The organism is Variovorax beijingensis (genome assembly GCF_007828835.1).
Lineage (GTDB): Bacteria > Pseudomonadota > Gammaproteobacteria > Burkholderiales > Burkholderiaceae_C > Variovorax > Variovorax beijingensis_A.
Genome location: NZ_VIVL01000002.1, coordinates 727,569 through 903,825, shown reverse-complemented (window position 1 = coordinate 903,825; position 176,257 = coordinate 727,569). Strand labels below are relative to the sequence as shown.

Below are 176,257 nucleotides of genomic sequence, written 5' to 3'. Positions count from 1 at the left end.
TTGCGCGTGAAGAACGGGCCGTGCGCGCCGCTCAGGTTCATGAGCATGCTGTCGTGGCCTGCGACGGGCACCACGCGCATGGCGGTGACGACGGGCGCGCCGGAGATGGGAGAAGCGGAGTCTGGAAGTGTCATTTTTTGCGCGGACCCTGGAAGAAAAGTGCGGCTAGATCCGCACGGCCTGGCGGGCCAGCATCTTCCACTCGCCGCCCTGCTTTTGCCAGATGCCGAGGATCTTGAGCGCCACCTTGCCGGGCTTGCCCGAATCGTTGGTGTCGGCCGCGAGCGTGTGGCGCACGATCGCAACGTCGCCCGCCACCTTGATGGTCTGGTCGGTGATCGCGATGCTCACGAAGTCCGACTTGCCGGCCACCAGGTCGCCGATGAAGCTGGCCTTGGTGTCGACCTTGCCGCTCGAATGGCCGTAGCTCAGGTCGTCGGCCACCAGCACGCCAAGGGCGGCGGGCGTGGGGTCGATCATCGCAAGGCGCAGCCGCTCGGCGGCCGCGGCCACGGCCGGCTCGGCCGAAGCGCCGCCGCCCGCGGGCGCCATCGCACAGCCCGAGAACAGAAGGGCCGATGCGGCCATGAGGAAGAACTTCTTGATGGACATGCGTTGTCTCCGTTGTTGTTTGTTGTCGTCGTTCCCGGCTCGGCCGCTTACTGCGGGCCGAGCGCGTCGATCAGCACCTTGAGCTGTTCCATCTCGGCGGGCTTGAGGTCGGTGAGCGGTGCGCGCACCGGGCCGGCGTCGTGGCCGACGATCTTCGCGCCGGCCTTGACGATGCTCACCGCATAGCCCGGCACGCGGTTGCGCAGTTCCAGGTAGGGCATGAAGAAGTTCTTCAGCAGGCGGTGCTGCGTGGGCAGGTCGTCGGCGGCAACGGCCTGGTAGAAATCCATCGCGGTCTTCGGGATGAAGTTGAAGACAGCCGACGAATACACCGGCGTGCCCAGCGCCTTGTAGGCCGCGGCATAGACCTCGGCCGTGGGCAGCCCGCCCAGGTAGGCGAAGCGGTCGCCCATCTTCTGGTAGATGGCCACCATGGCCTCGATGTCGCCCACGCCGTCCTTGAAGCCCACGAGGTTCGGGTTGCGCTCGGCCAGCGCGGCCAGCGTCTCGGGCTTGAGGCGGCTGGTGGCGCGGTTGTAGACGATCACGCCGAACTTCACGCTCTTGCACACGGCTTCGACGTGCGCGGCCAGGCCTTCCTGGCCAGCTTCGGTCAGGTAGTGCGGCAGCAGCAGGATGCCGTGCGCGCCGGCCTTCTCGGCCGCCTGCGCGCACTGGATCGCAAAGCGCGTGGGGCCGCCGGCGCCCGCAATGATGGGCACCACGCCGCGGCAGGTGTCGACCGCGGTCTGGATGATGCCGGGGTACTCGTCGCCGGTCAGCGAGAAGAACTCGCCGGTGCCGCCGGCCGCGAACAGCGCGCTCGCGCCGTAGGGAGCGAGCCATTCGAGACGCTGCTCGTAGCCCTTCTTGTTGAAGTCCCCGTTCGCGTCGAAGTCGGTCAACGGGAACGAGAGCAGGCCGGAGCCCATGATGGATTTGAGTTCTTGAGGGTTCATCGAGACACCAATGAGAGTGAGTTGAAAATGGATCCTGGGGCGCTTAGTCGAGTTTGATGCCCGCGTCGGCCACCACCTTGGCCCAGCGCGCGCGTTCCTTGCCGAAGAACTGCTCTTCCTCGGCCGGCGCCATGGTCACGACCTCGGCGCCCTGGCCTGCGAGGCGCGAGCGGATGTCGGCTGAGCGGATGACGGTGATCAGTTCCTTGTTGAGGCGCTGCACGATGGCGTCGGGCGTGCCCTTGGCCACCCGCACGCCTTGCCAGGTGCCCGACTCGAAGCCGGCCACGCCCTGCTCCGCGATGGTGGGCACTTCGCCGATCAGCGGCATGCGCGTCGCTTTCGAGACGCCGAGCACCTTGAGCTTGCCGCTCTGCACATGAGGCAGGGTGGCGAGCATGCCGTTCATCAGGATCTGCGTCTGGCCCGCCACCGTGTCCTGCACCGCCTGCACGCCGCCCTTGTAGGGCACGTACTGCCAGCGCGCCCCGCTCGCGCGCTCGAGCGCCACGCCGGCCAGGTGCGGCGCGCTGCCGGTGGCGGTCACGGCAAAATTGATTTCCGACTTCTTCGACAGCGCGACCAGTTCCTTCAGGTTGTTGGCCTGGACCGACGGGTGCACCACCAGCAGATGCGGCGAATAGGCCAGCATGGTCACGCCGCGCAAGTCCTTGGAAGGATCGAAAGGCAGCCGCGTGTAGACCGAGGGGCTGATGGCGAGCGCGCCGACGTCGCACAGCAGCAGCGTGTAGCCGTCGGGCTTGGACTTGGCGACGAAATCGGCGCCGAGGTTGCCGTTGGCGCCCGGCTTGTTCTCGACGATGACCGGCTGGCCGAGCGCCTCCGACAACTGCTGGCTGATGGAGCGGGCAATGATGTCGGACGAACCGCCCGGCGGGTACGGTACCACGATGCGCACGGGCTTGGACGGCCAGTTGTCGGCAGCATGCACGCCACCGGCCGCAAGCACGCCGCCGCCGAGGGCGCCAAGCATCAGATCACGTCGTTTCAAGCTCATTCCAAGTCTCCTGCTGAGTTGTGTTGTCAGTCATCGTACAACTAGGAATGACACTTGTCCAGCATCTGCCCGAAATTTCTTCTCAGGAAGCCGCTGGCGGCGTCTTGGCCGCGGCCTGCTGGGCCGCTTCCTGCGCCACGCGCAGCCGTTCGCGGCTGTTGGTCAGGTGGATGCGCATGGCCGCCCGGGCCGACTCGGGATCGCGGCGGGCGATGGCCGCGTAGATTTCTTCGTGCTCGCGGTTCACGCGGCTCAGGTACTCGCCGCGCCGGTCGTAGTTGCGGATGGCGGTGATGCGCGTGCGCGGAATGATCGTGGTGCCCAGATGGCTCATGATGTCCGCGAAGTACGGGTTGCCGGTGGCCTGGGCGATCTGCAGGTGGAAGCGGAAATCCGGCGCCACGGTGTCCCCCGCCACCGCCACGTTGCGCTCGAAATCGTCGAGCGCCTGGCGCATCGCGAGCAGCTGCTCCTCGGTGCGGCGCGTGGCGGCCAGCCCGGCGGATTCGGTTTCGAGGCTGATGCGCAGCTCGAGCACCGCCAGCACGTCCACCGAGGTGGCGATGTCGGCGGAATCGAGCCGGAACATGCCGGCCGCGCGCGGCTGCAGCACGAAGGTGCCGACGCCATGGTGCGTTTCCACCAGCCCGGCGGCCTGCAGCTTGGACAGCGCCTCGCGCACCACGGTGCGGCTGACGCCGAAGGATTGCATGATGGCCGACTCGGTCGGCAGCTTGTCGCCCGGGCGCAGCTGCTGGCTGCGGATCTTCTCGCCCAGGTCCTCCACCAGCCCGTGGGCGAGCCCCCGCGCCCGCGGCCGCGGGCGCCCCACGAAGGGCGTGCCGGCGGCAACTTCTGTCGCCGCGTCGGAAATTGAGGGATTACCCGCAGTCGTCTGGACCATGGTCACGATAATAATCCCGCATTAGTTGTACGACAACAGATAACTTATCAGGCCAGCAAAAATGTCGACGTCCCATCAAGCCCCCCACCCCCCGCTCCACCGGATTCTGCTGACCGGCGCCGCCGGCGGACTGGGCAAGGTCCTGCGCGAACGCCTGCACCCCTATGCCCGGATCCTGCGCCTGTCCGACATTGCCGCCCTCTCCCCTTCCGAGGGTGCGCACGAAGAAGTCGTCCCCTGCGATCTTTCGGACAAGGCCGCGGTCCACGCGCTGGTCGAGGGCTGCAGCGCCATCGTGCACCTGGGCGGCGTTTCGGTCGAGCGCCCGTTCGAGGAAATTCTCGAGGCCAACATCAAGGGCGTCTTCAACGTCTACGAAGCCGCGCGCCGCCACGGCGTGAAGCGCGTGGTGTTCGCCAGCTCCAACCATGTGATCGGCTTCTACAAGCAGACCGAGCACATCGACGCCCATGCCCCGCGCCGGCCCGACGGCTACTACGGCCTGTCGAAGTCCTTCGGCGAGGACATGGCGCAGTTCTATTTCGACCGCTGGGGCATCGAGACGGTGAGCATCCGCATCGGCTCGTCCTTCCCCGAGCCGCTCAACCGCCGCATGATGAGCACCTGGCTCAGCTACCGCGACCTGACCACGCTGATCGAGAAATCGCTCTTCACGCCCGACGTGAAGCACACGGTGGTCTACGGCATGTCCAACAACCGCGACGTCTGGTGGGACAACAGCGCGGCCGCCCACCTGGGCTTCGTGCCGCAGGACAGCTCCGAGGTGTTCCGCGACAAGGTCGAGGCGCAGCCACCCGTGGCGCCGACCGATCCCAACGCCATCTATCAGGGCGGCGCGTTCACGGCGCAGGGACCCTTCGGCGATGCAGGCTGAGCTCGTCCTCGATGCGCGCAACGGCACCGGCGAAAGCCCGGTGTGGCATGCCGCGGAACAGGCGCTCTACTGGGTCGACATTCCGGCGCGCGCGCTGAACCGCTGGCATGCGAGCGAAGGCCATGCCCGTTGGCATGCGGATGAAATGATTGCCTGCATCGCGCCACGCGCCGATGCGCCCGGCGCCTGGATCGCCGGCATGGAAAGCGGCCTCTTCTCGCTCGCGCCGCAGGCCGGCGGCACGCTGGCCGCCACCGCGCTCGCCCCCGTGGCGCACGCCATGCCCGCGATGCGCTTCAACGATGGCCGCTGCGACCGCCAAGGCCGCTTCTGGGCCGGCACGATGCTGCAGGACATGGCCGCCGGCGCACGCGTCGGCCGGCTCTACAGCTACGCCAGGGGCAGCGCCGCAGCCGCCATGCGCCTGGACGATTTCATCGTGCCCAACGGGCTTGCCTTCAGCCCCGACGGCCGCACGATGTACCTCTCGGATTCGCATCCCGCGGTGCAGGCCATCTGGGCCTTCGACTACGACACCGACGCCGGCACGCCGCACAACCGCCGCCTGTTCGCCGACATGACGCCGCTGCCCGGCCGCCCCGACGGCGCGGCAATCGACGCCGACGGCTGCTACTGGATCTGCGGCAACGACGCCGGCCTGGTGCACCGCTTCACGCCCGATGGCAGGCTCGACCGCTCGCTCGAGGTGCCGGTGAAGAAGCCCGCGATGTGCGCCTTCGGAGGCCCGGCGCTCGACACGCTTTTCGTCACCTCGATCCGGCCCGGCGGCATCGACCTGTCGGACCAGCCCCTGGCCGGCGGCGTGTTCGCGCTGCGCCCCGGCGTGGCGGGCGTTCCCGAGCCGGCGTTCGGCGGCTGACTTTTTTCTTCTTTCCTTTTTACGACAACCACCAAGCAGAGGACGAGACAATGAAACTCCACAAGACCCTGATCGCACTTGCCGTGGGCGCCGCAGCCGCGCTCACCACACTGGCTGCCAGCGCCACCGAGTTCCGCTCGGCCGACATTCATCCCGACGACTACCCGACCGTGACCGCGGTCAAGTTCATGAGCGAGCGGCTCAAGGCGCTCTCGGGCGGCAAGCACAGCATCAAGGTGTTCAACAACAGCTCGCTCGGTAGCGAAAAGGACACCATCGAGCAGACCAAGATCGGCGCGCTGCAGATGGTGCGCGTGAACATCGCCCCGATGAACAACATCTGCGCCGAGACGCAGGTGCCCACCATGCCCTTCCTGTTCCGCTCGGTCGACCACCTGCACAAGGTGCTCGACGGCCCGATCGGCGAGGAGATCCTGAAGTCGTGCGAGAAGCAGGGCTTCGTCGGCCTCGCCTACTACGACAGCGGCGCGCGCTCGATGTTCACGGCCAAGAAGCCGGTGCGCAGCTTTGCCGACATGAAGGGCCTGAAGGTGCGCGTGCAGCAGTCCGACCTGTGGGTGTCGATGCTCGAAGCCATGGGTGCCAACGCCACGCCGATGCCCATGGGCGAGGTCTACACGGGCCTGAAGACCGGCCTGATCGACGCCGCCGAAAACAACTACCCGACCTATGAAAGCGCCCGCGCCTTCGAAGTGGCCAAGTACTACAGCAAGACCGAGCACTCGATGGCGCCCGAGATGCTGCTGTTCTCCAAGCGCGTGTGGGACAAGCTCTCGGCCGAGGAGCAGGGCTGGATCCGCCAGGCCGCGAAGGAGTCGGTGCCCTACATGCGCAAGCAGTGGGAAGAGCGCGAGATCAAGTCGCTCGCCACGGTGAAGGCCGGTGGCGCCGAGATCATCGAGGTCGACAAGGCGCCGTTCCAGGCCGCGATGAAGCCGGTGTACGACAAGTTCATCACGGACGCGAAGCTCAAGGACCTCGTCAAGCGCGTGCAGGACACGAAGTAAGCAAATCCATCTGCTGATTGGCTCCTTCCCCTTCCGGGGAAGGTTGGGATGGGGGCACGACGGCACTGACATAGAGATGCTGCTTGCCCCCACCCCTGCCCTCCCCCGGAAGGGGAGGGAGAAAGACAAAGAAGAACTTTCATGTACACCAAACTTTGCCGCACCCTCGCCCGTGCCTGCATGTGGTTAGGCATCCTCGGGCTCGTCGCGGTGATCTGCGCCGTGAGCTGGCAGGTGTTCGGCCGCTATGTGCTCAACAACACCCCCACCTGGGCTGAAAGCCTGGCGCTGCTGCTGGTGCTCTACGTCACGATGTTCGGCGTCGCCGTCGGCGTGCGCGACGCGGGCCACATCGGCCTCGAATCCTTTCTCGTGCTCGCGCCCGACTGGCTGCGGCTGAAGATGGAATACCTGATCCACGCGCTGATCCTGCTGTTCGGCCTGGCCATGGCCTGGAATTGCGCCTCCCTTGCCGAATCGGTGTGGGACTACCGGCTGCCCACGCTCTGGATCTCCGAGGGCTGGAAATACGTGCCCGCCTCGGCGGCCGGCGTCCTCATCGTGATGTTCTCCATCGAACACATCATCGCGCTCGCCCAAGGCCGCGAAGTCGAACCCGCCTGGGGATAACCAATGCACACCCCCAGGCTTCGCGCACTTCGTGTCGCTTCTCCACCCCCCTTGCAGGGGGCAATGCCTGCGGCCCGGCAAAGCCGGTTCCGCGGCATTCCCCGAACAGTCCATTGCGCCCCCACCACCGGCGAGGCGGCCAGATCATGACCATTCCTCTGTTGATTCTTTGCCTCTCGTTCACGCTCTTCCTGCTGCTGGGCGTGCCGGTCGCCTTCTCGATCGGCCTCTCGGCCCTGTCCACGCTGCTGTATGAAGGCCTGCCGCTGGAGGTCGGCTTCCAGCAGATGACCTCGGGCATGGGCATCTTCTCGTTCCTTGCGATTCCGTTCTTCATCTTTGCCGGCGAGCTGATGCTCTACGGCGGCATCGCGGACCGCATCGTCAACTTCGCGCGCAACCTCGTGGGCCACGTGCGCGGCGGGCTCGGCATGTCGAACGTGGTGGCCTGCACGCTGTTCGGCGGCGTCTCGGGCTCGCCCGTGGCGGACGTCTCGGCCATGGGCGCCGTGATGATCCCGATGATGAAGAAGGAGGGCTACCACGCCGACTACGCCGTCAACGTGACGACCCATGCGGCCCTCGTCGGCGCGCTGATGCCGACCAGCCACAACCTGATCATCTATTCGCTCGCGGCGGGCGGCAAGGTGTCGATCGCGGCACTGATCCTGGCGGCGCTGCTGCCGGCGGCGGTGCTCACCCTCAGCAACCTCGCGGCCGCCTACCTGGTGGCGGTGAAGCGCGGCTATCCGGCCGGCAGCTTCCCGGGCTGGGCCATCGTGGCGCGCTCGTTCGCGGCGGCGCTGCCGGGCCTGTTCATCGTGGTGCTGATCCTCGGCGGTATCCTGTCGGGCATCTTCACGGCAACGGAGTCGGCGGCCGTGGCGGTGCTCTATGCGCTGGCGCTCACCATCTTCGTCTACCGCACGCTGAAGTGGGAGCACTTCGTGAAGGCGGCCTCGAAAGCAGTGCGCACCACCGGCGTGATCCTGCTGCTGATCGGCATCTCGAGCACCTTCGGCTACCTGATCAGCCTGTATGGCGTGGCCGAGCTCACGGGCCAGATGCTGTCGCAGATCACGAGCACGCCGTGGGTGATCTTCCTGCTCATCAACATCATCCTGTTCGTGCTGGGCACCTTCCTCGACATGGCGGCAACGATCCTGCTGTGCACGCCGATCTTCCTGCCGATCGCACAGCACTACGGCATGAGCTCGGTGCAGTTCGGCATCGTGATGCTGATCAACTGTGCGCTCGGCCTGAACACGCCGCCGGTGGGCACCACGCAGTTCGTGGGCTGTGCGATCGGCGGCGTGTCGGTGGGCACGGTGATGAAGACCATCTGGCCGTTCTACGGCGCGCTGATCTTCGCGCTGGCGGTGGTCACCTTCGTGCCGGCGTTCTCGACCTGGCTGCCGAGCATGTTCATGGTGGTGAAGTAACAGCAGCCAAGACAGAGGTTCCGCGATGACCGATCCGAACACCCGAGCACCGCTCTTCATCCGCATGCACGCGGCGGACAACGTCGCCATCGTGGCCAACGACGGCGGCCTGCCCGCCGGCACCGTGCTCGCGTCCGGCCTCGTGCTGGTCGACAAGGTGCCGCAGGCACACAAGGTGGCGCTGGAAGACATTCCCGAAGGCGGCGTGGTGCGGCGCTACAACGTGCCGATCGGCTATGCCCTGAAGCCGATCCCGGCCGGCAGCTGGGTGCACGAGCGCCTGCTGCAGATGCCCGCCGCGCGCGAGCTCGAAGGCCTGCCGATCGCCACCGTGCGGCCGCCCGCGCAGCCGCCGCTGGAGGGCTATACCTTCGAGGGCTACCGCAACCTCGACGGGTCGGTGGGCACGCGCAACATCCTCGCCATCACGCAGACCGTGCAGTGCGTGGCGGGCGTGGTCGATTTCGCGGTGCAGCGCATCAAGGCCGAGCTGCTGCCCAAGTACCCCCACGTCGACGACGTGGTGGGCCTGTCGCACAGCTACGGCTGCGGCGTGGCCATCGATGCGCCCGATGCCGTCATTCCGATCCGCACGCTGCGCAACATCAGCCTCAACCCGAACTTCGGCGGCGAAGTGATGGTCATCAGCCTGGGCTGCGAGAAGCTGCAGCCCGAGCGCCTGCTGCCGCCGGGCAGCATCGCGCTGGTGGACGAGCGCAATGTGGCCGACGTGGGCGAGACGGCCAATGCCAAGCTCGACGTGGTGTGCCTGCAGGACGACGCGCACGTCGGCTTCATGTCGATGATCGACTCGATCATGCGGCAGGCCGAGGAGCATCTGGAGCGGCTCAACGCCCGCCGGCGCGAAACCGTGCCGGCCAGCGAGCTGGTGGTGGGCGTGCAGTGCGGCGGCAGCGACGCGTTTTCGGGCGTCACGGCCAATCCGGCCGTGGGCTTCTGCACCGACCTGCTGGTGCGCGCCGGCGCCACCGTGATGTTCTCGGAAGTGACCGAGGTGCGCGACGGCATCGACCAGCTCACCTCGCGCGCCACCACCCCCGAGGTGGCCGAGGCCATGATCCGCGAGATGGCCTGGTACGACGCCTACCTGGACCGCGGCCGCGTCGACCGCAGCGCCAACACCACGCCCGGCAACAAGAAGGGCGGGCTCTCGAACATCGTGGAGAAGGCCATGGGCTCGATCGTCAAGAGCGGCAGCGCGCCGATCTCCGGCGTGGTCTCGCCGGGCGAGAAGGCCAGGCAGAAGGGCCTGCTCTATGCCGCCACGCCTGCCAGCGACTTCATCTGCGGCACGCTGCAGCTGGCCGCCGGCATGAACCTGCACGTGTTCACCACCGGCCGCGGCACGCCCTACGGCCTGGCCGAAGTGCCGGTGATCAAGGTGGCCACGCGCAGCGACCTGGCGCGGCGCTGGCACGACCTGATGGACGTGAACGCGGGCCGCATCGCCGACGGCGACGCCACCATCGAGGACATCGGCTGGGAGCTGTTCCGCCTGATGCTCGACGTGGCCAGCGGCCGCAGGAAGACCTGGGCCGAACAGTGGAAGCTGCACAACGCGCTGGTGCTGTTCAACCCGGCACCCGTGACCTGAACCCACCGACCTCGAAAGGAACATCCATGGAAGACCTCAAGGGCAAGACAGCGCTGGTTACCGGCGCCAGCACCGGCATCGGCGCCGCCGTGGCCATTGCGTTCGCGGCGCGCGGCATGCGCGTGGCGGTGCACTACAACAGCTCGGCCGACGCCGCCAACCAGGTCGTCGAGACCATCCGCAAGGCCGGCGGCGACGCCTTTGCACTGCAGGCCGACGTGCGCGACACCGCCGCGATCCGCGAATGCGTCAAGCAGGCGGCGGCGCGCTTCGGCCGCATCGACGTGCTGGTGAACAACGCCGGCAGCCTGGTCAAGCGCGTGCCCATCGCCGAGTTCGACGATGCGCTGTTCGACGAGGTGATGCACATCAACGCACGCTCGGTGCTCGCGTTTGCGCGCGAGGTGGTGCCGCTGATGCGCACCCAGGGCGGCGGCAACATCATCAACGTGACCTCGGTCGCGGCGCGCACCGGCGGCGGGCCGGGCGCCTACCTGTACGCGGGCTCCAAGGGCTTCGTGAGCACGGCCACGCACGGACTCGCGAGGGAGCTCGTCGGCGACAGCATCCGCGTCAACGCGGTGGCGCCCGGCGTGATCCAGACGCCGTTCCAGGACCGCTTCTCGACGCCCGCAATGCTCGAATCGTTCCGCACTGCCATTCCCATGGGCCGCATCGGCACACCCGACGAATGCGTGGGCGCCTTCCTCTACCTGGCTTCGGAACAGCTTTCGGGCTACGTGACGGGCCAGGTGATCGAAGTGAATGGCGGGCAGTACATGCCCTGACGCGGCAGAGCGCGCTTTTTCGAGACACGGGAATCAGATCAATAACGGAGACAACAACTGATGAAGAGAAGCAGATTCCTTGGCGGCCTCGCCACCCTTTCGGCCGCGTGCGCCCTTTCGCTCGGGTTCGCCGCGCCTGCCGCGGCGCAGGCGGGCGACTTTCCGAACCGCACGATCGAGCTGCTGGTGCCCTACCAGCCGGGCGGCGGCACCGACGGCCTGGCGCGCGCCTTCTCCGAGGCCAGCCGCAAGCACATCTCGCAGAGCATCGTGATCGTCAACCGCCCGGGCGCGGGCGGCGCCATCGGCTGGACCGAGGTGATCAACGCCAAGCCCGACGGCTACAAGCTCGCGGTGCTCACGGTGGAACTGCTGACGCTGCCGCACCTGGGCCTGGCCAAGTTCAACTACGACGACTTCCAGCCCATCGCGCAGCTCAACGCCGACCCGGCCGCCATCACCGTCAAGGCCGATGCGCCGTGGAACACGATCGAGGAATTCCTGGCGGCGGCAAGGAAGTCGCCCGAGGGCGTGCGCGTCGGCAACTCGGGCAACGGCTCGATCTGGCACCTGGCGGCCGCAGCGCTCGAAGACAAGACCGGCACCAGGTTCGGCCATATCCCGTTCCAGGGTGCGGCGCCCGCGGTGCTGGCGCTGCTGGGCGGACACATCGAGGCCGTGGCGGTAAGCCCGGCCGAAGTCACGACGCATGTGCAGTCCGGCAAGCTCAAGGTGCTGATGGTCATGGCCGACAAGCGCGTGAAGGGCTTCGACAAGGTGCCTACCGCCAAGGAGCGCGGCATCGACCTGTCGATCGGCACCTGGCGCGGCCTCGGCGCCCCCAAGAACACGCCGCCCGAAGTGATGGCCAAGCTGCGCGAGATCACGGCCAAGACGGCCGCCGAGCCGCTCATGCATGAAGTGATGGACCGGCAGAACCTCGGCTACGTCTACACGGACGGCGCAGTGTTCAAGGAAACCCTGGCCAAGGACAACGCCTACTTCAAGGCGCTGATCGCCAAACTCAACATCAAGCCATGAACCGCCGCACTCCCATCCTTCGCGCGCTTCAGGGCGCGGCTGCGCTGCTGTCCGTTGCCGCCATGGGCCACGCCTGGGCCGCCACCTGGGTCTACGTGTCCAACGCCGACAGCCAGGAGATCTCGGTGCTCGAGCTGGATCGCGCGGAAGGCGTGCTCAAGCCGGTGCAGACGCTCAACGTCGGCGGCACGGTGATGCCGATGGCCGTGAGCCACGACAAGCGCGTGCTCTACGCCGCACTGCGCTCGCAGCCGTTCCGCGTGGTCAGCATGTCGATCGACGCGGCCACCGGCAAGCTGCAGAAGCTCGGCGAGGCGCCGCTGGCCGACAGCATGGCCAACATCGACCTCGACGCGAGCGGCAAGTGGCTCTTCGCGGCTTCCTACCAGGGCGGCAAGATTTCGGTCAACGCCATCGGCAAGGACGGCGCGGTGGGCCCGATCCAGCAGCTGGTCCAGACCGGGCCGAACGCGCATGCGGTGCACGCCGATGCGGGCAACCGCTTCGTGCTTGCCACCAGCCTGGGCGGCGACCACGTGTCGAGCTGGCGCTTCGATGCGGACAAAGGGCTGCTGTCGGCCAACGATCCGCCGCTGACCATGGGCACCGCCAAGTCGGGGCCGCGCCACTTCGTCTGGGACAAGGCGCAGCGGCACGTCTACCTGCTGAACGAGCTCGACGCGTCCCTGCAGGTGTACGCATGGGACGCGGCGCGCGGCACGCTCAAGCTGGAGCAGAGCACCACCACGCTGCCGCCGGGCTTCACGGGCAAGCCCTGGGCGGCCGACCTGCACCTGTCGCCCGACGGGCGCTTCCTGTACGCCTCGGAGCGCACCTCGAGCACGCTCTCGGCGTTCAGGGTGGACGCGGCGAGCGGCCAGCTGCAGCCGCTGGGCCAGACGCCGACCGAGAAAGGGCCGCGCGGCTTCGCGATCGATTCCAGCGGCCGCTACCTGATTGCCGCCGGGCAGGAGTCGCACGGCGTTTCGCTGTACCCCATCGATTCCGCGACCGGTGCGCTGGGCAAGCCTTCGCGCATCGCCGCGGGCAAGAACCCGAACTGGATCGAAATCGTCGACGCACCGTGACGCGACGACGGCCATCAACATCATCAAAGGAGATATCGCCATGCAACGCCGCACATTGATCCGCACCGCCCTCGCCTCTTCGCTCGCCGCGGGCCTGCCCGCGTTCGCGCAGGGCCCCGGCAACTGGCCCACGGGCAAGGCCATCACCTACCTCGTGCCCTTTCCCGCGGGCGGCACGACCGACGTGCTGGCCCGCCTGATCGGCCAGAAGCTCGGTCCGGTGCTGGGCACGAGCGTGATCATCGACAACAAGGGCGGCGCCGGCGGCAGCGTGGGCTCGGAAATCGGCTCGCGCGCAGCACCCGACGGCTTCACGATGGTGGGCGGCACGATCAGTTCGCACGCCATCAACGTGAGCCTGTATCCGAAGCTCGGCTACGACCCGCAGAAGTCGTTTGCCCCGGTGACGCTGATCGGCACCAACCCGCTGGTGCTGGTGGTCAACCAGGCCAGCCCCTACAAGACGCTGAAGGACGTGCTGGAAGCCAGCAAGACCAAGTCGGGCGGGCTCTCGTCAGCCTCGGCCGGCACCGGGACCTCGCAGCACCTGTCGCTCGAACTGCTGGCGTTCAAGTCGGGCGTGAAGTTCACGCACATTCCGTACAAGGGCAGCGGCCCGGCGATCCAGGACGTAATCGGCGGCCAGGTCGACATGATGTTCGACACCACGGTGGTGGCGGGTCCGCACATCCAGAGCGGCAAGCTGCGCGCCATTGCCGTGACCTCGGCCAAGCGCCTGGCCTCGATGCCCGACGTGCCGACGGTTGCGGAGTCCGGCATCGCGGGCCTGCAGGACTTCGAGGTGCTGTCGTGGCAGGCGATCTTCGTGCCCGCGGGCACGCCGGCGCCCATCGTCGAGCGGCTGCACACCGAGATCCGCAAGATCCTCGCCACGCCCGAGATGCAGGAAAAGCTCAAGGGCTTCGGCATGGAGCCCGCCGACCTCGGCACGGCAAAGATCGCGGCCTTCCAGAAGGCCGAGGTCGAGAAGTGGGCGCAGGTGATCAAGGCCGCGGGCATCAAGGCCGACTGACGCCGGCCGGGGCGCCCGCAAGGCGCGTCCCGGACACGGGAAACGGCGCGCCGGATACAAGGGAAGCCTCCTACTTCCGGGCCGCCGGGCGCTTTATAGAATGCCCCTCCGATTCGCACTCCAGGCATTCCACGCCTCCCACACGTGTCCGACCGCTCTGCCGTACTGCCCCAATACCTGTTCCCCAAGCAGGCCCTGACGAACTTCGCCGGCTGGGTCGCGGGCAAGGAACGCGGCGCCGTCACCACCTGGATCATCCGGCGCTTCGTTGCCAAGTACGGCGTCGACATGGACGAGGCGCTCGAATCCGACATCAACCACTACAAGAGCTTCAACCAGTTCTTCACGCGCGCGCTCAAGCCCGGCGTGCGGCCGCTCGCGCAGGCCGACCTCGTGTGCCCGGTGGACGGCGCGATCAGCCAGTTCGGCGCCATCGAGGGCGACCAGATCTTCCAGGCCAAGGGCCACAACTACAGCACCACCGCGCTGGTCGGCGGCGACGCGGTGCTCGCGGCGCGCTTCGCGCACGGCAGCTTCGCCACGCTGTACCTGAGCCCGAAGGACTACCACCGCATCCACATGCCGTGCGACGGGCGCCTGGTGCGCATGATCCACGTGCCCGGCGACCTGTTCTCGGTCAACCCGGTCACCGCGCGCGGCGTGCCCGGGCTGTTCGCGCGCAACGAGCGCGTGGTGTGCGTCTTCGAATCTGCGCATGGCCCCTTCGTGCTGGTGCTGGTGGGCGCCACCATCGTCGGCAGCATGGCCACCGTGTGGCACGGCGTGGTCAATCCGCCGCGCGGCGGCGAGCTGCGCGAATGGCACTACGCCGACCAGCAGATCGTGCTCGGGCAGGGCGAGGAGATGGGCCGCTTCCTGCTCGGCTCCACTGTCGTCATGCTGTTCCCGCCCCCCCCGCTGGCCTTCAACCCCGACTGGGCGCCCACCCGGCCGGTCCGGCTGGGCGAAGCCATGGCCAATTTCGCGAATTTGTGAAGCTTTGTCTCAGGGCCCGCATGCAGCATGCACCCGTAGCTATAAAACTAGTAGCATCGTGATCCTTGCGCTATAGTCGCCCGCCAACGCGCGGTCCTGTAGCGAGCCAACAAGAACGCGAGGCACCGGCCCTGCCCAGGACCGATGGCCCGCCCAGCCCCGAGGAGATGATGTCGATGAGTACCAAGGAAAACGCAGCCGTCAGCCAGCTGCTTGCGCTTCTCGAGGCCCGCTACGCACTTCGCGTGCTCTGGGCGCTGCGCGACGGCCATGCCCAGACCTTCCGGCTGCTGCAGGACAGCGTCGGCAGCATCACCCCCAACACGCTCAACACCCGCATCAAGGAACTGCGCGAGGCCGGCCTCGTGAGCCACGGCGGCGACGGCTACAGCCTCACGGTGAGCGGACAGGACCTCCTGAAGCGGCTCTCGGACCTTCAGGCCTTCGCGGGCAAGTGGCAGCTGGGCCAGGTCAAGAAGGCCGCGGCACCGGCGGCGCCCACGCCCGCGGCACCTTCGTCGTCTTCGCCTTCGGCGCCTTCTTCTTCCTCCTCCCCGGGCGCACCGCCCTCTGCCCCGCCTGCGGCGCCGTCCCCGCCTTCCTCCGTCCCGCCTCTTGACACCGGCAATTGAGCAGGCCGGCGGGGCCGCTGCCGGGCGTCGGTAAACTCCGCGCCTTCGGTCCGTTTATCCATCCACCTTCCATCCTCCCATTGACGCAAGGAGCGTTCAACATGCCTACCACTCCCTCCGGCCTGCAATACGAAGACACCACCGTGGGCGACGGCGCAGAAGCCAAGGCCGGCCAGCACGTGCACGTGCACTACACCGGCTGGCTCTACAACGACGGCGTGCAAGGCGCCAAGTTCGACTCGAGCCGCGACCGCAACGACCCGTTCGCGTTCTCGCTGGGCGCCGGCCAGGTCATCAAGGGCTGGGACGAAGGCGTTGCCGGCATGAAGATCGGCGGCAAGCGCACGCTGATCATTCCGGCTTCGCTGGGCTACGGCGCGCGCGGCGCGGGCGGCGTGATCCCGCCGAACGCCACGCTGAAGTTCGACGTCGAACTGCTCGACGCGCACTGAGATCGCCCCCCCGGGGGCCGCGCGCACGGCGTGCCGCGGCACCCTTGCGTCGGCGCCTTTGTTCCCGTTGCGGCCTCCCGGCCGCATTTTTTCGCTTGAAAAGCCCCTGACCAGCCCCAAGTGGCTGGCTATCGTTTGTTTCCCGGCCCCCGCCGGTTCTTTGAAAAATGTCTGACCCGCAACAATCCGCACAGAATTCGCAAATGCTGCAAGGCGAGCCAAGCCCCGAAGAACTGGAAGCCGCACAGGCTGCCAACGAAGCGGAGGCGCAGGACGCGCTGGCCGCGGCCCAGGGCGAACTCGCTGCCCTGCAGGCCAGGAACGCCGAACTGTCCGACCAGTACCTGCGCGCCCAGGCCGACGTCCAGAACGCCCGCCGCCGCGCCGACGACGAAATCACCAAGGCGCGCAAGTTCGCGGTCGAAGCCTTTGCCGAGAGCCTGCTGCCGGTGACCGACAGCCTCGAAGCCGGCCTGGCCATCAAGGACGCCACGCCCGAACAGATCCGCGAAGGCGCCGAAGCCACGCTGCGCCAGCTCAAGAGCGCGCTCGAACGCAACAAGGTGATCGAGGTGGCCCCCGCTCCCGGCGCCAGGTTCGACCCGCACCAGCACCAGGCCATCTCGGTGGTGCCCGCTCCCGAGCAGGAGCCCAACACCGTGGTGACCGTGCTCCAGAAGGGCTACACCATCAACGACCGCGTGCTGCGCCCGGCGCTGGTCACGGTCAGCGCCCCCAAGTAAGCGGCGCGGCACACACGATTCCCACAGGAAATCCCCGCTTCATACCTTGAATCGCGCCGGGTTATCCACAAGTTCATAACAACATATTTTTCAGGCTTTCAGGAGTAAGAACATGGCAAAGATCATCGGCATCGACCTCGGCACCACCAACTCGTGCGTGTCGATCATGGAAGGCAACACCACGCGTGTGATCGAGAACTCGGAAGGTGCGCGCACCACGCCGTCGATCGTGGCCTACCAGGAAGACGGCGAAGTGCTGGTCGGTGCCTCGGCCAAGCGCCAGGCCGTGACCAATCCCAAGAACACGCTGTACGCGATCAAGCGCCTGATCGGCCGCAAGTTCGAGGAGAAGGAAGTCCAGAAGGACATCGACCTGATGCCCTATACCATCGCGAAGGCCGACAACGGCGACGCGTGGGTGGAAGTGCGCGGCAAGAAGATCGCGCCCCAGCAAGTCAGCGCCGACATCCTGCGCAAGATGAAGAAGACCGCCGAAGACTATCTCGGCGAGCCCGTGACCGAAGCCGTGATCACGGTGCCGGCCTACTTCAACGACGCGCAGCGCCAGGCCACCAAGGACGCCGGCCGCATCGCGGGCCTGGACGTCAAGCGCATCATCAACGAGCCTACCGCTGCTGCCCTGGCCTTCGGCCTCGACAAGCAGGACAAGGCCGACCGCAAGATCGCCGTGTATGACCTCGGCGGCGGCACCTTCGACATCTCGATCATCGAGATCGCGGACGTCGACGGCGAGAAGCAGTTCGAAGTGCTGTCGACCAACGGCGACACCTTCCTGGGCGGCGAAGACTTCGACCAGCGCATCATCGACTACATCATTGCCGAGTTCAAGAAAGAGCAAGGCGTGGACCTGGGCAAGGACGTGCTCGCGCTGCAACGCCTGAAGGAAGCGGCCGAAAAGGCCAAGATCGAGCTGTCGAACAGCGCGCAGACCGACATCAACCTGCCCTACATCACGGCCGATGCCTCGGGTCCGAAGCACCTGAACATCAAGCTCACGCGCGCCAAGCTCGAAAGCCTGGTCGACGAGCTGGTCGAGCGCACCATCGCGCCCTGCCGCCTGGCCATCAAGGACGCCGGCATCAGCGTGTCGGACATCAACGACGTGATCCTGGTCGGCGGCATGACCCGCATGCCCAAGGTGCAGGAAAAGGTGAAGGCCTTCTTCGGCAAGGAGCCGCGCAAGGACGTGAACCCCGATGAAGCCGTGGCCGTCGGCGCCGCCATCCAGGGCCAGGTGCTCTCGGGCGACCGCAAGGACGTGCTGCTGCTGGACGTGACCCCGCTGTCGCTGGGCATCGAGACCATGGGCGGCGTGATGACCAAGATGATCACGAAGAACACCACGATCCCGACGAAGTTCGCGCAGACCTTCTCCACCGCCGAGGACAACCAGCCGGCCGTGACCATCAAGGTGTTCCAGGGCGAGCGCGAGATCGCCTCGGGCAACAAGCTGCTGGGCGAATTCAACCTCGAAGGCATTCCGCCGGCAGCGCGCGGCACGCCGCAGATCGAGGTGAGCTTCGACATCGACGCCAACGGCATCCTGCACGTGGGCGCCAAGGACAAGGGCACCGGCAAGGAAAACAAGATCACCATCAAGGCGAACTCGGGCCTGTCGGAAGACGAGATCCAGAAGATGGTGAAGGACGCCGAGCTCAACGCGGCCGAGGACAAGAAGAAGGTCGAGCTGGCGCAGGCCCGCAACCAGGGTGAAGCCATGGTGCACAGCGTGAAGAAGTCGCTCGGCGAGCACGGCGCGAGCCTGGACGCCGGCGAGAAGGAAAAGATCGAAGCCGCGATCAAGGACCTGGAAGAAGTCCTCAAGGGCGAGGACAAGGCCTCGATCGAGGAAAAGACCAACACGCTGATGACCGCGAGCCAGAAGCTCGGCGAGAAGATGTACGCCGATGCGCAGGCCGCGGCCGGCGCCGCCGGCGGCCCGGGTGCCGCTGCTGCTGGCCCGGAAGCTGCAAGCGCACCGGCCGACGACAACGTGGTCGACGCCGAGGTCAAGGAAGTCAAGAAGGGCTGATCCTCAGTCCTTCGAACGAGGCTGGACCACCTGACCGGGTGTTCCAGCCTTTCTCGCTTCAAGTTACGGCTTCCCGCCAGCCCCGACCGAACCAGCCATGGCCACAAAACGCGACTACTACGAGACCCTCGGCGTTCCCAAGAACGCGAGCGAGGAGGAAATCAAGAAGGCTTATCGCAAGCTTGCGATGAAGCACCACCCGGACCGCAACCACGGCGACACCACCAAGGACGCCGAGTCCAAGTTCAAGGAGGTCAAGGAAGCCTACGAAATGCTGTCGGACGCGCAGAAACGCGCGGCCTACGACCAGTACGGCCACGCCGGCGTCGACCCCAACATGCGCGGCGGCCCGGGTGCCGAAGGCTTCGGCGGCTTTGCGGAGGCCTTTGGCGACATCTTCGGCGACGTGTTCGGCGGCGCGCGCGGGCGCACCAGCGGCGGGCGCCAGGTGTTCCGCGGCAGCGACCTGAGCTATGCGATGGAAGTCACGCTGGAAGAAGCGGCCGAGGGCAAGGAAGCGCAGATCCGCATCCCCAGTTGGGACGACTGCGGCACCTGCAAGGGCACCGGCGCCAAGCCCGGCACCAAGCCCATCACCTGCACCACCTGCCACGGCGCCGGCGCCGTGCAGATGCGCCAGGGCTTCTTCAGCGTGCAGCAGACCTGCCCCACCTGCCACGGCAGCGGCAAGATCATTCCCGAGCCCTGCACCGTGTGCCATGGCCAGGGCAAGATCAAGAACAACAAGACGCTCGAGGTCAAGATCCCGGCCGGCATCGACGACGGCATGCGCATCCGCAGCACCGGCAACGGCGAACCGGGCACCAACGGCGGGCCGCCCGGCGATCTCTACATCGAGATCCGCCTCAAGAAGCACGAACTGTTCGAGCGCGACGGTGACGACCTGCACTGCGTGGTGCCCGTGAGCATGACCACCGCGGCACTCGGCGGAGAGATCAGCGTGCCCACGCTCAAGGGCGCCGCCGCCATCGACATTCCCGACGGCACCCAGAGCGGCAAGCAGTTCCGCCTGCGCGGCAAGGGCATCAAGGGCGTGCGCTCCAGCTATCCGGGTGACCTGTACTGCCACGTGCGCGTCGAAACCCCGGTCAAGCTCACCGAGCACCAGCGCAAGCTGCTCAAGGAGCTCGACGAATCGCTCAAGAAGGGCGGCGACAAGCACAGCCCGACCGACAAGGGCTGGTTCGACAAGGCCAAGGAATTCTTCAGCTGAAGAAGAGGCGCCGGCATGCAGCAAGGCGCACTTCGCTGCGCCCTGCCTCGACCTCCGGCCGGCGCCATCCTGAGGCCCGGCGCTGCCGATTCCCCTGTCTTTTCAAGTAGTTGGAAAGCGCGGCACGGACTCGCGCCGATGCCGCGCCGCTTCGCGCACGCGAACGGTGCCTGCCGACCTCGTTCGGTGCCGCGCACCATGACGACGCCGCCCCGGAACCTCGCCGACCACGCCTTGGCGCGCTTTCCCACGCCCACATGCGCGACATGCCCATCAAAAGATGGCGCGGGGATTGCTTTTATATATTTTTCGATTGAGCAATAAACCTAAACGCGACCCGGCGCGTTATTGGTCTGTAACCGCTTTGAGCAACCGGGAGCTCATTAGGAGGTGCTTTCGCCGGAAAAGATGCAATGACTGCATATGCCGATCGCCATAGGTATTTTCACTGGGCGGCAGGGTGGCGCTGAGTTCGATAGCCCGAACCCTGAAATTTAGCTGGAATTGCCAAATGCTGCGGGTTTTTCTCAGGAACTTTACTCGGCACTGTGGTTCTGATTTAACAAAGAATTTTCCGGGTGCACTCTTTGCTTTATGCTGTTTGTGCAGATGGAGATTAAGGGAGTTTCGATGGCTTGCAGCCATGGGCGGTACACCTTTAAAAAGTTGCTACGCGTTGCGGCTGCCGGCTTCGGGCCAATAAACCCGCAGACCTGATGGAGGCGTGACCATGGATGTGATCAGCAACTTTGCCGCCCGTTACGAGCGCACCCGCGAGGAAGTCCTCTCGCTGCAGGACTTCCTGGATATCTGCAAACGCGATCCCACCGCGTATGCCACCGCGTCCGAGCGGATGCTCAAGGCCATCGGCGAACCCGAGCTGGTCGACACGCGCAACGATTCCCGGCTTTCGCGAATCTTCGCGAACAAGGTCATCAAGATCTACCCGGCGTTCAAGGAGTTCTACGGCATGGAGGACGCCATCGAGCAGGTGGTGTCGTACTTCAGGCATGCCGCCCAGGGCCTGGAGGAAAAGAAGCAGATCCTCTATCTGCTCGGCCCCGTCGGCGGCGGCAAGAGCTCGATCGCCGAGCGTCTGAAGCAGCTCATGGAGCATGTACCCTTCTATGCCATCCAGGGTTCGCCGGTCAACGAAACGCCGCTGGGCCTCTTCGACGCCGCCGAAGACGGCGAGATCCTCGAGAAGGAATACGGCATCCCGCGGCGCTACCTGAACCGCATCCTCTCGCCCTGGGCCGTGAAGCGGCTCGAGGAGTACGGCGGCGACATCCGCCAGTTCAAGGTGGTCAAGCGCTACCCGTCGGTGCTGCGCCAGATCGCCGTGGCCAAGACCGAGCCCGGCGACGAGAACAACCAGGACATCTCCTCGCTGGTCGGCAAGATCGACATCCGCAAGCTCGAGACCTACGCCCAGGACGACCCCGATGCCTACGCCTATTCGGGGGGCCTGTGCCTGGCCAACCAGGGCCTGCTGGAGTTCGTGGAAATGTTCAAGGCGCCCATCAAGGTGCTGCATCCGCTGCTCACGGCCACCCAGGAAAGCAACTTCAAGGGCACCGAGGGCTTCGGCGCCATTCCATTCGACGGCATCGTGCTGGCGCACAGCAACGAGAGCGAATGGAAGGCCTTCCGCAACAACAAGAACAACGAGGCTTTCCTCGACCGCATCTACATCGTCAAGGTGCCCTACTGCCTGCGCGCCTCCGAGGAGATCAAGATCTACGAGAAGCTGGTGCGCAACTCGTCGCTCGCCAAGGCGCCGTGCGCCCCCGGAACGCTTCGCATGATGGCCCAGTTCTCGGTGCTCACCCGGCTGAAGGAGCCCGAGAACTCCAGCATCTACAGCAAGATGCAGGTCTACGACGGCGAGAACCTCAAGGACACCGACCCCAAGGCCAAGTCGATCCAGGAATACCGCGACTATGCCGGCGTCGACGAAGGCATGAGCGGCGTCTCGACCCGCTTCGCGTTCAAGATCATCTCGAAGGTGTTCAACTTCGACAGCTCCGAGGTGGCGGCCAACCCGGTGCACCTGATGTACGTGCTCGAGCAGCAGATCGAGCGCGAGCAGTTTCCGCCGGAAACCGAGCAGAAGTACATCAGCTACATCAAGGAGCTGCTGGCGCCGCGCTATGCCGAGTTCATCGGCAAGGAAATCCAGACCGCCTACCTGGAGAGCTACAGCGAGTACGGCCAGAACATCTTCGACCGCTACGTCACCTATGCCGACTACTGGATCCAGGACCAGGAGTTCCGCGACGTAGACACCGGCGAAGTGTTCGACCGCGCCTCGCTCAACGCCGAACTCGAGAAGATCGAGCGGCCCGCGGGCATCGGCAACCCGAAGGACTTCCGCAATGAGATCGTCAACTTCGTGCTGCGCGCGCGTGCCGGCAACGCCGGCCGCAACCCGGCGTGGACCAGCTACGAGAAGCTGCGCGCGGTGATCGAGAAGAAGATGTTCTCCAACACCGAGGAACTCCTGCCGGTGATCAGCTTCAACACCAAGAGCAGCGCCGACGAACAGAAGAAGCACGAGGACTTCGTGACCCGCATGGTCGAGAAAGGCTATACGGCCAAGCAGGTCCGCCTGCTCTGCGAGTGGTACCTGCGCGTGCGCAAGAGTTCATAGCGGGCAGTTCACAGCGGCGGGGCCCCAAAGGCTTCGCCCCCTTTTTGCAAGGAGCTTTGACAACATCGTGGCCATCCTGCAGCAGATCATCGACCGCCGGCTTTCGGGCAAGAACAAGTCCATTGGCAACCGCGAGCGCTTCCTCAGGCGCTACCGAGGGCAGATCCAGGAGGCCGTGCGGCGCGCGGTCAGCGGGCGCAACATCCGCGAACTGGAGCAAGGCGAAGATGTCACCCTGCCGCGCCACGATGTGTCCGAACCCGTCTTCGGCCATGCGCGCGGCGGCGACCGCGAATACGTGCACCCGGGCAACCAGGAATACCTGAAGGGCGACCGCATTGCGCGTCCCGAGGGACAGGCCGGCGGCGGCTCGGGAAGCGGCGAAGCCGGAGATGGCGGTGAGGGCGAGGACGACTTCGTCTTCCGCCTCACGCGCGAAGAGTTCATGCGCGTGTTCTTCGACGACCTGGCGCTGCCGCACCTCGTTCGCACCCAGATCGCCGAAGTCCCCGAATGGAAGAGCCACCGCGCCGGCTTCACGAGCGACGGCTCGCCCAACAACCTGCACGTGGTGCGCTCGATGCGCGGCGCCCTGGCGCGGCGCATCGCGCTGGGCGGCGAGCCGCGCAAGGAGCTGCGCCGCCTGGAGGCGCACCTGCTGCACCTGCGCGGGCACCCGCAGGCCGAGCAGCCTTTCATCCAGAAGGAAATCCTGGAGACCGAGGAGCGGATCGCCGAGTTGCGCCGCACGTCGCGCCACGTGCCCTACATCGATCCGATCGACCTGCGCTACCGCAACCGCGTGAAGACGCCCGTTCCCAGCGCCAAGGCCGTGATGTTCTGCCTGATGGACGTGTCGGGCTCGATGGACGAGGCGCGCAAGGACATGGCCAAGCGCTTCTTCATGCTGCTGTACATGTTCCTCACGCGCCATTACGAAACCATCGACCTCGTGTTCCTGCGCCACCACACGCAGGCGCAGGAAGTCACCGAGGAAGAGTTCTTCCATGCCACCGAAACCGGCGGCACCGTGGTGTCGAGCGCGCTGGTGCTGATGGACGAGATCATCAAGGCGCGCTACCCGAGCGGCGAATGGAACGTCTACGGCGCGCAGGCGAGCGACGGCGACAACTGGCACCAGGACAGCGGGCGCTGCCGCGAGCTGCTGGTCGACCACATCCTGCCGGTGGTGCGCTACTACGCCTATGTGCAGGTGGCCGAGACCGAGCAGAACCTGTGGCAGGAATACGCGCAGCTCGAAGGCATCGAGCCCAATTTTGCGATGCGCAAGGTATCGGACGCACGGGACATCTATCCCGTCTTCCGCGACCTCTTCAAGAAGGAGGGAGTGCCCGCATGACCTCCGACCACCCTCCCCTCGAGCGCGGCACCGAGCGCCTGGAGCGCCTGCCCAGTCCGTCGGACTGGACCTTCGATCTCATCGAGACCTACCACGCCGAGATCGCGAAGACGGCCAGGAGCTTCGGCCTGGACGTGTACCCGAACCAGCTCGAGGTGATCACCGCCGAGCAGATGATGGATGCCTATGCCAGCGTCGGCATGCCCATGATCTACCGCCACTGGTCCTACGGCAAGCAGTTCATCGCCACCGAGAAGAACTACCGCCGCGGCCACATGGGGCTGGCCTACGAGATCGTCATCAACTCGGACCCCTGCATTGCCTACCTGATGGAAGAGAACACCATGGCCATGCAGGCCCTGGTGATCGCGCATGCGGCCTATGGCCACAACAGCTTCTTCAAGGGCAACTACCTGTTCCGGATGTGGACCGATGCGTCCTCGATCATCGACTACCTCGTCTATGCGCGGCACTACATCGCCGAATGCGAGGAACGCCACGGACTCGACGCAGTGGAGCAGTTGCTCGACTCCTGCCACGCGCTGATGAACTACGGCGTCGACCGCTATCGCCGTCCGCAGAAGCGTTCGCTGGCGCAGGAGAGTACGCAGCGCGCCGAACGCGAGCGCCACATGCAGCAGCAGGTCAACGACCTCTGGCGCACCCTGCCGCGCAAGAGCGAACACACGGCCGAATCCGACTCGTCGCGCCGCTTCCCCTCGGAACCGCAGGAAAACCTGCTCTACTTCATCGAGAAGAATGCCGCGCTGCTCGAGCCCTGGCAGCGCGAGGTGGTGCGCATCGTGCGCAAGATCGCGCAGTATTTCTATCCGCAGCGCCAGACCCAGGTCATGAACGAGGGCTGGGCCACGTTCTGGCACTACACCCTGCTGAACACCATGTACGACCGCGGCCAGCTCGCCGACGGCTTCATGATGGAATGGCTCAGCTCGCACACCGGCGTGATCTTCCAGCCGCCCGTCGGGCATCGCGCCTACAGCGGCATCAATCCCTATGCGCTGGGCTTCTCGATGTTCACCGAGCTGCGGCGCATCTGCGAGAAGCCTACCGAGGAAGACCGCCGCTGGTTCCCTGACTTTGCGGGCACCGACTGGGTCAAGACGCTCGACTACGCGATGCGCAACTTCAAGGACGAGAGCTTTGTCGGCCAGTTCCTGAGCCCCAAGACCATGCGCGATTTCAGGCTGTTCGCGATCCGCGACCACCAGAGCGAACCCGAACTGGAGGTGTCCGCCATCCACGACGACAGCGGCTACCACGCGCTGCGCGAATCGCTGTCACGCCAGTACGACATCGGCAGCAGGGAGCCCGACATCCAGGTGTGGAACGTCAACATGCGCGGCGACCGCGCCCTGACGCTGCGCCACACGCAGCGCAACAACCTGCCGCTGCACGATGATGCCGAAGAGGTGCTCAAGCACGTCGCACGGCTGTGGGGCTTCGATGTGCACCTGGAAAGCGTCGACGCCCAAGGCCACATCAGCCGCAGCTGGAAGGCCGCCGCGCCGCGGCAAACCGACTGACCGGCAGCGCCGCCAGGCTCGTCAGGGCACCAGGGCCGCAATGGCCAGCGCGTAGCCCTTCACGCCAAGTCCCACGATGATGCCGCGCGCCGCGGGCGAAATGTACGAGCGGTGGCGAAACTCCTCGCGCGCATGCACGTTCGAGATGTGCAGTTCGATCAGCGGCACGCTCGCGCCCTTGATGGCATCGTGCAGCGCGATCGAGGTGTGGGTGTAGGCGCCCGGGTTCATCACCACGCCGAGCATGTGGCCGGCGGCCACCTCGCGGCCGGCCTCGTGGATCCAGTCGATCAGTACGCCCTCGTGGTTCGACTGGCGGCATTCGATCTCCACGCCGTGCTTCGCGCCGGCGTCCTGGCACAGGCGTTCCACGTCGGCCAGCGTGTCGCGTCCGTATTGCTCGGGTTCGCGGGTGCCGAGAAGGTTGAGATTGGGGCCGTTGAGGACGAGTATTTTCTTCATGATGAATGCCAAGGTGCGATGCCGCCATTATGGTTGCGCTAAGGTGGCGCGCATCATGAGCACAGACAGCATTCCAACCTGGCACCCCGTGGCCCGCTCGGCCGATCTGCGCCCCGGCGCCAACATCGTCGCGGGCCTTGCCGAAGGCCAGGAACTGGCCCTCTGGCGTTCGGCCAGCGGCGCTGCGCAGGCCTGGGAAAACCGCTGCCCGCACCGCAGCGTGCGCTTCACGCTGGGGCAGGTGGTGCAGGACCGCCTCGCCTGCGCGTACCACGGCTGGCAGTACGACGCCGATAGCGGCCAGTGCGCGAGCATTCCCGCCCATCCGGGCATGCCGGCGCCGCGCAACGTGTGCGCGAAGGTGTTCCACGCAACCGAAGCGGCCGGCATGCTGTGGGTGAGCCTCGCGGCCGAGGCGCCGCCTTCTCCGCCGCCGGGCGACGCCGTGCCGCCCGGCTGGTCGTTCTGCCGCACGCTCTGCGTGCGCGATGGCGCGACCCGCGTGCGCGATGCGCTCGCGGCGCGCGGATTCGCGGAAGAAGCGCCGGCGCTCGCCATGCGCGGCGCGCTCGACCACGTCGACGCCACCGCGCTGGTGCTCGACGCCCAGCCGAGCCTGACCTTCATTCACCTCTGGACGCCTGCCGCACCCGGCAGCGACGCGATGAAGAACCTGCACATCGCCGCGCGCGCACTGCGCGGCGAAATCGAAGCGCGGCAGCAGGCGGCCTGACCGGAAGAACACCATGCCCTTCGCCACCGATGACCCCAACATGCTCGACGACTGGCTCGTCGCCGGCCCCGCGGCCGCGCTCGCCGGCACCTCCGAAACACAGCCCCGCGCAGTTCGCCTGCTCGGGGAAACGCTGCAGTTGTGGGCCGATGCCGCCGGCACCCCGCAATGCCGGCTCGGCGCGCAGGCGCTCTCGGTCCAGGCGCGCCACGGCTATCTCTGGGTCTGCCCGAGCGGCCGGCCGGCACGGCCGCTGTTCGACTTTCCCGAATACGACGAGCCCGGGCGCCGCATCGTCGATTGCGGAGGCATCGGCGTGGCGGTGTCGGGCTTGCGCGTGATCGAGAACTTTCTCGACATGGCGCACTTCCCCTTCGTGCACGCCGGCTCCCTGGGTCAGGTGCCGCACACCGAGGTGGCCAAGTACCAGGTGCAGGTCGATCCCGCCACGGACGAGATCTGGGCCACAGACTGCCGCTTCTGGCAGCCCCGCGCCTCGGCCGCCCACGGCAGCGGCAGCGAAGTGCTCTACAAGTACCGGGTGATGCAGCCACTTTCCGCCATGCTCTACAAGTCGAGCTCGCGCGCCGGCGAGCTCGACGCCATCGGCCTGTTCCTCCAGCCGCTGGACGACGAGCACGTGATCGCCCATACGCTGCTGGCCTGCTACGACGACACCTCCACCGATGCCGAGCTCATCGCGTTCCAGCAGACGATCTTCGGGCAGGACAAGCCGATCCTGGAGAACCACGCCTTCAAGCGCATGCCGCTCGAAGGCCGCGCCGAAACGCCAACGCGGGGCGACACCTCTTCGGTGACCTACCGGCGCTGGCTGCGCGAGCGCGGCATGCGCTTCGGCGTGAGGCAAGCCGCATGATCCGGCTCTACGACTACGCCCTGTCGGGCAACTGCTTCAAGGTGCGGCAGATGCTCGCCTGGCTCGGCCTTGACTACCAGCGCGTGCCGGTCGACTTCCATCCGGGCCGCGAGCACAAGTCGGCCGCGTTCCTGGCGCACGTCAACCCGCTGGGCCAGCTCCCGGTGATCGACGACGGCGGCTTCCTGCTGCGCGACGCGCAGGCCATCCTCGTCTATCTCGCAAGCAGGCACGACGCGCAGAGCCGCTGGTATCCGGATGATCCGCAGCTGCGCGGCCAGATCGCGATGTGGTTCGCCACCGCCGACGAGCTCACCCGCACCGCCTCGGCCGCGCGGCTGCACGACGCCTTCGGCTACGAGAACATCGACTTCGAAGCCTGCCGGCGCGGTGCACACGCAGCCTTCCGCCTGCTGGACGACCACCTGGCCGAGCGCGCCAGCGAGGGCCAGCAGTGGCTGGCCGGCCCGCATCCAACGGTGGCCGACCTGGCCTGCTTTCCCTATGCGGCGCTGGCCGGCGAAGGCGGCATTTTGCTGGACGAGTATCCCGCCCTGCGGCACTGGATCTGGAGCTTCCGCCACCTGCCCGGCTTCATCGGAATGTCGGGTATCTTTGCCGCCGGGGCCGCCTGAACGCCGGCCTCGCTATCCTTGTCCCTTTGCCCTGAAACGCCATGAAAACCAAAGCTGCCGTCGCCTGGAAATCCGGAGCTCCGCTCACCATCGAAACCGTGGACCTCGAAGGGCCGAAATTCGGCGAGGTGCTGGTGGAGATCAAGGCCACCGGCATCTGCCACACCGACTACTACACCCTCTCGGGCGCCGACCCCGAAGGCATCTTCCCGGCCATCCTCGGCCATGAGGGCGCGGGCATCGTGGTCGACGTGGGCCCCGGCGTCACCACGTTGAAAAAGGGCGACCACGTCATTCCGCTCTACACGCCCGAATGCCGCCAGTGCAAGTTCTGCCTGTCGCGCAAGACCAACCTCTGCCAGCTGATCCGCGGCACGCAGGGCAAGGGCCTGATGCCCGATGCCACCTCGCGCTTCAGCCTGGACGGCAAGCCCATCTTCCACTACATGGGCACGTCAACCTTCAGCAACTACACGGTCGCTCCTGAAATTTCGCTGGCCAAGATCCGCGAGGACGCGCCCTTCGACAAGGTCTGCTACATCGGCTGCGGCGTGACCACAGGCATCGGCGCGGTGATCTTCACGGCCAAGGTGGAAGCCGGCGCCAACGTGGTGGTGTTCGGCCTCGGAGGCATTGGCCTGAACGTGATCCAGGGCGCGAAGATGGTGGGTGCCGACAAGATCATCGGCGTCGACCTGAACCCCGAGCGCGAAGCGATGGCGCGCAAGTTCGGCATGACGCACTTCCTCAACCCGAAGGAGCACGAGAACATCGTCGATGCGATCGTGCAGCTGACCGACGGTGGCGCCGACTACAGCTTCGAGTGCATCGGCAACACAAAGGTGATGCGCCAGGCGCTCGAATGCACGCACAAGGGCTGGGGCCGCAGCATCATCATCGGCGTGGCCGAGGCGGGTGCGGAGATCAGCACGCGGCCGTTCCAGCTCGTCACGGGCCGCAAGTGGGAAGGCTCGGCCTTCGGCGGCGCGCGCGGGCGCACCGACGTTCCGAAGATCGTCGACTGGTACATGGAAGGCAAGATCAACATCGACGACCTGATCACGCACACCATGCCGCTCGAAGACATCAACAAGGGCTTCGACCTCATGAAGCGCGGCGAATCCATTCGCGGCGTGGTGCTTTACTAGCCTTCGAGGAGAACGCCCGCCATGAGCCGCATAGAACCCCTGCGCAAGATCGAAGCGGGCGTCCTCGAAGTCGCCTACTACGAGACAGGCCCGTCCAGCGGCCCGCCCGTGCTGCTGATGCACGGCTTTCCGTACGACATCCACACCTACGCGGAAGTCGCGCCGATGCTCGCCGAGCAGGGCTGCCGCGTGATCGTTCCGTACATGCGCGGCTACGGCGCCACGCGCTTCCTGCACGACGCCACGCCGCGCTCGGGCGAACAGGCGGCGTTCGGCGCCGACCTGCTCGCGCTGCTCGACGCGCTGAAGATCGAACGCGCGGTGCTCGCCGGCTACGACTGGGGCGGCCGCGCCGCCTGCGTGGTGGCGGCGCTGTGGCCCGAGCGCTGCGCGGGCCTGGTTTCGCTCAACAGCTACAACATCCAGAACATTGCCAAGGCGATGGAGCCGGATACGCCAGAAAGCGAGCACAGCCTCTGGTACCAGTACTACTTCCACAGCGAGCGCGGCCGCGCCGGCCTCGCGAAGGACCGCAGGGCGCTCACGCGGCTGCTGTGGCGGCTCTGGTCGCCGACCTGGACGTTCGACGAGGCCACCTTCGAACGCAGCGCCGCGGCCTTCGACCATCCTGATTTCGTCGAGGTGGTGATCCACTCGTACCGGCATCGCTTCGGCCTGGTTGCGGGCGACCCGGCCTACGCGGACATCGAGCGCCGGCTGGCCGCGCAGCCCGCGATCAGCGTGCCCGCCATCACCTTCGACGGCATCGACGACGGCGTGCGCCCGCCTGCCGATGCCTCGGCCCATGCGCACCGCTTCAGCGGCCCGCGCTCGCACCGCCTGGTGCCCGGCGCGGGCCACAACCTGCCGCAGGAGGCGCCGCGCATCTTTGCCGACGCCGTGCTCGAACTCGTGCCCGCATTGCTGCACAACAACACTCCCCGATGACCGACACCCTCAAGACCCTTTCCGAGCACCATGCCTTCGGCGGCGTGCAGAGCTTCCACGAGCATGCCTCGCACGAGATCGGCCTGCCGATGCGCTTTTCGGTCTACCTGCCGCCGCAGGCCGCGCACGAGCGCGTGCCGGCCCTGCTCTATCTTGCGGGGCTGACCTGCAACGAGGAAACCTTTGCAGTGAAGGCCGGCGCGCAGCGCATGGCCGCCAGCCTGGGCCTGGCGCTGATCGCGCCCGACACCAGCCCGCGCGGCAGCATCGCCGAAAACCTGCCCGGCGCCACCGCCCACTGGGACTTCGGCATTGGCGCGGGCTTCTACCTCGACGCCACCGAATCGCCCTGGTCCACCCACTGGCGCATGGAAAGCTGGATCGTGCATGAGCTGCTGCCCCTGGTGGGACGGCACTTCGCCATCGACGACCAGCACCTGGGTATCTTCGGCCATTCGATGGGCGGCCACGGCGCGCTCACGCTGGCGCTGCGGCATCCGGGGCGCTTCAAGTCCTTGTCGGCCTTCGCGCCCATCTGCGCGCCCACGCAATGCCCATGGGGCCAGAAGGCGTTCGGCGGCTACCTGGGTGAACCCGGCGGCGACCGGGCGCAGTGGCTCGCGCACGACGCCAGTGCGCTCATGACGTCGCAGACCGCCGCACCCTATCGGCAAGGCCTGTTGATCGACCAGGGGCTGGCCGACAAATTCCTGGCCGAGCAGCTGCATCCGGAAGCCTTCGAGGCTGCCTGCTTTGCCGCCGGCCAGCCGCTCACGCTGCGCCGCCATGCGGGCTACGACCACGGCTACTACTTCATCCAGACCTTCATGGCAGACCACATCGCGCACCACGCGCAAACACTGCGCGGCTGATCGACCGCGGCCCACGGGCGGCTTATCATGGGACGCATGTCCGCAGCACAGATTCCCGCCTTCCAGTTGCGGTCCCGCGACGGCGCCGCCGAAGAGAGCCTGGCGCTGGCCGGCATCTGGCGCCGCGCCTGGATTGCGGCCAACCGGAATGCCGCCGTCATCGAGCCGATCACGCATTGGCTGCGGCGCGTGCAAACCGAATTCGTGCCACCCGCCGACGTGGTGCTGGCCGAACGCGAAGGCCAGGTGCTCGCCTTCATGGTGCTGCTGGTGCGGCGCGAATACGTGGCGCAGCTGTTCGTCGAACCTCATCTTCGCAACCAGGGCCTGGGGCAGGCGCTGCTCGACGAAGCCAGCGTGCGCATGCCGCTCGGCTGGAAACTTCACGTAGCCACCAGCAACACCGCGGCGCAGCGCTTCTACGAACGCTACGGCCTGGTGCGCGGCGCGGTCGACCGGCACCCGGCCAGCGGACGCGAACGGGTCGCCTACCATTGGTATCCGGCAAGCCCGCCGCGGCAGCCGCGGCGCACCGGCTGAGCGCCTTCCTTCCCTGTCCTTTCTCCATGCGCATCGATCACATCGCCCTCTGGACCACCGATCTCGAACGCTGCAAGCGCTTCTACGTCGACTACTTCGGCGCCACGGCCGGTGCGGGCTATGTCAATCCGGCCAAGGGCTTCGCGTCCTGCTTCCTGAGCCTGGGCGATGGCGCGCGCATCGAGGCCATGAGCACCCGCACGCTCTCGCCGGTGCCCGCCGAACCCGGTGCCCAACGCATGGGCTGGACGCACCTGGCCATCAGCGTGGGTTCGGAGGCTGCCGTCGACGAACTGACGCAGCGGCTCAAGTCGGACGGCTACCCGCTGCTCGACGGTCCGCGCCGCACCGGCGACGGCTACTACGAGAGCGTGGTGCTCGACCCCGACGGCAACCGCATCGAGATCACTGCATGAGCCGCACGAAGCCTGACCGATGAGCGCATTCGTCCAAAGCCTGCACGAAGTTTTCGAGCGCCTCGGCCGCATCGAAACGCGCCGCATGTTCGGCGGCCACGGCGTGTGGCACGAGGGCCGCATGATTGCGCTCGTTGCCAAGGACACGCTCTACCTCAAGTCCGATGCCGGCAGCGCCGAGCATTTCGACAGGCTGAACCTGCCGCCCTTCACCTATGTCCGCGAAGGCAAGGCCATGCCGATGTCGTACCGGCTGGCGCCGGCCGATCTTTTCGAAGACCGCGAGGAAGCCGCGCTCTGGGGGCGCCGCGCCTATGAGGCGGCTCTGCGTTCAGGCCAGCCGCCGAAGAAGAAAACCGCCAGGAAAGCCCCAGTGAAGAAAAAAAAGAAAGCAGCCTCGTCGTGAGCGACAACCCTCCCGCGCTGCCGCCCCTTCCCGAACGCGAGCAGATCGCGCTGCTCGAACCCTTCGAAGGCCTGGGCCTCAAAGACATCGTGGTCGTTTCCACGCTGCAGGACGCCGAGCATGCCGCCGCCGAATTGCTGGCCGCCGGCGTTGCGGGCTTCGACACCGAATCCAAGCCCACCTTCGCGAAGAACGAGGTCTCGGGCGGCCCGCACGTGGTGCAGTTCGCAACGCGCGAAACCGCCTGGCTGTTCCAGTTGCACCGCACCGAATGCAACCCGGTGGTCGCAACGCTGATTGCTTCCACCGAACTCCGGAAGGTCGGCTTCGGCCTTTCGACCGATCTCACGCTGATCCGCAACCGCCTCAACATCGAGCCGAAGGCGGTGTTCGACATCGACAGCGAGTTCCGCCACCGCGGTTACCGCAAGTCGGTGGGCGTGAAGGCGGCCGTGGCGCTGGTGTTCAACCGGCGCTTCGTGAAATCGCGCAAGGCGACCACCTCGAACTGGGCCAACAGGCAGCTGACCGAAGCGCAGATGCGCTACGCGGCCAACGATGCCTATGCGTCGATCCGCGTGTTCGACGCGCTGTTCGGCGGCTGAACCGCCGGCGCCCCTGCGTCCCACCCGGCCTTAGGCGCCTGTGGCTTCGGCTCCGCGGCGCGCCCGGCACAATGTCAGCCACATCGACCGCACACGAAAGAAGGGCCATGAGCAACAACAAAAGCGATTTCGGATTGATCGGCTTGGCCGTGATGGGCCAGAACCTGGTGCTGAACGTGGAAAGCCGCGGCTTCCAGGTCAGCGTGTACAACCGCACCGAAGCCACCACCGAAGCCTTCGTGGCCGCCAACCCCGGCAAGAAGCTGGTCGGCGCGAAGACGCTCGAGGAGTTCGTGCAGAGCCTGGCCCGGCCGCGCAAGATCCAGATCATGGTGAAGGCCGGCGCACCGGTCGACCAGGTCATCGAGCAGCTGATCCCGCTGCTCGACAAGGACGACATCGTGATCGACGGCGGCAACAGCCTCTACACCGACACCGAACGCCGCGACGCGTATCTCCAGACCAAGGGCCTGCGCTTCATCGGCGCGGGCGTGTCGGGCGGCGAGGAAGGCGCGCGCAAGGGCCCGTCGATCATGCCGGGCGGGCCGCTCTCCACCTGGGAAGTGATGAAGCCGATCTTCGAGAGCATCGCAGCCAAGGTGGACGGCGAGCCCTGCGTGATCCACATCGGCCCCGGCGGCGCGGGCCACTACGTGAAGATGGTGCACAACGGCATCGAGTACGGCGACATGCAGCTGATCTGCGAGGCCTACAGCCTGTTCAAGGCGGCCGGCTTCAGCACCGACGAGATGGCGGCGGTCTTCAGCGAATGGAACGAGGGCGAGCTGCAGAGCTACCTGATCCAGATCACCGCCAAGGCCCTCGAACAGAAGGACCCGGAGACCGGCCAGCCGATCGTCGAGCTCATTCTCGACAAGGCCGGCCAGAAGGGTACGGGCCAGTGGACGCTGGTCAACGCGGCCGAGAACGCGGTGGTCATCAGCACCATCAATGCCGCGGTCGAGGCGCGCGTGCTGTCGTCGCAAAAGAAGGCGCGCGTGGTGGCCAGCAAGCTGCTGCAGGGGCCGAAGATCGCACTGTCGCTCGACAAGAAGGCGCTGGTGGCCAAGGTGCACGACGCGCTTTATGCCTCGAAGGTGGTCAGCTACACGCAGGGCTTCGACCTGATCCAGACCATGGGCGAGAAGAAGGCGTGGAAGCTCGACCTGGGCCGCATCGCAGCGATCTGGCGCGGCGGCTGCATCATCCGCGCGCGCTTTCTGAACCGCATCACCGACGCCTACCGCAGCGATCCGTCACTGGGCAACCTGATGCTCGACCCCTTCTTCAAGGACCTGCTCAACCGCACGCAACAGAACTGGCGGGAGGTGGTGGCGCTGGCGGTGGGCAACGGCATTCCGGTGCCGGCGTTCAGCGCCTCGCTCGCCTACTACGACAGCTACCGCACCGAGCGGCTGCCCGCGAACCTGCTGCAGGCGCAGCGCGACTTCTTCGGGGCCCACACCTACGAGCGCGTGGACAAGCCGGCCGGCGAGTTCTTCCATACCAACTGGCCGGAAGTCATCGGCTGATCCCTGCAAATCAGCCCGCGGGCAACCAGGCCTTCACCTGCCCGACCAGCCCCCCCAGCGGCTCGGTTGCGTCCACCGCGAGCACGCCCGGCTCGCCGACCGGCGACTCCAGCGTCGCGAACTGGTTGGCCACCAGGCTTGCGGGAAACGTGTGCTCGCCTGCACCCGCCCGTGCGGCCACGCGGCGCTCGGCTTCGGCGCGCTCGATCTCCATGAACACGAAGCGCAGGCCCGGCACGGCCGCGCGCAACTGCTCCCGGTAGCTGCGTTTGAGCGCGGAGCAGGTCAGCACCGCCCCCTGCGGCGCAGCCGCCAGCTTCTGCCCCAGCGTCGCGAGCCAGCCGGCGCGGTCCGCGTCGGTCAGTGCGATGCCGCGGCTCATCTTCTCGACATTGGCCGGCGGGTGGTAGTCGTCGCCCTCGATCAGCGGCAGCCCGAACCCCACCGCCAGCGCGGCCCCGAGGCTCGACTTGCCGCAGCCCGAAACACCCATCACGACCAGCCATGGCCCGTTCATACATACCCTTCCTGGTGAGACCGCGGAGATATTCTCCGCGCTTCAGTGGAACTTGAATCCACTTCCTCATGATGCAGCGCTTTTTCGCCGGAACAGGACCACCGCCGCGGCCGCCCTTAGAACAGGCTGCCCTGCCCCGCTGCGCCAGGTGGCCGGAACGCGCCGAGATCGAGCGCAATGCGCTCGCGGTTGAAGCCGATGCGGTTCGCCGCCTTTTCGAAGCGCTGGCGGATCAGGTCGGCCCAGAGGCCGGAGCCCTTCATGCGGGTGGCAAAGTCGGCGTCGTAGTCCTTGCCGCCGCGCATCTCGTGGATGCGCGCCATGATGCGGTCCGCGCGCTGCGGGTAGTGCAGTTCGAGCCATTGCTTGAAGAGCGGTGCCACTTCCCAGGGCAGCCGGATCACCGTGTAGAAGGCGTTGCGCGCACCGGCGTCCCAGGCGGCTTCGAGCACCTGTTCCATGTCTTCGTTGACGAAGGGAATCTGCGGCGCCACGCTCACGCCCACCGGCACGCCCGCCTCGGCCAGCGTGCGGATGGTGCGCAGCCGCCGGTGCGGCGCGGCAGCGCGCGGCTCCAGCTTGCGGGCCAGCTCGCCGTCGAGCGTGGTCACGGTGATGTACACCGCGGCCAGGTGCTCGGCGGCCATGGGCGCGATGAGGTCGAGGTCGCGCTCCACCGCGCTCGATTTCGTGACCAGCGCGAACGGATGGTGCGTTTCCTTCAGCAGCTCGATCACCGAGCGGGTGAGCCGCAGTTCGCGTTCGATGGGCTGGTAGCAGTCGGTGGCGGTGCCGATCGCGATGTGGCTGGGCCGGTAGCTCCTGCGGCCGAGTTCAGCACGCAGCACCTCGACGATGTTGCGCTTGGCGATGAGTTTGGTTTCGAAGTCGAGCCCCGGCGAGAGATTGAGGTAGCTGTGCGTGGGCCGCGCAAAACAGTAGATGCAGCCGTGCTCGCAGCCGCGGTACGGGTTGAGCGAGCGGTCGAAGGAAATATCGGGCGAGTCGTTTTGATTGAGCACCGATTTCACGTCCTCGAAGCGCACTTCGGTGGCGAGCGGCAGCAGTTCCTCGGCTTCGGCCGCACCTTCTTCGAGCGTGCCCCAGCCGTCGTCGAAGGCATTGCGCTCGTCGCGCGAAAAGCGGTGCGCCAGGCGCGTGGCCGCGCCGCGGCCCTTGATGGCGTGGATGGGGATCCGGGCGGCGGGCATGGCAGGTCCTTCTCTCGAATACTGTATGTTTACACAGTATTCCAAAGCTTTTCCGGGATCAAGCTGATTTTGAATTTCTCTCTTGACAGAAATTTATAAAATCCTAGACTCCAACGCATGGAACTCACCGACATCCAACGCAAGTTCGTTCTCCACTGGGGAGAAATGGGCTCCATGTGGGGCGTCAACCGCACGGTCTCGCAGATCCATGCGCTGCTGTTCGCGCGCGGCAGGCCCATGCATGCGGAAGAGCTCGCCGACACGCTGGGCGTGGCCCGCTCCAACGTGAGCAACAGCCTGAAGGAACTGCAGGCGTGGAACCTGGTGCGCGTGACGCACATCCTGGGCGACCGGCGCGACTATTTCGAAACCAGCGTCGACGTCTGGGAGCTGTTCCGCACCGTGGTACGCGAGCGCAAGGAGCGCGAGTTCGACCCGACCATCCGCGTGCTGCGCGAGATTGTCTCGAGCCCTGACTTCCAGAAGGAGCCCGCCGATGCGCAGGACCGCATCCGCTCCACCATGGACCTCATGAGCAAGCTCGCCACCTGGGCCGACGAAATGCTGCGGCTCTCGCCCGGCACGCTCGACAAGGTGCTGACGCTCGGCGCCAGCGTGCAGAAGTTCGTTCGCGGCGATGCGGTGCAGGTGGCAGCTCCTGCAGCGCCAAAGAAGGACAACGACGACCCCGATGCCCACCATGCCAGCCTGCCGATGATTTGAGCCGCTCTTTTTTTGCCTCATTATTTCTGTTTTGACAGAAACAACGAAAACAAACCTCATGCGCGCCATCGCCACCTACCCGCTGACCGTCTACTTCGATGCCACCTGCGCCTTGTGCATGGCAGAAATGAACGCAATGAAGGCCCGCGATGCCGCAGCCCGCCTGACCCTCGTCGACTGCTCGCCCGCCGGCTTCGACGCGGGCCCGGCCCCGCGCGAGGCGCTGATGACCGCCATCCACGCGGTCGACGCAGCGGGGCAGCTGTTCGTGGGCGTTCCCGCCATCTGCGCCTGCCGCGACGCCGTCGGGCTGCCGAGCGGCAGCTTCCTGCTCGACCTCCCGCTGCTCGCGCCGCTGGCCGACCGCGCCTATGCGGTGCTTGCGCGCAACCGCTACCGGCTGCCGCGCTGGCTGGTGGCCCTGCTCGCGGGCAAGGCCGCGCGCTCATCCCGCACCTGCGCCGGCGGCAATTGCCGGATCTGAAAAAAAGAAAAGGAGCTCTCGTGACCAACGTCTTCCAGCCCGATTTCCCTCCCTCCGGCGCCCGCACCGCGCCTCGAACCTCCGCGGCGCCCGAAGCCTCCATCACCAAGGCCGACACGCAGGACTATTTCACCGAGGTGGCCGACGACTACCGCGCATGGAGCCCCAGCTACAACATGCACTTCGGCTTCTGGCGGCCCGGCCTGAACCCGCTGCGGCGCGAAGGCATGCTGGTGGAAATGAACCGCGCCGTCGGCCGCGCGCTGAAGCTCGACGAGCCCCGGCCAGCGCAGGAAAGCACGCAGCGCCGCTGCGTGGTCGACCTTGGCTGCGGCGCCGGCGCCACCGCGCGCACGCTGGTGGGCGACGATCCGTCGCTGTTTGCCGTCACGGTCACCAACGTGGCCGTGCAGAACAGCATCGCCGTGCGGCTCGATGCCGGCGCGGGCGTGGCCGACCGCGTGGCGCACATCGAAGCCGACTACACCCGCACCGGCCTGCCCGCCGCGCAGGCCGATGGTGCCTGGGCCGTGGAAAGCGCCTGCTACGCGAGCGGCACGGCCAAGGCCGATTTCGTGCGCGAGGCGGCCCGCCTGCTGAAGCCCGGCGCGCGGCTCGCCGTGATCGACGGCTTCCTGCTGCGCGAGAAGCCCGGCCGCAGCGCCGGCTGGCTGCACCGCCTGTGGGCCGACAGCTGGGCCGTGCCCACGCTGGCCGTGCGGGACGATTTCGTTGCCGCGCTGCGCGACCACGGCTTCGAAGACATCGAGGTGCAGTCGCTGCGCTGGCGCGTGGCGCCCAGCGCGCTGCACATCCCGGTGCTTGCCACGCGCTTCGCGCTGGCCGAACTCTGGAAGGCGCGCGGGCGGCTCAGCCCCTGGCGCCGCAAGCACATCGTGGCCAGCTACTGCGCGCTGGTGCTGGGCCTTTTCTGGCGCGATTTCGACTACTGCATGGTGACGGCCAGGCGCAGCGAGGAGAAGCAATTTTCATGAGCACCGAACCCGGCCAAACCACGCCCCCCGAGCCCCCGCCCACCGACGCGCAGGTGCGCGACATGCCCAGGCACCCTATTCCCTTCGCGTGGTTCTGGCCACTGCTGGTCGGCGCGGCCGCCGCGCTGGTGCTGCGCATTGCCTTCAGCGGCCTGCCGGGCCAGCGCTTCTCGGCCATGCTGGGTTCGTTCATCTACCTTGCCCCCGCCGTGTGCGGCGCGGTCACGGTCTACATGGCGGAGCGCATCGAGCGGCGCAGCTGGGGCTACTACATCTGGGCACCGTGGGTCTCGACCGCGCTGTTCGTCGTGGGCACGCTGCTGGTCTTCATCGAAGGGATAGTCTGCGCGGTGGTGATCGTTCCCCTCTTCGGCGTCATGGGCAGCCTCGGCGGGCTTGCGATGGGCATTGTCTGCCGCATCACGAACTGGCCCAGGCCGGCGCTCTACAGCTTCGCCTTGCTGCCGCTGGTGTTCGGCGCCATCGAGCCACAATGGCCCAACCCCGAACAGATCTCGAGCACTTCGCGCACCCTCTTCATCGCCGCACCCGCCGAGCGCGTGTGGCATGAGCTCAACGATGCGCAGGACATCCGCCCGAACGAAGTCGGCGATGCCTGGGCCTACCGCATCGGCGTGCCGATGCCGGTGGCGGGCGTGACCCAGAACACCCCCGAAGGCCGCGTGCGCAAGGTGCAATGGCAAAAGGACGTGCACTTCGACGAAATCATCACCGAGTGGCAGCCGCTGCAGCGCGTGAAGTGGCGCTACCGCTTCTCGCCCGACTCCTTTCCCGCCGGCGCGCTGGACGACCACGTGGTGATCGGCGGCCACTATTTCGACCTGCGCGATTCGGCCTACACGCTCACGCCGCGCGAAGGCGGCACGGAGCTTCGCATCGATGTTTCCTGGCGCGTGAGCACGCGCTTCAACTGGTATGCCGACCGCGTGGCGCAGTTCCTGCTGGGCGACTTCTCCGAGCACATCCTGCGCTTCTACAAGGCGCGCAGCGAAACCGCTGCGGCGGCCGCGGCCTGAACAGTCCACAATGAGCGGACCATGCCGCGCCGCCCCGAAAACCTCTATCCGCAATACCACGCCCACGTCTACTTCGGCCCCGCCACGGTGGCGCAGGCCAGGCAGCTGTGCGAAGAGGCGGGCCGCGAACTGATGGTGGTGGTCGGCCGGGTGCACGAGCGGCTGGTGGGCCCCCACACGCACTGGAGCTGCCAGCTGGCCTTCGACGCGGCCGAGTTCGACCAGGTGATCGAATGGCTCGAGACGCACCGCAACGGCCTCGACATCTTCGTGCACGGCGTCACGGGCGACGACTTCGCCGACCACACGGCGCATGCCATGTGGCTCGGCGAGGAAAGCCCGCTCGACCTGCGGATGTTCCGGCGCTAACTCGACTGCTCCGCGGCGCTGCCGTGCACCTTGAAGAATTTCGCGCCTTCCACCTTCTGGCCGATCGCGCTTTCGTAGGCCGCGCGCACATGCTCGGGCTGTCCGGCCTGGCCGAAGAAATCCTTCAGGTAGGGACCGAGCAGCGGATGGGCGGCAAGCTGCGCGCGCGGCAGGCCGTGGAGCATCTCGTCGCGGCAGGCCGAAGGCAGCCGCAGGTCGCGGTTCATCGCGGCATCGCGGATCAGGCCCTTGGGCTCGTGCGCCGGATCGGCCTGCATCGCCTCGATCTCCTCGAAGAAGCGGCGGCGCATCATCACGATGCCCTTGTCGCTCTGGCCGAGCTTTTCGCGGGTGCGGTCGGTGACCGTGCCCTGCCCCACCCAGACGACGAAGTCCTGGTTGGCCACGTGGCTCGTGATCCAGCGGCCGGTGGCCGGGTCCTTGATCGGGCCGTACCAGGACGGGATGCGCTCCTGCACGTAGGGCTCCTGCTCGGTCGGCACGCGGCTCAGGACCCACAGCACGCTCAGGGTGTTGTGGTCGTCGATGGGCACGCGCCATTCGAAGTGATGGCCGAGAAAAAATCCGTTGGGCCACAGCGTGACGCGGCCCGCTGTCCACATGACGTTGTCCTCGCTCTCGCCGCCGCGCAACCGCCTGTAGACGAAGCCGTGCTCGAACTCCTCGAACGCGAGCTTCAGATGGGTGGGCACATAGGGGCCCTCGTCGCCCTGCAGGCGGGTGGTCCAGTTGTTGTGCGTCCACTCGAAATGCACGGGGTCGATGGAGTTTTCCTGGCACTGGAACCAGTTGCACGGTATCTCGGCGAACACGGCCTGCGCGAAACCGTTCCTGAAATTGAACAGCTCCCAGTCGGGCAGCAGCGGTGCGGGCTGCGGCCCCATGTAGGCCCAGAGCAGCCCGGCCTTCTCCTGCACGGGGTAGGCCTTGATCTTCGTGTTCCTGCGCATGCGCGCGCCCGGGTCCATCGTTTCCTCGAAGGGCTGGTGCACGCACTGGCCGCTCTGGTCGTATTGCCAGCCGTGATAGCTGCAACGCAGGCCGCACTGCTCGACGAAGCCGTAGGACATGTCGGCATTGCGGTGCGGGCAGCGGCGGTCCACCAAGCCGTAGTTGCCGCCCAGGTCCTTGTAGAGCACCAGGTCCTCGCCCAGGATGCGCAGCGGCTTGACGGCCTGGTCGTCGAACTCGCTCGCTCCGGCAATCGGATGCCAGTAGCGGCGCAGGTAGTCGCCCATCGGCTTGCCGGGACCGACCTCGGTCAGCAGGCGGTTCTTCTCTTCGCTCAGCATGTGCTTGTCTCCTTGTTCCGGTTCATTCGGCGCGAATGCCGAATTCCTTCACCAGCCTGCCGAAGCGCTGGTCGTCGTCCGCGATCTGCTGCGCCAGCACCGACGGCGCGCCGCCGACGGGTTCGATGCCGAGCGCGGCCATGCGGGCCTGCACGTCGGGCATCCTCAGCACTTCGTTGAATTGGCGGTTCAGCGCCTGCACCAGCTCCGCCGGCATGCCCCTGGGGCCGAGCAGGCCCATCCAGGCGCTGACGTCCACGTCCTTGTAGCCAAGCTCGACCAGGGTGGGCACGCCGGGCATCAGCTTCGTGCGCTGGCGTTCGGCCACGGCCAGCGGGACCAGCTTGCCGCTGGCGATGTGGCCCGCCACCGCGCCTGGCGTGATCCAGCCCACGCCCACGTGGCCGCCGAGCGCGTCGTTCACCACCGGCGCCACGCCGCGATACGGCGCATGGGCAATCTGCGTTCCGGCGTCCTTGTTGAAGAGTTCGCCCGCGATGTGCATCGGCGAGCCCGCGCCCGGCGTGCCGTAGCTCAGCGCCTTGCCGGCCCTGGCGTCGGCCACCAGCTGCGCCACGGTCTTGATGCCGGTCGATGGGGCGGTCACCAGCAGCAGCGGTATGTTCCCGGTCTTCACGATGGGCGTGAAATCCTTGACCACGTCGTGCGCCACGCCGGGGCCGGCCTTCAGCACGTGCTGCGCGATCGCAAAGGTGCTGGGAGTGAACAGCAGCGTGTAGCCATCCGGCGCGGCCCTGGCAACCCAGGCGTTGCCGATCATGCCGCTGGCGCCGGGCCGGTTGTCGACGAGCACAGGCTGCCCGAGGCGCAGCGAGAGCTTCTCGGCATAGATGCGCGCGACCGCATCGGTGTCGCCGCCCGCGGGATAGGAAACGACGACGGTGATCGGCCTGGCCGGCCAGGCCTGCGCCATGGCGCTGCCGGCGGCCAGCAGCGCAAGGCTCGATGCGGCAATGGCGGCAGCGGTACGGACCGCTTTGCGACGGGTGAACTTCATGCTCGGTTTCCTTTTCAGTGGGACGACGGGTGGGGTCGATGCACTGTAGGAACGCGCTGCCGAAGCCAGAAGATATAGTTTCACCAGGTGAACTTTTTTCTGGAGCCCTGCATGGCAGACACCGCCGGAGTCCGAGGCGTGAAATCGATCGATGCGCTGCGCCGCGGGCTCGACGTGATGCTGGCCATCCAGCGCTCGTCGGCCGCCACGCTGTCGGAGCTGCATCGCCAGACCGGCCTCTCGAAGGCCACGCTGCTGCGCATCCTGAAGACACTGCAACAGGCCGGATGGGCCGAGCGCAGCGAGCTCGACAAGCGCTACGTGCCGGCCCCGGCCAGCGGCGAATCAGGGCCCGCGGTGCAATGGCGCGCTCGCCTGTCAGCGCTCGCAGCGCAGCCCCGCGCCACGCTGCAGCGCCTGGTGCCGTGGCCCACCGACCTGGGCGTGCGCGACGGCGCGGCCATGCTCATCCTGGACACCGACCGGCCGCGCAACGGCCTGGCTGTGAACTACCGCGTACTGGGCTTCAGGCCGCCCATGCTGCTGTCGTCGCTCGGCCGCTGCTATCTGTCGTTCTGTCCCGAGGACGAGCGGCGCGAGATTCTCGCGGCGCTGGCCCGTTCGCCGAACGACACCGACCGCGCCGCGCGCCGCCCCGAGAACATCCGGCGCATGGTGGCCCATGCCAGAGACCAGGGCTACGTGGTGCGCGACCCGACGTCGACCAGCATGGATTCGCCCGACCGCTTCGGCGCGCTCTCGGTGCCGGTGCGCCTGGACGAACGCGTGGTGGGCTGCCTGAGCTGCGCGTGGCTGCCGGCCGTGAAGACCGAGCGCGAGATCGTCTCGGCGCACCTGGCCGACCTGCAACAGGCGGCGCAGGGCATCGAGCGCAAGCTGCGGCAGGTGGGCTTCGGGCCACCCCCGGCCTGAAGAACCGGCGCAGAAAATCGGCCTAGAACTCGGCGTCGAGCTCGTCGATTTCCTCGGGCTCCTCCTTCGCGGCGGCCACCCACTCCTGCATGGCGGGCAGGTCCATCACGCGCTTGCAGTAGGCGGCGCAGACGCTGTCGAGCGGCACGTCGTAGCTCAGGAAGCGCGTGACCACCGGCGCATACATCGCATCGGCCATGCCCGGCTGCTTGCCGAACAGGAAAGGACCGCCGTAGGTCTTCAGGCACTCGCGCCAGATGGCGACGATGCGGTCGATGTCGGCCTGCGCCCGCGACCAGATCTTGAAGCCGCGGAACCGGGCCTTGATGTTCATCGGCAGTGCGCCGCGCATCGAAGCGAAGCCCGAGTGCATCTCGCCGCAGATGGCGCGGCAATGCGCGCGGGCCTGGATGTCGGCCGGCAGCAGCCCGCTCTTGGGCTTGATCTCGTTCAGGTATTCGCCGATGGCCAGCGTGTCCCACACCTTGACGCTGCCGTGCTGCAGCGAGGGCACCAGCATCGACGAAGAGAGCAGCAGCATCTCGGCCTTCATGGCCGGGTCGTCGGGCGGAATGATCTTCTCGCTGAAGTCGAGCCCTGCCAGCCTGCACATCAGCCAGCCCCGCAGCGCCCAGGCGCCGTAGTTCTTGCTGCTGATCGTGAGAACGGGTTTGGCCATCGTGGATCTCCTTGACGGGCTGCCTGCTGCCGGTTGGCTCCATGGGGCGTGCAAGGCCTGTGCCACCGCTTGGCCCGCAACTTGCCTGTACTACTTTCATGTTGTACCGGGCCTACCAGAACCAAGCCGATCTGCTTTCGCCCTCCCGGCTCGCAGCCCAGTACCTCGCCCGGGCCCTCTGGAAGGACGGCACCGAACGCACCATGTTGCGGCGCATGGCCGCGCAGTTCGAAGTGTTTTCGCGCATGCGGCTGACCCATTCGCGCCCCGACTACGGCATTGCCAGCGTGCCGGTCGATGGCGCGGAAACCGCGGTGCACGAAGAGAAAACGCTGGTCTCGCCCTTCGGCACGCTGCTGCATTTCCGCAAGGACACGCAGGCCGTGCACCCGCCCGTGCTGCTGGTCGCACCACTGTCGGGCCATTTCGCGACGCTGCTGCGCGAAACCGTGCGCACCCTGCTGCGCGACCACGACGTGTACCTGACCGACTGGCACAACGCGCGCGACGTGCCGCTCTGGCATGGCGGCTTCGGCCTGGACGACTACACGCTGCAACTCATGCGCTTCCTGGAAGCCGTGGGCCCGGGCGTGCACATGGTCGCGGTCTGCCAGCCCTGCGTGTCCGCACTGGCCGCCACCGCGCTGATGGCCGAGGACGACAACCCCGCCACGCCACGCAGCCTCACGCTGATGGCCGGCCCGGTCGATTGCCGGGTCAACCCGACGGGCGTGAATGCGCTTGCCACCAGCAAGCCGATCGAGTGGTTCCGCCGCAACCTCATCAGCCACGTGCCCTGGCCGCATGCCGGCATGATGCGGCGCGTGTACCCGGGATTCCTGCAGCTCTCGGCCTTCATGAGCATGAACCCCGAGCGCCACAGGAAGCAGTTCCAGGACATGCTCCGCCACCTGGTCGAGGGCGAGGTCGAGAAGGCGCGCACCATCGGCAGCTTCTACGACGAGTACCTGGCGGTGAACGACCTGCCGGCCGAGTTCTACCTGGAGACCGTGGAACGCGTGTTCCAGACCTACGACCTGCCGCGCGGCGTACTCACCGTGGGCGAGCGCACGGTGAACCCGGCGGCCATCCGCCGCACCGCGCTGCTCACGGTGGAAGGCGAGCGCGACGACATCTGCTCGGTCGGCCAGACGGTGGCGGCGCAAGACCTCTGCACCGGCATCCGACCGTACCTCAAGGTGCATCACCTGCAGGCCGGTGTGGGCCACTATGGCGTTTTCAGTGGCAGCAAGTGGAACGCGCAGATCTATCCGCGCGTGCGCGAGACCATCCACGCCGCGGCCGAGCTGCACTGAGCCTTCGGGGCGAATGCCCGCCTTCAGCGCCGGCTGCGCTTCCCTTTCGTCGCCACGCGCCGCACTGTCGCTTCGCCTGCCTGCGGCAGCCGCTCGCGCAGGAACGCGATCAGTTCCTGCGCCGCCACGTTGCGGATCGGCCCCGGCAGGTAGGCCAGCACCACGCGGCGCTCGACGCGCGGCTTCGAGAGCGGCAGCACCACCAGTTCAGGGTCGCGCAGCGACGAGGTGTAGAGCCGCGGCATCAAGCCCAGCGCCTGGCCGCTGCGCACAAGCGCATAGAGCGTTTCGGAATAGCTCACGCGGTAGGGCTCGGGGCCTTGCTCGAACTGCGCGCGCGCCGGGTTGCCGAGCGCCGGCATGCTGCCGCTCTCGAACAGCACCAGCCGCTCGCGGCCGATGGCCTCCCAGCTCGCGTCCGCGGCCGTGGCCAGCGCATGGTCGCGGCGCACCACCAGCACCAGCGGGTCGCGGAACAGGTCGACGCAGGCCAGCCCGCCCGGCGGCTCGGTGATGGCGGCCACCGCCATGTCGAGCTGCCCGCTGCGCAGTTCGGCCAGCAAGGTGGTCGAAGGCGCATCGCGCCAGGCGATCTCGACCTCGCGCTGCCCGGCTTGCAGAAACTCGCTGGCCGCGGCCGTCACGCGCGCGCTGGCCGAGGGGATCACGCCCACGCGCACGAAGGCCCGCCCGCGCTGCACCGTGCTTTCGATGTCTCGCAGCGCTACCTCGAAGGTGTTGACCAGGAAATCGGTGCGCGCCAGCACCTCGGCGCCCACCGGGGTGAGTTCGAGGCGGTGGGTGGAACGGGTCAGCAGTTCGGCGCCGAGCAGTTTCTCCATCTGCTTGATCGCGTTGCTCAGCGCCGGCTGGGTGATGGCCAGCCGGCGCGCCGCGCGGCCGAAATGCCCTTCTTCCACCAGCACCGAGAAGAACTGGAGCTGGCGCAGGGTGAGCGCCCGGAGCGGCAAGGAGGCCATGGCGTTCCTGTTATCGATTCAATGAATCAAATTATAGAAATTCAAAATTTTGTTTATGAGCTGACCTTCCCTAGACTGGCCGACATGACCAGCCCCGCCTCGCCGCCGCTCACGCTGGAATCCATGCTGCATGCGATTCCCAAGGTGGAGCTGCACTGCCACCTGTTCGGCACGGTGCGCCATGAGACTTTCAAGCAGCTCAACCACCGCGCCGGCTCGCCGCTCGCGGCCGAGGAGATCGAAGGCTTCTACACGCGCGGAGAAAAGCCGGTCGGCGTGCTGCGCGTGCTGCGCGCGCTCGACGCGCAGCTGGTGCGCAGCCCCGGCGACCTCTACCAGCTGACGCGCGAATACCTCGAGGACGCGGCGGCCCACAACGTGCGCTACGCCGAATTCTTCTGGAACCCGACCGGCACGGTGCACGGCTCCGGCATTGCCTACCCGATGGCGCAGGGCGCGATCGTGCGCGCGATCCATGACGCGCAGCAGGAGTTCGGCATCACCGGCCGGCTCATCGCCGCCATCGACCGCGAGGCCAGCCCCGAGGCCGCCGTGGAAATGGTGGCGTGGGTCAAGGTGCACCGCTGCGACGAGGTGATCGGCATCGGCATCGACTACCGCGAAGTCGACCGGCCGCCCGAACTCTTCGCCCAGGCCTACGCCGAGGCGCGGCGCGCCGGACTCAAGGCCACCGCGCATGCGGGCGAGTTCGGCATGCCGTGGACCAACGTGCGCACCGCGCTCGAGGTGCTGCAGGTGGACCGCATCGACCACGGCTACACGGTGGTCGACCAGCCCGACTTCGCGCGCCAGTGCGCCGAGCGCGGCGTCATCTTCACCGTGGTGCCCACCAACTCCTACTACCTGCGCACGCTGCCGCCGGAACGCTGGGCGCTCGACCATCCCATCCGCCGCATGCCCGGCCTGGGCCTGCGCATCCATCCCAATACCGACGACCCGACGCTGCACAAGGTCACGCCCACCGAGGCCTGGCTGATGATGGCGCGCGACTTCGGCTTCGGGCTGGACGAGCTGCGCGGCTTCATGCACAACGGGCTCGACGGCGCATGGATCGACGACACCCAGCGCCGCGCCTGGCGCACGCAATGGAGCCGCGAGTTCGACACGCTGCGCGCCGGCCTTGCGCAAGCGCCGCAGCATCCCGCCCACCCGCAATGAACCACGCCATGAACAACCCTCGCCGCCTTCTTCTTGCCGCCACCCTCTGCTCGGTGCTGCCCGCCGCGGCGCTCGCACAGGGCGCATGGCCCGCCGCCAGGCCCGTCACGCTGATCGTTCCCTACACCGCGGGCGGCAGCGTGGACGTCAACGCGCGCCTCGTCGCCACGCGGCTGGGCGAGCGGCTGAAGCAGTCGGTCGTCATCGAGAACGTGAGCGGCGCAGGCGGCGCCATCGGCGTGGCCAAGGCCGTCAACGCAGCACCCGACGGCTACACGCTGGTGGTCGGGCCCGACAGCGCGATCGCCATCGGGCGGCTGGTCAACCCCTCGGCGTTCAAGTTCGATCCGCTCAAGGACCTGGCGCCGGTCGGCATGCTCAACACCGCGCCGATGGTGCTGGTGGCGCGGCCCGGCCTCGAGGCCCGGACCTATGCCGACTTCGTGAAGCTCGCCAAGGCCAAGCCCGGCGCCTACAACTACGCCACCTCGGGCGTGGGCACGGTGCTGCAGCTGGCGATGGAGCTGCTCAAGCAGAAGAGCGGCATCTTCGTGACCCATGTGCCCTACCGCGGCGGCGCCCAGATTGCCACGGACGTGATCGGCAACCAGGTCGACCTGGCGATGCTGGTCAGCACCAGCGCCATTCCGCACGTGAACGGCGGCCGCCTGAAGGCGCTCGGCATCACCGGCAGCCAGCGCCTCGCCGCGCTGCCCGAGGTGCCCACCTTCAACGAGATGCCCGGGCTCAAGGGCTACGACATGGTGAGCTGGACCGGCATCTTCGCCCCCGCCCGGACTCCGCCCGCCATCGTGGCGCGCCTCAACCAGGAATTGAACGCCGTGCTGGCCGAGGAGCAGGTGCGTGCCAAGCTCAATGAGCAGGGCGCCCTGCCCGGCAGCGGCACGCCGGAGCAGTTCGGCCAGTTCGTCCAGGCCGAATACGCCCGCAATCAGAAGATCGTGCAGTCGGCCAACATCAAGGAATAAGCCAGCCGGCCAGAGCCGGCGCGTGGCTGGTTACTGCTCTTCGGGCCAGTCGCGGATATAAGCCTTGAGCATCTTGTTCTCGAAGTTCTGGCTGTCCACCACCGCCTTGGCCACGTCGTAGAAGCTGATCACGCCCATCAGCATGCGCTTGTCCATCACGGGCATGTAGCGCGCATGGCGCTCCAGCATGATGCGGCGGATTTCGTCGAGATCGGTTTCGAGCGTGCAGGTCACGGGCGCGTCGTCCATGGCCTTGCGCACCAGCGTGCCGCCCACCTGGCCGCCGTTGTCGACGATGGCCAGGATCACTTCCCTGAAGGTGAGCATGCCGACCAGGTCGCCGTGTTCCATGACCACCAGGGAGCCGATGTCCTTTTCCGCCATGGTGTTGACGGCTTCGGCCAGCAGGTCGTCGGGCGTGATGGTGAAGAGCGTGTTGCCCTTGACGCGAAGGATGTCGCTGACTTTCATCGTGTGCTCCTCTCGGAAATCGTTCTCGGCGGCGGTGCCGATTTGAATATAGCCCACAATCGGCGCCGACTCCCACGCCCATGTTGCGCTCGCATGATTAGCAGACGTAACGGGGCATTGCGAACGAACCCAGAAAGGCTCCCATGCCCGGCTATTCCGACCCCGGCTTCGACACCCTGGCGCTGCATGCCGGCGCCGCGCCCGACCCCGCCACCGGCGCGCGGGCGGTGCCGATCCACCTCACCACCTCCTTCGTCTTCGAGTCGAGCGACCATGCGGCGGCGCTCTTCAACCTGGAGCGCGCGGGCCATGTCTACTCGCGCATCAGCAACCCGACCAACGCGGTGCTCGAACAGCGCGTCTCGGCGCTCGAAGGCGGCATCGGCGCTATTGCCACCGCCAGCGGCCAGGCGGCGCTGCACCTGTCGGTGGCCACGCTCATGGGCGCGGGCTCCCACATCGTGGCGAGCACCGCGCTCTACGGCGGCTCGCAGAACCTGCTGCACTACACGATGCGGCGCTTCGGCATCGAGACCACCTTCGTGAAGCCCGGCGACCTGGACGGCTGGCGCGCCGCGATCCGGCCCGAAACCAAGCTCCTGTTCGGCGAAACCGTGGGCAACCCGGGCCTGGACGTGCTCGACATCCCGGCCGTGAGCGACATTGCCCATGCAGCCGGCGTGCCGCTGCTGGTCGACTCCACGCTCACCTCGCCCTACCTGATCAAGCCCTTCGACTGGGGAGCCGACCTGGTCTACCACTCGGCCACCAAGTTCCTTTCGGGCCATGGCACGGTGATTGGCGGCGTGGTGGTCGACGGCGGCAGCTTCGACTGGGAGAAATCGGGCAAGTTCGCCGAACTCACGCAGGCCTATGACGGCTTTCACAACATGGTCTTCAGCGAGGAAAGCACGGTCGGCGCGTTCCTGCTGCGCGCCCGGCGCGAGGGCCTGCGCGACTTCGGCGCCTCGATGAGCCCGCACACGGCGTGGCTGATCCTCCAAGGGATCGAGACGCTGCCGCTGCGCATGGAGCGGCACATCGACAACACGCAGAAGGTGGTCGAGTTCCTGTCCACGCACCCGTTCGTGTCGCGCGTGGGACATCCGCTGATCGAATCGCACCCGAGCCACGTGCTCGCGCAGAAGCTGCTGCGCCATGGCGCGCGCGGCGCAGGCGCGGTGTTCAGCTTCGACATCAAGGGCAGCCGCGCGCAGGGCAAGGCCTTCATCGAGGCGCTCAAGCTCTTCAGCCACCTGGCCAATGTGGGCGACTGCCGCAGCCTGGTGATCCATCCCGCGAGCACCACGCACTTCCGCATGACCGACGAGGCGCTGGCGGGCGCGGGCATCTCGCAGGGCACGATCCGCCTGTCCATCGGCCTGGAAGACCCCGCCGACCTGATCGACGACCTGAAGCGCGCCCTGAAGGCCGCGGAAAAGGCGGGTGCCTGACATGAACTACACCGTCAACGGCCACACCACATATTGCTACACCGGCGGCAAGCCCTTCGATGCGGTAAAGCCCACGGTCGTCTTCATCCATGGCGTGCTCAACGACCATAGCGTGTGGATCCTGCAGAGCCGCTGGTTCGCCAACCACGGCTGGAACGTGCTCGCGGTCGACCTGCCCGGCCACTGCAGGAGCGAAGGCCCGCCGCCGGCCAGCGTGGAAGAGGCGGCGCAGTTCGTGATCGCGCTGCTCGATGCGGCCGGCGTGCAGAAGGCCGCGCTCGTGGGCCACAGCTTCGGCTCGCTGATCGCGCTCGAGACCGCTTCGCGTGCACCCGAACGGGTGACCCATCTGGCGCTGGTGGGCACTGCCTACCCGATGGCCGTGTCGCCCGCGCTGCTCGACGGCGCGCTCAACGACCCGCAGCGCGCCATCGCGATGGTCAACACCTTCTCGCACTCGCTGCTCGCGCCCCCGCCCTCCTCGCTCGGCCCCGGCACCTGGCTCTACGGCAGCTCGCGTGCGCTGATGCGGCGCGTGTTCGCGAGCAACCGCTACGCCAACGTGTTCCACATCGGCTTCAAGGCCTGCAACGACTACGCGAACGGCGAGAAAGCGATCGAAGCCGTGCAATGCCCCGTGCTGTTCCTGCTCGGCGATGCCGACCAGATGACGCCGCCGCGCGCGACCAGGGCGTTGGTGGGCAAGGCCCGCAACGCCAAGGTGGTGACGGTGCACGCCGGCCACGCACTGATGAGCGAGGCGCCCGACGAAGTGCTGTTCGCGCTGCGCGACTTCCTCGGCGCGCCCGCCTGAAGAGCCGCTTTTATTCCGCCGCGATGCCTGCGCGGTGCGCCAGCGCGCGGTAGCGGGAAATCTCGCCTTCCATCTGGGTTCGAAACGGCGCTGCGCCGATGGCGACGGGCTCCATGCCCTGCGCGCGCAGCTGCGCCTGCAGGGCCGCGCTGCCCATCGTGGCCGCGACCACGCGCGCCAGCTTGTCGAGCACCGGGGCCGGCGTGCGCGCCGGCGCGGCAAAGCCATACCAGGCGTCGAACGTGGCGTCAGGCAGCCCCTGCTCGGCCAGCGTGCGCACCTCGGGCAGCATGCTCGAGCGCGCCGCGCCCACGATGCCTAAGGCGCGCAGCTTGCCCGAGCGCACATGGGGCGCGACGGCCGCCACGGTGTCGATGCCGACCTCGATCTCGCCGCCGATCACCGCCATCGAACCCTGGCTGCTGCCCTTGTACGGAATGTCCTGCAGCTGGATGCCCGCGGCCAGCGCGAGCAGCTCGCCCGCGAGGTACGGGCCCGAGCCAGAACCGAAGGTGGCGTAGCGGATGCTCTTCGGCTTGGCCTTGGCGGCGGCGATGAGCTCGGGCAGCGAGCGCCATGGCGTGCCGGCACCCACCACCAGCACCAGCGGCGTGCGCGCAACGATGGCAATGGGCGCCAGGTCGCGCACCGGGTCGTAGGGCAGTCTGGCGCGCAGCGCGGGGTTCACGCTGTAGCTGGTGGAACCCGAGAGCAGCAGCGTGTAGCCGTCGGGCGCAGCCTTGGCGACCGCGTCGGTACCGATGATGGTGGCGGCGCCTGGCTTGTTGTCGATGACCACGGGCTGGCCGAGCCGCTCCGACAGGCCCTGCCCCATCGCACGCGCGACGATGTCGGTGCCGCCGCCCGGCGGAAAGGGCACGACCAGCTTCACGGGCCTGTCGGGCCATTTTTCTTGCGCGAGCGCGGGGGCATGGAAGGCGACGAGCGCCGAAGTGCAGACCAGCAGGCCACGAAGCCGACGGAAGAGAGCAGTTTTCATGGGTTCGTCCAGGAAGAGAAATCAGGCGGCAGCGGCGTGCAGCGTCTTACCGGCGGCCCAAGGCGCAAGCCCCGGCTCGCCCAGGTCCCAGTAGAGGCCAGCCATGATCTGCAGGCCTTCGCGCGCCAGCGGCGCGAGCAGGTGCTCGTTGGGCGCGTGCTGCGCGCAGGCCGGGTAGGAATGCGGCACCCACAGCGTGGGCAGGCCCAGCAGGTCGGCGAACACGTCGTTGGGCAGCGAGCCCGCGAGGTTGGGCAGCAGGTCGACGCGCTGGCCGCTGCTCTCTTCGATGGAGTGCCGGGCCCAGTCGACCCAGGGGTTCTCCACGTCGAGCCGCGTTGCCGCGCCTTCCAGCGTGACCTGCACTTCCACCTGGCCGAAGCCATGCGCATCGAGGTGGGCGCGCACGATGCTCGCCAGTTCGCGCCACGGCGTTCCGACCACGAAGCGCAGCTGGCAATGCGCCACCGCCTCGGACGGAATCGCATTGACGGGCCGCTGCGGCGAACCGGCGCCGAGCGCGAGTACCTCGATGGTGTTCCACGCCACCAGCCGCTCGGCCGGGCTCAGGCCGGGCTCGCCCCAGCCTTCGTCGAGCGCGGGGTCGTCGGCGCCGCCGCCGATGGCGATGTCGGCCAGCGCCTTGCGCACGCCCTGCGGAATTCCAGGCGGCCGCAAGGCCTCGACCAGGATGCGCCCTCGCGCATCCACCAGCGAGGCCACCGCGTGGCTGATCACCGCGCCCGGATTGACGAGCACGCCGCCCCAGTTGCCCGAGTGGTAGCCCCGCGCCCGGGCGCGCAGCCGCAGGCTGAAGTTGACGGCGCCGCGCGAGCCCAGGAACAGCGTGGGCCGCTCGGCACTCACGCGCGGCCCATCGCTGGCGATGAACAGGTCGGCGCGCAGACGGTCGCGCTGCTGCTCGCACACTGCGTGCAGGCCCGGCGACGCGGCCTCTTCGCCGGTCTCGATGAGCCAGGTGATGTTGTAGCCCAGGCACCCGCCCCGCGCGCGCAGCGCGGCGGCCAGCCCGCCGAGCGCGATGCTGTGCTGGCCCTTGTTGTCGGCCGTGCCGCGCCCGTACCAGCGGTCGCCGCGCACGGTGAGCACCCAGGGGCCGAGGCCTTCGTCCCACTGTGCGTCCTGCCCGCTCACCACATCGCCGTGGCCGTAGCTCAGCACGGTGGGCAGGGCAGGGTCTTCGATGCGGCGCGCGATCAGGAAGGGCCCGCCGCCGGCCACGGGGTTCTCGACGATTTCGCACGCGAAGCCCAGCGCGGCCAGCGGCGGCACCAGCTCGTCGCGCAGGTAGGCACCGAGCGCGGGCGTGGCGGCGCCGGTGTCGCTCTCGGTGCGAAAGGCGATGCGCCGCTGCAGGTCGGCAAAGAAGCCGCCATCGTCGAAATAGGCGGCGGCAGCGGCAAGGCTGTCGGTACGTTGCATGGAGGGATTTCCTGTTGGCGTGGGATGCAGCAAGTACAAGGCCTGAAGGGCGATGCTTCCAGCACCGATTTCGCAAGCTACCATTGCCTTCAAGGCAACGCTTCAATCGCCATGACACCACCGCTCCTCAGCATTCCGATGCGCCATTTCCTGGAGGTGGCGCGCAGCGGCTCGGTCAGCCAGGCCGCGGCGCGGCTGTTCGTGGCCTCGTCGGCGGTCAGCCGGCAGATCGCCAAGCTCGAGGACAGCCTGGGCACGCCCTTGTTCGAGCGCCACGCCAGGGGCATGGCGCTCACCGCGGCCGGCGAGCGGCTCGCGGCGCACCTGCGCAATGCGCAGCTCGACATCGAGCAGGTCATCGAGCAGGTGCGCGACCTCGGCGGCCGCAGCGCGCACTGCATCCGCATGGCTTGCACCGAAGGCTTTGCCGCGCACTTCATGCCGCAGCTCATGCGCAGCTTCGAGTCGGCGCATCCGGGCACGCAGCTCGAACTCCATGTGGGCTCGCCCGATGGCGTGAGCGCGCTGCTCGCGCGCGGCGAGGCGGACATCGCACTCAAGTACGTGGTGGCGCCGGAGCCCGGCCTGAAGATCGAGCACTCGGCCAATGCGCCGGTGTTCGCGGTGCTGCGCCCCGACCATCCGCTGGCGCGGCAGCGCGTGGTGTCGGTGGCGGACGCGGTGCGCTACCCGCTGGCCGTGGGCGACAAGGGCGTGACCGCGCGGCAGCTGTTCGACCAGGCGTGCAGCCTGCAGGGCCTGCAGTACCGCGCGATCTTCGTCAGCAATTTCTCGTCGGTGCTGCTGCCGCTGCTGCGCACACCGGACGTGATGCTGTCGGGGCACCTCACGGTCACGCACCTGATCGATGCGGGCACGGTGGTGGCGCGCCCTTTCGCCGAGGCACCGCTGCAGCAGCGGCAGCTTCAGGTGCTGGCGCTCGAAGGCCGCACGCTCACGCCATTGGCGCAGGAGTTCGTGCAACACCTGGTGCATGCCATTGCCAGCGCAGGCCGGCGCAAGCTGGGGCGTGCGCGTTCGAGCGTCTGAGCCTCAGCGGCCCAGCGCGTTGATGTCGGCCGGATCGAGCAGCACCTTCGGCGCGCCGTGCCGCGCCACGGCCAGCATGGCGCGGCCCACCTTCTCGGTGGTCGTCACCTTGTCGGGCCAGAGCCGGTAGGCCAGCCCGAGCACAGGCTTGAGCACCATGATCGCGGCCTGGTAGAGCGGCGTCTTCGAACGCACGCCATGTAGCGGCTGGATCATGCCGGGGCGGAACATGTAGGCGGCCTTGAACGGCAGCTTGAGCAAGGCGTTTTCGGTCGCGCCCTTCACGCGCGCCCACATGCTGCTGCCGCGCTCGCTGCTGTCGGTGCCCGCACCCGTCACGTAGGTGAAGGTCATGCCCGGGTTGAGCCGCGCGAGCACGGTGGCGGCAGCCATCGTGAGGTCGTAGGTAATGCGCTTGTAGTCGGCCTCCTTCATGCCGACCGACGACACGCCGAGGCAGAAGAAGCAGGCGTCGAAGCCCTGCAGCTGCGGCTCGAAGCCGCTGTAGTCGAACATGTCCGGAATGACCAGGTCCTGCAGCTTCGGGTGCTGCTGCGCCGTGGCCCTGCGGCCGACCGCGAGCACGCGGGCCACGTCGGGCGCGAGCAGGCATTCGCGCAGCACGCCCTGCCCCACCATGCCGGTGGCGCCAAAGATCAGGATGTTCATGGGATGCGGCGCGGTCAGACCGCGAAGTCGGCGGGACGCTTCTCGAGCACCGCCAGCAGCAGGTCGACGTTGAGGCTGGAAGGCTGCGGCGCCTGCAGCGCGCCGAGCATGCGCGAGAGCGTCTCCGCATGCGGCAGCAGCGGGCCCAGGAAGCGGGTGCCGTCGGCACCGGCGATCAGCAGCGTCGGAAAGGTCTCGACGTCGAAGGCATCGGCAATCTCGGCGTGGTCCTCGATGTCGACCCAGGCGAAGCGGAACTGCGGATGCGCCCGCGCCACCTGCTCGAGCAGCGGCCGGTAGTCGCGGCAGGTGCCGCACCATTCGGCGCACAGGCACACGACCCACGGCGCATCGCTGGCGGGCTCGGCGGAAACGGGGGCGGCAGGAAGAGCGCTCAAGGCTGATGCGGCGAAGGTGTGAATACGAAGCCGCAGTGGTGCGGCCGGGAGGTCGTGGCTATTATGGACAAAGCGCCTCCGGCGTTCAGGAGACCCGCACGATGAACACCACGACTGCCCCGGAATCTGCTGTCGATCCGCGACGTTTCAAGAGTTTCGCGGAGTTCTACCCCTTCTACCTGAGCGAGCATGCCAACCGCACCTGCCGGCGCCTGCACTTCGCGGGCTCGACGATCTCGCTGCTGTGCCTGGTGGCGCTGGTCGTCACGCTCAACCCGCTCTGGCTGCTGGCCGGGCTGGTTGCGGGCTACGGCTTTGCCTGGGTCGGGCATTTCGGCTTCGAGAAGAACAAGCCGGCCTCATTCAAGCGCCCGCTCTACAGCTTCATGGGCGACTGGGCGATGTACCGCGACATCTGGCTGGGCAAGGTCAAGATCTGAGGGGCCACTATCAAATCAGGAGCACGTCGCCCAGGCGCAGCGAGTGCAGCGGGCCTTTGCGCCAGAGGTCTTCGAGCGGTTCGGCGCGCGGCATCAGCAACTCCCTGAGCAGCGGCTCGATCGGCGTGGACGGATCGGCCAGCAGCACGTAGCGCGGGTCTTCATGGGCGGTTTCCTCGGCGAGCGGCGCGATCCAGTCCAGCGCCACCAGCGTTTCGAGCACCGGCACCACCTGCAGCGCATCGACCCGCATGCGCGTGACGAGTTCGGTGGCACCCATGCCCTTGGCCGGCGTGGCGCGCGCCCGCGCCAGGTGCTGCAGCACCTCCATGGCCAGCTGCAGCGGCCATCCGGCCCGCCCGCCCCGGCGCGCAACGCCGGTCAACAGGCTCGGCAGGTAGGCCGCGATGACCGCGCCCAGCAGCACGATGACCCAGGCCACGTAGATCCACACCAGCAGGATCGGCACGGTGGCAAAGGCGCCGTAGAGCACCGAATAGGTCGGCACCAGGCTCAGGTAGTAGCCCAGCACGCGCTTGGCAATCTCGATGGCGGCCGCCACGAAGATGCCGCCGGCCCAGGCATGCGACCAGCGCACGTTGGTGTTCGGCACGTAGTGGTAGAGCGAGGCCATGCCGGCCGCGAGCAGCACGAATTCGAAGGTATCGAAGAACAGCTTGAGGATGCTTCCGCCCACCACGTCGCGCGATGCCGCGAACACGTACGAGGTGGTCGAGAGGCTCACCGCCAGGATCAGCGGCCCGAGCGTGATGGCGGCCCAGTAGATCAGCACGCGCTGCGCAAAGGGCCGGGGCGAGCGCACGCGCCAGATGTTGTTGAGCGTCTTGTCGATGGTGAGGATCAGCGCAATGGCGGTGATCAGCAGCACCACCAGGCCCGCGATGCCGAGCCCGCCGGCCTTGCTCGAGAACTGGTTCAGGTAGCCCAGCACCTGGCGCGCGATGTTGTCGGGAATCAGGCTCTCGATAAGCCAGCGCTGCAGCCGCCCCTGCAGCTTGGCGAACATCGGGAACACGGTGAAAAGCGCGAGCGCCACCGTGAAGAACGGCACCATCGCAATGGTGGTGGTGAAGGTGAGGCTGCTGGCCGTGAGGCCCAGCCGGTCTTCGCGGAAACGCTCGCCCAGCACCGCCGCGGTGTTGCCCCACGGAAAGCGCGAAAGATCCCTCCAGAGCTGACGACGATTCATGGCCGGTATCATAAGAACCCGATCCCTTCCCCCGTCTTTGCGCACTTCGTGCCTCAGGTTCCGCGGTGTTCCGCCCATGACAACCATCACGCCGCAAACCTCTTCTTCCGTCAGCGCCACCCGCTGGCTCGCCGTGGGCAGCCTCGCCGGTCTGATCGTGCTGGGCCTGGCCTGGGAGCTGTGGCTCGCGCCGCTGCGGCCCGGCGGCTCGCTGCTGGCGCTCAAGGTGCTGCCGCTGGTCATTCCGCTCGCGGGGCTCTACAAGAACCGCATGTACACCTACCGCTGGGTCAGCCTGATGATCTGGCTCTATTTCACCGAGGGCGTGGTGCGCGCCTGGAGCGACACCAACGGCGTGGGCCAGGTGCTCGCGCTCATCGAGGTGCTGCTGTGCCTCGCGCTCTTCACCGCCTGCGCATTGCACGTCAGGCTGCGCCTGCGCAACGCCAAGGCGGCCCGCCAACTGGAGACTTCCACCCCATGACGACTTCTTCTTCCGCTTCCCTCGTCGATCAGCTGCGTGCCATCGTCGGTGCGCAGCACGTGCTGAACGAGGGCGACCTTAGCGCCTACGAACAGGACTGGCGCAAGCGCGCGCGCGGCAAGTCGCTGGCCGTGGTGCGGCCGGCCAATGCGCAGCAGGTGGCCGAGGTGGTCAAGGCCTGCGCCGCGGCCGGCACGGCCATCGTGCCGCAGGGCGGCAACACCGGCCTCGCCGTGGGCTCCATTCCCGACGACAGCGGCACGCAGGTGGTGCTGAGCCTGCAGCGGCTGAACGCCATCCGCACCATCGACGCCGCCAACCTCACGATGACGGTGGAGGCCGGCTGCATCCTGCAGACGCTGCAGGAGGCGGCCGAGAAGCAGGGCTTCCTGTTCCCGCTGAGCCTGGCGGCCGAGGGCAGCTGCACCATCGGCGGCAACCTGGCGACCAATGCCGGCGGCACGCAGGTGGTGCGCTATGGCAACACGCGCGAGCTGTGCCTGGGCCTCGAGGTGGTCACGCCGCAGGGCGAGATCTGGGAAGGCACCAGCGGGCTGCGCAAGGACAACACCGGCTACGACCTGCGCGACCTGATGATCGGCAGCGAAGGCACCCTGGGCATCATCACCGCGGCGACGATGAAGCTCTACCCGCTGCCCGCCGCGCAGCTCACGGCCTGGGCCGCGGTGCCCTCGCTCGACCACGCGGTCACGCTGCTGGGCCTGGCGCACAGGCAGCTGGGCTCGGGCCTCACGGGCTTCGAGGTGATGGGCCGGTTTGCATTGAGCCTGGTCGACAAGCACATGCCGCAGTTGCGCGTGCCGTTCATCGGCGATGAGGCCGTGCCGTACTGCGTGCTGCTCGAGAACTCCGACAGCGAATCCGAAGACCACGCGCGTTCGCGCTTCGAGGCACTGCTCGAAACGGCTTTCGAAGACGGCTGCGTGACCGATGCGGTGGTGGCCGAGAACCTCGCGCAGGCGCACCAGCTCTGGCACATCCGCGAGAGCATTCCGCTCGCGCAGGCCGAGGAAGGCCTGAACATCAAGCACGACATCTCGATTCCGGTGTCGCGCATTCCGGCCTTCGTGGAAGAAACCGACGCCCTGCTGGCGCGCGAGATCGCCGGCGTGCGGCTGGTGAACTTCGGCCACCTGGGCGACGGCAACCTGCACTACAACGTGCAGGCGCCCGAGAACATCGACACCAAGGCTTTCCTGAAGAACGAGGAAGAGCGCATCAACACGCTGGTGTACGACGCGGTCGAGAAGTTCGGCGGCTCGTTCTCGGCCGAGCATGGCGTGGGCTCGCTCAAGGTCGACAAGCTCGAGAAGCACAAGTCGCCCGTGGCGCTGGAGATGATGCGTGCGATCAAGCGCGGGCTCGATCCGAAGAACATCCTCAATCCGGGGCGGGTGATCCGCGTCTAGGCGAAGTCTTCGCCGCGCAGCTCGATGGGCTGCCCGTGCGGCGTGCGGTCGGCCGCGTGGTCCCAGGCGTGGCGGTAGCGCGCGAGTTCGTCGCCCGAGCTCACGCCCTTGCGCGCGACCAGGCCTTCGAGCGCGGCGAGCCAGTGGCGGTAATAAGTGTTGCCGGTGTCGGGGTCGCCCGCGGCCTGCGCGGCGGCGATCTGCGCGGCGAGCGCCTCGGCCCACTCGGCCCAGGTGAAGAGGCCGCGCTCATGCAGTGCCAGCGTCATTGCGAAGGCCTGGGCTTCCCAGGGTGCGTTGAACACCGGCCCGTCGGCATCGCGCGGCATGCCGGGCGCCAGCGCGGGCGGTGGCATGCCGCCGCTGTTCATGCGGCAGGCTCCAGGTAGCTTTCCCAGGCATCGACCGACACCGCGAGGTTCTGGCGCGGCGCGTCCTCGCCCCAGAGCTCGGCCTCGTCGAAGACCACGGTGTAGAGCCACTGCGGCTGCTCGCCCCGGCCCTGCGCATTCGAATCGGCGAACACATGCGCGCCATGCACATGTTCGATCACGCCGCGCTTGCCCTGCACGTAGCCCGGCAGCCGCGTGTGGTGGTCGACCTTGCCGCGGTGCATGCGTACGCGCTGGCCGACGGCGAAGCGCGCCGGGCCGGCCTCGGGGCGCCGGGTGGGCGAGCCCTTGGCCAGCACGGCCGGAACGCCGGCGGCCTGCAGCACGCGGGCGACCGGTGCAGCGGGATGGCGCATTTCGCCCGATGCGAGTTCGTCCGCAAAGACCTGGCCGCGCTTCAGCATCAGCTGCTCCAGCGCGCCGAGCCATATCTGGTAGTAGCTCAGGTTTGCGTAGTCCGGCAGCGTCTCGCGCACGGCGCGGCTCGCATCGATGTTCCAGGAGCCGGTCGCGCCCATGGCGAGCGTGAGCGCCAGCGCGCGCGGCTCCCACGCGGCATGGAACAGCTCGCCTTCGGGCTCGGGCGTGACCGCGCCGAAACCGGGCTGGCCGCCGAGGTCGGCATGCGTGAGATAGCTCATGCGGCGCTCCCCGGCGTTGCGGGTGCTTCCACCCGCCGCGTGCCGATCATCGAATCGCGCGTGACCAGCGCGGCAAGCTCTTCTTCGCTCAGGCCTTCGGTGCCTTCCGGGCGCTGCGGTATGACGAGGTAGCGCACCTCGGCGGTCGAATCCCAGACGCGGATGCGCGTCGACTCGGGCAGCACCGTGCCGAAATCGGCCAGCACGCCGCGCGGATCCTTCACGGCCCGCGAGCGGTACGGCGCGCTCTTGTACCAGGTGGGCGGCAGGCCGAGCACCGGCCAGGGATAGCAGCTGCACAGCGTGCACACCACCATGTGGTGCTGCTCGGCGGTGTTTTCCACCGCCACCATGTGCTCGCCCTGCCGGCCTGTGTAGCCCAGCGAGGCGATGGCCGCGGTGGCATCCTGCAGCAGCCAGTCGTGGAACTCCCGGTCGACCCAGGCCCTGGCCACCACGCGCGCGCCGTTGCGCGGGCCGATGCGGGTCTGGTAGGTATCGATCAGCACGTCGAGCGCGGCCGGATCGATGTAGCCCTTCTGGGTGAGCACGCTTTCGAGTGCCCGCACGCGCAGGTCCATCTCGCCGAGTTCGCTGTGTCCGTGGACGTGGTCATGGCCGGTCATCGGCCAATGCTAGCGCCGCCCCGTAAAATTCCCAACATGACCTCGCCCAGCCGCCCCGTCCGCTCCCAGTACGAAGATTTCATGCGCCATGTGGACACCCATGGCGTCCACAAGAGCGACCGCACCGGCACGGGCACCAAGAGCGTGTTCGGCCACCAGATGCGCTTCGACCTGAACGAAGGCTTTCCGCTGGTGACCACCAAGAAGGTGCACCTGCGGTCCATCATCCAGGAACTGCTGTGGTTCCTGACCGGCTCCAGCAACAACAACTGGCTCAAGGAGCGCGGCGTCACCATCTGGGACGAGTGGGCGCGCGAGGACGGCGACCTGGGTCCGGTGTACGGGGTGCAGTGGCGCAGCTGGCCCACGCCGGACGGCGGCCACATCGACCAGATCTCCGAAGTCATCAAGACCCTGAAGACCAACCCCGATTCGCGCCGCATCATCGTGAGCGCATGGAACGTGGCCGAGCTCTCCAAGATGGCGCTCATGCCCTGCCATGCCTTCTTCCAGTTCTACGTGGCGCCGCCGCAGGCACCCGGCGAGCGCGGCAGGCTGAGCTGCCAGCTCTACCAGCGCAGCGCCGACATCTTCCTGGGCGTGCCCTTCAACATCGCAAGCTACGCGTTGCTCACCCACATGGTGGCGCAGCAGTGCGAGCTCGACGTGGGCGACTTCATCTGGACCGGCGGCGACTGCCACATCTACAGCAACCACGCCGAGCAGGTGGCGCTGCAGTTGAGCCGCACGCCCTACCCGTATCCCACGCTGAACATCAAGCGCAAGCCGGCCTCGATCTTCGACTACCAGTACGAAGACTTCGAAGTGCTCGACTACCGGCACCACGATCCCATCAAGGCACCGGTGGCGGTGTGAGCCCATGTCCGGCCTCATGACGACACCGCGCATCCACCTGATCTTCGCGCGCGCCGCCAACGGCGTGATCGGTGCCAACGGCTTCATGCCCTGGCACCTGCCTGAAGACCTGGCGCACTTCAAGCAGCAGACCGGCGGCGCGCCGGTCGTCATGGGCCGCAAGACCTGGGATTCGCTGCCGCCGCGTTTCCGGCCGCTGCCCGGCCGCTGGAACATCGTCGTGACGCGGCAGGACGATTGGAAAGCCGAAGGCGCGCAGCGCGCGGGCAGCCTGCAGGAGGCGCTCTCGCTGTGCGAGGATTCGCAAGTGCCCGATGTCTGGATCATCGGCGGCGCGCAGATCTATGCCGAGGCGCAGCCGCTGGCACAGCAGGCCGTCGTCACCGAGATCGCGCGCGACTACGAAGGCGATGCGCATGCGCCGGAACTGGCTCCTTCCGAATGGCGCGAAACCAGGCGCGAATCGCACGTCTCGGCCAAGGAAGGCCTGCACTACAGCTTCGTGACCTACGAACGCATCGCCGCGCCGAAGGCATGAACGCAGGCGAGCCGCGCACCATCGCCGCTGCGCCGCTGCGGCGCCGCTCCCTGGTGGTCGGCGCCGCATTGCTTTGCGGCCTGGCGCCCATGCAGGCGCTGCGCGCGGCCGAGCGGCTCGATCCCGACGAAGAAGCGCTCTTCATCCCCGGCACCGCGCGCCCCACCGGCGATGGCCGGCTCGAGGTCGACATCCATGCCTGGGTCTACGAACCCGAGCGCCGCTGGGGCCTGAATGCCGCGTTCGCGCGCTACCTGGGCCTGAGCCTCAAGAAGCTCTCGCCCGCGGCACGGCTGCGCTTCAACCAGCGCACCGCGCTGTTCCACGCCGAATCGGAAGAAGGCAAGGTGTTCGAACTCGACTTCGAAGGCAGTGCCGCGCGCGTGCCCACGCCGCCTTCGGGCGCCGACGGCCGCATGAACATGCGCATCGTCATCGACCCGCCCCGCATGCCGCCTTCGAGCGAGTGGCTGAAGTTCCATGCCGTGACCGGGCCCGGCGAACTGCTGCACCGCTTCAGGGGCGAGGCATTGATCGTTCCCGCGCAAGGCCTGTCGATCATTTCGGACATCGACGACACCATCAAGCGCACCCAGGTGCGCGATCGGCGCGAGATGCTGCTGAACACGTTTGCACGGCGCTTCGAAGCGGCACCGGGCATGGCGGCGTACTACCGCACGCTGGCCAAGGCGCCGGACACGCGCTTCCACTATCTCTCGGCCAGCCCGATGCAGTTGTACCCCGCGCTCGCCGATTTTCTTCGCGATGCGGACTTTCCCATGGGCAGCATGCACCTGCGCGAAAGCACGACCTGGCGCACGCTCATTCCCGGCGAGCAGGATTCGCGCACGCACAAGCTCGGCGTGATCGAGCGCCTGCTGGCCGACTTTCCGCAGCGCCGGTTCATGCTGGTGGGCGATTCGGGCGAGAGCGATCCCGAGATCTACGGGCAGGTCGTTCGCACCCATCCCGGCCGCATCGACAGCATCGCCATACGCGACGTGACCGGCGAGGACAGCCGCGCCGAGCGCTACGCGGCCGCCTTCGAAGGCGTGGCCCCCGGCCTCTGGCAGATTCTTTCCCCCGAACGGGCCCCGGCACCGATCCAGCGGGCAAGGTGAGCGCCCGCCGCCGAAACACCTTCGGCACCTTGGTTTCCAGCACCGGCGACAAAAGAACACTTAGGTACACATCGGAAAGTCATGTGCCTCACAGGGATTAGGCAAAACTGTGATTTTTTCCGCAGAATGTTCTCTCCACCACCCAGACAAGGAGACGGCTCATGTCCATGGAGTTTCTTCGGGTCATCGCCGAGCAGAAATTGCCATACGTCGTCCACACGCCAGCCGACATCGACAGGCTGCGCGTGCTGCGTGCGGCCGAGCTGGTGACCGCTTTCATTCCGCCGTCCAGCCACGCGCCGGACGATCGCGCGATACGCCAGCTCGCCCAGGTGGAATCGATCACCGCCAAGGGCAAGCTGGCGCTGAACAAGGCCACCTCGGCCTTCATCGAACTCTGAACGCCATCGCCGCGCTCGCGGGCCCCGCGTTCCGCGCGGGATCCGGCTAGCGCTTGCGCACGTCGGCCTCGAACCCCAGCAGCTTCATTGCGGCTCCCGGACTCTTTGCAGCCTTTGCATACGCGGCCCATGCATCGTTGCCGCGGTCGAGCCGTGCATGGATGTTCCGCAGGGTCCACTGCGCACCGCTCGCGAGCGTGGGAACCTCCTGCCATTCCACCGGCACCGACACGCCCATGCCGGGACGCGCCCGCACCGACCAGGCGCAGACGGTGGTCGCGCCGAAGCCGTTGCGCAGGTAGTCGATGAAGATGCGGCCGACGCGGTTGCCCGGCCCGCTCTTGGCGACGAACATCTGCGGCAGGGTGCGCGCCATGTGGCGCACGATGGCCTGGGAAAAATCCTTGATGGTGTCCCAGTCGTACTGCCGCTTGAGCGGCACCACCACGTGCAGCCCCTTGCCGCCGCTGGTCTTGCAGAACGGCGCGAGGCCCAGTTCGTCCAGCACCACACGCATCAGCTCCGCCGCCTGCAGCACCATGGGCCAGCCGACGCCCTCGCCCGGGTCGAGGTCGAAGGTCATGCGGTCGGGCTTGCCGATGAGCGTCTTCAGGCCGTTCCAGGTATGGAACTCGATGACGTTCATCTGCGCCGCGCTCAGCAGCCCGAGCGGGCCCGCGATCTCGATCAGCTCGGGGTGCTTCGGCCACAGTGCCGCGTCGAGCTGCCGCACGCCGGCCATCTGGCCGAGCTCCAGGTGCTTCTGGAAGAACAGCTGGCCGTTGATGCCCTGCGGCGCGCGCACGAACGACACGGGCCGGCCCTTGAGGTGCGGCATCATCAGCGGCGCGACCAGGCCGTAGAAGCGCACCACTTCCACCTTGGTGATGCCGGTCGACGGGTCGACCACGCGGTCGGCGTGCGAAACCTTGAAGTTGGCGGGCATGGTGGCGGCAGGTTCGGGCTCGGGCCTGGGTTCACGGCCGGCGCCCGCCTGGTGCACCGGCTTCTCGCGGACGATGGCCCTGGCGGGCTTGTCCGAGCGCACGCTGTGGAACACCGGATGCCGCACATGGCCGTCCTTGGTCCATTCGGAAAACGTGACTTCGGCCAGCAGCACCGGCTTGACCCAGTGCGCACGCCGGTCGTTCTCGGTCGGGTTCTTGAACGGCCGCCGGTCGATGCCGAGCGGCTTCAATCTTTCGAGCATGTCGGCGAGCGTTCGGCCATTGAAGCCCGCGCCCACCGCGCCAGCGTAGACCAGCTCGCCCTTGTCGTCGTGCACGCCAATCAGCAAGGCGCCGATGCCCACGCGCGAGCCCTTCGGATCGGTGTAGCCGCCGATGACGAACTCCTGCCGCTGCGAGCACTTGAGCTTGATCCAGTCGGGCGAGCGGCGCGAGGCATAGGTGCTGTTCTTGCGCTTTCCGATCACACCCTCGAGCCCGACCTTGCAGGCCGAGGCCACGATGTCCTCGGGCGGCGCATCGAAGATCTCGCTGAAGCGGATTTCGGGCGGCGCCTTGGCAAGCAGCGCCTGCAGCAGGCCGCGGCGCTCCACCAGCGGCACGCCGGTGAGATCGAAGCCGCCGTAGTAGGGCAAGTCGAACAGGAAGTAAACGATGTTGCGCGTGTTCTCGCTGTCGAAGGCGTTCTGCAAGGCCTGGAAGTCCGTGCCGCCGGACTCGTTGAGCACCACGATCTCGCCATCAAGCCAGCCGGGCGCGAGCTTCATGCGCTCGATCGCGCGCAGCAGGTGCGGCATGCGGCCGCTCCAGTCATGGCCATTGCGCGTGAGCAGCTGCACGCCGCCTTTCGCATCGATGCGCGCGAGCAGGCGGTAGCCGTCGAACTTGATCTCGTAGATCCAGTTCTGCGGATCGGGCGGCGGGCCGTCGACCAGCGTGGCGAGCAGCGGCGAGAGCTTGGCGGGCATGGCGGCCTTCACCGCATCGGCGGGCATGCCGCCGGCCGATGCCTTGCCGCGCTTTCTTGCCGGTGCGGGCGGTGCCTCGGCGGGCGCCGAGACCGCCGCAGCGGGCATCGGCATCTGCGCCACGCTGTCCGGGAACTGGTCGACCACGCTGAATTCGGCGGCCGGGCGGGCGTACTCGTCGTGCTCCTTGATCAGCAGCCACGCGTCCTGCTTGTCATCGGCCTTGCCGTGCATGCGCACCAGGGCCCACTTGCCGCGCAGCTTGTAGCCATGCAGCTCGAACTTGAGGTGCCCCGCCTTGTAGCCCTTGCGCGGATCGCCAATGGGCGTCCAACTGCCCTTGTCCCAGATGATCACCTTGCCCGCGCCGTACTGCCGGGGCGGTATCTCGCCCTCGAACTGGTTGTAGGCGATGGGATGGTCTTCCACATGCACGGCCATGCGCTTGTCGTGCGTGTCGTAGCTCGGGCCCTTGGGCACCGCCCAGCTCTTCATGGCGCCATCGAGCTCGATGCGGAAGTCGTAATGCAGCCGGGTCGCCCAGTGCTTCTGCACCACGAACTGCAGCACGCCGGGCGCCGATGCGCCGCCCTCCTCGGGCTCGGGCGTGGCGCCGAAGTTGCGCTTTGCCTTGTAGCGCTTCAGGGGGTTTGCGCGCGCCATGGTGTGTCGGCCTCCACGTCCAGCGGATGGCCCGCCGCGTAGCGTTCGAGCAGCAGGTAGAGCACCAGGCCGCCGGCCAGCGGCAGCAGGTAGTAGAGCGCGCGGTAGGCCAGCACGGCCCCCATCAGCTCGCCCTGGCGCACGGTGCCTGAGAGCAGCGCCAGGTAGACCGCCTCGAGCACGCCGAGCCCGGCCGGGATCGGCGTGATCACGCCGACGATGGACGCGGCCAGCAGCACGCTCAGCGTGGTGGCGTACGGCACCTGCCGGCCCAGGAGCAGGTACATCGCGCAGCCCATCAATGCCCAGTTGGCGGCGGAGAGCGTGAGCTGGACGACCGCAAGCTGCGCCGAAGGGAGCCTCACCCGCCGCCCCCGCAGCTGCCACTGCCGCCCGCGCGAAAAGGCGCAGGCCACCACATACGCTGCCGCGAGAAGAATCATCAGCACGCCGAGCGCGCGCAACGCGTCCGCCCCGATGCTCGCCTGGCGCGGCGGCGTGATGACGCCAGCGGCGAACAGGCCGCCGGCCAGCAGCCCGTAGCCGAGCCAGTTGGTGGCCAGGCTCACGCCGACGATCTGCGCCACCACGGCTTCATCGAGGCCCGCGCGCGCATAGAGCCGGGCACGCATCGCAATGCCGCCGACCAGCGAGCCCAGGTTGAGATTGAAGGCATAGCTCGTCACCGCAATGGCCCAGGTGCGCCAGCGCGGCACCCTGTGGCGCGTGTGCCGCCGGCCGATGAGGTCGAAGCATCCGTAGAGCGCGTGGCTCGCGGTTGCGATGGTCCAGACCCCCAGCAGCAGCATCGCCGGATAGCGCTGCAGCGCCTCCCATGCGCCTGCCCAGTCGACCTTGTGCGCATGCGACAGCAGCAGGCCCAGCACCGCGAGCCCCAGCAGCGGCAGCAGCCATCGGCGGCAGCGGCGCCAGAGCGAGGGCCTGCCGGCCGGATGGTCCGCCGCCGAAAGCATGGTCGCGTCATGGTTCATGGCGCGGCCCCCAGGGTCGAGATCAGCGCCGGCAGGTCAAGCGGCTTGAGCAGATGGTGGTCGAACCCGGCCACCGCAATGCGCTCCTTGTCGCCGTGCTGGCCCCAGCCGGTCAGTGCGACGAGGATCAATCCGGCCAGCGCGGGGTTGGCGCGCAGCCTGGTTGCGAGCTCGCAGCCGTCCATGCCCGGCATGCCGATGTCGAGGATCGCGAGCCCGGGCGCCAGACCCTCGGCCACCATGCGCAGCGCGGCATCTGCGCTGTAGGCCACGCGCGTTGTGGCGCCCATCGAGCGCAGCAGTTCGCCCAGTGCATCGGCCGCGTCCCGGTTGTCGTCGACGATCAGCACCGTGCCCGGCAACGAGGCCGGCCAGCCGCGAACGGCCGGTGCCGACGACGCGGGCACGCCGGCCTCGACGCGGGCAAGCGGCAGGCGCACGCAGAACATCGCGCCCTGGCCCAGGCCCGCGCTGGTTGCCTCGACGCTGCCGCCATGAAGCTCGACCAGGCTCTTCACCAGCGTGAGGCCGATGCCCAGGCCGCCCTGCGCCGCCTTGGAAGTGCCGCTCACCTGCACGAACATCTCGAAGATCGACTTCAGCATGTCCGGCGCAATGCCGGTGCCGTTGTCCCAGACCTCGACCACGGCGTCGCGCCCTTCCCGGCGCAGCACGATGCGGATTTTTCCGCCGGGCGCGGTGTACTTTGCGGCGTTGTTGAGCAGGTTGGAGAACACCTGCGTGAGGCGGACGCCATCGCCCCGCACCACGACCGGCTCGCTGCACAGCCGCGTGCTCAGCGTGTGCCTGGCGCCTTCGAGCAGCGGCCGGCTCAGCTCGATGGCGTCCTCGATCACCGCTTCGAGCGAGACCGCCTCCATGCGCAGCTCGATCTTGCCGCGCGTGATGCGCGAGACCTCCATCAGGTCGTTCACGAGCCGCACCATGTGGTCGATCTGCCGCCCCATGAGCTCGTAGTAGCGCCGGGCCTCCGCGGGCTCGTGCGGCTTGCGCATCAGGAGCGTGAGCGCAGTGCTCATCGGCGCGAGCGGGTTGCGCAGCTCGTGCGCCAGCGTTGCAAGGAACTCGGTCTTGCGCTGGTCGGATTCGCGCAGGCCGTCGAGCAGCTCGCGCAGCTGGTACTGCCGGTTGCGCGCCCTGAGTGCCGTGCGGACCGTGCTGATCAGCGAGGCCACGCGCATCGGCCGCTCGATCACGGTGACGTTCGCGAGCCGGTCCATGGCCTTGACGATGACGGGCGAATCCGCGCCCTGGCGAGCAAGAACGAGCACCGGCAGATCGGACCACGGCGGCTGCGAACCCAGCACTTCGGCCAGCGCGGCCGCGGCCGGATCAGCCAGCACCTCTTCCGCCAGCATGATGGCGCCGGCGCCTTCCTGGATAGCCCGCACGAGCTCGCACAGGCTGTCGCAGGTGTAGGCCGCAATCTGCGCGCGGGCCAGCACGGCACTTGCCATGAGGGCGTCCCTGGAGGTTGCGGTCCGCAACAGGATGCGCTGCTCGGCGGATGCGGCGGGCGGGCTCACGATGCGCGCTGCACGCCGTCGGTGGGAACGGGAATGCCCGTCAGGATGCCCCTGAAATGACGCAGCGGCTCGCCGACCTTGAGGCCTGTGGCGGTCATCGAGAAATCACGGATGCTGCGCTCGTGCGCGCCGCCGCGCTTCTTGAGCACCGAGATCGCCTGGCGCACTTCGCCCTCGAGCTCGAAGTAGCGAAGCAGCACCACCGCATCCGCCAGGTAGCTCGCATCCACCGGCGTCTTCATCTGCATGCCGATGAGGCCATGCTGCGCGCCCACCAGCAGCGTGGCGACGCCGGCCTGGCCCAGGTAGGAAAGCAGCTCGTGCAGCTGCACGATCAGGAAGCGCTCGTCGGGCATCGCGTTGAGGTAGCCGTTGAGGCTGTCGATCACCACCACCGCCGCACCGCACTCCGCCACCGCCAGCCGGATCAGGTGCACGAACTCGCCCGGCGACAGTTCGGCGGGGTCGACCTGCCGCACCTTGATGCGGCCGGATTCGATGAACGGCCCCAGGTCCATGCCCATGCTTTCGCAGCGCGTGCGCAGCGTGTGGATGCTCTCGTCGAAGATGAAGAGGGCCGCGCATTCGCCGCGCCGCGCCGCCGCCAGCGCGAACTGCACGGCCACCGTCGATTTTCCCGTGCCCGGCGCGCCGACGAACAGCGTGCTCGTGCCGCGTTCCAGGCCGCCGCCCAGCAGCGCGTCGAGCGCCTCCAGGCCGCTGGGAATGCGCGCCTGCGTGGCCGCCGGTGCCGAGGGATGCTCGGAAGCAACCAGGCGCGGAAAGACGCGCAGGCCGCCGCGCTCGATGCGGTAGTCGTGGTAGCCGCCGCGGAACTGCTGGCCCCGGTATTTGCTGACCACCAGCCGGCGCCGCGCGGCCCCGTAGTCGGAACTGATCTGCTCGAGCCGGATCACCGCATGGGCAATGCTCTGCACCTGCAGGTCGTGCTTCATGGCGGTCATGTCGTCCAGCAGCAGCACCGTGCACTGGCGTCCGGCAAAGAACTGCTTGAGCGCGAGGATCTGCCGCCGGTAGCGCAGCGAACTGCCGGCCAGCAGGCGCAGTTCGGACAGCGAGTCGAACACCACGCGCGAAGGCTTGAGCACATCGACGTCCGAGAGGATGCGCAGGGTCGTCTCGCTGAGCTCGACCTCGGATGGATGGAACATCGTGTACTGCTCGTCGGGCTCGAGCGCGGCCTCGGACGGCAGCATCTCGCGCACCTCGATGCCGCTCAGGTCCCAGCCATGGGAACGCGCCACGCCCTTGAGCTCCTGCGCGGTTTCCGACAAGGTGACGTACAGCACCGACTCGCCGCGCTTCGCGCCTTCGATCAGGAACTGAAGCGCGATGGTGGTCTTGCCGGCACCGGGCGTGCCTTCGACCAGGTAGAGGCGGTTGGACGTGAGCCCGCCGCCAAGAACATCGTCGAGGCCGGGAACACCGACTTTCATCAGGCCGTCCTGGGCGGACGGCAAGGCCGTGCCGTCGAGTTTCATTTTTCTTCCTCCATCGTCGGACAGACAGTCCTTTCTGCCCTGTTCTGCTTGCGATCTGCTGGCGCAAGAATTTTTATCAGGAGCTGCGGCCCCTGGGTTGTAGGGCATCACCCTTCTTCGGGACAAGACAACGCCACTGCGCCGCGGCCGCTGCGCGCCGGCCGCGGACGGCCTCAGGACTTGTCCGGCGTCTTGCGCTCGGCATCGCCGGGGTCCTGGAGTTTCTTGTTTTCGACCTTCTTCATCTGCTTCTCGCCCTCGGTGTCCTTTCCATCCGTGGGCACGGATTCCTCCTGGGTGATTTCCGGTTCGTCGGGGGAACGCTCGCGGCGCTCGGGCGGTGGCTTGTTCATCGCTGGACCTCCTGAATGAGCCCCGACAGTGGAGTGCCTGCGGCACGGCAGCGCTCAGGCAATGGCGCCAGCGGCCGTCAGCCAACGCCGACGATCCCGCCGGCCCGCGCGGAAGCCGCGTCTTCCACGGGCGCCTCGCTCGCCTCGATGAAGAGCCGCCGGATCATCGGGAAACGCCCGCGCACCTGCTGCTCGATCGCGGCGATGGCATCGGCGGCTTCGCCGGTCGCCGTGCCCTCCCTGAAATTCAGGTCGACCACCGCCAGCACCTCGTCGGGGCCGATGTACATCGACAGCACGTGGCCGACGTCCTGCACGCTCGGCTGCTCCATGGCCAGGCTGCGGATGGCGCGCGCGGTTTCGGGGCGGATGCCCTCGCCGATCAGCAGCCCGCGGGCCTGGCTGATCAGCAGCACCGCCACGCCGGCCAGCAGCAGCCCGATCACCACCGAGGCCGCGCCGTCCAGCGCGGGCATGCCGAGCCGGTGGCTGAAGTAGATGCCCAGCGCCGCCACCGCCAGCCCGGCCAGCGCCGCCGAATCCTCGGCCAGCACGGTGTAGGTGGTGGGGTCCTTGCTCTGCCCGAGCGCGCGCCAGAACGGAGCGCCGTGCGACTGGACACGGAACTGCCGCAGTGCAACCAGGAAGCTCGCGCCTTCGAACAATGCGGCCAGGCCCAGCACCAGGTAGTTCCAGCCCGGATCGCGCATCGGCTCCGGTTTGCGGATGTGCTGGATGCCCTCGTAGAACGACACGCCGCCGCCCAGCCCGAAGATCAGCACCGCGACGATCAGGCTCCAGAAGTACAGCTCCTTGCCGTGGCCGAAGGGATGCTCGGTGGTCGCGGGCCGCTGGCTCAACCGGATGCCCACCAGCAGCAGGACGCCGTTGAAGGTGTCGACCGCCGAATGGATGCCTTCGGACAGCATGGCCGAACTGCCGGTGATGCCGGCGACCGTGAACTTGGTGGCGGCAATGGCCACATTGGCCGCGATGGCGCCGTAGATCGCAAGCTTCGATTCGGCGGCCATAGGGATTCGGACGGCGGTGCGCCGCTCGGCCCTTGCGTTCAGCCCGGCCTTCAGGGAAGGCCGAGGTAGATCCGCAGGTCGTCCTTCATGGTCCCCGCTGACGCGACCGCCATGCGCAGGCGGGCCTCGCTGACGCCAAAACACTTCGTCCAGTAGTCGACCTCTTTCAGGTCGGTGATGTCGATTCGCTCGTCGTCCTGTGGGACGCGGATCTCCATGTCGTCCGGCATCGCGGGGTCTCCAGGTGGGTTGGAGACGGGAGTTTCACCGCCCGGCGAAGCCGCCATGCCAGCCGGACGCCATGGCTGATGCAGGACATGTTCTACATGCTGTCGTCTGCTGCGGTTTCGGGATGTTTCATGAAGCCAGTTCCGCTTCTTCCTCGGACGTGCCGCGGTGCGCGTGGCCGTGGGGAATACCGCATCCATCGGATGGCGCAGCAGCGGCTCGTCCAGGCAACTGCTGCCGAGAGAGGGAAATATCTCCACCGGCTCGCCCTGCACCGTGTGGCCAAGATGCACGACGGCAGGATCTGCTGTCGCGGCTCGCACAACGGCAGCCTGCTTTGTTCAAGACCCCCATTGAAGCACCGGCCCGCGGGATGCACGGCCTAAGATTTTGGACATGCAAAGGCCCCATCAATCCATGAACTCCTCGATCGTCGAGCACCTGAGGCGCGCTGGGCGCCTGGACCGCATGTTTGTCGACGGCGAGTGGGCCGTGCCCGAAACGCAGGCTCGCAGCAGCGTCGTCGACCCGTCGACCGAGGAGCCTGTGGCGGAGATCGCGCTGGGCAGCGCAGGAGATGTCGCTGCGGCCGTGGCCGCGGGCCGGCGTGCATTCGCGGCCTGGTCCGTGCGTTCCGCCCAGAGCAGGGCCCTGCTCCTCGATCGCGTCCACGCCCTGATCCTCGAGCGCGCAGAACTGTTCGCCCAGGCGATCTCGCTGGAGATGGGCGCGGCCATCGACTTCGCGCGCCGCACACAGGTGCCGTCAGCAGCGGAGCACATCCGCGTGGCCCGCGACAATGCGCGCGGCTATGCGTTTGTCACCCATCGCGGGGACATGGCCATCCTGCGCGAAGCCATCGGCGTGTGCGGCCTGATCACACCCTGGAACTGGCCGCTCTACCAGATCACAGCCAAGGTCGGAGCCGCCCTGGCAGCAGGCTGCACGGTCGTCCTGAAGCCCAGCGAGCTGTCGCCCCTGAGCGCCTTGCTCTTTGCCGAAGTGATGCAAGACGCCGGCATCCCGCCCGGTGTGTTCAACCTCGTGAACGGGAGCGGACCGGAGGTCGGCGCGGCCTTGGCGCAGCATCCGGAGGTGGACATGGTCTCGTTCACCGGTTCGACAAGGGCCGGCGTGCTGGTGGCCCAGGCGGCGGCCCCGACGGTGAAGCGCGTGGCCCAGGAACTCGGCGGAAAATCTCCCAACCTCATCCTGCCGGATGCGGACCTGGCGCGCGCCGTACCAGGAGGCGTGGCGGCCGGCTTCCGCAACGTCGGCCAGTCCTGCAGTGCTCCGACCCGCATGATCGTGCCCCGTGCGCGCCTGCAGGAGGTCGAGCGGATCGCGCTCGAGGCGGCATCCGGCATGGTCGTGGGCGACCCGCGTTCGCAGCAGACCACGCACGGCCCCGTGGCGAACCGCGCGCAGTTCAATCGCGTGCAGGAAATGATCGGTGTCGGCATCGCCGAAGGCGCGCGGCTTGTCTGCGGCGGCCTCGGCCGGCCGGAGGGCTTGAGCCGCGGCTTCTATTGCCGACCGACCATCTTCACCGCGGTGCATTCCCGGATGCAGATCGCGCAGGAGGAGATCTTCGGGCCGGTGCTCGTGTTGATTCCCTATGACAGCGTGGACGAGGCCGTGGAAATTGCCAACGACACCGTCTATGGACTGGGCGCCCACGTGCAAGGAAAGGACCTGGCCGCGGCGCGTGCCGTCGCGGCGCGGATCCGGTCCGGGCAGGTGCACATCAACTATCCGGCCTGGAATCCGCATGCCCCCTTCGGTGGCTACAAGCGCTCCGGAAACGGCCGCGAATACGGTATCGAAGGTCTCGAGGAGTACCTGGAAACCAAGGCCATTCTCGGCTTCCAGGATGCCTCGGCACCCGCGACCGAATGACAGATTTCAAAGAAGACATTGCGCATCGCGCTGGAGCAATCATGACCGTGGCCCTCGTACTGCACCGCGCCGATGGTGCGCCTCTTTCCACCGCTTTCCGCAGGGCGCCGTTCGGCAAGGACGACCCCTTTGCGCGGCATCGCGAGATCGCGTGGGAAGGACCCGACGCGATGAGCGCGGGCCGCACCAGCTTCATCGGCGAGCTCGAAGTCGCGAGCTATCCCCACATCGAAACCATCGTCGTGGTCGAGGGCGAGCTGACCCTGACAGCGGCCGGGGCAGCCCCGCTGGTGGTCGGTCCCCAGGCGGGCGCCGTCATCGGATGCGGCACCTCGCTTCATGTCCAGGCCGAATCCCGCGTGCGCTTCGTGTTCTGCGCGGCCGCTTGCGAAAGACCGACGAAGCGCGGCGTCTTCCCGCTGCACGCCGCCGCCGACTTCAAGCCCACCGCGACGCTGCCCGCGGAAGTGCTGCTGGGCCCCGCGCCGGCGTGCCGCAGCGACAAGGTCTTCATCGACGACGGCGCGCAATACAGCGCCGGCGCCTGGGACTCGACCCCCTACCACCGCATCGTTCGGCCGCATCGCATGAACGAGTTCATGCATCTGCTGGCCGGCAGCGTGCGCTTCGCAGCGCCTGACGGCAGCGTGCTTTCTACGGCGGCCGGCGACGCGCTGTTCGTGCCCCAGGGCGCACCGATCGGCTGGGAAAGCAGCGATCGCGTGGCGAAGTTCTACGTGTGCCAAAGCGTCCCGGCTTGAATCGGGGAGCGAGATGTCACCCCCGCTGCAACACATCCAGACTTCACCCACGCTGCCGGCTTCGGCCGATGTCGTCGTGATCGGCGGCGGCATCATCGGTGTCTTTAGCGCCTACTACCTGGCCAGGCGCGGCCTGTCGGTCGCCCTGGTGGAGAAGGGCCGGATCGGCGCCGAGCAGTCGAGCCGCAACTGGGGCTGGTGCCGGCAGCAGAACCGCGATGCCCGCGAACTACCCCTAGCGACGAAGAGCCTCGATCTCTGGGAACGATTCGCCGCCGAGAGCGGCGAAGACACCGGTTTTCATCGCTGCGGGCTGCTGTATCTCAGCAATGACGAGGCCGAGATTTCCCGCTGGGCCAGCTGGCGCGATTTTGCGAAGACCGCAGGCGTGACGACCCTCATGCTGAGTGCCCGCGAGGCCGCCGAGCGCGGCCATGCGACCGGCCGCGCCTGGAAGGGCGGCGTCTTCTCGCCCAGCGACGGCACCGCCGATCCCGGCAAGGCCGCGCCGGCCGTGGCTGCTGCGCTCATCAAGCTCGGCGGCAGCGTCCACCAGAACTGCGCGGCCCGCGGCATCGAGACGGAAGGCGGACGGGTCAGCGGCGTGATCACGGAAGCCGGGGTCATCAAGACCCGGACGGCCGTGCTGGCCGGCGGCGCCTGGGCGTCTTCGTTCTGCCGGCAGCTGGGCATCCGCTTTCCGCAGGCCTCGATCCGCCAATCCATACTGAGCGTGTCGCCGGTGGAGCAGCGCCTGCCGGATGCCGTGGTGAGCGCGGGCGTGTCCGCCACGCGCCGCAACGACGGACGCTATGCACTGGCCATCAGCGGCCGTGCACGCGTGGACCCGACAGGGCAGTTCATGCGCTTCGCGCCGCAATTCGTGCCCATGTTCGCCAAGCGCTGGCGCAACCTTCGCCCGGGCGGCCTGGAAGCCATTCGGAGTGGCCACGAAACGCTCGCACGCTGGCGGCTCGACGCGCCGACGCCGATGGAGCGCGTGCGCATCCTCGATCCGAAGCCCGATCTGCCCACGGTCAGGGAGACCCACCGCCGCGCCATCGAACTGCTGCCCCAGCTTCGCGACGCCAGGATCACGCATGCCTGGGCCGGCTACATCGACAGCACGCCGGACGGTGTTCCCGGCATCGGCGAGGTGCCCGGTATGCCGGGCTTCATCCTGGCCGCGGGCTTTTCCGGACACGGCTTCGGCATCGGCCCTGGCGCCGGCCACCTGATCGCGGACCTCGCCAGCGGCGCCGAACCGATCGTGGATCCCATGCCCTACCGGCCGGAGCGCTTCAGCAACTCGGCATGGGGCAAGGTCGCTGATTTCTAGGCTGCGGTATCCGCGTCTTCGAGCGGCACGAATCAGGCTGGGCCGGCCGCAGTGCAGTTCAGCGATTGAAACCACTCTCTGCGGTTCCCGGCGCATCGGGCCGGCGAGTCATGGAGCGGAGATGCCCGTTGCCACCTGGGCGATGCCTATGAACAGGCTGCAACGACGGCCACAGCGGTGGCCCGGAGGCTAAGCGCGGGGCGGCGTCTGCACGGGCGCGGCAGGCAAGCTCCGCGCATGCGCCTTCAGGCAGGCGATGAAATCCATGAGAGTGGCCGAGACGTGTTCGCGGTTCCACACCACGGTGATCGGGCCGAAGCGGATGTTCGAATCAATGGCGATCTTCCTGAACAGCCCCAGCGAGGCCATGTAGTCCGCCATGGATTGCGCACACACGCCGACATAGTCGCCCTTTTGCAGCAGTGCCTGCATCATGGCCAGCGAGGCGGTTTCTGCCTTAGGCACCAGCCACGATGCTTGTTGCTCGATGAGATAGGCATCCATCTGGATGCGAGTGAGCGTGCCAAGGGGCGGCATCACCCATTTCTCCCGCAGGACGTCGGCAAAGCCCAGCGGCTGGTCGCTGTCCCAGTGCTTGCTGCCCTGGCCGATGACGATGCTCACCTGGTCGTCGAAAAGCACGTGATGCGCCAGCTGCGGCTGGTGCGCCCTTGCATCCAGAACGCCGATCACGGCGTCCATGGCACGCGTGTCCAGGCCCTTGAGCAGGTCGTCGAACAGCCCGTCGTGAATCGACACGGCCACATCGGCATGGCGCTGCTGGAACGCGGTCACGGCTTCGGGCAGGCCGCCGGCGATGCCTGCCCAGACGCTGCCCACGTTCAGACGCGGCACGCGTCCCGCAGCCACCGCATGCATCTCGCGGCCAGTGCGGACGATATCTCCCAGCACGGTGATGGCCAGCCGCTTGAGCAGATGCCCCGCAGGCGTCAGCTGCACCTTGCGCCCGCGCACCATCAGCGGCGTGCCCGCCACGCGTTCCAGTTCTGCCAGCCAGTGCGACATGGCAGATTGCGTCATGTGCAGCCGCGCCGCCGCCTCGGTCAGCGTGCCCGCCTCGTCCAGCACCAGAAAGGATTCCAGATGCCGGACCTTGATGCCTCGCGCCCAGGAAAGGCCTTCTGAACGTTCAATCATGAGTAGATTTTCATAGTTCCATTTTGCATTTTCACTAGGCGGATAGCAGGGTTGTCATGAAAATTACTTCATCTTTTATGTCGGACCCTCAGAGGAATCCCTGTGCCCAAAGCAATCACGAACGTCTGCAAGATCCTGATGGGCGCCGCGGTCGCGGCCGCCACGGCCACCGCCGCGTACGCGCAAGCCTCCTCCTACCCCAGCCGGCCTGTGCGCCTCGTCGTATCGCAGGCCCCGGGCGGCAGCAGCGACACGATCGCACGCATGTGGGCCGAACACGCAGGCAAGGCCATTGGCGCCACCATCGTGGTGGAGAACAAGCCCGGTGCGGGCGGCCTCATTGCCGCACAGAGCGCGCTGAATGCGCCCGCCGACGGCTACACCCTGCTATTGGGCAGCGTGTCGCTGATGGTGCTCAACCAATTCACCTACAAGCCGCTGCCCTACAACCCCGAGAAGGATTTTGTTGGCGTGACCATGCTGACCACGGTGCCGTTCGTGCTGTCCGCCAACCCGGCCACGGGCATCAAGACGCTCAAGGACCTGACGGAAAAAGCCAAGGCGGCGCCCGGCAAGCTGAACTTCGCCTCTGCCGGCCTGGGCAACTCGACCCATCTGGCGGTCGAGCTCGTGTCCAACGCCCTGGGCATTTCGATGACCCACATCCCCTACAAGGGGGAGGCCGACGGCATCCTGGCCACTATCGGCGGGCAGACCGAAGTGATGGCACCGGTGTATGGCACCGCCCTGCCCCACATCAAGAACCACAAGCTCAATCCGCTGGCGGTGTTGTCGCCGCAGCGCACCCCCGAACTGCCCGACGTGCCCACGCTGGGCGAGTTGGGTGTGAAGGGCTTTGACAACATGGGCTGGAGTGCCGTGGTGGCACGCGCCGGCACGCCGCCCGACATCGTGGAAAAGCTCAACAAGGCAACGGCTGCCTTCCACAAAAGCCCCGACGTTCAGGCCAAGCTCAAGAGCATGGGCGTGATTCCCATGTCCGGCCCTTCCGCGCTGGTCATGGAAACGGCGGCGCGCGACGCCAAGGCCTGGGGGCCCACGCTCGGGGCGCTGAATCTCAGCGCCAAGTGAGCCGGCGACCTGCGCAAGCGCCGCTTCCTTTTTTTCCCCATCTTCACCCCTTGCGGTATCGCCGATGCAGCAAGGAGTTCGTCAGCACAAAGTCATGAAAAAAGAAGCAATGGTGGTCTGTCCACAGCCGGAGGCCGCCGAATCCGGCATTGACATCCTGCGCGCAGGCGGCAACGCGGTGGATGCCGCCGTGGCCACCGCGCTGGCGCAAACGGTGGTCGATCCGCTGATGTGCGGCATCGCAGGTTTTGGCACCGCCGCCGTGTACCTACCCGGCGCCCAGGTGCACGAGTATTTCGACTTTCACTCGCCCGCGCCGCTGGCGGCCAGAGAAGACATGTGGGAGCGCCTGTTGGAGGGCGAAACCAGGGACGGCTTCGGCTTCATCCTCAAGGGGCGCGTCAACGACATCGGTCCCCAGTCCATCGGCACGCCGGCCACGCTCAAGGGCCTGGAGGCCATGCACCAGGCGCACGGCCGCCTGCCGTGGCGGCAGGTGGTGGAGCCGGCGATTCGCTGGGCCGCGGACGGCTACTTTGTCCGCCCCGGCATGCACGCCTTCTGGATCGACGAGCCCAGCATGGGCCGCGTCGGCAACCTGGAGCGACTGCAGTACTGCGAGGACAGCCGCCAGCTGTACTGCCGCCCCGACGGCCGTCCCAAGCCCATCGGTGCGCCGGTGCGCAACGAAGGCATGGCCGCCGTGCTGCGCCAGATTGCCGAAGAAGGCGCGCACCCGTTCTACCAGGGCGATCTGGCGCAAAAGATGGCGGCGCACCTGCAGTCGCTGGGCGCGCTGATCACGCTCGACGACCTGGCCCGATACCAGGTGCAGCGCAACCCGCCGCTGGTGGGCCGCTACCGCGACCGCACCATCGCCACCAACCAGCCCCCGGGCGGCGGCGCCATGCTGCTGGAGATGCTCAACATCCTCGAGCACTTCGATCTGGCGAGCCTGGAGCACAACAGCCCCGCCTACCTGCAGAGGGTGTGCGAGGCCATGAAAAAGGCGACGATCGACAAGGACTGCTGCATCGGCGACCCGAAATTCTTCGACGTGCCGCTGGATCGGTTGCTGTCCAAGGACACGGCCCGCGAAGTGGCCGAGCAGATCCGCGGTGGCCATCGCTTCAACGTGGAGCGCGTGAACCCCGGCGCGCCCGTGCCGCGCGACACCACCCACCTGAGCGTGGTGGACGCCGACGGCAACGCCGTCTCCCTGACCCACTCGCTGGCCATGCCCTCGGGCATCATCACCCCGGGCATGGGCTTCCTGTACAACGGCTGCATGGGCGTGTTCGACCCGCGCCCGGGCCGTGCAGGCAGCATCCAGCCAGGCAAGAGCCGCTTCACCTCGTCCTGTCCCACCATGACCTTCAAGGACGGCGAGCTCGACGTGGTGCTCGGCGCCCCCGGTGGCACGCAGATCGCCATGGGCGTGCTGCAGGTGCTGCTCAACGTGATCGACCACGGCATGGAGATGCAGACCGCCGTGTCGGCGCCTCGCTTCTCGTCCACCAGCAACTCCATCGACGTGTGCAATCGCATTCCGCGCTCCACCACGCGCGCGCTGGAAGCACAGGGCTATGCCATTGGCCGCAACCCGTACAACTACACCATCGGCTGGGTGCACGGCGTGCAGGTACAGGCCGATGGCCTGCACGGCGGCGCCGACCCCGGCCGCGATGGTGTGGCGTACCGGCTGCGCATGGATCCTGCGCACTGATCGGCCCGGTCCGAACTATTGTTGGGGCGCTGGAGGGGATTGAAGAGCCGCTGATTCCACCTCAAGGGCACGAGCGAACGGTCATTCAGCCACCCATGGAGGTAGCTGCTCCACCAGAAACTCGTACAGGCACTTGGCCGCTCTTGGCAACTCACGGTTCGCCCGCTCCGGCCACATCTCGGACGAAGGCAACTTCGGGAAGCCCTCCTCGGGCGTCAACACCCGCACGTCCGCCACAGGCCGAATCGCCGCTTCTTGGACCCCCGCCAGGCCCGCGAGAACGGAGGCCTTCAGCATCTCAGCGCCTGTAGCACCCAATGCTGACCCCAGTTATCCCCAAACTGCCGCTGCGTCCGCTACCCTGGGGGCCAGGGGAGATTCGAAGGCTTTTGCTAAGCTGGCTAACTCTGACCTGGTGGCGAAGGACAGTGAGGCACAAAATGGGTATGCCACCGCGTACAAGCCGAGTCCAGCGCCAAAAATAAACAAAAAATCCTTTCAGAATCAACAGCTTAGAATAATTCATGAAAATAGCTACCTGGAACGTCAACTCCCTCACTGCCCGCCTGCAGCATGTGCTCGATTGGCTGATCGCCAACCCGGTCGACGTGCTGTGCCTGCAGGAGCTCAAGATGAGCGACGACAAGTTCCCGCTCGACGTGCTCAAGTCGGCCGGCTATGAGGCCGCCGTGTTCGGCCAGAAAACCTACAACGGCGTCGCCATCCTGAGCCTCGCGCCGATGCGCGACGTGGCGCGGAACATCGGCGGCTTCACCGACGACCAGTCGCGTGTGATCGCGGCCACGGTCGAGACGCCCGCGGGTCCGCTGCGCATCGTGAACGGCTACTTCGTCAACGGGCAGGCGCCGGGCACCGACAAGTTCGAATACAAGATGGGCTGGCTGCGCGCGTTGCGCGAATGGCTGCGTGCGGAAATGGCGGCCCATCCAAACCTTGTGCTTCTGGGCGACTTCAACATCGCGCCGGAAGACCGCGACAGCTTCGACCCCGTGGGCCTGGCCGAAACCATCCATCACACGACCGAGGAGCGCGAGCATTTCAAGGCACTGCTCCAGCTGGGCCTGGTCGACAGCTTCCGCCTCTTCGAGCAGCCCGAAAAAAGCTTTTCGTGGTGGGACTACCGCATGCTGGGCTACCAGAAGAACCGCGGCCTGCGCATCGACCACATCCTGGTGAGCGAGCCGCTGGTGCCGCGCGCCAAGGGCTGCATCATCGACCGCGTGCCGCGCAAGTGGGAAAAGCCGAGCGACCACGCACCGGTGGTGCTCGATCTCGACCAGGGGATTTGATGACCATGACCATCCGCACCCTCACGATCATCGCAGCGGCGCTCGCGCTCGCTGCCTGTTCCGCGTTCAAGCCCGCGGACAAGGCCGACGACGGCAAGTCGCCCACCTCCGCCACCGACGAGGCGCCCGGCACAAGGGGCGACGTGCCCACCGTGCGACTGATCACCGCGCAGACGCCTGCCGTGCGGGCCTACCGCAAGACCGGCGCGCGCCAGATCTACAAGGCCTATCCGCAGCGCATCTACAAGGGAAAGATTCCCCCTCTGGTCTATGCGGTGGTGGTGGTCGAGACCGACCTCGATGCCGAAGGCAACGTCAAGAACGTCACGTTCAGTCGCGTGCCGAGCCATGCGCCCGAGGTGCCGGGCAAGATTGCGGAGCTCATCAAGGCGGCGTCCCCGCTGCCGAGCCCGGGGCGCTTGGGCGGTCACACGTATGTGGACACCTGGCTCTGGGACAAGAGCGGCAACTTCCAGCTTGACTCGCTGACACTGGGCCAGCGCAGCCGGTGAATAAGCTCGCCCCCAGTCTTCGCGCACTTCGTGTCGCTACGCCACCCCCTGCCGGGGGCAACACCAGCGGCCCGGCAAAGCCGGTTCCGCGGTGTTTCTGGAAGGGAGACAGCCGCGCTCTCTTTACAAGGCGGCTTACTCGATTCCCAGTTCCTGGATCTTGCGGGTGATGGTGTTGCGGCCGATGCCCAGCTTCTGAGCGGCTTCGATCCGGCGGCCGCGGGTGTTGGCCAGCGCCGTGAGGATCAGCCGCGACTCGAAGCGGCGCGACAGCACATCCCAGACGTCGGTGCGCCCGGCCGCGAGCAGCGCCTGAGCTTCGATCTCCAGGCCGCTCTCCCAGCTGCTTGCGCCCACCAGGCCTTCAGTGGCTTCGGGTGCAGCGCCGCTCGCCGGTGCCGCTTCGCGCTCGAGCCCGGGCGATGGCTGCACCGCGGCTTGCACGGGTGCCGCCGCGGCGCTCGTTTCTGTGGCCTGTGCCGGCGCGCCGGCGGGCGCGGCCATGACCTCGGGCGGCAGGTCCTTGGCCTCGATCAGTTGGGCCGGCGCCATCACGGTCAGCCAATGGCAGATGTTCTCGAGCTGGCGCACGTTGCCCGGAAAGCTGAACGAAGCCAGCTTGGCCAGCGCCGCATCGGAAATGCGCTTGGGCTCCACGCCGAGCTGGCGCGCGCTCACCTGCAGGAAGTGGCGCGTGAGCGCCGGCACGTCTTCGCCGCGCTCGCGCAGCGCCGGCAGCCGCAGGCGAATCACGTTGAGGCGGTGGAACAGGTCTTCGCGAAAGCCGCCGAGCTTCACGCGTTGCTCGAGGTCCTGGTGCGTGGCCGCGATCACGCGCACGTTGGCCTTGACCGAGTTGTGGCCGCCCACGCGGTAGAAGTGCCCGTCGCTCAGCACGCGCAGCAGGCGCGTCTGCAGGTCGAAGGGCATGTCGCCGATCTCGTCGAGGAAGAGCGTGCCGCCCTCGGCCTGTTCGAAGCGCCCGCGCCGCATGGTCTGCGCGCCGGTAAAGGCACCGCGCTCGTGGCCGAAGAGTTCGCTCTCGAGCAGGTCCTTGGGAATGGCCGCGGTGTTGATGGCCACGAAGGGACCGTTGGCACGCGGCGAGTGCTTGTGCAGCGCGCGCGCCACCAGTTCCTTGCCCGAGCCCGATTCGCCGGTGATGAGCACCGTGACGTTGCTTTGCGAGAGCCGGCCGATGGCGCGGAACACGTCCTGCATGGCGGGCGCCTGGCCCAGCATTTCGGGCGCGGCGACCATGCGCTCCTCGGCCACTTCCTCGCGCTGGCTTTCATCCACGGCGCGGCGGATCAGCTCGACGGCGCGCGGCAGGTCGAAGGGCTTGGGCAGGTATTCGAAGGCACCACCCTGAAACGCCGAAACGGCGCTGTCGAGGTCCGAAAACGCCGTCATGATGATGACCGGCAGGCCGGGGTGCTTGGCCTTGATCTTGTCGAGCAGATCGAGCCCGGAACCGCCAGGCATGCGGATGTCGCTCACCAGGACCTGGGGGCCCTGCTGTTCGTCGTCGTCGGCGAGTTCGAGGGCGGCCAGCACCTCGCGCGCGTTGGTGAAGCTGCGCGTGGGCAGGTCTTCGCGCAAAAGGGCCTTCTCCAGCACGAAGCGGATCGATTGGTCGTCATCAACTATCCAGATCGGCTTCATGCATCTCCTTGTTGCCGTGGCTGCTAGGGCAGCGGAATCAATATCTTGAAATCGGTTCGGCCCGGGACGCTGTCGCACTCGATCACGCCGTGATGCTGTTGCACGAAAGTTTGTGCAAGCGTCAATCCAAGCCCTGTCCCGCCTTCCCTGCCCGAGACGAGCGGATAGAAGATACGGTCCTTGATCGTGTCCGGCACACCCGGTCCATTGTCGATGACATGCAATTCCAGTGCCAATCGATACCACTGCTTGTTGAATATCACCTGCCTGGCGATGCGGGTCTTGAAAGTGATCTGCGCATCGCCCGCGGCGCGGCGCTCGGCCAGCGCCTGCGCCGCGTTGTGCACGATGTTGAGCGTGGCCTGGATGAGCTGCTCGCGGTCGCCGCGGAATTCGGGGATCGACACGTCGAAGTCGCGCTCGATGTGCAGGTCGCGCGGGAACTCCGCAAGAATGACCGAGCGCACGCGCTCGCAGACTTCGTGGATGTTCACGTCGCCCACCACGTGCGGGCGTCGATGCGGTGCCAGCAGCCGGTCGACCAGCGTCTGCAGCCGGTCGGCCTCGTGGATGATGACCTGCGTGTATTCGATGAGGTCGCGCGACTCGACCTCCATCTGCAGCAACTGCGCCGCGCCGCGAATGCCGCCGAGCGGGTTCTTGATCTCGTGCGCGAGATTGCGGATGAGTTCCTTGTTGGCCTGCGCCTGGTCGAGCAGGCGTTCCTCGCGGTCCTGGCGCACCTGCTGCTCGAGCGGCGACATCTCGATGATGAGCTCGCCCGGCTTGTCGCCCTGCGCCAGCGTGACTTGCACCGGCATCAGCTCGTGGTTGACGCGGCGCAGGAAGGCTTCATAACGCAGCGTGGCGAAGTCGTTGCTGCGCGCCCCGTCGATGGCGGTGCGAAGCACGTGCGGCTCGTGAAAGCAGGCACCGAACTGAGAGCCTTCGAGCGTGCGGCGCGACGTGCCCAGCGCGTCTTCGAGGGCGGCGTTGGCAAACAGCACCGAACCGTTGGTGCTGACCACCGCAATCAGCGTGGACAGCAGGTCGAAGGACTGAAAGCGCGGAGTGGCGCCGGACGCCTTCTTCCCGAACGCCATGGCCCTACTGCTTGGCCGGCAGGCGGCCGAGTTCGCGGCGGATGCCCGCGATGTCGCTCTCGTTGCGCGCCAGTTCGGCTTTCATTTCAGCCACGCGGTCGAGGTACTTCTGGTAGTTGCGGCCTTCGCTGCCCTGCTTCTCGGGCTCGCCGTTGTTGTATTCCTTCTTGAGCTCCGCCTGGCGGGCCTCGGCCTTCTTGAGTTCGGCTTCGAGCACCGAGCGGGCTTCACCGTCGCGTGCGCGCTGGTCGACGCCCTCGACGCGCGGACTGCCCGCGGGCGCACGGGAAGCTGCCGGCGCCGAGTTGCCGCCGGCCGAACCACCGCCCGATGGCTTGGTGCCCTGCACCACCGTGACGTTGCCGCCTTCCATGACCTTGCAGCCCTTTTGCTGGGCGATGGTCGAGTTGTTGGTGTATTCATTGCCGCAGCGCCACACGCGCTCCTGGGCGAGCACGGGCAAGGCGGCCAGCAATGAACCGGCCAGGAAAATGAGAGAAGCAGTCTTCATGAGAATCGATCTTGGCGCGACAAAGGTGCATTTTCCTGCAATTCGACGCCACTGGTGACAAGATGTTCCGCGCCAAGCAAAAAGGACGGGCAAGCCGTCCTTTTCGAGTTCATTCCAGCAACACCGCGAAACCGGCTCTGCCGGGCCGCCGGTGTTGCCCCCTCGAGGGGGAGGCGGCGACACGAAGTGCGCCGCTTCGGGGGTGGGCCAATTACAGCGAGTAGTACATGTCGAACTCGACCGGATGGGTCGCCATGCGGAAGCGCGTGACTTCCTGCATCTTCAGTTCGATGTAGGCATCGATGTAGGCATCGGTGAACACGCCGCCCTTGGTCAGGAACGCACGGTCCTTGTCGAGGTATTCCAGGGCTTGGTCGAGGCTGTGGCACACGGTCGGGATCAGCGCGTCTTCTTCCGGCGGCAGGTGGTAGAGGTCCTTGCTGGCAGCTTCGCCCGGGTGGATCTTGTTTTCCACGCCGTCGAGGCCGGCCATCAGGAGCGCTGCGAAACCGAGGTACGGGTTCATCAGCGGATCGGGGAAGCGTGCTTCGACGCGGCGGCCCTTCGGGTTGGCCACGAACGGGATGCGGATCGAGGCCGAGCGGTTCTTGGCCGAGTAGGCCAGCTTCACCGGGGCTTCGAAGCCGGGCACCAGGCGCTTGTAGCTGTTGGTGCCGGGGTTCGTGATGGCGTTCAGGGCCCGGGCGTGCTTGATGATGCCGCCGATGTAGTGCAGCGCGAAGTCCGACAGGCCTGCATAGCCGTCGCCTGCGAACAGGTTCTTGCCGTCCTTCCAGACCGACTGGTGCACGTGCATGCCCGAGCCGTTGTCGCCGACGATGGGCTTGGGCATGAAGGTGGCGGTCTTGCCGTAGGCGTGGGCCACGTTGTGGATCACGTACTTCTGCAGCTGGACCCAGTCGGCGCGCTGCACCAGCGTGCTGAACTTGGTGCCCAGTTCCATCTGGCCGGCATTGGCCACTTCATGATGATGCACTTCGACCGGGATGCCGAGCGATTCGAGCACCAGGCACATTTCCGAGCGCATGTCCTGGAAGCTGTCGACCGGGGGAACCGGGAAGTAGCCGCCCTTGACCGCGGGACGGTGGCCGGTGTTGCCGTGCTCGTATTCCTTGTCGGTGTTCCACGAGGCTTCTTCGGAGTCGATCTTCACGAAGCAGCCCGACATGTCGTTCTTCCAGCGCACGCCGTCGAACACGAAGAATTCGGGTTCCGGACCGAAGTAGGCGGTGTCGCCCAGGCCCGAGGCCTTCATGTAGGCCTCAGCACGCTTGGCGAGCGAACGCGGATCGCGCTCGTAGGCCTTGCCGTCGGCGGGGTCGATCACGTCGCAGGTCAGGATCAGCGTCGTTTCTTCGAAGAAGGGATCGATGTTGGCGGTGTTCGGGTCGGGCATGAGCTGCATGTCCGAAGCCTCGATTCCCTTCCAGCCAGCGATGGACGAGCCGTCGAAAGCATGGCCCGAAGTGAATTTGTCTTCATCGAAAGCCGAGACGGGCACGGTCACGTGCTGCTCTTTGCCGCGGGTGTCGGTGAAGCGGAAGTCGATGAACTTGACCTCGTTTTCCTTGACGAGCTTGAGTACATCGGCGACGGTCTTTGCCATCAGTTTCTCCTGAGTTGGATGGTGGTTAGGAATACAGGGACGGAGGATGCAGTTTCTATGCCATTGTCGCCGCTCGTCGAGAGCCTTCCGCAGCGGCCGCAAACCCCAAAAAAAGGCGAAAAGTCACCAAATTGGTGCAATAAAAACTATCGCACCAATTCCGGGCCAAGCCTCGCATCATAGGCGTGCAGGCCCTCGATCAGTTGCGCGTAGGCGGCATCCAGGTGAACTGGATCGCCCTTCACGCCGAGTTCGATGTGGCGGCCGTACTGCGGATGGTCGACGCTCGGCAGGCTGAACACCTTGATGCCGGCATGCGCCGCTTCGATCGCCTGCATCAGCGGGGTGAGCGTTGCTTCCATGGCGCCAAAGACGATGACCGACTTCTCGGCCGACTTGCCGCTGGAAAACATGTGCGCATAGCGGCTGTCGAGCACCGACTCGATCATGGGCCAGGCCATCACCGGAAAGCCCGGCACGAAATGGACGTGCTCGACGCTGAAACCCGGAATCTTGTTGTACGGGTTGCGGATGATCGTGGCGCCCTTCGGGAACACACCCATGTTGAGGCGGTGAATGTTGTCGGGCCGGTCGGGCTCGTAGGCAATGCCCTGCTCGCGCGCGGTGTCCTGCATGCGCTCGCGGATCAGCAGTTCCGCCTCGGGATGCAGCTCCAGCGGCACCCCCAGGGCCTGCGCGGCGCATTGCCGCGTGTGGTCGTCCGGCGTGGCGCCGATGCCGCCGGTCGAGAAGACGATGTCGCCCGAGCCGAAGGCGCGGCCGAGCGCGGTGGTGATGCGCGCGGGCACGTCGCCCACGTATTCGGCCCAGCCGAGTTGCAGGCCGCGCGCGGCGAGCAGTTCGATGACCTTGGGCATGTGCTTGTCGGCACGCTTGCCGGAAAGGATTTCGTCGCCGACGACGATCAGACCGAATGCGCGGGTCATGGGGATTTCCAATGGGAGAGAAGGGCCTGATCGGCCTCGGCCGCGGGTAGGCCGTCGGTTGGGCCGGATGGAGCGTCGGAGGCGCCGCGCTGCGCGCGCAATTGCGCCAGGGCATCGAGGCAGTAATGGCCGAACCAGAGCGCCGAGAACGCAAACACCAGCGTGTAGATCCAGATCGCGAGCGGCACCAGCACGAAGAAGGCGGCGGCAAACAGCAGGCCGGAGGCCCAGACGATGCTGGGCGCCGCGCCCAGGTAGCCGCACAGCACCCCGATGCACAGCAGCGGCAGCCGGTGCGCGCGCAGCAGCGCGGCACGCTCTTCAGGGCTTGCGTGCTCGGCCAGCGCGTCGAAGCTCATCACGCGGTAGGTGAGCCAGCCCCAGATCAGCGGCGGCAGGATCAGCACGAGCGGCGGAATGAGCCAGAGCGGCATCGAGACCACGAGCGCGAGCAACGCCAGCAGCGTCAGGCCGAGCGAGCGCGCAACGCTGCCGAAGAAGGACGCGCCTTTCTTGCGTTCGAGCGCAGGAAAGCGGCGGTGCGCCACCAGCGCGGTGAGCGGGCCCGCCATGAGCCCGGCCACGATCAGCAGCGAAACCACCACGATCACCGGCGTGGCGGCAAACACCACCACCAGCGGGGCCAGCACGGCCGTGACGTCGCCCGAGAAGAGCCGCCCGATCCAGCTCCAGAAGCTCGACAGCAGCGGCCAGGCGTCGAGCGCGTCGCGGGTCCAGGCGACGGTCGCGTCCCAGTAGAAATAGCCGAAGCCTGCGGCCAGCAGCACCATCAGGCCCAGCGGCAGCAGCGACAGCACGATCACGCGCGGCAGCATGCAATAGGCGACCGCGCGCCAGAAGGAATCGAGGAGCAGGCGCATTGGGTGCGAGGATAACCGGGCCGGTTCGGGACCGGCGCTCAGCCGCGGCCGGCCATCCGCTTGAGCCCGAGCCACTGCTGGGCCCAGAAGCCGCGCCCGTAGTCGCGCACGCGGCCGTCCGCGCCGGGCTCGACCTGGTCGCGAATGCCGGTGGGGTCGTAGCGCTCCTCGAAGTTCGCGGTGCGAAAAAGCATGTCCCACCACGGCAGCAAGACGCCGAAATTGCACCCGCCCAGCGTATGCGCACCCCGCGATTCGTGGCCCAGCCCGATGCTGTGGTGCAGCCGGTGGAAGCGCGGGCTGATCCACAGCCGCTCGCCGATGGCGCCGAAACCGAGCCTGAGGTTGGCGTGCTGCAGGCTTTCGCTGAGCTGCGTGAACGCCACGAACGCAATGAACTGCCCCGGCGCCACGCCGATCAACTGCGCGACGATGACGATGAGCGTGTCGTGGACGATGTCGTCGAGCAGATGGTTGCGGTCATCGCTCCACATCGTCATCTGGCGCTGCGAATGGTGCAGCGAATGCAGGCCCCACCACCACCTGAACTGGTGCTGGCCGCGGTGGATCCAGTAGCCCACGAAGTCGAGCACCACGAGATAGATCGCAAAGGCCACCCACGGCACGTCGGTCACGCCAGGCCAGGCCTCGTCGAGGTGGAAGGTGCCCCAGCCCGCGGTACGCACGAAGCCGATGGCCTCGTCGAAGAGCGGCTCGAGCGTGAAGAACATCGCGAGCCGGAACAGGCCCAACCGATGGATCAGCGTGTAAAGCACATCGATGCGGATCGCGCGGCGGTCGGTGACCGGCTCGACGGCGCGCCAGCGCTGCAGCGGACCGATGACCGCGAGCAGCACCACGACCTGGATCAACCCGACCAGCAGCCAGCCGGTGGCGTCGAAGGCATCCTCGGTCCAGCCGCCCAGGCCCACCGCAAACACCAGCGGCTGGACCAGCGCCTCGAAGAACCAGCCCTGCAGCGCGGAAAAAGCGTCCGTCAACCAATCCGTCATGGCGGCAGCCTCAGGGGTGGGATGCGATCCAGGCGCGGTACTGCGGATGCTGGCGCAGCGTCTCGAAGCAGAAGCCCCTGGCCTTGAGGCCGACGATCAGCGGTTCGAGATTGGCCGGCGCCCACGGATCCTTGCGCGACCAGATGCCCAGGTGCGCGAGCAGGATGTCGCCCGGGCGGATGCTCTCCAGCGCCTGCGAAAGAAGCTTTTCATTGCTGAACTTCTCGCTCGGCAGTTCGTCCCCCAGGAAGCCGGCCGGCGACCATCCCACATGCTCGAAGCCGCAGGCCTTGGCCGCCGCCAGCAGCCGGGGCGAGGTCTTGCCGCCCGGTGCACGGAACAGCGGCAGCGGTTTCTTGCCGGTGATGGCAGCCAGCCGATCGGAGGCCTTGCCGATGTTGGCGCAGTATTCGGCCGCGCTCCAGGTGAATTCGCGCCCCGCCAGCGCCCCTGCCGTGGGCTTGATGCGGAAGCTCGGCGCCACGCCCTTGAGGTCGCCGCGCCAGTATGCGTGGTCGTAGGTGTGCGAGGCGAATTCGTTGCCCTCGGCCGCCCTCGCCTTCCACCACGGCGCCCAGTGGCTGTCGAGGCTGTCGCCGTCGGTCTGGGTGCGCTCGGCGGCGGCAAAGAAAGTGACGCGGACGTCCTGGCGCTTGAGCACGTCGGCCACCAGCGGTGCCACGCCCATGTGGCCGGTGTCGAAGGTCAGGTAAACCGGCTTGTCGCAGGAAGCGCCTTGCTGCTGCGCCCAGGCAGCCGGCATCGCCGCCAGGGCGATCGCCAGCAGGGCTGCGGCCCGGCCGCTGCGGCTAGGTGCGCTTGCCATGGTCCAGCGTCCAGACGCCGTGCGGCGAGCGGCCGACGTTGACCTGGCGCACGAGCTTGTTGTTCACCAGGTCCACCACGCTGAGCTTCTTGGCCCAGCGCGAGGTGACATACAGCGTCTTGCCGTCGGCCGACACGTCCATGCAGTCGGGCCCGCCCGGCACCGGGTAGACCGCGCCGACCTTCAGCGTCGCCAGGTCGATCCGGCTGATGGTGTTGGCCACCCGGTTGCTCACGAACACGCTCTTGCCGTCGCCGGCCGAGCGGAAGGCATGGGCGCCCTTGCCGGTCGGGATCTTGCCGACCAGCTTCGGCTCGGCGCCGGCCACGTCGAACACCTGCACGCCATCGCTGCCGGTCAGGCCGACGAGCAGGGTCTTGTCGTTATGGATGCCGAAGATGTCGGCCGGCATGGCACCGGTGGCCACGCGCCAGCGGACGGTCTGGGTGGGCAGGTCGATGGCGATCAGCTCGTCGCTGTCCTGCATCGTCACGTAGGCGATGGTGCTGGTGTTGTCGATCCAGATGTGGCTCGGGGTCTTGCCCGATGCGATGCGCTTGGCCAGCTTCAGGTCCTTGCCATCCCAGCGGTAGATGTCGACGTGGTTCAGGCGGTTGCCCGCGGTGACGAACCACTTCATGTCGCGCGAAAACTGCAGCTGGTACGGATCGATGATGCCGTAGACCACGCGCTGCACCTCGGCCGTCCTGGGGTTCAGGAAAGTGAGCGAATCGCCCGCCGAATTGGCCACGATGACCGACTTTTCGTCGGGCGTCATGTAGAGGTGGTGCGGCTCCTTGCCGGTGGCGATGCGCTGCTTTTCGGTCCAGTCGGTCGGACTGATCACGCTGACGCTCGCGTCCAGCGAATTGAGCACGAAGATCGGCGGGGCTTCAGGCGGTGCGGCGGCGGCGGCTTGCGCCAGCCAGACCGCGAGGCATGAAAACAGGAAGGCCGGAAAGCGGCCATTCGGTCGGGCAGGAAATCGCAAGGGAAAGGTTCCGAGAGAGAGCTGGGAATCTTAACGGCCGCGCCTTAAGACTGGCTGACCGGGACCACGCGCTTTCTTGCCTTATTTCGGCGCTTTCGGGGGCTTGGCGGGCGCCCGCAGCGCTGCGACCTGCTCGGCCGTGAGCCAGCGCCACTGGCCGGCCGCCAGGTCGCCCGGCAGCGCCAGGTCGCCGATGCGGGAACGGTGCAGCCCCTCGACCCGGTTGCCGACCGCCGCCAGCATGCGCTTGACTTGATGGTACTTGCCCTCGGTCAGCGTCAGCCGCAGGTGCAGCGGGCTGTCGGACTCGCAGGCCGCCGCGCGCACCGGCTTCGGATCGTCGTCGAGCACCACGCCGGCCAGCAGCTTTTCGATCTGGACAGCGTCCACCGGGTGCTTGGCCGTGACTTCGTAGACCTTGGGCACATGGTGCTTGGGGGAACCCATCTTGTGGATGAACTGGCCGTCGTCCGTCAGCAGCAGCAGCCCTGTCGTGTCCTGGTCGAGCCGGCCGATGGCCTGCACGCCCTGCACCGCGCCCTTGTTGGGCCGAAGCCGCAGCGGCGACGGCAGCAGCGTGTAGATGCTCGGGTAGGTCGAAGGCTTCTGCGAGCACTCGGTGCCGGCGGGCTTGTGCAGCATCAGGTAGGCCTTCTCGTGGTACGCCCACTCGGTGCCCTGCACCGTGAAAAGCAGGCCTTCGGGATCGAGGTCGGCGAAAGGATCGTCCACCACCTCGCCCGCGATGGTCACGTGGCCTTGTTGAACCAGCCCCGCGCACACGCGACGTGTGCCGAAGCCCTGGGTGTAGAGAATGTCTTGCAGATGCATGGGAAATGAAAAAGGCGGCCGCGCCGGCGTGGCACGACCGCCCCCTGAGTTTGCAGGATCAGTACCCGGCGGCGAGGCCGGTGTTGCGGCGCGGATCGTTCGCGCCGTAGAAGCGGTTGGCGCCCACCGGCTTGCCGCCCAGCGAGGGCGCCCCGACGATGATCGCTGCGAGGTGGTTGGCCGGTTGGGGCACGCCCAGGTTGTGGCCCATGTCGGTCAGGATCTTGCGGGTATCGGGGCTCAGCGCAAAGGTTTCGACGTTGGTGACATCAGGCAGCCATTGCTGATGGAAGCGCGGCGAATCCACGGCTTCCTGCACGTTCATGCCATAGTCGACCACGTTCAGGATGGTATGCAGCACCGCCGTGATGATGCGGCTGCCGCCGGGCGTGCCGACCACGAACACCGGCTTGCCATCCTTCGAGACGATGGTCGGGCTCATCGAACTCAGCGGGCGCTTGCCCGGAGCGATGGCATTGGCCTCGCCCTGCACCAGGCCGTACATGTTGGGCACGCCGATCTTCGCGGTGAAGTCGTCCATCTCGTTGTTCAGCAGCACGCCGGTCTTGTCGGCCGTGACCTTGGCGCCGAACCAGTCGTTGAGCGTGTAGGTGACCGAAACCGCGTTGCCCTGCTGGTCGGTGATCGAATAGTGCGTTGTGTTGCTGCCTTCGTGGGGCGCGACGCCGGGCTTGATGTCCTTGGAGACGCCGGCCTTCTTCGGGTCGATGGCGGCGCGGATCTTCTCGGCGTAGCCCTTGTCGAGCAGGCGGTCGAGCGGGTTCTTCACGAAGTCGGGGTCGCCCAGGTAGCTGTTGCGGTCCACGTACGCATGGCGCATGGCCTCGATCTGGTAGTGCACCGCCTCGGCGGAGCGAAAGCCCAGGTCCTTGAGCGGATAGCCCTCGAGGATGTTGAGCATCTCGCAGATGATCACACCGCCCGAACTCGGCGGCGGCGCCGAAACCACCTTGTAGCCGCGGTAGTCGCATTCGACCGGCGCCAATTCGCGCGTCTTGTACTGATCGAGATCGGCCTGCGTGATGATGCCCTTGCCGGCCTGGCTCGACGCCACGATGGCCTGCCCGACCCAGCCCTTGTAGAACCCGTCGACACCCTTGGCGCTGACGGCGCGCAGCGTCTTGGCGAGGTCTTTCTGCACCAGCTTCTGGCCGACCGCGAAGGGCTCGCCCTTGTTCAGGAAGATGGCGCCGGAAACGGCATCTTTCTTGAAGTCGTTGGTGGAGGTGCGCAGCATGTCGACGTCGCCCTGCTCCAGCGCAAAGCCTTTTTCGGCCAGCTGGATCGAGGGAGCGATCAGCTGGTCGCGCTTCATGGTGCCGTACTTCTCGCGCGCGTATTCCATGCCCGAGACCGTGCCCGGCACGCCGACCGCAAGATGGCCGTTGGTGCTCAAACCCTTGATGACGTTGCCGTCCTTGTCGAGGTACATGTTGGCCGTGGCAGCCAGCGGGGCCTTCTCGCGGAAGTCGAGGAAAGTCTTGCGGCCATCGGCCAACTGCACGGTCATGAAGCCGCCGCCGCCCAGGTTGCCTGCCGCCGGATAGACCACCGCCAGCGCGTAGCCCACGGCCACCGCCGCATCGACGGCGTTGCCGCCGCGCTTGAGCACATCGACGCCGACCTTGGTGGCCAGGTGCTGCGCGCTCACGACCATGCCGTGCTCGGCCGCTACAGGCGCCTGCGACGCAGCGTTCGAGGCGCTAGCGCCCGCGAGCAGGAGCGCCGCCGCCACGGCGGTGCGCAAGTTCGGAGTCCAGTGGAGGTTCTGCATGGGTGAATTTCCTCTTTTGAGTTCGATGGGAACGGTAACGGTCATGCGACGAGCAGCGCCTTGCGCCGCAGGGCCGCCAGGCCAAGCACCACCTGCTGCCGTGCGAATTCCTGCAGGACGGATGGATCGGTCAGCGGCTTGTCATTCTGGATGAAGCGCAGGCGGCCGGCATCCACTTCGTTGGCCAGGTGGTCGGCCAGCATGGCGTGCGAATGCGCGCCATCGAGCAGCGGCAACAGGCAGCGCTCGAGCGCTGAAAGCCCCACGAGTTCGTGCCACTGGTTGCAGACGTTCGCCGCGCTTCCGGCCGACAACGCCAGGCCGGGCGCACTGCGCACCAACGGCAGCGCCCGCGGCAAGGCAGAGACCTCCGCGGCGGCGTGCACCGGCGCGCGCCGGACGCGCACGGCGCCGAGGATCACCAGTTCCTCGAGCATCGACAGCACTGCCGGCTCGACCGACGAACGCGGCTCGCCCAGCAGCGCGAGTACCGCGGCAACCAGCCGCTCGAATGACACGCTGGCCGGGTAGTGCGCTTCAAGCACCTGCGCCAGGGCCTTGTGCACCGGCAGCCGCAGCGTCACCGTCAGGTTGCGCAGCGCATTGCATGGCTGCTCGCGCGCATCGAGCGTCAGCGCGCTGCCGTCCGCAGCGGAGAACACGCCGGCAAACTCGAAGCCGCTGATGCGGGCTGGGTCCAAGCGGTAGCGGATGTCTCCGGCGCGGCCCTGCTTCACCAGCAGCGTCTGGCGGAACGTGCGATTCACGAGGAAGTCGAGATACTGCTCCATCAGGACCTGGCTGCCGCCGCACTCGCGCAGCAGCGGCTCGCGAACCTTCTCGCCGTAGTTCTGGACGAACATCGTCGACGGCTCCGCCTCTGCCAGGTAGCTGAGGCCATTCGCCTCGGCGCGCGCCACGAACTCCTTGAAATAGCAAGGTGCGTTGCAGGGCTCGAGGAACTCGTGCAGCAGGTAGGAGCCGTTGGCCCCGCGCACGATCGGCATCGTTTCCTCGAGCGTTTTGCCGAGCACGCTGCCGGGTCGCGCCGACTGCTCGAGAAATTCGAGCATGCCGCGCGCATAGGACAGCTTTTCCTCCGGCGTGTCACGCGGGCCGCCGCGCAGGATCATCGCGTCGCGCACGATCTCCCTCGCCTTCCAGCCGGGGTAGACGTTGTAGCTGACATAGGCAACGCCATCGGGTGCCAGATTCTCCGAGCACACGCGCAGGATCGCGTCCTGCACCGGCCCCGGCACCCAGCTGTAGACGCCGTGGCAGATGATGTAGTCGAACTGGCCGAACGATGCATCGATCTCGGCCAGATTGAACGCCCGCAGCTCCACATTCGACAGCCCGGCACGCGCAATGGCCTCGCGGCCCTGCGCGACCTGCACCGTCGACAGATCGAGGCCCAGGGCGCTGGCTTCGGGGTGGCGCGCCGCAAACGGAATCAGGTTGCCGCCGGCCGCGCAGCCGAGTTCCAGCACGCGCGCGGTGGATGGGGCCGGTGCTTCGAGGCCGAACAGAAAGGCAATGGCTTCCAGGTGCTCTACGGCGGTTTGCGGGAAAGGGTGCGACTCGTAGGGCACCGCGTCGTAGTAGCTCGTGAGCGTGGAGGTCAGTGAATCGGGCACGGCGTCCTTTGGAATCGAGGCCGGCCGCAGCACCCTTTGCCAAGGAGAAACAGCGGCCATGGTGTGTCAGCTCCCGCTGACTATAGCCTCGCGCCGGGCAAAAAAAAGCCAACCCGTCGAAGGCTGGCTTTTTGCGGTGGATGGTGGAGCTGGGGGGATTTGAACCCCCGTCCGCAAGCCTTCATCGCGCAGTTCTACATGTTTAGTGATCTGATTTGAGTCTCGCTTCCGGAGTCGCGCAGTCACACGCTAAACCGGACGCCAGCACCCTATTTTCTCGCCCCGACCCAAGGTACCCGGATCGGAGCCAGCCCATGTAATTATCCTTGCAGCCGGGAGGTCAGGATTGCTCCAGACCCCCTTGCCCAGCCCATCGGCCAACTGTTGCAAGGCTCACTGGCAATTAAGCAGCGAGTGCGAAACGTTCGTCGTTTGCAGTTAGTTTGTTTGAATCTGTTTTACGAGCGCATTCAGCTCGACATGCCCCGCTGCGACTCCGAACCCACGTCGAAACCAGTGCAGCCCCAAGCCCACCATTTTAGGCCGGGTTGAGGAATTGCAAGAGCTCCAGGGGCGAAGTAATTGCGGCATCGGCCTCCCAGAGGGTGGCGTCCGCCTGCGGCCCCATGTAACCATAGGTAGCCGCGATGGTCCGCATGCCCGCGGCCCGGCCCGCGATGATGTCGCGTTCGTCGTCCCCCACGTAGATGCAGGCGCTGGATGGAATTCCAAGCCGGCGTGCTGCTTCATGCAGGGGCTCGGGGTGCGGCTTGGCGTACGGCGTGGTGTCGCCGCTCACGATCGCGCCGGCACTGTCGAAAAGCGGAATCGCGCGCGTCAGCGGATCGGTGAAGCGTGCCGACTTGTTGGTGACCACCCCCCAGGCCAGGCCGCGCGCCCGGATGGCATCGATGAGCGATGGCACCCCGTCGAACACCTGCGTGTTGAGCAGCATGCGGTTTTCGTAGGCGACGAAGAACTCTTCCCTCAACGCAGGAAATTCCGGCGCTTCGGGCGTGATGCCGAAAGCCACACCGAGCATGCCCCGGGCACCGGCTCCCGCCATGAACCGATAGCGCTCCAGGGGGTACGACTCGAGCCCGCGATCCGTGCGCATCTTGTCGGCCGCGGCGCCGAGATCGGGTGCGCTGTCGATCAGCGTGCCGTCCAGATCGAACAGCACGGCCTGGATTGCTGCGGCCGTCACGTCTGCGAACCCGACAGCGCCGGCTTCTGCGTGGCGAACATGTAGTTGACGCTGGTGTCGGCACTGAGCCAGTAGCGCCGCGTCAGCGGGTTGTGTTCCATGCCGCGCGTGTGCCGCAGGTCGAGGCCGGCGGCGCGGCAGTGGGCCGCCAGTTCGCTGGGACGCAGCAGCTTCGCGTACTCGTGCGTGCCGCGCGGCAGCATGCCCAGAACATATTCGGCACCGACGATCGCAAGCATGAACGACTTCAGGTTGCGGTTGATCGTGGAAAAGAACACCCAGCCACCCGGCTTGACGAGCGTGGCACAGGCCTGGACGATCGACGCGGGCTCGGGCACGTGCTCCAGCATTTCCATGCAGGTGACGACGTCGAAGCTGCCGGGCTGCTCCGCAGCCAGCGCCTCGGCACTGACTTCCCGGTACTTGACGCCCTGGGTTCCGGCTTCGAGGGCATGCAGGCGCGCCACCTTGAGCGCTTTGCTCGCCAGATCGATGCCAAGCACGTCCGCGCCCTTTCGGGCCATCGAATCGGCCAGAATGCCGCCGCCGCAGCCGATATCGAGCACCCGGCGCTGCGAAATCGGCGCAATACCGTCAATCCATTCCAGTCGCAATGGATTGATTTCATGGAGCGGCCGGAATTCGCTGTCCAAATCCCACCAGCGGTGGGCAAGCTCCGAAAACTTGGCGAGTTCCGCCGGGTCGGCATTCACATGATCTGTCATGCCGTGATTATGAAACGGAGAATGCGCCGGCGAGCATCCACGGGTACCCCATCCGCGCCCGAAGAAATTCAGTGGGCATAAAAAAACCCCGCCGAGGCGGGGTTTTCTTTTAGCGATTCAATCGAATCACTTGTTGGCGCGGGTGCCAACCACTTCGATTTCCACGCGGCGGTTCTTGGCGCGGCCTTCCTTGGTGCGGTTGTCCGCAACAGGCTGCTTCTCGCCCTTGCCTTCGGTGTAGACGCGGTTGCGTTCGATGCCCTTCGAGACCAGGAAGGCCTTGACGGCTTCGGCGCGGCGCACCGACAGACGCTGGTTGTAGGCGTCCGAACCGATCGAGTCGGTGTGGCCCACGGCAATGATCACTTCGAGGTTGACGTCGCGGATCTTCGAGACCAGGTCGGTCAGCTTGGCGCGACCTTCGGGCTTGAGAACCGACTTGTCGAAGTCGAAGAATGCGTCGGCAGCGAAGGTGACCTTCGAGGCAGCCACGGCCGGCGGCGTCACAGCAGCAGGCGGCGTCACAGCGGCAGGAGGCGTAACGGCGGGAGCCGGAACCAGAGCACCGTCGCAACCGGCGGCGGCAGTAGCCGGCGTCCAGTTGGCATCACGCCAGCACAGTTCGTTCGTGCCGTTCTTCCAAACCAGTTCGCCGGTGCCGTTTTGCCAGTTGTCGATCGTAGGACCGCCGTCCGCAGCGGTGACACGGGTCTGCGCGCCGGCGGCAGTGGCGAGCGCAGCGACTGCAAACATCATCGCCACTTTATTCAGTTTCTTCATGGTTCTCCTCTTGGGGAAAAAGCCGCAGCCGCGCTGCGAATCAAGGACGCTTTAAGTGACCACCACCCAAAACGTTGAGGCGATTGTGCCATAGGGTCTTTGGCAAACAGGCCGCTGGACACCCCGGAAGCGTAGGACGGAGGCGGAATAGCGGCCTTGTGTTGCGGCGGTGCGACACCCCTCAGAGCGTAAAATTTCGCCTTCCTGCCGCCAGCCTCTTGCTCAATGACTTCCTTCGCCAAAGAAACCCTGCCCATCAGTCTCGAAGAGGAAATGCGCAGCAGCTATCTCGATTACGCCATGAGCGTGATCGTGGGCCGGGCGCTTCCCGATGCGCGCGACGGCCTCAAGCCCGTGCACCGGCGTGTGCTGTATGCCATGCACGAGCTCAACAACGACTGGAACCGGGCCTACAAGAAGTCTGCCCGTATCGTGGGCGACGTGATCGGCAAGTACCACCCGCACGGCGACCAGTCGGTCTACGACACCATCGTGCGGCTGGCGCAGGACTTTTCCATGCGCCATATGCTGGTCGATGGCCAGGGCAACTTCGGGTCGGTCGACGGCGACAACGCGGCCGCAATGCGGTATACGGAAATCCGGCTGGCCAAAATTGCGCACGAAATGCTGGCCGATATCGACAAGGAAACTGTCGATTTCCAAGACAATTACGACGGCTCCGAAAAAGAACCAAAGGTCCTTCCGAGCAAACTGCCGAATTTGCTGGTGAATGGCTCCGGCGGTATTGCGGTGGGCATGGCCACCAATATTCCGCCGCACAATCTCAATGAGGTGGTGGACGCCTGCCTGCACTTGCTGCGCAATCCGCAGGCCACCATCGACGAGCTGATGGAAATCGTGCCGGCGCCCGACTTCCCGACCGCCGGCATCATCTACGGCATCAATGGCGTGCGCGATGGCTACCGCACCGGCCGCGGCAAGGTCGTGATGCGCGCCAAGTGCCACTTCGAGGACATCGACCGCGGCCAGCGCCAGGCGATCATCGTCGACGAGCTCCCCTACCAGGTCAACAAGAAGACGCTGCAGGAGCGCATGGCCGAGCTGGTGCACGAAAAGAAGATCGAGGGCATCAGTCACATCCAGGACGAGTCCGACAAGTCGGGCATGCGCCTGGTCATCGAGCTCAAGCGCGGCGAAGTGCCCGAGGTGGTGCTCAACAACCTGTACAAGCAGACCCAGTTGCAGGACACCTTCGGCATCAACATGGTGGCGCTGGTGGACGGCCAGCCCAAGCTGTGCAACCTGAAGGACCTGATCGAGGTCTTCCTGCAGCACCGCCGCGAAGTGGTCACGCGCCGCACCGTCTTCACGCTGCGCAAGGCGCGCGAACGCGGCCACGTGCTCGAAGGCCTGGCGGTGGCGCTGGCCAACATCGACGAGTTCATCCGCATCATCCGCGAGTCGCCCACTCCGCCGGTCGCCAAGGCCGAACTGATGACCCGCAGCTGGGACAGCAAACTGGTGCGCGAGATGCTCACGCGCTCGCGCGCGGACGGCGGCGTGGTCAATGCCGACGACTACCGCCCCGAGGGCCTGGAACGCGAATTCGGCATGGGCTCGGATGGCCTCTACCGCCTGTCGGAAACGCAGGCCCAGGAAATCCTGCAGATGCGCCTGCAGCGCCTGACCGGCCTCGAGCAGGACAAGATCGTTGCCGAGTACAAGGAGGTCATGGCCGAGATCGACGACCTGCTCGACATCCTGGCCAAACCCGAGCGGGTTTCGGTCATCATCGGCGAAGAACTCGGCACCATCAAGCAGGAGTTCGGCCAGTCCAAGCTCGGCGCGCGCCGCAGCCTGGTGGAGCACAGCGCCTACGACCTCTCGACCGAAGACCTGATCACGCCCACCGACATGGTGGTCACGCTTTCGCACAGCGGCTACATCAAGAGCCAGCCGCTGAACGAGTACCGTGCGCAAAAACGGGGCGGACGCGGCAAGCAGGCCACCGTCACCAAGGAAGACGACTGGATCGACCAGCTCTTCATCGCCAACACGCACGACTACATCCTGTGCTTCTCCAACCGCGGCCGGCTGTACTGGCTCAAGGTGTGGGAAGTGCCGGCGGGTTCGCGCGGCTCGCGCGGGCGCCCCATCGTCAACATGTTCCCGCTGCAGGAAGGCGAGAAGATCAACGTGGCGCTCGCCCTGACCGGCGAGAAGCGCAATTTCCCAGCCGACCAGTACGTGTTCATGGCCACCTCCATGGGCACGGTCAAGAAGACCACGCTCGACGAATTCAACAACCCGCGCAAGGGCGGCATCATTGCGGTGAACCTCGACGAGGGCGACTACCTCATCGGCGCCGCGCTCACCGACGGCAAGCACGACGTGATGCTGTTCAGCGACGGCGGAAAGGCGGTGCGCTTCGACGAGGAAGACGTGCGTCCGCTGGGCCGCAACGCGCGCGGCGTGCGCGGCATGTCGCTCGATCCGGGGCAAGGCGTCATCGCGATGCTGGTGGCCGAGGACGAGCAGCAAAGCGTGCTCACCGCCACGGAAAATGGTTACGGAAAGCGCACAAGCATTACCGAGTACACGCGTCACGGCCGCGGAACCAAAGGCATGATTGCGATTCAACAGAGTGAGCGCAACGGCAAGGTCGTTGCCGCCACCCTCGTGCATGCGGACGATGAGATCATGCTCATCACCGACAAGGGCGTGCTCGTGCGCACCCGGGTAGCCGAGATTCGTGAACTGGGTCGCGCAACGCAAGGCGTTACGCTGATCGGGCTCGACGAAGGCGCCAAACTCAGCGGGCTACAACGTATCGTCGAAAACGACGCCAACGGCGAGAGTGAGCCTGGCGCAGACGATACTTCCTCATCTTCAACGGAGAATCCTCAGTGAAAAAATTCAAGCTCGCACTTCTGACCGTCGCCCTGGCCGGCAGCTCCATGGCCGCCATGGCGCAGGACAAGGCTGCGCTCATCAAGCAGTTCATCGACGTGCAGCGCCCCGGCATCGAATCGCTGGCCCGCGGCCTGGTCGAGCAATCGAGCGCCCCGATCGCGCAAGCCGGCTCGCAGTACCTGCAGACGCAAGTGCCCGAAGCCAAGCGCGAATCGGCCGCCAAGGCTGCCGACGCCGAACTCAAGAAGTACTTCGACGAGGCGTATCCGATCGTGCGCGACAAGGCCGTGCAACTGGCACCCGGCGCCCTGACCCCGCTGCTCGAGCAGAACTTCAGCGAAGACGAACTCAAGCAGCTGCTGGCCTGGATCAACTCGCCGCTCAGCAAGAAGTACCAGGACCTCAACCCCAAGATGCAGACCGCGCTGACCGAAAAGCTCGTGAGCGACACGCGCGCCACCATCGAGCCGAAGATGCGCGCGCTCGACGAGAACGTCGCCAAGGCCCTGGGTGCACCGACCGGCGGCTCGCAAGGCGCCGCTCCCGCCAAGGCACCGGCCAAGGCTCCCGCCAAGAAGTGACGTGACTCAGCAGCAGCACCAGCCGGCCGGCACGCGCCCGTACAACTTTTCCGCCGGTCCGGCCGCCATGCCGGAGGCGGTGCTGCAACGCGCCGCCGCCGAGATGCTCGACTGGCAGGGCAGCGGCATGAGCGTGATGGAAATGAGCCATCGCGGCAAGGAATTCGGCGCGATCTGCACCCAGGCCGAAGCCGACATCCGCACGCTGCTGGCCGTGCCGGAGCACTTCCACATCCTCTTCATGCAGGGCGGCGGCCTTGGCGAGAACGCCATCGTGCCGATGAACCTGTCGCGCGGCACTGCCGCCGACTTCGTCATCACCGGCAGCTGGAGCATCAAGTCGCAGAAGGAAGCGCAGCGCTACTGCACGGCGAACATCGCCGCCAGCAACGCCGGCGACCATCACACGCGGCTGCCCGATCCCTCGACCTGGCAGCTCAGCAAGGAGGCCTCGTACGTGCACCTGTGCACCAACGAGACCATCAACGGCATCGAATTCCAGCAGCTGCCCGACCTCGCGGCCCTTGGCAGCAATGCGCCGCTGGTCATCGATTTTTCGTCGCACGTGGCCTCGCGCAGCGTCGACTGGCGCCGTGTCGGCCTGGCCTTCGGCGGTGCCCAGAAGAACCTCGGGCCGGCCGGGCTCACCCTGGTGATCGTGCGCGACGACCTGCTCGGGCATGCGCTCGAGATCTGCCCGAGCGCGTTCAACTACAAGATCGTGGCCGACAACAAGTCCATGTACAACACCCCGCCGACCTGGGGCATCTACATGGCGGGGCTGACGTTCCAGTGGCTGCTGCAACAGACCGAAGGCGCGCTCACGGGCGTGGCCGCCATGGAACAGCGCAACATTGCCAAGGCGAAGCTGCTGTACGACTTCATCGACGCTTCTTCGTTCTACCTCAACAAGATCGACCCGGGCTGCCGTTCGCGCATGAACGTGCCGTTCTTCCTGGCGGACGAGAGCCGCAACGACGCCTTCCTGGCCGGCGCACGCGAGGCCGGCCTGCTGCAGCTCAAGGGCCACAAGTCGGTCGGCGGCATGCGCGCGAGCATCTACAACGCCATGCCGCTGGAAGGTGTACGAGCACTTGTGAGCTACATGCGAGAATTCGAGCGATCGCATGCCTAGGCGCATGCCCAGCTGCTCGCACCGATGACCGCCTCCGCTCCAACACCGCCCTCCTCTCCCGACAACTCCGAAAGCCTTGCCGGTCTGCGCGTGCAGATCGATTCGCTCGACCAGCAACTGCTCAGCCTGCTCAATGAGCGGGCCCACGTGGCAGAGCTGGTGGGCGAGGTCAAGAAGCGCGAAGGCACCCCGTATTTCCGCCCCGACCGCGTGGCCCAGGTCATCGAGAAGATGCAAAAGAGCAATGCGGGCCCGCTCAAGGACCTGCATGTGGCCGCCATCTGGCGCGAAATCATGTCGGCCTGCCTGGCGCTCGAATCGCCGCAGCGGGTCGCCGTGCTCGGCCCCGAGGGCACCTTCTGCGAACAGGCCGCCATCGAATACTTCGGCGGCGCCGCCGACCTGATCTACTGCGCCAGCTTCGACGAGGTGTTCCACGCCACGGCGGCCGGCAGCGCCCAGTACGGCGTGGTGGGCGTCGAAAACTCGACCGAAGGCGTGGTCACGCGCTCGCTCGACCTGTTCCTGCATTCGCCCACCCACGTGGTCGGCGAAGTCAGCCTGCTGGTGCGCCACCATCTGCTGCGCAGCAGCAATACGCTCGAGGGCATCGAGGCCGTGCTGGCCCACCCGCAGGCGCTGGCGCAGTGCCAGACCTGGCTGTCGAAGCACCTGCCCAATGCCGAGCGGCGCGCCGTTTCGAGCAACGCCGAAGGCGCGCGGCTCGCGGCCACCAACCCGGCCTGGGCCGCACTGGCCGGCGAACGCGCCGCCACGCGATTCGGCCTGCACATCGTGGCGCATGCGATCCAGGACGATTCGTACAACCGCACCCGCTTCTCCGTGATCTGCCTGCCGCAGACGCTGGCCATGCCGCCGGCCTCGGGGCGCGACTGCACGAGCCTGATCGTCTCGGTGCCGAACCGTCCCGGCGCCGTGCACGACCTGCTGGTGCCGCTGAAGGTCAACAACGTGTCCATGACCCGGTTCGAGTCGCGCCCGGCGCGCACCGGCCAGTGGGAGTACTACTTCTACATCGACCTGGACGGCCATCCCTCGCAGCCCAACGTGGCTGCGGCGCTGGCCGAACTGCGCGGTCTCTGCGCGTTCTACAAGGTGCTGGGCGCCTACCCTGTCAAAGCCTGAGCCGGACAAGCACCATGTTCGAGCAATTGGGATTGATCGGCTGCGGCCTCATGGGCGGCTCCTTCGCGCTCGCGCTCAAGCGCGCGAAGCTCGTGAAACGCGTGGTCGGCTACAGCAAGTCGCCCTCCACCACCGAGCGGGCGCGCCAGCTCGGCGTGATCGACGTGGCGGCGCCTTCCGCGCTGCTGGCGGTCTCGGGTTCCGACCTCGTGCTGCTGGCGGTGCCGGTGGCGGCCTCGGAAGCCACCTTCAAGGCCATCCGCCACGGCATTTCGAACGATACGCTCGTGATGGACGTGGGCTCGACCAAGGGCGACGTGATCGAAGCCGCTCGCAACGGCCTGCAGGACCAGTTCGCCCACTTCGTCCCGGCCCATCCGATCGCCGGCAAGGAAGTGTCCGGCATCGAGCACGCCGAAGCTTCGCTCTACGTCGGCCGCAAGGTCGTGCTGACACCGGTCAAGGCCACGCTGCGCTCGAACGTGCAGCGCGCCTCGCAGATCTGGAGCGGCATCGGCGCCAATGTCGTCACCATGACGCACGAGGAGCACGACAGCGCCTTCGCGGCCGTGAGCCACCTGCCGCACCTGCTGGCCTTTGCCTACCTCAACGCCCTGATCGCGCAACCGCAGGGCGACGATTTCCTGCGCCTTGCAGGGCCGGGGTTTCGCGATTTTTCGCGCATTGCGGCCAGCGATCCGGTCATGTGGCGCGACGTGCTGCTCGCCAACCGCGAGCAGGTGCTGCTGCAATCGCAGGCATTCCGCAAGGCGCTGCTCGAGCTCGAGGTGCTGGTCACGGCCGGCGACGCCCAGGCGCTGGAGCATTCGATCGCCACCGCCAGCAAGGTCCGCGCCGCCTGGCAGCCCAACACCGACGCCTCCCAGGACTCCTGACATGTTCTCGACGGCATTCCTCGATATTCCTGCGCTGGCCGGGGCTTCGGGCACCGTGCGGCTGCCGGGCTCCAAGAGCATTTCGAACCGCGTGCTGCTGCTGGCCGCACTGGCCAGCGGAACCACCACCGTCCACGACCTGCTCGACTCCGACGACACCCGCGTGATGCTCGATGCGCTGCGCGCGCTTGGCTGCGGCATCGATGTGGCCGGCAGCACGCTGCGCATCACCGGCATCGGCGGCCAGCTGAAGTCCGGTGGCCCGTTGCTGCCGCTTTTTCTCGGCAACGCCGGCACTGCGATGCGTCCGCTGACCGCCGCGCTGTCGCTGCTCGGCGGCGATTTCGAGCTCAGCGGCGTGCCGCGCATGCACGAGCGGCCGATCGGCGACCTGGTCGATGCGCTGACCCAGCTCGGCTGCCGCATCGACTACCTGGGCAACCCTGGCTACCCGCCGCTGCGCATCCGGCCGGTCGATCACGGCGCGCTGGTGCTGGACGCCCCGATCCGGGTGCGCGGCGACGTCTCGAGCCAGTTCCTGACCGCGCTGCTGCTGGCACTGCCACTCGCAGCCCGGAAGGACATCGTGATCGAAGTGGTCGGCGAGCTGATCTCCAAGCCCTACATCGAGATCACGCTCAACCTGCTGGCGCGCTTCGGCATTGCGGTGCAGCGCGAGGGCTGGGAGCGCTTCACCATCCCCGCGGGCAGCCGCTACGGCTCGCCGGGCGACATCCACGTCGAGGCCGACGCCTCGTCTGCCAGCTATTTCATAGCGCTCGGGGCCATTGCCACAGGCGCTTCCGGCCAGGACAGCATCCGGATCGAAGGCGTGGGCGCCGATTCGATCCAGGGCGACATCCGCTTCATCGAGGCGGCGCGGCAAATGGGCGCGCAGGTCGACAGCGGACCGAACTGGCTCGACGTGCGCCGCGGCGCCTGGCCGCTCAAGGCCATCGACCTGGACGCCAACCACATCCCCGATGCCGCGATGACGCTGGCCGTGATGGCGCTCTATGCCGACGGCCCCAGCAGCCTGCGCAACATCGCCAGCTGGCGGGTCAAGGAAACCGACCGCATCGACGCCATGGCCAATGAGCTCAGGAAGCTCGGTGCCACGGTCGAATCCGGCCCCGATTTCATCCGGGTGCATCCTCTGGAGCGCTCGGGCTGGCAGGCGGCAAGCATCCGCACCTACGACGACCATCGCGTGGCCATGTGCTTCTCGCTCGCGGCGTTCAACCCGGCGGGCTTGCCGGTGCGCATCCTGGAGCCGCACTGCGTTGCCAAGACCTTCCCGGACTATTTCGAAACGCTGTTCTCGGTGGCCGAGGCGCCCGAGGTGCCGGTGATCTGCATCGACGGCCCCACCGCCTCGGGCAAGGGCACGCTCGCGGCCGAGGTGGCGCGCCTGCTGGGCTACCACTACCTGGATTCGGGCTCGCTCTATCGCGTGACCGGCCTGGCCATGCGGCGCGCCGGGCTCGGCGCCGAGCCGCAGCATGAGGCGCAGATCGCCGCCCTGGCGGCCGCCCTGCCCCTGCATTTCACCGAGGGCAAGGTGCTGCTGGCCGGCGAGGACGTGAGCGACGAAATCCGCACCGAAGCCGCCGGCATGGACGCCTCCCTCGTCTCCACGCTTCCCGCGGTGCGCGAGGCGCTTCTGGCCCTGCAGCAGCGCTTTCGGCAGCTTCCGGGCCTGGTGGCCGACGGCCGCGACATGGGCACCGTGATCTTCCCCGACGCGGCGCTCAAGGTCTTTCTCACGGCCAGCGCCGCCCAGAGGGCCGAACGCCGGCATAAGCAGTTGATTTCAAAGGGTATTTCAACTACACTTGACAGTCTTCGCTCCGACTTGGAAGCGCGCGACACCAGGGATTCGTCCCGCAGCGTCGCTCCCCTCAAGCCGGCGCAGGATGCCCGCCACCTCGACAACTCCCAGCTGTCCATCGAGCAATCGATCGACCAGGTGTTGAACTGGTGGCAGGAAAAGCAGCCGTTCAAGCCCGCTTGAGCGGTTGGAAGCCACAGCCTTTCAGGCCCGCCTGAAGGGCTCGCGCCAACCGGATTCCGGGGCAGCGCATACCGCTCCAGCAGGCTCTTCTCGCGCGACAGCGCACCGGTCTGCTGGTTGTTCAACCAACCCGGGCTCACGCCCACAAAACCGCCGTCTCCAGACCTACAGCAGCCGCACGCAATTTCGCAATAGCGACTGCCAACCCTGCCTGACGGAAGGAACCATCAATGTCTGAATCTTTTGCCGACCTATTCGAAGAGTCCCTGAAGCGTTCCGAAATGCGCACCGGCGAGGTCATCACGGCCGAAGTCGTGCGCGTCGAACACAACCACGTGGTGGTCAACGCCGGCCTCAAGTCCGAAGCGTATGTGCCGATCGAGGAGTTCAAGAACGACAAGGGCGAACTCGAAGTCCAGGCCGGCGATTTCGTTTCCGTTGCCATCGGCAGCGTTGAAAACGGCTACGGCGACACCATCCTCTCGCGCGACACCGCCAAGCGCCTCGCTTCGTGGCTCGCCCTGGAGAAGGCCCTGGAATCGGGCGACTTCGTCACCGGCACCACCAGCGGCAAGGTCAAGGGCGGCCTCACGGTGCTCGTCAACGGCATCCGCGCCTTCCTGCCGGGCTCGCTGATCGACACGCGTCCGATCAAGGACCTGACCCCGTACGAGAACAAGACCCTCGAATTCAAGGTCATCAAGCTCGACCGCAAGCGCAACAACGTCGTGTTGTCGCGCCGTGCCGTGGTCGAAGCCAGCATGGGCGAAGAGCGCGCCAAGCTGATGGAAACCCTGAAGGAAGGCGCAGTCGTGCGCGGCGTGGTCAAGAACATCACCGAATACGGTGCGTTCGTGGATCTCGGCGGCATCGACGGCCTGCTGCACATCACCGACATGGCATGGCGCCGTGTCCGCCACCCGAGCGAAGTCGTTCAGGCCGGCCAGGAAATCACCGCCAAGATCCTCAAGTTCGACACCGAGAAGAACCGTGTCTCGCTGGGTCTCAAGCAAATGGGCGACGACCCGTGGATGGGCGTTTCGCGCCGCTACCCGCAATCGACCCGCCTGTTCGGCAAGGTCACGAACATTGCCGACTACGGCGCGTTCGTCGAACTCGAACCCGGCATCGAAGGCCTGGTGCACGTCTCCGAAATGGACTGGACCAACAAGAACATCGCTCCGAACAAGATCGTCTCGCTGGGCGACGAAGTCGAAGTCATGGTCCTCGAGATCGACGAAGACAAGCGCCGCATCAGCCTGGGCATGAAGCAGTGCAAGGCCAACCCGTGGCAAGAGTTCGCGCAAAACACCAAGCGTGGCGACCGCGTCAAGGGCCCGATCAAGTCGATCACCGACTTCGGCGTGTTCGTGGGTCTGGCTGCCGGCATCGACGGCCTGGTGCACCTCTCGGACCTCTCGTGGAACGAAGCCGGCGAAACCGCCGTTCGCAACTACAAGAAGGGCCAGGAAGTCGAAGCGATCGTGCTGGCCGTCGACGTCGACCGCGAGCGCATCTCGCTGGGCATCAAGCAGCTCGACAGCGACCCGTTCACCACCTTCACCACGGTGAACGACAAGGGCCAGATCGTGACCGGCAAGGTCAAGACGGTTGACGCCCGCGGCGCTGAAATCGACCTCGGCGAAGACATCATCGGCTACCTGCGTGCTTCGGAAATCTCGCGCGACCGCGTCGAAGATGCCCGCAACGTGCTCAAGGAAGGCGACGAAGTCACCGCCATCGTCGTGAACGTGGATCGCAAGACCCGCAACATCCAGCTGTCCATCAAGCAGAAGGACATGGTCGACGAACAAGGCGCCATGGCCAACCTGAGCCAGCAGTCGGCACGCGAAAACGCGGGCACGACGAGCCTGGGCGCCCTGCTGCGCGCCAAGCTCGACAACAACGACAGCAAGTAAGCTGCCCCCGAAGACAGAGCAGGCCCTGGGGCCGCTCTGTCTTTTTTTTCGTCCACGTTTTTGTTTGGCCTATGACCCGCTCTGACCTCGTCGAAGAACTCGCAGCGCGCTTCGCACAGCTGACGCACCGCGATGCCGAATACGCCGTCAAGACCATCCTGGACGCGATGAGCGACGCGCTGGTGCGCGGGCACCGCATCGAGATCCGTGGCTTCGGCAGCTTCTCGGTCACCCGGCGTCCGCCGCGCATCGGCCGCAACCCGCGTTCGGGCGAAAGCGTTCAGATCCCCGAAAAGCGGGTGCCCCACTTCAAGCCGGGCAAGGCATTGCGCGAGGCCGTCGACGCCAAGACCGCCGAGCTCGACGCCAAGGGCCGCAAGGCCTGATCGCATGGATGCAAACGTAGAATGCTCCCGGCAACGGGAACGGCTATGAAATACCTCCTGTGGCTGCTCAAGGCAGCCATTTTTTTTACGCTTTTTGCTTTCGCGCTGAACAACCAGCACGACGCGACCGTCTATTTCTTCTTCGGCACGCATTGGCGCGCGCCCCTGGTGCTCGTCGTGCTCGCAGCTTTCGCCGGCGGCCTCGTGGTGGGCGCGCTCGGCATGCTGCCCGGATGGTGGAAGCACCGTGCGGCGGCGGCGCAGGTTCCGGCTGCGCGCGGCGACGAAGCCGCGGCGCCTGCGTCATCCACGCCTGCCCCGGCAGCGCCGCCGCCGTCCATTTCCGCCACCGACCTACCCACCGTACGCCAACATGGACTTTGATCCCAGCTGGCTGCTGATCAGCCTGCCCGTTGCCTTCGTGCTGGGCTGGCTCGCCTCGCGCTTCGACATCCGGCAGCTCAAGCTCGAGAACCGGCAAGCCCCCAAGGCGTATTTCCGCGGCCTCAACTTTCTTCTCAACGAACAGCAGGACCAGGCCATCGATGCCTTCATCGAGGCCGTGCAGAACGATCCCGACACGCAGGAACTGCACTTCGCGCTGGGTAACCTGTTTCGCCGGCGCGGCGAATACCAGCGCGCGGTGCGCGTGCACGAGCATCTGCTGGGGCGCGGCGACCTGAGCCGCAGCGACCGCGAGCGCGCCCAGCACGCGCTGGCACAGGATTTCCTGCGCGCCGGACTGCTCGATCGCGCCGAAGCCGCGCTGCAAAAACTCGAGGGCACGCGCTACGAGAACGAGGCGCGGCTTTCACTGCTGGCCATCTACGAGCGCTCGCGCGAATGGGCGCAGGCCGCCGCGGTGGCGCAGAAGCTCGACGAGTCTGACCAGGCCAGCTACAGCACGCGCCGAGCCCATCACCTCTGCGAGCAAGCCTCCGAGCAGGTGGCGGCCGGCGACCTGGCCGCGGCCGGCCGGCTGCTTGCCGAGGCGGTCGCGCTGGCCCCGCAGGCGCCCCGCCCCGCCATCGACTCCGCCACGCTGCAACTGCGCAATGGCGACGGTGCCAAGGCCTTCGACACCCTCGTCGCGCTGAGCGACACCGCCCCGCTCGCCTTGCCGCTGTATGCCGCTGCGCTGCAGCAGGCCGCGGTCGCCGCCCACCGCGAGGGCGAGGCACTCGCGCTGCTGCAAAGGCACTATGACGATTCGCCCTCGATCGACGTGCTCGAAGCGCTGATCGCGCTCGGCGGCTCGCCGACCAGCGCGATTCCGGCCGCCAACGGCCAGCCGCTCGCTCCGCGCGACGGCTACATCGCGCACCTCGCCCAGCAGCCCTCGCTGGTTGCCGCCTCGCGCTGGCTTGCCGGCGAGCGCTTCGAGCACGAGCAGTTCCACCCGCAGGTGCAGCGCGCCCTCGACCAGGCCACCCGGCCGCTGATGCGCTACCGCTGCGCCGCATGCGGCTTCGAGGCGCACCAGCATTTCTGGCATTGCCCCGGATGCCAGGCCTGGGACAGCTATCCGCCGCGGCGTGTCGAGGAGCTCTGAGCCACATTCCGAACACCTTTCGGAACAATGGTGAACGCGTCTCCCGCAGGGCGCGAGGCCGTCAACGCGCCTTTTCCTGAACCGTTGAACGCGAGCCGGCGCCTTCTGCCGGCGAACTGTGATCTCAACAAATCAGGGAGTTTGAAAATCATGCTGAAGAAAATCCTGGCCGTGATGGCCATGCTGTTTGCGGCTGCCTCGTTCGCCGCGGTCGATGTCAACAAGGGCACGGCGGCCGATCTCGACGGCATCAAGGGCGTCGGTCCTGCAATGTCCAAGCGCATCCTCGACGCACGCAAGGAAGGCGAGTTCAAGGACTGGCCCGACTTCATGCAACGCGTGAAAGGCGTGAAGGAAAAGAAGGCCGGGAAGCTGTCGGCCGAAGGACTCACGGTGAACGGCAAAACCTTTGGCGGCACCGCAGGCGAAGCAGTTGCCGCCAAGGCGGAAAAGCCCGCCAAGGCAGCCGCTGCCAAGCCGGCCAAGCCCTGATCGAAACGCCCCGGGCCTGCGAGCCGATGCCGCGCGCGCGGCATGCCCCGCAACACAGTGAAAGCCGCCGCAGGGCGGCTTTTTTGCGTGCACCGCAGCAGCAAGGCAGGCCGCTGCGCAGCGCCATGTGGCAGGGAAATGCCTCAGGAGTGGCCCGGAATTTGCACGTATGCTCGCGTTCGTTTTCACTTTCATACGTTCCGGAGCGCTCATGAATCACAAGTTCGGCATTGCCCTGGCGGGCCTCACCCTTGGCGCCGCAGCCTTCGCGCAGACCAAGTGGGACCTGCCCACCGCCTACCCGGCGACCAACTTCCACACCGAGAACATCACCCAGTTCGCGAGCGATGTCGAAAAGGGCAGTGGCGGCAAGCTCAAGATCACCGTGCACGCCAATGCGTCGCTGTTCAAGGCGCCCGAGATCAAGCGCGCGGTGCAGGGCGGACAGGCGCAACTCGGCGAGATCCTGCTGGTCAACTACCAGAACGAATGGCAGATGTTCGGCGCCGATGGCATCCCCTTCCTTGCCGACAGCTATGACGCCGCCTGGAAGCTCTATCAGGCGCAGAAGCCCGTGCTCGAAAAGAAGCTGGCCGAGCAGGGCATCGTGCTGCTCTACACGGTGGCCTGGCCGCCGCAGGGCATCTTCGTGAAGAAGGAAATCGCTTCGGCCGCCGACCTCAAGGGCGTGAAGTGGCGTGCCTACAGTCCCGCCACCGCGCGCATCGGCGAACTGGTCGGTGCACAGCCGGTGACGGTGCAGCAGGCCGAGCTGTCGCAGGCCATGGCCACGGGCGTGATCGAGTCGTACATGTCCTCCGGCTCCACCGGCTACGACACCAAGACCTACGAATACATCAAGAACTTCTACGACACGCAGGCCTGGCTGCCCAAGAACGCGGTGCTCATGAACAAGAAGGCCTTCGACGCGCTCGACAAGCCGACGCAGGACGCCGTACTCAAGGCCGCCGCCGATGCCGAGAAACGCGGCTGGGAGCTCTCGAAGAAGAAGAACCTCGAGTACCTGGACCTGCTCAAGAAGAATGGCATGACCGTGCATGTGCCTTCCGCGGCACTCAAGACCGACATGAAGAAGGTCGGCGACACCATGCTCAAGGAATGGCTGGAAAAGGCCGGGGCCGAGGGCCAGGCAGTGGTCGACGCGTACAAGAAGATGTGACGCAACACCGAACAGCCACCGATGCGAAAGACGCTCGATTTCCTCTACAACAGCGCCGCCGCCCTGGCGGCGCTTTTCATGATCGGCCTGCTGGTGATGGTGCTGCTCTCCATCGCCGGTAGGCAGCTTCATTTCAACATTCCGGGCATCGATGCCTATGCCGGCTACCTGATGGCCGGCGCCGGCTTCCTTGCGCTCGCCCACACGCTCAAGCGCGGCGAGCACATCCGCGTGACGCTGGTGCTGCAGAACCTGCCGCCGGCAGCACAGCGCTGGCTGGAGCGCTGGGCCATGGGCGCAGGCGCCCTGCTCGCGGTGCTGTTCGCCTGGTACAGCGCGCGGCTGGCATTCCAGTCATACGACTTCCACGACATCTCCACCGGCAATGACGCCACGCCCCTGTGGCTGCCGCAGCTCTCGATGGCGGTGGGTGCGCTGGTGTTCGCCATCGCGGCCTTCGACGAATTCGTGATCGAGTGGCGCGGCAGGCCGGCCAAGCCGGTCGAGACGGAGGCCCTGCGCCATGAGTGACATTGCCGTTGCGGCCCTGCTGATCGCCGCGCTCTTCCTGATCCTGGGCAGCGGCGTGTGGATCGGCCTCACGCTCTCCGGCGTGGCGTGGATCGCCATGCAGATCTTTTCGTCGCGGCCCGCGGGCGATGCCATGGCCGTGACCATCTGGGGCTCGGCCTCGAGCTGGACGCTCACCGCCTTGCCGCTCTTCGTGTGGATGGGCGAGATCCTGTTCCGCACACGGCTCTCGCAAGACATGTTCAAGGGCCTCGCGCCCTGGATGCAAAGCCTGCCGGGCCGGCTGCTGCACACCAACGTGGTGGGCTGCGCGGTGTTCGCGGCGGTGTCGGGCTCGAGCGCGGCCACCTGCGCCACCATCGGCAAGATGAGCCTGCCCGAGCTCAAGCGCCGCGGCTATCCGGACGACATGGTCATCGGCACGCTGGCCGGCGCCGGCACGCTGGGCCTCCTGATTCCGCCCTCGATCATCATGATCGTCTATGGCGTGAGCGCCGACGTGTCGATCGCCCGGCTGTTCATTGCGGGCGTGATCCCAGGCATCCTGCTCGCGCTGCTGTTCTCGGGCTACATCGTGTTCTGGGCGCTGCGCAACCCCGACCGCATCCCGCCGGCCGATGCCAAGCTGCCCTTCACCGAGAAGCTCAAGGCCTCGATGTCGCTGATCCCGGTCGCGCTGCTGATCCTGTCGGTGCTCGGATCCATCTACGCGGGCATTGCCACCGCCACCGAGGCAGCGGCCGTGGGCGTGGTCGGGGCCATGGTCATCTCGGGCGCGCAGGGCTCGCTGAACTGGCACAGCTTCAAGGAAGCGCTGCTCGGCGCCACGCGGCTCTACTGCATGATGGCGCTGATCCTTGCGGGCGCGGCCTTCCTCACGCTCGCCATGGGCTACATCGGCCTGCCGCGCCACCTGGCCGAATGGATCGGCTCGCTAGGGCTCTCGAAGTTCCAGCTGATCGTGATGCTCGCGGCGTTCTACGTGGTGCTGGGCTGCTTCCTGGACGGCATCTCGATGGTGGTGCTCACCATGGGCGTCATCATGCCCACGGTCAACGCCGCCGGCATCGACCCGGTGTGGTTCGGCATCTTCATCGTGCTGGTGGTCGAGATGGCCCAGATCACGCCGCCCGTGGGCTTCAACCTGTTCGTGCTGCAGGGCATGACCGGAAAAGACCTGCTCTACATCGCGCGCGTCACGCTGCCGATGTTCTTCCTGATGGTGGCGGCCGTGCTGATCATCTACTTCGTGCCGCAACTGGTCACCTGGCTGCCGCAACAGATGGCGCCCTGAACAGCGCCAGCCGTGCCCCGACAATAGGCCCATGCTGCTTCCGATTCTTGCCATCTGCATGGGTGCCTCCGTGGGCGCGCTCGCGCGCTGGGGCCTCGCGCTCTGGTTCGGCGCGGGCGGACTCATGCCCTGGGGCACGCTGGCCGCCAACCTGATCGGGGGCTACCTCATCGGCGCGGCCATTGCCTTGTTCCATCTGCTGCCCGACCTCGATCCGGCCTGGCGGCTCGCGCTGGTCACGGGCTTTCTCGGCGGCCTGACCACCTTCTCGAGCTTCTCGGCCGAGGTCGTGACCATGCTTCTCGAAGGCCGGCTGGGCGTGGCGCTGCTCACGGCAACAGCCCACCTCGGCGGCTCGCTGTTCCTGACCTGGCTGGGCATACGCAGCGTGCAGGCCCTGGCCGCCTGATCGATCCATAGCCAGGCGGCAAGGCCGTCGATCTTCACGGGTTTTCAGGAGAATTTTCCAGGGGGCCGGTCGATAGAATCGGCCGCAATGCCCCTGGTCTTTCTCGTCGCACTCCCCTTTGTTGCCAGCGTGCTGGCCGCGTTGATGCCGTCGAACGCGCGCAATCGGGAGTCGACGCTGGCGGGGCTCGTCGCGCTGGGCTGCGCGCTGCAGACCGCATGGTTCTTTCCCCAGATCGCGCGCGGCAACGTGCTGCGTCAGGAGATCGCATGGCTGCCCGAGTTCGGGCTCAACCTGGTGTTCCGCATGGACGGCTTCGCCTGGCTGTTCTGCATGCTGGTGCTCGGCATCGGCGCGCTGGTGGTGCTCTATGCGCGCTACTACATGTCGGCGTCCGATCCGGTGCCGCGCTTCTTCTCGTTCTTTCTCGCGTTCATGGGCGCGATGACGGGCGTGGTGCTCTCTGGCAACCTGATCCAGCTGGTGCTGTTCTGGGAGCTCACCAGCCTGTTCTCCTTCCTGCTGATCGGCTACTGGCATCACAGGCGCGACGCGCGGCGCGGCGCGCGCATGGCGCTCACCGTCACCGGTGCCGGCGGGCTCTGCCTGCTGGCGGGCGTGGTGGTGCTGGGCCGCATCGCGGGCAGCTACGAGCTCGACGTGGTGCTCGCATCGGGCAACGAGATCCGCGCGCATGCGCTCTATCCCGCGGCCCTGGTGCTGATACTGCTCGGCGCCTTCACCAAGAGCGCACAGTTCCCGTTCCACTTCTGGCTGCCGCGCGCCATGGCGGCGCCCACGCCGGTCTCGGCCTACCTGCATTCGGCGACCATGGTGAAGCTCGGCGTGTTCCTGATGGCGCGGCTGTGGCCGGTGCTGTCGGGCACCGAACAGTGGTTCTGGCTGGTGGGCGGCGCGGGCGCGATCACGCTGCTGCTCGGCGGCTTCGTGGCGATGTTCCAGCGCGACCTGAAGGCGCTGCTCGCGTACTCGACCATCTCGCACCTCGGGCTCATCACGCTGCTGCTCGGCCTGAACAGCCCGCTCGCGGCAGTGGCAGCCGTGTTCCACATCATCAACCACGCGACCTTCAAGGCATCGCTCTTCATGGCGGCCGGCATCATCGACCACGAGAGCGGCACGCGCGACATCCGCAAGCTCAGCGGCCTGCTGCGGCTGATGCCGATCACCGGCACGCTGGCGATCATCGCAAGCGCGTCGATGGCCGGCGTGCCGCTGCTCAACGGCTTTCTCTCGAAGGAAATGTTCTTCGCCGAGACGGTGTTCATCCAGGCGACGCCGTGGATCAACCTGAGCCTTCCGGTCATTGCCACCATCGCGGGCGTCTTCAGCGTGGCCTATTCGGCGCGCTTCGTGTTCGACGTTTTCTTCGGCCCGCCCTGCGGACCCGAGGTACCGAGGCAGCCGCATGAGCCGCCGCACTGGATGCGCGTGCCGGTCGAACTGCTGGTGCTGGTCTGCCTGGTGGTGGGCGTGGCGCCGGCCTGGTCGATCGGCGCGCTGCTGGCGGCGGCCGCCACGCCGGTGGTCGGCGGCGTGCTGCCCGAATACAGCCTCGCCGTGTGGCACGGCTTCAACCTGCCGCTGGCGATGAGCTTCGTGGCGCTGGCCGGCGGCATGGCGCTCTACCTGTCGCAGCGCCGCCGCCGCGCAGAGGGCAAGCTCGAACACACGCCGCTCCTGCACCGCTTCGACGGCCAGGCCATCTTCGAACACCTGCTCGCGCAGCTCAGCGAGGCCGGCCGGCGCAGCCGCCGCCTGCTGGGCACGCGGCGCATGCAGTCGCAGTTGCTGCTGCTGATCGCGGCGGCGGCGGCGGGCGCCGCGGTGTCGCTCTGGACGGCACCGGTCGCCCGCGGCGAGCGCGAACTGCTGCCCTTCTCGCCGATGTTCGCAATGACCTGGCTGATCGGCGGCACCTGCGCGCTGGCGGCGGCGTGGCAGGCCAAGTTCCATCGCCTGGCCGCGCTGATGCTGGCCTCGGGCGCCGGGCTGGTGTGCTGCGTGACCTACATCTGGTTCTCGGCACCCGACCTGGCATTGACGCAGCTCGTGGTGGAGGCCGTGACCACGGTGCTGATCCTGCTGGGCCTGCGCTGGCTGCCGATGCGCAGCAAGGATGCGGTGCAGCCAGCGCGCGCCAGGCTGCGCCCCTGGGGCCGGCGCGGACGCGACCTGCTGGTGGCGGCCGGCGTCGGCGGCGGCATGGCGGCGCTGGCGTGGCTCATGATGACGCGGCCGTTTCCGCAAAGCATCTCGCCCTTCTTTCTCGAGCATGCGCTGGCCGAGGGCGGCGGCACCAACGTGGTCAACGTGATGCTGGTCGACTTCCGCGGCTTCGACACCTTCGGCGAGATCACCGTGCTCGGCGTGGTCGCGCTCACGGTCTATGCACTGCTGCGCCGCTTCCGGCCGGCGCGCGAATCGATGGCCCTGCCGGTGCAGCAGCGCGCGCAGGCCGACGACGGAAGCAGCGACCTGCTGAACCCGCGCCTGGCCAAGGACACGGCGGTGGGCTACCTGATGGTGCCGGCCGTGCTGGTGCGCCTGCTGCTGCCGCTTGCGGTGCTGGTGTCGGTCTATTTCTTCATGCGCGGGCACAACGCGCCCGGCGGCGGCTTCGTCGCGGGACTGGTGATGTCGGTGGCGCTGGTGCTGCAGTTCATCGTCTCGGGCACCGAGTGGGTGGAAGAGCACCTGCGCATCTATCCGCGCCGCTGGATCGCCGCCGGCCTGCTGCTCGCGCTGGCCACGGGCAGCGGCGCGGTGCTGTTCGGCTATCCGTTCCTGACCACCCACACCGCGCACCTGCACCTTCCCGTGCTGGGCGAGCTGCACGTGCCGAGCGCCCTGTTCTTCGACATCGGCGTGTTCGCACTGGTGCTGGGCGCGACCATGCTGATCCTCACCGCGCTGGCCCACCAGTCGATACGCAGCCACCGCTGGGCCGACGAGCAGCGCGAGAAGGAAGCCGAGGCAGCTGCCGCGGCCGCCGGCGCAACACCGGAAGGAGCGCGCTGATGGAGATCGTGCTCGCACTGGCCATCGGCGTGCTCACCGGCTCGGGCGTGTACCTGCTGCTGCGGCCGCGCACCTTCCAGGTGATCATGGGCCTCACGCTCATCTCGTACGCGGTCAACCTGTTCATCTTCAGCATGGGGCGGCTCAAGCTCGACAGCGAACCGGTGCTGGTCCATGGCATCGCCGCCACGCTGGCCAACACCGCCGACCCGATGCCGCAGGCCCTGGTGCTGACGGCGATCGTGATCGGCTTTGCGATGACGGCGCTGTTCCTCGTGGTGCTGCTGGCCTCGCGCGGCCTCACCGGCACCGACCACGTGGACGGCGAAGAGCGGCAGGAGGCGGCGGAGTGACGGGGCAACTGGTCCAGCTGCTCGACCGGCTGCTCGAGTTCGGCATGCCGCACCTCATCGCGGTGCCGATCCTCGTGCCGCTGCTCACGGCCGCACTGATGCTGCTGCTGGGCGAAAGCCGGCGCCGCACCAAGTCGGCGCTGAGCGTGGTCTCGGGGCTGGTGGGACTGCTGGCGGCGCTGGCGCTGCTGCGCTGGGTGAATGCGCCCGAGACCGGCGACGGCCCCGGCTCGGTCGGCGTCTACCTGCCGGGCAACTGGCAGGCGCCCTTCGGCATCGTGCTGGTGGCGGACCGGCTGTCGACCATGATGGTGGCGCTCACGGGCGTGGTTGCCTTTGCGGCCTCGATCTATTCAACCTCGCGCTGGGACCGCGCGGGCGTGCATTTCCATCCGCTGCTGCAGCTGCAGCTCATGGGCCTGAACGGCGCCTTCCTCACGGGCGACCTGTTCAACCTGTTCGTCTTCTTCGAGGTGATGCTCGCGGCCTCCTACGGCCTGCTGCTGCATGGCTCGGGCCGGCTGCGGGTGCAGGCCGGGCTCCACTACATCGCCATCAACCTGGCCGCCTCGTCGCTCTTCCTGATCGGTGCGGCACTGCTCTACGGCGCGACCGGCACGCTCAACATGGCCGACCTCGGCATGCGCATCGCGCAGCTCGCGCCGGCCGACCGCGGCCTCGTGCATGCGGCGGCCGCGATCCTCGCGACCGCGTTCTTCGCCAAGGCCGGCGCCTGGCCGCTCAACTTCTGGCTGGTGCCGGCCTACAGCGCGGCGGTGTCGCCGGTGGGCGCCGTGTTCGCGCTGCTGACCAAGCTCGGCATCTACACGCTGCTGCGGCTGTGGACGCTGCTCTTCGCACCGGATGCCGGCAGCTCGGCCGCGTTCGGGCAACCCGCGCTCCTCGCGATCGGGCTGGCGACGCTGTTCGCGGGCGCGATCGGCATCGTGGGCACGCAGCGGCTCTCCAATCTCGCGGGCTTCAGCGTGCTGGTGTCGGCGGGCACGCTGCTCGCAGCCATCGGGCTCGGGGAGCCGGCCGTGTGGGCCGGCGCGCTCTACTACCTGCTGAGCTCGACGCTGGCCGTGAGCGCCTTCTTCCTGCTGACCGACATGATCGAGCGCTGGCGCAACGCCGGCATGAGCGTGGCACCGCATGAAAAGGCGGGCAACGCGCCGTTCCTGGCGGAAGACCTGCGGGTGCTCGACGACGTGAACCTCGATGACGAGGCGCAGGCACTCTACGGCCGCGCCATTCCCGCCGGCGTGGCCTTCCTGGGACTGAGCTTCATCGGCTGCACGCTGCTGCTCGCGGGCCTGCCGCCGCTGTCGGGCTTCGTGGGCAAGTTCGCGATGCTGTCGGGCGCCTTCTCCACCGGCGGTACCTCGCTGCCCGCGTGGATCTTCCTGGCGCTGCTGATGGTCTCGGGACTGCTCGCGCTGATTGCGCTGAGCCGCACCGGCATGCGCCACTTCTGGACCCAGCCGCATCCCACCATGCCGGCGCTGCCCGCGCTCGAGGTGCTGCCGGTGGCCGGACTGCTCGCGGCCAGCGTGGCGCTCACGGTCTGGGCCGGCCCCGTCATGCGCCACGCCATCACCACCGCCGAAGGGCTGCGCACGCCCACCGCCTACCGCAATGCCGTGATGGGCGCGCGGCAGGTGCCCAATCCGGCGGCGCCCGCGAAAGGCCCGGCACCATGAAGCGCTGGATGCCTTCGCCGCCGCTCTCGCTGGCGCTGTTTGCGGTGTGGCTGCTGCTCAACCAGTCGCTCGACCCGGCCACGCTGCTGGCGGCCGCGGTGCTGGCCATTGCGGTTCCGCTGCTCACCAAGGGATTGCGGCCAGCCACGGTGCGCATGCGCAAGCCCTGGGTGGCGCTGCGGCTCGCGGGCCGGGCCTTGGCCGACATGCTGGAATCGGCGCTCTTCGTGGCGCGGCGGCTGCTGACGCGCCGCACCTCGCGCATCGCCTCGCGCTTCATCCACGTGCCGCTGGATCTTCGCGATCCGAACGGGCTCGCGGTGCTGGCCATGATCATGTGCCTCACGCCCGGCACCGCCTGGGGCGAGATCGCGTTCGACAGCAGCACGCTGCTGATCCATGTGTTCGACGTCGACGACGATGCCGCTTTCATCGCCATGATCAAGCAGCGCTACGAGCACCCCTTGATGGAGATCTTCGAATCATGACGCCTGTACTTTTCTGGGCCTTGAAACTGGCGCTGCTGCTGCTGGCCGTGGCCATGCTCTGCGCGCTGGCCCGGCTGCTGGTGGGCCCGAGCGCGCAGGACCGCGTGATGGCGCTGGACTGCCTCTACATCAACGGCATGCTGATGATGCTGGTGCTCGGCATCGTCTATGCGAGCAACGTGTACTTCGAGGCCGCGATGCTGACGGCGCTGTTCGGCTTCGTCGGGTCGACCGCCATGGCCAAGTTCCTGTTGCGCGGGGAGGTGATCGAATGAGCGACTTCATCGTGGGGCCGCTGCCGCTGTGGGCGGAAATCGTCACCGCCGTGTTCGCGGTGCTGGGCGCGGCCTTTGCCGCCATCGGCTCCTTCGGCCTCGTGCGGCTGCCCACCTTCTTCCGCCGCATCCATGCGCCGACGCTCGGCGCCACGGTGGGCGTGTGGTGCATGACGATCGCCACCATCGTCTATTTCTCGGTGCAGGGCTTCAGCCTCTTCCTGCACGCGGTGCTGATCGTCCTGTTCATTGCGCTCACGGCGCCCATCACCACCATCTTCCTGATGCGCGCCGCGCTCTTCCGTGAGCGGCAAAAGGGCGGCGACGTGCCGCCGGCGGCCAAGTCGGGCTGAAACCGGCGCCTCGTCAGCTCATCGCGAGCTGCTGCAGGCCCTTGGCGCGCGCCACTTCCATTTCGCGCGGCAGCGTGACCGCGTTCTTCACGGCCAGGATCTCGGCCATCACGCTCACCGCGATCTCGGGCGGCGTCTTGCTGCCGATGTAGATGCCGATCGGGCCGCGCAGCCGCGCGAGCGATTCGGCGGTCTGGCCGAAGTGCTCGATCATGCGGGCGCGCCGCGCCTCGGCATTGCGGCGCGAGCCGATCGCGCCCACGTAGAAGGCTTCGCTCTGCAGTGCCTCGAGCAGTGCGAGGTCGTCGAGCTTGGGATCGTGCGTGAGCGCCACCACGCAGCTGCGGCGATCGGGCTTGAAGGCCAGCACCGCATCGTCGGGCATCTCGGTCGTGATCTCCACGCCGGACAGCGTCCATGCGGTGCGGTATTCGGCGCGCGGGTCGCACAGCGTCACGGCAAAGCCGCTGAACCTGGCCATGGTCGCAAGGTATTCGGCGAGCTGGCCGGCGCCGATCAGCAGCATGCGGTATTCGGGGCCGAAGGTGTTGGTGAGCTCGGTGTCGTTCACCTTGAGTTCGTCGGGCGCGGTGGCTTCGGCCAGGCGCACGGCGCCGGTCGAAAGCGTGACGGTGCGCTGCATGAGCCGGCCCTGCTCGAGCTGGGCCACCAGCGTATCGAGCGCGGCCGCGTCGGGGTCGTATTCGAGCAGCAGCTCCAGCGTGCCGCCGCAGGGCAGCCCGAAGCGGTGCGCCTCGTCGGCCGTGATGCCGTACTTCACGAGCACGGGCGGCGCGCCCAGGGGTACCTGTTCGCCGTTGCCGTGCGCATGGCTGTAGCGCGCGATCAGGTCATCCTCGATGCAGCCGCCGGAGACCGAGCCCACCACGGCGCCGTCGTCGGCCAGCGCCATGATCGAGCCGACCGGCCGCGGCGAGGAGCCCCAGGTGCGCACCACGGTCGTGAGCAGCGCGCGCTTGCCGGCACGCCGCCAGTCGCGCAGCGTGCGCAGCACCATGACGTCGAGATTTTCCATTGCCTGATCCGTTCCTAGCCGGCGTCGCCCGGTGCGGCGGACGCATCCTTGTCGTCCTTCTTGCCGAGCCCCATCTTCTTCATGAGGCCGGACATCATGCCGGCCTTTTCCGTGGGCGCCTCGGCCGCTTCAGCGGCGGCCGGCGGCGGACCGTAGCGGCTCTGCATCTCGGCCTCGAAGCGCTTGAAGAAATCGTCGGCGGTCGACTTGGCGGCGCCATCGATCAGGCGCTGGCCCAGTTGCGCGATCTTGCCGCCGACCTGCGCCTGCACGGTGTAGTCGAGCTCGCAGCCGGCCGGCGCCGGCGCGGCCTCGGCGGCGCCGTCCAGCGGCCGCAGCGTCACGCTGGACGAACCCTTGGCAAAGCCCGCCACGCCGCCCTGCCCCTCGAAGCTGAGCTTGTAGCCATCGGGCGCCACGATGTCCGACAGCGCGACCTTGCCGCTGAACTTGGCCGACACCGGGCCGATCTTGACCGCCAGCGCCACGCTGTACTGGTTGTCGCCCGTGAGTTCGAACTTGTCGCAGCCGGGAATGCACTTCTTGAGCGTCTCGGGATCGTTGAGCGCCTCCCAGGCCTGTTGTTGGGTGACGCCGAGGCGGCGGTTGCCGAGCATTTCCATGGTGGTTTTCCTTTTTTCCTTCCGTGAGGCACTAGCGGCCGGACCGCATGAGGGCGGCAAGGCTGGCGGCCAGCTGTTCGAGGGCACTGAGATTGTGGACCGCCAGCATCGCATCCGCATGCCGGTGCAGCACACTGGCCCCACGCGCCAAAGGGGCGTAGCCCTCGAAGCGCAGCAGCGGGTTGAGCCACAGCAGGCGGCGCGAGTGGCGCTTGAGCCAGAGCAGCTCGTTTTCGAGCAGCGCCGGCTCGCCGGTGTCGAGTCCGTCGCTGATCACCAGCACCAGCGTGCGGCGGCCAGTCAGGCGGCGGGCGTTCGCATGGCGAAGCTCGGCCAGCGAACTGCCGAGCCGCGTGCCGCCTGCGAAATCGTCGATGGCCAGACCGGCGGCCGCCAGCATCGCATCGGTGTCGGCCAGCCGGAAGGCCGGTGTGAGGTCGGTCAGGCGGGTGCCGAAGGCGAACACGTCGCGCCGCCCGGCCCGCCGCGTCGACGCATGCAGAAAGGCCAGCAGCAGCCGCGCATAGCGTTCCATCGAGCCCGACACGTCGACCAGCACCAGCAGCGGCAAGGGCTGCTCGCGGCGGCTCAGCTTCGGCAGGCGAAGTATTTCGCCCCCCGTGCGCGCCGCTTCGTGCAGCACGCCAGGCCAGTGCATGCGCGCATGCTGCGAACCTGCATCGTTGGCCGCGCGCAATCGGCGCGACGGCAGCGAAGGAATGGGCAAGGTGACATCGCGCGCAAGGCGTTCCACCAGCCGGTACTCGGACGCGCCCAGCGCATTGAAGTCGGCATGTTGCAGGCGCTGCCGATCGCTCGATGTCATGGCGGCATCGAACTCGACCTCCTTGTCGGGCTTGGCAACCGCGGCCGGGCGGGCGGGATCGCGCGGCGCCGTGAGGGCCTCGCGCACGCGCGGGCGCCGCTTCGAGGGCTCGGCCTTGCCCTCGGCGCTCGGGAGCATCTGCGCGAGCAGCTTGTTGGCGAGTTCGGGGTCGCGGAACCAGGCGTCGAAGAGCTCGCGGAACACCATGCGGTCCTGCTCGCGGCTCACCATGACGGCTTCCATGGCGGCGCTCAGGTCGAGCCTGCTTTCCACGCCCACCAGCGTGGCCGCTTCGGCGGCCAGCGCAATGCGCATGGCATCGGTGCGAACGCCGGCGCGGCGCAGCGCGCGGCCGAAGGCCGTGATGTTGCCGGCCAGCTTGCCGCTGCGTACGTCGCCGAGTTGCTGGATGCCGGCCATGCGGGCGCCTCGACCGTCGGCCGCGCTCAGGGCGCGACCGGCTCCTCGGGTTTCAGCAGCTCCGATGCGAGCTCGTGCGTGAGCGCTGCCACGTCGTCGCGCTGCTTGAACAGGATGCCGGCGGTGTCGACCACCACTTCGGGATCGAGCTCGACGGTGTCGAGCGCGATCAGCGCCCTCGCCCACTCGACGCTTTCGGCGATGCCGGGCGCACGCTGGAAGGCGTTGACGAAGGGCGCATCGCGCAGCCGCGCCACGAACGCGGCCACCTGGGCCGAGAGCTTCTCGCCGGCCTCCGGCACCTGGGCCCGCACGATGGCCAGTTCGCGTTCGCGCTCCGGATAGTCGAGCCAGTGGTAAAGGCAGCGCCGCTTCACCGCGTCGTTGAGCTCGCGCGTGCGGTTGCTCGTGAGGATGGTGACCGGCGGCACCACAGCGCGCACGGTGCCGAGCTCGGGAATGCTGACCTGATACTCGCCCAAATATTCGAGCAGGAAGGCTTCGAAGGGCTCGTCGGCGCGGTCCACTTCGTCGATCAGCAGCACGGCGCCGGGCGCGGGCGTCTGCAGGGCCTGCAGCAGCGGGCGGCGGATCAGGTAGTGCGGCTGGTAGACCTCGGCCTCAATGTCTCGTACAGCACCTGCGGCTTCGGCCGCGCGCATGTGTAAGAGCTGCGCGGCGTAGTTCCATTCGTAGAGCGCCTCGCGCTGCTCCAGCCCGTCGTAGCACTGCAGGCGCAGCAACTCGCGGTTGAGCGCGGTCGACAGTGCCTTGGCCAGCTCGGTCTTGCCGACACCGGGCTCGCCCTCGAGCAGCAGCGGGCGCTGCAGCCTGAGCGCGAGGAACACGGCCGTGGCCAGGCGGCGGTCGGCAAAGTAGCCGGCCTGCATCAAGCCTTCGGAGAGGGAATCGATGGTCGGGAAGGTCATGGCGAAGCGTAGCGGAAGACGCGGGGGTGTCGCGCCTTCCGGCCTGCGAGCGGCGGTGCTGTCTCGTTCAGCCCAGCGCCTTGGTGACGGCGCGCTGCGTGAGCACGCTGATCAGGTTGGCACGGTAGGCCGCCGAGGCATGCAGGTCGCTGTTGAGCTCGCTCGCGTCGATCTTCACGGCCGCGGCGGCTGCCGCCGTGAAGCTCTTGTTGAGCGCATCTTCGAGCCCCGCGTGGCGGAACACGCCGTTGCCCGCGCCGGTGATGGCCACGCGCACGCCGCCGTCGAACTGCGCAAGGAACACGCCGACGAGCGGAAAATTCGATGCCTTCTGGCGCAGCTTCTCGTACACGGCGCGCTTCGGAATCGGAAAGCGGATGGCGGTGATCAGCTCGTCTTCTTCCAGCGCCGTGGTGAACAGCCCCAGGAAGAAATCGTCCGCAGCGATCTCGCGCTTCGAGGTGATGACCGTTGCACCGGAACCGAGCACCGCGCTGGGGTAGCAGGCGGCCGGATCGTTGTTGGCCACCGAGCCGCCGATGGTGCCCATCGCGCGCACCTGCCGGTCGCCGATGCGCCCGGCCAGGTCGGCCAGCGCAGGGAAGGCGGCTTTCACGTCGGCATTGTTGGCCACGTCGAGGTGGCGCGACATCGCACCGATGGTGATCGTGCCGGCGTCCTTCCTGATGCCGGTGAGCTCCTTGATGCCGCCGAGGTCCACGAGCTGCTCGGGCGCCGACAGCCTGAGCTTCATGGAGGCGAGCAAGGTCTGGCCGCCGGCCAGCGGCTTGGCGCCCGCTGCAACGAGCTTGGCCGCGTCGGCCACGGTGGCCGGCCGTTCGAGTGTGAAGGCGTACATGGTGTGGGTTCCTTCGTTGTTCTAGTGGGAGGCGGCCGCCTGCATCGCTTCCCAGACGCGGCTGGCCGATGCGGGCATGTCGAAGTCCTTGACGCCCAGCGGCGCCAGCGCGTCGAGCACGGCGTTGATCACGGCCGGCGGCGAGCCGATGGCGCCCGCCTCGCCGCAGCCCTTGGTGCCCAGCGGGTTGTGCGTGCACGGCGTGCACACGGTGTCGAGCTTGAACTGCGGAAAGTCGCCGGCCCTGGGCATGGCGTAGTCCATGAAGCTGCCGGTGAGCAGCTGGCCGGTCTCGTTGTCGTACACGCAGTTCTCGAGCAGCGCCTGGCCGATGCCCTGCACCAGCCCGCCGTGCACCTGGCCCTCGACGATCATCGGATTGATGATGGTGCCGAAGTCGTCCACCGCGGTGAAACGGTCCACGCGCACCTCGCCGGTCTGCTTGTCGACCTCGACCTCGCAGATGTAGGTGCCGCCCGGGAAGGTGAAGTTGGTGGGGTCGTAGAAGGCGGTTTCGTTCAGGCCGGGCTCGAGCTTGTCGAGCGGGTAGTTGTGCGGCACGTAGGCCGTGAGCGCCACCTGGCCGAACGGGATCTTCTTGTCGGTGCCCTTGACCGTGAACTCGCCGTTCGCAAACTCGATGTCGGCATCGCTCGCCTCCATCAGGTGCGCGGCAATCTTCTTGGCCTTGGTCTCGATCTTGTCGAGCGCCTTCATGATGGCCGCGCCGCCCACCGAGATGGAGCGCGAGCCGTAGGTGCCCATGCCGAAGGGTACGCGGCCGGTGTCGCCATGCACCACGTCGACGTTGTCCACCGGAATGCCCAGGCGCGCCGCCACCACTTGCGCAAAGGTGGTCTCGTGCCCCTGGCCATGGCTGTGCGAGCCGGTGAACACCGTCACGCTGCCAGTCGGATGGACGCGGATCTCGCCGCATTCGAACAGGCCGGCCCGCGCGCCCAGCGCCCCGGCGATGTTCGACGGCGCGATGCCGCAGGCCTCGATGTAGCTCGAGTAGCCGATGCCGCGCAGCTTGCCCGCGGCCTCGCTGGCCGACTTGCGCTGCGCATAGCCTTGCACATCGGCCAGCACGCGGGCCTTGTCCATGCAGGCGTGGAAGTCGCCCGTGTCGTACTGCAGCGCCACCGGGGTCTGGTAGGGGAAGGTGGTGATGAAGTTGCGCTTGCGGATCTCGTCCTGGCCCAGGTTCATTTCCCAGGCGCAGCGCGACACCAGCCGCTCGAGCAGGTAGGTGGCCTCGGGCCGGCCCGCCCCGCGGTAGGCATCGACCGGCGCGGTGTTGGTGAACCAGGCATCGACCTCGACGTAGATCTGCGGCGTGGTGTACTGGCCCGCGAGCAGCGTGGCGTAAAGGATGGTCGGCACTGCGGTCGAGAAGGTCGACAGGTAGGCGCCGAGATTGGCGTCGGTGTGCACCCGCATCGCGAGGAACTTGCCGTCCTTGTCCATCGCCATTTCGGCGTGGCTCACATGGTCGCGGCCGTGCGCGTCGGACAGGAAGCACTCCGAGCGCTCGGCCGTCCACTTGATGTTGCGGTTGAGCTGCTTGGCGGCCCAGGTCAGGCACACGTCCTCCGCATACAGGAAGATCTTGGAGCCGAAGCCGCCGCCCACGTCGGGCGCGATCACGCGCACCTTGTGTTCGGGCAGCCCCAGCACGAAGGCCGTCATCAAGAGGCGCTCGACGTGCGGGTTCTGGTTGGACACATACAGCGTGTAGTCGTCGGTGCCGCGGCTGTAGCTGCCGATGGCCACGCGCGGCTCGATCGGGTTGGGCACCAGCCGGTTGTTGACGAGGTCGAGCCTGGTGACGTGCGCGGCATTGGCAAACACCGCATCGACGGCGGCCTTGTCGCCCAGCGCCCACTTGTAGCACTGGTTGTCGGGGGCCTCGTCGTGCAGCGTGACGCCGCTTGCCTTTTTGGCGGCATCGGCCACGCTCACCACCGCGGGCAGCACGTCGTAGTCGACCACCACGGCTTCGGCCGCATTCTTGGCCTGCTCGACGGTCTCGGCCACCACCATGGCCACATGGTCGCCCACGTAGCGCACCTTGTGGATCGCGAGGATCGGGTGCATCGGCTCCTTCATGGGCGTGCCGTCGGGGTTGTTGATGAGCCAGCCGCAGGGCAGGCCCCCCATCTTCCCCTCGATGTCCTTGCCGCTGAAGATGCCGACCACGCCGGGCATCTTGAGCGCCTCGGCGGTGTCGACCGACTTGATGACGGCGTGGGCGTGCGGCGAGCGCACGAAGACCGCATGGCTCTGGTTGGCCAGCGTGATGTCGTCGGTGTAGTTGCCCGCGCCGGTCAGGAAGCGATAGTCTTCCTTGCGCCGCAGCGCTTCGCCGATGTGGGGCAGGTTCGAGAAGTCGGAGGCACCCATGATGTTGCTCCCTTCACGCCGTGGCGGTGGTCTTGACCGGCGTGCCCGAGGCCATGGCCTCGCCGCCCATCTGCACGGCCTTCACGATGTTCTGGTAGCCCGTGCAGCGGCACAGGTTGCCGTCGAGCAGTTCGCGGATCTCCGATTCGCTCGACTTGGGATGGTGGGTGCACAGGTCGATGGCGCTCATGACCATGCCCGGGGTGCAGAAACCGCACTGCAGGCCATGGCATTCCTTGAAGGCCGCCTGCATGGGGTGCATGGTGCCGTCGGGCTGGGCGATGCCCTCGATGGTGGTGATCTGCGCGCCGGCGGCCTGCCCGACCAGGATGTTGCACGACTTCACCGCGCGCCCGTTCATGTGGACGGTGCATGCGCCGCACTGGGCGGTGTCGCAGCCGACATGGGTGCCGGTCAGGTGGAGATGCTCGCGGATGGCGTGCACCAGGAAGGTATTGGGGGGTGCGTCGACCGTGGCCGGTCGGCCGTTGACCGTGAAAGCTACCTGCATTTGGCTGTCTCCGTTGAAGGTGATGGCTGGTTCAGCGAAAGGCATCTTGGATGCCGGCCCCGTGCACTATCCTAGGCAAAACCCTCGACGCTTGCGCAGCGCGTACGAAATTCTCAAAATGAAACAACTTGCGGCCCCGGCAAGTCTGAAAAAACCGCCCCACCCGAGCGAACCGACCCGATGTCCGCCTCCATCGTTGCGCCCCTGCCCGAACGTTCCGCCGCCATTGCGCAGGCCCGACGGGAGCTGATCCACGGCGAAGCCCCCCGCTCGCGGGGCGCGGCGCGCATCGAGCCATGGATCCTGCGTTCCTGGGAGCGCTGCCTGCAGGCGGGGCGGCAGCCGCAGCAGCGGATCAACTTCGAACCGGTGGCCAAAGCGGCCGAGCGCGAGGCGTCCGAGCGCAACCGCGCGCTGGTCCTGGCGGCCCGGCCGGTGATCGAGCGGCTGTCGCGCGCCATTGCCGACACGCGCTACTTCGCCGTCCTGACCGATGCCGAGGGCATCGTGGTCGACGTGGGCCCGCTGCCCGACGGCACCGACACCGACAGCCGCTACGCCCGAAACATCGCGCGCGTGGGCGTCGACCTGTCGGAGCGCGCGGTCGGCACCAGCGCGATCAGCACCGCGCTGGCCGAGCAGGAATCGGTGTGGCTGCACCGCGGCGAACACTTCTTCGAGGACACCAGCATCTACAGCTGCGCCGGGGCGCCGCTGTTCGGCCCGCGGGGCGACTGCATCGGCATGCTCGACCTGACCGGCGTGCAGGCGGTGGAGCGGCCGGAGCTGCGGCACCTGGCCACGCTGTCTGCACGCAGCATCGAGAACGTGCTGGTGCTGAACCAGCCCTGCGAGCTGCGGCTGCATCTCTCGTGGCCGGGCTGCCCGCGCGGCGAGGCCACCGACGGGCTTCTGTGCATCGACGCCGACGGCACCGTTGCGGGCGCCAATGCCGCGGCGCGCCAGATGCTGCACCAGCCGCTGGCGCGTGCCCAGCACGCGCTGCACTGCAACGACCTGTTCGCAACGCCGCTGGACATGCTGTTCGATGCGGCCCGCCGCGGCGACGCCGTGCTCGAGGTGCCGCTGTGGTCCGGCCTGCGCGTGCAGGTCCGGCCCCAGCGCGGCGGCAAGAGTCCGGCCGTCGCGGTGGCCGAAGCCCGGCCGCGGCTGCGCGACGTCGAGGCTGCCCTGATCCGCAAGGCCGTGGCCGACGCCCGCGGCAACGTGGCCGAGGCCGCGCGCACGCTGGGCATCAGCCGCGCCACGGTCTACCGCAAGCTGTGGCGCGGCCGTGCTTCCGGCTCCGCGGACTGAAGCCCGTTCAGGCCCCGACCGGCACCTTGTCGAGGAAGCCGGTCACCGACTGCAGCCTGCCGGCATCGAGCCGGGCGAAGTCGGTGCCCTGGATCAGGTCTTCGGCGCCGCTCGGGCCCAGGGTCCACGAGAAGCGCAGGTTGTCGCCGTGCGCCTCGGGCGTACCGAACAGGTTGAAGCGGAAACCCGGATAGCGCTGCTGCACGGCCCCGATCAGCGCGCCGATCTGGTCGCGGCCGTTGGCCTGCGCCAGCGGGTCGGCGTAGTGCGCATCGGCCGTCCAGGCGGCTTCGATCAGCTGGGCGCGGCGCGCGGCATCGGTTTCGTTCCAGGCCGCGATGTAGCGTTGGGCAATGGCGGCGGCGTCGTGTGCGGCGGTGTTCATGATGACCATTTCCTTTCGAGGGTTCGGCCCGCAACATCGCGGGGTGAAGGAATGGTCGCGCCGGGCGCGCGCGGCGTCGATGACCTCGCAGGTCATGGCCTCAGTTCGCCGATGCGTTGGGAAAGAACAGCTGCTCGCCGCCGATCTTGTAGGCCGCGATGGTCTGCTGTCCGGCCGGCGAGATCACCCAGTCGACGAACTTCTGCGCACCCTTGCTGTTGAGCGAGGGAAATTTCGCCGGGCTCACGACCATCACGCCATACTGGTTGAACAACCGCTTGTCGCCCTCGACCAGCACTGCCAGGCCAGCGCGGTTCTTGAAGCTGAGCCAGGTGCCGCGGTCGGCCAGCACGTAGGCGCCCGACGAGGCCGCGATGTTCAGCGCCGGCCCCATGCCGCAGCCGCATTCCTTGTAGCCCGTGCCCTTGCGCTCGTTGGGCACCGGCTGCCCCGCCTCGGCCACGCCGGTCTGCGTCCAGAGGCGGCGCTCGGCCGCGTCGGTGCCGCTCTTGTCGCCGCGCGACACGAAAGGCGCATTGGCGGCCGCGATCTTCTTCAGCGCGGCGACGATGTCGCCACCCTTCGCGCCGACCGGGTCGACCTGCGGCCCCACGAGCACGAAGTCGTTGTACATCACCGGGTAGCGCCTGGCGCTGAAGCCCTCGGCCACGAATTTCTCCTCGGCCGCGGTGTCGTGCACGAACAGCACGTCGGCATCGCCGCGCTTGGCCATGTCGATGGCCTGGCCGGTGCCCACCGCCACCACCTTGACATCGATGTCGCTCGCTTTCTTGAATGCCGGCAGCAGGTGCGAGAACAGGCCCGATTGCTCGGTGGACGTGGTCGAGGCCATGGTGATGGTCTCGGCGCGCGCGGCACCCACGGCCAGGAAGAAAACGGCCACGGCCAGCGAGGCGCGAATGCCCGTGCTTGCGCGGTGCTGCTTGAGAAACAGGTTCATGCCAACTCTCCTTTAACGAACAGGCGGGCCTCCTCCGGCAGGGGCCCATGGAAGAAATCGTGGACGGGCAGGTCGGCCAGCACGCGGCCGTGCTCGAGGTAGACCACGCGGCTCGCGAGCCGCTTGACCTGCCCGAGGTTGTGGCTCGCGAACACCAGCGTGCGGCCGGCGGCGGCTTCGGCGATCAACGCCTCGACCTCGCGCTTGGCGGTGGGATCGAGGCTGGCCGTGGGCTCGTCGAGCAGCAGCACCGCCGGATGCAGCGCCCAGGCGCGCGCCAGCGCCACGCGCTGCTGCTGGCCGCCCGAGAGGGCACGGGCGTTGCGCTCGGCCAGGTCTTCCAGGCCAACGCGCGCCAGCGCCGGAATGGCGGCGCGGCGGGCATCGCGCCAACGCATGCCGCGCAGCCACAGCGCCAGGGCCACATTGACCGTCACCGAGGCGCGCAGCATGTGCGGGCGCTGGAACAGCATGGCCTGCTGCCGGCGCGGCGCGGCGCTGGTGAAGCTCCCTGCCGCATGCGGCACCAGGCCGTGCAGCAGCCGCAGCAGCGTGGTCTTGCCGCTGCCGTTGGCGCCGATGAGCGCCACGCGCTCGCCGGCCGCGATGGTCAGCGTCGCGCCCTGCAGCGCCGCCACCCGCCCCAGGCGAACGTCGACGCCATAGAGCGCGAAGACGGTGGCATCCACGCTCGCGAGCTGCGCGTGTTCGTTCACGGGCGCGCCTCCGGCCGCCACCAGACCGCCATGCCGCCTGCGCCGCCCCCGCCGTCGACCCGTTCGCGCCAGCCGCGCACGGCGGCAATCGCAAGGTTGAGCACCAGCACCACGCCCAACAGCACGATGCCCAGCGCCAGCGCCAGCGGCAGGTCGCCCTTGCTGGTTTCGAGCGCGATGGCGGTGGTCATCACGCGCGTGAAGCCGTCGATGTTGCCGCCCACCACCATCACCGCGCCCACCTCCGATACCGCGCGGCCGAAGGCGGCGATCAGCACCGTGAGCAGTGCGTAGCGCTCGTCCCAGACCAGCAGCAGCGCCCGCACCAGAGGCTTGGCGCCGAGCGAGCTCAGCTGCTCGCCATGCGCGCGCTCGGCATCCTCGATGGCCTGGCGCGTGAGCGCCGTCACCACCGGCAGCACCAGCACCGTCTGCGCCAGCACCATGGCCTTGAACGAAAACAGCCAGCCCAGGAAGCCGAGCGGGCCCGAGCGCGACAGCAGCAGGTAGATGACCAGCCCGACCACCACCGACGGCAGCGCCAGCAGGGTGTTCAGCAGCGTGAGCAGGCCGGCGCGGCCGCGAAAGCGCGCCACGCCCAGCCAGGCGCCCAGCAGCAGGCCCAGCCCGCAGGCCAGCACGCAGGCGCTGGCGCTGACCGCGAGCGAACGCCCGACGATGGCCAGCAGCACCGGTTCGCCGGACACGAGCAGCTGCCAGGCCGCGACGGCGCTCTGGGCAAAGGTGTTCACGCGGTGGGCTTCATGGATGGAAGCGCCGGAGTATCGGGGTGTACCTCCAATTACCTATGCAATTTTTTGCATAGGTAGACCCGCCACCTTCGGTTCAGATCGCGTCGAGTGGAAACACCGGCCTGCGGACCCGGGAAAACGGGAACAGGCCGTAGTCCGAACTGGTCACGCCCGGGCTGTCGCACTCGATTAGCGCGGCGGAAAGCGGCTCGAACACCGGCCGGCAGTACATGCGCGACTTGAGCAGCAAAAAACGTTCCTTGCGCGGATCGAGCCCCGCGCATTCGAACACGCCGATGTCCCAGGGCTCCTGCGTGCGCTCGGTCACCACGATGCGCGCCGGCCCGATGTCGAACAGCACCGTGCGGCCCATGCTGCTGCGCTGGCCGGTGTAGGTGGGGCCGGTGATCACGTATTCGCCGTTGCCGATGGTGCGAACCGTGCCGGTCAGCGTCACGGGCTTCTTCGACAGGCCGATGCCTGCCAGCGACACCTTGTTGCCGAGCGCCACTGTCACCTTGGCGCCCTCGCCCGCCGCAACCAGCGCGGCCACCGCCTCGGGGTCGCACAGCGGCCCCACGCCGATGCCGTCGAGCCCCTGCGCCAGCGCCTCCTGCAGCACGTCCATGGTGTCGCAGCTGCCGCCCGACATGCAGTTGTCGCCATGGTCGAGCAGCAGCACCGGGCGCGTCGCGCCGCCGGCGATGGCCTTGGCCCGCGCGATCGACTCGGCCAGCGGCTCGCTGCGGTAGATGAACGCCTCGCGCTCGTCCCACATCTGCCTGGCGATCCGGTCGGCCGTGGCCTGCGCGCGCTCGGGCGATTCGGCATCGACCACCACCACGCTCATGCAGGGTGCCTCGATGTCCGACAGCGAGAAGCCGGCAAAGATCGACGCCGCAAGCGACTCCGATGCTTCGGCCGCGCGCGCCGCCTCGATGGCGCGCTGCATCGCGCCGGTGAACGAGGCGCTGCGCAGCGTGTGCGCCATCAGCGGCAGCGGGTGCCAGCGCATCGCCGGCCTGCTGCGCCCCGCGAGCAGGTCGAACAGCAGGCGGCCGGCATGCTCGCCGGTTTCGTACATATCGACGTGCGGATAAGTCTTGAAGCCGACGATCACATCGGCATTGCCGACCATCGCGGGCGTGACGTTGGCATGCAGGTCGAGCGCCACGCCAATGGGCACGCCGGGCGCCGCGGCACGCAGCCGCACGAGCAGGTCGCCTTCGCCGTCCACGCTGTTCTGCGCCACCATCGCGCCGTGCAGGTCGAGCAGGATCGCGTCGCAGCCCGGCGCCGAATCGACGATGCACTGCGTGAGCGTGGTGTAGGCTGCGGCATCGACCGGCCCGCTCGGATTGGCCGAGGCCGACACCGGCGTGACCAGCGTGGCGCCGGCCTGCTCGGCCAGGTCGATGAAGGCGGACATCGCGGTGCGCATGCCCTTGTTGTCGCGATAGGCCTGCTCGCCGAACGTCGGGCCGTCAGGGCCGAAGGCCGCGAGCGGCGTGGGCACCGGCGAGAAGGTGTTGGTCTCGTGGTTGAGCCGCGCAATCAGCACCTTCATGACGACGCGACTCCCGCGCTTTGCAGCATCGCCTGCAGCAGCACATTGCAGCCGGCCTCGAGATGGCCGGGCTGCGCATCCTCGATCTCGTTGTGGCTGATGCCATCGAGGCAGGGCACGAAGATCATGGCCGTGGGACACACGCGCGCGAGGTAGACCGCATCGTGGCCCGCGCCGCTGATCACGTTCATCCAGGTCATGCCCTGCGCCTGCGCGGCCTCTCGAATGGCCGACACCAGCGCGGGCGTGAAAGGCTGCGGGGGGAAGTAGACGACCTGCTCCACCGTTGCCTCGACCTTGCCCTTGGCGGCGATGCGCTGCACCGCCTCTTTCAGCTCGGCGTCCATGGCCGACAGCACCACGTCGTCGGCCGCGCGCAGGTCGACGCTGAGCTTCACGCGGCCCGGGATCACGTTGCGCGAATTCGGATAGTTGTCGATCCAGCCCACGGTGCCGCGCGCATGCGGCGCATGGGCCAGCGCGATGCGGTTGACCTCGATCACCAGTTCGGAGGCCGCGAGCAGCGCGTCCTTGCGCAGCTCCATGGGCGTGGGGCCGGCATGCGCTTCCATGCCCTGCAGCACCACGTCGTACCAGCGCTGGCCGAGCGCGCCCTCGACCACGCCGATCACGCGCTCGTTGGCCTCGAGCACCGGCCCCTGCTCGATGTGCGCCTCGAAATACGCACCCACGGGCGATGCTGCGGCCGACGCCGGCGCGCTGCCCGCATAGCCGATGGAAGCCAGCGCCTCGGCCACGCTGATGCCGTCGTTGTCGCGCTGCGCCAGCGCATGCTCGAGCGTGAAGGCATCGGCGAACACGCCCGAGCCCATCATCACGGGCACGAAGCGCGAGCCCTCCTCGTTGGTCCACACGGCAATCTCCAGCGGTGCCTCGGTGACGACCTTGGCATCGTTGAGGCTGCGGATCACTTCCAGCCCGGCCAGCACGCCATAGTTGCCATCGAACTTGCCGCCCGTGGGCTGGGTGTCGATGTGGCTGCCGGTGACCACCGGCGGGCGCGTGTTGTCGCGGCCGGCGCGGCGCGCAAAGATGTTGCCGATCCGGTCGACGCGCACCTCGCAGCCGGCTTCGCGCGCCCAGCGGCTGAAGAGATCGCGGCCCTGGCGGTCGAGTTCGGTCAGCGCGATGCGGCAGACGCCGCCCTTCTCGGTGGCGCCGAGCTTCGCCAGTTCCATCAGCGAGCTCCAGAGACGGTCGCCGTTGATGCGCAGTTGGGTGGTTGAGTTCATGGCTTTGCAAAAAGAAGAAGGAATGCGCGAAGCCTCAAGCAAGGCCCACGCCCAGATAGCGGTCTTTCACATCGTGGTCGGCCATGAAGGCCGCATTGCCGGCCTCGTGCACGATCACGCCCTGCTCCAGGATGTAGTGGCGGTCGGCCAGCTGCACGCAGACTTCCAGGTTCTGCTCGACCAGCAGGATGGCCACGCCGGCCGCCTTGATGGTCTTCAGTTGCGCGACGATTTCCTCCACGATGACCGGCGCGAGCCCTTCGACCGGCTCGTCGAGGATCAGCAGCCGCGGATGGTTCATGAGCGCGCGGCCGATGGCCAGCATCTGCTGCTCGCCGCCCGAGAGCTGGCCGCCGCCATTGCGGCGCCGCTCCTTCAGGCGCGGGAAGATGCGGTAGATGTCGCCCAGCTGCCAGGGCGAATCGCGGCGCTGGCCGAGCAGCAGGTTTTCTTCGACCGTGAGCAGCTTGAAGACGCCGCGGTGCTCGGGCACCAGGCACACGCCGCGCGTGGCGATGCGGTGCGGCGGCAGGCCCGCAATGTCCGCGCCCTGGAAGCGCACGCGGCCGCCGGTGGGCATGACCGCGCCGGCAATGCTCTTGAGCGTGGTCGACTTGCCCGCGCCGTTGCGGCCCAGCAGCGTGACCAGTTCGGCCTCGCCCACCGTCATCGACACGCCCTGCAGCACGTGGCTCTTGCCGTAGTGCGCGTGCAGTCCTTCGACTTCGAGGATGTTCTTCCCGCTCATGCCTTGCCGCCTGTGATCATGTTGCCCAGGTAGGCCGTGCGCACGCGCGCATCGGACCGGATGTCGCCCGGCAGCCCTTCGGCCAGCACGCGGCCCAGCTGCATCACGGTGACGGTGTCGGAAATGTCCATCACGATGTTCATGTTGTGCTCGATCAGCACCACGGTGTGCGCATCGCGCAGGCCGCGGATCAGCCGCTTCATGTCGTCGAGGTCGTCGATGCCCATGCCCGAGGTCGGCTCGTCCAGGAAGATGGCCTTGGGTTTCGCGGCGAGCGCCATGCCCACCTCCAGGCGGCGCTGCTGCCCGTGCGACAGCTCGCTCGCCGGCACGTCGGCCAGCCGTTGCAGGCCCACGCGTTCCAGCACCTCGGCCACCGTCTCGGCGCAAGCGCGCTCGCCGACCGGTGTGCGCCAGCAGTTCATGGCCTGGCGCGGCGCGATGCCCTGCGCCGCCACGCGCAGGTTCTCGCGCACCGGAAGACTCGCGAACAGGCTGGTCACCTGGAACGAACGCGCCATGCCCCGCTGCACGCGCTTGTGGTCGGGCTCGTGCGTCACGTCGTGGCCGTCGAACAGGATGCGGCCGCCCGTGGTGGTGCCGGTGCCCGTGAGCATGTGGAACAGCGTGGTCTTGCCGGCGCCGTTCGGCCCGATCACCGAGTGCACGGTGTTGCGCTTGATCTTCAGGTCGACCCCGCCGAGCGCGGCGAACTTGCCGTAGTGCTTGGTGACGCCGATGGCTTCGATGAGGATGGGTTGCGTCATGCTTTTTCTCCCCGCGCGCCGGGCACGGCCGGCGCGGAAGGCGGCGCCTTGCGGAACACGCGGCGCCATGCGCTTTCTCCCAGGCCCCAGAGGCCGCGCTGCATGCCGATGCTCACCGCAATCAACATCAGCCCCAGCAACAGCAGCCAGCGCGGCCACAGCGTGGAGAGCCAATCGGCCAGCAGCACATAGAAGGCCGAGCCCAGCACCGAGGCAAACAGGTTGCCGGTGCCGCCGATCACGGTGATGACCAGGATCATCTCGCTCGTGTGGTACTCGGCATTCGACAGCGGCGCGATGCCGGTCATCATGGCGTGCAAGCCGCCCGCCAGGCCGGTGACGGCGCCCGAGATCACGAAGGCCAGCAGCTTGAAGCGCTTGAGGTCGTAGCCCACCGCGGCGGCGCGGTCCTCGTTGTCGCGGATGGCCAGCAGCGTGCGGCCGAAGACCGAATCGGTCACGCGCAGCAGCAGGCCGAAGGCGATGAGGAACATCACGGCCACGAAGGCGTAGTACTTCCAGGGCGTGTCCATGAAGGCGGGGCGCGGCACGTCGAGCAGCCCGTTGTCGCCGCCCGTGAGCCCCGAAGCGGTGTAGGCCACGAAATAGAACATCTGCGCGAAGGCCAGGGTCAGCATCACGAAGTAGGTGCCGCGCTGGCGGATCGCGACCCAGCCGACCACCGCCGCACCAAGCGCGCCCATGGCGATGGCCGCAAGCAAGGCGAGCGGCATCGGCAGCGAAAGCCGCGTGAGCAGGATCGCGATGGTGTAGCTGCCCAGCCCGAAGAAGATGCCCTGCCCGAACGACAGCAGCCCCGTGTAGCCCAGCAGCAGGTTGCAGCCCAGGGCGGCGAGCGCGTAGATGAGCACTTCGCTCGCGAGCGAACCCGAGCGCAGCACCAGCGGCAGGCCCAGTGCGACGACGAGCGCCAGCAGGAACGTGGTTTTCTTGGTCATGGCGACGTTCATCCTCTGCGGCCGAGCAGGCCATGCGGGCGCAGCAGCAGCACGGCTGCCATCGCGATGTAGATCATCAGGCTCGCGCCCGGCGGCCAGATGGTGCTCATGAGGCTCTGCACGATGCCGATCAAGAGGCCGCCGACCAGCGCGCCGCCGAAGCTGCCGAGCCCGCCGATCACCACCACCACGAAAGCGACGCCGAGTGCCTCCACACCCATGAAGGGCTCCGCGCCGCGGATCGGCGCGGCCAGCACGCCCGCCAGTGCCGCGGTGGCCGCGCCCAGCGCGAACACCAGGCTGAACACGCGGAACACGTTGATGCCGAGCAGCGACACCATCTCGGTCGATTCGCTGCCCGCGCGCACCGCACTGCCCAGGCGCGTGCCCTCGAGCACCCACCACAGCAGCACCGCCAGCACGGCGGTGAAGCCGATCACGAACAGCCGGTACTTGGGATAGATGAAGCTGCCCCACATCACCACGCCCTGCAGCAGGTCGGGCGTCGCCACGCTGTTGCCGAGCGGCCCCCAGAACACGATGACGATCTCCTGCACCGCGAGCGCAAGCCCCACGGTCACGAGGATGTGGAACTCGTGCGCCTTGGCATACACGCGGCGCAGCAGCAGCTTCTCGGCCAGCCAGCCGAGCGCACCCACGAACAAGGGCACCAGCACCAGTGCGGCCCAGAAGTCGAGCCCCCACTGCATGGCCTGGAAGCACAGGTAGGCGCCCAGCAGATAGAAGGCCCCGTGCGCGAAATTCACGAAGCGCAGCAGGCCGAACACGATGGACAAGCCAACGGCCAGCAGGAAATACAGCATGCCGATGCCGATTCCGTTGATGGTCTGGAGCAGGTAGACGGTCATAGGGGTGAGTAGTGGTGGCGCGGCCCTCCTCCCTTCCAGGAACACCGCGGAACCGGCTTTGCCGGGCCGCAGGTGTTGCCCCCTGCAAGGGGGTTGGAGGCCACACGCAGTGGGCAAGCCTGGGGGTTAGCCCAATTTGCAGCCGGTCTTGTCGACGGCAAGGAAGGACTTGCCCGAACTCACCACGTCCACATAATCCGCCACGTTCTTCATCTTCGACTTGGCCTTGCCCTTGAGCAGGTAGTAGTCCTTGACGACCTGGTGGTCGGCCTTGCGGATTTCTTCCGTGCCCGTGAGCCCTTCGTACTTCATGCCTTCGAGCGCCGCGATCACGGCCTTCTGGTCCACCGTGCCCGCCTTCACGATGCCGTCGATCAGGATCTTGGTGCAGACATACGAGCCCGCGAGGCTGTAGTTGGGCACGATCTTGAGCTTGTCGGCCGTGAGCTTCACCAGGTCCTTGTTGAGGGGGGTGTCGGCCGTGTGCCAGTACTGCGCGCCGAAGTAGACGCCATCGCACAGGTCCGCGCCCAGCTCATCGAACTGCTCCAGGCCCGAGGCCCAGGCCATGAGGATCGTCATGTTCTTGTGCATGCCGAAGCTCACCGCCTGGCGCAGCGCGGCCGACGACTGCGCGCCGAAATTCAGCAGCAGCAACACGTCGGGCTTGGCGGCCATGGCGTTGGTGAGATAGCCGCTGAACTCCTTCTCGTTGAGCGAGTGGTAGCTGTTGCCCACGTGCTCGATGCCCTTCTCCTGGAAGATGTTCTTCGCCGCGCCCAGGAGGCCTTCGCCGAACACGTACTGCGGCGTGATGGTGTACCAGCGCTTGGCCTTCGGCATCGAGGCGATCAGCGGGCGCACCGTCTGCTCGATGGCGCCGAAGGTGGGCACCGACCAGCGGAAGGTGGCGGGGTTGCAGTCCTTGCCCGTGATCTCGTCGGCACCCGCAGTGGTGATGAAGATGCCGCCGGCCTTCTCGGCCTCCTTGCCCATGGCCAGCGCTTCCGACGACAGGATGCCGCCCGCGAAGAACTTGGCGCCCTGCTGCTGCGAGGCTTCCTGCACCTTGCGAACCGCGGTGGCCGGCTTGCCCTCGGTGTCGAGCACCGTGTAGGCCAGGGGCCGCTTGAGCACGCTGCCGTACTGCTCGATGGCCAACTTCATGCCCAGGTCGGCGAACTTGCCATTGGCCGCAAAGGCGCCCGACATCGGCACCGGGCAGCCGAAACGGATCGCATCGGCCGATTGGGCGAAGGCGGCGCGGCCGGCCAGCAGGGAAGCGGGAGCGGCCGACAGGGCGGCGAGCTGAAGAAGGTGTCTGCGTTGCATGGAATTCTCCGGACGTGGGATGGGAGGTAAGAGAAAGGGCTGCCTGAGATTGGCAACGAATTTAAGCGGATAAATAGGATTAATATGCTGGTAAAAACCCGCTAGCAATGCCCGTGCCAAAATCCGGCAGGCCCGGGCCCGATACCTGCTCAGAGCCCCTCATCACCCCGAAATGACCCTTTACGCATGAAATCGACGCAGGACGCCATGACCTTTGGACACACCCGTGCCAAACGGCAGAAGCTCTCCGACGTCATCGTCGAGGACGTCAAGCGCTGGATCGTGGCCGAGCGCAAGCAGCCCGGCGACCGCCTGCCGAACGAAAAGGAACTGATCGAGCTCTTCGGCTATTCGAAGAGCACGGTGCGCGAGGCGCTGAAGGCGCTGGAGGTGCGCGGGCTGGTTTCCATCCGCACCGGCCCCGGAGGCGGCGCCTACCTGCAGCAGGTGTCGGTCGACCATGCGTCGGAGCCGCTGCGCAATTTCCTGCACTTCCATCACCTGGACGGGCACCACATCTACCAGCTGCGCAAGGTGCTGGAGCCGGAACTGGCCGTGAGCGTGGTGGGCAAGCTGACGCCCGAACATTTCGAGCGGCTCGAAGCCAACGTGCGCCTCTGCACGCTGGAGCCCACCAACGAGGACGAGCTGCGCACGCAGCGCGAGGCCGAGCTCGCGTTTCACACCATGCTGGCCGAGGCCTGCCCCAATCCGGTGCTGTCCTTCATGTGCCGCTTCCTCAACGACCTGCTGCGCGACCTGGTGGTCTACAAGAAGGCGCTGGATCATCACCACTTCGGCGAGGCCAACGTCGACTATCACACGCAGCTGCTGGCGGCCTATCGCCGGGAGGATGCAGACGAGGTGCGCCGGCTGATGGCCGAGCACATGGTCGACGCCGAGGCGCACATGCACGAGATGGAGGCGCACATCGGGGCGAAGCATCTGCTGCTGCCCAGCGGGCAGCGTTAGCCGGATTGAGCGGCCCGTTCGGGGGCTGTGCACAGGCCACCGGGTACTCCCCTCCGAAGGCACCCCGTCGGCGTGATCGCACCCCGGATTCAGGCATGCGCCTTCTCCAGGCACTCCTGAAACGCCAGCACCGCCCGTGAAGGCTTGGGCGAACGCCGCAGCAAACTCACGAACCGGCATGCGTAGCTGAAGCGCGCCGGCAGCACGGGCTTCATGAGCCCGCGCTGCTCGAACACTTGCGCGTAGTGGTCGGGCAGGAAACCGAGAAAACGCCCCGACAGAATCAGCGTCGCGATCGCCTCCTGGTCGAAGCCCGTGGCCTTGCGCGACAGCTTGGCGCGATGGCTCAGCTCCATGTTGGGCGAGTGGTAGCCCAGGCCCGCGAAGTGATGCTCGCGCAGCCTGGCCCAGGTGAGCTTGGCGTTGTTGGCTTCGAAGAGCGGGTGTCCGTTGCCGCAGTACAGCAGCATCATTTCGTCGAACAGGTCAGCGTACACCAGGCTCTTGGAGGCCCGGTGCGCCGGAATGATGCCGATCTGGAAATTGCCTTCGAGCACCCCCTGCTCGATGGCGTTGATCGAGCCCACGTGCACCGCCAGGTTCACCTCGGGCGCGATCTCCGTGAAGCGCGCAATGGCCTCGCCGATGCGCGCCTTCGGGTTGGTCGCCGTCTTGTCGAACAGCGCCACGTCGAGCTGGCCGCCCATGCGGTTGTGGATGTCGTCGATGCTGCCGCGAAAGGCATCGACCGAGGCCAGCAGGCGCAGCGTCTCGTCGTACACGCGCTGGCCCTCGGCCGTGAGCGCGAAACCCGCCCGGCCGCGCCGGCACAGCACCAGGCCGAGCCGGGTTTCCAGGTCCTTCACGTGCCGGCTCACGGTGGAGGTGCCGATGTTCAGCTCCAGCTCGGCCGCCGCCATGCCGCCGCAGTCGACCACGCTCTTGAACACCTTGAGCAGGCGCAGGTCCATGTCGCTGAGCTGCCCCAATACGGCGCGATTCCGGGCACTGTTTTGGGCTTTCGCCTTTACTTGCATAAGGTGTCAAGTGAACATTGATATTGCGCCATTCTCCACACTGAAGACCCTGCCAACAATCGGCACACCTCATCACCCTTTCCGGAGCCCGCCTGCGCGGGAAGCGCCATGACCCTTGCAACGCCCGCCATCGAACCGACGCCCGCCCTGCGCACCGACGCCGCCTGGCTCGACGCGCACTGGATGCCCTACACCGGCAACCGCAACTTCAAGGCCGATCCGCGCATGATCGTGGAGGCCAGGGGCGCCTACTTCACCGATGGCGACGGCCGCAAGATCTTCGACGGCCTCTCGGGCCTGTGGTGCTCGGGCCTGGGCCACGGCCGCCCCGAGATCACCGAGGCGGTGAGCCGCCAGATCGCCAAGCTCGACTACTCGCCCGCCTTCCAGTTCGGCCATCCGCTCTCGTTCGAGCTGGCCAACAGGATCAAGGAGCTCACGCCCGCGGGCCTGGACTACGTGTTCTTCACCGGCTCGGGCTCCGAAGCGGCCGACACCTCGCTCAAGATGGCGCGCGCCTACTGGCGCACCAAGGGCCTCGCCAGCAAGACGCGCCTGATCGGCCGCGAGAAGGGCTACCACGGCGTCAACTTCGGCGGCATCTCGGTGGGCGGCATCGCGGCCAACCGCAAGCTGTTCGGCCAGGCGGTGGAAGCGGACCACCTGCCGCACACGCAGATCGCGGCCAACGCCTTCACGCGCGGCATGTCCGAGAACGGCGCCGAACTGGCCGACCGCCTGCTCGACCTGATCGCGCTGCACGACGCCTCGAACATCGCGGCCGTGATCGTGGAGCCCTTCGCGGGCTCGGCCGGCGTGGTGATTCCGCCCAAGGGCTATCTGAAGCGCCTGCGCGACATCTGCACGGCCAACAACATCCTGCTGATCTTCGACGAGGTCATCACCGGCTTCGGCCGCTGCGGCGCGCTCACGGGCGCGGATGCCTTCGGCGTGACGCCCGACATCATGAACATCGCCAAGCAGGTGACCAACGGCGCGCAGCCGCTGGGCGCGGTGATCGCCAGCAAGGAGATCTACGACACCTTCATGGCGGCCGGCGGGCCCGACTACATGCTCGAATTCCCGCACGGCTACACCTACGGCGCGCACCCGGTGGCCTGCGCCGCCGGCATCGCGGCGCTCGACGTGCTGCAGAAGGAAAACATGATCGGCCGCGTGCAGGCGCTCGCACCGCACTTCGAGAACGCCGTGCACAGCCTCAAGGGCAGCAAGCACGTGACGGACATCCGCAACTACGGCCTGGCCGCGGGCCTGACGATTGCCGCGCTGCCGGGCGAGCCGGCGCGCCGCCCCTACGAGATCGCGATGAACTGCTGGAAGAAGGGCTTCTACGTGCGCTACGGCGGCGACACGATTCAGCTCGCGCCGCCGTTCATTGCCGAGAAGGCCGAGATCGACCGCCTCGTCAACGCACTGGGCGACGCGCTCGCAGAGACGGCCTGACGCACGGCGGGCGGGCAATGGACGGCTCTGCATAATGAGCCGGCCTCCATTTCCCGCCAGCTCCCGTGCAACAGATCGATCTTTCCTACGCGATCCGGCCCCGCCGCAGCGGATCGCGGCAGATCCGCAATCCGCTGATGCAGATCCTGCAGGCGGTGCGCGAGCACGGCTCCATCTCGGGCGCGTCGCGCGCGCTCAACCTGTCCTACCGCCACGTGTGGGGCGAGCTCAAGCACTGGGAGCAGGCGCTCGGCCATCCGCTGATACAGGGCGAGCAGGGCCAGCGCGCGCAGCTTTCCGAATTCGGCGACAAGCTGCTGTGGGCCGAGCGCCAGGCCCAGGCCCGGCTGGCACCGCAGATCGAGGCGCTGCACGCCGAACTCGAGCGCGCCTTTGCCCTCGCGTTCGACGACCGCACCCATGTGCTGAGCCTGCAGGCGAGCCACGACGACGCGCTCGCGCTGCTGCGCACGCATGCGGCGGGCACCGCGCAGCTGCACCTGGACATCCACTTCACCGGCAGCGTCGATGCGATCCGCGCGCTCAACCAGGGCCGCTGCGTGATGGCGGGCTTCCACACGCTGGAGCACCCGCCGCGCGGCTCGCTGGCGCAGCGCACCTACCAGCCGCTGCTCAAGCCCGGGCAGCACAAGCTGATCGGATTCGCGCGGCGCACGCAGGGCCTGCTCGTGGCGCCGGGCAACCCGCTCAACCTGCGCTCGCTGGCCGACGCGGCGCGGCTGCGCGCGCGCTACGTCAACCGGGCGATCGGCACCGGCACGCGCCTGCTGCTGGACGAACTGCTGGCACAGGCCGGGCTCGATGCCGCCGCGCTCGCGGGCTACGAACGCAGCGAGACCTCGCATGCCGCGGTCGCGCATGCCGTGGCGTCCGGGCAGGCCGATGCGGGGCTCGGGCTCGAGTCGGCCGCGCACGCCGAGGGGCTCGACTTCGTGCCGCTGGTGCGGGAGCGTTACCACCTGGCCTGTCTCAAGTCGGCGCTCGACCAGCCCGCCATGCAGGCGCTGGTGGCGGTGCTGCGCAGCCCGAGCTGGCAGCACCTGCTGGAGACGCTGCCCGGCTATGAGGCCGCGGCCAGCGGCGAAGTGCAGTCGCTGCGCGCGCTGCTGCCCTGGTGGACCTTCGCGCGCGAGAAGAAGGCACACCACGGGCCTTGAAGAGGCGCCCGGGCACATGGGTTAAGGTTGTGCCCATGACAGCTGCGGTGCACAGCGACATTCCCGCCCGTCTCGACCGCCTGCCCTGGTCGCGCTGGCACTGGCGCGTGGTGATTGCGCTCGGCGTGGCCTGGGTGCTCGACGGCCTCGAGGTGACGCTGGTCGGCTCGATCGGCGCCGTGCTCGAGCGGCCCGACACGCTGGGGCTCAGCGCCGGCGAGATCGGCTGGTCGGGCTCGGTCTACATCGCCGGGGCGGTGATCGGCGCCCTGCTCTTCGGCCGCCTGACCGACCGGCTCGGGCGCAAGAAGCTGTTCCTGGTCACGCTGGTGGTCTACACGCTGGGCACGCTGGCGACCGCGTTCTCGCCGAACTTCGCCTTCTTTGCGCTGTGCCGCTTCGTCACGGGCCTGGGCATCGGCGGCGAATACGCGGCCATCAACTCGGCCATCGACGAACTCATTCCGGCGCGGGTGCGCGGCCGCGTCAACCTCGCGATCAACGGCAGCTTCTGGATCGGCGCGGCGCTGGGGGCCGGGCTCAGCCTGGTGCTGCTCGATCCGCGCGTGATCGGCCCGGTGTGGGGCTGGCGCGCAGGCTTCGCGCTGGGCGCGGTGCTGGCGGTGGCCATCCTGCTGGTGCGGCGCGACGTGCCCGAGAGCCCGCGCTGGCTGATGTCGCGCGGCCGCTCCGACGAGGCGCTGCGCATCGTCGAGACCATCGAGGCCGAGGTCCGCGCGCAGCACGGTCCGCTGGCGCTGGCGGAAGGCCGCGTGGCCTACGGCGGCGGGCACCACCGCAGCCCGTCGATGCGCGAGGTGGCGCACGTGCTGCTGCGCCGCTATCGCGCGCGCAGCGTGGTCGCGGTGGCGCTGATGGTTTCGCAGGCCTTCTTCTACAACGCGATCTTCTTCACCTACGCGCTGGTGCTCACGCGCTTCTACGGCGTGGCCGAGGACAACGTGGCGCTCTACATCTTTCCGTTCGCGCTTGGCAACGTGCTGGGGCCGCTGCTGCTGGGTCCGCTGTTCGACAGCGTGGGCCGGCGCAGGATGATCGCGCTGACCTACGTGCTCGCGGGCGTCGGGCTCGCGTTCACCGGCTGGGCCTTCATGATGGGCTGGCTCGACGCGCGCAGCCAGGCGCTGTGCTGGTCGGCGGTGTTCTTCCTGGCCTCGGCCGCGGCGAGTTCGGCCTACCTCACGGTCAGCGAAGTGTTCCCGCTCGAGATGCGCGCCATGGCCATCGCGATCTTCTACGCCATTGGCATGGGCGCAGGCGGCTTCGCGGCGCCCGTGCTGTTCGGCGTATTGATCGAGACCGGCAGCCGGGGCGCGGTGATGGTGGGCTACGCGATCGGCGCCACGCTGGTCATCGTCGCGGGGCTGCTGGCGCTGCGCTATGCGGCCGATGCGGAGTGCAAGCCGCTGGAGGAAGTGGCGCCGCCGCTGTCGTCGGACCCACACCCTCGCTGAGCCATTCGGGAAACACCGCGGAACCGGCTTCGCCGGGCCGCTGGTGTTGCCCCCTTGAGGGGGAGGCGGCGACACGAAGTGCGCCGCTTCGGGGGTGAATCACAGACTACAGGTCCTGAAACCAAAAAATCCATCGTCGCGGCCCGGCAGTGCAAAGCTGCGGCGGCGCGGCGACCGCAGGCGCGAGCGGGTCGCGAACGAAGCGCCGCGCAGCACGCGCGCCTCGCCGAATGCGGGCACGGGATCGAACTCGCTGCCCGCGCTCCACGGATCGGCGCGAAAGCCGGGCCAGGGCCGCAGCGTGCCCGCGGTCCACTCGTGCACGTCGGCCCAGCGGAATCCGCGCCGCGCCGCCGTGTGCGCCGCAATCTCCCATTCGACCTCGGTTGCGATGCGCCGGCCGGCCCAGCGCGCCCAGGCATCGGCCTCCCACCAGCTCAGATGCACCGCGCTGTGGTGGCCGGCCGCACGCACGGTGGCACCAAAGCGGTGCTGCAGCACCGAACCGCCGGTGCCGTTGCGCGCGGCGCCGATCTGCTCGACATGGCGCGGCCCGCGGCGCCCTTCGATCTGCGAGGCCAGCCAGCGCCAGCCCTCCGGATGCCAGAATTCCTCGCGGTCGTAGCCGCCTTCGTCGACGAATTCGATGTACTGGTTCCAGGTCACGGGCTGGGCGTCGATCTCGAACTCGGGCACGTCGATCCGGTGCGCGCCCTGCTCCTGCGCGAAGGCGAATCCGCAGCCCTCGGGCAGGCCGAGCTCCCATTGCGTTGCCGGCAGCAGCAGCGGCTCGCGCGTGACGCCCGCGGGCGTCGGCTCGATGCCCAGGGGCAGCCCCAGCGTCTGCGCCATCACGATGAACTGCTCGCCGCGCAGGTCTTCATGGAAGAGCGCGAGGCGGTAGAAGTACAGGCCCGGATCGGTCTCGGCCGCATGCTCGAGCAGTTCGAGCGTGCTCTCCAGCGTTTCGAGCAGGTAGGCCTTGGTCTGGGCCAGGTCCGGCAGGCCGGGCGACCAGCGCTGCGCGGGCGGTACCTGGGCCGGGTTCCACCAGTCGTCGGCGCCGGGCTCGATGGCGGCCAGCCGGGTCGGCCGCACCGGACAGTCGGCACCGAAGGCCCGCTGGGTGTTGCGCCCGATCCACCATTCGGCAAACCAGCCGATGTGCCCGGCCAGCCAGACCGGCGGCACCACGCCCGCATCGCCCGTGCGTTCCACCGCGAGCGCGGGCGAGCCCAGCGCCTCTTCGTAGAGCGACAACAGGTGCAGCGTATGGTTGCGCGCATCGATCAGGGCCAGCGAGAGCAGCTCGCGGCCGGCGCGCTGCATGTCGGGCGAATCGATGGAGTGCAGTGAGGAGAGGAGCGGCGCTGCCATCGCTTCATTATGGTGCTCAGGGAAACTCCCCGATGGGCATCGGCGGCCGCCCGGCACGACGGGCGTTAACATCGCAGGCTTTTTGTCGATTGCCCGCAGGGCAGCAAATTTTTGTCATCTGGTCGGGAGATTCCCCTTGTCCGCACTTCTCAAGTTTTCGTTCTGGATGGACTGGATCAGCGCTCAGCTTGGCAAGGTCGCCGCGTTCACGGTGCTCTCCGCCGCGCTGATTTCCGCAGGCAACGCCTTCGTTCGCTTCGGCCTCAACACCAGCTCCAACGCCTGGCTCGAAATCCAGTGGTACCTGTTCGCCGCGACAGTCATGCTCGGCGCACCGGTGGTGCTCAAGCTCAACGAGCATGTGCGCGTGGACATCATCTACGGCAAGCTCAAGGGCCATGGACCGGTCTATGTGGATCTGTTCGGGCTGCTGTGCTTTCTGCTGCCGGTGATGGGCATCATCGCCTGGCTCAGCTGGCCGCTCTTCTACAGCATGCTGCTGTCCGGCGAGATGTCGAACAATTCGGGCGGCCTGATCCGCTGGCCCGCCATGCTGCTGCTGCCGCTTGGCTTCGCGTTGATGTTCCTGCAAGGCGTGTCGGAAGTGATCAAGCGCGTCGCCTACCTAATGGGCCTGATCCAGATGGACACGCACTACGAAAAGCCGGTGCAGTGAACATCCCTCGCAAGGCAATACCGGCGGCTTCGCCCTACCCCGCCGCCCACGGCCAAGACAGCTGAACACGAGATAACTATGCAGATGGAAAACTTTGCGCCGATCATGTTCGGCGGGCTGGTGCTGATCATGCTGATCGGCTTCCCGGTGGCGTTCTCGCTGGCCGCGCTGGGCATGGCCTCCGGCTTCTTCGCGATCCAGATGGGCTGGTTCCCGGCGGTGTTCATGGAGAACCTGCCGATCAACATCTTCGGCATCCTGTCGAACGACCTGTTGCTGGCGATCCCGTTCTTCACCTTCATGGGTGCCATCCTCGAGAAGTGCGGGCTTGCCGAAGACATGCTCGACTCCATGGGCCAGCTGTTCGGCACGGTCAAGGGCGGCCTCGGCTACTCGGTGATCATCGTGGGCTTCATCCTTGGTGCCATCACCGGCACGGTGGCGGGCCAGGTGATTGCAATGGCGCTGATCTCCCTGCCGGTGATGATCCGCTACGGCTACAACATGCGCTACGCCACCGGCGTGCTCGCGGCTTCGGGCACGATCACGCAGCTGGTGCCGCCTTCGCTGGTGCTGATCGTGATGGCCGACCAGCTGGGCCGCTCGGTCGGCGACATGTACCGCGGCGCCTGGGGGCCGTCGATCCTTCAGGTGCTGATCTTTGCGGGCTACACCTTCATGCTCGGCGTCATCAAGCCGCATCACATTCCGGGCATTCCCAAGAGCGCCCGCACGCTGAGCGGCGCCAAGCTGTGGGCCAAGTGCCTGCGCGGCATCATTCCGTCGGCCATCCTGATCTTCGCAGTGCTGGGCTCGATGGGTGGCCTGCCGGGTATCGACACCGCCATCGCCACGCCGACCGAAGCCGGCGCCATGGGCGTGGTTGGCGCGCTGATCCTGGCGGCCATGCACAAGCGGCTGACGCTGGCGTTGATCTGGGAGGCCATGGTCGGCACCATGCGGCTCACCGCCATGGTGGTGTTCATCCTGATCGGCGCGCGCGTGTTCTCCCTGGTGTTCCAGGGGGTGGACGGCGCCAAGTGGGTCGAGCACCTGCTGACGGGCCTGCCGGGCGGACAGATCGGCTTCCTGATCGTGGTCAACCTGTTCATCTTCTTCCTGGCCTTCTTCCTCGACTTCTTCGAGATCGCCTTCATCATCCTGCCGATGCTGGGCCCGGTGGCGGCCAAGCTCGGCATCGACCTGGTGTGGTTCGGCGTGCTGCTGTGCGTGAACATGCAGACCAGCTTCATGCATCCGCCGTTCGGCTTTGCGCTGTTCTATCTGCGAGGCATCGCGGACACGCTGTTCAAGGAGAAGCGGATCGCCAAGCCGGTGCTGTCGAACGACATCTACATGGGTGCGATCCCCTGGGTGCTGATGCAGCTGATCCTGGTCGCAATCGTGATCTTCGTGCCGCAGACGGTGACGATGTTCCTGCCGCAGGAAGAGAAGATCGACATCGACAAGGTGCAGATCGAGGTGCCGGTCGACGACATGAACTCGAATCCCGGCACGGACAGCGGCGCTGGCGAAAATCCCTTCGGCGCACCGCCCAAGGAAGAGACGCCAGCCGCTCCGGCCACCGAATCCGAGAAGAAGTAGGTCGGCGCCTTGGGTCCGGCACCGTTTCGTTTCGAACCGTCAGGGGGCGATGCCGTCGAGGGCCCGGCGTTTTCGCTGCCCTTCAAGCTGCTGGCCACCGTGATCGTGGGCGGCTGCGCCTTCTGGCTGGCACAGCTCTGGTCGGTAGGTGCGCTTGGCAGCGCGAGGACCGGCGGCCTCGGCTGGTTTCTCGCGGGCATTGCGCTGATGGGCTGGACCTGGTTCCACATCATGATCAGCCGCACCCGCATCGACCGCCAGGGCCTGCACCAGCGCTGGATCTGGGACAAGCACATGGCGCTGGACGATCTAGCCTTCGGCAAGCTGATCCGCGTGCGCGGGCTCGACTGGCTGATTGCGCCGAGGCTCTACGTGCGCACGCTGGTCGGCAAGTTCGCGGTGTTCTATGCGGCCACGCCGCAACTCATCGCCGAATTCGAGCGGCTGGTGGCCGAGCTCAAGCAGGCACGCAAGCTCTAGCACTGACTTCGCCCGCACGGCGCTCGTGAAGCGCCCATAAAAAAACCGCGCAATGCGCGGTTTTTTTATGGGCGGCCTCGAAGCTCAGAGCTTCGCGGATTGCATGTAGTTGTCGAAGCGGCCTTCGGCCACGCGGAACCAGGCCACCTGGTCGCGCTGGAAGGCCAGGAAGTCGGTGTAGATCTTCTTCCACTCCGGGCTCTTGGCGGCGTTCTCTTCATAGACCTGCAGGGAGGCCTTGTACGATGCGTCGAGGATTTCCTTGCTGAAAGGCAGCAGCTTGGTCTTGGCGCCGATCAGTTGCTTGAGCGCCGTCGGGTTGCGGGCGTCGTACTTGGCCAGCATGTCCTGCGAGGCCACGGCGGAGGCCGCCGAGATGATGGCCTTGTTCTCGGGCGACAGTGCATCGAAGGCCTTCTTGTTGATGAAGAAGTCGACCTCGGGGCCGCCTTCCCACCAGCCCGGGTAGTAGTAGTTGGGCGCAACCTTGTTGAAGCCGAGCTTCTGGTCATCGTACGGGCCCACCCACTCGGCGGCGTCGATCGTGCCCTTTTCCAGCGCCTGATAGATTTCGCCGCCCGGAATGCTTTGCGGCACCACGCCGAGCTTGGTCATCACGTCGCCCACCAGGCCGCCGCCCAGGCGCATCTTCAGGCCCTTGAGGTCGGCCGCGGTCTTGATTTCCTTGCGGAACCAACCGCCCATCTGGGTGCCGGTGTTGCCGCCGTTGAAGCTCACCATTCCGTAGGTGCCGTAGAACTCGTCCATCAGCTTGCGGCCGTTGCCGTGCATCATCCACGCGGTCATCTGGCGCGCGTTCATGCCGAAGGGAATGGCCGAACCGAGCGCGAAGGCCGGGTTCTTGCCGTAGAAGTAGTAAGGCACCGTGTGGCAGGCCTCGACCGAACCCTGCTGAACGCCATCGACCACGCCGAAAGCGGGCATCAGTTCGCCAGCCGCATGCACCGAGATCTCGAACTTGCCGCCGGACATGGCCTTGACTGCATTGGAGAAAACTTCAGCGCCGCCATAGATCGTGTCGAGCGGCTTCGGAAAGCTGGAGGCCAGGCGCCAGCGAACGGCGGCCTGCGCGTGGACTGCCGGCGCAATGCCCGCAGCGAGGACGCCAGCGATGCCAGCTTTCTTGATAAGGGAACGACGATCCATTGAGATTCACTCCGAGTGCATTGAAAAAAACAACGACGCGACTCGTGGTCGCATCGCGGGACTTTTGGGTCTGCGCGATTGTAAAAACCTGCTACAGCGCCTCGGGGGGGGTTTTCCCTGCGGAATGCGCGATGCCGAAGCGTTGCGTGACGGACTGCTCGATACCCTTGGCATCGAGCCCGATCGAGGCGAGCAGCTTGGCCGGATCGCCATGCTCGATGAAGCGGTCGGGCAGGCCCAGCTGCAGCACGGGCTTTTGCACGTTGGCGGCCTGCAGCGCCTCGAGCACCGCACTGCCCGCACCGCCCATGACGGCCCCCTCTTCGAGCGTGACGATGGCCTCGTGCGTGCCCGCCACCTGCAGCAGCAGTTCGACGTCGAGCGGCTTGGCCCAGCGCATGTTGACCACCGTGGCGTCGAGCGATTCGGCCGCCGCGAGCGCCGGATACAGCAGGGTGCCGAAGGCGAGGATGGCGATGCGCCGGCCCTCGCGGCGCACCTCGCCCTTGCCGAAGGGCAGCGCGTCGAGCGCGAGGTGCGGCACCACACCGGCGCCGGCCCCGCGCGGATAGCGCACGGCCACCGGGTGGTTCTGCTCGTAGGCGCTCGACAGCAGTTGCCGGCACTCGCGCTCGTCGGCCGGGCAGGCAATGCTCATGTTGGGAATGCAGCGCAGGAACGGGATGTCGTAGGCGCCCGCGTGCGTGGCGCCGTCGGCGCCCACGAGGCCGGCGCGGTCGAGTGCGAACACCACCGGCAGGTTCTGGATCGCGACGTCGTGGATCAGCTGGTCATAGGCGCGCTGCAGGAAGGTCGAATAGATCGCCACCACCGGCTTCAGGCCCTCGCAGGCCAGGCCCGCCGCGAAGGTGACGGCATGCTGCTCGGCAATGCCGACGTCGTAGTAGCGGTCGGGAAAGCGCTGCTCGAACTCGACCAGCCCCGAGCCTTCGCGCATGGCCGGCGTGATACCCACCAGCCGGCCGTCGTGCGCCGCCATGTCGCACAGCCACTGGCCGAAGACCTGCGTGAAGGTCTGCTTGGCCACCGCCGTGGACTTGACCAGCCCCACCTGCGGATCGAACTTGCCGGGCCCGTGGTAGGCCACCGGGTCGGCCTCGGCCAGCTTGTAGCCCTGGCCCTTCTTGGTGACCACGTGCAGGAACTGCGGGCCGTCCAGGTGCTTGAGGTTCTCGAGCGTGGGCACCAGCGAATCGAGGTCGTGGCCGTCGATGGGGCCGACGTAGTTGAAGCCGAACTGCTCGAACAGCGTGGCCGGCACCACCATGCCCTTGGCATGCTGCTCGAAGCGCTTGGCCAGTTCGAACAGCGGCGGCGCGGCGCGCAGCACGCTCTTGCCGACGTTCTTGGCAGCGGCGTAGAAGTTGCCGCTCATGAGCTGCGCGAGGTAGCGGTTGAGCGCGCCCACGGGCGGGCTGATCGACATGTCGTTGTCGTTCAGGATCACCAGCAGCTTGCAGTCGCACACGCCGGCGTTGTTGAGCGCCTCGAAGGCCATGCCGGCCGTGAGCGCACCGTCGCCGATGATGGCCACGGAATGGCGGTCCTCGCCCTTCTGCTTGGCCGCCATCGCCATGCCGAGCGCGGCCGAGATGCTGGTCGAGGAGTGCGCCGTGCCGAAGGTGTCGTATTCGCTCTCGCTGCGCTGCGGAAAGCCCGAGATGCCGCCGATCTGCCGCAGCGTGGGCATGCGCTCGCGCCGGCCCGTGAGGATCTTGTGCGGATAGGTCTGGTGGCCCACGTCCCACACCAGGCGGTCGTGCGGCGTGTTGAACACATGGTGCAGCGCGACCGTGAGCTCGACGGTGCCGAGGTTCGAGCTCAGGTGGCCGCCGGTGCGCGAGACGTTGTCGAGCACGCAGGCGCGCACCTCGGCCGCCAGCTGCTTGAGCTGGGCGCGGTCGTAGTGGCGGATCGGCGATGGATCGTGAAGCGTGGGAAGCAGCGCAGCCATGGGAACGTCGTGGGTCTTCTTGTCCATCTGTGAGTTGTTCATCGGTCGCGGTCGACGACCATGTGGGCCAGCGCGCGCAAGGCCGAAGTGTCGGCGAGGCCGCTGCGGTCCAGCGCCGCAAGCGATTCGGCCAGCAGCTGCCTTGCCTGCGCGCGTGCACCGTCCAGGCCCCACAGCGAAACATAGGTGGGCTTGTCAGCGGCCGCATCCTTGCCGGCCGTCTTGCCGAGGGTCTGCGAATCGGCCGTGACGTCGAGGATGTCGTCGACCACCTGGAACGCCAGGCCGATGGCGGCGCCATAGTCGCGCAGCGCGGCCAACGCCGCGGGCGCCACGGCGCCGGCGCAGGCCGCGCCCATCTCGACGCTGCCCTGCAGCAGCGCGCCGGTCTTCAGGCGGTGCATTTCACGCAGCTGCGCTTCGTCCAGCGCCAGGCCCACGCTGGCCAGGTCGATGGCCTGCCCGCCCGCCATGCCCTGGCTGCCCGCGGCGCGCGCGAGCAGCCGGCACAGCGTGGCCTGGATCGATGCGGGAATCTCGTCGCCATCGGGCGTGAGCAGTTCGAAGGCCAGCGCCTGCAGCGCATCGCCGGCCAGCAGCGCGTCGGCTTCGCCGAACTTCACGTGCACCGTGGGCTTGCCGCGCCGCAGCACGTCGTTGTCCATGCTCGGCAGGTCGTCGTGCACCAGCGAGTAGGCGTGGATCAGTTCGGTTGCGCAGGCCGCGCGCAGTGCCGCAGCCGCATTGCCGCCGACCGCCTCGCTCGCGGCCAGCACCAGCAGCGGCCGCAGCCGCTTGCCTCCGTCGAGCACGGCATAGCGCATGGCATCGCCAAGCAGCACCGGCGCATCGACGCCGACCCAGCGCGACAGCGCCGCCTCGACGCGCGCCAGGTGCGGGTCGCTCCAGCTGGCCAGGCGCGCGGCGTCCCAGTCGGCCACGTTAACCGCGCTCATTCGGCGGTCCAGGGCTTGAGGCTGCCCGCATCGAGCACCTTGATCTGGTCTTCGACCGCCTGGAGCTTTTCGCGGCAGAAGGCAAGCAGCGCCGCGCCGCGCTGGTAGCTGCCGAGCAGCTGGTCGAGCGGCAATTGGCCCGACTCGAGTTCTGCAACCAATTGTTCCAACTCCTGGAGCCCGGCTTCGTAGCTGGCCGGCAGCGGCCCCGTATCGGGCGTGGCGGCCGGGCTGGACGTGGCGGAAGAAGGGACCTTGGGCATGCGAGGGAGCGAGTGTGAAACCGCGCATTTTAGGACGGGGAAGCAAACGGGCGCCGGCATGCGGCAAGCCATGGGCACTGCACTGCCCCCTTGGGTACAATCCGAGGTTCCCATGCCGGCCAACCCGGCACAACTCTTCGGGCCGTCGCCCTCCAGACGGCGCCTTCCGTCTTTTCTTTTTTCTCCCTGTGGGGAGCTTGGTCAGGTCCTCCATGTCTGATTTAAGTCTTCAACTGCAGCAGGCCACGAGCCAACTTCCAGTTTCCGCGTACTTCGACGAGTCGCTCTACGCGCGCGAAATGCAAACGCTGTTCGCGCAAGGTCCGCGCTATGTGGGCCACCGGCTGGCCGTGCCCGAGCCCGGCAACTTCCATACGCTGCCGCAGGAGCACCAGGGCCGCGCGCTGGTGCACACGCCAAAGGGCGTGGAGCTCATCTCCAACGTGTGCCGCCACCGCCAGGCGCTCATCCTGCAGGGCCGCGGCCAGCTCGACAGCCAGGCCGGCGGCAACATCGTGTGCCCGCTGCACCGCTGGACCTATGCGGCAAGCGACGCGCGCACCACCGGCACGCTGATCGGCGCGCCGCACTTCCAGCAGGACCCCTGCCTCAACCTGCACAACTATCCGCTCACCGAGTGGAACGGCCTGCTGTTCGAGCGCGGCCCCGATGGCGCGGGGCGCGACGTGGCGGCCGACATGGCCGAACTCGGCCCGCGCGCCGACCTCGACTTCACGGGCTATGCGCTCGACCGCGTCGAACTGCACGAGTGCAACTACAACTGGAAGACCTTCATCGAGGTCTACCTGGAGGACTACCACGTCGGCCCGTTCCACCCGGGCCTGGGCAGCTTCGTCACCTGCGACGACCTGCGCTGGGAGTTCAACCGCAACTTCTCGGTGCAGACCGTGGGCGTGGCCAACCGGCTCGGCCGCGCGGGCAGCCCGATCTACCAGAAGTGGCAGGAGCAGCTGCTCAAGTACCGCGAAGGCAAGCCGCCCAAGTACGGCGCCATCTGGCTCACCTACTATCCGCACGTGATGATCGAGTGGTATCCGCATGTGCTCACCGTGTCGACGCTGCATCCGGTGAGCCCCACGAAGACGCTCAACATGGTGGAGTTCTTCTACCCCGAGGAAATCGTGGCCTTCGAGCGCGAATTCGTCGAGGCCCAGCAGGCCGCCTACATGGAGACCTGCGTGGAGGACGACGAGATCGCCGAGCGCATGGACGCCGGCCGGCGCGCGCTCATGCTGCGCGGCGACGACGAGAGCGGCCCCTACCAGAGCCCGATGGAAGACGGCATGCAGCAGTTCCACGAGTGGTACCGCAGCGCAATGCAGAACAACGCCTGAGCCGAACACAGTGCAAGCGCTCTGGATGGTGCTCGGCGCCTTTTTGTTCGCCACCATGAGCGTGGTCGTGAAGGTCGCCTCGGCCTGGTTCAACAGCGGCGAGATGGTGCTCGGGCGCGGCCTGATCGGCATCGTGTTCCTGTGGTTTCTCGCGCGCAACCGCGGCGTCTCCATGGCCACCCGCTACCCCGGCATGCACGCCTGGCGCAGCACCATCGGCGTGGTGTCGCTGGGTGCGTGGTTCTACGCCATTGCCCACATGCCGCTGGCCACGGCCGTCACGCTCAACTACATGAGCAGCGTGTGGATCGCGGCCTTCCTGGTCGGCGGCGCGCTGCTGGCCTGGGTGCCGGTGCCGGGGCGCGACGGCCGCATCGAGCGCCCGCCGCTGCAGGGCACGCTCGCGCTGACCGTGCTCGCGGGCTTCGTCGGCGTGGTGCTGATGCTCAAGCCCACGGTCAGCGGCAGCGACGGCTTCGCGGGAATGCTGGGCCTGCTGTCGGGCCTCACGGCCGCCTTCGCCTACATGCAGGTGGTGGCGCTGTCGCGCATCGGCGAGCCGGAGCTGCGCACGGTGTTCTATTTCGCGGTGGGTTCCGCGGTGGCAGGCGCCTTTGCCACGGCGGCCACGGGGTTTTCGGGCGGAGGCTCCTGGACGTGGCAGCATGCGCTGTGGCTGCTGCCGATCGGCCTGCTGGCGGCCCTCGGGCAGCTGTGCATGACGCGCGCCTACGCCACGGCCAAGACGCAGGCCGGCACGCTCGTGGTGGCCAACCTGCAGTACTCCGGCATCATCTTTGCGGCGTTGTACAGCGTGGTGCTGTTCGACGACCGCATCGACGCCGCCGGCTGGACCGGCATGGCGCTCATCATCGTGAGCGGCATCGCGGCCACCGTGCTGCGCCAGCGCGCAGTGCCCAAGGCGCCGGCCGAAGAACACTGATCCGCATCGACCCTCATCGACAACGAAGGAACCCCGCCATGTACACCACCCTCCTCAGCGTCGAACAACTCCAGCAGTTGCAGTCCGGCGACGCGCCCCACATGGTGTTCGACTGCAGCTTCGATCTCATGAAGCCCGAAGCCGGCGCGCAGCAATATGCCGCCGCCCACATTCCGGGCGCGGTGTATGCGAACCTCGACACCGACCTGAGCGCCAAGCACGGCGTGCCGGGCGCCCAGGGCGACGTGGTCATCGCGCAGGAAGACGGCGTGCCGGCCTCGGGCGGACGCCATCCGCTGCCCAGCCGCGAAAAATTCGCGGCCTGGCTGTCGAGCATCGGCTTTTCCAACGACATGCAGGCCGTGGTGTACGACCGCAACGGCGCCAACTACTGCGGCCGGCTCTGGTGGATGCTCAAGTGGATGGGCCACGACGCGGTGGCCGTGCTCGACGGCGGCCTGCAGGCCTGGCAGGCCGCGGGCGGCGAAGTCACGAACCGCGAAGAGCCCGCGCACTTCCAGTCGAACTTTGTGATGGGCGAGCCGCTGGTGGAACTGGTGACCACCGACGTCGTGGCGCGCCGGCTCGGCCAGCCTGACCAGAACCTGATCGACGCGCGTGCCGCTGCGCGTTATCGCGGAGAGGTGGAACCTCTGGACCCGATTGCGGGTCACATCCCCGGGGCTGTGAACCGGCCCTTCGCCGAGAACCTCGGCCCCGACGGCAAGTTCAAGCCGGCATCGCAACTGCGTGCCGAGTTCGAAGCGCTGCTCGCGGGACGCGACCCGGCGACGGTCGTCCACCATTGCGGCAGCGGCGTGAGCGCTGTGCCCAACCTGCTTGCGATGCAGATCGCGGGCCTTGGGACGACCGCGCTCTATGCCGGCAGCTGGAGCGAATGGAGCAACACGCCGGGGCTGCCGACCCGGCAAGGCGCAGAACCATGAGCAAGACCCGACTTCGACGCATTTCATCCGGCTTCGCTTTGGCCGCGGCACTGTTCGCAGCCCCCTTTCTTTCCGCCCAGGCGCAGCAGCAGCATGCGCACGTGCATGGGCAACTCAAGCTCGACGTGGCGGTCGACGGGCCCACGGTGGTGATCGACATGGAGTCCCCGCTCGACAACATCGTCGGCTTCGAGCGCGCGCCCAAGACCGATGCCGAGAAGAAGACCGCCGAAGACGCCATCGCCCAGCTGCGCGCAGCCGACAAGCTGTTTGCCATCGACCCGGCCGCCAACTGCAAGCTCGGCCCGGTCGAGCTGCGCTCCAGCGCACTGGGCCTGGGCAACCCCGACCCGGGCGAGCCCGCGGGCCACGCCGACCTCGACGCCACCATTTCGTTCAACTGCACCCATGCGGCCGCGGCAAAGTTCATCGACGTGAATCTTTTCTCCGCCTTCAAGGGCACGCGCCAGATCGATGTGCAGATTGCGACTGCCCAAGGCCAGTCCAAGCGCCAACTCAAGCGCCCGGCCGGTGCGCAAGCTACCCAGCCCGTTCGCCTGAACCTGGGCAAGTGACGCCGTGAGCACCGTCCCCCAGGGCGAGGCCGCGCCGCCGCTGCGCGTGGTGCTCGCCGCCGAAGGGCTGCGCTTCTCGTGGCCCGGCATGCCAAGGCCGTGCATCGACATCGAGGCCTTGCGCATCACCGCGGGCGAGGCGGTCTTCCTGCACGGGCCGAGCGGCTGCGGCAAGAGCACGCTGCTGTCGCTGCTGGCCGGCGTGCTGGTGGCGGACGAAGGCCGCGTCATGCTGCTGGGGCACGACTGGTCGCAGCTCTCGGGCGCCGCGCGCGACCGCTGCCGCGTCGCGCATGTCGGCTACATCTTCCAGCAGTTCAACCTGCTGCCGTATTTGAGCGTGCTCGACAACGTGCTGCTGCCCTGCCGCTTCTCACAGCGGCGCGAATCCCAGGCCGCGCGCGGCGGCAGCGCGCGCGAAGAGGCCGAACACCTGCTCGAGCAGATGGGCCTCGACCGCAACCTCTGGAAGCGGCAGGCAATGCAGCTCTCGGTGGGCCAGCAGCAGCGCGTGGCCGCGGCGCGCGCGCTCATTGGCCAGCCCGAGGTGGTGATTGCCGACGAACCCACCTCCGCGCTCGACGAAGACCGGCGCGAAGCCTTCCTCGACGTGCTGCTGACGGCCTGCGCAGTCAACAACAGCGCGCTCGTCTTCGTGAGCCACGACCAGCGCATTGCGCAGCGCTTTGCGCGGCATGTGCTGCTGCCCGAGATCAACCGCGCGGCGCCTGCCGCCATGGCGGCGGACGCGTGAGATGAAGGCGCTCTTTTCCATTGCCTGGCGCAGTGCCTGGAACCGGCGTTTCACGCTGGCGCTCACGGTGTTCTCGATCGCGCTGTCGACCTTCCTCCTGCTCGGCGTCGAGCGCATCCGCACCGAGCTGCGCGAGAACTTCGCCTCGTCCGTCTCGGGCACCGACCTGATCGTGGGCGCGCGCACCGGCGCCACGCAGTTGCTGCTGTACTCGGTGTTCCGCATCGGCGCGGCCACCAACAACATTTCATGGAAGAGCGTGCAGGCGCTGGCCGCGCACCCCGGCGTCGACTGGGTGGTGCCGCTTTCGCTGGGCGATTCGCACCGCGGCTTCGCGGTGTTCGCCACCTCGCCCGAATACTTCACGCGCTTTCGCTACGGCAACCGCCAGCCGCTCGCGCTGCGCGAGGGCAAGCCCTTCAGCGCGCTGTTCGATGCGGTGGTGGGCGCCGAAGTGGCCGACAAGCTCGGCTACCACGTCGGCCAGAGGATCACGCTCGCGCACGGCAGCGGCGAACTCAATGCGTCCGAGCATGCCGACAAGCCCTTCACCGTGGTGGGCGTGCTCGCGCGCACCGGCACGCCGGTCGACCGCACGGTGCACATCGGCCTCGAGGCGATGGAAGCGATCCATCTCGAGTGGGTGGGCGGCGCGCCGATGCCGGGCGTGAAGATCCCGGCCGAGCAGGTGCGCAAGTTCGATCTCACGCCCAAGAACGTGACGGCCGCGCTCGTGGGCCTGAAGAACCGTTCCGCCGTGTTCGGCGTGCAGCGCTGGATTTCCACCTACACCGGCGAGCCGCTGATGGCCATCCTGCCGGGCGTGGCGCTCGACGAGCTGTGGAGCGTGATCGGCATCGGCGAGAACGCCCTGCTGCTGATGTCGGCACTGGTCGCGCTCGTGAGCCTTGCGGGCCTGGTCTCGGTGGTGATGGCCGGGCTCAACGAAAGGCGGCGCGAGCTGGCCGTGCTGCGCGCCGTGGGCGCCGGCCTGCGCCATGTGCTGGCGCTGCTTGCGCTCGAAGGCGCCATGGTCACAGTGCTGGGCGTGGCCTTCGGCGTGCTGATGGCGGTGCTCGGCATCGCCCTGCTCGCGCCATGGCTGCAGGCGCAGCTCGGGCTGACATTGACCCTTTCGCCACCTACACTGAACGAATGGCTGCTGATGGCGAGCCTGCTGGTCGCGGGTTGGCTGGCGAGCCTCTTGCCCGGCATCCGGGCCTACCGACTCTCTCTTGCCGACGGCCTCTCACCGAGGATTTGAACCATGCGCATCGCAAAGAAGAACCCCACGATCAAGGCTTTCACGCGGCTTTCGATGCTGCTGGCCGGCGCCGGCCTGGCCGCCGCCACATGGGCCGCCGAGCCGGCGCCCAAGGACACGACCGCATCGAACCCGCTCGGCGGAAAGGCCGCACCTGCCGCAGCGGCCAAGGCCGCGCCGGGCCAGCCGCGCCAGATCACCTGGGAAGAACTCGTGCCCAAGGACTGGGACCCGGCCAAGGAATTCAAGGGCATGGACCTGAGCGCGCTCAACGACGGCGACCCGCGCGCCAACGAGCTGCTCATGAAAATGCAGGAAGTGTCGAACAACGCGCCGACCAACCCGGCCATGAACGGCGCGGACATCAAGATCCCGGGTTTCATCGTGCCGCTCGAGGAAGCCAAGGGCGAAGTCACCGAGTTCCTGCTCGTGCCTTACTTCGGCGCCTGCATCCATACGCCGCCGCCGCCGGCCAACCAGATCCTGCACGTGGTCACGCCCAAGGGCGCCAAGTTCCGCGCCATGGACACCGTGTGGGTCACCGGCAAGCTGCAGACCCTGCGCAATGATTCGATGATGGGCGTGAGCGGCTACCACGTGAACGCAACGAGCGTCAGCAAATACACGGGCGGGGCCAAGTAGGGTTTCTGGCGACTTGTGGTTCTGCGCCGACAGCACAGGCGGCGCAACACCGACACAGACCGTTGCATCGACGATGCACGCTGGCGTCGTCGCTACAGGTAGCGCGCCGTTGAAGAGTTTCGAAGGCGTGACTTCTGCGCCCACAGGAACTCCAGATGACAACATCACTGCGCCGCACACCGCTCGCGCGGCTCCTGACGATCTCGCTGTGCACCGGCGCGCTCGCCATCGCTGGCTGCAACAGGACCGACACGCCTTCGGTGCCGGCACCCGCGCCCTCGCCTCCAGCGGCTGCGGCGCCCGCACCAGCGCCGGCTGCCCCCGCACCCGCGGCCTACACGCCGCCCCCGGCCGAGCAGCTCTACCAGCTGGTCGCACCCGTCGCGCTGTACCCCGACAAGCTGGTGGCGCAGGTGCTGGCCGGCGCCACCTATCCCGAGCAGATCACTGCGGCGCACGGCTGGCTCGTGCAGAACGCGGCCTTGAAGGGCGGCGCGCTCGCCGACGCGGCCAATCAGCAGCCCTGGGACCCGAGCGTCAAGGCGCTCACCGCATTCCGCCCGGTGCTGGACCAGATGGCCGGCAACATCTCGTGGACCGAAGCGCTGGGGCAGGCCTACTACAACGATCCGGCCGACGTGATGAACGCGATCCAGGTCATGCGCCAGCGCGCATCGGCGGCGGGCCGGCTCAAGAACAACGACAAGCTGCGCGTGGCCAGCGCCGCCACACCGCGCAACTACGCACCGGCGCCTGACATGCAGCCCGTCTACGCGGGCCCCGCCGTGGTCGAGCCGCCGCCGCAGTTCATCACCATCGAGCCCGCACAGCCCGACGTGGTCTACGTACCGAGCTACGACCCGCAGCGCATCTACGGCGAACCCGTGCCCGTGTACCCCGGCTATGCGTACACCCCGCCCGTCGAGGTTGCGCCCGGCTACGGCCGCGGCCAGGTGGCGGCAGGCGCGTTCACCTTCGGGCTCGGCGTGGTCGTGGGCGCCGCGCTCCAGCGGCACGACTGGGGCTGGCGCTCCTGGGATGTGAACTGGGGTGCGCCGCGCTACCGTGACCGCGATAGCGATCGCGACCGCGCGGTGCCGCCGGCCTATGCGCGGCCTGCCGTGATCTACAACAACAGCACCTACATCTCGCGTTCGACGACCGTGGTCAACAACGTGCGCAATGTCTACAACAACGCACCGCGCAGCCTGCCGCCAGGCGCTCCCGCGCCCAATTTCGCGGCCGCGCCGAGCCTGCCCCCGCCACAGAACGCCCAGTTCGCGCAGCAACAGCAACAACAACGGGAGCAGCAGGCACGGCAGCAGCAAGCCTTCATGCGCCAGCAGCAGGAACAGCAGCAAGCCGCGCAACAAGCCCAGCAGTTGCAGGCCCGCCAGCGCCAGCAGGAACAGCAAGAACGGCAGGCGCAGCAACAAGCACAGCGACAGGCACAACAGCAGGCACAACAGCAGGCACAGCGGCAGGCACGGCAACAGGCACAACAACAGGAACGGCTGGCACGGCAGCAGGCACACAACGCGCCCACGCAGGCGCCGCAGGCCTTGCTTCAACAACAGCAGCAGGACCAGGCACGGCGGCAGCAGGCGGCCCAGCAGCAACAGGCGCGCGCCGCCAGCCAGCAGGCTCAACAACAGCAGCAGGCCATGCAGGAGCGCCAGCAGCAAAGGCAGTCGGCACAGCAGGAGCAATCGCGGCGCCAGCAGGCACAGCAGCAGCAAGCCCAGCAACAAGCCCGCGTGCTCCAGCAGCAGCAGGCGCAGCAGCAACAGATGCAGCGGCAGCAGGCGCAGCAACAGGCCCGCCAGCAGCAGCAAGAGCAGATGCACCGGCAGCAGGAACAGCAGGCGCAAGCCGCGCGCCAGCAACAACAACAGGCGATGCAGCAGCAGCGCCAACAGCAACAGGCCCAGCTCCACCAACAACAGCAGCAGCAACAGGCGGCCCAGCGCCAACAGCAGGCCCAGCAGCATGCGGCCGCAGCCGCAGCCGCCCATCGCCGGCCACCCGGCCGCCCCGGCGAACCTCCCAAGGATCAACCCTGAGAAGCAGCGCCGCGGCGCGCGCTGCTATTGCTTGCCGATTTCGGTCAGCAGCCGGGTGACGAGATAAAGGCGCGGCACGATCGAGTCGACCTCGATGTATTCGTCGCGCGCGTGATAGCCGAAGCCCGCCAGGCCGAAGCTCTCGACCACGGTGGCCTTGCCGGAGCGGCCTGCATAGCCGGCATCGGTGCCGCCGCCGGTCATTGGCGTGAGCGCGAGCTCGCGATCGATCTCCTTGTAGATGGCCTGCGCCTTCTCGCCCAGCGCGCGGCCCTTCTCGCCCGCCACGAAAGCCGGACGGCCCACTTCCACCTTGAGCGTGGTCTCGGTGTCGGGCACCAGCTTGCCGCTCGCGATCTTCGCCTGCAGCGCGGCTTCGAGCTTCTTCTCGGCGCCAGGCTGCGTGATGCGGATGTCGCCGAGCGCCTGCGCCTTTTCGGTGATCTGGTTGATCGGCCCGGTGGCGCGAGCCACGGTCCAGTTGAGTGCGACGCCGGGAATGTCCTTTGCCACGTCGCGGGTCTGCAGCAGCTGGTACGACAGCTCGTACAGGGCGTTGCGGCCCAGCTCGGGTGCAGCACCTGCATGCGATGCGCGGCCCTTCACATCGAGCGTGGCCTGCGCGATGCCGGCCGCGCCCAGCAGCAGCGATTCGCCCTTGGCCACCGACTTGGCCGCGGTGGGCTCGAAGGACAGCACCGTGTCGTGCTGATCGGCCATGGTTGCGATGAGTTCGCCGGAGCCGACCGAGCCCACCTCTTCGTCGGGGTTCATGAGCACCGTGAGCGTGTCGTAGTCGCGCCAGCCCGCGTCGGCCAGGATCTTCAGCGAAGCCATCATCACCGCGAGTCCGCCCTTGTCGTCCGCGATGCCCGGTCCGTAGATGCGGTTGCCGTCGACCTTGTAGGGCTGGCTGTTCAGGATGCCGGCGGCGTACACCGTGTCCATGTGGCCCTGCAGCATGATCTTGCGCTTGCCGGTTCCCTTGAGGGTGCCGATGACGATGTCGGCGCCCGCACCGGATGTGGCCTTGCGCCGCTCGGTCTTGAAGCCGGCGGCCTTCAGGCGCGCTTCCACCACGTCGGCCATCTTGAGCAGGCCGTCGACGTTGAGGCTGCCCGACTCGATCAGCACCATTTCCTTGAGGTTGTCGATCACCGCGGGCTGCGCCTTTTCAGCGGCGGCGAGCAGCTTGGCATCGGGCGCGGCATGCGCGGCGGCGGCGGCACCGAACACGAGGCCGCAGGCCAGTGCAATGGAGCGCAGGGCGAAGAAAGGCGAGGAGCGCATGGTCATGAAGGTTCTCTTTGTTGGAGTGGATGGCGGGCGCCAGCATAGCGAGCCGAAGCGCGGCGCGCTGCAAATCGGCGACAGTGCCATGGCGGCCCCATGCGGTAGCGCTTCGCGCCGCTAGCCGCTGCTGCGGCCGAGCCGCAAGGAAGGCAGCAGGCACAGCGCGGCACAGGTCGCGCCGGCACCCACGAGGAAAGCTGCCGTGATCCCGAGCCACTGCGTCGCAATGCCGACCGCGGGTCCGGTCACCCCCATTGCGATGTCCGCAAACGCAATGAAGTTGCCCACCGCGCGGCCGCGCTGCTGCGGCGGCACCGACCGGGTCGCCAGCACGCCCATCGCCGGGAACACGAGCGAAAAGCCGAGCCCCGTCAGCGTGGCTCCGCACACGGCCATCGCGGGCGTGGCGGCGCACCAGACGAGCACCTGCCCCACGGCCTCGAAAATCAACGAACCCACGGCCACGCGCGTCGCGCCGAAGCGGTCCGGCAGGCCCGAACCGGCCAGCCGCACGAAGACATAGGCGACACCGAAGCCGAGCAGCGCCGTGCCGGCATGCGGCCAGCCGTGGGCGGCGTAGTCGAGCGTCAGGAAGGCCGCCATCGCGGCATAGGGCACGGTCGCCAGCGCGAGCACGAGACCTGGCCGCCAGATCAGTCCGAGCACCCGATGAAAGGGCACGCGCTGCCCGCCTGCCGCGGCCACCGCCGGAAGGCGCGCCGCGATGGCCCAGGCCAGCATCGGTGCCAGCAGCGCGGCCACGCCCACACCGGTGAAGCCATGCGACGCCTGCACGGCCAGCCCGAGCGGCGCGCCGAGCCCGAGCGCGGCGTAGATGGCAATGCCCGTCCATGACATCACCTGTCCGGTGCGGGCGGCGCCCACGCGTGCAATGCCCCAGCTCATCAAGCCGGTGAGAAACAGGCTTTCGCCAATGCCCGCCAACAGCCGGCCCAGCAGCAGGACGGCAAGCTTCGCAGCGGGATCGATGGGCAGGGCGTTCGACAAGCCATAGGCCAGGCCCGAACAGGCGGCCAGCGGAAGGCCGAGAAGCACAGCGGCCCGCGGGCCGCGCTGGTCGCAGAGCGTGCCGGCCTGGTGGCGGGTCAGCAAGGTGGCGAGCGACTGAAGGCCGATGGCCCAGCCGACGGTGGCCGTGCCGAATCCCAGGTGGTCGCGCACCTGGAGCGCGAGCGCGGCCAGCGGAACGCTGATTGCAAGGAATCCGAGGAAGACCGCCAGCACCACCGGGGCGAGCCCCGTGAAAGCAGAACGGGTCTCGAGGGGGCGAACGGAAGCGGATGAGAAAAGTGATGTCATGCCAAGGCGCGTCTTTATGGATCGAGATATTCCCCGCTGGGATCCTCTCGACAAAGGACGCGTTGGATGACGGTAACGCTTACGGCAGCGCCGCGTGGGCGACTGCGGCCGCGACTATAGCGTTGGCACCGCGCCGCAGTCAACACCTTGCAAGAGCCGTCCTTTCAATCCTTCCGGCCGCGGCGGGTCTTCCTTGCCGCGGCCTTGCGCTTCGGCTTCGGCTTCGGCTTCGGCTCCGGCCCCGGCTCAGGCGCCTCGCGCGCCGACCTCATGTGCCCGCTCTCCGCGGTGGTCATGCCCACGATCTTGGCGAGCTGCCGGCTCACGCTCACATAGGCGTGGCCGATGCGGCTGTCGAAGTACAGCGAGTCGCCGCGCGCCAGGCGCACCACCTCGCCGTTGTCGAAGTGCACCTCGATCTCGCCCGACAGCACGTAGGCGAATTCCTCGCCGGAGTGCCGCACGAAGTCTTCCGGGCCGTGGATGCGGCGCGCATGCACGGTGCCCACGATGGGGCTCATCTGCTTGCCGGCCGCCGTGGTGCCGAGGAATTCATACGCGATCGACAGGCCCCGGTACACCACGCCCTTGCCGGCGCGCGTGACGACCGGCCCGTCGAGCTGCGCGGGCTTGACGCCGGCGCCCGCGAACATGGCGTTCATGTCCATCTCCAGCGCGCGGCCGAGCGCGGTGAAGTTCTCGTAGCCCAGCGCGAGCTGGCCGCGCTCGGCGCGCGAGATGGTGGTGATCGACACGCCCGAGCGCTCGGCCAGCTGCGCCAGCGTCCAGCCGAAGCGCTTGCGCGCGGCGCGCAGGCGATGGCCGAAGGTGGTGCGGTCCAGCGTGGGCGCCTCGTCCTTCGGCCTTGTCCCCGGCTTGGTCCCTGTGTGTGGATTCACGCTTGGCTTTCTCTTGTGGTGCAGCGCAATTCTGCCAGCCCGGTGCCGCGCCGTTCCTTGCGGCCCGGGCGGTGCAGGCCCGGAAGTTGCGTATACGCAAATTGCGTTGACGCAAATTTCACCGACCAGGTGCACCATGGTTTCCCCTTGGTGCCCTCTATTTTATTTGCGTATCCGCAAATTTCTACCTACACTTTTCGCCGATGACTGCAAATTCCAAAGCGCCCACGGTGGCCGACTACCTTGTGATTGGCGGCGGCATTGCCGGGGCTTCGGTGGCCCACTGGCTCGCGCCGCACGCCCGCGTGATCCTGCTCGAACGCGAAGCCCAGCCGGGCTACCACTCCACCGGCCGCTCGGCCGCGCTCTTCATGGAAAGCTACGGCACGGCGCAGGTGCGCGCCCTCACCATGGCGAGCCGCGCCTTTCTCGAGCATCCGCCCGAAGGTTTTTCCGAACACCCGCTGCTCACGCCACGCGGCGCGATGATGGTCGCGAGCACCGAGCACCTGCCGGAGCTCGAAGCCCACTGGAACGTGCTGCGCGCCATGAACACCGGCGCCACGCGCCTGGGCAGCGAAGAGGCACTCGCGATGGTGCCGGCCCTGCGGCCCGAGCAGGTCGCCGGCGCGGTCTACGAACCCGATGCCGCCGACATGGACGTGCACGCCATCCACCAGGGCTACCTGCGCGGCATGCGGCAGGCCGGCGGCAAGCTGGTGTGCGATGCCGGCGTGACGGCCATCGAGCGCATCGGCGAGCGCTGGCGCGTGACCGCTGGCGGCGCCGTGTACGAAGCGCCGGTGCTGCTCAATGCCGCGGGCGCCTGGGTCGACACCATCGCGCAGCTGGCTGGCGTGCAGCCCATCGGCATCGAGCCGCGCCGGCGCTCGGCTTTCATCTTCGCGCCGCCCGAAGGCAGCAGCGTCGCGCACTGGCCCATGGTCTTCGGCGCCGACGAAGGCTGGTACATCAAGCCCGATGCCGGCATGCTGCTCGGCTCGCCGGCCAATGCGGACCCGGTCGAGCCGCAGGACGTGCAGCCCGAAGAACTGGACATCGCCTTCGCGATCCATCGCATCGAGGAAGCGACCACGCTCACCATCCGCCGGCCCACGCGCACCTGGGCCGGCCTGCGCTCCTTCGTGGCCGACGGCGACCTGGTGGGCGGCTTCGATCCCGACGCGCCGGGCTTCTTCTGGGTTGCGGCGCAGGGCGGCTACGGCATCCAGACCTCGGCGGCCATGGGCGAGGCCTGCGCCGCGCTGGCACGCGGGCTGCCGCTGCCCGAACGCATCGCGGGCTTCGGCCTCACGGCCGAGATGCTCGGGCCGCAGCGGCTGCGCACTGCCGCAGCCGGCTGACAAGAACACTCCCACCACCACAGAGACAAACCCATGCGTGTCTTCAGCGCCTCCCTCGCCACCGAAACCAACACCTTCGGCCCGATGCCGACCGGCCTCGCCTCCTTCAGGGACCGCGGCTACTTCCCGGCCGGCCAGCATCCGGACGCGATGACGCTGTTCTCGGGCCCGCTGTGGGCCGCGCGCATGCGCGGCGCCGACCGCGGCTGGGAGCTGTTCGAAGGCATGGTGGCCGGTGCGCAGCCCAGCGGCACCACCACGCGCCACGCCTACGAAACGCTGCGCGACGAACTGCTGGCCGACCTGCGTGCGGTGCTGCCGGTCGACATGGTGCTGCTCGGCCTGCACGGGGCGATGGTGGCCGACGGCTATGACGACTGCGAGGGCGATCTGCTCGCGCGCGTGCGGCAGATCGTCAGGCCCGGCGCGGTGATCGGCGCCGAACTCGATCCGCACAACCACCTGACGCCCCAGATGGTCGCCAACGCCGACCTGATGATCTCGTTCAAGGAATACCCGCACACCGACGTGCTCGAACGCGGCCTGGAGCTGGTGGACATCTGCGCCGCGATGGTCGAGGGCAAGGTGAAGCCGGTGGCCGCGATGGTCGACTGCGACATGATCGTTACCGTTCACACCTCGCGCGAGCCGGCGCGCGGGTTCGTCGAACGCATGCAATCGCTCGAGGGCAGGGACGGCGTGCTGTCGATCTCGCTCACGCACGGCTTCTCATGGGGCGACGTTGCCGAGATGGGCACCAAGGTGCTGGTCTACACTGACGGCGACCAGGCCAAGGCCGATGCGCTCGCCCGCCAGCTCGCGGACGAAGTCATCGCCATGCGCGACGGGCTCACGATCGACTACCCGGGCATCGACGCCTCGCTCGACCAGGCGCTGGCCTTCGACGGTGGCCCGGTAGTGCTGTCCGACGGCGCCGACAACCCCGGCGGCGGCGCGGCCAGCGACTCCACCTTCATCCTGCGCCGCATGGTCGAGCGCGGCATCGCGAACGCGGCCATCGGTCCGATGTGGGACCCGATCGCGGTGCGCATCGCCTTCGATGCCGGCGTGGGCGCGAAGCTGGCCATGCGCATCGGCGGCAAGATCAGCCCGCTCTCGGGCGACCCGATCGACCTCGACTGCACCGTGAAGGCGCTCAAGCACGACCTGGTGATGACGGGCCTGGCGGGCACGCCCACGCTCATGGGAGACAGCGCACTGGTCGAGGCCAACGGCATCGAGATCGTGCTGGTCACGCTGCGCAACCAGGCCATGGGCACCGACCTGTTCACGCAGCTCGGATGCGACCTGGCGGCCAGGAAGATCATCGTCGTGAAGTCGTCGCAGCACTTCTACGCTTCTTACTCGAAGGTTGCGAAGCACGTGATCTACGCCGGCGCTCCCGGCGCCGTGACGCTCGACCTGAACACCCTGCCCTACCGCAAGGCGCGCCTGCCCAAGTGGCCGATCACGGCATGACCCCCAGGCTTGCCCACTTCGTGTGGCCTCCAACCCCCTTCCAGGGGGCAACACCAGCGGCCCGGCAAAGCCGGTTCCGCGGTGTTTCGCGAATGAATCTGGCCCGCTTCTTTTCAGCCTCTATCGGAGTACCGACGATGAAACGACGAACGCTTGCAGCCCTTGCCACCCTGGCGCTTTCGGCCGCGTACCTGCCGGCGCTCGCCCAGACGGCGCCGCCCAAGACGCTCAAGGTGGTGGCGCATGCCGACCTGAAGATCCTCGACCCGACCTTCACCACCGCCTACATTTCGCGCAACTTCGGCTACATGGTCTACGACACGCTGTTCGCGCAGGATGCGAACGGCAAGCCGCAGCCGCAGATGGCCGAGAAGTACACCTCCTCCAAGGACGGCAAACAGTGGAGCTTCACGCTGCGCCCGGGCCTGAAGTTCTCCGACGGCAGCGCCGTGACCTCGGCCGACGCGATTGCCTCGCTGCAGCGCTGGGCCGCACGCGACAGCATCGGCCGCGCCATGGTGGCGGGCGGCGCCGAGTGGAAGGCGGTGGATGCGCGCACCTTCACGCTCACGCTCGCCGAGCCCTTCGGCCTGGTGCTCGAGGGGCTCGCCAAGCCCTCGAGCTTTCCGCCGGTGATCCTGCCCGAGCGGCTCGCGAAGATGCCCGCCACCGCGCCGCTGCCCGAGGTGATCGGCTCCGGCCCCTTCATCTTCAAGCGCGACGAATGGGTGCCGGGCAACAAGACCGTGTTCGTGCGCAACCCCAACTACCTGCCGCGCAGCGAAGCGCCGAGCGGCCTGGCCGGCAGCAAGAAGACCAGCTTCGATCGCGTGGAATGGCTCTACCTGCCCGACGCCAACAGCGCCATCGCGGCGCTCAAGCGCGGCGAGGTCGACCTGGTGGAGCAAGTGCCGCCCGACTACATCGCGCCGCTGCGCACCGACCCGGGCGTGAAGATCGGCTCGGGCGGCACCTACCAGGGCTTCCTGGTGATGAACCACCTGCTGCCGCCCTTCAACAACCCGAAGGTGCGCCAGGCGCTACTGCAGGCCGTGAGCCAGGAGCGCATCGTCGCGGCCATGGGCTATCCGCTGGACATGCGCATGAGCTACTGCCAGACCTTCTTCATCTGCGGCAGCCCCAACGACACCGCCGCGGGCGCCGAACCCTACCGCAAGGCCGACGTGGCCAAGGCCAAGAAGATGCTCGCGGACGCCGGCTACAAGGGCGAGAAGGTCACCATCCTGGTGCCGAGCGACGTCACCTACCTCAACGCCGAGGCGCTGATGGCCGCGCAGACCATGCGCAGCATCGGCATGAACGTCGATGCGCAGACCATGGACTGGGCCTCCATCGGCGCGCGCCGCGCCAAGCGCGATGCGCCCGAAGCCGGCGGCTGGAACATGTACGTCACGGTGGCCGGCGAGTTCGACGTCAACTCCCCCATCACCAACGCCTACCTGAGCGCGGCCTGCGGCAACACCCTGCCCGGCTGGCCCTGCGACAAGACGCTCGACGACCTGCGCAACGCCTGGCTCAAGGAGACCGTGCCGGCCAAGCGCCGCGAGATCCTCGACGCCTTCCAGGCCCGCGCCTACGAAACGGTGCCCTACATCAACGCCGGCCAGTACACGGCCGCGTTTGCCGCGCGCGCGAGCCTCAAGGGCACGGACAAGCTCTGGGCCGGCATGCCGACGGTCTGGATGCTCGACAAGTAAGCGGCATCGCACGGCAGCACCATGGGCTACATCCTCCGACGATTCCTCTCGACGCTGCCCGTGATGGCCGTGGTGGCGGTGGTGGTGTTCCTGCTGATCCACCTGTCGCCGGGCGACCCCGCGGCGCTGATCGCGGGCGACCTGGCCTCGGTCGAAGACATCGAGAAACTGCGCGCCGCGCTGGGCCTCAACCTGCCGCTGTGGCAGCAGTTCGCAATCTGGCTGGGCAAGCTCTTCACGGGCGACCTCGGCACCTCGATCTTCACCCAGGTGCCGGTGGCGCAGCTGCTCGCGCAGCGGCTGGAGCCCACGGTGTCGATCGCGGTGCTGACCATGGCCATCACGCTCGTTCTGGCGGTGCCGCTGGGCACGCTCGCGGCCTACCGCGCGGGCAGCTGGATCGACCGGCTCGTGATGCTGTTCGCGGTGCTCGCGTTCTCGGTGCCGGTGTTCCTGGTGGGCTACCTGCTGATCTACGCCTTCGCGATCCAGCTGCCGTGGTTTCCGGTGCAGGGCTACGTGCGCTTCTCCGACAGCCCCGGCCAATGGCTGCGCGGCCTGGTGCTGCCCTGCGTGAACCTCGCGCTGGTGTACATCGCGCTCGTCACGCGCATGACGCGCGCCACCGTGCTCGAGGTGCTGCATGAAGACTACATCCGCACCGCGCGCGCCAAGGGCCTGGGCGTGCTGCCGGTGCTGGGCCATGCGCTGCGCAATGCGGCCATTCCCATCGCCACCACGGTGGGCGTGGGCATCGCGCTCCTGATCGGCGGCGTGGTGGTCACCGAGACGGTGTTCGCCATTCCGGGCGTGGGCCGGCTCGTGATCGATTCGGTGCAGCGCCACGACTATCCCGTGATCCAGAGCGTGCTGCTGCTGTCGGCCGGCGTGTACGTGCTGATCAACCTGCTGATCGATCTGAGCTACGGGCTGTTCGATCCGCGCATCACGTACTAGATGATCCATGTCCACCGTACTTCCGATGAGTGAAAGCCCCCTGCCCGCGCCGCCCGTTGCCGCGGCCGACGAAGCGCCCTTCGTGCCGCCGCGCTGGCGCTGGGTGCGCAAGCATCCGACGCTGATCGTCGGCGGGCTGCTGCTGGTTGCAGTGGCCGCGGTCTCCATCGGCGCGCCCTGGATCGCCACCTTCGATCCGCAGGACATCGACCCGCTCGCGCGCATGCAGCCGCCCTCGGCCGAGCACCTGTTCGGCACCGATGCGCTCGGCCGCGACGTGTTCAGCCGCGCCGTGTGGGGCGGACAGGTGTCGATGATCGTCGGCGCCTCGGTCGCGCTGCTCGCCACCTTCTTCGGCGTGCTGATCGGCCTCATCGCGGGCTTCGTGCGCTGGGCCGACGGGCCGGTGATGCGCGTGATGGACGGGCTCATGGCCATTCCCGGCATCCTGCTGGCCATTGCGCTCATGGCGGTGACGCGCGCCAGCCTCACGACGGTGATCGTCGCCATCACGGTGCCGGAGATTCCGCGCGTGGTGCGGCTGGTGCGCTCGCTCGCGCTCACCCTGCGCGAGCAGCTGTATGTCGAGGCCGCGCATGCGGTCGGCACGCGGCTGCCCGTGATCCTGCTGCGACACGTGCTGCCCAACATGGTGGCCCCGCTGATCGTGCAGTCGACCTTCGTGGCCGCCGCCGCGGTGCTGACGGAAGCGGCGCTGTCCTTCCTCGGCGTGGGCGTGCCGGCGCAGATGCCCAGCTGGGGCAACATGATGGCCGAGGGCCGCAACTTCGTGGCAGTGGCGTTCCACATCATCCTGTACCCGGGCCTGCTGCTGGCGGCCACGGTGCTGGCGATCAACCTGCTCGGCGACGGCCTGCGCGATGCGCTCGACCCGCGCCTGGCGCGGCAGCTGTGAGGCCCACCATGGCACCGATGCCCCACCTTGCGCTCGCGCCCGGCGAGCCCCTGCTCGAAGTCGACAACCTGCGCACCCATTTCCATACGCTGGCCGGCGTGGTGCGCTCGGTCGATGGCGTGTCGTACACCGTGCGCGCGGGCCGCACGCTCGGCGTGGTCGGCGAATCGGGCTGCGGCAAGAGCGTGACCGCGCTCTCGATCCTGCGGCTGGTGCCGACGCCGCCGGGCCGCCACATGGGCGCCGTGCGCCTGCGCGGCACCGACCTGATGCAGCTCGGCGAACGCGAGATGCGGCAGATCCGCGGCAACCGCATCTCGATGATCTTCCAGGAGCCGATGACCTCGCTGAACCCGGTGCTCACCGTGGGCCGGCAGATCGCCGAGACAGTGCAGCTGCACCAGAAGGCCAGCCGCGGCGAAGCGCTGCAGCGCGCGGTGGAAATGCTGCGCGTGGTGCAGATCCCCGAGCCCGAGCGGCGCGTGAACGAGTATCCGCACCAGCTTTCGGGCGGCATGCGCCAGCGCGTGATGATCGCGCTGGCCCTGGCCTGCAACCCCGAGGTGCTGATTGCCGACGAACCCACCACCGCACTCGACGTGACGATCCAGGCGCAGATCCTCGATCTCATCAAGCGACTGCAGAAGGAACTGGGCATGGGCGTGGTGATGATCACGCACGACCTCGGCGTGGTGGCCGAGAGCTGCGACCGCGTGGTCGTGATGTATGCCGGCAAGAAGGTCGAAGAGGCCGATGTGATCGACCTGTTCGACCGGCCGCTGCATCCCTACACCCGCGCGCTGATGGCCTCGATGCCGTCGATGAACACCGCGAGCACCCGGCTGGCCGAGATCCCGGGGCTGGTGCCGGCCGCGCACGAGCTGGGCCGCGGCTGCGCCTTTGCGGCGCGCTGCAGCCAGGCGCGCGAACGCTGCCGCGCCGAGGCGCCGCAGCTCACGCTGCAGGGCAACGACCACGTGGTGGCCTGCTTCGCGGTCGAAGAACAATGGGCCGAGGCCGCCGAGGTGAGCGCATGACCACGACAACCGCAGCGCCGCTGCTCCAGGTGCGCAACCTGCGCAAGCACTACCTCTCGCCCAAGCGCTGGCTGCGGCCGGCCAGGCCCGCGATCCAGGCGGTCGATGGAGTCTCGTTCTCGGTGGCGCGCGGCGAGACGCTGTCGCTGGTCGGCGAATCGGGCTGCGGCAAGACGACCACCGCCAAGTCGGTGATGCGGCTGGTCGAGCCGACCTCGGGCTCGGTGCAGCTCGAGGGCGAGGAACTGCTGACGCTCTCCGCCAACGAGATGCGGCTGCGCCGGCGCCAGCTGCAGATCATCTTCCAGGACCCGTATGCCTCGCTGAACCCACGCCTGACGGCCGGCGACATCGTGGCCGAGCCCATGCGCAACTTCAGCCATCTTGGCACGGGCACGGCCGCCGAGCGGCGCGAGCGCGTGCAGTGGCTGTTCTCGCGCGTGGGCCTCAGGCCCGAGGCGGCGAAGAAATTCCCGCACGAGTTCTCGGGCGGCCAGCGGCAGCGGCTGGGCATTGCGCGCGCGCTGGCGCTCAACCCCAAGCTGATCGTCTGCGACGAGCCGGTGTCGGCACTCGACGTGTCGGTGCAGGCGCAGGTGGTGAACCTGCTGATGGACCTGCAGGCCGAATTCGGCATTGCCTACCTGTTCGTCGCGCACGACCTTGCGGTGGTGCGCCACATCAGCCATCGCGTAGCGGTGATGTATCTCGGCCACATCGTCGAGATTGCCGACCGCAACACGCTGTTCTCCGCGCCGCTGCATCCCTACACCGAGATCCTTCTCTCGGCGGTACCCGTGCCCAATCCACGCACCCCCGCGCGCCGCATGCTACTGCAGGGCGATCCACCGAGCCCCGCCAATCCGCCTTCGGGCTGCCGCTTCCACACGCGCTGCCCGATGGCGCAGGCCGTGTGCAAGGAAAAAGCGCCCGAGTTGAGCGAGCGGCCTTCGTCTTCCATCGGCGGCCACTGGGTCGCCTGCCACTTCCGCTGAAAGATCCCACCGATGAGCGACAAGACACCCCACTACGACCTGCTGATCCGCGGCGGCACCGTGATCGACGGCACCAAGGCGCCGCGCTTCGATGCCGACGTGGGCATCTCGGGCGGCCGCATCGCGGCCATCGGCAATCTCGCTGGCCACACCGCCGACCAAACGCTCGACGCCACCGGCCGCATCGTCGCGCCGGGCTTCATCGATTCGCACACGCATGACGACCAGGCCGTTCTTTCGCAGGCGCAGATGCCGTTCAAGGTGTCGCAGGGCGTGACCACGGTGGTGGCGGGCAACTGCGGCATCAGCGCCGCGCCGCTGCGCGAAGACATGGAACTGCCGATGCCGCTTAGCCTGCTCGAGACGCCGCCGGAAGACCGGTTCACGACCTTCGCGGCCTACTTCGATGCGCTGCGCGCCACGCCCTCGTCGGTGAACGTGGCCGCGATGGTCGGCCACTCGACCTTGCGCGCCGTGACCATGTCCGACCTCGACCGCCCCGCCAACGACAGCGAGATCGCAGCCATGCAGGCGCTGGTCGAAGAGGCGATGCAGGCCGGCGCCATCGGCCTGTCGACCGGCACCTTCTATCCGCCGGCCGTCAAGGCGACGACCGAGGAGATCATCGAAGTCGGCCGCCCGCTCAGCGCGCGCAAGGCGCTCTACGTGACGCACATGCGCGACGAGGC

172 protein-coding genes and 1 other RNA gene (1 of these 173 running past the window's edge) are annotated in these 176,257 nt (G+C 67.4%); 101 read left to right on the top strand and 72 right to left on the bottom strand.

The annotated features are described in order from the left end of the window. Positions 1-165 precede the first annotated feature (165 nt). The 4 genes from FB547_RS10645 to FB547_RS10630 all read right to left on the bottom strand — a co-directional run bounded on the left by FB547_RS10645 (position 166) and on the right by FB547_RS10630 (position 3,493). Positions 166-612, bottom strand: a complete 447-nt coding sequence (locus FB547_RS10645; RefSeq protein ID WP_145741966.1) for a nuclear transport factor 2 family protein — start codon at positions 610-612, stop codon at positions 166-168. A gap of 47 nt (positions 613-659) precedes the next feature. Then, positions 660-1,571, bottom strand: a complete 912-nt coding sequence (kdgD, locus tag FB547_RS10640) for a 5-dehydro-4-deoxyglucarate dehydratase (RefSeq protein WP_145741964.1) — start codon at positions 1,569-1,571, stop codon at positions 660-662. Positions 1,572-1,614: 43 nt separating this feature from the next. After that, positions 1,615-2,589, bottom strand: coding sequence for a Bug family tripartite tricarboxylate transporter substrate binding protein (locus tag FB547_RS10635; RefSeq protein WP_145741962.1), 975 nt, complete (start codon positions 2,587-2,589; stop codon positions 1,615-1,617). An 82-nt stretch (positions 2,590-2,671) separates the two neighbouring features. Further along, the gene (locus FB547_RS10630; RefSeq protein WP_145741960.1) at positions 2,672-3,493 is read right to left on the bottom strand and encodes a FadR/GntR family transcriptional regulator; all 822 of its coding nucleotides are present in this window, start codon (positions 3,491-3,493) and stop codon (positions 2,672-2,674) included. A gap of 61 nt (positions 3,494-3,554) precedes the next feature. Between FB547_RS10630 and FB547_RS10625 the strand changes: the two genes are divergently transcribed. The 19 genes from FB547_RS10625 to FB547_RS10530 all read left to right on the top strand — a co-directional run bounded on the left by FB547_RS10625 (position 3,555) and on the right by FB547_RS10530 (position 25,600). Then, entirely contained in the window at positions 3,555-4,388 is an 834-nt protein-coding gene (locus FB547_RS10625; protein WP_145741958.1) for an NAD-dependent epimerase/dehydratase family protein, read from the top strand. Then, positions 4,378-5,268, top strand: coding sequence for an SMP-30/gluconolactonase/LRE family protein (locus tag FB547_RS10620; protein ID WP_145741956.1), 891 nt, complete (start codon positions 4,378-4,380; stop codon positions 5,266-5,268). The genes FB547_RS10625 and FB547_RS10620 overlap by 11 nt, the downstream gene beginning before the upstream one ends. A 50-nt stretch (positions 5,269-5,318) precedes the next feature. Beyond that, positions 5,319-6,296: a TRAP transporter substrate-binding protein gene (locus FB547_RS10615; protein WP_145741954.1), complete on the top strand. Its 978-nt coding sequence runs from the start codon at positions 5,319-5,321 to the stop codon at positions 6,294-6,296. Positions 6,297-6,437: 141 nt separating this feature from the next. Beyond that, positions 6,438-6,926, top strand: coding sequence for a TRAP transporter small permease (locus tag FB547_RS10610; protein WP_145741952.1), 489 nt, complete (start codon positions 6,438-6,440; stop codon positions 6,924-6,926). Positions 6,927-7,072: 146 nt separating this feature from the next. Continuing rightward, on the top strand, positions 7,073-8,368 hold the full coding sequence (locus tag FB547_RS10600; protein ID WP_145741950.1) for a TRAP transporter large permease: 1,296 nt from the start codon (positions 7,073-7,075) through the stop codon (positions 8,366-8,368). A 25-nt stretch (positions 8,369-8,393) separates the two neighbouring features. After that, positions 8,394-9,983, top strand: a complete 1,590-nt coding sequence (gene garD / locus FB547_RS10595) for a galactarate dehydratase (RefSeq protein ID WP_145741948.1) — start codon at positions 8,394-8,396, stop codon at positions 9,981-9,983. A gap of 26 nt (positions 9,984-10,009) precedes the next feature. Next, the gene (locus FB547_RS10590; RefSeq protein WP_145741947.1) at positions 10,010-10,771 is read left to right on the top strand and encodes an SDR family NAD(P)-dependent oxidoreductase; all 762 of its coding nucleotides are present in this window, start codon (positions 10,010-10,012) and stop codon (positions 10,769-10,771) included. A 60-nt stretch (positions 10,772-10,831) separates the two neighbouring features. After that, positions 10,832-11,812: a Bug family tripartite tricarboxylate transporter substrate binding protein gene (locus FB547_RS10585; protein WP_145741946.1), complete on the top strand. Its 981-nt coding sequence runs from the start codon at positions 10,832-10,834 to the stop codon at positions 11,810-11,812. After that, positions 11,809-12,900: a lactonase family protein gene (locus FB547_RS10580; protein ID WP_145741942.1), complete on the top strand. Its 1,092-nt coding sequence runs from the start codon at positions 11,809-11,811 to the stop codon at positions 12,898-12,900. The genes FB547_RS10585 and FB547_RS10580 overlap by 4 nt, the downstream gene beginning before the upstream one ends. 40 nt (positions 12,901-12,940) lie before the next feature. Next, a complete protein-coding gene (locus FB547_RS10575) occupies positions 12,941-13,933 on the top strand; it encodes a Bug family tripartite tricarboxylate transporter substrate binding protein (RefSeq protein ID WP_145741940.1) in 993 nt (330 codons plus the stop codon). Positions 13,934-14,077: 144 nt separating this feature from the next. After that, entirely contained in the window at positions 14,078-14,929 is an 852-nt protein-coding gene (gene asd, locus FB547_RS10570; protein ID WP_145741938.1) for an archaetidylserine decarboxylase, read from the top strand. A 176-nt stretch (positions 14,930-15,105) separates the two neighbouring features. Then, complete coding sequence (locus tag FB547_RS10565) at positions 15,106-15,561, top strand: winged helix-turn-helix transcriptional regulator (RefSeq protein ID WP_025569773.1); 456 nt, start codon at positions 15,106-15,108, stop codon at positions 15,559-15,561. A 101-nt stretch (positions 15,562-15,662) separates the two neighbouring features. Beyond that, positions 15,663-16,013, top strand: coding sequence for an FKBP-type peptidyl-prolyl cis-trans isomerase (locus tag FB547_RS10560; protein ID WP_012746856.1), 351 nt, complete (start codon positions 15,663-15,665; stop codon positions 16,011-16,013). Positions 16,014-16,180: 167 nt separating this feature from the next. After that, positions 16,181-16,756 carry a nucleotide exchange factor GrpE gene (gene grpE / locus FB547_RS10555; RefSeq protein WP_025569775.1) on the top strand — a complete coding sequence of 192 codons (576 nt, stop codon included), beginning with the start codon at positions 16,181-16,183 and terminating at the stop codon, positions 16,754-16,756. Between the two features lie 112 nt (positions 16,757-16,868). Further along, positions 16,869-18,809 (top strand): molecular chaperone DnaK, encoded by a 1,941-nt coding sequence (gene dnaK, locus FB547_RS10550; protein ID WP_145741936.1) that lies wholly within the window; start codon positions 16,869-16,871, stop codon positions 18,807-18,809. 97 nt (positions 18,810-18,906) lie between these two features. Further along, positions 18,907-20,043, top strand: a complete 1,137-nt coding sequence (dnaJ, locus tag FB547_RS10545; protein WP_145741934.1) for a molecular chaperone DnaJ — start codon at positions 18,907-18,909, stop codon at positions 20,041-20,043. A 730-nt stretch (positions 20,044-20,773) separates the two neighbouring features. Continuing rightward, positions 20,774-22,696: a PrkA family serine protein kinase gene (locus tag FB547_RS10540; RefSeq protein ID WP_145741932.1), complete on the top strand. Its 1,923-nt coding sequence runs from the start codon at positions 20,774-20,776 to the stop codon at positions 22,694-22,696. A gap of 67 nt (positions 22,697-22,763) precedes the next feature. Next, a complete protein-coding gene (locus tag FB547_RS10535; protein ID WP_145741930.1) occupies positions 22,764-24,056 on the top strand; it encodes a YeaH/YhbH family protein in 1,293 nt (430 codons plus the stop codon). Continuing rightward, on the top strand, positions 24,053-25,600 hold the full coding sequence (locus FB547_RS10530) for a SpoVR family protein (RefSeq protein WP_145741928.1): 1,548 nt from the start codon (positions 24,053-24,055) through the stop codon (positions 25,598-25,600). The genes FB547_RS10535 and FB547_RS10530 overlap by 4 nt, the downstream gene beginning before the upstream one ends. Before the next feature lie 21 nt (positions 25,601-25,621). Here FB547_RS10530 and aroQ read toward each other — a convergent pair whose 3' ends face one another. Beyond that, positions 25,622-26,062 carry a type II 3-dehydroquinate dehydratase gene (aroQ, locus tag FB547_RS10525; protein WP_145741926.1) on the bottom strand — a complete coding sequence of 147 codons (441 nt, stop codon included), beginning with the start codon at positions 26,060-26,062 and terminating at the stop codon, positions 25,622-25,624. A gap of 55 nt (positions 26,063-26,117) precedes the next feature. Here aroQ and FB547_RS10520 point away from each other — a divergent pair, with 55 nt between their 5' ends. The 11 genes from FB547_RS10520 to gnd all read left to right on the top strand — a co-directional run bounded on the left by FB547_RS10520 (position 26,118) and on the right by gnd (position 34,774). After that, entirely contained in the window at positions 26,118-26,795 is a 678-nt protein-coding gene (locus FB547_RS10520; protein WP_145741924.1) for a Rieske (2Fe-2S) protein, read from the top strand. A 13-nt stretch (positions 26,796-26,808) separates the two neighbouring features. After that, a complete protein-coding gene (locus FB547_RS10515; RefSeq protein ID WP_145741922.1) occupies positions 26,809-27,672 on the top strand; it encodes an aromatic ring-hydroxylating oxygenase subunit alpha in 864 nt (287 codons plus the stop codon). Beyond that, positions 27,669-28,307 carry a glutathione S-transferase family protein gene (locus FB547_RS10510; RefSeq protein ID WP_145741920.1) on the top strand — a complete coding sequence of 213 codons (639 nt, stop codon included), beginning with the start codon at positions 27,669-27,671 and terminating at the stop codon, positions 28,305-28,307. The genes FB547_RS10515 and FB547_RS10510 overlap by 4 nt, the downstream gene beginning before the upstream one ends. A gap of 41 nt (positions 28,308-28,348) precedes the next feature. Further along, complete coding sequence (locus tag FB547_RS10505; protein ID WP_021006426.1) at positions 28,349-29,455, top strand: S-(hydroxymethyl)glutathione dehydrogenase/class III alcohol dehydrogenase; 1,107 nt, start codon at positions 28,349-28,351, stop codon at positions 29,453-29,455. Between the two features lie 21 nt (positions 29,456-29,476). Next, complete coding sequence (locus tag FB547_RS10500) at positions 29,477-30,403, top strand: alpha/beta fold hydrolase (protein WP_145741918.1); 927 nt, start codon at positions 29,477-29,479, stop codon at positions 30,401-30,403. Then, positions 30,400-31,275, top strand: a complete 876-nt coding sequence (fghA, locus tag FB547_RS10495) for an S-formylglutathione hydrolase (protein WP_145741916.1) — start codon at positions 30,400-30,402, stop codon at positions 31,273-31,275. Before FB547_RS10500 ends, fghA begins: the two co-directional genes overlap by 4 nt. 36 nt (positions 31,276-31,311) lie before the next feature. Continuing rightward, the gene (locus FB547_RS10490) at positions 31,312-31,815 is read left to right on the top strand and encodes a GNAT family N-acetyltransferase (protein ID WP_223262442.1); all 504 of its coding nucleotides are present in this window, start codon (positions 31,312-31,314) and stop codon (positions 31,813-31,815) included. Between the two features lie 26 nt (positions 31,816-31,841). Beyond that, positions 31,842-32,231, top strand: a complete 390-nt coding sequence (locus FB547_RS10485; protein WP_145741914.1) for a VOC family protein — start codon at positions 31,842-31,844, stop codon at positions 32,229-32,231. Between the two features lie 19 nt (positions 32,232-32,250). Beyond that, positions 32,251-32,637: a TfoX/Sxy family protein gene (locus tag FB547_RS10480; RefSeq protein WP_145741912.1), complete on the top strand. Its 387-nt coding sequence runs from the start codon at positions 32,251-32,253 to the stop codon at positions 32,635-32,637. Then, a complete protein-coding gene (locus FB547_RS10475; RefSeq protein WP_145741910.1) occupies positions 32,634-33,242 on the top strand; it encodes a 3'-5' exonuclease in 609 nt (202 codons plus the stop codon). The genes FB547_RS10480 and FB547_RS10475 overlap by 4 nt, the downstream gene beginning before the upstream one ends. Positions 33,243-33,349: 107 nt before the next feature. Next, positions 33,350-34,774 (top strand): decarboxylating NADP(+)-dependent phosphogluconate dehydrogenase, encoded by a 1,425-nt coding sequence (gene gnd / locus FB547_RS10470; RefSeq protein WP_145741908.1) that lies wholly within the window; start codon positions 33,350-33,352, stop codon positions 34,772-34,774. Positions 34,775-34,784: 10 nt separating this feature from the next. Here the strand turns inward: gnd and FB547_RS10465 are convergent, their stop codons facing one another. Beyond that, positions 34,785-35,291: a gluconokinase gene (locus FB547_RS10465; protein WP_261380255.1), complete on the bottom strand. Its 507-nt coding sequence runs from the start codon at positions 35,289-35,291 to the stop codon at positions 34,785-34,787. A gap of 116 nt (positions 35,292-35,407) precedes the next feature. Then, positions 35,408-36,502, bottom strand: coding sequence for a PA0069 family radical SAM protein (locus FB547_RS10460; protein WP_145741906.1), 1,095 nt, complete (start codon positions 36,500-36,502; stop codon positions 35,408-35,410). Positions 36,503-36,619: 117 nt separating this feature from the next. Between FB547_RS10460 and FB547_RS10455 the strand changes: the two genes are divergently transcribed. The 5 genes from FB547_RS10455 to FB547_RS10435 are packed head-to-tail and all read left to right on the top strand — an operon-like array spanning position 36,620 to position 40,110. Continuing rightward, positions 36,620-37,225, top strand: a complete 606-nt coding sequence (locus tag FB547_RS10455; protein ID WP_145741904.1) for a GbsR/MarR family transcriptional regulator — start codon at positions 36,620-36,622, stop codon at positions 37,223-37,225. A gap of 58 nt (positions 37,226-37,283) precedes the next feature. After that, positions 37,284-37,709: a thiol-disulfide oxidoreductase DCC family protein gene (locus FB547_RS10450; RefSeq protein ID WP_145741902.1), complete on the top strand. Its 426-nt coding sequence runs from the start codon at positions 37,284-37,286 to the stop codon at positions 37,707-37,709. Positions 37,710-37,729: 20 nt separating this feature from the next. Next, positions 37,730-38,704, top strand: a complete 975-nt coding sequence (locus tag FB547_RS10445; RefSeq protein ID WP_145741900.1) for an SAM-dependent methyltransferase — start codon at positions 37,730-37,732, stop codon at positions 38,702-38,704. Next, complete coding sequence (locus FB547_RS10440) at positions 38,701-39,741, top strand: SRPBCC domain-containing protein (protein ID WP_145741898.1); 1,041 nt, start codon at positions 38,701-38,703, stop codon at positions 39,739-39,741. The genes FB547_RS10445 and FB547_RS10440 overlap by 4 nt, the downstream gene beginning before the upstream one ends. Before the next feature lie 21 nt (positions 39,742-39,762). After that, positions 39,763-40,110: a DOPA 4,5-dioxygenase family protein gene (locus FB547_RS10435; protein WP_025569454.1), complete on the top strand. Its 348-nt coding sequence runs from the start codon at positions 39,763-39,765 to the stop codon at positions 40,108-40,110. Here FB547_RS10435 and FB547_RS10430 read toward each other — a convergent pair. Both FB547_RS10430 and FB547_RS10425 read right to left on the bottom strand, forming a co-directional pair. Beyond that, complete coding sequence (locus FB547_RS10430; protein ID WP_025569455.1) at positions 40,107-41,423, bottom strand: aromatic ring-hydroxylating dioxygenase subunit alpha; 1,317 nt, start codon at positions 41,421-41,423, stop codon at positions 40,107-40,109. The genes FB547_RS10435 and FB547_RS10430 overlap by 4 nt on opposite strands. Before the next feature lie 22 nt (positions 41,424-41,445). Continuing rightward, entirely contained in the window at positions 41,446-42,441 is a 996-nt protein-coding gene (locus FB547_RS10425; protein WP_145741896.1) for a tripartite tricarboxylate transporter substrate binding protein, read from the bottom strand. Positions 42,442-42,552: 111 nt separating this feature from the next. On the opposite strand from FB547_RS10425, the gene FB547_RS10420 reads away from it, so the two are divergent. Next, positions 42,553-43,374, top strand: coding sequence for a helix-turn-helix domain-containing protein (locus FB547_RS10420; RefSeq protein ID WP_145741894.1), 822 nt, complete (start codon positions 42,553-42,555; stop codon positions 43,372-43,374). Positions 43,375-43,396: 22 nt separating this feature from the next. Here the strand turns inward: FB547_RS10420 and FB547_RS10415 are convergent, their stop codons facing one another. Beyond that, on the bottom strand, positions 43,397-44,053 hold the full coding sequence (locus FB547_RS10415; RefSeq protein ID WP_145741892.1) for a glutathione S-transferase: 657 nt from the start codon (positions 44,051-44,053) through the stop codon (positions 43,397-43,399). Between the two features lie 98 nt (positions 44,054-44,151). Between FB547_RS10415 and FB547_RS10410 the strand changes: the two genes are divergently transcribed. After that, positions 44,152-45,369 carry a polyhydroxyalkanoate depolymerase gene (locus FB547_RS10410; protein ID WP_145741890.1) on the top strand — a complete coding sequence of 406 codons (1,218 nt, stop codon included), beginning with the start codon at positions 44,152-44,154 and terminating at the stop codon, positions 45,367-45,369. A 23-nt stretch (positions 45,370-45,392) separates the two neighbouring features. Here the strand turns inward: FB547_RS10410 and FB547_RS10405 are convergent, their stop codons facing one another. Next, positions 45,393-46,349 carry a LysR family transcriptional regulator gene (locus tag FB547_RS10405; RefSeq protein WP_145741888.1) on the bottom strand — a complete coding sequence of 319 codons (957 nt, stop codon included), beginning with the start codon at positions 46,347-46,349 and terminating at the stop codon, positions 45,393-45,395. 84 nt (positions 46,350-46,433) lie between these two features. Between FB547_RS10405 and add the strand changes: the two genes are divergently transcribed. After that, complete coding sequence (gene add / locus FB547_RS10400) at positions 46,434-47,528, top strand: adenosine deaminase (protein ID WP_186454135.1); 1,095 nt, start codon at positions 46,434-46,436, stop codon at positions 47,526-47,528. An 8-nt stretch (positions 47,529-47,536) separates the two neighbouring features. Next, positions 47,537-48,517, top strand: a complete 981-nt coding sequence (locus tag FB547_RS10395) for a Bug family tripartite tricarboxylate transporter substrate binding protein (protein ID WP_145741884.1) — start codon at positions 47,537-47,539, stop codon at positions 48,515-48,517. A 30-nt stretch (positions 48,518-48,547) separates the two neighbouring features. Here FB547_RS10395 and FB547_RS10390 read toward each other — a convergent pair whose 3' ends face one another. After that, a complete protein-coding gene (locus FB547_RS10390) occupies positions 48,548-48,988 on the bottom strand; it encodes a CBS domain-containing protein (RefSeq protein ID WP_055799807.1) in 441 nt (146 codons plus the stop codon). A gap of 143 nt (positions 48,989-49,131) precedes the next feature. Between FB547_RS10390 and FB547_RS10385 the strand changes: the two genes are divergently transcribed. Next, entirely contained in the window at positions 49,132-50,442 is a 1,311-nt protein-coding gene (locus FB547_RS10385) for an O-acetylhomoserine aminocarboxypropyltransferase (RefSeq protein WP_145741882.1), read from the top strand. A gap of 1 nt (position 50,443) precedes the next feature. Beyond that, complete coding sequence (locus FB547_RS10380; protein WP_145741880.1) at positions 50,444-51,256, top strand: alpha/beta fold hydrolase; 813 nt, start codon at positions 50,444-50,446, stop codon at positions 51,254-51,256. Between the two features lie 10 nt (positions 51,257-51,266). Here FB547_RS10380 and FB547_RS10375 read toward each other — a convergent pair whose 3' ends face one another. Next, positions 51,267-52,256, bottom strand: a complete 990-nt coding sequence (locus FB547_RS10375) for a Bug family tripartite tricarboxylate transporter substrate binding protein (RefSeq protein WP_145741878.1) — start codon at positions 52,254-52,256, stop codon at positions 51,267-51,269. A 21-nt stretch (positions 52,257-52,277) separates the two neighbouring features. Next, positions 52,278-53,699: a M20 family metallopeptidase gene (locus tag FB547_RS10370; protein ID WP_145741876.1), complete on the bottom strand. Its 1,422-nt coding sequence runs from the start codon at positions 53,697-53,699 to the stop codon at positions 52,278-52,280. A gap of 111 nt (positions 53,700-53,810) precedes the next feature. Between FB547_RS10370 and FB547_RS10365 the strand changes: the two genes are divergently transcribed. Continuing rightward, on the top strand, positions 53,811-54,749 hold the full coding sequence (locus FB547_RS10365) for a LysR family transcriptional regulator (RefSeq protein WP_145741874.1): 939 nt from the start codon (positions 53,811-53,813) through the stop codon (positions 54,747-54,749). A gap of 3 nt (positions 54,750-54,752) precedes the next feature. Here FB547_RS10365 and FB547_RS10360 read toward each other — a convergent pair whose 3' ends face one another. After that, positions 54,753-55,418, bottom strand: a complete 666-nt coding sequence (locus FB547_RS10360) for an epimerase (protein WP_145741872.1) — start codon at positions 55,416-55,418, stop codon at positions 54,753-54,755. Positions 55,419-55,432: 14 nt separating this feature from the next. Beyond that, the gene (locus FB547_RS10355; RefSeq protein WP_145741871.1) at positions 55,433-55,816 is read right to left on the bottom strand and encodes a thioredoxin family protein; all 384 of its coding nucleotides are present in this window, start codon (positions 55,814-55,816) and stop codon (positions 55,433-55,435) included. Between the two features lie 101 nt (positions 55,817-55,917). Here FB547_RS10355 and FB547_RS10350 point away from each other — a divergent pair, with 101 nt between their 5' ends. After that, a complete protein-coding gene (locus tag FB547_RS10350) occupies positions 55,918-56,256 on the top strand; it encodes an Mpo1-like protein (RefSeq protein ID WP_125964428.1) in 339 nt (112 codons plus the stop codon). A 10-nt stretch (positions 56,257-56,266) separates the two neighbouring features. Here the strand turns inward: FB547_RS10350 and FB547_RS10345 are convergent, their stop codons facing one another. After that, positions 56,267-57,478: a YihY family inner membrane protein gene (locus FB547_RS10345; RefSeq protein WP_145741869.1), complete on the bottom strand. Its 1,212-nt coding sequence runs from the start codon at positions 57,476-57,478 to the stop codon at positions 56,267-56,269. A 64-nt stretch (positions 57,479-57,542) separates the two neighbouring features. Here FB547_RS10345 and FB547_RS10340 point away from each other — a divergent pair, with 64 nt between their 5' ends. Then, positions 57,543-57,950 (top strand): DUF2069 domain-containing protein, encoded by a 408-nt coding sequence (locus tag FB547_RS10340; RefSeq protein ID WP_145741867.1) that lies wholly within the window; start codon positions 57,543-57,545, stop codon positions 57,948-57,950. Then, on the top strand, positions 57,947-59,380 hold the full coding sequence (locus tag FB547_RS10335; RefSeq protein WP_145741865.1) for an FAD-binding oxidoreductase: 1,434 nt from the start codon (positions 57,947-57,949) through the stop codon (positions 59,378-59,380). Before FB547_RS10340 ends, FB547_RS10335 begins: the two co-directional genes overlap by 4 nt. On the opposite strand, the gene FB547_RS10330 is transcribed toward FB547_RS10335, so the two are convergent. Genes FB547_RS10330 through nthA form a run of 3 tightly spaced genes read right to left on the bottom strand, consistent with a single transcriptional unit; the run spans position 59,377 to position 61,039 of the window. Further along, on the bottom strand, positions 59,377-59,751 hold the full coding sequence (locus tag FB547_RS10330) for a nitrile hydratase accessory protein (protein ID WP_145741863.1): 375 nt from the start codon (positions 59,749-59,751) through the stop codon (positions 59,377-59,379). The two genes, FB547_RS10335 and FB547_RS10330, sit on opposite strands and share 4 nt — an antisense overlap. Further along, on the bottom strand, positions 59,748-60,413 hold the full coding sequence (gene nthB / locus FB547_RS10325) for a nitrile hydratase subunit beta (protein ID WP_145741860.1): 666 nt from the start codon (positions 60,411-60,413) through the stop codon (positions 59,748-59,750). The genes FB547_RS10330 and nthB overlap by 4 nt, the downstream gene beginning before the upstream one ends. Further along, the gene (gene nthA / locus FB547_RS10320; protein WP_145741858.1) at positions 60,410-61,039 is read right to left on the bottom strand and encodes a nitrile hydratase subunit alpha; all 630 of its coding nucleotides are present in this window, start codon (positions 61,037-61,039) and stop codon (positions 60,410-60,412) included. Before nthA ends, nthB begins: the two co-directional genes overlap by 4 nt. A gap of 36 nt (positions 61,040-61,075) precedes the next feature. Here nthA and FB547_RS10315 point away from each other — a divergent pair, with 36 nt between their 5' ends. The 4 genes from FB547_RS10315 to FB547_RS10300 all read left to right on the top strand — a co-directional run bounded on the left by FB547_RS10315 (position 61,076) and on the right by FB547_RS10300 (position 63,975). Further along, positions 61,076-61,915, top strand: coding sequence for a thymidylate synthase (locus FB547_RS10315; protein WP_145741856.1), 840 nt, complete (start codon positions 61,076-61,078; stop codon positions 61,913-61,915). Between the two features lie 4 nt (positions 61,916-61,919). Continuing rightward, on the top strand, positions 61,920-62,453 hold the full coding sequence (locus FB547_RS10310; RefSeq protein WP_145741855.1) for a dihydrofolate reductase: 534 nt from the start codon (positions 61,920-61,922) through the stop codon (positions 62,451-62,453). Further along, a complete protein-coding gene (locus tag FB547_RS10305) occupies positions 62,450-63,574 on the top strand; it encodes a phosphatidate phosphatase App1 family protein (RefSeq protein ID WP_145741853.1) in 1,125 nt (374 codons plus the stop codon). The genes FB547_RS10310 and FB547_RS10305 overlap by 4 nt, the downstream gene beginning before the upstream one ends. Before the next feature lie 161 nt (positions 63,575-63,735). Further along, positions 63,736-63,975 carry a hypothetical protein gene (locus tag FB547_RS10300; RefSeq protein ID WP_145741851.1) on the top strand — a complete coding sequence of 80 codons (240 nt, stop codon included), beginning with the start codon at positions 63,736-63,738 and terminating at the stop codon, positions 63,973-63,975. Between the two features lie 46 nt (positions 63,976-64,021). On the opposite strand, the gene ligD is transcribed toward FB547_RS10300, so the two are convergent. The 7 genes from ligD to FB547_RS33575 all read right to left on the bottom strand — a co-directional run bounded on the left by ligD (position 64,022) and on the right by FB547_RS33575 (position 72,550). Further along, positions 64,022-66,574: a DNA ligase D gene (gene ligD, locus FB547_RS10295; RefSeq protein ID WP_145741849.1), complete on the bottom strand. Its 2,553-nt coding sequence runs from the start codon at positions 66,572-66,574 to the stop codon at positions 64,022-64,024. Beyond that, positions 66,553-67,566: a lysylphosphatidylglycerol synthase domain-containing protein gene (locus FB547_RS10290; protein ID WP_145741847.1), complete on the bottom strand. Its 1,014-nt coding sequence runs from the start codon at positions 67,564-67,566 to the stop codon at positions 66,553-66,555. The genes ligD and FB547_RS10290 overlap by 22 nt, the downstream gene beginning before the upstream one ends. Further along, entirely contained in the window at positions 67,563-69,044 is a 1,482-nt protein-coding gene (locus tag FB547_RS10285; protein ID WP_225613032.1) for an ATP-binding protein, read from the bottom strand. The genes FB547_RS10290 and FB547_RS10285 overlap by 4 nt, the downstream gene beginning before the upstream one ends. Before the next feature lie 65 nt (positions 69,045-69,109). Continuing rightward, positions 69,110-70,615 (bottom strand): ATPase domain-containing protein, encoded by a 1,506-nt coding sequence (locus FB547_RS10280; protein ID WP_145741846.1) that lies wholly within the window; start codon positions 70,613-70,615, stop codon positions 69,110-69,112. A gap of 173 nt (positions 70,616-70,788) precedes the next feature. Beyond that, the gene (locus tag FB547_RS10275) at positions 70,789-70,968 is read right to left on the bottom strand and encodes a hypothetical protein (protein ID WP_145741844.1); all 180 of its coding nucleotides are present in this window, start codon (positions 70,966-70,968) and stop codon (positions 70,789-70,791) included. A gap of 77 nt (positions 70,969-71,045) precedes the next feature. Then, positions 71,046-71,999, bottom strand: coding sequence for a cation diffusion facilitator family transporter (locus FB547_RS10270; protein ID WP_145741842.1), 954 nt, complete (start codon positions 71,997-71,999; stop codon positions 71,046-71,048). Between the two features lie 50 nt (positions 72,000-72,049). Next, on the bottom strand, positions 72,050-72,550 hold the full coding sequence (locus FB547_RS33575; RefSeq protein ID WP_261380254.1) for a DUF3606 domain-containing protein: 501 nt from the start codon (positions 72,548-72,550) through the stop codon (positions 72,050-72,052). Between the two features lie 94 nt (positions 72,551-72,644). On the opposite strand from FB547_RS33575, the gene FB547_RS10255 reads away from it, so the two are divergent. The 3 genes from FB547_RS10255 to FB547_RS10245 are packed head-to-tail and all read left to right on the top strand — an operon-like array spanning position 72,645 to position 76,226. Continuing rightward, positions 72,645-74,126 (top strand): aldehyde dehydrogenase family protein, encoded by a 1,482-nt coding sequence (locus FB547_RS10255; RefSeq protein ID WP_145741840.1) that lies wholly within the window; start codon positions 72,645-72,647, stop codon positions 74,124-74,126. Positions 74,127-74,167: 41 nt separating this feature from the next. Beyond that, entirely contained in the window at positions 74,168-74,887 is a 720-nt protein-coding gene (locus tag FB547_RS10250) for a cupin domain-containing protein (protein ID WP_145741838.1), read from the top strand. A gap of 13 nt (positions 74,888-74,900) precedes the next feature. Then, the gene (locus FB547_RS10245) at positions 74,901-76,226 is read left to right on the top strand and encodes an NAD(P)/FAD-dependent oxidoreductase (protein WP_145741836.1); all 1,326 of its coding nucleotides are present in this window, start codon (positions 74,901-74,903) and stop codon (positions 76,224-76,226) included. A gap of 189 nt (positions 76,227-76,415) precedes the next feature. Here the strand turns inward: FB547_RS10245 and FB547_RS10240 are convergent, their stop codons facing one another. Further along, a complete protein-coding gene (locus tag FB547_RS10240) occupies positions 76,416-77,384 on the bottom strand; it encodes a LysR family transcriptional regulator (RefSeq protein ID WP_145741834.1) in 969 nt (322 codons plus the stop codon). A 102-nt stretch (positions 77,385-77,486) separates the two neighbouring features. On the opposite strand from FB547_RS10240, the gene FB547_RS10235 reads away from it, so the two are divergent. Continuing rightward, positions 77,487-78,476, top strand: coding sequence for a Bug family tripartite tricarboxylate transporter substrate binding protein (locus tag FB547_RS10235; RefSeq protein WP_145741832.1), 990 nt, complete (start codon positions 77,487-77,489; stop codon positions 78,474-78,476). A 94-nt stretch (positions 78,477-78,570) separates the two neighbouring features. Further along, positions 78,571-80,202 (top strand): gamma-glutamyltransferase, encoded by a 1,632-nt coding sequence (ggt, locus tag FB547_RS10230; protein WP_145741829.1) that lies wholly within the window; start codon positions 78,571-78,573, stop codon positions 80,200-80,202. An 81-nt stretch (positions 80,203-80,283) separates the two neighbouring features. On the opposite strand, the gene FB547_RS10225 is transcribed toward ggt (FB547_RS10230), so the two are convergent. Next, positions 80,284-80,499: a hypothetical protein gene (locus tag FB547_RS10225; protein WP_186454134.1), complete on the bottom strand. Its 216-nt coding sequence runs from the start codon at positions 80,497-80,499 to the stop codon at positions 80,284-80,286. A 227-nt stretch (positions 80,500-80,726) separates the two neighbouring features. Between FB547_RS10225 and xth the strand changes: the two genes are divergently transcribed. Next, positions 80,727-81,512 carry an exodeoxyribonuclease III gene (gene xth / locus FB547_RS10220; protein ID WP_145741827.1) on the top strand — a complete coding sequence of 262 codons (786 nt, stop codon included), beginning with the start codon at positions 80,727-80,729 and terminating at the stop codon, positions 81,510-81,512. Between the two features lie 5 nt (positions 81,513-81,517). Continuing rightward, the gene (locus tag FB547_RS10215; RefSeq protein ID WP_261380253.1) at positions 81,518-82,024 is read left to right on the top strand and encodes a hypothetical protein; all 507 of its coding nucleotides are present in this window, start codon (positions 81,518-81,520) and stop codon (positions 82,022-82,024) included. A 135-nt stretch (positions 82,025-82,159) separates the two neighbouring features. On the opposite strand, the gene ntrC is transcribed toward FB547_RS10215, so the two are convergent. The 16 genes from ntrC to ompA form a co-directional block, all read right to left on the bottom strand. Then, complete coding sequence (ntrC, locus tag FB547_RS10210; protein WP_145741824.1) at positions 82,160-83,689, bottom strand: nitrogen regulation protein NR(I); 1,530 nt, start codon at positions 83,687-83,689, stop codon at positions 82,160-82,162. Positions 83,690-83,712: 23 nt separating this feature from the next. Beyond that, the gene (gene glnL, locus FB547_RS10205) at positions 83,713-84,792 is read right to left on the bottom strand and encodes a nitrogen regulation protein NR(II) (protein WP_145741822.1); all 1,080 of its coding nucleotides are present in this window, start codon (positions 84,790-84,792) and stop codon (positions 83,713-83,715) included. 4 nt (positions 84,793-84,796) lie between these two features. Continuing rightward, on the bottom strand, positions 84,797-85,303 hold the full coding sequence (locus tag FB547_RS10200; RefSeq protein ID WP_145741820.1) for a hypothetical protein: 507 nt from the start codon (positions 85,301-85,303) through the stop codon (positions 84,797-84,799). A 211-nt stretch (positions 85,304-85,514) separates the two neighbouring features. After that, positions 85,515-86,930 (bottom strand): type I glutamate--ammonia ligase, encoded by a 1,416-nt coding sequence (gene glnA / locus FB547_RS10195; protein WP_012746775.1) that lies wholly within the window; start codon positions 86,928-86,930, stop codon positions 85,515-85,517. 146 nt (positions 86,931-87,076) lie between these two features. Beyond that, the gene (locus tag FB547_RS10190; protein WP_145741819.1) at positions 87,077-87,877 is read right to left on the bottom strand and encodes a competence/damage-inducible protein A; all 801 of its coding nucleotides are present in this window, start codon (positions 87,875-87,877) and stop codon (positions 87,077-87,079) included. Beyond that, the gene (locus FB547_RS10185) at positions 87,874-88,758 is read right to left on the bottom strand and encodes an EI24 domain-containing protein (protein WP_145741817.1); all 885 of its coding nucleotides are present in this window, start codon (positions 88,756-88,758) and stop codon (positions 87,874-87,876) included. Before FB547_RS10185 ends, FB547_RS10190 begins: the two co-directional genes overlap by 4 nt. Positions 88,759-88,796: 38 nt before the next feature. Continuing rightward, the gene (locus tag FB547_RS10180) at positions 88,797-89,771 is read right to left on the bottom strand and encodes a sterol desaturase family protein (RefSeq protein WP_145741815.1); all 975 of its coding nucleotides are present in this window, start codon (positions 89,769-89,771) and stop codon (positions 88,797-88,799) included. 10 nt (positions 89,772-89,781) lie between these two features. Further along, positions 89,782-90,597, bottom strand: coding sequence for a polysaccharide deacetylase family protein (locus FB547_RS10175; protein WP_145741814.1), 816 nt, complete (start codon positions 90,595-90,597; stop codon positions 89,782-89,784). Continuing rightward, complete coding sequence (locus tag FB547_RS10170) at positions 90,581-91,588, bottom strand: YncE family protein (protein ID WP_145741812.1); 1,008 nt, start codon at positions 91,586-91,588, stop codon at positions 90,581-90,583. Before FB547_RS10170 ends, FB547_RS10175 begins: the two co-directional genes overlap by 17 nt. A gap of 81 nt (positions 91,589-91,669) precedes the next feature. Then, the gene (locus FB547_RS10165; protein ID WP_145741811.1) at positions 91,670-92,419 is read right to left on the bottom strand and encodes a pseudouridine synthase; all 750 of its coding nucleotides are present in this window, start codon (positions 92,417-92,419) and stop codon (positions 91,670-91,672) included. A 58-nt stretch (positions 92,420-92,477) separates the two neighbouring features. Continuing rightward, positions 92,478-94,214 (bottom strand): gamma-glutamyltransferase, encoded by a 1,737-nt coding sequence (gene ggt / locus FB547_RS10160; RefSeq protein ID WP_145741809.1) that lies wholly within the window; start codon positions 94,212-94,214, stop codon positions 92,478-92,480. Positions 94,215-94,255: 41 nt separating this feature from the next. Further along, entirely contained in the window at positions 94,256-95,911 is a 1,656-nt protein-coding gene (locus tag FB547_RS10155; protein ID WP_261380252.1) for a class I SAM-dependent methyltransferase, read from the bottom strand. Positions 95,912-95,992: 81 nt separating this feature from the next. Then, positions 95,993-96,377, bottom strand: a transfer-messenger RNA (tmRNA) gene (ssrA, locus tag FB547_RS10150). A gap of 12 nt (positions 96,378-96,389) precedes the next feature. Further along, positions 96,390-97,058 carry an HAD-IA family hydrolase gene (locus FB547_RS10145; protein ID WP_145741807.1) on the bottom strand — a complete coding sequence of 223 codons (669 nt, stop codon included), beginning with the start codon at positions 97,056-97,058 and terminating at the stop codon, positions 96,390-96,392. After that, a complete protein-coding gene (gene ubiG, locus FB547_RS10140) occupies positions 97,055-97,783 on the bottom strand; it encodes a bifunctional 2-polyprenyl-6-hydroxyphenol methylase/3-demethylubiquinol 3-O-methyltransferase UbiG (RefSeq protein WP_145741805.1) in 729 nt (242 codons plus the stop codon). Before ubiG ends, FB547_RS10145 begins: the two co-directional genes overlap by 4 nt. Before the next feature lie 126 nt (positions 97,784-97,909). Then, positions 97,910-98,563 carry an outer membrane protein OmpA gene (gene ompA / locus FB547_RS10135; protein WP_145741803.1) on the bottom strand — a complete coding sequence of 218 codons (654 nt, stop codon included), beginning with the start codon at positions 98,561-98,563 and terminating at the stop codon, positions 97,910-97,912. 225 nt (positions 98,564-98,788) lie between these two features. Here ompA and gyrA point away from each other — a divergent pair, with 225 nt between their 5' ends. From gyrA to mnhG, 21 genes are all read left to right on the top strand, one after another. Beyond that, entirely contained in the window at positions 98,789-101,434 is a 2,646-nt protein-coding gene (gene gyrA, locus FB547_RS10130; protein ID WP_145741802.1) for a DNA gyrase subunit A, read from the top strand. Further along, entirely contained in the window at positions 101,431-102,018 is a 588-nt protein-coding gene (locus tag FB547_RS10125; protein WP_124956859.1) for a DUF2059 domain-containing protein, read from the top strand. Before gyrA ends, FB547_RS10125 begins: the two co-directional genes overlap by 4 nt. Position 102,019: 1 nt before the next feature. Beyond that, positions 102,020-103,153 carry a 3-phosphoserine/phosphohydroxythreonine transaminase gene (serC, locus tag FB547_RS10120; RefSeq protein WP_145741800.1) on the top strand — a complete coding sequence of 378 codons (1,134 nt, stop codon included), beginning with the start codon at positions 102,020-102,022 and terminating at the stop codon, positions 103,151-103,153. A gap of 24 nt (positions 103,154-103,177) precedes the next feature. After that, positions 103,178-104,299, top strand: a complete 1,122-nt coding sequence (pheA, locus tag FB547_RS10115) for a prephenate dehydratase (protein ID WP_145741799.1) — start codon at positions 103,178-103,180, stop codon at positions 104,297-104,299. 14 nt (positions 104,300-104,313) lie between these two features. Further along, positions 104,314-105,195 (top strand): prephenate dehydrogenase, encoded by an 882-nt coding sequence (locus tag FB547_RS10110; protein WP_145741797.1) that lies wholly within the window; start codon positions 104,314-104,316, stop codon positions 105,193-105,195. A gap of 1 nt (position 105,196) precedes the next feature. Continuing rightward, positions 105,197-107,209 (top strand): bifunctional 3-phosphoshikimate 1-carboxyvinyltransferase/cytidylate kinase, encoded by a 2,013-nt coding sequence (locus tag FB547_RS10105; protein WP_145741795.1) that lies wholly within the window; start codon positions 105,197-105,199, stop codon positions 107,207-107,209. 230 nt (positions 107,210-107,439) lie between these two features. Continuing rightward, the gene (rpsA, locus tag FB547_RS10100) at positions 107,440-109,128 is read left to right on the top strand and encodes a 30S ribosomal protein S1 (RefSeq protein WP_012746757.1); all 1,689 of its coding nucleotides are present in this window, start codon (positions 107,440-107,442) and stop codon (positions 109,126-109,128) included. Between the two features lie 71 nt (positions 109,129-109,199). Beyond that, positions 109,200-109,514, top strand: coding sequence for an integration host factor subunit beta (locus tag FB547_RS10095; RefSeq protein WP_012746756.1), 315 nt, complete (start codon positions 109,200-109,202; stop codon positions 109,512-109,514). A 45-nt stretch (positions 109,515-109,559) separates the two neighbouring features. Continuing rightward, positions 109,560-109,898, top strand: a complete 339-nt coding sequence (locus FB547_RS10090; RefSeq protein WP_145741793.1) for a lipopolysaccharide assembly LapA domain-containing protein — start codon at positions 109,560-109,562, stop codon at positions 109,896-109,898. Next, complete coding sequence (gene lapB, locus FB547_RS10085) at positions 109,888-111,066, top strand: lipopolysaccharide assembly protein LapB (RefSeq protein WP_145741791.1); 1,179 nt, start codon at positions 109,888-109,890, stop codon at positions 111,064-111,066. Before FB547_RS10090 ends, lapB begins: the two co-directional genes overlap by 11 nt. Before the next feature lie 30 nt (positions 111,067-111,096). Further along, positions 111,097-111,558, top strand: coding sequence for a ComEA family DNA-binding protein (locus tag FB547_RS10080; protein ID WP_261380251.1), 462 nt, complete (start codon positions 111,097-111,099; stop codon positions 111,556-111,558). Positions 111,559-111,769: 211 nt separating this feature from the next. Then, a complete protein-coding gene (locus FB547_RS10075; protein ID WP_145741790.1) occupies positions 111,770-112,738 on the top strand; it encodes a TRAP transporter substrate-binding protein in 969 nt (322 codons plus the stop codon). A 21-nt stretch (positions 112,739-112,759) separates the two neighbouring features. Next, positions 112,760-113,269, top strand: coding sequence for a TRAP transporter small permease (locus FB547_RS10070; protein ID WP_145741788.1), 510 nt, complete (start codon positions 112,760-112,762; stop codon positions 113,267-113,269). Beyond that, positions 113,262-114,563 carry a TRAP transporter large permease gene (locus FB547_RS10065; RefSeq protein ID WP_145741786.1) on the top strand — a complete coding sequence of 434 codons (1,302 nt, stop codon included), beginning with the start codon at positions 113,262-113,264 and terminating at the stop codon, positions 114,561-114,563. The genes FB547_RS10070 and FB547_RS10065 overlap by 8 nt, the downstream gene beginning before the upstream one ends. 31 nt (positions 114,564-114,594) lie before the next feature. Then, positions 114,595-114,972 (top strand): fluoride efflux transporter CrcB, encoded by a 378-nt coding sequence (gene crcB / locus FB547_RS10060; RefSeq protein WP_145741784.1) that lies wholly within the window; start codon positions 114,595-114,597, stop codon positions 114,970-114,972. Between the two features lie 87 nt (positions 114,973-115,059). Further along, a complete protein-coding gene (locus FB547_RS10055) occupies positions 115,060-118,014 on the top strand; it encodes a monovalent cation/H+ antiporter subunit A (RefSeq protein ID WP_145741782.1) in 2,955 nt (984 codons plus the stop codon). After that, entirely contained in the window at positions 118,014-118,367 is a 354-nt protein-coding gene (locus FB547_RS10050; protein ID WP_145741780.1) for a Na+/H+ antiporter subunit C, read from the top strand. The genes FB547_RS10055 and FB547_RS10050 overlap by 1 nt, the downstream gene beginning before the upstream one ends. 44 nt (positions 118,368-118,411) lie before the next feature. Then, a complete protein-coding gene (locus FB547_RS10045) occupies positions 118,412-120,070 on the top strand; it encodes a monovalent cation/H+ antiporter subunit D (RefSeq protein WP_186454145.1) in 1,659 nt (552 codons plus the stop codon). Further along, a complete protein-coding gene (locus tag FB547_RS10040) occupies positions 120,067-120,558 on the top strand; it encodes a Na+/H+ antiporter subunit E (protein ID WP_145741777.1) in 492 nt (163 codons plus the stop codon). The genes FB547_RS10045 and FB547_RS10040 overlap by 4 nt, the downstream gene beginning before the upstream one ends. Further along, on the top strand, positions 120,555-120,833 hold the full coding sequence (locus tag FB547_RS10035; protein ID WP_021006334.1) for a K+/H+ antiporter subunit F: 279 nt from the start codon (positions 120,555-120,557) through the stop codon (positions 120,831-120,833). Before FB547_RS10040 ends, FB547_RS10035 begins: the two co-directional genes overlap by 4 nt. Then, entirely contained in the window at positions 120,830-121,186 is a 357-nt protein-coding gene (gene mnhG / locus FB547_RS10030; RefSeq protein WP_145741775.1) for a monovalent cation/H(+) antiporter subunit G, read from the top strand. Before FB547_RS10035 ends, mnhG begins: the two co-directional genes overlap by 4 nt. Before the next feature lie 13 nt (positions 121,187-121,199). Here the strand turns inward: mnhG and FB547_RS10025 are convergent, their stop codons facing one another. The 7 genes from FB547_RS10025 to FB547_RS09995 form a co-directional block, all read right to left on the bottom strand. Then, a complete protein-coding gene (locus FB547_RS10025; protein ID WP_145741773.1) occupies positions 121,200-122,222 on the bottom strand; it encodes an XdhC family protein in 1,023 nt (340 codons plus the stop codon). 14 nt (positions 122,223-122,236) lie between these two features. After that, complete coding sequence (locus FB547_RS10020; protein WP_145741772.1) at positions 122,237-122,845, bottom strand: CoxG family protein; 609 nt, start codon at positions 122,843-122,845, stop codon at positions 122,237-122,239. 31 nt (positions 122,846-122,876) lie between these two features. Next, on the bottom strand, positions 122,877-124,091 hold the full coding sequence (locus FB547_RS10015; RefSeq protein WP_145741770.1) for a vWA domain-containing protein: 1,215 nt from the start codon (positions 124,089-124,091) through the stop codon (positions 122,877-122,879). Between the two features lie 26 nt (positions 124,092-124,117). Next, positions 124,118-125,020, bottom strand: a complete 903-nt coding sequence (locus tag FB547_RS10010; RefSeq protein WP_145741769.1) for an AAA family ATPase — start codon at positions 125,018-125,020, stop codon at positions 124,118-124,120. A gap of 67 nt (positions 125,021-125,087) precedes the next feature. Continuing rightward, on the bottom strand, positions 125,088-125,879 hold the full coding sequence (locus FB547_RS10005) for an FAD binding domain-containing protein (protein ID WP_145741767.1): 792 nt from the start codon (positions 125,877-125,879) through the stop codon (positions 125,088-125,090). Between the two features lie 21 nt (positions 125,880-125,900). Next, on the bottom strand, positions 125,901-128,285 hold the full coding sequence (locus tag FB547_RS10000) for a xanthine dehydrogenase family protein molybdopterin-binding subunit (protein ID WP_145741765.1): 2,385 nt from the start codon (positions 128,283-128,285) through the stop codon (positions 125,901-125,903). A gap of 13 nt (positions 128,286-128,298) precedes the next feature. Then, a complete protein-coding gene (locus tag FB547_RS09995) occupies positions 128,299-128,796 on the bottom strand; it encodes a (2Fe-2S)-binding protein (protein WP_124956916.1) in 498 nt (165 codons plus the stop codon). A gap of 180 nt (positions 128,797-128,976) precedes the next feature. Here FB547_RS09995 and FB547_RS09990 point away from each other — a divergent pair, with 180 nt between their 5' ends. Continuing rightward, the gene (locus FB547_RS09990) at positions 128,977-130,113 is read left to right on the top strand and encodes a helix-turn-helix domain-containing protein (RefSeq protein WP_145741764.1); all 1,137 of its coding nucleotides are present in this window, start codon (positions 128,977-128,979) and stop codon (positions 130,111-130,113) included. Positions 130,114-130,120: 7 nt separating this feature from the next. On the opposite strand, the gene FB547_RS09985 is transcribed toward FB547_RS09990, so the two are convergent. The 11 genes from FB547_RS09985 to FB547_RS09935 all read right to left on the bottom strand — a co-directional run bounded on the left by FB547_RS09985 (position 130,121) and on the right by FB547_RS09935 (position 140,422). After that, positions 130,121-130,498, bottom strand: a complete 378-nt coding sequence (locus tag FB547_RS09985) for a nuclear transport factor 2 family protein (RefSeq protein ID WP_145741762.1) — start codon at positions 130,496-130,498, stop codon at positions 130,121-130,123. Positions 130,499-130,598: 100 nt separating this feature from the next. Then, entirely contained in the window at positions 130,599-131,459 is an 861-nt protein-coding gene (locus tag FB547_RS09980; protein ID WP_145741760.1) for a substrate-binding domain-containing protein, read from the bottom strand. After that, complete coding sequence (locus tag FB547_RS09975) at positions 131,456-132,175, bottom strand: phosphate ABC transporter ATP-binding protein (RefSeq protein ID WP_145741758.1); 720 nt, start codon at positions 132,173-132,175, stop codon at positions 131,456-131,458. The genes FB547_RS09980 and FB547_RS09975 overlap by 4 nt, the downstream gene beginning before the upstream one ends. Next, positions 132,172-132,927: an ABC transporter permease gene (locus FB547_RS09970; protein WP_145741756.1), complete on the bottom strand. Its 756-nt coding sequence runs from the start codon at positions 132,925-132,927 to the stop codon at positions 132,172-132,174. The genes FB547_RS09975 and FB547_RS09970 overlap by 4 nt, the downstream gene beginning before the upstream one ends. 94 nt (positions 132,928-133,021) lie before the next feature. Then, on the bottom strand, positions 133,022-134,494 hold the full coding sequence (locus FB547_RS09965; RefSeq protein ID WP_145741754.1) for a M81 family metallopeptidase: 1,473 nt from the start codon (positions 134,492-134,494) through the stop codon (positions 133,022-133,024). Beyond that, complete coding sequence (locus FB547_RS09960) at positions 134,491-135,747, bottom strand: Zn-dependent hydrolase (RefSeq protein WP_145741752.1); 1,257 nt, start codon at positions 135,745-135,747, stop codon at positions 134,491-134,493. The genes FB547_RS09965 and FB547_RS09960 overlap by 4 nt, the downstream gene beginning before the upstream one ends. Positions 135,748-135,781: 34 nt before the next feature. Then, a complete protein-coding gene (locus FB547_RS09955; protein WP_145741750.1) occupies positions 135,782-136,495 on the bottom strand; it encodes an ABC transporter ATP-binding protein in 714 nt (237 codons plus the stop codon). Beyond that, a complete protein-coding gene (locus FB547_RS09950; protein ID WP_145741748.1) occupies positions 136,492-137,262 on the bottom strand; it encodes an ABC transporter ATP-binding protein in 771 nt (256 codons plus the stop codon). Before FB547_RS09950 ends, FB547_RS09955 begins: the two co-directional genes overlap by 4 nt. Continuing rightward, a complete protein-coding gene (locus FB547_RS09945; protein WP_145741747.1) occupies positions 137,259-138,221 on the bottom strand; it encodes a branched-chain amino acid ABC transporter permease in 963 nt (320 codons plus the stop codon). Before FB547_RS09945 ends, FB547_RS09950 begins: the two co-directional genes overlap by 4 nt. 8 nt (positions 138,222-138,229) lie before the next feature. Beyond that, positions 138,230-139,090, bottom strand: coding sequence for a branched-chain amino acid ABC transporter permease (locus FB547_RS09940; protein WP_145741744.1), 861 nt, complete (start codon positions 139,088-139,090; stop codon positions 138,230-138,232). A gap of 126 nt (positions 139,091-139,216) precedes the next feature. Beyond that, positions 139,217-140,422, bottom strand: coding sequence for an ABC transporter substrate-binding protein (locus tag FB547_RS09935; RefSeq protein ID WP_145741742.1), 1,206 nt, complete (start codon positions 140,420-140,422; stop codon positions 139,217-139,219). Between the two features lie 186 nt (positions 140,423-140,608). On the opposite strand from FB547_RS09935, the gene FB547_RS09930 reads away from it, so the two are divergent. Next, positions 140,609-141,394 (top strand): FadR/GntR family transcriptional regulator, encoded by a 786-nt coding sequence (locus FB547_RS09930; protein ID WP_145741740.1) that lies wholly within the window; start codon positions 140,609-140,611, stop codon positions 141,392-141,394. Positions 141,395-141,483: 89 nt separating this feature from the next. Here the strand turns inward: FB547_RS09930 and FB547_RS09925 are convergent, their stop codons facing one another. After that, positions 141,484-142,431, bottom strand: coding sequence for a LysR family transcriptional regulator (locus FB547_RS09925; RefSeq protein WP_145741738.1), 948 nt, complete (start codon positions 142,429-142,431; stop codon positions 141,484-141,486). 108 nt (positions 142,432-142,539) lie between these two features. On the opposite strand from FB547_RS09925, the gene FB547_RS09920 reads away from it, so the two are divergent. The 3 genes from FB547_RS09920 (at position 142,540) to FB547_RS09910 (ending at position 146,548) form a co-directional block, all read left to right on the top strand. After that, positions 142,540-143,895, top strand: coding sequence for an aspartate aminotransferase family protein (locus FB547_RS09920; protein WP_145741736.1), 1,356 nt, complete (start codon positions 142,540-142,542; stop codon positions 143,893-143,895). A 65-nt stretch (positions 143,896-143,960) separates the two neighbouring features. Then, positions 143,961-145,073 (top strand): substrate-binding domain-containing protein, encoded by a 1,113-nt coding sequence (locus tag FB547_RS09915; RefSeq protein WP_145741734.1) that lies wholly within the window; start codon positions 143,961-143,963, stop codon positions 145,071-145,073. Between the two features lie 35 nt (positions 145,074-145,108). After that, positions 145,109-146,548, top strand: a complete 1,440-nt coding sequence (locus tag FB547_RS09910) for an MFS transporter (RefSeq protein WP_145741732.1) — start codon at positions 145,109-145,111, stop codon at positions 146,546-146,548. Positions 146,549-146,647: 99 nt separating this feature from the next. On the opposite strand, the gene FB547_RS09900 is transcribed toward FB547_RS09910, so the two are convergent. Further along, positions 146,648-147,925 (bottom strand): SUMF1/EgtB/PvdO family nonheme iron enzyme, encoded by a 1,278-nt coding sequence (locus tag FB547_RS09900; RefSeq protein ID WP_145741728.1) that lies wholly within the window; start codon positions 147,923-147,925, stop codon positions 146,648-146,650. Between the two features lie 136 nt (positions 147,926-148,061). On the opposite strand from FB547_RS09900, the gene FB547_RS09895 reads away from it, so the two are divergent. The 3 genes from FB547_RS09895 to FB547_RS09885 all read left to right on the top strand — a co-directional run bounded on the left by FB547_RS09895 (position 148,062) and on the right by FB547_RS09885 (position 150,686). Beyond that, positions 148,062-148,601 carry a TRAP transporter small permease subunit gene (locus FB547_RS09895; protein ID WP_145741726.1) on the top strand — a complete coding sequence of 180 codons (540 nt, stop codon included), beginning with the start codon at positions 148,062-148,064 and terminating at the stop codon, positions 148,599-148,601. Between the two features lie 78 nt (positions 148,602-148,679). Continuing rightward, the gene (locus tag FB547_RS09890) at positions 148,680-150,206 is read left to right on the top strand and encodes a TRAP transporter large permease subunit (RefSeq protein WP_145741724.1); all 1,527 of its coding nucleotides are present in this window, start codon (positions 148,680-148,682) and stop codon (positions 150,204-150,206) included. A gap of 9 nt (positions 150,207-150,215) precedes the next feature. Continuing rightward, entirely contained in the window at positions 150,216-150,686 is a 471-nt protein-coding gene (locus FB547_RS09885; RefSeq protein ID WP_145741722.1) for a hypothetical protein, read from the top strand. 84 nt (positions 150,687-150,770) lie between these two features. Here the strand turns inward: FB547_RS09885 and FB547_RS09880 are convergent, their stop codons facing one another. The 4 genes from FB547_RS09880 to FB547_RS09865 all read right to left on the bottom strand — a co-directional run bounded on the left by FB547_RS09880 (position 150,771) and on the right by FB547_RS09865 (position 155,047). Beyond that, positions 150,771-151,853 carry a TRAP transporter substrate-binding protein gene (locus tag FB547_RS09880; protein WP_145741720.1) on the bottom strand — a complete coding sequence of 361 codons (1,083 nt, stop codon included), beginning with the start codon at positions 151,851-151,853 and terminating at the stop codon, positions 150,771-150,773. 91 nt (positions 151,854-151,944) lie between these two features. Next, positions 151,945-153,828: a 1-deoxy-D-xylulose-5-phosphate synthase gene (gene dxs / locus FB547_RS09875; RefSeq protein WP_145742024.1), complete on the bottom strand. Its 1,884-nt coding sequence runs from the start codon at positions 153,826-153,828 to the stop codon at positions 151,945-151,947. 38 nt (positions 153,829-153,866) lie between these two features. Next, the gene (locus tag FB547_RS09870; RefSeq protein WP_145741718.1) at positions 153,867-154,784 is read right to left on the bottom strand and encodes a polyprenyl synthetase family protein; all 918 of its coding nucleotides are present in this window, start codon (positions 154,782-154,784) and stop codon (positions 153,867-153,869) included. Then, the gene (locus FB547_RS09865) at positions 154,781-155,047 is read right to left on the bottom strand and encodes an exodeoxyribonuclease VII small subunit (protein WP_012746712.1); all 267 of its coding nucleotides are present in this window, start codon (positions 155,045-155,047) and stop codon (positions 154,781-154,783) included. The genes FB547_RS09870 and FB547_RS09865 overlap by 4 nt, the downstream gene beginning before the upstream one ends. 212 nt (positions 155,048-155,259) lie before the next feature. Here FB547_RS09865 and FB547_RS09860 point away from each other — a divergent pair, with 212 nt between their 5' ends. The 8 genes from FB547_RS09860 (at position 155,260) to FB547_RS09825 (ending at position 163,590) form a co-directional block, all read left to right on the top strand. Next, complete coding sequence (locus FB547_RS09860) at positions 155,260-156,402, top strand: aromatic ring-hydroxylating oxygenase subunit alpha (RefSeq protein ID WP_145741716.1); 1,143 nt, start codon at positions 155,260-155,262, stop codon at positions 156,400-156,402. Positions 156,403-156,427: 25 nt separating this feature from the next. Beyond that, positions 156,428-157,345, top strand: coding sequence for a DMT family transporter (locus tag FB547_RS09855; protein ID WP_145742022.1), 918 nt, complete (start codon positions 156,428-156,430; stop codon positions 157,343-157,345). A gap of 38 nt (positions 157,346-157,383) precedes the next feature. Continuing rightward, on the top strand, positions 157,384-158,292 hold the full coding sequence (locus FB547_RS09850; protein WP_145741714.1) for a sulfurtransferase: 909 nt from the start codon (positions 157,384-157,386) through the stop codon (positions 158,290-158,292). Then, positions 158,289-158,867, top strand: a complete 579-nt coding sequence (locus FB547_RS09845; RefSeq protein WP_145741711.1) for a DUF2796 domain-containing protein — start codon at positions 158,289-158,291, stop codon at positions 158,865-158,867. The genes FB547_RS09850 and FB547_RS09845 overlap by 4 nt, the downstream gene beginning before the upstream one ends. 4 nt (positions 158,868-158,871) lie before the next feature. Then, positions 158,872-159,621 carry an ABC transporter ATP-binding protein gene (locus tag FB547_RS09840; RefSeq protein WP_145741709.1) on the top strand — a complete coding sequence of 250 codons (750 nt, stop codon included), beginning with the start codon at positions 158,872-158,874 and terminating at the stop codon, positions 159,619-159,621. Between the two features lies 1 nt (position 159,622). Then, entirely contained in the window at positions 159,623-160,885 is a 1,263-nt protein-coding gene (locus FB547_RS09835; RefSeq protein WP_145741707.1) for an ABC transporter permease, read from the top strand. A gap of 3 nt (positions 160,886-160,888) precedes the next feature. Then, the gene (locus FB547_RS09830) at positions 160,889-161,527 is read left to right on the top strand and encodes a DUF3299 domain-containing protein (RefSeq protein WP_145741705.1); all 639 of its coding nucleotides are present in this window, start codon (positions 160,889-160,891) and stop codon (positions 161,525-161,527) included. 155 nt (positions 161,528-161,682) lie between these two features. Continuing rightward, positions 161,683-163,590: a DUF3300 domain-containing protein gene (locus FB547_RS09825; protein ID WP_145741704.1), complete on the top strand. Its 1,908-nt coding sequence runs from the start codon at positions 161,683-161,685 to the stop codon at positions 163,588-163,590. Between the two features lie 24 nt (positions 163,591-163,614). Here the strand turns inward: FB547_RS09825 and FB547_RS09820 are convergent, their stop codons facing one another. The 3 genes from FB547_RS09820 to FB547_RS09810 all read right to left on the bottom strand — a co-directional run bounded on the left by FB547_RS09820 (position 163,615) and on the right by FB547_RS09810 (position 167,102). Continuing rightward, a complete protein-coding gene (locus FB547_RS09820; RefSeq protein WP_145741702.1) occupies positions 163,615-164,886 on the bottom strand; it encodes a M20/M25/M40 family metallo-hydrolase in 1,272 nt (423 codons plus the stop codon). 114 nt (positions 164,887-165,000) lie between these two features. After that, positions 165,001-166,203, bottom strand: coding sequence for an MFS transporter (locus FB547_RS09815; protein WP_145741700.1), 1,203 nt, complete (start codon positions 166,201-166,203; stop codon positions 165,001-165,003). 164 nt (positions 166,204-166,367) lie between these two features. Then, positions 166,368-167,102, bottom strand: coding sequence for a helix-turn-helix domain-containing protein (locus FB547_RS09810; RefSeq protein ID WP_145741698.1), 735 nt, complete (start codon positions 167,100-167,102; stop codon positions 166,368-166,370). A gap of 203 nt (positions 167,103-167,305) precedes the next feature. On the opposite strand from FB547_RS09810, the gene FB547_RS09805 reads away from it, so the two are divergent. The 8 genes from FB547_RS09805 to FB547_RS09770 all read left to right on the top strand — a co-directional run. Further along, a complete protein-coding gene (locus FB547_RS09805; protein WP_145741697.1) occupies positions 167,306-168,466 on the top strand; it encodes an NAD(P)/FAD-dependent oxidoreductase in 1,161 nt (386 codons plus the stop codon). Positions 168,467-168,499: 33 nt separating this feature from the next. Next, entirely contained in the window at positions 168,500-169,945 is a 1,446-nt protein-coding gene (locus FB547_RS09800; RefSeq protein ID WP_145741695.1) for a M81 family metallopeptidase, read from the top strand. Between the two features lie 137 nt (positions 169,946-170,082). Further along, on the top strand, positions 170,083-171,663 hold the full coding sequence (locus FB547_RS09795) for an ABC transporter substrate-binding protein (RefSeq protein ID WP_145741693.1): 1,581 nt from the start codon (positions 170,083-170,085) through the stop codon (positions 171,661-171,663). Between the two features lie 21 nt (positions 171,664-171,684). Then, positions 171,685-172,620, top strand: a complete 936-nt coding sequence (locus FB547_RS09790; RefSeq protein WP_145741691.1) for an ABC transporter permease — start codon at positions 171,685-171,687, stop codon at positions 172,618-172,620. 7 nt (positions 172,621-172,627) lie between these two features. Next, positions 172,628-173,536: an ABC transporter permease gene (locus FB547_RS09785; RefSeq protein WP_410000798.1), complete on the top strand. Its 909-nt coding sequence runs from the start codon at positions 172,628-172,630 to the stop codon at positions 173,534-173,536. A gap of 8 nt (positions 173,537-173,544) precedes the next feature. After that, entirely contained in the window at positions 173,545-174,573 is a 1,029-nt protein-coding gene (locus FB547_RS09780) for an ABC transporter ATP-binding protein (protein ID WP_145741687.1), read from the top strand. Continuing rightward, the gene (locus FB547_RS09775) at positions 174,570-175,568 is read left to right on the top strand and encodes an ABC transporter ATP-binding protein (RefSeq protein WP_145741685.1); all 999 of its coding nucleotides are present in this window, start codon (positions 174,570-174,572) and stop codon (positions 175,566-175,568) included. The genes FB547_RS09780 and FB547_RS09775 overlap by 4 nt, the downstream gene beginning before the upstream one ends. Positions 175,569-175,580: 12 nt before the next feature. Continuing rightward, positions 175,581-176,257, top strand: partial view of an N-acyl-D-amino-acid deacylase family protein gene (locus FB547_RS09770; RefSeq protein ID WP_145741683.1) — the beginning only. It continues 784 nt past the right edge of the window; only the first 677 of its 1,461 coding nucleotides appear in the window; its start codon is at positions 175,581-175,583; its stop codon lies beyond the right edge, outside the window.

Bases quoted from the DNA above. Each gene is read 5' to 3' on its own strand.
- FB547_RS10040 (WP_145741777.1), top strand. From the start codon at position 120,067: ATGAAGCGCTGGATGCCTTCGCCGCCGCTCTCGCTGGCGCTGTTTGCG.
- ligD (WP_145741849.1), bottom strand. From the start codon at position 66,574: ATGGCGCGCGCAAACCCCCTGAAGCGCTACAAGGCAAAGCGCAACTTC.
- FB547_RS10065 (WP_145741786.1), top strand. From the start codon at position 113,262: ATGAGTGACATTGCCGTTGCGGCCCTGCTGATCGCCGCGCTCTTCCTG.
- FB547_RS10575 (WP_145741940.1), top strand. From the start codon at position 12,941: ATGCAACGCCGCACATTGATCCGCACCGCCCTCGCCTCTTCGCTCGCC.
- FB547_RS09830 (WP_145741705.1), top strand. From the start codon at position 160,889: ATGCGCATCGCAAAGAAGAACCCCACGATCAAGGCTTTCACGCGGCTT.
- FB547_RS10015 (WP_145741770.1), bottom strand. From the start codon at position 124,091: ATGGCCGGCATCCAGCAACTCGGCGACGTACGCAGCGGCAAGCTGGCC.
- FB547_RS10375 (WP_145741878.1), bottom strand. From the start codon at position 52,256: ATGAAAACTGCTCTCTTCCGTCGGCTTCGTGGCCTGCTGGTCTGCACT.
- FB547_RS10365 (WP_145741874.1), top strand. From the start codon at position 53,811: ATGACACCACCGCTCCTCAGCATTCCGATGCGCCATTTCCTGGAGGTG.
- FB547_RS10005 (WP_145741767.1), bottom strand. From the start codon at position 125,879: ATGTACGCCTTCACACTCGAACGGCCGGCCACCGTGGCCGACGCGGCC.
- FB547_RS09960 (WP_145741752.1), bottom strand. From the start codon at position 135,747: ATGAACTCAACCACCCAACTGCGCATCAACGGCGACCGTCTCTGGAGC.
- FB547_RS10055 (WP_145741782.1), top strand. From the start codon at position 115,060: ATGCCCCTGGTCTTTCTCGTCGCACTCCCCTTTGTTGCCAGCGTGCTG.
- FB547_RS09800 (WP_145741695.1), top strand. From the start codon at position 168,500: ATGCGTGTCTTCAGCGCCTCCCTCGCCACCGAAACCAACACCTTCGGC.
- FB547_RS10270 (WP_145741842.1), bottom strand. From the start codon at position 71,999: ATGGCCGCCGAATCGAAGCTTGCGATCTACGGCGCCATCGCGGCCAAT.
- FB547_RS09845 (WP_145741711.1), top strand. From the start codon at position 158,289: ATGAGCAAGACCCGACTTCGACGCATTTCATCCGGCTTCGCTTTGGCC.
- FB547_RS09955 (WP_145741750.1), bottom strand. From the start codon at position 136,495: ATGAGCGGGAAGAACATCCTCGAAGTCGAAGGACTGCACGCGCACTAC.
- FB547_RS10290 (WP_145741847.1), bottom strand. From the start codon at position 67,566: ATGAACCATGACGCGACCATGCTTTCGGCGGCGGACCATCCGGCCGGC.
- FB547_RS10490 (WP_223262442.1), top strand. From the start codon at position 31,312: ATGTCCGCAGCACAGATTCCCGCCTTCCAGTTGCGGTCCCGCGACGGC.
- FB547_RS10190 (WP_145741819.1), bottom strand. From the start codon at position 87,877: ATGACCCGCGCATTCGGTCTGATCGTCGTCGGCGACGAAATCCTTTCC.
- FB547_RS09910 (WP_145741732.1), top strand. From the start codon at position 145,109: ATGACAGCTGCGGTGCACAGCGACATTCCCGCCCGTCTCGACCGCCTG.
- FB547_RS10285 (WP_225613032.1), bottom strand. From the start codon at position 69,044: ATGGCAAGTGCCGTGCTGGCCCGCGCGCAGATTGCGGCCTACACCTGC.
- FB547_RS10425 (WP_145741896.1), bottom strand. From the start codon at position 42,441: ATGAAGTTCACCCGTCGCAAAGCGGTCCGTACCGCTGCCGCCATTGCC.
- FB547_RS10020 (WP_145741772.1), bottom strand. From the start codon at position 122,845: ATGGAAATGCTCGGCAACCGCCGCCTCGGCGTCACCCAACAACAGGCC.
- dnaK (WP_145741936.1), top strand. From the start codon at position 16,869: ATGGCAAAGATCATCGGCATCGACCTCGGCACCACCAACTCGTGCGTG.
- FB547_RS10395 (WP_145741884.1), top strand. From the start codon at position 47,537: ATGAACAACCCTCGCCGCCTTCTTCTTGCCGCCACCCTCTGCTCGGTG.
- FB547_RS10305 (WP_145741853.1), top strand. From the start codon at position 62,450: ATGAACGCAGGCGAGCCGCGCACCATCGCCGCTGCGCCGCTGCGGCGC.
- FB547_RS09880 (WP_145741720.1), bottom strand. From the start codon at position 151,853: ATGGATCGTCGTTCCCTTATCAAGAAAGCTGGCATCGCTGGCGTCCTC.
- FB547_RS09890 (WP_145741724.1), top strand. From the start codon at position 148,680: ATGCAGATGGAAAACTTTGCGCCGATCATGTTCGGCGGGCTGGTGCTG.
- FB547_RS10200 (WP_145741820.1), bottom strand. From the start codon at position 85,303: ATGAAGACTGCTTCTCTCATTTTCCTGGCCGGTTCATTGCTGGCCGCC.
- FB547_RS10620 (WP_145741956.1), top strand. From the start codon at position 4,378: ATGCAGGCTGAGCTCGTCCTCGATGCGCGCAACGGCACCGGCGAAAGC.
- FB547_RS10630 (WP_145741960.1), bottom strand. From the start codon at position 3,493: ATGGTCCAGACGACTGCGGGTAATCCCTCAATTTCCGACGCGGCGACA.
- FB547_RS10255 (WP_145741840.1), top strand. From the start codon at position 72,645: ATGAACTCCTCGATCGTCGAGCACCTGAGGCGCGCTGGGCGCCTGGAC.
- FB547_RS10485 (WP_145741914.1), top strand. From the start codon at position 31,842: ATGCGCATCGATCACATCGCCCTCTGGACCACCGATCTCGAACGCTGC.
- FB547_RS10510 (WP_145741920.1), top strand. From the start codon at position 27,669: ATGATCCGGCTCTACGACTACGCCCTGTCGGGCAACTGCTTCAAGGTG.
- aroQ (WP_145741926.1), bottom strand. From the start codon at position 26,062: ATGAAGAAAATACTCGTCCTCAACGGCCCCAATCTCAACCTTCTCGGC.
- FB547_RS10095 (WP_012746756.1), top strand. From the start codon at position 109,200: ATGACCCGCTCTGACCTCGTCGAAGAACTCGCAGCGCGCTTCGCACAG.
- FB547_RS10340 (WP_145741867.1), top strand. From the start codon at position 57,543: ATGACAACCATCACGCCGCAAACCTCTTCTTCCGTCAGCGCCACCCGC.
- FB547_RS10180 (WP_145741815.1), bottom strand. From the start codon at position 89,771: ATGACGGATTGGTTGACGGACGCTTTTTCCGCGCTGCAGGGCTGGTTC.
- FB547_RS09775 (WP_145741685.1), top strand. From the start codon at position 174,570: ATGACCACGACAACCGCAGCGCCGCTGCTCCAGGTGCGCAACCTGCGC.
- xth (WP_145741827.1), top strand. From the start codon at position 80,727: ATGAAAATAGCTACCTGGAACGTCAACTCCCTCACTGCCCGCCTGCAG.
- glnA (WP_012746775.1), bottom strand. From the start codon at position 86,930: ATGGCAAAGACCGTCGCCGATGTACTCAAGCTCGTCAAGGAAAACGAG.
- FB547_RS10335 (WP_145741865.1), top strand. From the start codon at position 57,947: ATGACGACTTCTTCTTCCGCTTCCCTCGTCGATCAGCTGCGTGCCATC.
- FB547_RS10280 (WP_145741846.1), bottom strand. From the start codon at position 70,615: ATGAAACTCGACGGCACGGCCTTGCCGTCCGCCCAGGACGGCCTGATG.
- FB547_RS10390 (WP_055799807.1), bottom strand. From the start codon at position 48,988: ATGAAAGTCAGCGACATCCTTCGCGTCAAGGGCAACACGCTCTTCACC.
- FB547_RS10635 (WP_145741962.1), bottom strand. From the start codon at position 2,589: ATGAGCTTGAAACGACGTGATCTGATGCTTGGCGCCCTCGGCGGCGGC.
- FB547_RS10590 (WP_145741947.1), top strand. From the start codon at position 10,010: ATGGAAGACCTCAAGGGCAAGACAGCGCTGGTTACCGGCGCCAGCACC.
- FB547_RS10350 (WP_125964428.1), top strand. From the start codon at position 55,918: ATGAACACCACGACTGCCCCGGAATCTGCTGTCGATCCGCGACGTTTC.
- FB547_RS10625 (WP_145741958.1), top strand. From the start codon at position 3,555: ATGTCGACGTCCCATCAAGCCCCCCACCCCCCGCTCCACCGGATTCTG.
- FB547_RS09985 (WP_145741762.1), bottom strand. From the start codon at position 130,498: ATGAACACCGCCGCACACGACGCCGCCGCCATTGCCCAACGCTACATC.
- ubiG (WP_145741805.1), bottom strand. From the start codon at position 97,783: ATGACAGATCATGTGAATGCCGACCCGGCGGAACTCGCCAAGTTTTCG.
- fghA (WP_145741916.1), top strand. From the start codon at position 30,400: ATGACCGACACCCTCAAGACCCTTTCCGAGCACCATGCCTTCGGCGGC.
- FB547_RS10345 (WP_145741869.1), bottom strand. From the start codon at position 57,478: ATGATACCGGCCATGAATCGTCGTCAGCTCTGGAGGGATCTTTCGCGC.
- FB547_RS10415 (WP_145741892.1), bottom strand. From the start codon at position 44,053: ATGGCCAAACCCGTTCTCACGATCAGCAGCAAGAACTACGGCGCCTGG.
- FB547_RS10275 (WP_145741844.1), bottom strand. From the start codon at position 70,968: ATGAACAAGCCACCGCCCGAGCGCCGCGAGCGTTCCCCCGACGAACCG.
- crcB (WP_145741784.1), top strand. From the start codon at position 114,595: ATGCTGCTTCCGATTCTTGCCATCTGCATGGGTGCCTCCGTGGGCGCG.
- ntrC (WP_145741824.1), bottom strand. From the start codon at position 83,689: ATGAAGCCGATCTGGATAGTTGATGACGACCAATCGATCCGCTTCGTG.
- FB547_RS10430 (WP_025569455.1), bottom strand. From the start codon at position 41,423: ATGCTGAGCGAAGAGAAGAACCGCCTGCTGACCGAGGTCGGTCCCGGC.
- FB547_RS09805 (WP_145741697.1), top strand. From the start codon at position 167,306: ATGACTGCAAATTCCAAAGCGCCCACGGTGGCCGACTACCTTGTGATT.
- FB547_RS09860 (WP_145741716.1), top strand. From the start codon at position 155,260: ATGTCTGATTTAAGTCTTCAACTGCAGCAGGCCACGAGCCAACTTCCA.
- FB547_RS09995 (WP_124956916.1), bottom strand. From the start codon at position 128,796: ATGCAGGTAGCTTTCACGGTCAACGGCCGACCGGCCACGGTCGACGCA.
- kdgD (WP_145741964.1), bottom strand. From the start codon at position 1,571: ATGAACCCTCAAGAACTCAAATCCATCATGGGCTCCGGCCTGCTCTCG.
- FB547_RS10045 (WP_186454145.1), top strand. From the start codon at position 118,412: ATGCCGCACCTCATCGCGGTGCCGATCCTCGTGCCGCTGCTCACGGCC.
- FB547_RS10315 (WP_145741856.1), top strand. From the start codon at position 61,076: ATGACCTCGCCCAGCCGCCCCGTCCGCTCCCAGTACGAAGATTTCATG.
- rpsA (WP_012746757.1), top strand. From the start codon at position 107,440: ATGTCTGAATCTTTTGCCGACCTATTCGAAGAGTCCCTGAAGCGTTCC.
- FB547_RS10560 (WP_012746856.1), top strand. From the start codon at position 15,663: ATGCCTACCACTCCCTCCGGCCTGCAATACGAAGACACCACCGTGGGC.
- FB547_RS10090 (WP_145741793.1), top strand. From the start codon at position 109,560: ATGAAATACCTCCTGTGGCTGCTCAAGGCAGCCATTTTTTTTACGCTT.
- FB547_RS10600 (WP_145741950.1), top strand. From the start codon at position 7,073: ATGACCATTCCTCTGTTGATTCTTTGCCTCTCGTTCACGCTCTTCCTG.
- FB547_RS10515 (WP_145741922.1), top strand. From the start codon at position 26,809: ATGCCCTTCGCCACCGATGACCCCAACATGCTCGACGACTGGCTCGTC.
- lapB (WP_145741791.1), top strand. From the start codon at position 109,888: ATGGACTTTGATCCCAGCTGGCTGCTGATCAGCCTGCCCGTTGCCTTC.
- FB547_RS10000 (WP_145741765.1), bottom strand. From the start codon at position 128,285: ATGGGTGCCTCCGACTTCTCGAACCTGCCCCACATCGGCGAAGCGCTG.
- grpE (WP_025569775.1), top strand. From the start codon at position 16,181: ATGTCTGACCCGCAACAATCCGCACAGAATTCGCAAATGCTGCAAGGC.
- FB547_RS09965 (WP_145741754.1), bottom strand. From the start codon at position 134,494: ATGAAGGTGCTGATTGCGCGGCTCAACCACGAGACCAACACCTTCTCG.
- FB547_RS09820 (WP_145741702.1), bottom strand. From the start codon at position 164,886: ATGACCATGCGCTCCTCGCCTTTCTTCGCCCTGCGCTCCATTGCACTG.
- nthB (WP_145741860.1), bottom strand. From the start codon at position 60,413: ATGAGCTATCTCACGCATGCCGACCTCGGCGGCCAGCCCGGTTTCGGC.
- FB547_RS09785 (WP_410000798.1), top strand. From the start codon at position 172,628: ATGTCCACCGTACTTCCGATGAGTGAAAGCCCCCTGCCCGCGCCGCCC.
- FB547_RS09865 (WP_012746712.1), bottom strand. From the start codon at position 155,047: ATGCCCAAGGTCCCTTCTTCCGCCACGTCCAGCCCGGCCGCCACGCCC.
- FB547_RS10025 (WP_145741773.1), bottom strand. From the start codon at position 122,222: ATGGAAAATCTCGACGTCATGGTGCTGCGCACGCTGCGCGACTGGCGG.
- FB547_RS09945 (WP_145741747.1), bottom strand. From the start codon at position 138,221: ATGACCAAGAAAACCACGTTCCTGCTGGCGCTCGTCGTCGCACTGGGC.
- FB547_RS09920 (WP_145741736.1), top strand. From the start codon at position 142,540: ATGACCCTTGCAACGCCCGCCATCGAACCGACGCCCGCCCTGCGCACC.
- FB547_RS10645 (WP_145741966.1), bottom strand. From the start codon at position 612: ATGTCCATCAAGAAGTTCTTCCTCATGGCCGCATCGGCCCTTCTGTTC.
- garD (WP_145741948.1), top strand. From the start codon at position 8,394: ATGACCGATCCGAACACCCGAGCACCGCTCTTCATCCGCATGCACGCG.
- FB547_RS10330 (WP_145741863.1), bottom strand. From the start codon at position 59,751: ATGAACAGCGGCGGCATGCCACCGCCCGCGCTGGCGCCCGGCATGCCG.
- FB547_RS10070 (WP_145741788.1), top strand. From the start codon at position 112,760: ATGCGAAAGACGCTCGATTTCCTCTACAACAGCGCCGCCGCCCTGGCG.
- FB547_RS10585 (WP_145741946.1), top strand. From the start codon at position 10,832: ATGAAGAGAAGCAGATTCCTTGGCGGCCTCGCCACCCTTTCGGCCGCG.
- FB547_RS10500 (WP_145741918.1), top strand. From the start codon at position 29,477: ATGAGCCGCATAGAACCCCTGCGCAAGATCGAAGCGGGCGTCCTCGAA.
- FB547_RS09925 (WP_145741738.1), bottom strand. From the start codon at position 142,431: ATGCAAGTAAAGGCGAAAGCCCAAAACAGTGCCCGGAATCGCGCCGTA.
- FB547_RS10240 (WP_145741834.1), bottom strand. From the start codon at position 77,384: ATGATTGAACGTTCAGAAGGCCTTTCCTGGGCGCGAGGCATCAAGGTC.
- add (WP_186454135.1), top strand. From the start codon at position 46,434: ATGACCAGCCCCGCCTCGCCGCCGCTCACGCTGGAATCCATGCTGCAT.
- FB547_RS09790 (WP_145741691.1), top strand. From the start codon at position 171,685: ATGGGCTACATCCTCCGACGATTCCTCTCGACGCTGCCCGTGATGGCC.
- FB547_RS10420 (WP_145741894.1), top strand. From the start codon at position 42,553: ATGGCAGACACCGCCGGAGTCCGAGGCGTGAAATCGATCGATGCGCTG.
- FB547_RS09835 (WP_145741707.1), top strand. From the start codon at position 159,623: ATGAAGGCGCTCTTTTCCATTGCCTGGCGCAGTGCCTGGAACCGGCGT.
- FB547_RS10035 (WP_021006334.1), top strand. From the start codon at position 120,555: ATGACGCCTGTACTTTTCTGGGCCTTGAAACTGGCGCTGCTGCTGCTG.
- FB547_RS09815 (WP_145741700.1), bottom strand. From the start codon at position 166,203: ATGACATCACTTTTCTCATCCGCTTCCGTTCGCCCCCTCGAGACCCGT.
- nthA (WP_145741858.1), bottom strand. From the start codon at position 61,039: ATGACCGGCCATGACCACGTCCACGGACACAGCGAACTCGGCGAGATG.
- dxs (WP_145742024.1), bottom strand. From the start codon at position 153,828: ATGGCTGCGCTGCTTCCCACGCTTCACGATCCATCGCCGATCCGCCAC.
- FB547_RS10360 (WP_145741872.1), bottom strand. From the start codon at position 55,418: ATGAACATCCTGATCTTTGGCGCCACCGGCATGGTGGGGCAGGGCGTG.
- FB547_RS10175 (WP_145741814.1), bottom strand. From the start codon at position 90,597: ATGGCAAGCGCACCTAGCCGCAGCGGCCGGGCCGCAGCCCTGCTGGCG.
- FB547_RS10245 (WP_145741836.1), top strand. From the start codon at position 74,901: ATGTCACCCCCGCTGCAACACATCCAGACTTCACCCACGCTGCCGGCT.
- ggt (WP_145741829.1), top strand. From the start codon at position 78,571: ATGAAAAAAGAAGCAATGGTGGTCTGTCCACAGCCGGAGGCCGCCGAA.
- FB547_RS10435 (WP_025569454.1), top strand. From the start codon at position 39,763: ATGCCGCGCCGCCCCGAAAACCTCTATCCGCAATACCACGCCCACGTC.
- pheA (WP_145741799.1), top strand. From the start codon at position 103,178: ATGACCGCCTCCGCTCCAACACCGCCCTCCTCTCCCGACAACTCCGAA.
- FB547_RS10385 (WP_145741882.1), top strand. From the start codon at position 49,132: ATGCCCGGCTATTCCGACCCCGGCTTCGACACCCTGGCGCTGCATGCC.
- FB547_RS10105 (WP_145741795.1), top strand. From the start codon at position 105,197: ATGTTCTCGACGGCATTCCTCGATATTCCTGCGCTGGCCGGGGCTTCG.
- FB547_RS10370 (WP_145741876.1), bottom strand. From the start codon at position 53,699: ATGCAACGTACCGACAGCCTTGCCGCTGCCGCCGCCTATTTCGACGAT.
- FB547_RS09950 (WP_145741748.1), bottom strand. From the start codon at position 137,262: ATGACGCAACCCATCCTCATCGAAGCCATCGGCGTCACCAAGCACTAC.
- dnaJ (WP_145741934.1), top strand. From the start codon at position 18,907: ATGGCCACAAAACGCGACTACTACGAGACCCTCGGCGTTCCCAAGAAC.
- FB547_RS09940 (WP_145741744.1), bottom strand. From the start codon at position 139,090: ATGACCGTCTACCTGCTCCAGACCATCAACGGAATCGGCATCGGCATG.
- FB547_RS10155 (WP_261380252.1), bottom strand. From the start codon at position 95,911: ATGGCCGCTGTTTCTCCTTGGCAAAGGGTGCTGCGGCCGGCCTCGATT.
- ggt (WP_145741809.1), bottom strand. From the start codon at position 94,214: ATGCAGAACCTCCACTGGACTCCGAACTTGCGCACCGCCGTGGCGGCG.
- FB547_RS09930 (WP_145741740.1), top strand. From the start codon at position 140,609: ATGAAATCGACGCAGGACGCCATGACCTTTGGACACACCCGTGCCAAA.
- FB547_RS10410 (WP_145741890.1), top strand. From the start codon at position 44,152: ATGTTGTACCGGGCCTACCAGAACCAAGCCGATCTGCTTTCGCCCTCC.
- FB547_RS09795 (WP_145741693.1), top strand. From the start codon at position 170,083: ATGAAACGACGAACGCTTGCAGCCCTTGCCACCCTGGCGCTTTCGGCC.
- FB547_RS10610 (WP_145741952.1), top strand. From the start codon at position 6,438: ATGTACACCAAACTTTGCCGCACCCTCGCCCGTGCCTGCATGTGGTTA.
- FB547_RS09935 (WP_145741742.1), bottom strand. From the start codon at position 140,422: ATGCAACGCAGACACCTTCTTCAGCTCGCCGCCCTGTCGGCCGCTCCC.
- gyrA (WP_145741802.1), top strand. From the start codon at position 98,789: ATGACTTCCTTCGCCAAAGAAACCCTGCCCATCAGTCTCGAAGAGGAA.
- glnL (WP_145741822.1), bottom strand. From the start codon at position 84,792: ATGGCGTTCGGGAAGAAGGCGTCCGGCGCCACTCCGCGCTTTCAGTCC.
- FB547_RS10310 (WP_145741855.1), top strand. From the start codon at position 61,920: ATGTCCGGCCTCATGACGACACCGCGCATCCACCTGATCTTCGCGCGC.
- FB547_RS10540 (WP_145741932.1), top strand. From the start codon at position 20,774: ATGGATGTGATCAGCAACTTTGCCGCCCGTTACGAGCGCACCCGCGAG.
- gnd (WP_145741908.1), top strand. From the start codon at position 33,350: ATGAGCAACAACAAAAGCGATTTCGGATTGATCGGCTTGGCCGTGATG.
- FB547_RS10185 (WP_145741817.1), bottom strand. From the start codon at position 88,758: ATGCGCCTGCTCCTCGATTCCTTCTGGCGCGCGGTCGCCTATTGCATG.
- FB547_RS10050 (WP_145741780.1), top strand. From the start codon at position 118,014: ATGGAGATCGTGCTCGCACTGGCCATCGGCGTGCTCACCGGCTCGGGC.
- FB547_RS09855 (WP_145742022.1), top strand. From the start codon at position 156,428: ATGGTGCTCGGCGCCTTTTTGTTCGCCACCATGAGCGTGGTCGTGAAG.
- FB547_RS09870 (WP_145741718.1), bottom strand. From the start codon at position 154,784: ATGAGCGCGGTTAACGTGGCCGACTGGGACGCCGCGCGCCTGGCCAGC.
- FB547_RS09900 (WP_145741728.1), bottom strand. From the start codon at position 147,925: ATGGCAGCGCCGCTCCTCTCCTCACTGCACTCCATCGATTCGCCCGAC.
- FB547_RS10250 (WP_145741838.1), top strand. From the start codon at position 74,168: ATGACCGTGGCCCTCGTACTGCACCGCGCCGATGGTGCGCCTCTTTCC.
- FB547_RS09980 (WP_145741760.1), bottom strand. From the start codon at position 131,459: ATGAACCTGTTTCTCAAGCAGCACCGCGCAAGCACGGGCATTCGCGCC.
- FB547_RS10300 (WP_145741851.1), top strand. From the start codon at position 63,736: ATGTCCATGGAGTTTCTTCGGGTCATCGCCGAGCAGAAATTGCCATAC.
- FB547_RS10460 (WP_145741906.1), bottom strand. From the start codon at position 36,502: ATGCCCGCCGCCCGGATCCCCATCCACGCCATCAAGGGCCGCGGCGCG.
- FB547_RS10505 (WP_021006426.1), top strand. From the start codon at position 28,349: ATGAAAACCAAAGCTGCCGTCGCCTGGAAATCCGGAGCTCCGCTCACC.
- FB547_RS10565 (WP_025569773.1), top strand. From the start codon at position 15,106: ATGAGTACCAAGGAAAACGCAGCCGTCAGCCAGCTGCTTGCGCTTCTC.
- FB547_RS10480 (WP_145741912.1), top strand. From the start codon at position 32,251: ATGAGCGCATTCGTCCAAAGCCTGCACGAAGTTTTCGAGCGCCTCGGC.
- FB547_RS10225 (WP_186454134.1), bottom strand. From the start codon at position 80,499: ATGCTGAAGGCCTCCGTTCTCGCGGGCCTGGCGGGGGTCCAAGAAGCG.
- FB547_RS10615 (WP_145741954.1), top strand. From the start codon at position 5,319: ATGAAACTCCACAAGACCCTGATCGCACTTGCCGTGGGCGCCGCAGCC.
- FB547_RS10075 (WP_145741790.1), top strand. From the start codon at position 111,770: ATGAATCACAAGTTCGGCATTGCCCTGGCGGGCCTCACCCTTGGCGCC.
- FB547_RS10580 (WP_145741942.1), top strand. From the start codon at position 11,809: ATGAACCGCCGCACTCCCATCCTTCGCGCGCTTCAGGGCGCGGCTGCG.
- FB547_RS10010 (WP_145741769.1), bottom strand. From the start codon at position 125,020: ATGACCTTCCCGACCATCGATTCCCTCTCCGAAGGCTTGATGCAGGCC.
- FB547_RS10455 (WP_145741904.1), top strand. From the start codon at position 36,620: ATGGAACTCACCGACATCCAACGCAAGTTCGTTCTCCACTGGGGAGAA.
- FB547_RS10110 (WP_145741797.1), top strand. From the start codon at position 104,314: ATGTTCGAGCAATTGGGATTGATCGGCTGCGGCCTCATGGGCGGCTCC.
- FB547_RS09780 (WP_145741687.1), top strand. From the start codon at position 173,545: ATGGCACCGATGCCCCACCTTGCGCTCGCGCCCGGCGAGCCCCTGCTC.
- mnhG (WP_145741775.1), top strand. From the start codon at position 120,830: ATGAGCGACTTCATCGTGGGGCCGCTGCCGCTGTGGGCGGAAATCGTC.
- FB547_RS10405 (WP_145741888.1), bottom strand. From the start codon at position 46,349: ATGGCCTCCTTGCCGCTCCGGGCGCTCACCCTGCGCCAGCTCCAGTTC.
- ompA (WP_145741803.1), bottom strand. From the start codon at position 98,563: ATGAAGAAACTGAATAAAGTGGCGATGATGTTTGCAGTCGCTGCGCTC.
- FB547_RS09825 (WP_145741704.1), top strand. From the start codon at position 161,683: ATGACAACATCACTGCGCCGCACACCGCTCGCGCGGCTCCTGACGATC.
- FB547_RS10530 (WP_145741928.1), top strand. From the start codon at position 24,053: ATGACCTCCGACCACCCTCCCCTCGAGCGCGGCACCGAGCGCCTGGAG.
- FB547_RS10465 (WP_261380255.1), bottom strand. From the start codon at position 35,291: ATGAACGGGCCATGGCTGGTCGTGATGGGTGTTTCGGGCTGCGGCAAG.
- FB547_RS10165 (WP_145741811.1), bottom strand. From the start codon at position 92,419: ATGCATCTGCAAGACATTCTCTACACCCAGGGCTTCGGCACACGTCGC.
- FB547_RS09990 (WP_145741764.1), top strand. From the start codon at position 128,977: ATGTCCGCCTCCATCGTTGCGCCCCTGCCCGAACGTTCCGCCGCCATT.
- FB547_RS10215 (WP_261380253.1), top strand. From the start codon at position 81,518: ATGACCATCCGCACCCTCACGATCATCGCAGCGGCGCTCGCGCTCGCT.
- FB547_RS10450 (WP_145741902.1), top strand. From the start codon at position 37,284: ATGCGCGCCATCGCCACCTACCCGCTGACCGTCTACTTCGATGCCACC.
- FB547_RS10440 (WP_145741898.1), top strand. From the start codon at position 38,701: ATGAGCACCGAACCCGGCCAAACCACGCCCCCCGAGCCCCCGCCCACC.
- FB547_RS10520 (WP_145741924.1), top strand. From the start codon at position 26,118: ATGAGCACAGACAGCATTCCAACCTGGCACCCCGTGGCCCGCTCGGCC.
- FB547_RS09850 (WP_145741714.1), top strand. From the start codon at position 157,384: ATGTACACCACCCTCCTCAGCGTCGAACAACTCCAGCAGTTGCAGTCC.
- FB547_RS10380 (WP_145741880.1), top strand. From the start codon at position 50,444: ATGAACTACACCGTCAACGGCCACACCACATATTGCTACACCGGCGGC.